Below are 172,805 nucleotides of genomic sequence, written 5' to 3' on the forward strand. Positions count from 1 at the left end.
TGCTCTGTCTTTAGCAACTCTTCTAATTTTTCTGCTGCCTGTACGGCAACATCGCCAGCACTTTCACCAGGCTGTGCTTTGCGTGCATCAGGTGAGGGCACGGTAAAAACATCTTGCAATAGTGATCCATATGCTTCTCGAAAGATCGCAACATCAGTGACTGCTAATGCACCTAAAGTTTCACCGTGGTAACCATTTTCTAGACAGACAAATTTTTTCTTTTGAGCTTGATTGTTTAGTCGCCAGTAGTGATGACTCATCTTTAAAGCAATCTCTACCGCAGACGCACCATCGGATGCAAAAAACACGTGACCCAAATTGCCTTGAGTCAAAGCGGCTAGTCTCTCGGATAGCTCCACAACAGGAGGGTGGGTAAATCCGGCGAGCATGACATGCTCAATTTTTTCAAGCTGACTTGTAATGGCTTGGTTGATGCGCGGATTGGAATGGCCAAACAGGTTAGTCCACCAGGAGCTAATGCAATCTAGGAGGGCATTGCCTTGATCATCAAAGAGCCAAGCACCCTTACCTTTAGTAATGGCAATTAATGGCAATGACTCGTGATGCTTCATCTGAGTGCAGGGATGCCAAACGGCATCTAGGCTGCGATCAACCAGAGAGGTTTGATTTGGATCAGAAATAAGCTTCATGTTTGGTATTTGACCACTAGTTTTTCCTAATTAAGGCCTGCATCTGTTATGTTTATGCCTTGAATTGATCTATTTTCTGGAATTCGACCATGCAGGCCACCCAAACTATTGAAAAACCCCTCACCCAAGTTAAATTTCAAAAGGATTTACATAAAGAGGTTGACGCTTTGGGTGCTTGGTCGGTAGCCCAGGTTGAGGCTCTATTTACTCTGCCATTTAGTGATTTGATGTTCAAGGCACAAGAGACCCATCGTGCCAATTTCCCTGATGGTGATGTGGAATTGGCTACGCTTTTGTCAATCAAGACCGGCGGTTGTCCCGAGGATTGTGGATATTGTCCTCAGGCGGCTCGTTATGACACTGATGTCAAGGCAAACAAGTTGATGGATTTAGATGAGGTGCTTGAGGCTGCCAAAGCTGCCAAAGCTGCCGGATCAAACCGTTTTTGTATGGGCGCCGCTTGGCGGGAGCCTAAAGATCGCGATATTGAAAAAGTCGCCGCCATGATTAAGGGTGTCAAGGCTTTGGGCCTTGAAACCTGTGCGACCTTGGGGATGCTAGAGCCCAATCAGGCTCAGGCTCTCCAAGAGGCGGGCTTAGACTTTTACAATCACAACCTTGATACCAGCGAAGACTTCTATCGCTCAGTGATCTCTACTCGGGGTTATCAAGACCGTTTGGACACGATTTCTAATGTGCGTGCTGTGGGTATGTCAGTGTGTTGTGGCGGCATTGTGGGCATGGGCGAGTCCCGTGAACAACGTGCAGCTTTCTTGGCGCGTTTGGCTAACTTAAATCCATATCCAGAGTCAGTTCCGATCAACCATTTGGTTCCTGTAGCAGGAACCCCTTTGGCGGATCAGAAGCCCTTGGATCCACTTGAATTCGTGAGAACTATTGCTGTAGCTCGTATCACTATGCCGCGTGCACGAGTGCGCCTCTCAGCTGGACGTCAGGAGCTGGGTAGGGCAGTTCAGGCCATGTGTTTCCAGGCTGGCGCCAATTCAATTTTCTATGGTGAGCAACTACTCACTACCGGTAATCCTGAGGCAGAGCAAGACTGTGAGCTCTTGGCGGAGTTAGGTTTGAAGACTAAGCAGAGTAGCAAAACAGAGGTTTTAGTCTAGTTTCTCAGGCTTATGGCACTAATTGATCGCTTCATTACTGAGTTTGATACAGCCCTACGTTCGGTAGTCGGGGGCGCTCATGCTCATCGCCCAATGCCGGGTTCCGATACCCCATCAAGCGGACTATTGGATGCCAAAGAGCGTGAACATGCAGCTGGATTAATGCGTGTGAATCATGTTGGCGAGGTCTGCGCTCAAGCTCTTTATCAAGCTCAAAAATTAGTAGCTCGCAACCCTGAAATTCGGCAGATGTTAGATGGCTCTGGCCAAGAAGAAATGGATCACTTGGCTTGGTGCGAAACACGCCTCCAAGAGCTGGGATCACACACTAGTTACCTCAACCCAATTTGGTATGCGGGATCCTTTGCAATCGGCATGGCTGCTGGCTTAGCGGGCGATAAGTGGAGTCTAGGGTTTGTTGCTGAAACAGAAAAGCAGGTAGAAAATCACCTCGAAAGTCATCTCGAAAAATTACCTGCAGAAGATGAGCGTTCTCGCGCAATTGTTAAGCAAATGCGCATCGATGAAATTGAGCATGGGCAAGCCGCAATTTTGGCTGGTGGAGCGGTCTTACCGAAACCCATTCAGGATCTAATGCAGGTAATGTCAAAAGTGATGACAAGCACTGCTTACAAAATTTAGTTCTAAATTATTTATTTCGGATATTTTTCTTTGAAGTACTGTTCATTAATACAGTATATTTATCTATTATTAGGCTTAATAGCTAAGACCTATTCTTAAGTATATTTTCCAAGCCATTGTTTCAAGTAGCATTTTTATAAGCACCATTTTATCAACACATTACGCTAAGTGTTTGTAATCACTAGGAAATTTCCTAAAAAATAAGCCAAAAACACTTGACCCTCTTAATACGATCCTCTAAAGTGGGAGGAAGTGTGAAAAAGTGGGGTAAATGGTGTTCCAAGGTGCGTCAGCTCTCAATTTAGATGCAAAAGGCCGCATGTCAGTGCCGGCAAAGCATCGTGACGCCTTGTTAGTTCAAGGTGAGGGTCGAATTACGCTCACAAAACACCCCGACGGATGCCTGCTGCTATTCCCCCGACCCGAGTGGGAAACTTTTCGTTCACGTGTAGCGCAATTGCCGATGGATGCCCATTGGTGGCGCCGTATTTTTCTTGGCAATGCTGCAGAGGTCGATTTGGATAGCGCCGGAAGAATTTTGGTGAGCCCAGAGTTGCGATCAGCCGCCGGTATTGAAAAAGAAGTGATGCTGCTCGGCATGGGTAGCCATCTAGAGTTGTGGGACGCCGCTACTTACGCTGCAAAAGAACAGGCTGCCATTGCACAAGGTATGCCTGAAGCCCTGAAGCAATTTAATTTTTGATGACAGGGTGCCATGAACATAACTCATCGCCCAGTATTACTGGCCGAGGCGGTGACGGCGCTGGTCAGTGGGCCACTCATCACCTCGCCCACAGCTCCAAAAAATCTACTAGTGATCGATGGAACCTTTGGGCGCGGTGGTCATACTCAAGCCTTGTTAGCGCAACTGCCTCCAAATGCGCGAATGATTTCTTTCGACAAGGATTTGGATGCGATCGCAGTGGCGGAAAAAATCAAGGACTCTCGTTTACGCATCGTGCACGACAGTTTTGCGCAGATGGATCAGTATGCGGACCCAGAGTCAGTCGATGGAATTCTGTTGGATCTGGGCATCAGCTCTCCACAAGTAGACGAAGCGCATCGTGGATTTTCTTTTCGCAAAGATGGTCCACTCGATATGCGCATGAACACGGATCATGGTTTGACGGCAGCAGAATGGTTGGAACAAGCATCGCAAGAGGACATCACCCGCGTGATTAAGACTTATGGTGAGGAACGTTTTGCATTTCAGATCGCAAAAGCTATCGTGGCTAAGCGAGAAGAAGGCCTATCTCCCAAAACAACCTTGCAATTAGCAAGCCTAGTGGCTAGCGTCGTTCGTACCAGAGAGCTTGGTCAAGATCCTGCGACTCGTACATTCCAAGCACTCCGTATTTTTATTAATCGTGAGTTAGAAGATTTAGAGCTCGGATTAAAGGCGGCACTCCATTTGCTAAAGCCAGGTGCGCGCTTAGCAGTAATTAGCTTTCATTCTCTCGAAGATCGAATTGTGAAGCAGTTCCTGCAGTCACACGCTAAAGTTGAAGTACCTCGAGGTTTGCCTGTCCGCGATCGAGATTTACCGCAAAGTGACTTAGAGATCATTGGACGCCTTAAGCCAAGCGATGAAGAGGTTCGAGAAAATCCCCGTGCTCGTTCGGCCATCATGCGCATTGCTGAAAAACGTATAGGAGTGTTAGCTTGAATCGCGCTACGCTTACCCTGCTGGTCTTGCTATTAGTTTGCGCACTATCTTTGGTAGCTGCGCAGCAGCGTGCACGTCAATTATTTATTTCCTTAGATCGCGCACAAATCGAGGAGCGCAAGCTTAATCAAGACTGGCTACGTTTGGAGTATGAGCAGCGAAATCTATCGAAGTCTGCACGAATTCGTGATCTTGCTCGTAATCAGTTACATATGACCCCTATATCTCCAGAGCGTACTTTGTACTTAAAGGAGACTAGATGAGGACTGTAGGTTTTTCAACTACACCCAATTTAGTATTGCGTCTGCCAATGTGGCGGTCACGCTTAATGCTGTTCATGTTGTTCTTCGTTTTTATGTTGTTGCTAATCCGTGCTTTTTGGATTCAGGGCCCAGGAAATGCTTTTTATGAAGCCAAGGGTGTACGCGGCACACAGCGCGAACTAGAGCTACCCGCTTCTCGTGGAAAGATATTGGATCGTAATGGACAAGTGATTGCTACGAGCTTAGAGGCAAAGTCAGTGATTGCTTATAACGATACTGTGCCCGACGATTTAGCTGCGGATAAGGTTCAGAAGTTAGCAAAACTATTGCAGCTAAGTGAATCTGAATTACGTAGAAAGTTAAAAGAAGATCGTAAGCAGATTTTTTTGAAGCGCCAAGTGGATCCAGTAGTTGCGCAACAGATTAAGGAATTAGAAATCCCGGGGATTGGTTTAAATAAGGAATACCGTCGCTTTTACCCAGAGGGTGAAGCGATGGCGCACGTTGTTGGCTTTACAAGCGTGGAAGATCGTGGCCAAGAGGGCATGGAGCTTTCAAGAGAAAAAGAATTGGCTGGGCATCCGGGTGCTCGTCGAGTAGTGGTTGATCGTCTCGGTCGCGTTGTTGAAGATGTTGCCATTTTGCAGTTACCTCAAAACGGCAAGGATTTACAACTTTCTATAGACAGCAAGATTCAATTTCTGGCTTATAACGCTGTTAAAAATGCAGTTGAGCAGCACCGGGCGAGTGCTGGTGGTGCTGTCGTATTGGATACGCAGACCGGCGAGATTCTCGCTTTAGCAAACTACCCAAGCTTTAACCCAAACGATCGTAAGAAGTTGACGGGTGAGCAGTTACGTAATCGTGTTTTAACTGACACCTTTGAGCCTGGCTCAACAATGAAGCCCTTAACCGTAGCGATTGCTTTGGAGAAGGGTGCCATCACTCCTAATACAAATATGGTGATTGGTGCTAAATATTTGGTAGGTCCAAAACCGATTACGGATACCCACCCTTATAGCAACTTAACGATTTCTCAAATTATTCAAAAATCCAGCAATATTGGTACCGCCAAAATTGCGATGAATAATTTATCTGCCGAAGAGATGTGGAATTTTTATACATCTGTTGGTCTTGGTCAGGCGCCGAAGATTGGTTTTCCTGGTGCGGTAGCTGGCACAGTCCATCCTTATAAAAAGTGGATGCCAACAGATCAGGCAAGGATTGCGTTTGGTTATGGGATTTCAGGATCACTCTTTCAGATTGCTCGCGCGTACACCATTTTTGCTCGTGATGGCGAATTGGTTCCTCTCACGATTGAGCGCAGTCCGGAGTTTAAGCCTGGAACGCATATTATTTCTGCCAAGACAGCCATTGAGATGCGCAACATGATGGAGTCAGTAACAGAGTCTGGTGGAACAGCCATTAAAGCGCAAGCTGAAGGTTATCGAGTTGGTGGAAAAACAGGTACAGCACATAAATTAGTAGGCAAGAGCTACGCTAATAAATACCGCGCTTACTTTGCAGGTCTTGCGCCAATTAGTGCACCACGTATTGTGGTTGCCGTCATGATTGATGAGCCGACTGGTGGCAGTCATTATGGTGGTGATGTTGCTGCACCAGTCTTCTCTACTATTGTGAGTGAGACACTGCGTACCTTGAATGTATTACCAGATAGCAATCTGAAGCAGATGACGCTGCAGGATAAAAATCCTACAGAAATTCAAACTGCTGCAGTCAAAACAAATGCAGCGGTTTTAAAAAGATGACGGCAATGGTCTATATTGAACCCCATCTCTTAATCTCACATTTACGTGATCTCACTTCAGCGAATGCCAAAGTGACTGCGGATAGTCGTCAAATTCATTCTGGCGATATCTTCTTTGCATACTCTGTTGGTCATGGTAATGCGCTACGAGATGGTCGCGATTACATTACGGCTGCCTTAGCAAATGGTGCTGCGGCAGTAGTATTCGATCCTGCTGATGGTATTGAGAATGAATACTTAGACCACCCAGAATGTTTCCCCGTTGAGAATTTAGCAGTCTTGGCTGGAGAGCTCTGCGCAGAGTGGTATGACCACCCAAGCAAAAATCTCAATGTCATCGGCGTCACAGGTACCAATGGAAAAACCAGTATTACTCAGTGGCTGGCGCAGGCTATGGATGAACCTAATCATCGCACTGCAGTATTGGGCACATTAGGTACTGGGTTTCCGGGTGCACTAATTCAGACTGGTTACACCACGCCAGATGCACCGCAATTGCAAACCCAACTAAAAGAATTATTTGATACAGGCGCTAAAACTCTTGCTATAGAGATTTCTTCTCATGCATTAGATCAAGGCCGTGTTACTGGCTTAGATATACGAAGTGCGGTATTTACCAATTTGACGCAAGATCACTTGGATTACCACGGCACGATGGGAGAGTACGCCGCAGCAAAAGCAAAACTCTTTAAGTTTCCCCAGCTTGAAAATGCCATCATCAATTTTGATGATGCATTCGGGCGAGAGTTGGCGATGAAACTTCTTGCTAGCGATGGTCCTCAAGTATGGGGCTACGCCTTAAGTAGTCAAGCATTTGTTGGATTTGAAAAATTTGGCGAACGTCTAAAGCGTAGCTATACAGAAAACACTGTATTTACAAACGCTAGTTATGAATCTCAATTTAATTGCGATGCCCTAGGTTTAAGCGCTGTTCAGCTTGCAGTATTGGGTGAATTTAATCTTAGTAATTGCCTTGCTGTTTGGACAGTCCTTTTGGCACAGGGCTTAAGCCCAAGTGAGGCCTCTAAGCGTATGAGCAAGCTGAGTACTGTTCCAGGTCGCATGGAACTGATGCACTTGAATAAAACGCAAAGAACTGAGGGTCCATTGATTGTGGTGGATTATGCACACACACCAGATGCCCTCAGTAAAGCATTGAACGCATTACGCCCAATTGCAAATCAACGTAATGGAAAAGTCTGGTGCGTTTTTGGTTGCGGCGGTGACCGAGACTCAGGTAAACGTGCCCGAATGGGTCGTGTGGCGCAAGAGTTTGCTGATCACATTGTGATTACAAGCGATAACCCTAGATCTGAGAATCCAGCATCCATTATTGCCATGATTGAATCTGGTATGTCAGGTGATTTGGGCAATGTTCAAATGCTACCTGATAGAGCGGCCGCTATTATGGCTGCGGTACGACATGCCGATGTCAAAGACATCGTCTTGGTAGCAGGTAAAGGCCATGAGTCTACTCAAGAAATCAATGGCAAAAAATTTGATTTTTCTGATCAAGAACACATTCGTTTAGCAGCAGGGGGGCAGCGTATGAGTGCGCCTATGACTACGCTTGCTCAAGTTCATGCCATGTTGCCAGACAGCCAGCTGATTCATGCTGATCAGGAATCTGCTCGAGAGATCCTAATTTCTCGTATTGGTAGTGATAGTCGCCAGATTCAGTCTAGTGAATTATTCATTGCCTTGGCGGGAGAACGTTTTGAAGCGCATAATTTTTTGGATGATGTCGCCAAGGCAGGTGCAAGTGCAGCACTTATTAGTCAAAAAGAAAAGTGCCCTACAAACTTAGCTGCAGTATGTGTCCAGGATGTTAAGCAAGGTTTGGGTGAATTAGCAAAGGCATGGCGTGCACAGTTTTCTATCCCAGTAGCTTTAGTGACTGGATCAAATGGTAAGACTACTGTAAAAGAGATGATTGCCTCTATCTTCAAGGTAGCTGCCGGTGAAGAATGTACCTTAGTGACCAAGGGCAACTTCAATAACGATATTGGACTGCCTTTAACTTTACTGCGCATGCGACCGACTGATCGCCTAGCAGTGATTGAGTTAGGTATGAATCATCCTGGTGAAACGGCAGAGTTAGCGGTCATTGCTCAAGCCAATATTGCCCTAATTAATAACGCTCAACGTGAGCATCAAGAATTTATGGCGACTGTGGAAGCTGTTGCGAAAGAGCATGCAGCTGCCTTGAGCGCACTCCCTGCGAATGGTGTCGCAGTATTTCCGGCAGATTCTGAATTTTCTGATGTTTGGTATCAAGCTGCTGCAGGGCGCAAGGTAATTGATTTTGCTTTATCTACTAAGGCTGCGTCAGCTACGGCCTCTGTTACTGGCAAGGTATTGGCTAGCGGAAAAATTGAAATTGCAACTGAATTCGGCAAAATTGAAGTCCAGCTCAACACTTTAGGAAACCACAATGTTAGTAATGCCCTAGCCGCTAGTGCAGTTGCTTTAGGTGCCGGTTTAAGTTTGGAGCAAATTCAAGTGGGTCTGGAATCTTTTGTCCCAGTAAATGGACGCATGCAATCAAAACCTTTAAATGTAGGCCGCACTCTGATTGACGACAGTTATAACGCCAACCCCGATTCTGTAAGAGCTGCTATTGATGCACTGAAACAGTCTGGAAATACTTCGTGGTTGGTATTGGGCGATATGGGTGAGGTGGGCGATCAAGGCCCTGCCTTCCATGAGGAAGTCGGCGCCTACGCTGCTGAGCAGGGTGTCAGTAGGTTATTTGCACTCGGAGAGCAGTGCAAATTTGCGGTGCAAGGGTTTAATGAGTCAGAGAACTTTTTGCTTACCAGTAGCGCTACTCATTTCGCAACATTAGATCACCTACTTGAAGAGCTCAATGCAGCACTAGTAGATCAAGAGTCGAGCAAGCACATGCATTTAGATATTTTGGTAAAGGGATCTCGTTTTATGCGTATGGAGCGTGTAGTGCAGGCCTTATTAGAGGAGGCTAAAACATGCTCTTAATGTTGGCGCAATGGCTACAAGATGATTTTGGATTTTTCCGAGTCTTTAGCTACATCACTTTTAGAGCGGTGATGGCAACCGTGACTGCTTTGTTGATTGGCTTGGCAGCTGGCCCGTGGGTTATTCGGAAGTTGACTGCATTAAAGATGGGTCAAGCGGTTCGTACTGATGGCCCACAAACTCATTTGGTGAAATCAGGTACCCCTACTATGGGTGGCGTATTAATTCTGTTGGGTATTTTTATCTCCTGCACGCTGTGGGCTGATCTGAGCAATCGTTTTATCTGGATTGTGATGATTGTGACTTTTGGATTTGGCTTGATTGGTTGGGTAGACGATTACCGCAAAGTAGCACGTAAAGATCCCAAAGGAATGGCCTCAAGAGAAAAATTCTTTTGGCAAACTTTGATTGGCTTATTTGCTGCTATTTATTTGGCTTTCTCTGTATCCGAAGTGAATAATCTCAAAGTTTTGCAGCTGTTCTTTGATTGGCTCAAGAGTGGCTTTGCTTTGAACTTGCCAGCTAAATCAAACTTACTCATTCCTTTCATGAAAGAAGTGAGTTACCCACTAGGTGTCATGGGCTTCATCATTTTGAGTTATTTGGTGATTGTTGGAAGTAGTAACGCCGTTAATTTAACGGACGGACTAGATGGTCTAGTGATCATGCCGGTAATTTTAGTTGGCGCTGCTCTAGGCGCATTTGCTTATGTAATGGGTAATGCGATTTACGCAAAGTATTTATTGTTTCCTTATATTCCCGGCGCAGGTGAGCTCATGATTTTCTGTGGCGCTATGGGGGGTGCGGGATTGGCCTTTCTTTGGTACAACACGCATCCTGCACAAGTATTTATGGGTGACGTTGGCGCACTCGCATTGGGTGGTGCACTTGGAACTATCGCCGTGATTGTTCGTCAGGAAATCGTACTCTTTGTTATGGGCGGGATCTTCGTCGCAGAAACACTGTCAGTGATGCTGCAAGTTTTCTGGTTCAAATTTACTAAGAAGCGTTTCGGTGAAGGCCGTCGTATTTTTAGGATGGCCCCACTGCATCACCATTTCGAATTGGGTGGCTGGCGCGAAACGCAAGTTGTGGTTCGCTTCTGGATCATCACTATTTTATTAGTCCTCATTGGCCTCTCCAGCCTGAAATTAAGGTAAGCCAAAGAATATGAATAACTTAGACCAGGCCTTTGCTAACCCAGCTCTCATCGCAGATGAGGGTTATCAGGCACCCCAACATTTCTTGATCTTAGGATTGGGTGAATCTGGCTATGCGATGGCCAAGTGGTGTTTGCGGAATGCTGCAAAGGTCAGTCTGGCTGATACGCGTGATCGTGAAAAGCTGAATGAGCGACAAAAAGCCTGGTTGGCGGATCTTGAATTTGCGGGACTTCAAGAAGCTTATTTTGGCTCTTTAGATGAACTTAATTTAAAGACTGTTGAAGTTATTGGAATGAGTCCTGGTCTATCGCCATTTCAAGAGCCGGCAGCTTCTTTCTTAGCTAAAGCACAAGAATTGAGTATTGATATCTGGGGGGAATTGGAATTCTTTGCCAGAGCTATTGCTGCACTGGATCGTATGGCTCAGATTGAGCAGTCTCAATATAAGCCTGCTGTATTGGCTATCACTGGAACAAATGGAAAGACAACTACAACGGCATTGACAGGGCAGTTATGTGAACGGGCCGGCAAGAGAGTTGCTGTAGCTGGCAATATTAGCCCAGCAGCTTTAGATAAGTTGATGTCGTGTTTGGATGGGTCTGATCAAGTTGCCGACATGCCTGAGATATGGGTACTCGAGCTGTCTAGCTTCCAGCTGGTTTATACGAGAACCTTCAATGCAACAGCAGCGACCGTACTGAACATTACGCAAGATCACTTGGATTGGCATGGTGATATGCAGGCTTATGTTGATGCAAAAGCCAATATCTTTGGACAAGACAGTATTTGCATCTTGAATCGTGATGATGCGCTGGTCATGAATCTGCTTACTGACGAGCAGAAATCCAATAAATCCGTCATTACTTTCGGTGCCGGCCGTCCTGATGAGCAGGGTGCTTTTGGAATCGAACATGATCTGCGGGCTGGTGGAATTGATTGGTTGGTCTGTGCTGAAGTAGATGAAGATTTTGAGCCTCAACCAAAGCGTCGCCGTAAAGCAGTGGTGGTAGAGGATGAGCCATTAAGGCTCAAGCGTTTGATTCCGGCTGATGCTTTGCGGATTCGCGGTCGCCACAATGCTTTAAATGCCTTAGCTGCTCTAGCCTTGGCGCGATCAGCTGGCTTGCCTATGAATATGCTTTTACATGGTTTACGTGATTACCATGGCGAGCCTCATCGCGTTCAAAGTGTTTCGATTGTGTCGAATGTTGAATATGTGGACGATAGCAAGGGCACTAACGTAGGAGCAACAGTAGCCGCTTTGAATGGTCTCAGCGCTAATGAGTCTGGCAAGCGGATCTGGTTGATTGCTGGCGGTGAAGGTAAGGGCCAAGACTTTAGCCCCTTACGTGAGCCTGCATTACGTTTTGTAAAAGGTGTCTTCCTTATTGGTAAAGATGCCCCAATGATTGCTGAAGCTTTGGGTGACTCCGTATCTTATGTCGTGAGTGAGACTCTGCAAAATGCTGTAGCGCAAGCCGCAAAACAAGCTCAGTCAGGCGATATTGTTTTGTTATCACCAGCTTGCGCTAGCTTTGATCAGTTTAGTGATTACGTGGCGCGTGCTGAGGCGTTTGTCGCTGAAGTTCAAGAATTGGGAATGCAATTCGAAGGAGCTGATGCATGAGTTTGAAGGAAAAACTTTTTCCTGAGAATCATTTAGGTCTTGGTCGCTTCTGGAACTTCTCTAGAGGCGGGATAGATAATTTCCGCAGTGGCTTGAGAGATGCGGTATCTGGCGTTGAGCAAACGCGCTCACGCATGATGGACTATGACCAGCTGTTGGTTTGGGCGGTGTTATCTCTAGCCCTCATCGGTTTAGTGATGGTGTATTCAGCCTCCATTACGTTGGCAGATGGACCTAAGTACGCAAATTACAGCAGTAACTTCTTCTTAATCCGTCATTGCATTTCATTAGCTATTGCGATTAGTGTTGCTATTTGGGTGTTTAAGATTCCAACTCACGTATGGGATCGCTATTCGCCAATCATTTTTGGATTCACTGTCTTACTATTAATCGCTGTGCTCATCCCTGGCATTGGAAAAGGCGTGAATGGTGCCAAGCGTTGGATTCCATTAGGCCTCATGAACTTCCAGCCATCTGAATTAATGAAGTTTGCGGCTGTGATATTTGCTGCAAGCTATACAGTTCAACGCCAAGAATATCTCCACTCATTTGTTAAAGGCATGCTGCCGATGGGTATTGCTGTTGCCTTAGTTGGTGGTTTACTAATGGCTGAGCCAGATATGGGCGCGCTCGTAGTGATATCGCTCATTGCATTTGGAATTTTATTTTTAGGCGGCATCAACGCTAAATTATTTGGTGGATTATTGGCGGTCGGAATTTTAAGTGCCGTGACAATTATTGCCTTCTCACCTTTTCGTCAAAAGCGCATCATGGCTTTTATTGATCCTTGGCAAGTTGATAATGCCGCAAATAAAGGCTACCAGTTAACCCACTCTTTGATGGCATTTGGTCGTGGTGAATGGTTTGGCCTTGGCCTAGGCGGTAGCGTTGAAAAATTACATTACCTACCTGAAGCGCATACCGATTTCATCATGGCGGTGATTGGTGAAGAGCTCGGATTTGTCGGTGTAGTGGTAATGATCTTCTTGTTCTACTGGATCGTACGTCGCGCATTCCTGATTGGTCGTACTGCATTGCAGTTGGATCGCAGTTTTGCGGGTCTCGCTGCCAAAGGTGTTGCGATATGGATTGGTTGGCAAGCATTTATTAATATGGGTGTGAACTTAGGTTTGCTTCCTACAAAAGGCTTAACACTCCCACTAGTGAGTTATGGTGGCTCAGGAATCTTGATGAATGCCATTGCCATAGCAATGCTACTTCGGATTGATTACGAAAACCGAATCTTAATGCGGGGTGGCAAGCTATGACTAAGCCATCCATCTTAATTATGGCCGGCGGTACTGGGGGGCATATTTTCCCAGGGCTAGCTGTTGCCCAATACCTGCGAATTTGTGGCTGGAATGTATCTTGGCTTGGTAATCAAGCCGGTATGGAATATCGCCTAGTAAAAGCCTGCGATTTCCCATTTGAGGCGGTGAACTTTGGTGGCTTGCGTGGCAAAGGTATCAAAGCGACATTGATGTTGCCATTTAATCTTGCTAGAGCCTGTATGCAGAGTTGGAAGATCATGCACCGCATCAAACCAAATGTAGTTTTAGGTATGGGTGGATACATTACATTTCCTGGCGGCTTGATGACGAAATTCTTGAAAAAGCCATTGGTTTTGCATGAGGCTAATTCCGTAGCAGGAAGTGCTAATCGGGCTTTAGCCAAAATTGCTATGCGTACCTTGACTGGATTCCCAGATACGATTGCGCACGCTGAGTGGGTAGGTAATCCAATTCGTGAAGAATTTGAAACTGTAGGTGCGCCAGCAAAACGCTATGAAGAGCGTAGCGGTCCTCTATCTATTTTGGTTGTGGGTGGAAGTTTAGGCGCCGCCGCCTTAAATGAAGTTATCCCAGCAGCCTTGGCATTAATGGATAAGGATGCACGTCCACATGTCATTCACCAGGCAGGCGATAAACATCTTGTAGATCTACAACAGCGTTATGCCAACTTAGGCCTTGCTGCTGATATTCGTCCTTTTATTGATGACATGCCAAGCGCATATGCTCAAGCAGATCTGGTGATCTGCCGCTCTGGTGCAATGACCGTTTCAGAGATCGCAGCTTGTGGTGTTGCATCCTGCTTGATTCCATTTCCATATGCGATTGATGATCACCAGACTGCAAATGCGCGATTCTTATCTGATGCCGATGCGGCCATTTTGTTGCCACAACAAGATCTCAACCCACAGGATCTGGCATCTATGATTCAAAACTTTAGTCGCCAAGATTTACAAGTGATAGCTAAGCGTGCTCATGCTTTAGCTAAGCCTCATGCAACTCAGCGTGTGGCTGAAGTATGTGCAGACTGTGCAGGAGTGGGTATATGAAACATATCGTGCAGCAAATCCATTTTGTTGGCATCGGCGGCGCAGGCATGAGCGGCATTGCCGAAGTCTTACTGAATCTGGGATATCAAGTATCTGGATCTGACTTAGCTGAAGGCGCTGTAACAAAGCGCCTAAAAGATTTGGGTGCAGTGATTCATATTGGCCATGACCCTAAAAATATTGGTACCGCAGAGGCGGTAGTAATTTCGACTGCAGTTGCGGGTAACAATCCAGAAGTGCTAGCTGCTCGTGCAGCTAAAGTTCCTGTAATTCAGCGGGCTGTCATGCTCGGGGAGCTGATGCGCTTGAAGCAGGGTATTGCAATTGCAGGCACTCATGGCAAAACAACGACGACTAGTTTAGTTGCCTCAGTCTTGGCTGAAGGTGGTTTAGATCCAACCTTCGTTATTGGTGGTAAGTTAAATTCTGCTGGTGCTAATGCACGCTTAGGTCAGGGTGACTTTATTGTGGTTGAGGCAGATGAGTCTGATGCCTCGTTCTTGCAATTATTTCCTGCGATGGAGGTGGTTACCAATATCGATGCTGATCATATGGATACGTATCAGCATGACATGGCGAGATTAAAGCAGGCTTTTGTTCAGTTTATTCAGCGTATGCCTTTTTACGGTGTTGCTGTTCTGTGCATTGATGATACCAACGTTCGAGACATTATTCCGTTTGTGTCACAGCCAGTATTACGCTATGGCTTATCTGATGATGCAGATATTCGTGCAAGTAATGTACGTGCCGAAGGTACTCGCATGCACTTTACGGTTGATCGTAAAACTGTGCGCCGTCATGGGAATAAGCCAGGTCGCCTTGAGGTGCAATTAAATTTGCCCGGCCTGCACAATGTTCAAAATGCATTAGCAGCAATTGGTATTGCAACAGAATTGGGTGTTAGTGATGAGGCTATTGTGAAATCCTTATCTGAATTTAGTGGCGTTGGTCGCCGCTTCCAAAGGTATGGAGAAATTCCTTTGGCCTCTGGCGGAAGCTTCACATTGATTGATGATTACGGGCACCATCCCGTTGAGATGGCAGCTACTTTATCTGCAGCCCGTGGCGCTTATCCAGACCGTCGCTTGGTATTAGCATTCCAACCTCATCGCTTTACGAGAACGCGCGATTGCTTTGGTGAGTTTGTACAAGTGCTAAAAAACTTTGATGCACTCGTATTAACCGAAGTTTATCCAGCTGGTGAGGCAAAGATTCCAGGTGCGGATGGTCAAAGTCTTATGAAAGCTGCTCTTGCTGCTGATAAAACTACTATCCCCTCCTTAAATGCTGCAGCTGTGGCATTTGCGTCAAGCGTTGCTGAGATACCTGAAAAACTTAGCGCTGTATTGCGTGATGGTGATGTCTTAATCACGATGGGTGCAGGCTCGATCTCTGGTTTGCCTAATGTATTGACGGGGACGAAACATGTCTAATCAAAACATGCAAATGCATTCATGGGGCGAGCGTGTAAAGAATGATCTCGCTCACCTAGATGTCAAATCATTGGGTCGAGTAGGCGTCTTGCTTGGCGGCCGTTCTGGTGAGAGGGAGATTTCCTTGATGTCAGGCAACGGTGTGCTGGAAGCCCTGCTCTCTAAAGGGGTTGATGCACATCCATTTGATCCAGGACTACGTTGCCCAACTGAGCTAGCTCAAGAAAAATTTGACCGCGTGTTTATTTCTTTGCATGGACGTTATGGCGAGGATGGCACTATCCAGGGATTGCTCGATCTATTAGGCTTGCCTTATACCGGTAGCGGTGTACTGGCATCCGCATTAGCGATTGACAAAATTGCGACCAAGCTTGTTTGGCTTAGTAGTGGTCTTTCAACCCCTGAATTTGAAGAGCTGAAAGCCGACAGCGACTGGAATGCTGTCGGGAAGCATTTAGGCTTACCATTAATTGTGAAGCCGGCACATGAAGGTTCTTCACTTGGCTTAACTAAAGTGAAATCCGTTGAAGAATTACCTGCTGCCTATGAGTTGGCGGCGGGAATGGATAAAAAGGTAATTGCTGAGACTTGTATTGTTGGCGATGAGTTGACTTGCCCGTTAGTTGGATTTGGAGCAGACGCTGAAGCCTTGCCCGTGATTAAAATTATTCCACCAGAAGCTAACTATGATTTTCATAATAAGTATTTCTCTGATGAGACCAAATACCTATGCCCAACTGGGCTTGCGCCAGAAGTAAATAAAGCAGTTCAAGAATTGGCCTTAGCCTCTTATCGTGCGCTTGGATGCAAAACTTGGGGTCGAGCTGATGTGATGCTCGATCAAAAAACTGGCAAACCTTATCTCTTGGAGATGAACACCTCTCCAGGCATGACCTCGCATTCTTTGGTTCCGATGGCGGCAAAAGCAGCTGGTATTGAGTATGCCGAACTAGTTCTCTGGGTCATTAGCCAAACCTTAAAAAGCAAAGGGGCTACTCAAGCATGAGTTGGATGAGCGCCTTTATAAACGGTTTCGGTGAAGTGTTTACTTCATTGGCATCTCCTCTTTGGAATCATGCAGAGCGGATGCAAAAGCTGAGCCGTTTCTTGATGCGCTGTTTTGCAGTCATGGTTTTCCTTGGAATTTTGGTGTGGTTGAGCCAGCAGCCGGTATTTGCATTACGCCAAGTGGTAATAGAGCCGGTGGTTGGTCAAACGCTCAAACATATTAATAAGCCTGTAGTTAAACAGCAGGTCTTAGAGACTGTCCAAGGTAACTTCTTTAGCGTGAGATTAGAAGATGTGAAGCGTGGCTTTGAGTCGATGCCTTGGGTGCGACATGCCAACGTTCGCAGAGTTTGGCCTAACGGATTGATTGTGAGCATTGAAGAGCAAAAACCTTTTGGTACTTGGGGTGGTGCTGATAGTCATACCTTAATGAATACCCATGGAGAGCTCTTTGCTGGGCGCGTCTCTGATGTGGGAGATGGCATTTCTTTGGTTGATTTCTCGGGGCCAGACGATGCCAGCAAAGAAGTGATGCGTTTATACGAGAGGGCGAACGCTTGGTTTAAGCCTTGGAGCGCAGAAGTGAAAAGCTTAACCCTTTCTGATCGCTATGCCTGGCATGTGAAGTTATCGAATGGCATGAAGGTGGAGTTCGGTCGGGATGAAGAGAATTCTGACAAAACATTAACTGAAGATCGTGTGGCACGCCTCTTTAAGTATTGGCCGCAGGTTCAAGAGAAGTGGGCTAACCGAGTAGATGCAATCGATCTGCGCTATGCAAATGGTTTTGCAGTGCATCTTGCTTCGGCAAGTTTGAAAAAAAATGAAGCTGATGGCAAAAAAAGCGAACAGAAGCAATAAGGAATGAGAATGAGTAAAGACAACCGAGATTTATTGGTCGGATTAGATATTGGAACCTCCAAGGTGGTTGCTTTGGTTGCTGAGTTAGCGCCAGATGGCCAATTTAATGTGGTTGGCGTTGGCCAAACTGCATCCAAGGGCTTGAAGAAGGGTGTGGTTGTCAATATTGAGGCTACTGTTCAGTCTATTCAGAAAGCGCTTGAGGAAGCTGAAGTCATGGCCGACCGCCAGATTGTGCAGGTCTTTACGGGTATTGCTGGAAATCACATTGTGAGCTTCAACTCTAGCGGTATGGTGGCAATACGCGATAAAGAGGTTAGCGCTGGCGATGTAGAACGCGTTTTAGAAACTGCCAAAGCAATCAATATTCCAACCGATCAACAAATCCTTCATATTCTTGTTCAAGAATTCATTATTGATGGCCAAGAAGATGTACGTGAGCCTATTGGCATGAGTGGTTTACGCTTGGAAGTAAAAGTACATATCGTTACTGGTGCTGTTAGTGCCGCACAAAATATTGTGAAGTGTGTGCGTCGTTGTGGTTTAGAGGTAAACGATTTAATTTTGCAGCCTTTGGCTTCGAGCTTAGCTGTATTAACTGAAGATGAAAAAGAATTGGGTGTTGTTTTAGTAGACATTGGTGGTGGTACAACCGATATTGCAATTTACTGCCAAGGCTCTATTCGACATACTGCAGTGATTCCAATTGCAGGTGATCAAATTACCAATGACATTGCAATGGCATTGCGTACACCAACTATTGATGCTGAAGATCTTAAGATTCAATATGGTATTGCTCGCCAAGATATGGCAGATCCAGCCACCATGATTGATGTCCCAGGCGTTGGTGATCGTGAGCCACGCCCGATGTCAAAGCAAGCCTTGGCTGCAGTAATCGAGCCACGGGTTGAAGAGCTATTTACATTGGTTCGAGGCGTAGTCCGTGATTCTGGTTACGAAGATATGGTGTCTTCCGGAATCGTGTTGACTGGTGGCACCTCTTTAATGCCGGGAATGGTTGAGCTTGCTGAGCAAGTATTTTTGCGTCCAGCACGTATTGGTACGCCGGAGTACCGCGGGTACCTGCACGAGGTTTTGCGTAGCCCCCGTTTTGCTACCAGCATCGGTTTATTAATGGAAGGCCAGGCGCAGCTATTGCGTGGCCGTCGAGCATCACAATCAGGCGCGTTACAAAGTGTGATTGCGCGCATGAAGGAATGGTTCGCAGGAAATTTTTAAGTTTTTCGTCGTCGTCAATGTAGTACTTATTACCTTGGAGGGTATATGGAATTTGAAATGTTAGATCAAGAAACAGCGGGTAAAACCATTATTAAAGTGGTTGGAGTTGGTGGTGCAGGTGGTAATGCAGTTCAGCACATGATTCGTCGCGGTGTTAACGGCGTAGAGTTTATTTGCATGAACACCGATGCTGGCGCTTTACAGCGTTCTGAGGCATCTGTGAATTTGCAACTAGGCTCTAGCGGACTCGGTGCTGGCGCAAAACCTGAAATCGGAGCAGCTTCTGCTGAAGAAGCGCGTGCACGTATTGCAGATACATTACAAGGTGCACACATGGTGTTTATTACTGCCGGTATGGGTGGTGGCACGGGCACAGGTGCAGCGCCAATCGTTGCTCAGGTTGCTAAAGAGATGGGTATTTTGACTGTTGGTGTGATCAGTAAGCCGTTTGATTTTGAGGGCGTTAAGCGTCTCAAGGTTGCAGAGAATGGCGCTATCGAACTCGAGGCATATGTTGATTCACTGATTGTAGTTCTCAATGAAAAGCTCTTTGAAGTGATGGGTGAAGATGCAGAGTTTGATAAGGCATTTGCATGTGCTGATGATGTATTGCATAACGCTGTTTCAGGTATTGCAGAAATCATTAACGTACAAGGTTTGATCAACGTCGACTTTGAGGATGTGAAAACAGTGATGGGCGAACAAGGCAAAGCAATGATGGGAACTGCAACAGTTTCTGGCATGGACCGTGCACGCTTAGCTGCTGAGGCTGCAGTTGCTTCGCCACTACTCGAGGGCGTCGATTTATCTGGCGCACGTGGTGTATTGGTCAATATCACCGCTAGCCGTTCATTGAAGTTGTCTGAAACTCGTGAAGTGATGGCAGCGATTCGTGGCTATGCTGCAGATGATGCTACTGTGATCTTTGGTACTGTCTATGATGAGAGCTTAGGTGATGCATTGCGCGTTACTGTTGTTGCTACGGGTTTGAATAATCCACAAGCTCGTCAACATCATCAACCGGAAGTAGTTTGGAGACAAGCTACTGGTACGCATGATGCGATGCCAACGATGGCTGACTTAAACAGCTTTGCTCCAGCAAGTGCTTCAGCGGCAATGAGCAAAGTAAATCTTGACTCAGCTTTGAGCACGAGCGCAGGTTTGGCAATGACAGGTATAGGAAGCGCTCCTGCGATTGCTACTCAACCAGCAACTAGCGGTGTTGATTACAGTCAATATGATTTGCCACGTGTATTCCGTAGTTCACGGGAAGCTACACCAGCCCCTACATTGGGTGCTGATAGCTCGCCACAGGCTAAAAATATGCTGGATAAAGGGGCTGATTACTACGAAATCCCAGCTTTTTTAAGAAAGCAAGCAGACTAAACCACTGCTTAATACAATAGGTCTTGCAGAATGCCAGCGCGGCGCCCCTCCGGACGACGAATCCCGCGCTAGCGTTGGCATACTCATGACAACTATTTAATTGGAGACTTTATGATCGCAGTCGGACAAAAATTACCAAACGCTACTCTTTATGAGTTTTTAGATGAAGCCAGCGAGGGTTGCGCTATTGGACCAAACGCCTTTGAAGTTGAAAAACTCACTGCTGGTAAAAAGATAGTGATCTTTGCATTACCTGGTGCATTCACGCCAACTTGTTCAGCAAAGCACGTTCCTAGCTATGTTGAGCACTTTGATGCAATTAAAGCAAAAGGCGTTGATGAAATTTGGTGCATCTCAGTAAATGACCCATTTGTGATGGGTGCCTGGGGCCGAGATCAAAAGGTTGGCAAAAAGATTCGCATGTTAGGTGATGGCAGTGCTGAATTTACTAAGAAACTTGGCCTAGAGCTAGATTTGATTGCTCGTGGTTTGGGTATTCGTTCAGATCGCTACGCCATGATTGTTGAAGATGGTGTCGTAACAACCTTGGATCGCGAAGCACCTGGCAAGTTTGAAGTAAGCGATGCCGCTTCAATCTTGAAAAAGCTTTAATAAATCATTCCTGAATTTAGATAAACCATAATGAAGCAACGCACAATCGCTACTCCGATTAAAACCGTGGGTATTGGTTTGCACTCTGGGCGTAAGGTGACTTTGTCTATTAAGCCTGCGCCGGTAAATTCAGGGATTGCATTTGTACGTGTAGATACCCCAGAGCAGTCGCTTGTACCAGCCACTGCTCTGGCGGTTTGCGATACCCGTCTAGCCTCAGTGATACAAAAAGATGGCGTGCGCGTTTCCACCGTGGAACATTTACTTTCAGCTTGTGCAGGCCTAGGACTTGATAATTTGTTGATTGAACTTGATGGTGAAGAAGTGCCCATCATGGATGGTAGTGCAGCCTCATTTTTATTCCTAATGGAATCAGCCGGTATAGCTGAACAAGAAGCCTCCAGACAGTTTGTAGTGATTAAAAAATCTGTAGAAGTGAAGGAGGGGGACAAGCTTGCGCGCCTAGAGCCTTTCTTTGGTTTTAAGTTGGATTTCACAATCGACTTTAAACATCCGGCAGTAGATAAAACTGGTCAGCGCTTTGTGGTGGATTTTGCTGAGCATGCTTATCGCAGCGAGATTGGTCGTGCTCGCACTTTTGGTTTTGCTCACGAGGTTGAGGCCTTGCGAGAGATGGGTTTAGCGCGAGGCGGAAGCTTGGATAACGCGATTGTGCTCGATGAGCATCGCATTCTGAATAACGAAGAGTTACGTTATGAAGATGAGTTCGTACGTCATAAAATCTTGGATGCTATTGGTGACCTGTATCTAGTTGGGCATCCGATCGTGGGTTCCTATGTTGCTGAAAAATCAGGACATGCCTTGAATAACGCACTCTTGCGCAAGCTTTTGGAAGATCCTAGCTCTTATGAAATTAGCAGTTTTCCAGAAAATAAGGCTCCCGCAGCCTATTCCAAAGAGAGTCAACCCCTCTTTTTCTAGGTTTATTTAGGCTTGCTCTGAAGTAGGCGTTCAACTGCCTTACGTAGCTCCGAATCCGGCGCTAATTTATCCAATAATGATTCCCAAGAAGCCCTAGCAACTGCATTAAAGCCTTTAGGTTTTTGGTTGGCTTGGGGCCCCTCGCGGTGCATGATTTCCCAGGTGGGTGGCGATGGCTTAAGGCGCACCTTAATGCTAGCGCAGAGAACACCTTTTTTTGCTAACTCTTTGATTAAACTAGGTAAAACTTGCTGAAGCCGAGTCGCAATACTCGCCCCATTAACTAGTAGAAAGAGCTCATTTTGAGCTCCAGAACGCCATCCGGCCTCAATTTTGGGTGCTAAATTTTCTAAATCCAACTCAAAGAGAGCGGCTTTCAAGGCAATTTTGAGCTTGGCTAAATCTTCAGTTTTGGCCAAAATTCCGCTTAGACCCTCGGACTCACGCAAATACTCCAACCACTCATGGGCGGCTTTTGTACGGATAGGTTTGGGAGCAAAGTTCATATAAAAAGAGGGTGCGGGTGATAAACTCGAGGTCTTAATTTACTTCAATATCCCATGGTAATCGGTCTTCTTAAAACCCTGGTCGGCAGTCGTAACGACCGCCTCTTAAAACAGTATCGCAAAGTAGTTGCCAAAGTTAGCGCTTTCGAGCCTAGCATGCAAGCTTTGGATGCCGCCGCACTGCAAGCAAAAACTGCTGAGTTCAAGTCACGTTTAGCTGCGGGTGAGTCATTGGATGATATTGCTCCAGAAGCTTTCGCTGTAGTTCGTGAAGCAAGTACACGCGTGATGAAGATGCGCCATTTTGATGCACAGATGATGGGTGGTCTCGCATTACATCAAGGCAAAATTGCTGAAATGGGCACTGGTGAAGGTAAGACTTTAACCGCTACGCTTCCAGTATATTTGAATGCTCTTACAGGTAAGGGTGTCCATGTCATTACAGTAAATGATTACTTGGCTCAGCGCGATGCTGAGTGGATGTCAACGCTTTATAACTTCTTAGGCATGAAAGTGGGTGTGAATCTATCGCAAATGGATCACACCACTAAGCAAGAGGCTTATGCAGCTGACATTACCTACGGAACCAATAATGAGTTTGGTTTTGATTACCTTCGTGACAATATGGTCCAAGACTTGGGTCAGCGTGTTCAGCGTGGCCTAGCCTATGCAATTGTTGACGAGGTAGATTCTATTTTGATTGATGAGGCACGCACCCCATTGATCATTTCGGGTCAGGCAGAAGATCACACTGATTTGTATATCAAGATTAATGCATTGCCTGCTTACTTAGAGCGCCAAATCGGTGAAGAGAAAGCAGATGGTACAGGTGTTGAAAAGCCAGGCGATTATTGGGTTGATGAAAAGTCCCATCAAGTCTATTTAACAGAGCGCGGCCATGACAAGGCAGAGACAGTCTTAGTTGAGATTGGCGCCTTGAATGATGGCGGCTCTTTGTACTCACCGCAAAATATTACTTTGATGCACCACGTGTACGCAGCATTGCGTGCGCATACACTGTACAACCGCGATCAGCAATATGTCGTTCAAAATAATGAAGTTATCATTGTTGATGAGTTCACTGGACGCTTAATGCAGGGTCGTCGTTGGTCTGATGGTTTGCATCAAGCTGTAGAGGCAAAAGAAGGTGTGCAGATTCAGAATGAGAATCAGACGCTAGCCACAATCACTTTTCAGAACTACTTCCGTATGTACGGCAAGTTGGCCGGTATGACTGGTACTGCCGATACTGAAGCTTATGAGTTCAAGGAAATCTATAGTCTTGAGACGGTAGTCATTCCCCCAAATCGGATTAGCCAAAGAAAAGATCGTCAAGATCAGATCTATAAGACATCGCGCGAGCGCTACGACGCAGTGATTAAGGATATTGAGGATTGTTACAAGCGTGGTCAACCTGTCTTGGTAGGTACAACTTCGATTGAGAATTCAGAATTAATCGCAGGCCTACTGGATCAACGTCAGTTACCGCATCAAGTATTGAATGCGAAACAGCATGCTCGCGAAGCTGAGATCATTGCTCAAGCTGGTAGACCTAAGATGATCACTATTGCTACCAATATGGCAGGCCGTGGAACAGATATCGTTTTAGGTGGAAATGTTGGCAAACAATCTTCTTTGATTGAAGCGGATGCCGGTCTACCTGATGTAGAAAAAGCAGCCAAGATTAAGACTTTGCAGGATGAATGGCAAAGCTTGCATGATCAAGTATTAGTTGCTGGTGGTTTGCACATTATTGGTACTGAGCGCCACGAGAGCCGTCGTATCGATAATCAGCTTCGTGGTCGCGCTGGTCGTCAGGGTGATCCAGGATCCTCCCGATTCTATCTTTCCCTAGATGATTCGCTTTTACGTATTTTTGCTGGAGATCGGCTGCGTGCAGTCATGGATCGCCTCAAGATGCCGGATGGCGAGCCGATTGAAGCAGGCATGGTAACTCGCTCCATTGAATCTGCTCAGCGCAAGGTTGAAGGTCGCAACTTTGATATTCGTAAGCAATTGTTGGAATACGACGATGTTGCTAATGATCAGCGTAAAGAAACTTATCGCCTCAGAAATGAGGTTCTCGAAAGTGCCGATGTTGGTGAGTTGATTGCCAACTTGCGCGAAGATGTATTGCGTGGCATTTGCGCTCCATATATTCCCATGGAGTCTATGGAAGAGCAGTGGGACTTACTTGGTCTAGAGAAGGCGTTAGCCAGCGACTGGGGTTTAACGGTTGACCTGAAAAATTGGGTTGAAAATGCTATATCCATGGACGATGAGCAAATTGTTGATCGCGTTCTAGAGGCAGCAACAGAAACTTATGATGCAAAAGTAGAGCTCTCTGGACGCACATCTTTCGCTGGGTTTGAGCGCTCAGTTTTACTTTACAGCTTAGATACCCATTGGCGTGAACATTTGGCTGCCTTGGACCATTTGCGCCAAGGCATCCATTTACGTGGTTATGCTCAAAAGGATCCAAAGCAGGAGTACCGTCGTGAAGCATTTGAGCTCTATGGTGAGTTACTCAATGTCATCAAGAATGATGTTGTGAAGAGCATTATGACAGTGCAGATTCGTAGTGCCAGTGAGTTGGATGAGGCCGCAGAGTCAATCAATGAGGATTTAGCCAAACTCTCAGATGTACAGTATCAACATGCCGATGCAGATCTTGAGGTTGCTGGGTCGACTGGCGATCGTGGTGCAGCCATCGCAATAGCTCCTGCGCCATTACGTGCTGGTCCTAAGGTGGGTCGCAATGATCCTTGCACCTGTGGAAGTGGTAAGAAGTACAAGAACTGCTGCGGCGCATTAAGTTAGATTGATTGGGATTAAATAGAGCTGCCAGATCGGGCAGCTCGGCAATGCCTCATCTACAATTGTCAGATCATGACAGTTAACTTACCGCTCCCCCAAAAAGACCAACTAAAGCCGATTAAAGGTTTTCAGATGGGTATCGCTGAAGCAGGAATCAAAAAAGCCAATCGCAAGGATTTATTGGTAATGACCTTGGACCCTGGCTCACAAGTAGCCGGTGTTTTCACCTTAAACCGCTTCTGCGCTGCGCCAGTTCAGGTTTGCCGAGAGCATTTGGCTTTGGATGGCGCAAAGGGCGAGATTCGGGCGCTGGTAGTGAACACGGGTAATGCCAATGCAGGTACCGGTGAACGGGGCATGCAAGATGCCTTAGCAACTTGTGCCGAGTTAGCAAAAGAGCTCAAGCTCAACTCAGAACAAATTCTGCCGTTTTCAACCGGCGTGATTCTAGAACCACTGCCAATTGATAAATTGATTTCTGCTTTACCGAAAGCAGTCGCCAATCTAGGCGAAGACCATTGGTTTGATGCGGCAGAAGCCATCATGACAACGGATACGCAGCCTAAAGCGACGTCGATGACTGTAGAGACTCCAGCTGGCCCCGTGACCATTACTGGTATCTGCAAGGGTGCAGGAATGATTCACCCGAATATGGCGACCATGTTGGGATTTATCGCAACTGATGTTGGTTTTGCGCCGAACCTACTTACTGCCTTGACTCAAGAGATTGCAGATCAGTCATTTAACGCAATTACGATTGATGGCGATACCTCGACCAATGACTCATTCATCATTATGGCAACTGGTCAATCAGCCGTGCAGATTAAATCAAGGGATGATGTTACGTATGACTTAGTTCGGACTGCATTAATTGATCTTGCACGCAAGCTTGCTCAAATGATAGTGAGAGATGGTGAGGGCGCAACAAAATTTATTACGATTGATGTGCGAGGTGGCAAGACTAAAGAAGAGTGCCGCTTGGTAGCAGAGGCAATTGCCCACTCCCCTTTAGTAAAGACGGCCTTCTTTGCTAGCGATCCAAACCTAGGCCGTATCCTTGCTGCGATTGGATATGCTGGCATTACGGATCTTGATGTGAACCAAGTACAAATGTGGCTCGGAGATGTATGGGTTGCCAAGAATGGTGGCCGCAACCCTGATTACCAAGAGGCTGATGGTCAAAGGGTGATGCAGGCGCCAGAAATTACTGTCAAGATTGACTTGGGTCGTGGATTAGCGCAAGAAATAATGTGGACCTGTGACTTATCTCATGACTACGTTTCCATTAATGCTGATTACCGCTCATAGGAATTCGTGAAATGAATGAAAAATTAGAGCAACTCTTAAGTCATCTTGAGACGTTTCTGCCTAAAGCATTGACCGAAGAGCAGTGGAAATCTTCGACTGCTTTTAGATGGCGTCGTCGCGATAGCATATTTGGAAGCATTGGATTTTTGCAACCAGTGAAGCATGTGGCTGATATCTCCTTTGAAGATCTAAAAAATATCGATCGTCAACGTGATGCGATTCGTGATAATACGAAAAATTTTATTCAGAAGAAACCTGCTAATAATATTTTGTTAACGGGCGCACGTGGTACAGGAAAGTCATCGCTTATTAAAGCTTGCTTGCATGAGTTTGCTAGCCAGGGCTTGCGCTTGGTTGAGGTTGAAAAAGAGCATCTAGCTGACTTGGCTGATATCACCGATTTATTGGCTGATCGACCAGAGCGATTCATTATTTTTTGTGATGACCTCTCATTTGAAAATGGTGAGTCTGGTTATAAGGCGATGAAGTCTGCTTTAGATGGCTCTGTGTCAGCTCAGGTAGACAATATTTTGATTTATGCCACTTCTAACCGACGCCATCTCTTGCCTGAGTATATGAAAGACAATGAGAGTTATGTTCATGGCGATGACGGAGAAATTCATCCAGGCGAAGTGGTGGAGGAAAAAATTTCGCTATCAGAGCGTTTTGGCTTGTGGCTCTCTTTCTATCCACCAAAACAAGATGAGTATCTAGAAATTGTGGCCCATTGGTTACGCCATTTTGGTTTGAGTGATCCGCAGATTGAGGGTGCTAGAGCCGAAGCATTGGTTTGGGCTTTAGAGCGTGGCTCACGTTCTGGTCGCGTAGCTTGGCAGTTTGCTAAGCACTGGGCCGGCTCGCATACTGCTTAATTATTTTCATGAGTGACTCTCATCGCCCTGTGACAGAAGTTGCTGCCGGAATTCTGTTGGATGCGGAAGGTCGTTTTCTTATGGGTCAGCGTCCAGAGGGCAAACCTTATGCTGGCTACTGGGAAGTACCGGGCGGAAAAATTGAAGCCGGTGAATCTGTATTCGCAGCACTAAAACGTGAATTGCAAGAAGAGCTTGGAATAGACATTGAATCTAGCGAAGAGTTAGTTACCTTAGAGCATGACTATCCACATGCTTATGTACGGTTACATGTCAGCATCATTCGAAAATGGTCTGGAGTACCTACAGGTTGTGAGGGCCAGGCGCTCTCTTGGCAGTTGCTTGGAGATGGACTTCCGACTGTAGAGCCCTTATTGCCCGCAGCATGGCCCATGCTGGAAAAGCTCAAACAGCTAAAGATTTAGAGCTGGCAGAGGGTGAGTCTAAAAGGCACATCCTCATTAATGGTCTGCGACTTTTTATCTTGATCGATCTTCAGAAAGCGAATCGATAGTAGATATTTATTGGCGCTGATTTCTGAGAAGAGGGTGTCATCTTCAACAGCAATGCGCATTAATTGATATACCTTGCCTGATGGAGCCTGTTGATAAGCACCATGATGTGCTACAACATCTTTAGCCTCGCCAGACTGGCGCAGTAGTCTTAAGAAAATTTGGCAAGCTTCATGCCATGGCAAAAGTGGCGCAACATACTTGTCTAATAACTCCCTACGTTGAGTAGAGGAAGTATTTTTCCAGGCATGATAGCTAGGTAAATCAATTGGACTTGTCCCACCAGGAATATTTAATCGAGTCCGAATAGCATTCAGCCACTCACTCTCAGTAATTGCAGCGTTAGGCTTACCCACAGACTGATTAATATTTTGCGCAGCTTTGTCAATTTCAGAAAGAGTTTGTGTAAGCGCTTCTTGGTCCACTTTTTGGGAAGACTTTAAACCATTTAAAGTGTATTTTTGACGTTCAAATTCTTTGAGGAGCAGGGATTTGATATCGCCTCGAGAACCAATATCACCTAAGTCAAACAACATGGCAATAGCATTGTGGTGTAGCTCGGGATCATCGGATCGGAGGAAGTGATTAAAGCGGGCGAACAAATACTCTAGCCGAAGCATGCTTCGAACTAATTCATTGAAGGGGTACTCGTAAACAATCACAAGCCTATATTCTATGACGAACTTAAAGGTTCTTCTAAAATTTTGAGCAATTGTTGGTGTAGTTTTAAAACTGCTGGTTTGAGCTCATCTAAGCCACCCTGATTTTCAATAACAGTATTGGCCAGTGTTAGACGATCATTTCTGGTAGTTTGTGCTTTGAGAATATTTTCCACATCGGAGCGTGTCATATTGTTGCGGTGCATCACTCGTTGAATTTGGGTTTCTTCTGGGCAATCCACCACCACAAGATGGTCAATGAACTTGATCCAAAATCCAGATTCAATTAGCAGGGGAACCACAAAAACCAGGTAGGGCACTCCAGACTTCGCTAGTTCAAGAGCTTGCTTGGCAGTTTCCTCTTGAATTAAGGGGTGGGTGATTTGCTCTAAAACCTGGCGTGCGCTAGGATCTTCGAATACTACAGACCGCATTTTGGGTCGATCAAGAGCGCCTTGGGGATCAATAAAGTCGGCACCGAAAGCCTTGGTAATCAATGGAATGGCTCTTCCACCAGGAGCAGTGATTTGATGTGCGATCTTATCTGTATCAATGATCCCGGCTCCATGCCCACCCAGCAGGTTACCCACTTCCGTTTTGCCAGACCCAATGCCACCTGTTAAGCCAATGAGAGGAATTTCCCCTTTCAAGGCTTTTAGATCAGATTGGGCAGAATCCAAGTTTGAATGAGTTGAGACCATAACAACTCAATGATGCCAGCAATAACTAAAAAGGGGCCAAAAGGAAATGCTTCCCGTAAATGGTCTCTTCGCAATTTGAGCCAAATGATGCCACCCAGCACCCCTGTAACAGAAGCCATAAGGAGGATGCTAGGTAGGGTGCTCCAGCCTAGCCATGCACCCAGCGCCGCTAAGAGCTTCGCGTCACCCATACCAATCCCATCCCGGCTTTTCAGGAGGCGATAGCTAGTATTTAATGCCCATAAAAAACCATACCCTAGAAATGCTCCAATAAATGCTGAGCTTGGGGTAGTAAAGCGCAAGTCTGAGAATGCGTTAAAAGCAATCCCTAGAATAATCAAGGGGAGGGTGATTACATTCGGCAGGCGGAAAGTGCGCCAATCAATATAAGCTAAGTACAGCAAAGCCAGTATCAGCAGAGATTGAATTATCAAGATACTTACTGTGGGATCCACTAAACGATTTGCCCTAAGTTAAAAATGGGTAGATATAGGATTATGACTAAGCTGCCAATAATGGCGCCAACAAATAGAATTAATGCGGGCTCTAAACTTTGACTGAGTGCACTGAGTCGGCTACTTAGCTGGGAGCCCAGTGTGATAGCACGCTTATTAAGCATCTCAGCCAATGCGCCACTTTCAGCGCCGATGTGAAGTAGCAGTAATGTCTCTACATCAAGAATTCTTGACTGAGGATCGGCTCGTTTGAGTGATTCTCCCAAGGGCCAGCCACGAGTAAGATGTTTAAATATCTCGGCACTAAAGTCATGACTCACCCAGTGATTGGAGGATTGTGCGGTAACTCTCAGAGCATCTGGGAGCGGTAAACCCGTTTCCAATAAATGGCCCAAGGTACGACACCAGTGACTCAGCGTTGCCAGTCTAAAGAGATTGCCAAAGAATGGCATGCGCAATAAGAGGGCATCACAGTATTTTTGGAGTGAGCTTAATTTGAGCCAGGTATACACAAAGCCTGTAGCCATTAAGAGAATGCCCAGCAATATTTCTATAAAGTAATTTTGGACACCTGTTGAGATAGAGATGAGGACTCTGGTTGGGGTTGGTAGCTCAGCCTGAAAATGTCCAAAGACTTCTTTAAACACCGGCACAACCCAGATCATCATCACCAAGACAAGTAGAAAAGATGTTCCTAAAGTAATGATGGGATACGTTAGGGACTGCTGTATTTTTCTTCGTAGCTCAATCTGGGCTTCGAGTTGTTGTGAAATTGTGCGTAGCGCCAAGCCAAGATCACCGGTTCTCTCGCTAACCCTGATGAGATTAGAAAATTCTGGGGAGAATTTTCCATCTTGTGCGCTTAGGCAAAAAGAAAAGCTATTGCCCTTTTGAAGCTGTGTACGAACATCCTCTAGCCAAGCCTGCCAGGATTTTGGTGCAGATTGAATTAGTAGCTGGATGGCATTAAGCAAGGGAAGTCCAGCCTGAAGCAGGGCGAGCATCTGCTCTGCAAAATGGAGTTGCTCAGATTTGCTAAGTGTTTTTTTGAAAAGCATTCAGACTAATGCCAAGTGCCAAGCTCGGCATCTAGCGATATCTGATCTACTAAGCCGGACTTGAGTAGTTGCATTCCTGCTGAGTGGATATCAAGCGCTTGAGCTGATTCAAATAAATGTTTGCTTCCCAGCACCTCATGGACGCCAATACGTCCAAAATAGCCAGATCCCTTACAAAGCTTACAAGGCGCCTTACTCAGGTTGAGATTACATTGATTGCAGAGTTTACGAATTAATCTTTGAGAACTGACGCAGCGAAGACAAGATTTAATAGACTCTTGATCTACCCCGAGGCTTTTAAGTCGGCTTAATGCACCAATGGCATTACGTGTATGAAGAGTACTTAAAACTAAATGCCCGGTTTGTGCTGCCTGAATAGCAAGCTGTGCACTGGCGGAATCCCGTATTTCACCAATCATGATGACGTCTGGATCTTGGCGCAGGAGTGCGCGAATAATAGTTAGAAAATCTAACCCTGCTTTTGGGTGATAAGCTACTTGATTTATTCCAGGTAGTCGAATTTCAATCGGATCTTCAACCGAGCAAATATTGCGTTGCACGTGATTCAATGAGCTCAAACAGCTGTACAAGGTTCGCGTCTTACCGCTTCCGGTAGGCCCCGTCACCAGAATCAATCCATTGGTTTGGCTAATGGACTCTTGAACTATTCCTAGTTGCTCTGGCAGTAAGCCAATTTGATCCAGCGCCAACTCTTCCAAACGGCTAGGCAAAATACGTACAACCGCTTTTTCACCATGCAAGGTGGGAAGAATGGATACTCGGCAATCGATATTGGGGTGGCTAAAGTCATAGCCAATCACAAGGCGACCATCTTGAGGAAGACGTTTTTCTGCAATATCAAGACGTGCCAATATTTTGATGCGCGTGATTAGACGTTCATGAAAATCAATGGGGTATTGGTTTTGTAGAGTGAGGCGACCATCGATCCTCGTGCGCACTACTGTTTCTTGAGATCTCGCCTCAATATGAATATCCGTAGCCCGATTATTTAATGCATTAACAGCGATGTCATGCCAAGTCCGAATAATGTGAGAGTCATGCAGTAAGTCGCTCAATCTTGGTTCGTTTGAGCGAGGGGCTGGTATAGCTTCACTGTTTTTACGCCCTGCTCATCAAACTGCACGATTTCCATCACCACGCCAGCAATTCGAATGCTGACATCGTAATCAGGAATAGCTTCGAGCTTTTCTAGAATTAGACCATTTAAGGTGCGCGGCCCATCGAGTGGGAGATCCAACTTCAGAAGGCGATTTAAATCTCGCAATGAGGCGGTACCGCTAGCAAGGTAAGTTCCATCAGCAAGCCAATGAGGTTCATTAGATAGATTAGAGAACGAGGTAGTGAACTCGCCGATAAGTTCCTCAACAATGTCTTCAAAAGTTACTAGACCGAGGACTTCGCCATATTCATTTACGACTAAGCTAAGTCGCTGTTGGTTGTCTTGGAAAAATTGCATCTGCTGCAGAACAGGCGTACCACTAGGAATAAAATAGGGCACGTTGAGCAGAGATCTGAAGTCTTCATGATGAAGCTCTGCATTACCTAGTAATGAGAGTGCTTTTTTTACAGATAGAATGCCGACAATGCGCTCAGAGTCGCCATCACATACTGGAAGTTTGTTGTGATAGCAGGTTTCTAATTGTTCTATCACCTCGTCAATTGGCCGAGAGAGATCTAATACTTCGATTTTGGAACGCGGTGTCATCACATCATCAACCAAAATATTTTCAAGATTGAAAAGATTTAGCAAGATATTGCGATGGTGTGCAGAAACAAATCGATTAGATTCTAAAACTAAGCTACGCAACTCTTCTTTGCTCATGACTCCCTTGTCAGTTGAAGCTTGTAATCCTGAGACCTTCATCAACCCTGATACAAAGCTATTAATGAACCAGAGTAGTGGTTTGAGTACAAAGGTGAGAGGAAGAATGAGCCAGCCAACATTACTCGCAATTTTTTCTGGAAAGGCTGCGCCGATTACTTTTGGAGTGATCTCACTAAAAATAATGATGAGTAGAGCAACAACCAAGGTGGCAATGGATAACACCAGGCCGCTATCGCCAAAAATATGTAAAGCAATACCAGTAACTAAAATTGGTAGGATGGTATTGATGAGGTTATTAGATATCAGCAATACTGAAAGCAGTGAATCCATTCGCTTTAATAGTCGTTCGGCAAGTGCAGCTCCAGCATTACCACCATGAGCCATGGCCCGCAGGCGATGACGATTGGATGACAGCATGCTGGTTTCGGCCATCGAAAAGAAGCCGGATAGTGCGAGTAAAAATAGGACTAATGCGACTTGGCTAATAAAAGGCCAATCATCAAAAAAAGTGTCCATCAGTTGTGCCTGCAAAGAATAAGGAACAACCAATATAGCAAAGTGCCATTTCGCTCGCTATAGCTATATCGGAATCCTGTGAGAATTTATCCCTCAATCTGTGTCAGAATCTTCTGCATGTCTAGCCTTGGATCAATCGAGTATTGCGTTATATCCGCCCCTTTTGGGCATCTAGGCGTGCAAACAGAGCTAGTGGACGGGAGTTTGATGATCTCAAAAATCGATTATCTGCCGCCAGATACTGCCTTGATTTCCCCGGGAAATGCCTTGGCGAAAGCTTTCTCAAAGCAGTGTGCTCAATACTTCAATGACGCTTCATCAACATTTGATGTCCCGCTCAAGCCTGCCGGAACAGCCCACCAGCAAAAAGTCTGGAATGCTACTCTGGGCATTGAGGTGGGAAAGGTAATGACCTATGGGGAGATTGCAAAAAAGATTAAAAGTGGGCCTCGTGCAGTTGGGACCGCTTGCGGTGCCAATCCTTACCCTTTGGTGACCCCTTGCCATAGAGTAGTTTCCGCTCAAGGTCTTGGGGGTTTTATGAAAGAGAATAGTCCGGGCTTTTATCGCCAGATCAAAATTTGGCTTTTAAAGCACGAGGGTGTGCTCTAAGTATTTTTTGCTGAGAGTTTTCTGAGTTGCTTAGATGCCGCATAAAAGAATGATTTCATCAGGAGTTCATTCCCAGTCGCGATCTTTGTGAAGGCATAAAAAATCCAAACAGAATTTCTAGAAAGTTTTACCTCAGACTGATTACTAAATTCTTTTCTACTGGCAATTTTTTCAAGTGTCATTACGGCAAGCCCAAAGGCTAGGAAGCAGAAGCGCCTCATGCCTATTTCATTCTCCGGAAGCAAAATAATGTAGCTCATAGAGTCTTGAAGTTTTTCATAGGCAATCTTCAGAAGCTCTACTTGGCTCATCTGCGCTGGCTTCCAGGAAACGCCACGTGCACGATCTGCTGGTGAGTCTTTTAAAATATTGGTCATTTGCAAGGCTTGACCAAAAGCGATGGCTAATTGCTCATGTCCTTGAATGCGTTTTGCAAACTCTGGCGAGTAATGGCTAAAGATGTTTGTGAGCAACTCTCCCACTACGCCAGCTACCACGTAGCAATACTCTTCAAATTCTGCAAGGTCTCTTAAACCCTCTTGCTTTTGTCGACTATGAAAATGGGACATACCATCAGACATAATCGAAACACAGCGGCTAATAGCTGTCCGATCTCTATCCGGGAAAGTATGTAGAATCCGCAGAACAGTAGGGGTGTGCGCAATTAAATCCAGCTCATCAATATTGGAGTAGCCTCTTAAGGCATCTAGGCAGGGGCTTACAAATGACGCTACTGGAATAGTCCCTAGCGTTGCCTCCAAAAATAGCTTAGATAAATTCTGCTTTTCTGCTGGATTGAGCTCAGCCGCATCCTCGATTGTATCGACAATACGGCACAGCAAGTAGGTGTTGCCAACTACCACCTCAATCTCTGGTGGCAAGAGAGGAATGGTGAGCGCAAAAGTGCGCGATACAGAACCCAAAATCGCTTTTTGATAGGCTAAATCGCTATTGGGGTTCTCTTTAGGGTGCATGGCGGAATTCACCCCTGAATTATGTCAGACCAGCATGCCCAAATTTAACCCTAATTGCTTAAATGACATAAGTAACAAAGCCATATAATTTGTGCAAATTCCAAGGAGAAATTAGGCGATGTTGATTTGGTTTGTCATCATCTATTGGGTGGTTTCTGTAGGTATCGGCCTATGGGCTGCGCTTAGAGTCAAAAATACTGCTGACTTTGCCGCAGCAGGTCATAGTCTTCCTTTGCCTATTGTTACCGCTACCGTATTTGCCACTTGGTTTGGCTCGGAGGCAGTTTTAGGCATTCCTGCAACCTTCTTAAAAGAGGGTTTAGGCGGAATCGTATCTGACCCCTTTGGCTCATCCTTATGCCTCATATTGGTGGGCCTTTTTTTTGCTCGTCACCTCTATAACCGTCGAATGCTTACTATCGGTGATTTCTTTAGAGAGAAATACGGTCGTACGGTTGAAGTGCTGGTGACCCTTTGTATTGTGATTTCGTATTTAGGTTGGGTTTCAGCTCAAATTAAAGCACTCGGCTTGGTTTTTAATGTAGTTTCCGATGGCAGTATTACGCAAACTGCCGGTATGTTGATTGGTGCTGGGAGTGTGCTGATTTATACCTTGTTTGGCGGTATGTGGTCGGTAGCCATAACCGATTTCATCCAGATGATCATTATTGTGGTGGGCATGCTCTATATCGGTGGAGAAATGACAACCCAAGCTGGAGGGGTGGGTATCGTTTTCGATCATGCACTCGCAGCAGGTCAATTTTCTAATTTTTGGCCTGATATGAACTTAGCCTCCATTCTGGGTTTTACTGCGGCTTTGTGCACCATGATGTTAGGCTCCATTCCCCAGCAGGATGTCTTTCAGCGGATTACCTCTTCTAAAAACGTCAACATTGCTGTTCAGGCAGCCTTATTGGGTGGAGTCTTGTATTTCGTATTTGCTTTTGTGCCGCTATACCTGGCTTATTCAGCAACCATCATTAGTCCTGATTTGGTAAAGCAGTACATAGACAGTGATCCACAAATGATTTTGCCTAAGCTTATCCTTAATCATGCTCCACTGATTGCACAGGTCATGTTTTTTGGCGCCTTACTGTCAGCAATTAAAAGTTGTGCCAGTGCCACTTTGTTAGCGCCCTCTGTCACTTTCGCTGAAAATATTGTGCGAGGGTTTTTTAAGCATTTAACTGATCAGCACTTACTGAAGATTATGCGAATCACCGTTCTCTGTTTTACGGTAGCGGTTACCTTTTTTGCAATTAATTCAGAACTATCTATTTTTAAGATGGTTGAAAATGCCTACAAGATCACCCTAGTGGCAGCTTTTGTTCCCCTGGCATTCGGCGTGTATTGGTCAAGAGCAAATTCTTTGGGCGGTTTGTTAGCTGTTTTAGGGGGTTTGGTGACTTGGATTAGCTGCGAAATCATTGCCCCGACAGCAATTCTGCCTCCTCAATTGGCTGGTCTTTTAGTCAGTATTGTCGGCATGCTATTGGGTGGATTGATAGCAAGACCGAGTCCAATAACAAGCTTGGGCGCATTGGATAAGTAGGGCCTCAATATTTTATTGCACCCCTAAATGTTCTCCTCTAATATGAGATTAATTAAAAATTATTTATCTTTATGGAGTTCCTATGAAAATCTGTGTGATCGGTGGGGGCGGTGCGATTGGCGGTTATCTTGCGGTCATGTTGGCTAGAGCTGGCAATGACGTAACGGTAGTCGCCCGTGGCGCAACCTTGGCGGCAATTAAAGAGCGTGGCCTTGCATTAATTATGGATGACCAGCCTGAGCCTTTGGTAGCAGAGGTAAAAGCGGTTGAAAAAATTCGGGATGCAGAAACGCCAGACGTGGTTATTTTGGCAGTAAAAGCCCATCAGGTTGAGCCGGTTATCGAAGATCTTGCTGCAATCATGGGACCGGAGACGATTTTAATTCCGATGCAAAATGGAATCCCTTGGTGGTATTTCCAGAACTTGGGTGGCGACTATCAGGATCACTCCGTTGAAACGGTCGATGCGGGTGGTGTCGCTAAGAGTTCAATCAATCCTAACAACATTATTGGTTGCGTAGTGTATCCAGCAACCTTTACTCAAGCTCCTGGTGTGATTCGTCACGTGGAGGGTAATCGCTTCCCATTGGGCGAGTTGGACGGCAAGCAGACTGAGCGTATTCAGAAGGTGTCTGAAATGATGTCAGCTGCTAGCTTTAAGTCACCTATCCTAGAAGATATTCGCTCAGAGATTTGGTTGAAATTGTGGGGCAACATGACCTTCAATCCAATCAGCTCTTTGACTCACGGAACATTGGAAGGCATTTGCCAATATCCACTGACTAAAGAGTTAGCCCGCAATATGATGGCTGAAGCTCAAACTATTGCCGAGAAGTTGGGTGTCACTTTCCGCGTGGACATTGAACGTCGTATTGCTGGTGCAGAAAAAGTGGGCAAACACAAGACCTCTATGTTGCAGGATTTGGAAGCAGGTCGAAGCTTGGAGATTGATGCCTTATTAGGTTCTGTCATTGAGCTTGGCCAGATTACCAAAATACCAACACCTTGCCTCAATACAGTCTTTGCATTAACAAAGTACCTTGATGAAAATGTTCAAGCTTCTAAAGGAAGTTTGGCATTGCCATCTGTTTCTGGCTACTAAGAATCTGCCGCAATAGTTAGATTCAATACCTAAGTAATTGAATATTAAAAACCTCTCACCACTAAACATGGTGATGGGTTTTTGTTTTGAGGCTTTGGTTTTAGATCAATAGCCTGAATAATTTATTCGAAGCGATTATCTAGGCGGCCAACACCATCAATAATGATGCTGACATTGCTACCGGGCTTCATTGAGCCAACACCAACAGAAGTGCCGCAGGCGATGATGTCGCCAGCTTGCAGTGGCACATCTTGAGATATAAGGCTGACTAGTTTTGCTGCTGGAAAAATCATGTCAGAGACGGGGTAGTTCTGACGCTCTTGATCATTCAAAATGGTTTTGATTGTTAACTTGCTTGGATCTACATTAGTAGTGATGTAAGGCCCGAAGACACCAAAGGTATTGAAACTCTTAGAGCGAGTCCACTGCGCGTAGCCAGGATCGCGATTCAAAATCTCGATTGCAGTGACATCATTAATACAGGTGTAACCAAAAATAGCATTGGCTGCTTGAGCCTCATCAGCTTCATGACAGGCTTTACCGATGACGATGCCAAGTTCACCTTCATAAACCACTTTTCCAGAGTAGGACTTGGGAGTGCGGATGATTTGATTGGCTGCCAAGAAAGAATTATTGCCTTTCAGAAAATATAAAGGCTCTGCTGGCACAGCATGCTCAAGCTTAGTAACAAGCGCATGAAAGTTATCCACCATAGCAACCATCTTAGATGGTATGCAGGGGATATCGATAGTGACATCGGATAGCTTTAATGTCTCGCCAGTGGCTTGCGGATGATTAAATAGATCACCGGTGTACACGGCAACCTGATCACCTTGTACTTGTCCTAAACCGGTCTTGCCTTGATGTTGAAACCTGAGCCATTGAGCCATAATGAATCCTCCTGATGGTTAATATTTATAAGCAATATCTTACAGGGATGGATTGATGGCCAAGCAATCTGAATTACTATTTGCACCTGAATTGGATCAGCCAATTCGCTATATTGAGCGTACCCGTAATTACTATCTTGGTTTGGGGTATGAGACGCCGTATATTTGGGCGCACTACCTGGATGTGCCTTTTACTCCATTGCAAAAGCCTCTGAATCAATCGACCCTGGGTTTGGTAACTACTGCCGTGCCCTTTGATGCCAGTAAGGGTCCACAAGGACCTGACGCACCCTATAACGCTGAGGCTAAGTTTTATGACCCCTATATTTACGCAACTGATGAGAACGTAGACCTGCGTATTGCGCATGTCGGTGTTGATAGGCTCAATGCCAATATGCAAGACAGTAACTGTTGGTTTCCAATTGGTGCCGCAAAGCGGGCTGTTGCAAAGGGGCGCATTCAATCCCTATCCCCACATTTTTACGGTTTGCCAACCAATCGCAGTCAGCGACATACTCTGGAAATTGATGCGCCTTTGATTCTGAGCAAAATGCGCGCAGACCATGTTGACCTTGCTGTATTAATTCCAAATTGCCCGATTTGTCACCAAAGTCAAAGCTTATTGGCGCGTTATTTGGAGGAGGCTGGTATCCCCACAGTCATCATGGGCGCGGCGAAAGATATTGTGGAGTATTGCGGTGTGCCACGCTTGCTCTTTAGCGACTTCCCGCTGGGCAATGCTGTAGCCCTCCCTAATGATGAGCAATCACAAGATTCCAATTTTGAATTGGCTCTGCGTTTGCTAGAGAGTGCTCCAAGCGCACGCACAACAGTGCAGTCACCTTTGATCTGGGCTTCCGACCCCTCTTGGAAATTAGACTATTCCAATCTAGAGCGTCTGAGTGCGGAGGAAATAGCGCGATTACGTGATGAGGCTGAAAAAGCGCGTATTACTGCGCGTGACATCAGAATGAAAAGCGTTGGCGCTTAGGTCTGCCTAGACAGCGAGTATCTACACAAGGCATGTAGTGCGCTTGTTGCCTCATTTTGAGGAAACTCTTTAAGGCATTCAAGTGCGAGATCGACTTCTCGCTTTGCAGTGGCTTGGGTGTAATCCAGTGCGCCAGAATTTTGAACTGCACTCAGAATCTGTTGGAAGACATCATCTGGCAAATCTTGATTTTGTTCGATTGCTGCACGAACGAGTAAGCGTTCTTCGGTAGTGCCATTCTCAAGAAGATGAATGAGCGGTAGCGTAGGCTTACCTTCTCTTAAGTCATCACCAGCATTTTTCCCCATTTGGGAGGCGTCGGCGGTGTAATCCAGTAGGTCATCCATTAATTGGAAGGCAGTGCCAATATGGCGACCAAAAGCGGCAGAGCGCTCCCTTTGTTTTTCATCAGCGCCGGCCAATATTGCCCCAAGCTCTGTAGATGCTTCAAATAATTTAGCAGTTTTATAGCGAATCACCCGTAAATAGCTCTCTTCATCGACCTCGGGGTCGTTCATATTGAGAAGCTGCAAAACCTCTCCTTCGGCTATCGTATTAGTGGCGTCGGACAGGATTTCCATAACTCGGAGGTCGTTGGGCCCCACCATCATCTGAAACGCTCTTGAATACAGAAAATCGCCTACCAGCACGCTCGCTGCATTGCCAAAAGCAGCATTAGCGGTCTCTCGACCTCTTCTGAGAGTGGATTCATCAACAACATCATCATGCAATAGAGTGGCCGTGTGGATAAATTCCACTACCGCTGACAGCTCTAGTGCATGTGGGTTTGCTTGATTATTGGCTAAAGCTCTGTTGACTAGGAGTAGGAGGGCGGGTCTAACTCGTTTTCCGCCCGCCTGAATGATGTAAGTCGAGATTTGATCAATTAAGGCAACTTTTGAGGCTAAACGCAGGCGAATAAGCTCATCTAAGGCCTTGAAATCTAAGGCAATTGGGGCCAAAATCAGGCTTAAGTCGTTGGTTTTGACAGTGCTCGTCATGCAAGATATAATAATCGGCTTAGCTCATCCAGGGTGGATTAGCTTAAATGTAGATATTAATTGAGGTTTCACACCATGTACGCGGTCATAAAAACCGGTGGCAAACAGTATAAAGTTGCTGCAGGCGAAAAATTGAAAATAGAACAGATACCAGCGGAAATCGGCAGCGAAATCACTCTTGACCAAGTCTTAGCCGTAGGCGAAGGCGCTTCACTCAAATTGGGTGATCCATTGGTTAATGGTGCAGCTGTGATGGCCACTGTCGTCTCCCAGGGACGTCACGATAAAGTGACAATCTTTAAGATGCGCCGTCGCAAGCATTATCAAAAGCACCAAGGCCATCGTCAGAATTACACAGAAATTCTGATTAACACGATTAAAGCCTAATTTAGGCTAACGGCTCAATAGCAGGAGAAAAGATATGGCACAGAAAAAAGGCGGCGGCTCGACACGAAACGGCCGTGACTCAGAATCGAAACGCTTAGGCGTTAAAGTTTTTGGCGGCGAGCAAATTAATGCTGGCAGCATCATCATTCGTCAACGTGGTACTCGAGTGCATCCGGGTATGAACGTTGGTATTGGTAAAGATCACACTTTGTTTGCCTTAGTTGACGGACAGGTGGAATTTGGCGTTAAGGGTGCTTTGAAGAAGGCCCAGGTTTCAGTTCTCCCGCGTTCATAAGACGCCTGACTGAGACACGTTTGATTCAGATTTATTCCGAATTTAACTCTTAGGAACAGGCCTCGCTAAGCGAGGCCTTTTTTATTCATGAAATTTATAGACGAAGCTCGTATTGAAGTCATAGCCGGCCAAGGTGGCGCCGGGAGTGCTTCTATGCGCCGCGAAAAGTTTATCGAATTCGGTGGCCCTGATGGTGGAGACGGTGGCAAAGGCGGAAGCGTTTGGGCTACTGCGGATCGCAACATCAACACCTTGATTGACTATCGCTACGCTAAAACGCACACCGCAAAAAATGGTGAGCCCGGCCGTGGCGCTGATTGCTATGGTCGCGCAGGCGACGATATTGAGTTGCGTATGCCGGTGGGCACCATCATTTCTGATTACGAAACTGGTGAGCCGATTGCCGACTTAACCACTCACGGTGAGCGTCTTTGCTTGGCGCAGGGCGGTGTTGGTGGCTGGGGAAATATTCACTTTAAGAGTAGTACGAACCGCGCTCCCCGCCAAAAGACGAATGGTAAAGAGGGCGAGCGTCGTAAGCTCAAATTAGAATTAAAGGTATTGGCTGACGTAGGTTTGCTGGGTATGCCTAATGCTGGTAAATCGACTTTGATTACCGCCGTATCTAATGCACGTCCAAAGATTGCAGACTATCCATTTACTACGCTGCACCCGAATTTAGGTGTAGTGCGTGTAGGTGCTGAGCGCAGCTTCGTGATTGCTGACATTCCTGGATTGATTGAGGGTGCTGCTGAAGGTGCTGGCTTGGGTCATCGTTTCTTAAGGCACCTACAACGTACTGGCGTGCTCTTGCATTTAATTGACATCGCACCATTTGATGACAATATTGATCCAGTGGCCGATGCTGTTGCTATCGTGAATGAATTACGTAAATACGATGAAGCTTTAGTTGAAAAACCACGCTGGTTAGTATTAAATAAAGTCGATATGATTCCTGAAGAAGATCGCAAGAAGGTGGTTACGGACTTTATTAAACGGTTTAAGTGGAAGGGTCCGGTATTTGAGATCTCTGCTTTGACAGGCTTAGGTTGCGATAAGCTGTGCTACTCATTACAAGATTACTTAGATTCTGTTCGCAAGGATCGAGATGATGCAGATGAGCGTGCTGCTGATCCACGATATCAAGAGCAAACTCAGCCAGAAGCTAAGACTCCTGATTAAACAGTAGTCCTTTGAGATCCGCATTTGTTATGAATACTCAGAAAGCTAAACGAATCGTAGTGAAAGTAGGTTCAAGCCTAGTCACCAACAATGGTGAGGGCTTAGATCATGCTGCAATTGGTATGTGGGCTGAGCAAATGGCTGCCTTATTAGTTGATGGCCATGAGGTGTTGATGGTCAGCTCTGGCGCGATTGCTGAAGGAATGCAACGTCTTGGTTGGACTAAGCGCCCAACAGAAATTCATCAGCTGCAAGCTGCAGCTGCCGTTGGGCAAATGGGTTTGGTTCAGGTTTACGAAAGTTGTTTTGCACGTTTTAATTTACGTAGCGCGCAGGTCTTATTAACCAATGCTGATTTGGCAGATGTTGAGCGCAATGCTAATGCCAAGGCAACTTTAGATACCTTGTTGAAGTTGGGCGTTGTCCCCATCATTAATGAAAACGATACTGTGGTTACTGATGAAATTAAATTTGGCGATAACGATAGCTTAGCTGCTTTGGTTACGAATTTAATTCATGCAGATTTATTGGTAATCCTGACTGATCAGGGTGGCTTATATACCGCTGACCCTCGTCAAGATGCTTCGGCTAGCCTGTTATGTGATGCTATTGCTGGCGATCCTTCTTTAGAAAAAATGGCTGGTGGTGCTGCAAGCGAGTTAAGTAAGGGTGGCATGCTGACCAAAGTATTGGCCGCGAAGGTTGCCGCTTTAACAGGCGCAGATACCGTTATCGCTTCTGGGCACGAGCCTCAGGTTCTCACTCGCTTGATGCGTGGCGAAAAAATTGGCACCTGCCTGACTGCTGCTAGTTAATCACACCAAATGAATTGGTGGGCTTTGTCCCGCCGGTAAATCCATTGGGGTTCAGTGACTGAATAATATTTTTAATATTCTTCTCTTGGGAATTAAAGTTGCAGAATGCACCTTGAGCTAAAGCGGCTTGGTAGCGATTGGGCGTGTGATCCTGAATTCCTCGCCAGCTAGAAAGCGGATTTTCTTTCCAAACTCCACTTTCAAATGTGCCATAAAGGCGCCATTGGAAGGAGTCACAGCGAATACCTTCGTATTGGACTTGGCTGTTGCCATTGGGGCTTGTCAGAATCACGATATATCTGGTGATGCCATCGTTACCAATCAAAATTGAGTTGGTATCAACTGCAAACTTAAAAATAGTCTGTTGTGATACATAAAAAGGCAGGATAGTTGCTCTATTGGGAGGATTCAGCGGCATCGCTGTTGCACCCTCTTTAAAGACCATTGGTGCAAATGGATCAACACCACTTTCTAAAGGGTCGCCAGCACATCCAGCGAGGGCCAAACCCAAAACTAGACTGAGGATAGGAAGTCGAGAGGTGCAAATAGAGAATTTCATCATGGCTTATCGGTTGGTTTTTCTTCTTTGAACTCATTTTCCTCTTCTCCGTACCAGGATTGAAGTAAATCGAGCGGAGATCCCCAGGCAAGTTGCTGCATACGCATGCCGCGAGATAAATAGCGCGCAAGCTCAAAAAGGGCTAGTTGGTAGACTTCGCGTTTGAAATCAATGACGGAATCGAGTCGAATCCAAAAGGGCACCCAGCGCCAAGCATCGAATTCAGGGTGCTCCGAAGCGCGTAAGTGAATATCGCTATCTAGACCCACTAAACGCAGTAAAAACCAGATTTGCTTTTGGCCACGATAGCTTGCGCGATGATTTTTTGAGGTTTGCTGGCGGCGTAAGAATTCCTCAGGGACGTCATAACGAAGCCAGTCCCTAGTTCGTCCAATAATTTGGACATGTTCTGGCAGCAAGCCAACTTCCTCATGCAATTCGCGGTACATGGCCTGCTCTGGGCTCTCTCCATGTTGAATCCCACCCTGTGGGAACTGCCACGAATGCTGCCCAACGCGTTTTCCCCAGAAAACCTCGTTATGGCTGTTGAGGATGACTATGCCGACATTGGGTCGATACCCTTCACGGTCAAGCATGAGATCGCGCCTCAAATCCTTTAAAATCAATAATTTGATTATATCCATACATGAAAGCTTCACAATCATTTCTCGCCACGCTAAAAGAAGCCCCTTCAGACGCTGAGGTGGTGTCGCACAAACTCATGGTGCGCGCCGGTTTAATTCGTAAGCTCAGTGCAGGTATTTACAACTATCTGCCCTTGGGTTTGAAGTCCATCCGCAAGGTTGAAAATATCATTCGCGAAGAAATGAATCGCGCTGGTGCCATTGAGTTACTCATGCCAATGATTCAACCCGCAGAGTTATGGCAAGAGACCGGTCGCTGGGAAAAGATGGGACCAGAATTGCTCCGCATCAAAGACCGTCATGATCGTGATTTTTTAATTCAGCCAACCTCTGAAGAGGTGGTGACAGATTTAGCGCGTAACGAAATCAAGAGTTACAAACAGCTCCCAGTAAATTTTTATCAAATTCAGACGAAGTTCCGTGATGAGCGACGTCCACGTTTTGGAATTATGCGTGGACGCGAGTTCAGCATGAAGGATGCCTATTCTTTTGATCGTGATGCTGAGGGTCTGAAGAAGTCCTATCAAATCATGTTTGATGCTTACACTCGTATTTTTAAACGCATGGGCTTGAAGTTCCGTGCAGTCACAGCAGATAACGGTGCTATTGGTGGTTCTGGCAGTCAAGAGTTTCATGTGATTGCTGATACCGGTGAAGACGCCATTGTGTATTGCCCAAATTCGGACTACGCAGCCAATCTAGAGGCCGCTGAGTCGGTCTCATTAATTGAAGTACGTGCTGCTGCAACTCAGACGATGACTAAGGTCGCGACACCAGATCAAACAAACTGTGCTGACGTAGCAAAGTTTTTAAATTTGCCGATTGAGCAAACGGTGAAGTCCTTGCTGTTTGCTGCTGATCAAGAAAAAGGTCCAGCAAAATTATTTATGGTGCTAGTGCGCGGTGACCATGAGCTTAATGAAATCAAGGCGAGCAAGATTCCCGGCATGACGGAGTCACGCTTTGCTAGTGAGGCTGAAATCAAGCAAGCATGTAACGCACCAGCTGGCTATTTAGGCCCAGTTGGAGTTACTGCTGATGTAACCGTAGTCGCAGATCGTACCGTTGCCAATATGGCTGACTTTGTATGCGGTGCTAATGATGCTGGGCATCATTTGACCGGTGTGAACTGGGGCCGTGATTTGCCAGAGCCTGCGGTGATGGATTTACGTAATGCTGTAGCGGGAGATCCTTCGCCTGATGGCAAAGGAGTTGTCGATATTTGCCGCGGTATTGAGGTGGGCCATGTATTCCAATTGGGTACGCGTTACTCTGAGGCGATGGGCTGTACTTATTTAGATCAGCAAGGCAAATCACAGCCAATGGTGATGGGTTGCTATGGAATTGGTGTAACTCGCTTATTAGGTGCTGCAATTGAGCAGGGTAATGATGAGCGTGGAATCATTTGGCCGATTTCAATGGCGCCATTTGAAGTGGTGATCTGTCCAATGGGTTATGACAAGTCAGAGGCGGTGAAAGCTGCTGCCGATCAATTGCATGATGAGTTGATTACTGCCGGAGTAGATGTAGTACTCGATGATCGCGGCGAGAGACCGGGCGCGATGTTTGCTGATTGGGAGCTTATTGGTATTCCGTTCCGTGTCGTGATTGGTGATCGCGGTCTTGCAGATGCTCAAGTGGAATTGAAAGGTCGCAATGATGCTGAATCAGAAAATATCCCATTGGCAGCAATTAAAGCAAAAGTGATTGCTAAAGTTGATGCAGCTAAGAAACTCGTTTCTTAAATCAAACAGTTTTTAACTATTATTTTTTAAAGAGTCCGCCAATACCTTTGGCGGCTCCTTTAGCTGCCATGGATGCCATGGTGCGCGCCATCTTGCCGCCCTTGAACTGCTTCATCATGGTTTGCATTTGTTCAAACTGTGCCAGCAGGCGATTGACTTCTTGAACCTCGACACCCGCACCAGCTGCAATGCGACGTTTGCGAGTGGCTTTTAGCAACTCAGGTTTTGCGCGCTCTTTTGGTGTCATGCTATCGATAATGCCACGCATGCGTTTGGTTTGTTTGTCGGCGGCACTCAAATTTGTTTTGGAGGCTGCTTGTGCCATATGACTTGGCAGCTTATCCATCAAGCTGGCCATCCCGCCCATTTGTTGCATTTGTGCAAGTTGATCTCGGAAGTCACCTAGATCAAATCCGCCTTTAGAAATCTTGCTCGCTAGCTTTTCTGCTTTGGCAACATCGACGTTTTGTTGGGCTTGCTCAACTAGGGCAAGAATATCCCCCATGCCCAAAATACGGCTTGCCATTCTCTCGGCATCAAATGCCTCGAGGCCATCCATTTTTTCGGCAACACCAATGAACTTGAGTGGTACTCCAGTAACCTGACGCACTGAAAGCGCCGCGCCACCGCGTGAATCGCCATCTAATTTGGTAAGGATCACGCCAGTAAGTGGAAGTGCCTCATGGAAAGCTTTGGCTGTGTTGACTGCATCTTGACCCAGCATGGCATCAACAACAAACAGTGTTTCAATTGGATTGAGGTTGGCATGCAAGGCTTTGATTTCTTGCATGAGTGCTTCATCAATGCCGAGACGACCTGCTGTATCTACTAACAGCACATCAAAGTAATGGCGGCGCGCCCAATCTAGGGCGGCAGCAGCAATTTCACCCGGCTTTTGATTGATATTGCTTGGGAAGAATTCAGCGCTAACTTGTTTACTGACAGTTTCTAGCTGCTCGATGGCTGCAGGACGATAGATATCGCAAGAGACGGTCAGTACTTTCTTTTTCTTCTTTTCTTGTAAAAACTTGGCTAACTTACCAACTGAGGTAGTTTTCCCTGCGCCCTGCAAGCCGGCCATGAGGATTACTGCTGGTGGTTGGGTTGCTAAATTTAGTTCACCGCTTTGAGTGGCATCGCCTCGCATGACTTGGGCCAGTTCACGCTGAACAACACCAACCAGCGCCTGACCTGGGCTGAGGCTTCCAACCACTTCCTCGCCAAGGGCTTTAAATTTAATTTGCTCAAGTAGGGATTTAACGACTGGAAGCGCAACGTCGGCCTCCAATAAGGCCAGGCGGATCTCACGGAGCATTTCTGCGGTGTTCTCTTCGGTCAGGCGAGCTTGGCCCCGCATTGTTTTAACAACACGAGATAGGCGATCGGTGAGATTCTGTAGCATTTATCGATTAGACTTTCTAGATGGATATTTTAGGTTACTCAAGCTTGAACTGGCTCCCTTCCGCACTTTATTTACTTCTTTTAGTCTTTTTGGGTTCTAGGCCCAAGGGAAAGATTGAATCTCCGGCTTTTATAGGTCAGGTTCAGGCATTGATCCTATTGATTTTGCTGGTGCATGGAGTCGAGCTGCACAACTCGGTCTTCACGCCCGAGGGATTTGTATTTGGTTTTGCCCAGGATCTTTCACTAATTGCTTGGGTGGGCCTCGCGTTTTACTGGTTTCAGTCTTGGTTCCTACCGATTTCCAGTTTGCGCTGGCTTGTCTTATGTTTTGCTCTGGTTTGCTCTGTAATGCCAGTGATGTTTTCCGGCACCTTGATTTCTCCAAAGGCGGTATCTGATCCTTGGTTTAAGGGGCACTTTATTGTTGCTACTATTTCAGTTGGATTATTGAGTTTGGCAGCGATGCATGCCATGTTAATGAGTATTCAGGATCGAGCATTACACCGTCAATTAGCCGTCATGCCCAACAGCCGTATTTCCCATTGGTTGGAAGATTTGCCACCATTGATGGCAATGGAAAGTCTCCTTTTTAATCTGCTCTACGTAGGTGTTGCACTGCTGAGTTTGACTGTATTTTCTGGACTCCTTTTTTCTCAAACACTTTTTGGTAAGCCGCTTGTTTTCGATCACAAAACTATCTTTGCTTTGATCTCCTGGTTCTTATTTTCTGGCCTTCTAATAGCCCGTTGGCGTGTTGGTTTACGTGGGCGCGTAGCTGTTCGTTGGGTCTTGAGCGCTTATACCGCCTTGCTTCTAGCCTATGTTGGCAGTCGATTTGTGTTGGAAGTGATTCTTCAGAGAGCATGACGTTTTGATTAAGTGGCTTCTATTATTTGCTGGCGCAGGTGCTTTGTACCTTTGGTTAAAAGGCAAAAAACAAGTCAAGCTCAATACGGATGAGGCTGCCAAGATAAAAGCAGAGCGAAGCAAAGTTGTTGAGCCGGAGGTGATTGTCCAGTGCCACCATTGCTCTGTACACCTTCCACAATCTGAAGCAGTCATGCAAGAGGCGCGCTTCTATTGCTCCCCAGACCATCTCCATAGCTTGGATGCCCAAGGTTGGCTTGGTTCTGCTACTTGGCGAATCTCACCCAACCAAGATATGCGACCGGAGGGCCTCGTACCCGATCTAATGGTGCTTCATCACATCAGCCTTCCGCCTGGAGAATTCGTGGATCGCAATTCCACGCAATTTATCGTGGATTTTTTTCAAAACAATTTGGATTCTTCCCTGCACCCCTATTTTGAAGAAATTGCTGATCAAAAGGTATCCAGCCATTTCTTGATTTCTCGTCGTGGCGAGGTCTTTCAGTTCGTATCCACCCAAAACAAGGCCTGGCATGCTGGCGCCTCATCTTTTTTAGGGCGAGAGAAGTGCAATGATTTTTCGATTGGCATTGAGTTGGAGGGGGATGGAAACCATCCCTTTGAGGATATTCAGTACTCGGCTTTGGCTAAATTAAGCTCCCAAATACAATCCGTTTACCCCAATCTTCAATTTGCTGGGCACAGCGATATTGCCCCGGGAAGAAAAGCTGATCCAGGCATGCAATTTGATTGGAAAAAGTTTCAGGGTAAAAACAACATTCCTGCCGAAAAATTACCCTTTGGTTTAGATTCGCGTTAGGCCTCTAAACTAGTAAGTGAGCACATGCTCACTTACTAGCCCTTTGAGTAAAAGGTCTACAAAAACTGCACCAAAATAAACCCTTATTTCTAGAGAATATAGGGAAAAATACTTATAAATATCCGTGAGAAATGACTTACTAATTTCTAAAAATTTCCCTATACTTAGTGATAAATACTCTTCGAGACACTAGATGTAGTGTTTAAGTACAGTAATATCTTATTGTTTTTAATGATTTTTTGTCCAAATAACTATATATAAGCAGGAAAAATATGACATTCGCCAACCCTCAGGCAGCGGGACAGACTGCCGGCACAAATAATCTAGGGATAAGCTCCTCCGAATCGATGAATCAATCCCCATCTGCTAGTTTTGTTGCTGGTGGCGTCGGTGGTGGCCAAGCTACTCAATTATCGGATTACAAGATCATTCGCCGAAATGGCTCGGTGGTGGCGTTTGAGCCATCCAAAATCGCCATTGCGGTTACAAAAGCATTTTTAGCAGTTAATGGCGGTCAGGGCGCGGCTTCTGCTCGTGTACGTGAGCAGGTTGAGCAATTAACCCATGCAGTAGTTCGTGCTTTATTGCGTAGTCGCCCAAATGGCGGTACCTTCCATATTGAGGATATTCAAGATCAAGTGGAATTGGTGTTAATGCGCAGTGGTGAGCACAACGTTGCTCGTGCATATGTTCTTTATCGTGAAAAGCGCAATCAAGAGCGTGCCGCACAGCAGACCACTGCACAAGAAACCCAAACGTCAACTCAAGCAACTGAGCCGGGTTTGAGGGTATTAGACAACGGTGTTGAGAAGTTTTTGGATATGGCGGCCTTGCGCACCATTATCGAAGCCGCCTGTGAAGGTCTTGGAAACAACATTGATGCAAGCCCAATCATTACTGAAACTATCAAGAATTTGTACGATGGAGTACCAATGGCGCAGGTTTATGACTCCGCAATTTTGGCATCACGTACTTTAATTGAAAAAGATCCTGCATACAGTCAAGTAACTGCACGTATTTTGATGCACGTGATTCGTAAGGAAATCCTCGGTCACGAAGTATTGCAAGGCGATATGCAAGCAGAGTACAGCAGCTATTTTGTCAAGTACATCAATGAAGGTATTACTGCCGAGCTCTTAGACCCACGTATGCGTGATTTTGATTTACCAAGATTAGCTGCTGCTTTGAATGCAAGTCGTGACTTGCAGTTCAACTACCTCGGTTTACAAACATTGTATGACCGTTATTTCTTGCACATTGAAGACCGCCGTATTGAAATGCCACAGGCATTCTTCATGCGCGTTGCAATGGGCTTGTCTTTGAATGAGTTAGATCGTGAGCGTCGTGCAATCGAGTTCTATGAAATCCTTTCTACATTTGATTTCATGTCCAGCACGCCAACCTTGTTTAATTCAGCGACTACACGTCCTCAGTTATCCAGCTGCTACTTGACAACGGTAGATGATGACCTTGAGGGCATCTACGAAGCCTTGAAAGAGAATGCACTCCTGTCGAAGTTTGCTGGCGGTTTAGGTAATGACTGGACAAACGTACGCGCTTTGGGAAGTCATATAAAAGGTACTAACGGTAAGTCACAAGGTGTGGTGCCATTTTTAAAAGTGGTGAACGACACAGCTGTTGCAGTGAACCAAGGAGGTAAGCGCAAGGGTGCAGTTTGTGCCTACTTAGAGACATGGCACTTAGATATTGAAGAGTTCCTTGAGTTGCGTAAGAACACCGGTGATGATCGTCGCCGTACGCATGATATGAATACCTCAAACTGGATCCCTGACTTGTTCATGAAGCGCGTGATGGAAGGTGGTGATTGGACATTATTCTCGCCTTCAAATACGCCTGATCTGCATGACAAATTCGGTAAAGCCTTTGAAGAGGCTTATGTCGCTTACGAGAAAAAAGCAGATGCTGGTGAATTGAAGCCATTCCGTCGCATTCCTGCGCAGCAATTGTGGCGCAAGATGTTAGGTATGCTGTTTGAAACTGGTCACCCATGGATCACATTTAAAGATCCTTGCAATATTCGTAGCCCACAACAACATATTGGTGTAGTGCACTCTTCTAACTTGTGTACTGAGATCACTCTGAACACAAATGAGAGCGAGATTGCAGTTTGCAACTTAGGTTCTGTGAACTTGACAGCGCACATGACTACCGATGCATCCGGTAAGATGATTTTGGATCACGAGAAACTCCAAAAAACTATCCGCACTGCAATGCGGATGTTGGATAACGTGATTGACATTAACTATTACGCTGTTGCAAAAGCGCGCAACTCCAACTTGAAGCACCGTCCAGTGGGTATGGGCATCATGGGCTTCCAAGATTGCCTGCACATGCAACGGATTCCTTACGCCAGTGATGAGGCAGTGAAGTTTGCCGATTCTTCAATGGAAGCAGTTTGCTACTACGCCTATCAAGCTTCGAATGAGTTGGCTGAAGAGCGTGGCGTTTACAGTACCTATAAAGGTTCATTATGGGATCGTGGCATTCTTCCACAAGATTCGGTGGCATTGTTGGCCGCAGAGCGAGGTGGATACCTTGAAGTGGATAGTTCCTCCATTATGAATTGGGATGGCTTGCGTGCCCGCATTAAGCAGCACGGTATGCGCAACTCAAACTGTGTTGCGATCGCACCGACAGCAACAATTTCCAATATCATTGGTGTATCAGCTTGTATCGAGCCGACATTTCAGAACTTGTTTGTGAAATCGAACCTCTCAGGTGAGTTCACCGTAGTAAACGAGTACTTGGTTCGTGATTTAAAAGATCGCGGCCTCTGGGACGAAGTCATGATTGCGGATTTGAAGTACTTCGACGGTACCTTGTCCAAGATTGATCGTGTTCCACAAGATTTACGTGATTTATATGCAACTGCATTCGAAGTGGAGCCAAGCTGGCTGGTTGAAGCTGCCTCACGTCGTCAGAAGTGGATTGACCAGGCGCAGTCACTCAATATTTACATGGGTGGCGCATCTGGCAAGAAATTGGATGACACTTACAAGTTGGCATGGTTGCGTGGTTTAAAGACAACCTATTACCTCCGCACAATGGCTGCAACACACGTTGAGAAGTCTACGGTTGCAAGTGGTCAGTTAAATGCGGTGTCTAGTGGCGGTGGTGTGAATGGCACTGATGCAGCATCAGCGCAAGAGTTAGATGGCCCTGCTTGCACAATGCGCCCAGGCGATGCTGGATTTGAAGAATGTGAAGCATGTCAGTAAGCTTTTTGCTAGCTGAGATAGAAAATAAGAATTAGGAGAAAGTTATGTTGAATTGGGAAGAAGAAGTCGCACCCGCACTAGCACCAGCTATGCTGACACCACAGCCAGCGGTAGCTGAGGTACAACGTCCGCAAGCAGACCAGGTTGCTATGACTCCGCCTGCGCAGGCCACTTCTTCAGTTAGTGGCGCAGCTTTGCGTGTCAATGCTGCTGATAAGCGCGTGATCAATGCCAAGACTGACGTGAATCAGTTGGTTCCATTTAAATACAAGTGGGCTTGGGAGAAATACCTAGCTGGATGTGCAAATCATTGGATGCCACAAGAGATCAACATGAACCGCGATATCGCGCTTTGGAAAGATCCTAATGGTTTAACTGAAGATGAGCGTCGCATCATTAAGCGCAATCTTGGTTTCTTCACAACTGCGGACTCCTTAGCGGCAAACAACATTGTTTTGGGTACTTATCGCCACATTACTGCTCCAGAATGCCGTCAATATCTATTGCGTCAGGCTTTTGAGGAGGCAATTCATACTCACGCCTATCAATATATTGTGGAATCTTTGGGCTTAGACCAGAGCGAAATCTTTAATGCGTATAACGAAATCGAGTCTATTCGCGCTAAAGATCAGTTCTTAATTCCCTTTATTGATGTGTTGACTGACCCTAATTTTAAAACTGGGACATTAGAAACTGATCAAATGTTGCTCAAATCATTGATCGTTTTTGCCTGCGTAATGGAAGGATTATTCTTTTATGTTGGTTTTACGCAAATACTTGCAATGGGTCGCCAAAACAAAATGACGGGTGCTGCTGAGCAGTATCAATACATCCTTCGTGATGAGTCAATGCACTGTAATTTTGGTATTGATTTGATTAATCAAATCAAGCTGGAGAACCCGCAGTTATGGACTTCCGCGTTCAAAGACGAGATCAAATCTATCTTCGAAAAAGCAGTGGAATTAGAGTACCGTTATGCAGAGGATACGATGCCTCGTGGAGTGCTCGGATTGAACGCGCCGATGTTCAAAGGTTACCTAAGATACATCTGTAATCGCAGATGTTTGCAAATAGGACTTGACGCGATGTTCCCAAATGAAGAGAATCCATTCCCATGGATGTCAGAAATGATTGATCTGAAAAAAGAGAGAAACTTTTTTGAGACACGCGTTATTGAGTATCAAACTGGCGGTGCGCTAAGTTGGGAATAAGCAGTTAATTAAAAAGCGTATTGCCGGCTAAATAGGAGATTAGACGGTTGGATAGTTTTAAAAGTCAGCAAAACCAGACTCAAATCCGAAAACCCTTGCCAAAGGGTGCTTGTTCTGCTCTCTCTATTTTTTCCAGCATATTGAAGAAGCCGTTACCTTTTGGGGTCACGGCTTTTTTTCCAAGATTCATTAGCGTGCAGCACTTAGCATCAAGCCGCGCGCCGATGAATGGCTCGCTCGTCGGCTCCAATCGGTTGCAAAACCAGGCGGAAATGAATGGTCGGGTCTTCTTAATCGGTAGTTTGGACTAATCCTCACGTGAAGGAGTATTACTATGGCAATCGCCAAGAAGAAAGTTGCTGCAAAGAAACCAGCTGCAAAGAAAAAAGTAGCTGCTAAGAAGCCTGCTGCTAAAAAAGCTGCTGCTAAGAAGAAGCCTGCCGCTAAAAAGCGTCCTGCTGCTAAAAAAGCTGCTGCTAAGAAGCCTGCCGCTAAAAAGCGTCCTGCTGCTAAGAAGAAGCCTGCAGCTAAAAAGCGTCCTGCTGCTAAAAAAGCTGCTGCTAAGAAGCCTGCCGCTAAAAAGCGTCCTGCTGCTAAGAAGCGCGTAGCTGCAAAAAAAAAGTAAGTAAGCCTGCTGCGAAGAAAGCGGGCAAGGCTGTAAAAAAGCCCGTGGCTAAAAAAGCTGCAGTTTCAACTACGTTGAATCCAGCCGCTGCTTGGCCCTTCCCAACTGGCACACGTCCATAAGCTCTGCTTGTAGGCGGGTGAAGTTCAAAGGGATCTCTCACGAGATCCCTTTTTTATTGCTACTTCAGTTAATTATTGGCTTTAGAGGGCAAATCCAAATGCGGATTTGAATTGAGCAGCGATATCATCTTTGCTCATTTGGTGATTTTGTGGTCCCTGGTGAGTTATTTTGATTGAACCCATCAAGCTGGCCAAGCGGCCAGTAGTTTCCCAATCCATGCCGTTTTCTAATCCAAACAGTAATCCACCTCGGAAAGCATCACCGCAACCAGTTGGATCAACTACTTTAGCTGCTGATACCGGCGGAATCGCAATGCATTTACCCTCAAAGTAAATATCTGCACCTTCAGCACCCTTGGTGACAATCAAAGCTTTTACTCTTTCAGCTACTTTTGTTAGGCTTAAGCCGGTTCTTAGGGAGAGCATTTCACCTTCATAGTCATTTACGGCGAGATAGCTTGCAATATTTACCAGCTCAAGGAGTTCTGAACCATTAAACATCGGTAAACCTTGGCCCGGATCAAATACAAAAGGAATTCCTGCTTCAGCTAACTGATGACAGTGCTCCCACATCCCTTGACGACCATCTGGGGCAACGATTCCAAATTTGGCGGCACCCTTAGCATTCTTGCTGCGCTCCGCAATCACTGCGGAAACTTGGTTGAGGTGAGATTCACCCATTGCACCCGGATGAAAAGCGGTAATTTGATTATTGGCTTGATCGGTGGTGATCATCGCTTGAGCAGTAAATGCCTGTTCAATCTGACGAATGTGCGTTGCATCAATCTTGAGTTGTTTGAGGCGATCAAGATAGGGGGCAGCATCACCGCCTACGGTTGCCATGATGATGGGGTCGCCACCAAGAAGACTTAGGTTGTAAGCAATATTGCCTGCACAACCACCGAATTCACGGCGCATTGTAGGAACGAGGAAGGCGACATTGAGGATATGAATCTGCTCTGGCAGGATTTGATCGGCAAATTTGCCTTCAAAGTTCATGATGGTGTCGTAAGCGATGGAACCGCAGATCAAGCTAGCCATAAATAGTTACTTTCTAATAAAAATCAATTGAAATGAGAGTGAAATAGGATTTGCTATCTATTTTTCTCGGTAAAAAACTCTGACGCGATATCCAGCAGCATTTTGCGGGAGGGAAATCGGTAGGGCAGCTGTAAAGATTTCACCGGAAGGGGCGCCTTGACTTAAAAAACCAGGATGCGCTTCTTGCCAAGTAGTCGGTAACCATTCTTGCGGAGTGAGTCGAATCATTTTGATTTCAGATTCCTCTGGATCGGTGAGAGAAATTTCTAAATTCGGGAATAAAACAGGGAGGGCAAGACGATTTTGTATTCCAACTTGCAGCACAGATTGATTTGAAGCGTTTTTAAGGCCTTCTCGCGCGTTTTCAGATGAAAGAGTAACCGAAGTTATTTTCCAGGCAGAAAAATCGCTTACAGGACGATTTACACACCCCAGCGCGCGACACAATTTTTCATCTAACTTCTGTAAAAGAGAAAAACTCGTTGTTGCAATCGCAGAAGAGCTGCCATCAACACGCGTTGCTAATGCTGGTAGTAAAGAATTTCTAGAAAGGTGCTCGCCAACAATGATGAGTAAGAGGAAAAAAAGGCTGAGAAGGATTAACTTAGGACTTTTTTTTTGAGTCGGAGCTGAAGTATCTCTATTTTTGTCAGCTGAACTTGCTTTAACGCCCTGCTCCGGAAGTGTGCCGTGCAAACAAACCCAACCTTCACTCTCTTTCCAGATAGATAGGGTTAACCATTGACTGTAAGTTGCAATGACTTCCTCTGCTTGACGAGCAAGAACACCTGAGAGAACAATTTTTCCACCTGGGCGCATCTTGTTTACCAAGGCAGGCGCTAGAACTTGCAGTGGGTTAGCCAAAATATTGGCCATCACAATGTCGTATTTGGTTTCTGATGCGAGTTCTGGTGCATTTTCGTTGGGCAGAACAAAGCGAATGACTGTCTTGTTGATTTCTGCATTGCTGCGTGCTGCAACCATTGCTTGCGGATCAATATCAGTACCAACTACGGGTTTACATCCCAATTTCGCAGCGGCAATGGCGAGAATTCCAGATCCACAGCCATAATCAAGCAAACTTTGATTCGCAAGCATGGTGTTTTGTTCAAGCCAAAGTAAGCAAAGGTGCGTAGTGGGGTGACTGCCTGTCCCAAATGCCAAGCCTGGGTCTACTGCCAAACAAATTGCGTTAGGGTCGGTTGGCGCTTCATGCCAAGAAGGCACTACCCAAATACGTTCACCAATCTGAATTGGAGCAAATTGACTTTGGGTTAAGCGAACCCAATCTTGCTCTTCAACGATCTTTTCTTGTGGAGCCGGGAGATTGAATCCCACTTCCTCGAGGGATGCGAGAAGCTCTGGGATGAAGTTCGCCTCATCAGAATCATCCATCTCAGGATTAAAAAGTGCGGTTACAGAAGATCGATCCCAAGCCTGTACTTCCGGCGATAGACCTGGCTCACCATAGAGTGGATTTTCATCGTAACCGCCAGCAGCATCATCTTCAACAGTAACGGAGAGTGCGCCCACTTCCAGCAAAGCATCACCTAAAGGTTCTGCAATCTCAGCCGGAACCGTGAAAATAAGTTCACGATAGGACATACTCACTCCAAATGGACATTAACTGACCTGCAACTTAGGGCTTACCGCGACTAGCGGCTTGCTCTTCGAGGCGATGCTCCAAATAGTGAATGCTGGTTCCGCCTTCGATGAAGTTCGGATCAAGCATGAGTTCACGATGCAGTGGCACATTGGTTGTGATGCCATCGATCACCATCTCAGAAAGCGCAATCTGCATACGGCGTATCGCTTGCCCGCGAGTATTGCCATAAGCAATTAACTTGCCAATCATGGAGTCGTAATTGGACGGCACTACATAACCACTATAGGCATGTGAATCGACACGAATCCCAGGACCGCCTGGCATATGGAATGAACCAATTTTCCCTGGGCTTGGTGTGAATTTAAATGGGTCCTCTGCATTAAGACGGCATTCGATGGCATGACCACGGAAGACGATGTCTTTTTGGCGATAACTCAGTTTTAAGCCAGCAGCAATACGAATTTGTTCTTGAACAATATCGACACCAGTAATCATTTCGGTGACTGGATGCTCTACTTGAACACGGGTGTTCATCTCAATAAAGAAGAATTCGCCATCTTCATACAAGAACTCGAAAGTACCAGCACCACGGTAAGCAATTTTTCTACAGGCTTCAGCGCAGCGCTCACCAATTTTGGCGATTGCACGACGATCAATTCCAGGTGCTGGAGCTTCTTCAATTACTTTTTGGTGACGACGTTGCATGGAGCAATCACGCTCACCTAACCAAATGGCATTGCCATGGGTATCAGCCAAGATCTGTATCTCAACGTGGCGAGGCTTTTCTAAAAACTTCTCCATATAGACTTCAGGATTACCAAAAGCACGACCCGCTTCTTCTTTGGTCATGTTGACTGCATTGAGAAGGGCAGCCTCGGTATGGACGACACGCATTCCACGGCCACCACCACCGCCAGCAGCCTTAATAATGACTGGATAGCCAACGCGTTTTGCAGTGGCAATAATTTCTTTTGGATCGTTTGGTAAGGCACCTTCTGATCCAGGAACGCAAGGAACGCCAGCTTTAATCATGGCACGCTTGGCCGAAACCTTATCACCCATCAGGCGTATTGAGGTTGCAGTGGGGCCAATAAATGCAAAACCAGATTTCTCAACACGTTCAGCAAAGTCGGCGTTCTCAGAGAGAAAGCCATAGCCTGGGTGAATCGCTTCAGCATCTGTCACTTCAGCCGCCGAAATAATGGCGGGCATATTGAGGTAGCTCAGTGGCGAGGGAGCGGGGCCAATACAGACCGCTTCGTCTGCAAGCTTCACGTATTTAGCTTCTTTATCTGCAGTCGAGTAGACCACCACAGTTTTAATTCCCAGCTCGCGACATGCGCGCTGGATGCGGAGAGCAATCTCTCCGCGATTGGCAATCAGAATCTTATCGAACATGTCGGCTCTGAGTTAAGTAACGGTGGATTGGAATAGATCTAAGGGAGATCTATTAAGCAATGATGAACAGCGGTTGATCAAACTCAACGCCTTGACCGTTTTCACAGAGAATTTGCTTAATAACGCCTGCTTGCTCAGACTCAATTTCATTGAGAAGTTTCATCGCTTCAATAATGCACAGCGTTTGACCCACTTTGACCGTGTCACCAACTTTGACGAAATCCGGGGACTCGGGGTTTGGGGCGCGATAGAAGGTACCAACCATGGGTGAGCGAGCAACAAAACCAGTTTCAGCGGGCGCTTCTTGAATAATTGGTAAAGCCGCAGGTGCGGCTTGCGTAGCTTGAACAGACGCTGGATTGGCGTAGACCACTTGACCCGCAGGAGCTGGGGAGCCGGCATTCACAATACGAACACGATCTTCACCTTCATTGACTTCTAACTCAGAAATTCCTGATTCAGAAACAAGGTCGATTAGGGTTTTTAGTTTTCTTAGGTCCATGGAAAGGCTTCCTCTCGGGTAATTCTGAATAAATCTTTATTTTTGTAAACGGGCGATAGCTGCTTGCAGTGCTAATTCGTAACCAATGGCGCCCAAACCGCAGATAACGCCGGTAGCAATATCAGACAGGTAGGAGTGTTTGCGGAACTCCTCACGTTGATGAATATTAGACAGGTGTATTTCAGTAAATGGGATAGCAACCCCAGCTAGCGCATCACGCAAGGCAACGCTGGTATGGGTAAAAGCGCCTGGATTGATGATGATGAAATCCACCCCATCTTGTTTGGCCTTTTGAACTCGGTCAATCAGCTCGCCTTCATGGTTGCTTTGAAAGGTGGATAAATCAACTGAGTGGGACTTGGCAATCGCACCCAGCTTTGTATGAATATCTTCCATGGTAGTTTTGCCGTAAACCTCTGGCTCACGGGTTCCCAACAGATTGAGGTTAGGACCTTGGATAATGAGAATTGAAGTATTTTTCGACATAGATCGATAGTTTTAGATGCAGTTAAGTTTTGTTGCCGAGATAAAGCTTTTCTCTGAAAACTGCTAACTAGATGAAGAATTTTCTTCATCTTGCAGGCAAAGTATACCCCCGGGCAGTTGCCCAAACCCTAAAAATGACGCAATAAACAGGCTATTTTTTTAACATCTACAGCGTAAATATTGCAATATTTAGCTCACAAACTGCCAATTTTGACCTACCTGGCGAGCGCAAAGATCATTTAAAAAGTCTTATAAAGCTAATTTAATTGCGCTTCTGAGCTCTTCTTCGCTTATCTTTCCTAATTTGCTGCTAGTAGACTTGCCTTGAGAATTAATGATGACGGTATAAGGAAGTGCACCTTGGGCATTCCCCATCTGCTTTGAGATATTGCTGCCCTCAAGTCCGCCAATCACAATGGGATAAGAAACTGGGGTTATTTCTAGGAATTGACGAATATTAGATGGTGAATCGATGCCGATGCCGACAAATAAGACATTTTGATTTTTAAACTCTGCTTGTAATTTGTCCAAAGTGGGCATTTCTTCAACGCAGGGAGGGCACCAGGATGCCCAAAAGTTCACCACAAGGACTTTTTCGCGCCATTCTTTGGTGTCTACTGATTTTCCAGTCGGTGTTTGCCAGGGGTTGGCAAAAAAGGCCCTGATAGCAGGGTCATCTGCCAGCTCTGTTCTGAAGATCCATTGAGAAGTCGCCACTCCCGCAGCAAGGGCCACGAGGTTAAATCCAATGATGCTAATCCACTGTCTTCGATTCATTGCCACTCCTTAGCTAAAATTCCCCAATGCATATTCATATCTTGGGCATTTGCGGTACTTTCATGGGCGGCATTGCCGCAATCGCTCGGCAGGCCGGACATCGGGTAACTGGCTGTGACGCCAACGTATATCCACCAATGAGTACTCAGCTGGAAGCGCAGGGTATTGAACTCATCGAAGGATTTTCGCCCGATCAATTATTACAGTTTGAGACGATGCCAGATTTATTTGTCATTGGTAATGTCGTTTCGCGTGGCAATCCACTGATGGAAGCGATTCTTAATCAAGGGCTTCCTTACACCTCTGGCCCTCAGTGGTTGGGTGAGCAAGTTCTGTTTGGTAGGCATGTTTTGGCTGTTGCTGGTACACACGGCAAAACAACTACCTCTGCCATGCTGGCTTGGATCTTAGAATTCAATAATTACAAACCCGGATATTTGATTGGTGGAGTGCCATTGAATTTCACCGTATCCGCCCGCTTAGGCGAGAGTCAATATTTCGTAATCGAAGCCGATGAATACGACACGGCGTTTTTTGATAAGCGCAGTAAGTTTGTTCACTATCGCCCGCGCACCGCTTTGTTAAATAATCTCGAGTTTGATCACGCCGATATTTTTGCTGATCTTGCTGCAATTGAAACGCAGTTTCATCATTTGGTCCGGACGGTGCCAGGCAATGGTCTTGTTGTGGTTAATGGCGAAGAGCCCGCCTTAGAAAGAGTCATTGCACGAGGTGCTTGGGCACCTGTTGAAAAGTTTGGCCAGGATCAACACAATGCCTGGTCTTTAATTTCTCAAGATGCCGATGGCTTCATCGTTTTGCAAGATGGCAAAGAGCTTGCAACGGTGACTTGGGCTCCTGACTCTGGAGTTATGGGTCGACATAATCAGCTCAATGCATTGGCAGCTATTGCGTCAGCAAATCATATTGGTATTACACCAGCCGATGCCGCACGCGCTTTAGCTGAGTTCAAAAATGTGAAACGTCGTTTAGAGACGATTGGTGTTGCAAATAAAGTAACCGTATACGATGACTTTGCGCACCACCCAACCGCAATTATTACTACGGTAGATGGCTTGCGTCGAAGGGTGGGGCGGTCCCGTATTTTGGCAGTCTTGGAGCCTCGTTCTAATACGATGAAACTCGGAGTGATGAAGGCACAACTACCCAATAGTTTGGAAGCAGCCGATAAGATTTTTGCATACGGTGCAAGCACCGGTAAAGATTCTTTAGGTTGGGACTTAAATGAAGTCTTAGCCCCATTAAATGCAAAGAGTGACAATCGTGCTGTAGCCTTTGATGATCCATCTGCTTTAGTTGAGGCCGTTGCAAATGAAGCAAGGCCTGGCGACCATATTTTGGTGATGAGTAATGGTGGCTTTGGTGGAGTGCACCAAAAAATATTGACTGCAATACAAGAGAAAGCAAAGTAATGAGTATGAGACTAAAAGATAAAGTAGCCATCATTACTGGTGCTGCAAAAGGCATTGGTTTTGCAACTGCTAAACGTTTTGCGCAAGAGGGTGCAAAGGTGATGATTGCGGATGTGAATCCCGAGGCTGTTAAGGCTGCAGTGGAACTCATTCCAGGCTCAGAAGCCTATGTAATGAACGTGACTGATCGTGCAAGTGTTGAAGCGGCTGTTGATCAAATCATGCAGCACCATGGACGTATTGATGTTCTGATTAATAACGCTGGTATCACTCAAGACGCACGCTTAGTTAAAATGACCGAAGCACAATTTGATACAGTGATTGATGTCAATCTCAAAGGTGTTTTTAATTGCTCGCAGTTGGTAGTACCGCATATGTTGGAGGCTGGTAAAGGCGCTGTCGTAAATGCTTCTAGTGTCGTGGGCATTTATGGAAACTTTGGCCAGACCAACTATTCAGCAACCAAGTTTGGAGTGATTGGATTCACCAAAACTTGGGCGCGTGAATTGGGCCCAAAAGGTATTCGGGTAAATGCAGTTTGTCCTGGCTTTATTGCTACCGAGATGGTCAAAGCGATGCCAGAAAATATTCTGAAAGATATTGAGAGACGCAGTTGGTTAGGTCGCTTAGGCACTCCCGAAGAAATGGCGAACGTGTATTTATTTCTAGCGAGTGATGAGGCGAGCTATGTCAATGGTGTTGCGCTTGAGGCCAGCGGCGGGATCTCACTCTAACGATGCATCTTTTATATGAAGAGGGTGGCGATATTAAGGTCGCCACAGTCCAGTCTGCTTCGGGCGCTGGAGATGCCCAATCTTGGCAAGCAACTAGTTTGTCTGGAAAAAAGATTAAGTTAAAAGCCAAAGAGGTTTGGTTACGCTTTGAGAAGCCAGAGCCACAGCCATTGATGGATGAGGCAAATGCCCTATCCAAAGAACTCGATCTGCAATTCTTGTGGGATTGCGCGCCAGATGAAGAGTTTGGCTTGGTAGATGTTGCCCACGAGTACTTTGGTGCACAAGCAAATATTCCGCAACAGACTGCATTGGCCATTGCATTACAGGGGGCGCCAGTCTTCTTCAGACGTAAAGGGCGGGGACGTTTTCAAAGGGCACCGCTTGAGCAATTGCAGGCTGGTTTAGCAGCGCTCGAGCGCAAGCAAAAAGAATTGGAGCAGGAGAGTGCATGGCAGCAAGAACTAGTGGCTGGCGTATTTCCAGAGACGCTCAAGTCTCAGGCAAATCAACTGCTGTTTTCTCCGGATAAAAATACCTCTGCCTATAAGGCATTGATTGCAGCATGTACCGAGTCAGGGGAGTCGCCTGCGCAGTTAATGATCCGCTGTGGTGCGATTGATTCACCTTTGCAATATCACCAAGGGATGTTCTTAAAGGCGCATTTCCCTCAAGGCGCAGCACATGAGCAAAGTTTGGTAGTTGATCAAGTTGCGTTAGATGCTGCTATTTCAGAATTGCCCCTAGCTGAAGTGACCGCATTCTCGATAGATGACTCAGGCACCACTGAAATCGATGATGCTTTATCGGTCACTGCGCTCGAGGGTGGTGGACATCGTATCGGTATTCATATTGCGGCACCTGGCTTGGTGATTGCCAAGGATGATGCTTTAGATAAGGTTGCGCGCACTCGCATGTCTACCGTATATTTCCCTGGCGACAAGATTACGATGTTGCCTGATTCGGTGATTACGCAGTTCTCATTGGATGAAGGCGCCGCTCGTCCAGCTTTATCGATTTATGTAGATATTGATGTGGCTGGAGTTGTGGATAAAGAGACTCTGCAGTTGCGCGCTGAGATGGTTCCGGTGGGGGCGAATCTTCGGCTAGAGAATTTAGAGTATTTGGTGACAGAAGAAAGTTTGGCTGATGAATCGTCTGACTATGCTTATCGTCAGGAGCTCAGCGTGTTGTGGGCCGCAGCCAAGTTATTGCATGCAGGGCGCCAGGAGCAGCGTGTAGCAAATGGGTTGCGCGCTGAACAGTTGGGGGTCTTGGATCCCAATGCCTTAGCGAGAGACTTTCATTTTCAAATCAAAGAAGTGGATGGATCGCAGCGAGTAGACATTACTCCTCGTCAACGTGGCTCTATCGTCGATACTATCGTTGCTGAGTGGATGATTTATTGCAATAGCGCTTCAGGACGCTTATTGGCAGATCATGGGATACCTGGTTTGTTCCGTACTCAAAAGGGTTGGGGCCCCTTACGCACGCGTATGCAGACAACTCCAGGCCCACATGAAGGCTTGGGTTTGGAGTATTACGCTTGGTGTACTTCCCCTTTGCGCCGTTACTCAGATTTAGTGAATCAGTGGCAGTTAATTGCTATAGCAAAACATGGTATTACTGCCAAGATGGTAGCGCCATTCCCGCCGCGTGATGCCGCATTAATGGGTATCGCCGCCGACTTTGAAGCTTGCTATTCAGCCTACGGTGAATACCAAGATCGCCTCGAGAAATACTGGTGCTTGCGCTGGGTTTCTCAGGATGAAGTTCCTAAGCAAGTCTTTGTGAGACATCTCAAAGAAGGTATGTCCCGAGTAGAGTCAGTCCCATTGCATCTTCCAGTTCCCGAGTTGGCGGCCCATCCACGGATGACTCGAGCTGAAGTGAGTGTGGCTGATGTGGATCTCTTGCAACTCTCCGCCGGGGTTCGGGTTCTTCATATTGAAACCCTAGAGGTTCCTGAGAGTGATGCAAGTCCCACCTAAGCTGACTCAGATAGTGGGGTGCCTAGGTAGTTGGCAACGCTACCTATTTCTCTATGCCCTAGCCCTCTCGATTTTGCTTCATCTCATCTTTTTATCCTTCCGTTGGGGCATGGGAGAAATTGAAAATCGTCGTTTAAACACACCACTCAGCGTTGTCTTAGTGAATGCTAGCAATCCAGTGGCACCCAAGCAGGCCAATAAATTAGCCCAAGCAGATTTGCATGGAGGCGGCAACACCCTTAATCAGGATGCTAGTGCGCTCCATCGAGCCAGACTCGGTGCAGATGCTCGTCTCGAGGCTTTAGAAAAACAGCAAAAACAAATGCTGGCCAAGCTCGAAGCAGATCGAGCGCTCTCTGGCGGTCGCAAAAGTGGTGATGAGAAACAAGTAACACCTCAGCTAAATTCTTTAGAGGCTGAGCTGGCTAAGCGTTTGCAAGCTAATGGTCGCGAGCCTCGTCGTAAGGTCTTGACTGGGGCCAGTACTAAGGCGGTTGTCTTTGCGCAGTATTACGATGCCATGCGTCAAAAAATAGAGGCTTATGGCAGCGCATTTTTCCCACGGGCTAACGGTCGCCCCCTGTACGGAAGTTTGGTGATTGTGGTGAGCGTAGATGCTCAGGGGCGTATTGCCAAAAATGCTCAAGGTAAGGATGGTTTAAGTATTGGACGAAGCTCTGGCAATCCTGAGTTGGATCGCCAGGCCTTAGCGATCGTTCGTGCTTCTGCCCCCTTTGGAGTTTTCCCCGCAGAAATGCGTAACCAGCTTGATATCCTAGATTGGGTTTCTACTTTTGATTTCACGCGGGATGGATCTGATCGCTTGGATTTGCGTCCTTAATTCGGAGGACATCACTCAATTTCGCTTATCCTATAGTTAATATGAGTCAACTTATTTCCGCTGAGTTACATACCGACCCCATTCAATTTCCTGACGTAGATGTCTATGCGGTTGCCGGTAATCCAATCTCCCACAGTAAATCACCTGCTATTCATCAACGATTTGCTGAACAGTCAAATCAGAAAATGCACTACGGACGTTTACAGCCTGCAGTTGGTGAATTCAAAATCGCTGCGCAAGCTTTCTTTGCTGCTGGCGGCAAAGGTATGAATGTCACCGTGCCATTTAAATTGGATGCCCAAGCTCTTGCAGATGTATTAACACCGCGCGCACAGCTCGCTGGTGCTGTAAATACTTTGCGTATAGAGCATGGAAAAATCTATGGTGACAATACCGATGGCGCTGGCTTAGTCAGAGACTTACTGGCGCAGGGTATTCAGATTCAAGGCTCCCGAATTTTATTGCTGGGAGCGGGCGGCGCTTCTCGTGGAGTACTAGGTCCTTTACTAGAGCAATCGCCTGCAGAGTTAATGATTGCCAATCGATCCAATGCCAAGGCCGAGGAGTTGGTTCAGCTATTTAGTGATTTGGCTCACTCCCTACAAGTTGTATTGACTGTAGTTACTTTGAGCGAGCTGGAGGATGTAAGCAAGACTGCATCTCCTTTTGATCTCATTATTAATGCTACTGCTGCAGGTTTATCTGATGAATCTCCCATTAGCGATGCCGCAGCAAGCAATGTATTTACTCCGCAGTCTTTTGCCTACGATATGGTCTACGGCAAAGTCACTGCCTTAATGCAGCAAGCATTGCATCGCGGTGCACGAGTTAGTGATGGCTTGGGTATGCTGGTAGAACAGGCCGCAGATGCTTTCTTAATTTGGCGTGGTGCCCAGCTTGTTGATGCGATTGATTCTCGCGCTGTATTGGCAGAACTTCGCACTTCCTAATTCCTAGCTAAGCTTGAATGCGTTGGCTTTCTTATCTTCTGAAATGTTTAGTGGGTGGCTTTATTGCCATGCAAATGTATTTTGTCATTCAGATTGGTTTATGGGTAGTGCTTGATCCTAGTAGCACTGCATTTCAAAGGGCTGAACGTTGGCGCCTTTGCGGTCTGGCATGGTCTTGCCCAGTGCAGTCATCTTGGGTTCCTTACGACAAAATCTCCAGCAATCTCAAGCGTGCTGTTTTAGTGAGTGAAGACGATATCTTTTTTCAGCATATGGGTGTGCGGTTTGATGATATGAAAAAAGCATGGGCTAAAAACTCACAACTTAATCAACAGGGTGGTGGCAAATCCAAAACTGCTTTGCGTGGGGGCTCTACGATTACACAGCAACTAGCAAAGAATCTTTTTCTTTCTTCCGAGCAGAATTATTTTCGTAAAGGACAGGAGCTCATCATTACGGGTTTGTTAGAGGTAATGCTTCCCAAGCAACGTCTATATGAAATCTATTTAAATTCAGTGGAGTGGGGTGAGGGCATCTTTGGTATTGGCGCAGCTTCTCAGCATTATTACGGCATTAAGCCGGCATCACTTGATCGAGAGCAGGCTGCAGCTTTAGCATCAGCTTTACCTGCACCGAAGTGTTTTGACAAAGTGCAGTACTGCCGTAAGGCTAATATTCATTTCCCTACGCGACAAGACTTTATTCTCGAAAACATGGACAGGGTCGCTTTAGCCCCCATTCAGAAACCAAAAGCGCGCTAGTGTTACTTGGTACTTGCAGTTCTTAGTGCATCTCTTGTTGCGATGGCCACTTTTCTGGCTGCCTCAGCAAAATCATTTCCTGCGCTTGCATACAAGATTGCTCTAGAAGAATTGATCATCATGCCCGTGCCAGGCTGATTGGGTATGATGCCAGCTTTCACAGTGGCATCGATATCGCCACCTTGAGCACCAATGCCGGGAATGAGTAAGGGCATCTCGCCCACAATCGCTCGCACCTTAGCAATTTCCTCGGGGAAGGTTGCGCCAACTACTAGGCTAATTTGGCCTGAGGTATTCCATTGTTTTGCAGCGAGTTTGGCCACATGAAGGTAAAGGGGTTCACCATCAGGTGACACATTTAGAAACTGAAGATCGGAGCCTCCTGGGTTGGAGGTGCGACATAAAATAATTACGCCCTTGCCAGCATGCTTCAAATAAGGCTCGATCGTGTCAAAGCCCATGTAAGGATTCACGGTAACAGCATCCGCACCATAACGCTCAAAGGCTTCTAAGGCGTAGTGGTCAGCTGTACTACCGATATCACCACGCTTGGAGTCGAGGATGACGGGGATGTGGGGATATTTATCTTTAAGGTAGCGAGTCAGTTTTTCTAGTTGCGCTTCGGCCCTTTGGGAGGCGAAGTAAGCGAACTGGGGCTTAAAGGAGCAGGTCGTATCCGCAGTGGCATCAGCGATCTCGCGGCAGAACTCAAAAATCCCCTCAGGCTTACCCTGAAATACGGCGGGCAAACGCTTGGGATCTGGATCAAAGCCCACACACAACATACTGCCTTGGGAAGCCCACGCGGACTGTAGTTGTTGGGTAAAGGTATTTGAGCTAGAGTTCATTAGGATTAAGCTTATTTTAGTCAAACTGTTATATCCATAGGATAAACTAGCGACCATTCCTTAGGAGTTCACCATGATCAACTTGTTCGTCCTGCAAAATGGCCGCCTCTCTCAAGAGCAAGTGGAAGATCGCAATGAATTGTTGCAATACTCCAACCCTATCTGGATCGACGTTGTAGACCCTGAAGAGGAAGAACTCCTTTGGATTAAAGAGGCTTTTGGCGTTCTTTTGCCTGAATTGGATGATTTAGGTGACTTAGAAGCTTCTGCGCGGTATTTCGAGGCGGATGATGGCCACCTCCATATTCGTACTGATTTCTTATTGGACGAAGAAGAAACTTCTCGCAACGTACGAGTTGCTTTCGTAATGACCAAGCAAGTCTTGTTCTCTATTCATGACGAAGATTTGCCGGTATTCCGCTTGGTGCGTTTGCGTGCCCGTTTGCGCCCAGGCTCAGTCAGTAACGCGAAAGATGTTTTACTTGACCTGTACTCCACTGATGCCGAGTATTCTGCTGATGCCTTGGAAGAGGTTTATGAAAACCTCGAGCAAGCAGGTAAGCGCGTGCTGCAAGATGACATCACTGATCATGATGCAGAAGAAGTGCTCGAAACCATTGCCAAGGAAGAAGATACTAACGGACGTATTCGTCGCAATGTGATGGATACGCGTCGCGCATTGTCTTTTTTGATGCGCAGTAAATTATTGTCTGATGAGCAGCAAGAAGAGGCGCGTCAGATTTTACGAGACATCGATTCATTAGAAAACCATACCGCATTTCTATTCGATAAGATCAACTTCTTGATGGATGCGACAGTCGGTTTTATTAATTTGAACCAAAGTAAGATCATTAAGATCTTCTCGGTGGTATCCGTTGCCTTAATGCCGCCAACTTTGTTAGCGAGCGTGTGGGGCATGAACTTCCGCTATATGCCTGAACTAGAGCAGACCTGGGGTTATCCAGTTGCCATTATTTCTATGGTGATTTCAGCGATGATTCCATTGGGCTACTTCCGCCACAAGGGCTGGCTTAGCTCACGTTAATTCTGTAGTGCTACCTTGCTAGTCGTTTTTGGGTTTAAGTAATTCCAAAAATTGAGAGAGCGCAAAATCACGCGCTTGTTCTCGCACTACTTGACGATCCCCCTTGAAGTGTTTGGTAAGCGTGACAGTATTCACAACATCATGCCCAGTATTTTCTTTAATCGCCCAGCCAAAGCAGACGGTGCCAACCGGCTTTTCTGCTGAACCACCACTAGGTCCCGCAATGCCTGTGATAGAGATTGCAGCATTGACATTAGCATTGCGTAGCGCCCCTTCAGCCATGGCTTTGGCAACTGGTTCACTGACTGCACCAAAAGATTCAAGGGTTTCCACTGGAACATCCAAGCATTCTGATTTTGCGGCATTGCTGTAGGTGATATAAGCTCGTTCCAGCCAATCACTCGAGCCTGCTAAGTCCGTTAGAGTTGCGCAGACAAGGCCGCCAGTGCAGGATTCAGCCAAGACAATTTTCCAGCCTCGGCCCACTAAAGTCAGGGCAATAGCTCTCGCTAATTCATGCTGAGGATCGTTATTATTTTTCATGAGAGATAACCCAATCCAATTTGTACAAGCGCTATTGGGAGAAGCGTGAATAATGCAGCAGCGAGATCATCTGCAATGATTCCAAAACCACGCCACAACACTGTGCCAAAACTCGATGGAGAAGAATGATCGCCATTCTCTAAATGTTTAAAGTGCCGATCAATCATTCCAATCGGACCAGGTTTTACCGCATCAAAGAATCGGAATAGTGCAAATGCCAAAATTTGTATCCATAAGGTTGCTGGCATGATAAGTATCAATACGAGCCAGAAGGCGACCACTTCATCCAGCACAATGCCACCAAAATCTTTTTTACCTAACTCTTCACTGACTTGTCCACAGATCCAGCAACCCAGAAGAATGCTTGCGCCAATAATCCACCACCATGCTTCAGTTGATAGAAAGTAATCACCCAATAAGAAAATAGCCCAAGCCCACAGTGTTCCTGCGGTGCCAGGTGCAAATGGCGCCAGGCCACTACCTAGTCCGAACGCCAGGGCGCGACTAGGTTTAGCAAAGACCCACTTGAAGCTAGGGGTCAATGCGGAGGAGCCTTTTGAATTGGTTTGGGTATTCATGCGAAGTGATCAAAAGATTTCAGCAGTAAATCTGCTTGCTGAGAATTTAATTCTTTTCCATCGTTATCGATGATGCGTATCTCGGGTGCTGAGTGTTGCATGGATTTGACAGTACCAATTTGAGTCAGTGGAAGATTTAAGTCCCCGCTGATTTTGGTGATCGCATCTCTTGCACCGCTTGCCGCAGTAAAGCACAGCTCGTAATCATCACCGCCATTTGCTGCATATTGATTCTGAATGGTGGGTGATTGTTTGCGTAGCGTAGCGGATTTAGGGATCCGCTCTAAATAGATTTCTGCATCTTTACCTGATTGCTTGAGGATATGTCTTAGATCACCCAATAGACCATCGGAGATATCCAAAGCAGAATTGGCAATGCCTCTTAAGGCAATACCTAAATCTATTCTAGGGGTGGGTTGATGCATGCGCGCCTCAATTATTTCCAAATCGTCTTTTTCTAATTCAATTTCGTGACGCAGTGCAGCAAGAGCAAGTCTTGCGTCACCAACGGCTCCCGAAACCCAAATATCATCGCTCTCCAATGCCCCAGACCTGCGAATAGCTTTGTCTTTTGGAATGCTGCCAAAAGCAGTGATGCAAATATTGAGCGGACCGGCGGTAGTATCGCCACCAATGAGGGGGCAAGCAAATTGATTGGCGATTGCAAATAAACCTTTGCTGAACGCTTCCAACCAGACTGAATTCGCCTCAGGCAATGCTAGTGCGAGCGTGAAACCCATCGGCCTAGCGCCCATCGCAGCCAGGTCTGAGAGGTTGACTGCTAGGGCTTTCCAGCCTAGCCACTCTGGATTGGCGTCTTGAAAAAAGTGTCTGCCACTGACCAACATGTCGCTGGTGATTGCAATCTCTTCAGTAGGGTCGATTGTAAGTAGGGCGCAATCATCACCAATCCCCATCTTTACTGAGCCGGGGTTGCTGGCAAGCATCAGTTCCGACTGCGTTTTAAAGAAACGCTGAATTAGATCAAATTCACCAAGTGAGGAGGTTTGAGATTGCATGCCCTATTTTATGGCTCTTGGGACTCTTTCATCTGAGAGGAATAGAATTAAAGCTTGAATATGGCTTATAGATGAGTGAACTGATGAGTAAACCAAGCAATAGCAGTAAAGAACAGCAAATAGCAGATTTAAGGGCGGCTGCTCTTCACTATCATGAGTTCCCAACCCCGGGGAAGATTGAAATTGCCCCAACGAAGCAGTTAACCAATCAGCGTGACTTAGCCCTAGCTTACACACCTGGCGTTGCTGCCCCATGCGAGGAAATTGTTAAAGATCCCGCTAATGCTTTCAAATACACAGCTCGAGGTAATTTAGTTGGTGTGATCACCAACGGTACGGCAGTATTGGGACTCGGAAATATCGGACCATTGGCTAGTAAGCCAGTGATGGAAGGTAAAGCAGTTCTTTTCAAGAAATTTGCTGGCATTGATGTTTTTGATATTGAAATCAATGAAAACGATCCAGATAAATTAGTTGAAATCATTGCGGCCCTCGAACCCACCTTTGGTGGTATTAATTTAGAAGATATCAAAGCACCAGATTGTTTTATCGTCGAGCGCAAGTTGCAAGCGCGCATGAAGATTCCAGTCTTTCATGATGACCAACATGGAACTGCAATTGTGGTTGCTGCTGCGATTCTGAATGGCTTAAAAGTAGTCGGTAAGGATGTTGCTAATGTGAAATTAGTCACCTCTGGTGCTGGCGCTGCTGCATTAGCTTGTTTGGATTTATTGGTTGACCTTGGTATTCCACGAAAGAATATTTGGGTTACTGACTTAGTTGGTGTTGCATACAAAGGTCGTCAAGAATTAATGGATCCAGAGAAGGAGCCGTTCTGTCAGGAGACTGATTTACGCACCCTAGATCAAGTGATTGAAGGCGCTGATATTTTTCTAGGCCTCTCAGCTGGCGGTGTTCTCAAGCAATCGATGGTGAAGAAAATGGCTGATAAGCCATTGATCTATGCCTTGGCAAACCCAACCCCCGAGATTTTGCCTGAGGAGGTCAAGGAGGTTCGTCCTGATGCGGTAATGGCAACGGGTCGTACTGATTATCCAAACCAAGTGAATAACGTGTTGTGCTTTCCGTTTATCTTCCGTGGTGCATTAGACGTTGGAGCTACGACCATCACACGTGGCATGGAGGTCGCAGCGGTAAAGGCTGTGGCGGAGTTGGCACAAGCTGAGCAGAGCGAAATAGTAACCTCGGTATACGGTATTGAGAACTTATCTTTTGGCCCCGAGTATCTAATTCCGAAGCCGTTTGATCCGCGTTTAATTACCGTCATTGCACCCGCTGTTGCTAAAGCGGCAATGGAGGACGGCGTGGCCCTGCGCCCAATTAAAGACTTCGATGCTTACCGCAATCAGTTGCAACAATTTGTGTACCACTCCGGTACTTTGATGAAGCCATTGTTTAGTATTGCTAAACAAGTACCTGCTGCACAAAAACGGATCGTGTTTGCTGAGGGTGAAGATGAGCGCGTATTGCGTGCAGTACAAATCATTGTCGATGAGCATTTGGCTACACCAATTCTGATTGGTCGCCCTGCGGTAATCGAGCACCGCATTGACAAGTTCGGATTACGTATTAAAGCGGGTGAAGACTTTGAGATTGTGAATCCAGAGAATGATCCACGCTTCCGTGATTTCTGGCAAACCTATTTAGCTTTGACTGAGCGTAAAGGAGTCACCGAATCTTTTGCCAAGTTAGAAATGCGTCGCCGCCATAGCTTGATCGGATCCATCATGATTAGTAAAGGCATGGCTGATGGCATGATCTGCGGAACCGTTGGCAACTTAGCAACCCATTTGAAGTACATTGACGAGGTGGTAGGTCAAGAGTCGGGCGCTAATGTTTATGGCGCAATGTCTGGATTGATTTTGCCGGGTCGCCAAGTCTTCTTGGTGGATACCCATGTGAATATCGATCCAACAGCAGAGCAATTGGCTGAACTCACACTGATGGCTGCAAACGAAATGCGTAAATTAGGCATAGCGCCCAAGGTGGCACTCTTATCCCATTCCAATTTCGGTTCTAGTAGCGCTCCATCCGCAGTCAAAATGCGCGAGGTACTGGCTTTGATTCAAAAAGCAGACCCTAGTCTCGAGGTGGATGGTGAAATGCATGGTGATAGCGCTTTGGATGAAACCATTCGCGCCGGTGCGGTTACTTCATCACCATTAAAAGGCGATGCTAATTTGTTGGTACTGCCAAATATTGACGCTGCCAACATTTCTTACAACTTATTGAAGACTGCTGCGGGTAACGGTATCGCAATCGGACCATTGCTCTTAGGAGTTGCAAAGCCAATTCACATTTTGACGCCAGCCGCTACTGTGCGCCGTATCGTCAATTTGACCACTTTGGCGGTAGTTGAAGCAGCAAGCAACGCTAGAGGGGCGGTCTAAGAACTAGGGCTGTACTTTTATTTATGTTAGTTAGTGTTAACTACCATAAATAATTACTATATAAATCAATGGTTTATATAAAATGTACTGTAATTGGGCTTGATTTGATGGCGTGTTAAGGGTAATCTAGCATCCATCATGAATAATCGCTCTGAAAACGGCACTACACAAGGCTTTGACGAACACAGTCGGGCTGAAAGTTGGGATAGTAACGATCGACTCGAAATCGAGTCATCCGCAGCCAATATCTATGCTGAGGGCGGTTTATCTCGTTTACAAACCTATGCAGCAAATCAAGTTTCGGGGAAAAAAGTGACAGCTTCTTGGCGTGCCGCTTTGGCCGTTCGCGATGCCGGACCGCCGGCAATGTTGCGCAGTGTGCGCCCTAATATCGTGCAATCTATTCGTGCTTTCCGCACTCCTGATCTTCAGGAAGCTGCTACTGAACTTGGCCAGCATTTCATTTACGCTAATTGTGCAAATGCGATGACTAAGGGTGAGGTTTTAGAGGCGATTGCGATTGCTTACACATTCACCAAGCAACAGGCGAAGAATTTCGATCCTTTACTGGATGCTTTGACGACTACTGTTGATAAATCAGGTCCCCAGCCAGGTTTCGTAGTGGTACTCGAAGGTTTGCCTTGCACGCAGAAGTTTGACAAAGAAGCTCGCGAGACTCTGTTAGATGTGTTCCGTGATGCTGTGGATTTCTGGTCTGAGCGCCGCACACCATACCGTGTGTTCTACTCCTTTGCCTAATCACTCGATTTAACGAGTGAAGTAGTAAGACAGTAAAACAACAAAAATCGCCTCTATTTGAGGCGTTTTTGCATTTCTGGGCCCCAAACGCTGTGAACTGCAGTAATTGCCACAATTCCAGCGGTCTCTGTTCGTAGTACTCGATCGCCTAGAGAGACTATTTGATAACCCGCAGCTTGCGCTTGCGCTTCCTCTTCTGGAGTGTGCCCACCTTCCGGCCCAATCATCAAAATAATATCCTGCGGTGGACTGTCAAGCAAAACTGAATAGAGGCTTTTATCGGTATCAGGACTTAAAAGTAGTTTAAGTTTGGCTTTTTGTGGCTTCTGTAGATAACTTGCAAAACTTTGTACAGGTTCTACAGTGGCTAAAACGGTGCGATCACATTGTTCGCAAGCGGCTTGAACGATGCCTTGCCAGTGCAAAAGACGCTTTTGAGCACGCTCAGCATCGCTAGAGCGCGTTAATTTAATGACTGAGCGCTCACACTGCAACGGTGCAATGACTTGAGCACCAGTTTCTATGGCCTTTTCAACCACCCAATCCATCTTGTCGCCCCCAGCAAGTCCTTGTGCCAAGGTAATGGCATAGGGGCTCTCACGATGTGTGTCTTGGCGAATATCACTTAGCTCGGCCTCCCCTGACTTATTGCTAAGTGAGAGCAGCTTGGCCTGGGCAACGTGGCCTTTTCCATCAAAGATGGGGAAAAATTCACCGACTTGGATGCGACGGACGCGCAAGTGATGTGCGAGCTCAGGGGTGAGGGTATGTGGCTTTTGGTTTTCCCATGGGCCGGGAAGATAAAATTGAGGCATTACTGAAATATAGCTAATTAATTTTCTCGAGACCAAATTTACGATGTCAAACCTACAAATTCGTATGGCAAACGCCATTCGTGCTTTATCCATGGATGCAGTTCAACAAGCCAATTCCGGTCACCCTGGAATGCCAATGGGTATGGCTGATATTGCAGTCGGTCTTTGGAATGAACATTTGCAACACAACCCAACCGATCCTCATTGGATGAATCGTGATCGCTTTGTTTTATCAAATGGTCATGGCTCGATGTTGCTGTATTCCTTATTGCATCTGACTGGTTATGACTTGCCGATGAGCGAGTTGAAAAACTTCCGTCAGTTACACAGCAAAACTGCAGGACATCCTGAGTATGGAATTACCCCCGGAGTAGAAACGACTACTGGTCCTTTAGGTCAGGGTATTTCAAACGCGGTTGGTATGGCGCTGGCAGAAAAATTATTAGCTCAGGAATTTAATCGTCCCGGTCACGATATTGTTGATCACCACACCTATGTATTTTTGGGTGATGGTTGCTTGATGGAAGGTATCAGTCATGAAGTGTGTTCATTGGCTGGCACACTCAAGCTGAATAAACTCATCGCGCTATGGGATGACAACGGCATCTCGATTGATGGCAAAGTGGTTTCTTGGTTTAACGAAGATACGCCAAAGCGTTTTGAGGCCTATGGCTGGAATGTGATTCGCGCTGTTGATGGTCATGATGCAGAGGCTGTATCGAGTGCAATCGCTAAAGCGAAGAAGAGCGACAAGCCAACATTGATTTGTTGCAAGACGGCTATCGGTCAAGGCTCTCCCAATATGGCCGGAAGTGACAAGGTACATGGCTCACCATTGGGCGCAGCTGAAATTGCTGCAACCCGTGTCGTATTGAATTGGCCGTATGCGCCGTTCGAAGTTCCAAAAGATATTTACGAAGCTTGGGATTTCAAGAAGCGTGGCCAAGCTGCTGAGCATGAGTGGAATAAAGAATTCCAATCGTACAAAAATAAATATCCAGAACTCGCTTCTGAATTACAGCGCCGTATGCAAGGCGACTTATCTAAGGATTTCTCCAAAACTTTAGAAGCTTATTTAAAAAATTGTGAAACCAAAGCAGAAACGATTGCTACTCGTAAGGCAAGTCAAAATGCCATCGAGGCATTGGCTCCTGCATTACCAGAGTTCATGGGTGGCTCTGCCGACCTAACAGGATCCAACTTAACAAACTGGTCTTCATGCAAGCCTGTACGTGGTGATCAGTGGGGTAACCACATTAATTACGGTGTTCGTGAATTTGGTATGAGTGCCATCATGAACGGTATCGCTTTACACGGTGGATACATTCCATTCGGTGGTACCTTCTTAACCTTCTCTGATTACAGTCGTAATGCAATACGCATGGCTGCATTGATGAAATTGCGCAGCATCTTTGTCTTTACGCATGACTCTATTGGCTTAGGTGAAGACGGTCCAACTCATCAGTCAGTTGAGCATGTAGCGAGCTTGCGCCTGATTCCGAATTTAATGGTTTGGCGTCCTTGTGACACCACTGAGAGTGCGGTGGCTTGGGGCTCTGCAATTGAGCGTAAGCATGGCCCAAGCGCTTTGATCTTCAGTCGTCAGAACTGCCCATTTGTTTCACGTAATAGTCAGCAAGTAAAAGATATTGCCCGCGGTGGATATGTTTTGCGTGACACCAAGAAATTAAAGATCAAGGCAGTGATCATTGCTACTGGTTCAGAAATCGCCTTGGCGTTGCAAACAGCAGATCGTTTAGATGCTGAAGGCTTTGGTATTCGTGTGGTTTCGATTCCATCAACGACAGTATTTGATCAACAAGATGCTGCGTACAAAGCAAAAGTTTTGCCGACAGATATTCCACGCATTGCTGTTGAAGCGGGCGTAAGTGATTTCTGGTGGAAGTATGGTTGCGCAGCAGTGCATGGCGTTGATACCTTCGGTGAGTCTGCGCCAGCACCTGTGCTCTATGAATATTTTGGTTTAACGGTCGATCAGATTGCTAAAACAGTGAAGCAATGTATTGCAAAGAAATAGAAAAGATCAGAAACAAAGTATTCATCTAAGAATTCAAAATGAGCAAGGGAAATGGAATGACAATTCGTGTCGCAATTAACGGTTATGGTCGTATTGGCCGCATGGTCTTGCGTGCTTTGTATGAAGATCAAGTCAATGGCAAGCCAAGGCGCGATATCAAAATCGTTGCAATTAATGCGATGGGTGATATCGACATCAATGCGCACCTGACGCAATATGATTCTGCACACGGTCGTTTTCCTGCTGAAGTAGAAGTAGATGGCGATTGCATGGTAGTCAATGGCGATCGCATCAAGATGTTCTCTACTCGCAATCCTTTGGAAACTCCTTGGGGTGAGTTAGGTGTGGATTTAGTACTTGAGTGCTCAGGCAAATTCACTTCCAAAGAAAAAGCTATGGTGCATATTTCTCAGGGTGCGAAGAAGGTATTGATCTCTGCCCCAGGTGAAAAAGATGTAGATGCCACGATTGTTTATGGTGTGAATCAACAAGTTCTCAAGGCAAGCGATGTTGTGGTCTCTAATGCAAGCTGCACAACGAACTGTCTCGCCCCATTGGTGAAACCATTACTAGAAAAAATTGGTATCGAGTCTGGTTTGATGACCACGATCCATGCATTTACTAATGACCAGGTTCTGACTGATGTGTATCACAAGGATATGCGCCGGGCGCGTTCTGCTGTGACCAGCATGATTCCGACCAAGACAGGCGCTGCAAAAGCGGTTGGCTTGGTATTGCCAGCTTTAGCAGGTCGCTTTGACGGTTTTGCAATGCGTGTGCCAGTAATTAACGTCTCTGTTGTGGATTTAACCTTTGCTGCCAGCCGCGCTACTAGTGTGGATGAGGTGAACTCTATCCTCAAGGCAGCCAGTGAAGGTGAATTGAAGGGTATTTTGGGTTTCAATACCTTGCCTTTGGTTTCCATCGATTTCAACCACGACCCACGCCCTAGTATTTATGACGCTTCACAGACTCGTGTTTCAGCGGATGGTAAGTTGGTCAAAGTATTGGCTTGGTATGACAACGAGTGGGGTTATTCAGTTCAAATGCTCAATGCGGCTGAAGCATTGATGGCTGTAAAGTGAGAAATTAAGTAGCTTTTTAAGCTTAAAACCACTCAAAATCGTGTTATTCATGTAAAAAAACCTCAATTGAGGTCTTTTTTCGTTAATTGCACTTATCTTGCTAAATTAGGACTTTGGCTTATTGCGACAATTTTTCTTTTGGCAATGGCCATACATGGCTAAAGAGTGCTCCTGGAGCTTGAAACCAAGGTTTTTAGCAATATCGCGCTGCCTTTTCTCGATCGCCTCGTCTACAAACTCCTCAACGTGACCACAGTCTAGGCAGACCAAGTGGTCATGGTGCTGACCCTCGTTTAGTTCATAAATAGCCCTGCTATCCCCTTTACTGGACTCAAAATGACTGCGGAGCAAGATGCCTGCTTGCTCAAACTGGGTGAGCACCCGATATACCGTGGCTAAACCAATTTCTTTGTCATCTTTGGCTAGTGCCATAAAGACGTCTTCGGCACTAAAGTGCGTCCCACCATTTTGATGAAAGAAGTCCAAGATTTTCATGCGTGGACCGGTTGCCTTAAGGCCAATGTCGCGTAAATCTGCTGGAGTCGGATTTTGGTTCATATTCAGGGTTTGGGAGCTAAAATCAATGTCTTAATGATACGGCCTGCTATGCAAAATTGCCTTCAACTTTTTACCCGTCTACTGAACTCCATTTTGAGAGTTTTTGACCTCGCTCGGGCGGGCTTAGTCATCACTGCAGTGAGTTCGGTAATGATTGTCACTGGTTGCACCAGCGCCGTTGATGACACCCAGCGTGCCTGGATGAATAAAGTCTTTAGACCTTATGTTCCAGATGTGGTGCAGGGTAACTTTATTTCGAGTGAGCAATACGCGAAGCTGCAGGTGGGTCAGAGTCGTGAGCAAGTGCGTCAGATTCTAGGCACACCTTTGCTGGCTAGTTATTTCCATGCCAATCGCTGGGACTACGTTTTTGAATTTAAGCGTGCTAATCAGAAAATGAGTAAAGAGCGTCGCGTAACGGTATTTTTCGAAGGCGATAAACTGGTGAAGTTTCAGGGTGACCCATTACCAACCGATGTTGAGTTGGTTGCTGAGATTGATGGCTATGCAAAAACCAAACGCTCATTTTGGGATGTCATGACTGGATCGAATAAGCCACCAGTAACCCCACCTTTGCAGCAGCCAGAGTTGCTGGTTCCTAGCCCAACTAATAATTTGCCCGCTGGGGCTACAGTGCCTGCAGCTCCTGTCAGTAGTTCATTTTGGGACTTCTTTAGCTTTTCAAAAAAGTCGCCAGATGCTCAGCCGGTGCCTCAACAGTTAGGACCTGGTGCACTCAATGTCCCGCAGGCTAGTGAAGTTAAATAAATATGAAGTTGTGTTGATGTCGAGTGAAGTTTTTCGACAACCTTGAATAAGAAACGAAGATACAGATGATGAAAATTGCAATCGCTGGTGCAACCGGCCGCATGGGAAAAATGTTGATCGAGGCAGTGCTCAATTGCACCGACGCTGAGCTTGTTGGTGCGCTGGAGCATGAGTCTTGCCCTTTACTGGGTGAAGATGCGGGCGCGTTCTTAGGCAAAAAAACTGGTGTAGCCATTACATCAGATATTGCGAAGGCTTTAAGTGGTGCTGAGTTCTTAATTGATTTCACTCGTCCAGAAGGCACGATGGCTCACTTAGCTGTTGCGCAAAAGACAGGTAGCAAAATGATTATCGGTACTACCGGTCTGAGTCCAGAGCAAATTGGTAACCTGAAGAAAGTCTCTGCAAACTTAGCCATCGTATTTGCTCCAAATATGAGTGTGGGCGTCAATGCGACATTTAAGCTGCTAGAAATCGCCGCCAAGATGTTGAACGAAGGTTATGACATTGAAATCGTTGAAGCCCATCACCGCCATAAAGTGGATGCTCCATCTGGCACTGCCCTCAGAATGGGCGAGGTGATAGCAGATGCGCTTGGTGAGAAATTGGACGATGTTGCGGTATATGTACGCGAAGGTCATACCGGTGAGCGCAAAGCAGGCTCGATTGGTTTTGCCACTATCCGTGGTGGAGATATTGTGGGTGATCACACAGTCTTATTTGCGGGCGAGGGTGAGCGGATTGAGATTAGCCATAAGTCCTCTAGTCGTCAGTCTTACGCACAAGGTTCTTTGCGCGCTGCACGCTTCTTACAAGCTCAGGGCTCCGGTCTTTATGACATGCAAGATGTTCTAGGTCTACGTAAGTGAGCGAAGTAAATCAGCGAAGTAAATAGTTGAATAAATCAGAATAGAAGAAAAGAGTTGTATTGAATGAGTAAGGATTACGATCACCGCAGTATCGAATCTGCAGCACGCGCTGATTGGGAAAGTGCGCAAGCTTATAAGGTAGCCGAGAACGCAGTAGATGCTTCGGGCAAGCCAAGACCAAAATACTACGCCTGCTCGATGTTGCCTTATCCATCTGGTAAGTTGCATATGGGGCATGTTCGTAACTACACCATCAATGATGTGATGGCTAGACAATTACGTATGCAGGGCTACAACGTTCTCATGCCGATGGGCTGGGATGCGTTTGGTATGCCCGCTGAAAATGCAGCGATTCAGAATAAAGTGCCACCAGCTAAATGGACCTACGACAACATTGCTTATATGAAAAAGCAAATGGCGGCGATGGGTCTAGCAATTGATTGGTCACGTGAAGTAGCCACTTGTAATCCTGATTACTACCGCTGGAATCAATGGCTCTTTTTGAAGATGCTTGAAAAGGGCGTTGCGTATCGCAAGACTCAAGTGGTTAATTGGGATCCAATCGATCAAACTGTATTGGCAAATGAGCAGGTGATTGATGGGCGCGGTTGGCGCTCTGGTGCTTTGGTAGAAAAGCGTGAAATCCCAGGCTATTACTTCAATATCACTGCATATGCAGAGCAATTACTTTCTGGCCTAGATAATTTAGGTTGGCCTGAACGCGTCAAAACGATGCAGCAGAATTGGATTGGTAAGAGTCGAGGTGTGCGGTTTGCGTTTAAGCACGAGATTGCCGATGCGCATGGCAACTTTGTTCAAGATGGTCAGCTGCATGTATTTACAACGCGTGCTGACACCATCATGGGTGTTACATTCTGCGCAGTAGCGGCTGAGCATCCTTTGGCAACATTGGCGACCACCAATAATCCTGAGTTAGCTGCATTTATCGAGAAATGCAAAACCGGTAGTGTGATTGAAGCTGATCTAGCGACTCAAGAAAAAGAAGGTATGTTTACCGGCCTGTATGTGAGACATCCATTGACTAACGAGTCGATACCGGTTTGGGTTGGTAATTATGTTTTGATGTCTTATGGCGATGGCGCTGTCATGGGTGTTCCCGCACATGATGAGCGTGACTTTGCATTTGCACTCAAATACGATTTACCGATTAAGCAAGTGATTGCTTTGCGCACCCCTTCGGACATGTTTAATAGTAGCCATTGGCAAGATTGGTATGCCCAAAAAGAGGATGTCGTGTGCCTTAATAGCGGTAAGTATGATGACCTATCGTATGAAGAGGCAGTGGATGCAGTAGCTAAAGATTTAGAGCAAATGGGTATTGGTGAAATCAAAACCACTTATCGTTTGCGTGATTGGGGTATCTCTCGTCAGCGTTATTGGGGAACACCGATTCCGATTATTCATTGTGGTGATGAGAGTAATCCTGGTTGCGGCGCAGTTCCAGTGCCTGAGGCGGATTTACCAGTGGTGTTGCCTGAAGATTGCGTGCCTGATGGTAGCGGTAACCCGCTCAATAAGCGTGCCGACTTCCTGAATGTGAAATGTCCAAAATGCGGCAAGCCTGCGCGTCGTGAGACTGACACCATGGATACCTTTGTGGATTCTTCTTGGTACTTCATGCGTTACACCGGCCCAGATGCGAAGACCATGGTTGATGAGCGTAATGAATACTGGATGCCAATGGATCAGTACATTGGCGGCATTGAGCATGCGATTTTGCATTTACTCTATGCGCGCTTTTGGACCAAGGTCATGCGTGATCTCAATCTCATTACTTTTGATGAGCCATTTCAGAACTTGCTAACGCAAGGCATGGTACTCAATGAGACTTATTACTCTGAAGAGGCTTCTGGTAAAAAGACTTGGTTAAATCCCTTGGATGTAGAGCTCGAACTAGATGATAAAGGTCGCCCTCAAAGCGCCAAGCTGAAAGGTGATATTTCTGGCACACCAGTCATTATTGGTGGCGTTGAGAAAATGTCTAAGAGTAAAAATAATGGCGTTGATCCTCAAGCCTTGATTGATCAATACGGCGCTGATACTGCGCGGCTCTTTGTGATGTTTGCTGCTCCTCCTGAGCAGCAGTTGGAGTGGTCTAGCGCTGGCGTAGAAGGGGCCTCCCGTTTCTTGCGCCGCGTGTGGATATATTCCAGCGATCAGGCAGATTTAATCCGCGCTGCTAGTGAGGGATTGCCAAGCGATTTAAATGATGCAGAAAAAGAATTGCGTCGTGAAGTGCATACCATTTTGAAGCAGGCTAACTTTGACTATCAGCGTCGTCAGTACAACACCGTAGTTTCTGCAGCAATGAAAATGCTCAATGTCTTAGAGCCCGTAAAATTAGGTGATAAGACTGTAGTGCGACCCGCTGTGTTGCGTGAGTGCCTAAGTATCTTGATTCGGGTGCTTTACCCAGTAGTGCCTCACTTAACGCATGCCCTCTGGAATGAGATTGGATGCGATCAATCATTTGGCACTCTTTTGGATGCGCCATGGCCTTTAGTAGATGAAGATGCGCTGATTCAAACTGAGTTGACCATCATGTTACAAATTAATGGCAAGTTGCGTGGCGATATAAGTGTTCCTGCCGATGCCACTAAAGAGCAAATTGAGGCTTTGGCATTACAAAGTGAGCCTGCTGTAAAAGTATTAAATGGCGCAGCACCTAAAAAGGTGATTGTGGTTCCTGGCCGCTTGATTAATATTGTTGCTTAGATCGCTAACGCTTTATTTTGAAGAGAAACTAAACACATGCGCGTAAATCACCTTCGACGTACCATGCTTGGGCTTTTAGCCTTGGCTCCAGTCAGTGGTTTGATTGCCTGCGGCTATCGTTTGCGTGGCATGGTCGATTTGCCCTTCAAAGTCATTGCGATTACTGGTAGCCCATCACCACCTCTCAGAACGGATCTTCAGACAGCGATTTTGACGGGCACAGATGCTAAGGTAGCGATTAATCCTAAAGATGCAGATCTAATCCTGGATATTATTAGCGATCTAAATGGTCGTGAGATCTTGGCTTACAACTCCAATGGTCAAGTCTCCGCCTATCGCTTAAATATTCGCGTTGGATTTAGAGCGTATGACAACACTGGGGCAGACATTGTGCCTGAGACTGAAATCTATATGACTCGTGATATGGATTTTTCGGTGTCCACCGTTTTGGCGACCGATGTCCAAATACAGCAGTTCCTGACTTTAATGCAGCGAGATCTTGCAGTACAAATTTTGCGTCGTGTTTCTGCATCTGCTCGAGCACCACAGGCTCGAAGATTTTAAAGAATGACGATCAAATCGCATGGTTAAGAGCGATGCCCTACAGCTTCATTTGAAGTCGCTCAATTCTGCAGCTTCATTAAATCCTTTGTATATTTTTAGTGGTGATGAGCCTCTGTTGATGATGGAGGCGATGGATCAGTTGCGTGCCACTGCTAAAAAAATGGGTTACACCGATCGCGAAGTTTTATTACAAGAGCGCGGGTTTGATTGGAGTGCTCTGTTAAGTGCTGGTCAGACCATGTCTTTATTTGGAGATAAGCGCTGGGTTGAATTACGTATACCTACAGGTAAGCCAGGACGTGATGGTGCTGATGCACTCAAGCAGTTCTCCGCCCAAATCGAGTCTCAGTTGGTAGGCTCTGAAGGCCCAGATACGATTTTTTGCATCATCTTGCCGAAATTGGATGGCAAGACCAAAACCTCGGCTTGGTTTACTGCTTTAGATGAGGCAGGTATGGCGATTCAATTGGATTCTCTGGATCGCACGCAATTGCCGCAATGGATTGCGGGCCGCTTAAAGAAACAGGGCCAAGAAGTGCAGTCTGGTCCAGACGGCCAACGCGCCTTAGCCTTTATTGCAGAGCAGGTGGAGGGAAACCTCATTGCTGCCCATCAAGAGATTCAGAAGTTGGGTTTGTTGCATCCCGCTGGCGTTCTTACTGAGGAACAAATTCGTTCTGCAATTTTGAAGGTAGCACGCTATAACGTCTTTGAATTGACTGAAGCAATGCTAGCTGGTGATCTGCCTCGCCTCAATCGCATGTTAGATGGCCTTAAAGGTGAGGGTGAGCCCCTAGTCTTGATTCTGTGGAGCGTAACGGAAGAGCTTCGGATACTATCGAAATTGAAGGCCGCAAGTGATACTGGAGAATCTGTACAGAACTTAATGCGTGCTAACCGCATCTGGGGCAACAAAGAGCGTTTATATCCTATGGCTCTAAAACGGGTGCAGCCTTTGAGGTTGCGCAGGGCAATGCAGGTGGCTGCAGGTTTAGATCGTCAAGCTAAGGGATTACATGCGGCGGAATTACCAGCGGATCCTTGGGATGGCTTGCGTTTGGTAGGCAATTTATTGCGCTAGATGAATCTGGGGTGAAGAAGCAGGCTTGGATAAAAGAAGATTAATTAGACATAGCAAAGATATGAGTAATTCAGAAAATACCATTCAGAACATGATGCAGGATATTGGCCGACGAGCTCGTCAGACATCACGCGCAATGGCGCGGGCATCAAGCGAGCAGAAAAATCAGGCGCTATTGCATATTGCCAAGTTGGTTCGTGAACGCTCTGAAGAAATTGTCCGAGTCAATGCGCTTGATGTTGCTCGCGCCAAAAATAATGGTCAGGATGCAGCATTTATTGACCGCCTCACCATGACGCTAAAGACCATTGAGTCTATGGCCTTAGGTTTGGAGCAAATTGTTTCCTTAGAAGATCCGATTGGAAAAATTACCCCATTGCAAAAGCAGGCTTCTGGTATTGAGCTCGGTCAGATGCGTGTGCCACTTGGTGTAATTGGCATCATTTATGAATCTCGTCCAAATGTGACGATTGATGCTGCTGCGCTGTGCCTGAAGTCTGGCAATGCAGTGATTTTGCGTGGTGGCTCAGAGGCGATTGATTCAAATACCTTGTTGGCGCAATTGATTCAAGAAGGTTTAGATGCTGCCAATTTACCCATGGATGCAGTGCAGGTTGTGAGCACTACAGATCGCGCTGCTGTTGGCGAAATGATCACCATGACCCAATATATTGATGTGATCGTTCCACGCGGTGGCAAGAGCTTGATTGCCCGTTTGATGGCAGAAGCGCGCGTACCTATGATCAAGCATTTGGATGGTATCTGTCACACCTATATTGATGCCGATGCTGATGTCGCAATGGCAATCAAGGTTTGCGATAACGCCAAGACTCAGCGCTATGCGCCATGTAATGTAATGGAAACGCTCTTAGTAAATAAAGCGATTGCACCACAAGTGTTGCCAGCCCTTTGCAAAATCTATCAAGAGAAGGGTGTGGAGTTACGTGTTGATGATCAAACTCGAAATACTCTTGAGGCAGCGGGTTTTAAAGGCTTAGTCAATGCCACTGAAGAAGATTGGCAAACAGAATATTTGGCACCGATTTTGTCAATTAAGACGGTTGCGGATATGGACGAGGCGATGAGCCATATCGAGGAATATGGCAGTAAACATACCGATGCCATCATTACCAATAATCAAGCACAAGCAAATCGTTTCTTGCGTGAAGTCGATAGTGCCAGCGTGATGGTCAATGCTAGCACCCGTTTTGCAGATGGCTTTGAGTATGGTCTTGGCGCAGAGATTGGCATCTCGAATGACAAGTTACATGCTCGTGGACCTGTTGGCTTGGATGGTCTAACTTCTCTTAAATATATCGTCATGGGTCATGGCGAAATTCGCACTTAAATACGTACTTAATCTAGTCTCATAACAGAACGGAAATAATTTACCATGGGCAATGCATATTTATGGACCAAGACTTTTCATATTGTCTTGATTGCATCTTGGTTCGCAGGCTTGTTTTATCTCCCGCGTATCTTTGTGAACTTGGCTGATGAAAAAAATCCCGAGGTCTATGCACGCCTTCTTGGTATGGCTAATCGTTTATTTCGATTTATGACCATATTGGCGGTACCTGCTGTATTGCTAGGCCTTGCTTTGTGGCTGCATTTCAGAATTGGTGCTGGTGAGATATGGATGCATGCCAAGTTGTTCTTTGTACTTTTAGTGATCGGCTATCACCATGCTTGTTGGGGCTTACTCAAAAAGTTCCGCAATGGTGTTAATACCCATTCAGGAGTTTGGTATCGTTGGTTTAATGAAGCGCCGGTCCTTCTTCTATTGATCGTGACAGCTTTGGTAGTCATTAAGCCTTAATTTGTTATTTCACCCCTTTTAGATTGCTAGCATCATGAGATTTTTTGTTGTTTGTCCAGGTGGACTAGAAGTGCCTCTTGCACAAGAGCTAGCAAGTATTGCGCAGCGCCCTGACTGCAAAGCCTTAGGCGCTTGGGTGATTGATCCTACGCCTACAAGTCCTACGGGCGGAATAGGTTTGGCGGCACCAATATCGGCTGCTATGGCATTGAACCTGCATTCACGGATTGCGAGCCGCGTATTACTCCAAATGGCGGAATCGCCATACCGCCAGGAAGAAGATTTGTATAAGTTGGCTAGTGGTTTAGCTTGGGAAGAATGGTTTTCTTCTAAGCAAACCCTGCGTGTTGATGTCACGGCGCATCGCTCCCCATTGAAGAGCTTGAATTTCGCGACCTTGAAGATTAAGGATGCGATTGTTGATCGCCTCCGTGATGTGACTGGTGATCGTCCAAGTATCGATACTGCGTTTCCGGATGTACGAGTACAAGCTCATTTAACAGCAACTCATGCCACGATTTATTTGGACACTTCAGGTGAGGCCTTATTTAAACGCGGCTGGCGTGATGAAAAAGGTGATGCACCTTTAAAAGAAAATCTTGCAGCGGGTATCTTGTCGATTACTGGCTGGAAGCCTTCACAAACTTTATTTGATCCGATGTGCGGTAGTGGTACTTTTTTGGTTGAGGCTGCACAAATGGCTTTGGCTATTCCGCCGGGAGCTATTCGGGCGGGGATGTATGGTGATGACGCTAAGCCGAGTCGCTTGGCCTATCGCCCATTAGTAACCTCCGCTCATGGGTTTGGTTTTCAGAGACTCAAACCATTTAATGAGGCTGCTGAACAAAAGCGCTGGGTCTCTCTAAAAGACGCTGTGCATGCTGAGATGATGGAAAAGCGTAAACAGTTCCCAGACTCAGAGTCTTTGGGTATTAGTGGCGGTGATATTAATGAGCGCTTGGTAGCCATGTTTAAAGGTAATTGGCAGCGGGCTCAGTTGCCGGGCTTACCAGTAACGCGTCAAATTGATGCTTTAGTAAGTAGGCCGCCAGCACATGCTCAAAATGGTGTGATGCTATTGAACCCGCCTTATGGTGAGCGCTTAGTGATTAAGGGTGGACGGGGTCAAGATCGCGCTGCGGGTGGCGATATGGAGCAGGACTCCTATGAGCAAGCTGAAGAGCCAGAAGATCGCTATGCCTTTAATTTAGAAACAGGTCGTCAGAGTGCTAAACGCTCTAGCCGTGAGTCTCTCAAAAAGTTACAAGCTCAGGAAGAACAGGATCCTAAGTTCGTTGAGTTCTTAAGGCAGTTTGGCCAGCATCTCAAGGATGCTTTTGGTGGCTGGAATATCTTTGTATTGACAGCAGATATGGCCTTGCCAGGGCAGTTGCGTATCAAGGAGTCTAAGCGCACCCCTTTGTTTAATGGCCCCTTAGAATGCAGATTATTTAAGTTTGAGATGCATCAAAAGCGTGACGCTGCATCCGATTTAAAATAACAAGATCAATAAGGAAGACGGTAATGGAATTTAAAACATATATGTGCTTAATTTGTGGCTGGGTCTACGACGAAGCTGCTGGTTTACCTGAAGAGGGTATTGCGCCAGGCACGCTTTGGAAAGATGTACCCATGAACTGGACCTGTCCTGAGTGTGGTGCACGCAAAGAAGACTTTGAAATGATGGCGATCTAATAGATCAATTTAATTAGACAATATTTAAATTCATTAGCTAAATCGGGAAAAGTATCTTGGGAAAAAATGACATCTTATTTGAGCGCGCACAAAAAACAATTCCTGGGGGTGTGAATTCTCCAGTACGTGCCTTTCGTCAGGTAGGCGGTACACCGCGTTTTGTTGCTAAAGCTAAAGGTCCTTATTTCTGGGATGCTGAAGGTACGCGTTATATTGATTTGATTATGTCTTGGGGCCCTATGATTGCGGGCCATGCGAATCCAGAAGTGGTTGAAGCAGTCAAGCGGGCTGCAGAAACGAGCTTTAGCTACGGCGCTCCTACCGAAGGTGAAATTGAATTGGCCGAACGCATCTGCCAACTAGTTCCCAGTATTGAGCAGGTACGAATGGTATCAAGTGGCACCGAGGCGACGATGAGTGCACTGCGTCTTGCACGTGGCTATACGGGGCGCGATCTTATTATTAAATTTGAGGGTTGCTATCACGGCCATGCTGATAGTTTGTTAGTTAAAGCAGGTTCTGGCCTCCTGACTTTTGCAGACTCCACTCAAAACGCACCCTCATCTGGCGGTGTGCCACACGATTTGGTGAAGCACACCTTAGTATTGCCATATAACGATGCGGCAGCACTGAAAGAAGTGTTTCAGAGGCAGGGTAATCAGGTTGCCGCGGTGATTATTGAGCCGTTTGCTGGCAATATGAATCTCATTAAGCCCTCAGCAGAATTTCTATCGACACTGCGCCAGTTGACGAGTCAGCATGGCAGTGTATTAATTTACGACGAAGTCATGACGGGCTTTAGGGTTGCTTTGGGTGGCGCACAATCTTTGCAGGGCATTACTCCCGACCTGACTTGTCTTGGTAAGGTCATGGGCGGCGGTATGCCGATGGCTGCTTTTGGCGGTAAAAAAGAAATTATGTCCAAGTTAGCGCCGCTGGGTAATGTTTACCAAGCGGGCACCTTGTCTGGTAATCCAGTTGCAGTAGCTGCGGGATTAAAGACACTAGAGATTATTTCAAGAGAAGGTTTCTTCGACTGCCTGACTGGGCAAACTGAAAAGCTTATGGCTGGGTTTAAGCTTGCGGCAGATGAAGCGGGCGTACCTTTTGCAGTAGACAGTGTTGGCGGGATGTTCGGCTTTTACTTTGCGAGTGAAGTCCCAACTTCTTTTGAGGCGGTGACTAAAACCGATATCGAAGCGTTTAAGAAATTCTTCCACTTGATGCTGGATCAAGGGGTGTATTTAGCCCCATCTGCGTATGAAGCTGGATTTACCTCCATTACTCACGACAATGCAGTTTTAGAAGAGATCATCACCGCAGCGAAAACTGCATTTAAGAAGTTGTAAGAAGAATTACATTCTGAGTGGATGGTCATAACCAGCCGCTTGGATGATTTCTAGCTTCTTGCTAGGCTTACCGGATTCTGGAATCTCCATGGCAGTGAGCTTTCCACCCCAGACGCAGCCTGTATCGAGGCCAATCACATTCCCATGCTGGAGCAGCCCTAGAGTTGACCAGTGTCCAAAATAAATCAGGGAGTCTTGTGTTTTTCTTTTGGGTGTTTTGAACCAAGGGATATAGCCTTTGGGACCATCCTCAAAACCTTCCTTGCTTTCAAACTCCATGATGCCAGTGGGAGTGCAAAAACGAATTCGGGTTAACGCGTTGGTGATGACGCGTAAACGCTCATAGCCCTTTAGGGAATTACTCCACCTATTTGGGGTATTGCCATACATATTCGCTAAGAAATCTTTATAGGATTTTTTGCGAAGCGCTTTTTCTACTTCTTGCGCGCATTCAATCGTTTGTTGAAGATCCCACTGGGGCAGCACCCCAGCATGAACAGTGAGTACTTTTCCGTTACTCAGAGCCATTGGTCTATGACGTAACCAATGCATTAACTCGGCTCTATCAGGTGCATCTAGAATGGGTTGTACGGTATCTAGCCCCTTAGTTTTGCGGATACCAGCGTCTACCGCAAGCAAATGGAGATCATGATTCCCGAGAATGCACTCAATGCGTTTCTCTTCTTGTAATTTCTTGAGGTAGCGCAAGGTACCCAAGGAGTCTGGACCGCGATTTACAAGGTCGCCCAAAAAAATGATCTTGGACACGGCGGGGAGTTTTTTGACGAGCGCCTTTAAAGAGGGAGCACACCCCTGAATATCACCTACTGCATAGATCTTGCTCATACCCTATCTTAAAGCGGAACGTGCTAAAGCCCGCAATTAAGTTGCAGAATCCTCAGCGGTCACTTTTTTAACTACGCTGTAGCGCACCAAGGTCTTTTTACGTGCTTCATCATGATTAACAACTGGCAGGGGGTAGTCGCGCCCCAAAAGAATGCCAGCTGCTTCTAGTTCGATATGACCAGATTCCCAAGGCGCATGTATCGATTTTTTGGAGAGCTTGTCTAGTTGAGGTAAGTAGCGACGGATAAATTTGCCCTCGGGGTCAAACTTTTGAGATTGGGTAATGGGATTGAAGATGCGGAAGTAGGGCTGCGCATCGCATCCTGAAGAAGAAGCCCACTGCCATCCACCATTGTTAGAAGATAGTTCGAAGTCATTGAGGTGTTTTGCAAAATACATTTCACCCCAGCGCCAATCAATTCCTAAATCTTTAGTCAGAAAACTGGCAACCACCATCCGTAATCGGTTGTGCATGTAGCCACTTTGATTCAGTTGGCACATAGCGGCATCCACTAATGGGTAGCCTGTTTTGCCATCACACCAAGCTTTAAATAATTTCTTGGCAGTAGCACCACTTTCCCATTCGATATTGTCATAGTCAGATTTGAAAGCGGCACCTTTAGCAAGGCGTGGGTGATTGGCCAGAATCATGAAATAAAAATCACGCCAAATCAGTTCACTTAACCAGATTGTTGCACCCATACTGCCAGCAAGCATGCGGCGGTGTGCTTCGCGCACCAAGCCTCTAATCGAGAGCATGCCAAAGCGAAGGTGGGCGGATAGGTAGCTCACACCTTTGATTGCTGGGAAGTCTCGACCGATTTGGTATTGATCAATGCGGTGAAGGAAGTCTTCTAAGAAGCTTTGGCCACCCTCAGGTCCCGGAGGTAAGTAAGCCTCAATACCTGTCGGGCTAAAGCCCATAGATTCTAGAGATGGGAGGGGTGCCTCTAATGATTTGGGGGTAGCAACTAACTGACCTTTTTTAGGATCGCAGTCATAAGCGGCAATATCTTTTTCTTGTAGCGTCTTTAGCCAGTTATTTTTATAGGGCGTAAAGATAGAGAACACCGTATTAGAGTTAGTCAGAATCTCTTTTTTCTCAAAAATCACTTGATCTTTGAAAGTCTCTAATTCAATGCCCAGTTTCTCCAGTGATTCTGCTACAGATGTATCTCGGGCAATTGCCGAAGGCTCATAGTCATGATTGGTGTAAACGGTGTTGACACCCAGAGTTTCAGCAATCTTCGGAATGCACGTAGTGGATTTGCCAAACTGAACAATTAGTCCGCCACCTTGCTTGCGTAATTGCTCGTCGATTTGCTGCAGACCTTGCCAAATAAAGTCTACGCGGCGATCATGTTTGAGGCCACTTGCATCCAGATCTTCGGATTTCAGTGGATCCAAAATATCAGTATCGAAGATAAACGCTAGCCAAACTTGGTCATTATTTTTTAGGGCGTGATGAAGCGCGGCATTGTCATATAGGCGTAAATCACGGCGTAGCCAAACGAGAGCTTTTTTCATAGCCCCTATATTAGGGCTAATTAGACCGACCCGCTTGGCTTGCGAGTAATATTCTGCTTATTAAACAGACTGATAGCTAATGGATACATTATTTTTCGTTTTTTCAAAACTAGTGCAGTTTTGCATTGAGCCTCTCAACTGGCTCATTGGTTTTGTTGCGCTCAGCTTGTTATTTCTGAGTCTTAGAAAACCCCATCTTTGCAAGCGATTCTTGCTTTTCGCTTTGGCAGACTTATTACTGGTTGGATGGCTCCCCACATCCGAGGTCTTTTTAAGAACTCTTGAAGATAGCGTCCCAAAGGTTCAGCTTGCGCAGATGTCGGAAGCAGATTTTGGTGGGATCATTATTTTGGGCGGTGCAATTGAGGGTGGTGAAATCGCGCTGGATCGGGGTGAGGTGTCTATTCATTCCTCAGCCGAGCGTGTGACCAAAGCCTTTGAGTTGATTCGTAAGTATCCTGATCTACCCTTTATTTTTAGTGGCTTCTCTGGGCGTCTAGTGCCTATTGGGATGTCCGAGGCGGATGCCTTTAAGCAATTGGTTTTTGAGCAGGGTTTGCCGGATAAAAAGGCTCATTATGAAAATCAGTCCCGCAACACCTATGAAAATGTCGTTTTGATGAAGCCCATGATCCTGGAGTTGGGTGCGAAGAGTGCCAAAGAGGCTGATATATCCCCTAAACCTTGGCTGCTGATTACTTCGGCATCGCATATGTACCGATCAGTAAAGATTTTCCAAAAACAGGGGATTGCGGTAATTCCCGTTCCAGTAGATTACCAAACGGGAAATCGATTGCATTGGGGTTCCTTTGATCTGATGGGAGGTGCTAAACAGTGGAATAACCTCCTACATGAGATGGTGGGTCTTCTGGCCTACTCGATTACCGGAAAGATCTAGCCGAGGCAGAGAGTTCGGTAAAATAAACTCACATGAACATGGCTAAAAAAGCCCCTGTGGGTCAAGCTGCAAGACCCACCCAGACTTCCCAAGCTTCTGCTGCTGGGTCCTCAATTGCTCATTCTGCTGATCATCTAGCAAACCAATTCCTGATTGCTATGCCCGGGATGGTCGATCCTAATTTTGCGGGTTCAGTCATCTATCTTTTTGAGCATACTGAACGGGGCGCAATGGGCTTGGTGATCAATCGTCCGACCGAGCTTGATATGGGTGCCTTATTTGAAAAAATCGAGGTCAAACTGGAGGCTGAGCCAGTATTTGAGCAACCAGTCTATTTTGGTGGTCCAGTGCAAATCGAGCGTGGTTTTGTCTTGCACGAGCCCACTACAGAGGTGGCTTACAGCTCTTCCTTGGCCGTTCCAGGCGGTTTGACCATGACAACATCCAAGGATGTGCTTGAGGCCGTGGCAACAGGTTCTGGGCCCAGTAAATTCTTAATGACCTTGGGTTATGCGGGCTGGAGTGCAGGACAGCTTGAAGAGGAGATTACCCTCAATGGCTGGATCAATGTCCCCTTGTCCCAGCAGCAAATGATTGAGATTATTTTTGATACCCCTTCTGGTCAGCGCTATGAGCGGACCATGGGCCTCCTGGGATTTGACCCCTCTCATTTATCAGGCGAGGCAGGGCATGCCTGAGGGCATTAAGAAGGGTGTAGAGCTGACAGTCATGGCTTTTGACTTCGGGACTCGACGCATTGGAGTTGCTGTTGGTAATGCTCTGACCAAAGCTGGCCAGCCCTTAAAGGTTGTTGAGGAGCCATCTGAGGATGTGCGATTTAGGGTCATTGAGACCCTCATCAAAGAATGGCAACCAAATCAGTTGGTGGTGGGGTTGCCGTGCCACCCTGACGGTACCGAGCATGAAATGAGTGCCAAGGCTCGCCGCTTTGGCAATCAGCTGCATGGACGCTTTCAGTTGCCGGTGGAGTGGGTGGATGAGCGCTATACCTCTGCTGTTTTAGAAGGTGACCCCGATATGCGAGACAATTTGGATGCCGAGTCTGCAGCCTTGATTTTGGAGCAGTATTTTCTTGAGAAGAATTGGATTAGTTGAGATGAATGCAGAGCAGTCCTATCTGAAGTTATTGGATACTTTGAATCAGCGCAAAAAAGCTGGCGATGTGTTTGAGTTGGCTGGTCTTGCAATGGGCGGTGCTTGGATAGCAGAGCGCTTAGCTGCAGATTTAAAACTACCTCAATTTGGCGTAATTAATGTGGCTTTTCATCGAGATGACTATGCTGAGAAGGGTATGACAGCACTTCGAACCGCTAGCACCATGTCTACCCATCTTCCTTTTGAGGTGAATGGTGCAAACGTGATTTTGATTGATGACGTTTTGCTCACTGGCCGTACGGTTCGCGCAGCACTGAATGAGTTATTTGATTTTGGTAGACCAGCGCAAGTCGAGTTAATGGTCTTAGCTGATCGTGAGAATCGTGAGTTGCCCATCTCAGCCGATTTTGTGGGAGAGCGGGTGAGCATTCCAGAGAGCCAAATATTAGTTTTAGAAAAAGATGGCGCTGGCAAGTTCAGCTTCCAATTAGAGGAGCGCGCAGCATGAGCGGAATTAATGATTTAGTAAACGCCCCAGTAAATCAATTTAATGCCGCTGGTGAGTTAACTCACTTGCTAACTTTAGAAGGTTTGCCAAAAGAGCAAATCCTGCACATCCTTGATACCGCACAACAGTTTGTGAGTGTGATGGATCCTGCGAGAGAAGTGAAAAAAGTACCACTCCTTCGTGGCAAGAGCGTATTCAATCTGTTCTTTGAAAACTCTACCCGCACTCGAACTACCTTTGAAATTGCCGCTAAACGTTTATCGGCGGATGTCATTAATTTAGATATCTCCACATCTTCAACTGCCAAAGGCGAAAGTCTCTTAGATACCATTGATAACTTAGTGGCAATGCAGGCGGATATTTTTGTAGTACGCCATGGTATTTCGAGGGCTCCTATTCAAATTGCACAACATGTGCCTGCGCATGTGCACGTAGTGAATGCTGGTGATGGTAGTCATCAGCATCCGACTCAAGGCTTGCTAGATATGTATACGATGCGCCACTTCAAAAAAGATTTTAGTATTTTGAAGGTTGCCATCGTAGGTGATATTGTTCATAGCAGAGTTGCAAAATCGAATATTTGCGCTTTGAGGACTTTGGGTTGCACGGACATTCGTGCGATTGGTCCTGAGAGTCTTTTGCCAAGCGATTTAGATATGCTGGGAGTAAAGGTTTTCCACAGCATGGAAGATGGTTTAAAAGGTGTTGATGTTGTTATGACATTGCGTATTCAGAAAGAGCGCATGAAAGCAGGCCAGGTTCCAGAGGGTGATGCTTTCTTTAAAGAGTATGGTTTAACTCCTACACGCCTAGCCTTAGCCAAACCTGATGCTATCGTGATGCATCCAGGCCCAATGAATCGCGGCGTAGAAATTGATTCTGTTGTGGCCGATGGCCCTCAGTCAGTCATCCTCAATCAAGTCACTTTTGGTATTGCGGTGCGGATGGCGGTGATGTCTATCGTTGCTGGCAACTAGTCGCCATTACGAACAATTGAGCCAATGCAAAAAAAGAACTGGTTAATCCTGTCGCATGGTTTCAATATGGATGGTCGCGCATCAAGCCTCACCATCACTGACAAGATCCCTTACCTATTAGATGCCGGTATCAAACCGCATGTTTTTAGCGCCATTACCGGTTTTAAAGATGCCCGCTTCCCACATCGGCAATTTCTAGCTTGGGGTCCAGCAGCTTTTCGTTTTGATTTTCGGCATTGGATTGCAAATCAATATGGGCGCGGACTTTTTTATAAGCTTACTACCGGCTTAGTCTCACTAGTGCTTGCCCCGTTTATTGCGCTGGAGAAATTCTTTCTTGGTTACTCTAGTCAATGGTCTTGGGCAATGCCAGCCTATGCACATAGCTTGAAGTTAATCAGGGATGGTAAGGTCGATTTAATCTATTCAACTGGTGGCGCTTGGTCAGCGCACTTAGCAGGTTTATGGCTCAAGAAAAAAACTGGACTACCTTGGATTGTGGAAATTCATGATCCATTGGTCATTCGTAGCGGCCCTAATGATCCAGGATTTGATAAGCCCAAAAACCGCGATGCACAATTTCGTCAATATCTAGAAAAGCAGATTTGCCAATATGCAGATTTAGTTTGGTGGTTTACGGACGGCGCTTTGCATTACGCAAAGATACGTAATCCAAGTCTCAATACACCAAATAACACCCATGGTTTTATGGTTCTTCCTGGCGCTAAGCCACCAGGGGGATTGAGTAAGTCGAAGATGCATCTGTATTCAGACCATCTGAATCTATGCCACTTTGGATCTCTGGCTAATGATCGCTCTCTCTCAATCATCCTGAACGCACTTGTCCCATTATTTCAGAAATTTCCTGAAGCTAGGCAGCAGATTCGGGTTCACGCTTATGGTGCGCCTTTGGATCCACTAACAACTGAGTCAATTAAAAAACTACAGTTCGAAGATGTATTACTGGCCCATGGTCGATTAGAGAAAGACTCGGTAACTGGTAAATCTGGCAGAGAGCGTGTAGTAGAAAAGATGCAATCTGCAGATGTTCTGATTCTTCTTCATGGTAATGATGAGTGGTGTGCTGAGTACATTCCTTCTAAGCTCTACGACTATCTTTGGACTGGACGTCCGATTTGGGGCATCACACATCGCAATCCTCAACTCGATCAGATGTTGCTAGAGCGGTCGGCTTACTTATGTTCTCAGAGCGATACCAAGGCTGTTGAACTTGCTGTGGAAAGAATTTGGTTAGATTGGAGAAGTAGGAGGCTAGTTGAACCTCAGTGGTTGCCGGTGGGTGTCGATCAGGCTGCGTATAGAATACTTTCAGAAGTTCAAGAAAAAACTGAAAGAAGCGCTTGAAAGATTTAGTTCTCTACTGCAAGTCATATCGCCGAGATTTTCTCCGCTTAAAGCGTTTGCTGGCCTCAGTCAGTCGAAATAACTTCGATCAGATACCGTTTTATATCTCTACTCCGGAGGATCAATATCAGGATTTAGTTTCTGTACTAGGGGGGACTAAAGGTTTTTATTGGGTATCTGACGAGTCGATTATTGCTTCAAACCCTCGCATTTCTGCCGGCATTGAAAAAACAAGATCTGGAGGTCTCAGTCAGCAGGCTATTAAGTCGGAGTTTTGGCGCCTTGGCCTAGCTGAAAATTATGTCTGTTTGGATTCTGACTGTATCTTTATCAAAGATTTCAAAAAAACAGACTTTGTAAGTTCGGATGGATATCCCTATACCGTTATCTATCAGAATAAAGAGTTTTATCAGCTATCCATTAATCGTAAGCAGGATAGAGTTGAGTCTAATCTTCGCCAAGAGGGTGATCGGGTCAAAGCATTATTTTCTAGAGTTGGCCCAAACTACTATTGCCCGTGCCCACCATTTATCTGGTCCGCCAAGGTTTGGGAATCGTTGGATCTGCAATATTTGCAGCCCAAGGGCCTTACTTTCTGGGATATCTCAAGTGAAGATCATCCTGAAACATTGCTTTACCTTGAGGCTTTATTGAATTATCGTGCGATACCTTTGCATCCCATTGAGCAGTTATTTAGAATTTATTACTACGATTGGCAATACTATCTTTTGCGCAGAATGGGTGAAACAGAAGATAAGCTAAAGGCTAATTATTTAGGTGTGATCTATCAATCCAATTGGGACTTCGGGATGGATTTTGGTATCAGCTCAAAATCCATCGCCTCCCGCGCTCTTCGTTGCATAAAGCGTTTTGGGCGTTACTTACAAAGCTATTTCTAATTAAATGAATCAACTTCGACTGCAAGTCCAAATTTTAGTGATTTCACTGAAAAAATCTCTTGATCGCAGGAAGCAGGTAGAGCAAGAGATGCAAAAAATTTCTTTGCATTGGGCTTTCTTGAGTGCTATCGATGGCTCGGCTCTGGATGTTCCGCCGGCTGAATATAAACCAAATAAAGTAAAAATATTACAAGGATATGCCTTAACTCCTAATGAAATTGGATGCTATTTATCCCATAAGGAGGGTTGGAAGCGTTGTGTAGAAAAGAATGTACCCACTTTAATATTGGAGGATGACTTTGTTTTATCTTCTGATTTTGAGGCGACCTTAAGCGTCCTGCTAAATGAAGTTACTGAATGGAGCTTTGTTAGGTTGCAAGGTTTGTACGAAGTCCCCTTTAAGAAGGTGCTTGAGCAATCAGGATGCACTTTAGTTAAGAATCAGGGGGATGCAGTGGGGGCAACAGCTTATCTTTTAAAGCCACAAGTTGCAGCGCAGTTATTACAGCACTCTGTCGATATTTACGAACCCGTAGATCATTTTTTGGAACATTACCAAAAGCATGGCATCGAATTTCTTGCTATTCGACCCTATCCTGTTGACATTACTCGGGCCAAATCTACGATTGCAGATCGATCAGAGCGGATGCCCATTAAAGGATTGCAAAAGTACATTAGGTCTATTGCTCGTGCGTTAGATAGAGCATTTGGCAAACAGCCTTGGTTTCCAAAGTAGACCCTCGGAGATTAAGAGTAAAGCTTCTTTTGTAAGTTACATAGTTTGCGCTCAAGGCGATACTTCTGAATCATTATTTTATCTATAGGTGAGAGCGATATTTGCGAGAGCTTTCCCCCGTAGATAAAAACATTATTAAATTGATTCATGATTTCATCGGGTGAAAATTTTTGGGAATAGGCATCCCAATTTTTTTGATATTGAAATTGTTGATTGAAGTTTAGAAAAATTTCTGCCAACTCTTTTTTTCCTTTATATAAAATCGCCTTATCCCCAAGAATTTCAATGTGACTACGTTGTGGTGACATCGCATAAGTAATAACTGGCTTTCCTTTAATTGAGAATTCACCACATGCAAGCCCAAAACTTTCGCCAATCCCTCTTGCATGAATCATGCCATCACATGTATTAATGAATTTCACTTTGAAAAAAAGATCTGAATTTCCTGGTAAAAATATCAAACGCTCATGCTTTGCAAACGGCTCAATATTCATGAATAAAAAATAGAGGTCTGAGCGATTTTCCAGTGCCTTAACTACCTCTTGCTTTGCAAAATTAAGATTAAAACTGTCTTCTCCCCCATAGCAACCTAATACAGTTGCATTCATTGGAATGCCAATTTCGCCCCGTAAATTACCTTCATAATCTGGTAACTTAATCATATGAGATACGGATGGGATTTTATTATTCGAATATTCTTTGGAAAGCCATTCAGAGACAAAAGCATATTTATCCCCATGAAATTGTTCTGGCTTTGTGGGGAAAACCGCATGTATTAGGGTTGGTGAGCTTTCGCAAATAGCGTCATCACGTTCGCCAGATTTTATAAAGTAAGTGAGGTCAATTTTTTCTTGTTCAATTAATTGGTTTAGCTGTTTCTGTCCCTCATACGGGAGTAATTTAAAGTGTTTAGAAAACTTTTCGAAAACAGATTGATTAATTGGATAATTTTTTCGAAAAAAAATCACTGACTCGTGGCAGAGTAGCGTTTGATTATGTAACGCATAGTCATATAAGGCAATTTCAGTTCCTCGAAGCGAAAGGCTGTTGGTGTGGAAGCCGATTTTCATGAGAACCTCTTCTTAAGTGCGGGCATCTTCAAGGACGCGTTTTACAAAATCTCTAAATGGCAAAATACTGGGGGCCTGCAGTAAGAGAGCTTGTGATGCATATTGAGCAAGCGTATGTGGGGAGTTAATGATATCTTTTAATGGAGAGAAATTGCACCAAGACATTGGAGCGAGATTTATAAATGCATTCGGATTAAAGTCCACCTTTACATTTTCATCGGCCCATGTAATTGGCAAGCACTTTGCAAAGAATGCTTCGGGAATTTTCTCCGTGTAATAGCCTGGGTACATGGCATTTTCTGGGCAAAGATTAAATGCAAAGTCCTGTAACAAGACTTCTTTAACAATGCCACTAAGATGATGACTTTTAATGTCCTTATTAAAATATGGCCCAAAGCCGCTTACTGGTAAAACACTATTTACAGCCTTAAAGAGTGTATTGCGAGGCTCCCGCATGTGCGAACTCAAAAATGCTGCGCCCCTCCTCCTTTGCAAGAAGGTATTTCCCAGTGGCTGCATAAGGCGCTCAATCGTTAATAGTGAGCCATATCGTGGATTTTGGTTTCCATGTATTCCCTCATGAGACCAATCAATCATTTCCATCCAGTAAGGCAGTCGAAAGTGCTTATTGGACTGAATATTGAGATCAAATGAAGCCGAGTAATCTGGTTGGTGGACATCGTGCCGGATATTTTCAGCACTTTGAAATAGTTTTAATGGGGTATTTTTCCTGCCACCCATTGCCCTAGTTAGTATCTGATTTAAAGGTTTTACGGCTGGGCGCAGTGGTTTTGGGCACCAACTTAGCTTTTTGGGGTTGGGGTCGGCAAATGGGCCGACAATTAGAAGATCGCTCTCTTTTGGGGTCACCCAATTAACCTGGTAGCCTAGGCTTTGGGCGATAATTGGAAGCAAGCTTTGGTGGTAGTCAATTGGGCTACCAATGGTTGCTATACGTATATTTTTCATTTCCCTATACTAATTTATTTTTATGCCCCATTCCCTTGCATGTTATTCAGTAGTAATTACTACGTTTGATAAGCGTTTCGATGAATTCTTAGTGCCGCTAATTGCGAGTATTAAAAATCAGCGACCAAATATTGAGATTATTGTCACAATTAATGGGCCTGGAAGGGGTGACTTTGATGAGTTGTATCGCGGCAATATCCTAAATTATCTTGCTAAATTTATTAATGTATTTCCAGTTATGTTCCCAAATTTTCAATCCTTAGCCAAGATGTGGAATCGTGGGGTGTTAACAGCTAGCAATGAACGCATATTGGTGTTAAATGACGATCTCAACATTCAGGCTTCTGCAGACACATGTTTTTTTGATAACTTAGAGTCTGCAATGGCTGCCCAGCAGGATACTTTCACAATCAACGGCAGCTTCTCTCATTTTGTCTTGAACAAACGTGAATTAATTCAGGTTGGATTTTTCGATGAACGTTTGCTTGGCTTGGGGGAGGAAGATGGCGATTTCTTCTGGCGTTACTACCAAGAATTTCAAAGAGAGATTCCAAGTGTTGACATGGAATTAATTGACAATGTCCACTCTGATGTTGCCGATGATGGCTACACGAAAGGAATTCGTACGGCCTCGAAATTTAATAGAGATTTTATTAAGAATGTTAAGTATAAAAATACCTTACTGGGTGGATACCGCGGTATGTTCGATAATAAGGTAAAGCAGACCTTAGATGATGAGGCGCAGTATCCTTACGAACTTTTTTATTTAGATAACAAGGGTAAGCTTTAGTTCATCTCAAGAAAAAGATGAAGTTTATTTATCTAGCAACCGCCTTATGCATTAGCATAAGGAATTTTTTCTCAGATAAACAATACCAAGCTGAAATTGTTGGTAGGGTAATTTTGATTTCTCGCCGAAATCCTGAGATCGTTATTCATGACTACTATTTCTATATTTTAGGTTTGCTGCGCTCTAGCCTAGGTGCCTTATCGAAAAATTGTTTTGTATTTTACGAGTCCAATACCTTTCATTTTTTAAATTTTTTTTTACCAATCCTGCGCATAAATTTACAAATTGAACATACTCTTGTAAAGCCCGGAGGGCGTGATGCTGAGGGATCTTTCTTGGGGTCTTTACCTGTTCCGAATAGTTCAATGCAGTATTTAGTTCGAATCGCAAATCTTTCCCGCCTAAATATCGCAAATGCTATCTTTGATTACAGTCGTATTAATTTATACAACATACGATGCGCAAAATCATTTGACTTATATTTGAAAAAAACTTTTTGTATTAGCCCAGCACTTTATCCGTTGAATATTGATGCCCTTGGTCGGGACGGCGTTATCACGCTATTTGGCAATCCTGAGGACTCAAGGCGGAAATTGTTCTTAGAGAGCTTAAAAAATAGGCACATTGATTCGATAAATGTGCGGGGAGTCTACTTTGATATTGATTCAGTCTATCGAAAGGCAAAGATTGTGATTAATATCCACCAAACTGAATACCACGATACTTTGGAAGAGTTAAGGGTTTTGCCCGCCCTAAGAAGGGGTGCAATTGTTATTAGTGAGTCAACGCCTTATGCAGAAAAAACATGGTACTCAAAATTTATCATTTGGGGTTCGTTAGAGCAGATACCCGATTTAATTATCCATACTCAAAGAAACTATAATCAAATCCACCGTCAAATTTTTGGTGATACGTTGCATTCACATTTTCTGAGGCGCATGAGGCGAATTGAACGGTGCAATGAGCTTGCATCTGTTGGGGCGGCTAAGCGATTAAATCAAGATTTGCTAGGGTTTTAGTCTATTTGAAGAGGTCTTCATGATTTTGGTCACTGGTGGTGCTGGCTTTATTGGTGGAAATTTTGTTCTTGATTGGCTGGCCAATCCAAATGCAGAAGGCATTATTAATCTTGATAAGCTGACCTATGCTGGAAATCTCGCTACCTTAGAGCCTCTCAAGAATGATCGCCGTCATATTTTTATGCACGGTGATATTGGCGATAAAGAGCAAGTCACTAAATTAATTAAAGAGCATCAACCGCGCGTTATAGTGAACTTTGCAGCAGAAAGTCACGTAGATCGATCCATTCATGGACCGGCTGAGTTTGTGCAAACCAATATTGTGGGAACATTTAATTTGTTGGAATGTGCCCGTGAGTATTGGAATGGTTTGGATGAAGCTGCCAAAAAAGCCTTTCGCTTTCATCATGTATCGACTGATGAGGTTTACGGATCTTTATCGGCAAGCGATCCTGCATTTACGGAAACCAATTCTTATGAGCCTAATAGCCCCTATTCGGCATCTAAAGCTGCTTCCGATCATTTAGTGCGCGCATGGTTCCATACCTATGGCTTCCCAGTGGTCACCACCAATTGCTCTAATAATTATGGCCCTTACCACTTCCCAGAGAAGTTAATTCCGCTGGTGATTCTCAATGCACTCGATGGTAAGCCATTGCCAATCTATGGTGATGGTCAGCAGATTCGCGATTGGCTCTATGTTGGCGATCATTGTTCAGCTATTCGTGAGGTCTTAGCTAAAGGCAAATTGGGTGAGACATACAACATCGGGGGTTGGAATGAAAAAGCCAACATTGATGTCGTCAAAACGATCTGCGCGATTTTGGATGAGTTAAGGCCGCGGGCTGACGGTAAGTCATATGTAGAGCAAATTACTTACGTTAAGGATCGTCCTGGCCATGACCGCCGTTATGCGATTGATGCGAGTAAGGTAGGGCGTGAGCTCGGCTGGCGACCTGCCGAGACTTTTGATACTGGCATGCGTAAGACGGTGCAATGGTATCTAGATAATCCAGTATGGGTGGAGGGCGTTGTCAGCGGCTCCTACCGCGACTGGTTACAAAAGCAATACAACTAAGACTCACTTCATTTCTATGAATATTTTGGTACTTGGTAGGGATGGTCAATTAGGCAGAGCATTTCATGTTTTGCTAGATGCGCTCTTGCCTGCTTTGGCAGATAAGCCAAATATTCAATATGTAGGACGCTCTGAATGCGATCTCACTAATGTTGTTGCATTAAACAATCTCTTAAATCAATTTCAGCCCAAGCTTATTGTGAATGCCTCGGCATACACAGCAGTTGATCAGGCGGAGACAGATGTTGATCAAGCATTTGCAATTAATACAAGAGCACCTGAAGTCATGGCGAAATATGCTGCAGACCATAATGCTACTTTTCTCCACTACTCAACAGACTACGTCTTTGATGGTGAAAAATACGGCTATTACTTAGAGGATGACGTGCGCAACCCTTTGGGGGTTTATGGGAAAAGCAAGGCTGCTGGAGAAGAGGCTGTTGCTCGAGCATTTGCTAGTAATCATGGCAGCGGTCAATACGCTATCTTCAGAGCTAGCTGGGTGTATGGAGATGGTGGTAACTTTATTCGGACCATTTTGCGCTTAGCTAAAGATCGTGCAGAGCTCAAGATCATTCATGATCAATATGGTGTGCCAACTAGCGCTCCATGGTTAGCTCAAGTCAGTTTGGATCTGGTGACAGATGAGGGTTTGGGGATTAGACAATTTCCGTCAGGTATTTATCATGCCGTTCCCACTGGGGAGACTACTTGGCATAGCTTGGCAGCTTTGGTGGTGCAGCTAGCTTCAGAGGTCGGAGTGCCGTTGAAAGTGGCACCAGATGGCATCAAGCCAATTCCTGCAGTGGAATACCCTTTACCGGCTCCTAGGCCCATGAATTCAAGGATGTCCACGGATAAGCTCCTTCAAGTATTTTCGGATCGGGGCGATATGTCAAAATTGGAACTATTAAATCAGCCTTGGGATGAGGCAGTCCGATCTTATGTGCGTAATTTAGCAAAAGACAAACTTATCTAGAAAGAATGTTATGGCAGTAAATCAGATAAATCGTAAAGGCATTATTTTGGCCGGTGGCTCTGGAACTCGTTTATACCCAGTCACTCAAGCTGTCTCTAAACAGCTTATGCCTGTCTATGACAAGCCGATGGTGTATTACCCTTTGACAACGCTGATGCTTGCAGGCATTCGGGATATTTTGTTGATCTCTACGCCGCATGACACGCCGCGTTTCGCAGAGTTGCTAGGTGATGGTTCTCAATGGGGCTTAAATATTGAGTATTGCGTGCAGCCATCCCCCGATGGTTTGGCTCAAGCGTTTACTCTGGGAAAAAACTTTATTGGCAATAATCCAAGTGCTTTAGTTCTGGGGGATAACATTTTTTATGGCCATGAATTAGTTAATCAGCTTGATAGTGCTCATGCTCGCAATAGCGGCGCCACTGTTTTTGCCTATCACGTCAATGATCCTGAGCGTTATGGCGTAGTGGAGTTTGATAAAGATTACAAGGCACTCTCTATTGAAGAGAAGCCTCTTAAACCGAGAAGTAGCTATGCAGTAACAGGCTTGTACTTCTACGACAATCAGGTATGCGATATCGCTTCTTCTATTAAACCAAGTGCACGGGGCGAGTTGGAAATTACCGATGTAAACCGTGCCTATTTAGAGAAGAATGAGCTTAGTGTAGAAATCATGGGTCGTGGTTTTGCATGGCTTGATACTGGAACGCACGATTCTTTATTAGACGCTGCAGGCTTTATTGCCACGCTACAGAAGCGTCAAGGCCTTATGGTGGCATGCCCCGAAGAAATTGCCTATCGTCAGGGCTGGATTAGCGCTAAAGATGTTCTTAAAGTTGCCACTCAACTGAGCAAGAATAGCTATGGTCAATATCTGAGCAAGATCGTGAACGAGCTCAATACCTCCGGCCAAGCTGTTTCCTTATCGCATAAGAAGATGATTGGATGAGTACCTCTTTGAAGTTACAAGTCACGACTACGGCTATTCATGATGTATTGGTAATCGAGCCCAAAGTATTTGGTGATGAACGCGGCTGGTTCACTGAATCATTTAATGCTCTAGATTTTTCTATGGCCACGGGTTTTAATGTAGAGTTTGTGCAAGACAATCATTCATTTTCCCGTCAATGGACTTTGCGGGGTTTGCATTATCAGCTTGAGCAAACGCAGGGTAAGTTGGTACGGGTTGTAGCTGGTAGCGTTTTTGATGTAGCCGTAGATATTCGTCAGAATTCACCAACATATGGCAACTGGGTTGGTATTGAGTTGAGCGCACAAAACCATAAGCAAATGTGGATTCCAGCAGGCTTGGCGCATGGCTTCCTGGTGTTATCTGAAACGGCAGAGTTTTTATACAAAACAACCGACTACTATCATCCACAAAGCGAGACTTGCCTGGCTTGGAATGATCCCCAGATCAACATTGCATGGCCTTTGCCAGAAGGCATCATACCCAATATGAGTGCCAAAGATTCCGCTGGTTTATCGTGGGATGCTGCTCCTAAGTTTTAATTAAATTTAGGGGTATTTTCAAAAGATAAGATAATGCCCACATGAGCAATTTCCCCAAAATCCTGTTGGTGAAACTATCCTCTCTTGGGGATGTATTGCATAACTTGCCGATCGCGTGGGATTTGCGTGCACGTTTACCAGAAGCGCAAATCGATTGGGTGGTAGAAGAGGGGTATGTACATCTCTTAGAGCCCTTGTTGTCGCGTGATGGCTTCAAAGGAATAGATCGCATCATTCCTTTTGGTTTACGCCGGTGGAAGAAAAATCTTTTTAGCTTGACAAGCTGGAAGGAGTTTTTTGCATTAAGGAAAATACTTCAATCCACCACCTATGACATATTGATTGAAACACAGGGTTTACTTAAATCAGCGATCGTATGCTCCCTAGCTAAGAAAAGTTCTGGTGCCGTAGTCGCAGGTCTTGCCAATGCAACCGAGTTCTCTGGATACGAGCCTCTGGCTAGAACTTTCTATAACCAGTCAGTACAAGTTCCTGCACAGTGCCATGCTGTAGACCGTTCACGTTGGGTCATGTGTTCTGCATTAGATTGGCCTTTAATAGAACGAGGTGATGCGCCACAGTTTTATCCCTTAGACTTTGTCTCTAGTATTCCAAAGAGCGCTGTTGACGGATTGATTGCGCCATATGTCCTATGCTTTCATTCAACAGCTAGGGAGGCTAAGCGCTGGCCGAATAGCCATTGGATTGAATTTGGCAATGCGCTTTCCGCTCTTGGATACCAAGTCGTTTTTCCTTGGGGCAGTGCTTCAGAAAAAACTGTCAGTGAATCACTTGCCGCACAGATAGCGAACGCTTTTGTACCGCCTGCATTTTCCATTGAAGACGCATTTTCTTTGATTGCTGATGCTGCCTTGACAGTAGGTGTGGATACTGGTCTGACGCATTTAGCGGCAGTACTCGATAAGTCTACAGTTGAGATTTATTGCGACTCACCACGCTGGAAGACTGAAGGCTATTGGTCTGAACGTATTGCTAATGTGGGTGATATTCAAGATCCACCAAGCGTTCAAGAAGTTCTTGACGCATCCTTGAAGCTTATAAAGTAAGTTCTTAGCGCAGTAAAGCGTTGATAGAAATCAGATCTTCATCTGATAGTGCTGCTGCATGCGCTTTAAGCCTCATCGCATTGAGAATCGTGTTGTAGCGCGCCTGCTGCAGTTGTGAGCGGGTGGTAATCAGCGTGTCTAATGCAATGAGCACGTCAATATTAATTAACGTCCCCACTTGAAATCCTAACTTGCTGGACTCTAGTGCGGAGTTAGAAGATCGCTCTGCTGCTTCATAGGCTTTGACGCTAGCTAAGCCTCCGTAGAAGCCAGTAAATGCCGCTCTCGTATTTTGCGCTGCAGTGCGCCGAGCATTATCGTAGTTAGCTTTAGCTGCATCGAGCAGGGCTGCATTCTGGCGAATGACAGAGCTATTAAATCCTCCCGAAACCAGCGGGATGGTCATTTGTAGGGCAATAGTATTGTTGTAAATATTGGTGTTTGTAGGTGTGTAGCTATTAGCGCTTCCATTTGCCGTGTTATAGCCGGCTGTTCCCACGAAATTTACGGAGGGATAATTGAGTGCTTGCGAGCCTCGGTAAGTGCTCTCGGCAAGACTGACAGACAGTTGACCAGCCAAGACATTAAAGTTTGCAGTTTCTGCTTGCTGGATCCAATCATCTAGAGTTTGGCCTTTTGGTAGTTGTGGGTTAACACTTTCCGCAATCGGAATACCGCTATTATCTTTATTTTTGGAGCGAGGATCTTTTAAAACCCCATCAATCTTCGCTTCTTTAATGAGTGGTCGTAGAGATCCTACTGGGCGCCCAGTGAGCTGCTCCAATACACCACGCTTAACCACTAAATCAGCTTGAGCACCAATCTCTTGGGAGTTGGCAAGATCTAAAGCTGCCTGTGCTGTATTGACATCAACAATGGTGGCTAGACCAGCATCAAATTTAGCTTGTGCGATCTCTAGTTGTTGCTTGATGAGACTTTTCTTATTGCGAAAAAGTTCTACGTTGTCTTGGCTGGTGAGTGCATCAAAGTACGCTTGTGAGACTCTCAAGATCAGATCTTGTTGCGCCAAATAAAAACGCATGTCTGCAATTTTTGTATTGAGGTCACCTTGCTTAGATGCCTCAAATGCCGCCACATTAAAAACGGGTTGTGTGAGAGTGACTGTATAACCCTTTTGATCAAAAACACGAGAGTTACCTGAATAGCTTGTTAAGGCCGAGCCATTGGTGGCATGTTGATAGTATCTAGTTCCAATGGGGGATGCGCTTGCTTGAGGTAGCAAAAGAGATAGGCCTTGCCAATAGAGCTCTTTGCTTGCCTGGTAATTAAAACGTGCCGCGTTAAGGACTGGATCACTAAATGCAGCCTCTTGATATAGACGAATGAGGTCTGAAGCCTGCCCGGCAGCGCTGGCTGCACCATTTCCATTGAGGTTTGAGGGTGCGGCAGAAGTCGGTATAGCCTGCTGTGGAACAATCACCATTTGAGGGGGTATATCTAGCCCAATTAAGGCTTGAGTACTCATTGGGGTGGGAAGCGATGGCTTGGCCCCATTGGCGGCCTGTGCAAAGGTATTGGTTGACGTCGCACTGAGTCCTAGTGCTTGGCATAGGATTAAGCCTAGGGTACTGAGTTGCGAGAGACAAAAACGGGGTGGGGTCATCTGATTTAGTTACTTTTTATATGCCATGAAGTTTAAGGCTTATTTGAGTAAAATGCCCTGATTGAGCCCCATTTTGCCAAATCCTCTGTAAGACTTCATCTATCTATAAAATCAGAGCTATGGATCTAATTTTGCTAGGTAAGGCGGTAATACTGGGGATTGTCGAGGGCTTAACGGAGTTTTTGCCGATCTCTAGTACTGGACATCTGATTTTGGTTGGTGATTTGCTCGACTTTAATGATGAGCGGGGGAAAGCCTTCGAGGTCATCATCCAGTTTGGCGCTATTTTGGCCGTGTGCTGGGAGTTCCGAGAAAAGCTCTGGAGGGTCGCCTCTACTTTTAAAACAAGTGCGATTTCTCGGCGTTTTGTAATGAATCTACTCATTGCATCGAGCCCGGCGATGGGTCTGGCCTTCCTGTTTGGTAAGTATATTAAGACTGTATTGTTTGCCCCCATTCCGGTTGCCAGCGCTTTTATCGTGGGCGCGCTTGTTATTTTTTGGGCTGAAAAACGCCAGAAAACTGTCGCTGCGAGCAAAAACTCTATTCAGTCGGTGGATGGCCTCACTCCTCTGGATGCATTGATGGTGGGCTTAGCTCAGTGCGCCGCTCTAATGCCAGGAACCTCCCGCTCTGGAGCAACCATTATTGGTGGGATGTTATTTGGTTTACCACGCGCAGTAGCGACGGAGTTTTCATTCTTCTTGGCTATTCCAGTAATCGGTGGTGCAACTGCATACGAATTGCTCAAACTTTGGAAAAACCCAGTTTCTCTTTCAGGTGATTTTGTTTGGGCAATTGTGATTGGTTTTATTGCTGCATTTATTTCCGCCTTCATTTGCGTGCGCTGGTTAATTCATTACGTTGCTGCACATAACTTCATCCCTTTTGCTTGGTATCGAATCATTTTTGGTGTGCTGGTGTTATTAAGTGCATACACCGGTTTGGTTGCCTGGTCAATTTGAGATAGCTCTCATTAATATGAATAAAGATCGACTGGAAAACTAATGGATGTATCAATAGATGCAATCACAAATAATATTCAATTGGCTCTCGCCCCGGTATTTTTGTTGACTGCAGTTGCCACTATGATTAATGCAATCTCTGCTCGCTTAGCTCGTTCAGTGGATCGTATGAGGGCTATTCAGCACCGCATTCAAGAGGGTGGCATTCAGGATCAAGTCATGCTGGCCCACATGATGAAAGAGGCCAATGAAGCGAAGGTTCGAGGTCGTCTTTGTACTGCTGCAATTTTCTTTGATGTACTCAGTGGCGTATTTATTTCACTTACCGTACTAGAACTATTCTTCTTTCAGGCTGGTGCAGTGCGATCATTACAAGCAACTTATGTCATTTGGACTTTCGTGCTCGGCCTGATCTCATTTATGACTTCGCTCTCTATCGTTTTGAGTGAAGTGGTTTATGCCTATCGTTCGGCTGGCTGGAATACGCCCTTTCCAAAATAAACCTTCTAAAGATAAGTATTTCGTGAACATCACAAGATCAGATCGTATTCGCTCGTTTGTCCTGCGTGCAGGCCGGACCACTGCCGGACAGCAACGCGCTATTGATGAACTCGGTCCCCAGTTTTTAATTCCGTTTCAGGAATCTGCTCTAAATCTGCAGCAAGCGTTTGATGGATCTTTGCGTCCCAAGATATTAGAAATCGGTTTTGGTATGGGTGAGACTACTGCCAAAATTGCTACCTTGCGCCCCGAAGATGATTTTTTAGCGATTGAAGTCCATCCTCCGGGCGTAGGTACTTTGCTGAAATTGATTGGTGAGAATCATCTGACTAATTTGCGTTTAATTCGTCATGATGCCGTTGAGGTTCTAGAAAAAATGCTTACCCCTAATTCTTTAGATGGCATCCACATTTATTTTGCAGATCCTTGGCATAAAAAGCGCCATCACAAGCGTCGTTTGATTCAGACGCAGTTTGTGAAACTATTGATTTCTCGTTTAAAGCCCGGAGCCTATTTGCACCTGGCAACAGATTGGCACAACTATGCTGAGCAAATGTTATTGGTCTTAAACGCAGAGTCTGATTTAGAAAATACGTCCACTGAGAAAATGAGTATTGAAACTTTTTCTGCGGCTGATGTAGCAAGTGATCTTGAGCTTGCTAAAGAATCCTTTAAGGAATTCAAGCCCACTCTCAATCAACTTGATGCCAAGCATCCTGGATATGTAGAGAGGCCTGCGTATAGGCCGACCACTAAGTTTGAAAACCGCGGGATTAAGTTAGGTCACGGAGTGTGGGACTTGGTTTACAAAAAAATTCAATCAAGTTAGCTAGAGCGAGAGCTCGGCTATCTAATTAACCAGCCTGCATTTCAGTGCTACGTAATCTTTGAGCTAGTAGGTCGAGTACGCCATTGACGTACTTATGTCCGTCGGTGCCACCAAAGGTTTTGGCCAATTCCACTGCCTCATTGATAGCCACTTTGTAGGGAACGGCCAAATCAATAGCCAGTTCATAGGTGCCGATTAGAAGGGCAGCGTGCTCAACAGGAGACAGCTCATTAATAGGGCGATCGAGAGCCGGAGTAATGATGCTCTCTAGCTCATCCGTGCGCTCTAGTACCCCAGTAAAAATACCCTGAAATAAATCATGTTGGCAACGGCGAAATCCAGGATCCTCAGCTAACTGCTTTGCGATTGCCGCAGCATTCGGAAGACTGCCTGCACGGCGCATAACTAGACTTTGATAAACGCCTTGGAGGGCATATTCACGGGCGCGACGACGTGGTGTGAGTGAGCGCTTAGGTGCGCTGGGTGCGCCGGGCGTACCTGTTGCTGCCTGTGAGCTTGGAGCGTTTTTATTCATCTTAGGAATTACTCTTCTGAAGGATTGACTTCAAAATCAATATCGGGAGTAAGAGCTAAAGCCAGGTTAGCCATTTCAACAACAGCTCTTGCGCAATCTGCGCCCTTCACCTGAACGCGAACCTGGGCTTGCTCATCCGTCTCACAGGTGAGAACGCCATTGGCGATCGGTAATCCAGATTCAAGGCAAACACGGGTAATGCCAGCACCAGATTCATTTGACACAAGTTCAAAGTGATAAGTCTCGCCACGGATGATGGCGCCTAGCGCAACCAAGCCATCGAACTCGCCTGTTTCAGCTAGTTTTTGTAGTGCAAAAGGAATTTCAAGTGCGCCCGGGACGGTGACTAATTTAATGTCAGATTGCGACACGCCCAGTTTGATTAACTCTTCAATGCAAGCAGTAGTCAGCGCAACACAATGCTCTTCATTGAAGCGTGCCTGCACAATACCCACGCGCAGATCCTGGCCATTGAGGTCAGTAGCGAGTACTCCTACTGCAGATTCGTCATTACTTATATTCATATTGTTTACTGAAATTACTTATTAATTAGATTTAAATGGAGTGTAGCCCGTTACTTCGAGCTTATATCCCGAAAGGCTGGGTACTGGAATAGGGTTGGCGAGTAAACGCATTTTGCCAACGCCGATATCTTTGAGGATTTGCGCGCCGATACCATAGCTACGGAAATCAGTTTTGCGAGCTAGTGGCTTTACTGCAGCTTCAGCAGGTGTGCCATTCAACTTATGAAACTGGGCTAACCAGTCCGCATCATTAGGAGCTGCAATACCAGATGCATTTAACAGAACTGCTACGCCAGTAGGTGCCGCCGCTAGCTTCTGCAAAGCTTGAGCCAAAGGCCAGGAGTGCGCACTGATATTCGATTCCAAGAAATCCAACACTGTAACGGGCTCATGAACGCGGACTAAGGTTTCTTCAGTCTCTGAGGGTTTGCCATGAACTAGCGCCAAGTGAATGCAAGAGCTTGGCGTGTCGCGATAAATGATTCCCTGAAACTTGCCCCAAGGAGTAGTGAACTCACGTTCACCCTCGCGCACCACAATACTCTCGTGTTGGCTGCGGTATTGAATCAGGTCAGCAATACTGCCAATCTTTAATTGATGTTCTTTTGCAAACTCGAGTAAGTCTGGCAATCGCGCCATACTGCCGTCATCTTTCATGATCTCGCAAATGACGGCGGTGGGTGAGCAACCAGCCATGGCAGCCAAATCACATCCAGCCTCTGTGTGACCGGAGCGGATCAACACGCCACCAGGTTGTGCCATCAAAGGAAAGATATGGCCTGGCTGAACTAGATCATTGGGTTTTGCATTTGCAGCAACTGCTGTCTTGATGGTGTGAGCACGATCTGCTGCTGAGATACCTGTGGTTACACCACTAGCTGCCTCAATCGAAACAGTGAAATTGGTTCCCATCGAGGTGCCGTTATCTCTCACCATCAAAGGCAGGTTGATTTGTTGGCAGCGCTCACGCGTCAAAGTAATACAAATTAAGCCACGACCATGCTTGGCCATGAAATTCACAGCTTCTGGAGTAACGTGATCGGCAGCAAGCACTAAATCACCTTCATTCTCGCGATCTTCTTCATCGACCAGAATGACCATCTTGCCAACTTTAAGCTCGGCAACGATTTCTTCTGTGGAGGCGAGATTATTTTGCATAGCCTTCTATTTTAAGCTGAGGAGGTGGTTTTGGGCTTTGGCCTGGGATCCTAGGGTTGATATTGGAGCAATATCCAGTTTTTCTGACAGTGAGCACCCATGCAAGGCCTGTTTTTACGGCTCTAGTCTCGAGAAAATGGCTTGTGCACTCTCGAATTCAAAAATCCTCAATACCTCAGTCAAATGCCAAGTCCAATGGATTCATCTTATTGGAGGTGCTAGTGGCAACGAGTCTAGTTGCAAGTAGTTGGGTGGGCATGAGCAATATCTATCAAGGGATGATTTTGCGCTTAGGTCAACTAGAGGAGAAAAGGGCGGAGCTGAGAAAAGAGATGGATAGGCATGAGCTTGCCATATTGGCTGCTGCGCAACTAAATAACCCAAACCAAACCTCGCGAAAGTTAGCGGATGAATCTATTGGAATGTCTCGTCGGTCTCGCCCTATCTCTAGTCTTGGTCGCACCACTCATAAAAAATAGTGGTGAGTTCATCACCAAGCAAATTCAGTATGAAAAATCACAGTCTCTGACTGCAGAAGCAGACCGTGCACTGGAATTAATCGGGCGTGCTATTCGAATGGCTGGTTATCAAAATGCTCATTCAGCGATTGCATCTACAAGAAAAAATACCTCTGCGATCGATTACGTTCAGGTTCAGAAAAATAATGGATATCGCAGTTCCGATTCGCTGATGGTGAAACAGGAGATTTCTCAAGGGGTTGACTTCGATTGCATTGGTAATACTTTGTCAAAAGAACGCACTAAAAATAATTTAGCGCAGCAAGGTTTTTTAGTGGATCGGCAAGCATCTGCTCCAAAAGGAGTGAGGGTGAATGGCGGTTCCTTAATCTGCCAATCACTTGATCGTCAGGGGCGCATCCAAAACACAACCTTAATGAATGGTATTCACCATCTTTCCTTTGAACCGCTTCAAGCTAGCGCTGGCATGGCTTTTAAGGTCAAGCTGGAGATGACTGATGGCGCATCCATCCACAAGCGGTTTGAGCGAACATTTACTACTCGTAATCTGCTATGAATCTACGATGATTCTTGCTTGGATCTTATCACTACTGACGCTACTCTCCATGCTGGTTATTCAGCTGGAGCGCTTAGTTGCACTTGAAGTCATGAGCGTCAATACGTATGCAGAATCTCAAAAAGAATTTATTGCCGTAGAAAAAGCACTTCTTGAATGTGAGCAACATCTTTCTAATATCACTGCCTTAGCAAATCCTGCTTGTCATATACAGTCAGCCGGAAAAAATCTTTGGTTGATATCCAGTAAATCAAAGCCTAGCTTAGAGATCCTGATATTTCTGGATGAAAAAACCAATATCGCTACACGATTAAATTGGCGGCAAAATTTTGAATAAGCAAGATCAAGGTTATAGCTTGTTAGAGTTGATGACTGTTGTACTGATCATCGCCATCATTGCAATATCGACACTACCTCTTTTGCATAAGCAAATGGCCGCTCGAGAAATCGACATTATTGCCAGGCGTTTTATTGCGCACGCTCAATTTGCAAGAGCTCAAGCATTTCAACTGAGTGCGCCTGTGCGCATTACTCCAATGAATGGTGGTCTGTGGGAAGAGGGTTGGGTGGTTAAAAATATTTGTAATGAACGCCAGCCAAAATCAACTTGTATTGAGCGGCAGTGGATTTCTCAAGGTGATCTTGGGCAGGTGTATTTCAAGGGTGGGGGTAAGCAGTTTATTGATCCTCATACATCCAAGAGGGGTATTTTGTTTAATGCTGCCGGTGCTGCCAAAACAGCCCAAGGCGGGTTTGTAGCCAATCGTCTGATATTGGGTCATGACCGAGATTCTGGGCTCGAGAGGCATCTCATCCTAGGTAGCGGGGGTCGCTGGAGAATTTGTAATCCGACCAAGGACACCAAAGCCTGTAAGTAGGGTAGGGCAAATTTGCCGCTTATGCCCACAATCGGGTTTAATAGACTCATGTACACCGTAGTCGACCATCAATTTATGAGCCAGGCTTTAGCCGAGGCTCAAAACTCCCTTTACTTATCTAACCCCAACCCAAGGGTCGGATGCATCATCGTGAAAGATGGGGTGGTGATTGGGCGTGGGCATACCCAAAGATTGGGCGGAGCCCATGCGGAAGTTCAGGCCTTGGCTGATGTAAAGGCCAATGGTTTTGACGCTGCCGGATCAACAATCTATGTCACCTTAGAGCCCTGTAACCACACTGGTAGAACACCGCCTTGTGTCGATGCCTTAATTGCAGCCAAACCAGCTAAGGTGATTATGGCAATGTCAGATCCCAATCCTTTGGTTGGTGGCAAAGGCCTTGAGCGATTAAAGGCTGTGGGCATTAATGTTCTTTGTGGCTTATTGGAGCCTGAAGCTCAAGCATTAAATCAGGGGTTTATTTCTAGGATGATTCGAGGTTTGCCTTGGGTACGCATGAAGATTGCTACCAGCCTAGACGGCAAGACGGCTTTACTTAATGGTCACAGCCAATGGATTACTGGCCCTTTAGCCCGGGCAGATGGCCACCATTGGCGCGCTCAAGCTTGTGCCATATTGACTGGTGTCGGCACTGTTAAAGAAGACGACCCAAGTCTCAACGTTAGGGATGTCAAAACTGAACGCCAGCCTTGGAGAATTATTGTGGACTCTAGGCTTGAGACACCACTAAACGCTAAGGTATTGAGTAAGCCCCAAGCATCCGGTGTCATTTTGGTTTGTGCTTCATTAGATTCTCAGGAGAGTCTAGATAAGGCAAAAGCATTTGAGGCTCTGGGTGTTGAAGTCGTCACAATAGCTAACGCCAATGGCAAAGTAGATTTGCCAAAACTCCTTGAGTATTTAGCAAAAGAGCGCCATATGAATGAAATCCACATCGAAGCTGGGTTTAAGCTCAATGGATCCTTGCTGAGAGAAGATTGCGTTGATGAATTGTTGCTCTATTACGCCCCCTTCTTTATGGGTGATGGTATTGGTATGGCTAATATCACCCCGTTGACTACGCTAGATCAACGTCAAGATTGGCAAATGATCGATCAAGCTTTGTTTGACTCTGATTTTCGTTTACGCCTGACTAAGAGATAAGAAAAAAACAAGAAATAGCAATTAAGAAATAACGATCCAAAAACTACAAACCCCTACTGAAGATCTCACTATGTTTACTGGAATTATTACGGCAGTTGGCCAAATTAAAAGCGCTCAAGCTAAAGGCGATGGCCTATATTTGGTAGTTGAAGTGCCTTCTGGATATCTCGATGATGTTGCATTGGGTGACAGCATTGCGATTCAGGGTGCTTGTATGACTGCTACTGAATTGACTGACACTACTTTTGCCTTAGACATCTCGCGCGAGTCTTTAAACAAGACGATTGGCCTGGATAAAGTAGGGCCAGTGAACCTAGAAAAAGCCTTACGGCTCAATGATCGCTTAGGTGGTCATTTGGTGAGTGGGCATGTGGATGGTGTTGGTAAGGTTATCCACTTTGCAACTGTCGCTGACGATGCCTATGGTTCTTGGCTTTTGCAAATTGAGGCTCCTAAATCGTTGGCACCATTCTTGGCATACAAGGGATCGATTGTTGTTAATGGCGTTTCCTTAACAGTCAACAAAACCCAAGACAGTAAGGATGCTTGCTTGGTGGACATCAATATCATTCCCCACACTCTTGAGAACACAACCTTGGGTAAGCTAAAGCAGAGCGATGCGGTAAATCTAGAGGTAGATTTAATTGCGCGTTATGTAGCGCGTATGATGGAAACGCAAGCTTAGTTATTTTGTTAAGCTCGGCAAGCTAGTTGGTCTCTACTTATTTTGATAGCGCGTTGGATCGCTTAAGTTAGCTTGCTTAAAACCTGCCTGTCGTAGGCGACAAGATTCACACTCACCACAAGCTTCACCTAAATCATTTGCTTGATAGCATGAAACAGTTTGTGAGTAGTCGACACCTAAAGTAGTGCCCAGTTGAATGATTTCTGCTTTGCTCATACTGATGATCGGCGCATGAACCCGAAAGCGATTCTCATTATTGATGGCCTCTACACCAGCCTTAGTGGCTAAGTTCGCCATCCTCTCAAATGAAGCAACATATTCTGGGCGGCAGTCAGGATAGCCTGAGTAGTCAACGGCATTAGCGCCATAAAAAATATCTAACCCACCCAATGACTCAGCCCAGCCTAAGGCAAGGGAAAGCAGGATCGTATTTCGAGCAGGGACATAAGTAACAGGGATTTCTAGATCTTTACCTGGGGTAATGGGAATGTCGATGGATGAGTCTGTTAGGGCTGATCCACCAAAACGAGTAAGGTCTAAATTCACCAACTCATGACGCACAACACCCATTTTCTTAGCAATGTGTTTTGCTGCCGCTAGCTCAGAAGAGTGGCGTTGACCATAGCTAACTGACAAAACATAGGGCGCGTAACCGAGGTCTTTTGCTAGAGCCAGAATCGTGCTCGAATCCAAGCCGCCAGAAAACAAAATGATGGCAGGCGCATTGGGTTTGCGAGGAGCAATACTTTGAAAAGCAGCAGATAGCTTAGACATGAGAAGGTATTAAAGCCTTAGTTACTAAATTACTTTGTAGCGGCGACGAGTTGCTTCGCGTCTTTTGCTGCTTCAGTATCTGGGTACTTGCTGATAATCTCACCAAAGGTTTTCTTGGCGGCTACTTTGTTGCCGCTCTCCAATTGCGCATTGCCCAGAGTCAACATAGCCGATGGCACGCGAGGATGTGTTGGGTAGCGCTTAATGAGACTTTGTAGCTGCGCAATTGCACCGGTGTAATCCTTATTTGCGTATTTACTGTTGCCACTCCAAAAGAGTGCCAGCGGAACGTATGGGCTCTTAGGGTAACGGTTCACAAAGGTTGAAAAACCTTCATCGGCTTTCTTAAGGCTTCCCGTTTGAAAGGTTTTTAAAGCATCGTCATAAGCTTTTTTCTCGCTAGGTTGAACGGTGCCAGTGACACCTTCAATAGTTTCTGTGCGGGGCTCGAAATTACCTAAGCGATTATCTAGGTCTTGATAATAGGTTTTCTGACTGGTACTAATGTCTTCGCCTTGTTTCTCCAAGTTTTCAATCTTGCCACGGAGCTGTGCATTATCAGTTTTCAGTTTTTCAATCTGATTTTGTAAGTCCATCTGCGCAGTAGCAAATGACTTACGTAACTCCAAGATAGCCTTACGTGCATCATCATCAGCAAATAGAGCCCATGCATTACCAGAGGCACTTAAGCAAAGAGCCGCTGCACTTAAACAAAACGCTCGTGAGAGCGTTTGTTTAAAAGAGTGTGAGTGCTTAGACATTAGTTTGTGATGTAAACAATGTCAGCGCGGCGATTTTCTGCCCACGCTGCTTCGTTATCACCTTCAGCTTTTGGCTTTTCTTTACCAAAGCTCACTGCTTCCATTTGATTTTCAGAAACACCCATCAAATTGAGTGATTTACGCACTGCATCTGAACGACGTTGACCTAAGGCCAAGTTGTATTCTGCGGTACCGCGCTCATCGGTGTTACCTTGAATGATGATCTTTTGCTGAGGATTGGCCTTTAAGAAACTGGCATGGGCAGAAAGTTGTCTTTGATATTTAGTTTGAACGGTGTACTCATTTAAATCAAAGTACACGCTACGCTGAAACAGCGGGCTGCTTGGATCGTTCCATGGCTGCGAGCCAAAGTTTCCGCTACCGCCACCGCTAGCACCATCGACATCATCTAGTTTGACGCTAGAGCAAGCTGCCAAAAATAGTGCTGTTACGCCAACAAAGGCGAGGGTTGCGGCACGGCGTGCGATAGAAATCTTCATGATCTGTCCTTTTTCCTACAAACTGAGTAACTAAATAAACTAATAGCCAATATTATGCCCCTAAGATTGCTCTATTTGAATGGAAATTACGTTGGGTAGGGACCTAAATTAGTTGCGAATACTTTTATTTTTACTCAAATGAGTTAAAATAATGCCTCAAATGAGGATTTTAATATGCCCAGCGTAATCCCGAAAAAAGCTTCGACGAGAGTACTTCGTAAATCTCCGCTGGGAACTGCCCAACTGGATTTATCTTTTGCCACTATTTATCGAGTTGAACCGATTGATCGCATCAAGTTAATTCGAGATGGGATTCCCGCTAGATATATCAATGTCATTTCTGACTCCATGGGCATCACAAAAGAAACCTTATTTAAGTTTTTGAATTTGCCGAAATCAACTATTGATAAGAAATCCATCACAAACCAAATACTTCCGATTGAGCAGGGCGAGCGTTTAATCGGTATGGCTAAGCTTGTAGGACAGGTAGAGTCAATCATTACTGAGTCGGGGAATCCAGATGGTTTTGATGCCGCTAAGTGGGTGGCAAGTTGGCTTGAAAAACCATCCCCGGCATTAGGTGGCGAGAAGCCATCGGCCTACTTAGATACGGTTTCTGGTCAAGGGATGATTTCTGATCTCCTTGCCAAAATTCAAACTGGAGCATACGCATGAGTGTTCAGGCGGTTTGGAGGATTGCGCTTGATGCCCCCTTTTTTAAGGCAGATGATCTCAGTGGGGAGGGTGCAAAAAAATCTGGTGGAAGATGGAATAAAAAAGGGACACCCGTCTTATATACCTCGGAGTCTATCGCACTTGCCTGTCTAGAAACGCTGGTGCATATTAATGCACAGGGCCTTCCCTTAACCCGCTACTTGGTACGGATTGATATCCCAACGAAAGTATGGAATTTGGCTAAGAGACTCAATGCTAAAACAGCTGGCATGGGTTGGGATGCATTGCCAGCAGGAGCCGCTAGCATTGAGAAGGGTCAGAAATGGCTACAGTCGAATGCAAGCGCTTTGTTGTTGGTGCCTTCAGTTGTTATTCCACAAGCAAGTAATGTACTAATCAACCCTTTGCATCCAGATATCAAGTTGATAAAAGCTAAGAAAATTGAAAAATTTTCTTATGACCCACGTTTAGTAGGTCAGCCTTAATCCATAAATGGTCCCCAAGATGGCTGGCGTACGTCAGATCCCGGAATGCTTAATACCTGTTTAGAGTTTCCATCAACTGATACCGCGGCCAGAACTCGTTTACCACCCGCCTTAGTGGAATACAGAACATAACGACCGTTTGCCGCAAAAGAGGGGGACTCATCGCTAGCTCCATCGGTGAGCGCTTGGGCGTCGCCTGTTGCTAGGTTGAGGATATAGAGGCGAAATGCTCCACCAATATTAGCGATGTAAGCAAGATATTTACCATCTGGCGATATGCGTGGCGAAGTTACAAAACCCTGTTTGAAAGTAACACGTTTGACGCCTTCAACTTGCTCTCCTTCAGCGTTCATTCGATAAATCTGTGGATTGCCGCCACGATCACTCGTGAAGTACATGTAACGACCATCAGCTGAATATTGTGGTTCGGTGTCAATGGTGTAGCCACGAGTAAGACGCTGTAAACCCGTTCCATCCGTATTGATGCTGTAAATCTGGGTATTGCCATCTTTTGAGAGGGAGATTGCTAACTTTTTGCCATCGGGTGACCAAGCTGGCGCACTGTTATTGCCTTTTTGGTTTGAGAGAGCAATGCGGCGGCCAGTAGCGAGTTCGTGAACATAGATCACTGGCTTACGATCTTCGAAAGAAACGTAGGCTACTTTCTTGCCATCTGGCGACCACGATGGGGAGATGATTGGCTCACCACTATTCATGGCATTACGAATATTTTGGCCATCCGCATCAGAGATGACTAAACGATAGCGTTTACCTTCTTTAATCACGTAAGAGAGGCGGGTTGAGAAAATACCGCGCTCACCCAATAGTTTAAGAATAATGTCATCAGCAATTTTGTGAGCTGCTGCACGTAAATTGTCTGCGCTGGAATTGATATTCAAGCCGCCAAGACTTTCGGATTTACGAATGTCAAACAGCTTATAGCGAATCTCAAACTGACCTGGGCTAGTCTGTGCCACAGAGCCCACTACCAAGGCATCTGCACCGCGAGCTGCCCAAGATTTATAGTTTGGTGTACCCTCGTCACTTTCGCTCGCATTACCGTTCTCAGTATTTTTAAAATAACCACTACGTGCCAAGTCTTGACGAATGATGTCGGTCATACTAGCGGGTAGCTTGCCCTCATCCTTAAAGCGCATCACGGCGATGGGGTAGAGAGACTGCCCAACGCCGGTGATTTCAATATTCATTTGCGCTAGCGCTGAAGAACTCAGTCCGGCCAGTGATAGCACCGCTAGAGATGCTGACACCACTGATGAAAAATACTTTTGAGCAACTTGCAACATGCTTTAGTCCTTGGGTTTAAATGTCAGCTTAACTTCTCTTTGAGGAATTTTGCCATTGTCGTCTTTTGGCAGACTTTCTGCGCGAGTTAGTGCGAGGAGAACTGCCCGATCCCATCCTGCATTACCGCTGGAGGAGACGAGATCTGTACTTAAGATTGCACCATCCGGTGCCAGGTTTACTTTCACAACTGCCGCAGGGTTGCCGCTAATGGATTCTGGATTAAACACAATGAGCGGTTTTACTTTCTTGACTACCTTATCAGTCCAGCCGGGAGGCGCGTTGCCGCCACCGCCAACACCGCTACCACTAGTGCCACCGCTACCACCTTCAGCTCCGGCAGCTGCGCGTAAGCGTGCTAGCTGATCTGCGCGAACTTTTTCAGCGGCAGCATTGGCTTTAGTTTCTGCAGGTGCAGTAGCTTTCGGTGCTTCAGCCTTTTTAGGTTTCTCTTTTTCCTTCTCCTTAGGTGGAGGAGGCTTAGTTGGAGTAACTGGCTTTGGTGTTTCTTTCATCACTTCTTTTTTAGGAGGCTCTGGTTCGACCTTCTTTTTCTTAATGGCGATGTCCGCTGCCTCTTCCTTCATCTCGGTTTTGATTTCAGGGGCGACAGGCGTTTCGACTTGCTGGTTTGCATCCCAAAGTTCAACTTCAACGCCTGAAGGGGTTGAGTTATTCCAGCTAATGCCGATTACCAAGAAAGCAAGCAAGCCTAAGTGCACAGCTAGCGAAAAACTAAAAGCACGTTTTGTGCTTTCGTTTTTGGTGGGGCGGCCTCGTTTAAAGTTTAATGGGCTTGAGCGAAAGGTTTGCGCGCTATTCATGTGTTCAATACAAAGAGGCTTATTGGCTCTTTACGGCAAGTCCGACACGTTTCACACCATTCTCTTTCAGCTTGGACATCACCTCCATCACCACTTCATATTTAATAGATTTATCTGCAGCAAGAACAACAGGTTGCTCGGCAGATTTTTCTGCCTGTGATCTTGCAAATGCACCGAGTTCAAACTTATTTAAAGTTTGAACTGGATCACCATCTTTGCGCACGATGACATTCTCATTGGCATCAATCGTTAAAAAGACGGGTGGCAATGATTGCACTTTTGCGCCACCTACTGTTGGTAAATTCACAACGCCAGGATTCACCATCGGTGCAGTCACCATAAAGATGACTAGCAATACCAACATCACATCGATGTAGGGCACCACATTGATATCGGACATCGCCCGACGTTTGGAGGATTTTCTGATAGAGCCGGCCATATTTATCTGCCTGAAGCTTGACGTTGCAAGATGTTGGTGAATTCTTCAATGAAGGTTTCAAAACGAATCGCTAAGCGATCCACATCAGTCGCAGCACGGTTGTAAGCCACCACCGCAGGAATAGCAGCAAACAGGCCAATAGCGGTAGCCACCAGCGCTTCAGCAATACCAGGGGCAACTGCCGCCAAGGTTGCATTTTGTACGTTAGCCAGACCACGGAAGGCATGCATGATCCCCCAAACGGTTCCAAAGAGGCCGATATAAGGTGAGACTGAGCCCACAGACGCCAAGAAGGGTAGGTTGGCTTCCAGTATGTCCATTTCGCGTTGGTAGGTGGCTTTCATGGCACGGCGGGCAGCGTCGATCTCACGGACTTTCATGAACTCCTGCATGCCTGCTTCGAAGATATGCTCTAGAACGGCGTCGCTACGGGTATTACGCTGAGCGGCATCCAAAAGGGTATTGAGATCGCCGCCTGACCAGAAGTCCCGCTCAAAGCGCTCGGTATCGCGCCTTACCCCTCTCAGAATGGCCGTTTTCTTAAAAATGATGGTCCAGGAGGCTATAGACATACTCAGTAATAACAACATTACTAACTGGACTAATAGGCTGGCATTCAGGACGAGAGAGAGAAATGAGAGATCTTGAGTAGGTGTCATGGTGGATTTTGTATGATGTAGGATGATTTTACTAAGTTAATTCACTAAGCAATACAACTTCATCAGGATTATGACCATGTTTGACCGCCAAAATACCTTAGCCAAAACCGACCCAGAATTGTGGGTATCGATTCAGAATGAAAATAAGCGTCAAGAAGACCATATTGAACTGATTGCATCTGAGAACTATGCATCACCAGCAGTGATGCAGGCACAAGGCTCCCAGCTCACCAATAAGTACGCTGAAGGCTACCCAGGTAAGCGGTATTACGGCGGTTGTGAGTTTGTAGATGTGGCTGAGCAGTTAGCGATTGATCGAGTGAAGGCTTTATACGGTGCTGAAGCAGCGAACGTTCAGCCCCATTGCGGCGCATCTGCAAACCAAGCGGTATTTTTGGCTTTCTTAAAACCAGGCGATACCTTCATGGGAATGAGTTTGGCTGAAGGCGGTCACTTGACCCACGGGATGGCTTTGAATATGAGCGGTAAGTGGTTTAACCCTATTTCATATGGCCTCGATAAAAACGAAGCGATCGATTACGAACAGATGGAGCGTTTAGCTCGTGAGCACAAACCTAAATTAATTATTGCCGGTGCATCTGCCTACTCTCTCGTGATCGATTGGGAGCGCATTGGTAAGTTGGCTAAAGAAGTTGGCGCCATTTTTATGGTGGACATGGCGCATTACTCTGGTTTGATTGCTGCTGGCGTATATCCAAATCCGGTACCGCATGCTGACATTGTTACCTCCACAACCCACAAGAGTTTGCGCGGTCCTCGTGGCGGCATCATCTTGATGAAAGCTGAGCACGAGAAGGCAATTAACTCTGCAGTGTTTCCAGGTCTTCAGGGTGGTCCATTGATGCATGTGATCGCAGCTAAAGCGACAGCGTTTAAAGAAGCGCAAGAACCTAGCTTTATTGAGTATCAAAAACAAGTGATTGCAAACGCAAAAGCATTGGCCGAGACTTTGATCTCACGCGGTCTGCGAATTGTTTCTGGTGGTACAGATTCTCATTTGATGTTAGTTGACTTGCGCGCCAAGAAAATGACCGGCAAAGAAGCTGAGCGAGTATTGGGCGAGGCACACATTACTTGCAATAAGAACGGCATTCCAAATGATCCAGAAAAGCCAATGGTGACAAGTGGTATTCGTTTGGGCTCACCAGCAATGACCACGCGCGGCTTTAAAGAAGCTGAAGCACGTCAGGTGGGGAATTTCATTGCAGATGTTTTGGATAATCCAAATGATGCTAACAATATCGCAAAAGTTCGTGCACAAGTTGCTGAGTTGACTAAGCGTTTCCCTGTTTACGGCTAATACAAATAACTAGCCAAACTAAAATATAAAGAAGAACCACATTGCGCTGCCCTTTCTGCCATAACGACGATACCCAGGTTTTAGATACCCGGGTATCGGATGAAGGCGATACTATTCGCCGCCGCCGCCGTTGTGCAAAGTGCGATAAACGATTTACGACTTACGAGCGCGTTGAGCTGGTGCTGCCTGCAATCGTCAAGAAAAATGGCAGTCGTGTTGAATACAGTCACGATAAGTTGGTTAGCTCAGTCAAGCTGGCATTGCGTAAGCGCCCAGTCTCTTCCGACTCAGTTGATGAATCTATTGCTCGCATTGAAGAAAAGCTCCTCAGCTTAGGTGAAAAAGAAATCCCGAGTGAGCGGGTAGGAGAGTTAGTGATGCGTGAACTTAAGCGTCTAGATAAAGTAGCTTATATTCGCTTTGCTTCTGTCTATAGAAGCTTTGCAGATATTGAATCTTTTGAGAGTGCGCTGAAAGAGCTTAAATAAGAATTCCTTTAAAAAATAGAGAATTCATGAAGCAAAAAAGGGCTGCATTGCAGCCCTTTTACTTTTACAGAAAACGTTCTATTTTAATTCTGCAAAAATAGACGCAGTAATGTCATCAACATTACCTGTGCCGCTAACCTTGCGATAGGCCGGAGCCTTTACTTTGTCGGCTACATTGCTTTGTGTTGCCCAAGTGGAGTAGTACTCGACTAACGGACGGGTCTGATCGTTATAAACCTGCAAGCGCTTGCGCACGGTTTCTTCTTTGTCATCATCTCGCTGAATCAAGGCTTCACCAGTGACATCGTCTTTGCCATCCACTTTTGGCGGGTTGAAGGTGACGTGATAAGTGCGGCCTGAGGCGGGGTGAACACGACGACCACTCATGCGATCAATGATGGCATCAAACGGCACATCGATTTCGAGGACGTAATCGATTGGTACGCCAGCATCTTTCATGGCTTGAGCTTGTGGAATGGTTCTTGGGAAACCATCAAATAAGTAACCTTTACTGCAATCCGGTTGAGTTAAGCGATCTTTTACAAGGCCAATGATGATGTCATCAGAAACTAGGCCGCCAGCATCCATAATTTTTTTGGCAGCAATGCCAAGTTCAGTTCCAGCCTTAACGGCCGCACGCAACATATCGCCTGTCGAGATTTGTGGAATGGCAAATTTTTCACAAATGAACTGAGCCTGTGTTCCTTTGCCAGCACCTGGTGCACCGAGCAGAATTAAGCGCATTGTTTTCCCCTTAGAAGCCCTCATTGTCCCGTATTTTTTCGAGATCTTTTGCTATCAATTCCTAGGATTATCCCCGAGAACCTCGAATAAATGGATTCTGGGTTAGCTGGCTAAGATGCGGCGTACTCGCTCAAGGTCTTCTGCTGTATCAACCCCAGCTGGCGGGGCTTCGCTGGCAGTATGAACCGCAATACGATAGCCATTCCAGAGGGCGCGGAGCTGTTCTAGAGCTTCCGCTTGCTCAGGCGGTGCTGGCTCAAGGCGGGTGTAGGCCTGAAGAAAATCAGCCCGATAGGCGTAGATGCCCAAATGACGCAAATGAGTGACCGTTTGCTCAGAGTCCGGGTCTCGCACAAACGGAATAGCGGCTCTAGAGAAGTAGAGCGCCTCATTAGAGCGGTTGAGGACTACTTTGACTACATTGGGGTTATTAATTTCTGTGACGTCAGTAATGGGTACCGCCACAGTTGAAATCGCACACGTGACATTGTCGGCCAAAGTTTGAGCAACTTGATTGATTAACTCTGGCGGAATAAGCGGTTCATCACCTTGCACATTCACAATTAAAGTATTCGCTGGTAGTTTTAACAATTGAGCTACTTCTGCAATACGGTCTGTGCCAGTAGGGTGATCTGCACTAGTTAATAAACACTCAATACGATGTTCATCACACGCTGCCTGAATTTCTGTTGAATCTGTTGCAACTACAACACTGTGGGCATTGGATTGTTGCGCACGCTCAGCCACGCGAATCACCATGGGCTTGCCACCAATATCGGCTAGCGGTTTGCGAGGCAAGCGAGTGGATCCTAGTCTTGCAGGAATCACTACTAAAAACTCTGGGGTGTTAATACTCATTCGTTTGAATTTACTTAATCCATGATTAATTGATTTCATCAGCAGACAGGCTACGGGCTTCATCAACGAGCATGACGGGAATGTCATTACGAATGGGGTAGGCTAATCGATCCGCTTTGCAGATGAGCTCATGTTTTTCTGCATCTAAATGCAAAGTGCTTTTGCATAAAGGGCAGACCAAAATCTCTAATAAGCGCTTGTCCATATTTGATCTTTGTTATTTTTTATAAAGTGTATTGATTTGGATCGGGTCTTTGCAAAATGGATTGCAACCATTCGGCCAATGTATTGGGGATCTCTAAACTCATCGGAACTACCCAAATGCGTTCGTCCTGTATTAAGGTGCATTTTACGGCATCCTTTTCAGTAATGAGGATGCACTCAGCAAGGATGGTAGTGAAAAATTCTGGGGTGTAGGTGGCATGATCAGCCAAACCAATGCATTTGCCTGCTATGCCCTGTTTCAGCAAGTCATCAAAAAAGCGTTGTGGATTACCAATTGCAGCAACAGCGGTAATCTTGTTTGGAAGATAGGTGTCTGCCATGGAAGATAAGGATTGTGTATTACTTGGATTATTCAGTTGATAGGGTGTGCCCAGCTGACTACTCAGCGTGAAAGCACGTCGCCCTAAAAAATATTCATCAATGTGATTGGAGGGCGTGATGGCTCCAGTCATCAAAGAGGCATCTCGCTCGCGAGATGCAGGTTCACGTAAAGGACCAGCAGGCAGTAAGAAGCCATTGCCTTCGCCACGTTGATCACGTACTACGAATTCAACATCACGACCGCCTTCGCGAGCGGGCCAGCGCAGTAGACTTCGATGTTGTAAGCCATCATCACTGATGATGACATTGACCGAGGGGTCTTGTTTTAGCAAGGACTGAATGCTGAAGGTTCGTTTGGGATGAACCCAAATCGGAAACTGGTTATCTGTGCGCTGAGCAATTAAGACGGGTTCGTCGCCAACATCTGCAGGATTGGAATCACTTTTCACTTGGTATGGCTCGCTTGATACATTGGCGCCATAACCCCTACTAATAATCCCAGGTTTCCAACCCATTCTGGCGAGTTGCTTAGCCAAGGCAATGACGATAGGAGTTTTACCGGTGCCACCTACGCGGATATTACCAACAATAATGACCGGTATTGGTGCTGATTTGCGTCTTCCTAAGTTCAGCTCATTTACCATATCTAAAGCTTGATTTACCCAACCGTAAACCTTAGATAAAGGCCAAAGCACCAGACTTGTTAGTCCGCGCCTCTCCCAAAACCGAGGAGCCTTATTGAAGAAGGAAGATTTTTTTTGGGATGACATTAATGGCGACTGGTTGAGCTCAATATTTTGGTATGTTGGATTACTTCTTAGTAGTTTGACTGCTAAACACAATATTAGATAGGTTGGCATCACGCGCTGCTTCTAAAGCGCTCATAACGGCCTGGTGGGGCGCTTTAGCATCAGCATCGATATTAACTTGGATGGCATTATCTTCGTTGAGTGCATTGAGACTATTGCTCAGTTGTCTGCGATCAGTCACCTTGCCGTTGATGGCAAAGCGCCCATCGCGACTGACCGCAATATGAATTTGTTTCACCTCCGACTGACTTGCTGCTCCATTGGCAGTAGGTAGGGTGATAGCTAACTCCTGGTAGCGGGTAAAGGTAGTGGAGATCATCAGAAAGATCAGCACTACTAACAACACATCAATAAAAGGAATGAGATTGATCTCAGGCTCTACCGGAGCTGTCCTTACCCCTAATGAAAATTGACCTCGATGCTGAAGCTTATTTTCTAACCAACTCATTTTGTATCTGCAGAATGTGGATAGAGTTTTTTGAATAATTGACGAGTAAATTCTTCACACTCATGTTGGCGTTGATTTGCCATTGCGCGCAGACCGCGCCATGCAGCTAGAGCAGGAATCGCAATCAACAATCCAAAAGCGGTGTTGTACAGAGCAATAGAGATGCCGTGCGCTAGTTGTTGAGGGCTGCCAACGCCCTGACTGCCAAATATTTCAATCATGCCGACAACAGTTCCAAAGAGTCCCAAGAGGGGGGCAATGGTCGCAATAGTGGCCAAGACTCCAAGATAGCGCTCTAGCCTTAACCAAGTGGACTGAGCGCTGGCTTGTAATTCTTCTAAGGCGGATTCTGCAGAGTTTCCAGAGGCTTTTTCACGAAGGATGCAGGCAAAGAGGCTACCAACGGGGAAAAGTTGGCCGACAGCACTAATTTCAGATTCTGAGACTGTTTTTTGCTGGAAAATGGCATTTGCCAGTCCAAATACCGTTGCTAAGCTGTCTTTAGGAAATAGGTGAATTTGGCGCAAATACCAAGCACGCTCAATGACAATAGCCAAACCGATAATGGAGATGATTAGAAGAGGCCAGATTGGCCAGCCTGCAGATAGTAAGATTGAGTACATAAGCACAGTACTTTAGCTGAATTAATAACCCGTTTTCATTAAGCTATCCTGTGGATAACTCTGTGCAAAACTTTTTAGAAAATGTGTTGTAAGTCCTTGATTAATAGTCAAAGTAGCCAATATTGAGAGAAATCTATTAAAATTGGTCTCAAGATTTATTTATATAAATCAATAGCTTACATTTATTTTGTTGGATTTATGAGACGTTTTGGGTCAGTAATTACTTACTTTTGAGTATTAGGCCCAGGGCACATTGGCTTCTGTGGATATTTATTGACCCCTAAGCCCAATAGCCGTCAAGAAAAAGAGAAAAAATGTCTGAAATATCAAGGGAAATTCTGAGTGTTGGCGATCTAAACCGCGCCATTGCAAGCTCTTTAGAGGAGCGCTTTGATACCGTCTGGGTTAGCGGTGAGATTTCCAATTTCAAGGCCTATGACAGTGGGCATTGGTACTTCTCCCTTAAGGACGAGGAAGGGCAGATCCGTTGCGTGATGTTTAGGGGTCGCAATGGCCAGGTCGGATTTATGCCTCAATCGGGGGATTTGGTAGAAGTTGCTGCCAATCTCGGGTTTTATGTTCCGCGTGGGGACATTCAGCTGACAGTGCAAAGCATGCGACGTGCTGGCATGGGCGGCCTTTATGAGGCTTTTTTAAAGCTCAAAGCCAAGCTCGCCAAAGAGGGTTTATTTGATCTTGAGAATAAACGCCCCATCCCGACACATCCGAGATCGATTGGCATTATTACTTCGCCGCAGGCGGCAGCTCTAAAAGATGTTTTAAGCACGCTTGCTAGAAGAGCGCCACACATACCGATTGTGATTTACCCAACCTTGGTTCAAGGACCAGATGCGCCGGCTGGAATTATTTCCGCCTTGAAGGCTGCCGAAAAAGAAAATGCGGTCGATGTGATTTTGTTGGTCAGGGGTGGCGGCAGCATTGAAGACCTTTGGGCATTTAATGACGAGAAACTAGCTTATGCGATTGCACAGTCCCCCATCCCAATTGTCAGTGGTGTTGGTCATGAAACCGATGTCACGATTGCTGACTTTGTTGCAGACTTGCGCGCACCCACACCTACAGGCGCGGCAGAATTAGCAGCGCCACGACGCGATCAAATGTTGCAAGAGCTAGATGCCATCATGCAAGCCTTGTTGCAAAGAGTAAGTCAGCGAGTAGAGCGTGAAGCGCAAACACTGGATCAATTGGCCTTGCGTCTCAGTCATGCCTTGCCTAATCCCGATCGCATGCGTGAGCAAATCAGCGGCTGGCAAAAACGACTAAATCAAGCATGGCTAGTGAGAGTTGAGAATTGGAAGCGAGATCAAAGTCACTTCCAGTCTCAGCTTGAAATGCTGAACCCGCAAAGAACTTTAGAGCGGGGTTATGCAGTCATCTTAAGTAAAGAAGAGCAAGCGATGCATGCAGTGCGTAGTCCTAACGAGCTCAATACAGAGAGCGTATTTGAGGTGCGACTGGCAGAGGGGCAGGTAGGGGTGGAGTTTTCAAAAATTAGTCAGGCCAATTAAAAGCCTTAACGTATTTGCGTGTATGTATAGCTATGCTATACAATATACAATGAGGGATGATTAAATCTTTTAGGCATAAAGGTTTGGAGTTGTTTTTTCAAACCGGAAAAAAGACTGGCATACAGTCTTCCCATTCAAATAAATTGAGTAGACAGTTGGCTAGATTGGATGAGGCTACATGTTGGGGGGATGTCAATATTCCTGGGTGGAGGCTTCACTTGCTATCAGGAAAGCTAAATAATCATTACTCAATCGCCGTGAGTGGCAATTGGAGAATTACTTTTAAATTTGATGATAAAGATGTCATATTGCTTGATTATCAGGATTACCATTAAGTGATAAGTTTAGGAATACAAAATATGAGAAAAATGCACAATCCACCCCACCCAGGCTTGATTATCAAAGAGGATATTCTCCCTGCGTTGGGTATGAGCGTAACTGAGGCTGCGGATCAGTTGGGTATTACACGCGTCGCACTTTCCCGTGTAATTAATGGGAAGGCTGCTATTTCACCGGACATGGCCTTACGTATTGAGAAATGGCTGGGAATTAAAAATGGCGGTAGTGCAGATATTTGGCTGAGCCAGCAGGCGACATATGATTTATGGAAGGCGAGAAAGCTGGGCGTGCCAAAGGTAAAGTCAGTTGGCGCTATTCTCGACCTTGTTTTAGCCTAGACTTTGTTGTGGCTGATTTGGAAATAAAAACTAAATATTCACCATCAATTGCAGTGCTCGGTTGCGGCCAATCTTTGCCACAATCAATGTAAAAAATAAGCCAGTTGCAAGTGCATCAACAGCATTTTCGAGAGCCTCTTTTTCATTTACTCCAAACGTTATTGCTTCTGGCACATCTCTAAATGTGACTAAGAAATTGGAACCGTCTTTTGTAAGTTTTGCAGGGTATTGGGGCATCACGTTATAGTACTGCCAGTAATTAAGCAGGATATAAACGTGGTTATTTGATATTTTTCTAAAGAATATTTGGCTCGATCTCGAGTTGTACGCCGAATTTCCCCAGCACTTCTTCCTGAATATTTTTTGCTAGATTGAGGATATCGGTCGACGTTCCACCGCCATGATTTACAAGTACTAGCGCTTGCTTTTCATAAACGCCTACAGTGCCAACACGTTTGCCTTTAAAGCCGCATTGATCAATCAACCATCCAGCCGCCAACTTTCGCTTGCCATTGCTATCTGGATAAGAAACCAGATTCGGAAATTGCTTACTTAGTTGCTCGTATTGTTCAGTGCTGACAATTGGGTTTTGGAAAAAACTTCCCGCATTGCCAATGACTTTGGGGTCTGGCAATTTATTTGATCGGATAGTGCATACGGCATCAAAAATTTGTTTGGGATTGGGATTGGGATTGGGGCTTGACTCAGAAAATCGCTTTGCCAGATCGGCGTACTGTAATCGAGCCTGCCATGTCTTGGGGATTTTAAAAACGACCTTTGTCACGATAAAGCGATTGGGATTTTGCTTAAAGTAGCTATCGCGATAGGCAAACTGGCATGCCTTTTGCGGGAGAGTGACAAAGGCATGGGTCATAGAATCAAATGCTTCGATGCTGTCGATGTACTCCCCAACCTCAACACCGTAGGCCCCTATGTTTTGAATGGGCGCGGCACCGACTGTTCCAGGGATGAGCGCGAGGTTCTCAAATCCAGGGAGATTGTGCTTTAGAGTCCAAGAAACTAGCTCATGCCAATTAACACCAGCGCCTACGGAGAGCCAAGAGTTGCTGTCATCAGCTTTAATAAGCTCTTGACCAAAAATATTAATGAGTAGAGTTGCTCCAGGCAAAGCCTCAGGAAGGATCACGTTGCTTCCGCCGCCCAATACACGCCAAACTAGTTTTTTAACCCTAAACTCTTTCATGAGGGCGGGTAACTGATCCGCGGATGTAATCTCATATGCTAGTTCCGCTTTGGAATCTAGGCCAAAGCTATTCCGGTGCTTGAGTCCCAGATTGGGGGTCAATTTTGCTGGATTGGGCGCATTTTTCGCGGAGTTCATGCCACAATCTTATTCGTGTTCGAGTTTCTGTTCGTAATTTATGAAAAAACTTGAAAAGTAACAATGCAATGACTAAATTTGCAGAATTGATTACCCAGATTATTTAAGGAGTTTGAGATGCCCTCATTTGACGTAGTGTGTGAGCCTGACATGATTGAGTTAAAAAACGCAATCGAGCAATCCAATAAAGAGATTACCAACCGTTTTGACTTTAAAGGCTCTGATAGCCGAGTAGAGCAAAAGGATGAGACTTTGATCTTGTTTGGTGATGACGACTTCAAATTGGGTCAAGTTCGTGACGTTCTCTACAGCAAGATGGCTAAACGCAATGTAGACGTGCGTTACCTCAAGGATGATAAAAAAGAGACTATTGGTAGTGATAAGCGCAAGCAAACCATGAAAATCCAAAAAGGTATTACCTCAGAGTTGGCAAAAAAAGTAGTGCGCATAATTAAAGACAGCAAGGTCAAAGTGCAGGCCAGCATTCAGGGTGATGCGGTGCGCGTGACCGGTACTAAGCGCGATGATTTGCAAGAAACCATGGCTATGCTCAAGAAAGAAGTCAGCGAGGCTCCATTAGGCTTTAATAACTTCCGTGACTAATGTAATTGCGCTATCCATCCATCCAGCAAGCCAAGAGGCTATTGAGCGCTTTTGTGATGCTTGTTGGTTGGAGGATGGATTAGCACAAAACAGTTTATCCGCTTATCGCCGGGATCTAGTGCTCTTGGCGCAGTGGCTACAAAAGGATTCCAGCACCGATCTCTACGGTGTCACTGAGAAAGATCTTACGGCTTATATTGCACATCGCCGGGCTGATAAGGCAACTACTGCTAATCGTCGGTTGACGGTATTCAAACGCTTTTATCGCCATGCTCTGCGAATGAATTTAGTTAAAAGTGATCCTTGTATTGGCTTGCGTGCTGCCAAGCAAGCATTGCGTTTTCCTAAGATCTTGAGTGAGGATCAGGTCACCGCATTACTCAATGCCCCTGATGTAGAGACTTCACTTGGATTGCGTGATCGCACTATGTTGGAATTAATGTATGCCAGTGGTTTGCGTGTCTCAGAAATCGTTTCTTTGAAGACGGTTGCCTTAGGGTTAAATGAAGGCGTTATCCGAGTGGTCAATGGTAAAGGCGGCAAAGAACGACTTGTCCCATTTGGTGGTGAAGCAGGTCAGTGGTTACGTCGCTACCTATCTGAAGCCAGAACACCATTGCTGGAAGGTAAACCCTCTGATGCCGTCTTTTTAGGGCGCCATACTGGAACAGGTTTAACTCGCCAGGCCTTTTGGGCATTAATTAAGCGCTATGCCACTATTGCCAATATCCCCGTTGCGCTATCTCCACATACCCTGCGTCATGCTTTTGCCACTCATTTACTCAACCATGGAGCAGATTTAAGGGTGGTTCAATTGCTTCTTGGGCATGCTGACATATCCACTACTCAGATTTATACCCACGTGGCTAGAGCGCGCCTTAAATCGATCCATCAGCAACATCACCCTAGGGGTAGTTGATGGAGATATTGGTCTCAGCAGTCATCAACAAAGTAATAAGTGTTTAAGATAGCTCCATGAATTTAACCTTCGATCTATTACTCATTCCCATTACCTACCTAATTGGTTCCATCTCTTTTGCTGTTGTAGTGAGTAAGTGCATGCTTTTGCCTGACCCCCATACTTATGGTTCTGGTAACCCAGGGGCAACTAATGTTCTGAGAACTGGTAACAAGCTGGCAGCTGTTCTTACATTGATTGGGGATGCCTTAAAGGGCTATCTTGCAGTCATATTGTCCCGAATTTTGTTGGGCGATGAATCTTTGACATCGACACTCAATTCTTGGTTGTTATGTGGCGTTGTAGTTGCCGTGTTCTTGGGCCACCTGTTTCCTATCTTCCATGGTTTCAAAGGTGGCAAAGGTGTGGCGACTGCCTGCGGAATTTTATTTGGTATTAATTGGATTTTGGGTTTAGCTACTCTGGGTACTTGGATCATAGTAGCGGTGTTCATGCGCTATTCCTCTTTGGCTGCTTTAGCGGCTGCGGTTTTTGGCCCAATCTATTTTGTATTTTTGTTTGGCTTTCAGCCTATGGGTATTGCGCTGTTAGTAGTTTGTCTTCTGTTGATCTGGCGTCATCGCAGTAATATTCATAATCTCATGAATGGCAAAGAAAGTCGCATTGGCTCCAAGAAAAAAGGACAGTCATGACTATTGCTTATTGGTGCGTTCTGTTTATGGGGCTCTTTCCAATCGTGGCAGCGGGGATTGCAAAAAAAGGATTTGAGGGCTATGACAATGGCATGCCCAGACAATGGCTTGCTCAGCAGACAGGATTTCGGGCGCGAGCCAATGCAGCACAAGCCAATCTTTTTGAATCTCTTCCCCTCTTCTTTGCTGCGGTGATCATTGCATCTCTAGCTAACGTGCCACAAAATAGAGTTGATCTGCTGGCAATCGGATTTGTTGCTGCACGTATAGCTTATTTGATTTGCTATGTAGCGGATTGGCCAAGCACTCGATCCATTGTCTGGCTTGCCGGCTTAGCTTGCGTCGTAGCAATCTTCTTTCAGATTTAAAAGAACTAAAAGTAACTCACTAAATTCATCGAGACAATAAATAGATATGCCTACTAAAAAAATTCCTGCTAAGACCGTTGTTAAGGCTCCTGTCAAGAAAGTGACTGCCAAAAAGAGTGACGTTGGCACTCCATTATCTGTGGTGATTCGCCGCCGCATTGAGGCCCAGAAGGCACGCTTTCATGCGAATGACAATATTGCTAAGTTTATTCAGCCTGGCGAACTGGAAGGTTTGGTAGATGAGGTAGCAGAAAAGATGCAAGCTGTTTTAGAAAGCTTGGTGATTGATACTGAGAGCGATCACAACACTAAAAATACTAGCCAACGTGTGGCCAAGATGTTTGTTAAAGAGGTATTCAATGGTCGCTATATAGAGCAACCAACGCTGACCAAGTTTCCGAATGTCAGCCGCTTAAATGAGTTGATGATTATTGGCCCCATTACCGTTCGTAGTGCTTGCTCTCATCACCTTTGCCCAATCATGGGCCGCATATGGATTGGCGTATTACCAAATAAAGAATCTGCTCTCATTGGTTTATCAAAGTACTCGCGCTTAACTGAATGGGTGATGTGTCGTCCACAAATTCAGGAGGAGGCGGTGGTGGAGTTAGCGGATATGCTGGAGAAAAAAATCAAACCTATAGGTGTGGCGATCGTGATGGATGCAGATCATTTCTGTATGCAGTGGCGTGGTGTTAAAGATCGTGACTCGAAGATGGTCAACAGCGTGATGCGCGGAGCTTTCTTAAAAGACTCTAATTTGCGTAGAGAGTTTTTGTCTCTTCTCGATAAAAGATAAAACAACTAGATGAAAGTTGCACCTTCAATACAGGCCCTACTGAAAGCTCTTGCGGTCCTTTCAATCGCATCTACCCCCTTTGGATGCTCCTTGTATCCCGATGTCAATAGGGATCCCGCAAAAAACAATAAGGTCATTTTTCATCGCGATGCGGTAGATTGTGCTCAGTCATATCCTGAGTCTGGTTCGGGAGTGCATGTAAAGCAACGAATTGCTTGCATGAATCTTAAAGGCTGGCATTAGCGAGGCTTAATGCTGCTTTAGCTTAAATGCTTCTTAAAAAAGACCGCCATGTGGTCTTTTTTATTGCTAACTCCAAATTGATTCTGAAAATATAAAAATGAGATGCGCTCATGAGGCACACCTTTAAGCACTATCTAAAGCATTACTCATTTTATTTAGGTGGCGATCAAGCACCCGTGGTTTGGGTTGAGCGCCTGAGATCAGTATTTGGGGCATCTCTCGGACTAATGTTAGTGCTTACTATGGCCAAATACCTCAGTGAGCTTAGAGGGTTAGATGAGTGGTTGATGGCATTCTTGGGCGCATGCACCTTGCTAGTATTTGCCTTGCCTTAGAGCTCAATGGCTCGGCCTTGGGCTCTTGTTGCCGGCAATACCCTGTCTGCATTGCTTGGAATATTAGCTTATTCATTTAGTTCATGACCCCTTGCTCGCTACACCATTGACTGCGAGCCTATTCATTTTGGGGCTGTTTACAGCAACTTAACTGGCAAATGCTACCCCAATAAGAAAAATTAATCCTTTAAAAACAATAACTTGTAAATAATTTTATTTTGTGGCTGCTATAGAGGCGATGCAGTCTTTAATGCCGTAGTTGTAATACTTGCCGACATTTTCTTTCTTGAGCGATTGCGCGCACTCTGTAACGGAATTGCGTAGGTTGATTTTTGGTGCCTTGCTTGCAGTCATAATGATATCTCCTGATATTTTTAATTAATGGTGGCTAGCCCTGTTTATATTCTAATAAATATGGATTGACTTCATAAGCTTTAAAATTGCTGTCTAATTTCTAAGAACGATAAGTATTTTCACTATATGACTCAAGTCACCCCAGTTATTCTCTGTGGCGGATCCGGCACTCGTTTGTGGCCTTTATCACGCTCAGGTTTTCCGAAGCAGTTTTTAGTGCTTTCGGGGGATGATTCGGGCCAGAGCCTATTTCAGCAGGCCGTTCAAAGACTCAATGCGATTGAGGGCACCAATATTAAGTTGGGTGTTACCTTAATTGTGACCAATGAAGACCATCGCTTCCTAGCTTTAGATCAACTGCGTGAGTTAAAAAACACATTAAAGAGCTTCGAAGCTACTTTATTGCTCGAATCTTCAGGTCGCAATACTGCACCGGCTTTAACTTTGGCAGCGTTTCAGGCAGGGGATGAGGAGCATGACCCCATCTTGGTGATTACACCTGCTGACCAGACTGTAAAAAACTCGGAAGTGTTCACCAAGGCGCTGAAGGATTGCGTTAACTTGGTGGATGCTGATAGCTCTAAGCAGACGATTGCGATTTTAGGCATTACGCCTGCATCCCCAGAAACAGGGTATGGCTACATTCGGCGCAGCGCCGAAATGGGCTCCCATCATGAATATATTGTTGAGCAGTTTGTTGAAAAACCAGATGCTAGAACTGCTCAATCGTATTTGGAGAATGGTGACTACCTTTGGAATAGTGGCATGTTTGTGCTGCGAACGAGCACATGGTTTGCAGCCTTAAAAGAATTTCGTCCTGATATTTTTGGTGCTACGGAAAAGGCTTGGCAAGCAAGATCAATTGATCAATCTGATGCCACAACTTTTATTCGTCCAGATAAAGCGCTTTTTAATATCATTCCCAGTGAATCCATCGACTATGCAGTGATTGAAAAATGTCCAGGAAGTAAATATTCAGTCAAGATGGTTGAGCTGGATGCTGGCTGGAATGACTTGGGCGCCTGGGATGCAGTTTGGCAAGTAGGTAAGCAAGACGAGCAGGGGAATGTCACTAGTGGCGATACCCTGCTAAGCAACACAAATAACTCATTAGTCCATGCATCTAGCCGCTTAGTGAGTGCAGTTGGCTTAGAAAACCTCATCATCATTGAGACTGCAGATGCAGTGCTTGTTGCTGATCGTAAAAATAGTCAAGACGTAAAACAGATCGTTAATCAGTTGGAAGCGCAAAAACGCGAAGAAAAGAATTTACATCGCAAAGTTGCTAGGCCTTGGGGTTGGTATGACTCGGTTGACGAGGGCGATCGCTTTAAGGTCAAGCGTATTCAGGTCAAGCCGGGGGCTAGCCTGTCACTGCAAATGCACCATCATCGCGCAGAGCATTGGATTGTGGTCAAGGGTATCGCCGAGATTACTAATGGCGATCAGGTGATCACGCTGACTGAAAATCAAAGTAGTTATATTCCCCAAGGGCAGATACATCGATTGGCTAATCCAGGAAAAACGCCTCTAGAGATTATTGAAGTGCAGTCTGGCAGTTATCTTGGTGAAGACGATATCGTGCGCTTTGAAGATACTTACGGTAGAAGTTAATTTAGAGATGAAAAAGTAAAATACATGAGCAAGAAAAAAGTCGGCCTCATTACTGGTATTACAGGTCAAGATGGATCTTATCTAGCTGAATTCTTATTAGAAAAAGGTTATATCGTTCACGGCATCAAGCGCCGCGCATCTTCATTTAATACTGATCGTATTGATCATATCTACCAAGATCCCCACATTGATCATCGCGATTTAATTTTGCATTACGGTGACTTAACGGATACCAGTAACTTGGTACGCATTATTCAAGAATGTCAGCCTGATGAGATTTATAACTTGGGCGCCCAATCTCATGTGGCGGTATCTTTTGAATCTCCTGAGTACACAGCAGATGTGGATGCGATGGGCCCACTGCGCATGCTTGAAGCAATCCGCATCTTGGGGCTGGAAAAGAAAACCCGTTTTTACCAAGCATCTACTTCCGAGCTATACGGCTTAGTACAAGAAATTCCACAAAAAGAAACTACACCGTTCTATCCAAGAAGCCCTTATGCGGTAGCGAAGATGTATGCCTACTGGATCACTGTGAACTACCGTGAAGCTTATGGCATTTATGCCTGTAATGGTATTTTGTTTAATCACGAATCCGAGCGCCGAGGTGAAACCTTTGTCACTCGGAAAGTAACTCGTGGCTTAGCTAATATTGCTCAAGGTTTGGAAAGGTGTTTATTCATGGGTAATATCGATGCGCTGCGTGACTGGGGTCATGCCAAAGACTACGTACGTATGCAATGGTTGATGCTGCAACAAGAAGTTCCAGAGGATTTTGTGATTGCAACAGGCGTTCAATTTACTGTTCGTGAATTTATTGCTCGTAGCGCAAAGCAGTTGGGCATTACGCTTAAGTTTGAAGGTGCTGCTGAAAATGAAAAAGCCATCGTTGCAAGTATTGAAGGCGATAAAGCGCCCGCACTGAAGGTGGGTGACGTCATCGTTCAAATCGATCCACGCTACTACCGCCCAACTGAGGTAGAAACGCTTTTGGGTGACCCCACCAAAGCTAAAACTAAGTTAGGCTGGGTCCCAGAGATCACTCTAGACCAAATGATTGTAGAGATGGTTGCATATGATTTGGATAAAGCCAAGCAGCATGCTTTATTACTCAAGCACGGCCATAGCGTTTCAGTTGGTACTGAAAAGTAATGGCCGTAGATCTTCATCAAAAGATTTATGTTGCGGGTCACCGCGGCATGGTGGGTTCGGCTATCATGCGAAATTTGGCGGGGCAAGGTTACAGCAATATTGTTACTAGAACCCATGCTGAGTTAGATCTCTGCAATCAGTCAGCAGTTAAAGCATTCTTTGAGCAAGAAAAACCTACCCAGGTATATTTAGCTGCAGCCAAGGTTGGTGGCATTCATGCAAATAATACTTTTCCGGCTGAGTTTATTTACCAAAACCTCATGATGGAGGCCAATGTCATTCATCAAGCTTTTGAAAGCGGTGTAAAGAAATTGCTATTTCTGGGCTCTAGCTGTATTTATCCAAAATTAGCCCCGCAGCCGATGGCTGAAGATGATTTGTTAACTGGCATGCTGGAGCCAACAAATGAGCCTTATGCGATTGCCAAAATTGCTGGCATTAAATTATGCGAAAGCTATAACCGTCAGTATGGACAGTCACATGGCATTGATTATCGATCTGTGATGCCAACTAACTTGTACGGCCCCGGGGATAATTACCATCCTGAAAATAGCCATGTCATTCCGGCGCTCATTAGAAGATTTTATGAAGCAAAAATTGCCAATGCACCTGAGGTGCTGATCTGGGGCACGGGAACCCCTAAGAGAGAGTTTTTGTATGTAGATGATATGGCTGCAGCATCTGTCTTTGTAATGGATTTATCTAAAGAGATTTATGATCGTCATACGTCTCCTATGCAAAGTCATATCAATGTGGGATTCGGTAGTGATGTCACGATTGCGGATTTGGCTAAAGCGGTTGGAGCTACTGTCGGGTATCAAGGTCAAATTGCTTTTGATTCAACTAAGCCTGATGGCTCCCCTCGTAAGTGGATGGATTCTAGTAGATTGAATCAATTGGGTTGGCAGGCCAAAGTCGATCTTAGTTTCGGGCTAGAGCAAGCCTATTCCGACTTTCTAATAAATCATACTAAGTGAGTCAGTATTTTGTTCTCTAAGGCGAAACAACTATTTGCCATCAGAAATGACTATTTCCTAGCCATTTGTTTTGCGCTGGTCAATCTCTTTTTCTTTCAAAGACACTTTCTACTGTTTAGGGATTACTCCATTCTTTGGGAAGGAGCTTATCGGGTTTCCTTGGGTCAAATTCCATTCACTGATTTTGGTACTCCGGTTGGGCCCGTATCGTTCCTCATCCCTGCGCTTTTCTTTAAGCTATTTTCACCGAGCTGGTTTGTGATGCAGTTATCACAGATGTTTGAAAACGCGATACTGCTGTTCTTGGCTTATCACCTAGTAAGACGCTTGCACTTCACGCAAGTTAATATTAACAAAGCGATTGCCTGCTTCTCATTTCTTTATTTAGTATTTTTATCGCATCCTTGGTACAACTCAGGTGCTTTCTTATGCTTTTTGGCATCTATGGTTTTATTGCTGGCTACCTGTTATTGGTCCCTGATCGCGGCAGGCATGATGGCTGGAATCTGTTTTCTAGCAAAGCAAGACTACGGCGTGATGAATCTCTGTTTAGGTTCTTTAGTAATTCTATTGACCCAGTCGCAGCAAAGCGGCCCTTATCGTAAGATCACCTTCCAATTTTCCGCTATCACGGATGTGCAGCGGCTTAAATCAATTGCTGGTGCAGGTATTTTGTTTTTGGTATTTTTTGTTTTGCCGATAGCAGCTTTAATTTATTTTGTTGATAGCGCCCAATTTTTTTATTGGTTCAATTATGGGCAGCCTCCCCATGAAATCCGCAAGATCCATATTTGGGATTTTGCTAATCATGGCAATTTGTTCTTACCAGCCTGCATTGCATTTTATTTTGCTTACCGCACTGTGCGGATGGATTTACTTTTTGCAGGTATTTTCTTCATTTGTGCATTCATCGTCTCGAGCACCAGTGGATTGGACTACACTGCATTCTTCTTTTTCCTATTTTTACCGCTACTAGCGCAGACTGTCACAGATAGGCAGCTTGTTCAGAAAAGATGGTTATCAGCATTACTTTTATTGGCTGTACTGACGTGTATTGCCTTTCCGGCGAAGTATCTGTATCGCCTGGTACAAACCACTGTTCTAGCAAAGGCAGAACCATTTTCATTTAGACATGTATATGTCACGCGACCTGTTCAGGCTTATCCTGAATCAATGCCTTATTTTAAGAATGTGATGGGCTCAAAAGATTCGATAGTGATGATTGAGAAGCTTCAAGAAATTGCCAAGGCTAATCCTAATACACCTTTAAAGATACTTAATATCAGTGAGTTAACGCCTATTTATGCAGAACTTGGTAGCGCGCCGCCTTTGTATTATCCGCTTTGGTATCACACTAAGATTTCCTTGTTCCCAAAAGAAATTAAGTCGATAAATCAGGATATTGACGATAACCAGTTTGATGTCATTCTGTTGCAAGATGCTCACGGACAAGCAAATTTTGATGAATTTTTAACTCGCCTGCAAAAGAACTCCAAATATCAAACATTGCGGGAGCGTGGTTTTGTGTCTCCCACTACTTCAACGGGGGATACTTGCTATGAGGGTTACTGCCCTAACCATATCTACGTTTACGTAAGAGGTAGCTTGCTAAAGTAAATATTCTTTAAGTATTAATTTCTTATTTCTTATTTCTTATTTTTTATTGCTTCTGGGACATCTGCTGGCGCAGTTTCTCAGCATCCCAGTTGAGTAGCGCATATATAGCACTCTCACTAAGTGGCTCTAGGCAGGCATCGGGGCTTACACGGCTAATAACATCGAAATAGCAGCGTAGCTGAGCTGTTTTAGCTTGATTGAATTCGGGTTTGACAAAGACACCAGTATTTTCAATAAAAATCAGTTCCGGATCTTCTCTAGATGCCGGATTTTGAAAGTTTTCCCAAGAAGAGTAAGTGTTTGCTTTGGGGCCTAAAAACACTGCATGGTCCGGGAACAGAACCCAGTCTTGATGCAGCCGTTTAAATAAGTATGGATCACAAGCCAAGGCCTGTACCTCACTGTCGGCGAATGGAATGTAGCCTACGATTGGGGAGGCGGGAGTCATTAATGATGCACTTACTCTGGTGGATGCTTGTTTAGGCGCCAGAGCTGTATCAATTTTATTGAGCAGGGAATAAATATCCTCAATGGAGTCTGCACCAATCACAACCCCATGGTTTTGTAAGAAGATCACGTTTGCTTCAGGCGTGCTCTGTAAAGCTTTGTAAATAGCTTGGGCAAGCTCAGGACCAGGTTTGTGATAGCCAACAAACGCAGCGTTGATGGAAGATTTCTGACAAATCTGTTGAATGGACTTGTTGCAATCTTGGGTAACTAGGTGGCTTAAGGCGTTGATTGCATGCACATGCACCACCACTTGATGTGGCATGAGAGCATGCAAGACAGTTTCAATTGAAGGTCTGAGTATGTGCTCACCAATTAACTCTGGTTTTACTTCAAAGTCTTGGTTGGATAACGCATCTTGAAGATGCTTAAAATTGACCGGTACAAAAATATCTTCATCATTGGCGTTAGCAAGCCATGTCCCAGAGCCCTTGATCCAAAGTGTTTCATTTTCCTTCCATGAAACATTACCGCCTGCTCCCTGAACTAACAAAGGATCTTTACCGAGGTCGGCACACATTTGGCTGATGGTTTGATGATTAATCGCCATAGCTTTTATCGTTTATTTAGCTTCGCTGAGTTTGCTTAACAACTGACGCAATTCTTTGAATTGTTTAAAGCTGGCATCAGGCGCATTAGGACCCACTCCAAGCTCAACGCCTTCATGAATTTTTTGCAGAGTAACCGCATTTATTTTCTCTTTGCCGCCACGAATGTCATTGATCGGGTTGTCGCCAATCATCCAAATGCAATCGCCTTTGGGTTGCATTTTCTCCAGCGCAATCTGAAAGGGAGCTGCATGGGGTTTGTCAAAACCAGCTTCTTCGCTGGTGACAATGTAATTAAAGTAATGGTCTAGGCCAAAGTACACCACCTTGCGGAACTGAATCTGCGCAGTTAAGTCAGTAACAATGGCGGTAGGAATTCCTAAAATACGCAAATCATCTAATAGCTCTTTGACATCATCAAATAGAACGGCATTGGCTAGAAATGTTCGCCAATAAGTTTGCTCAAAATCTAGAGCAAGCAAGACTTGTGAGCCCAAACCCATAATCTCCAACATGCGCTGCAAATAGAGAAGGCGGCTATGTGACGATGCGGTATGGCCTAAGCGGGTCTTAATTTGCTTGCGCGCCTCACTAAAGGCATCATCAAAATCCTTTCCGCTAATAGAAAAGGTGTTCATCACCTTTTCTTTGACGGCTTGCTGTGCTGCTGCGTGTGCTGGATCGTATGGATAGAGGGTGTTATCTGTATCAAATAACACTGCATCAGGCAGGCGCAAGAAGCGACTTTGGTCGGCAATAGGGATCATATGAATCGTCTTGTCAGTGCTTGGTTGATATGCGAAAGGGTAACTAGCTGCATTAGTCCTAAAACCCCATTTTGCCACTGAGGCTGCAAATCCAAGAATTCAAAGATTTGCGGGCAAACTAACTGCGCCGCAATTCGAATATCTTCAGCGCTAGCCTCCCCCTCAATGCTGATTTCGACTTCAGAGACATCTGCGTTGGTGCTCATATCGACATGAAGACCACAAACCCCAATGAGTACTCGTTTTAGCGATAACTCATTAAAGCCGTGACGTGATTTAACGACCAACTTGAGGCGAGGTGGGTTTTGCTCGCTGGCGTTTGCAAGGGAGCTCGAATGAATAGGGCGCAGGCTGAATATCAGGTCGGCAAAAGCAGCTTGCGGACGAATGAATTTCTCTGAATCAGGTTTACGTTTGGCTAGCGCCTCTAAGACGCGCTCAATGGTGTAACCCCGTTTATTGACATCGCGCTGTACCTTAAAATACGTCCGCAGGTCTTCGTCAATATCGAGATAAATACTGAGGTCGTAGCATTCACGCAGGATAGGTAAGTAGAGAGCATGAAGACCACTCGCAATGATGATGTCATTGCTCTTAACCTTGAATGGCCTGCTCATCTTGCCGGTATCGTGGTCGTAATGACATGCCTGAATGGATCTACCATCGGTCAGGGAAACTAAGTTAGTGGCAAAACTTTCTAAATCATTGGCAGCCGGATTAATGTGAGTCATCACTTGCCACATCGGTTGATGACGATCCCATAGGTGGTAGTCATCTCCAGAGATAGCGGCTACTGAGTGGGAGCCAAAGAGCCCTGCAATCGCATTAGCAAAGGTATCCTTGCCTGCTCCAGAGTCGCCTGCCACCCCAATTACAAATGGCTTGCGACTTAATCTAAAGAAATCATTACGAATGACAGTTTCTCGCCAGATGCGAATGGCTAGAACAATGCCTGTAGCTACCAGTGCAGTATGGGTGAGTGAAATCAGGCGTGTATTGATGAGATGCGCATCGCCCACAGTATTTTGCATATCCAATACTTGCAGTATTGCCTCAAGTTGATTTCCTATAAATAGAACAGCGCTTAATACGTACAAGACTGAGAATATTGAGGTGATATAGATGGCTGCACGATCGCCACTCACTTGATAGGCAACCAATAATGGCAGTATCCAAATAAACCAACCTGGCGATGCTGGAGTTAGTAGCACAACCAATAAAAATGCCATGCCCAAGATCGCATTAAATAGCTCAAAGTTCATGCGCTTGATTCTCCAGGCTGCATAGAGCATCAAGAGATAAGCTAAGGGCACTAGATAGACTGCGGTATCGCGAACAAGACTAATCGAAAGTTGATAAATCTTTTCCACTTCGGGATTGCTAGCCAACATGCCGATGCCGGCTTGAGAAAATAAAAAAGGTAAAAAGAAAATACCGGCGCCTATGGCAAGGCCAATGACAAATTGGCGCAAAATTTGGCGAAGATTGCCGTTATGAAAGAGATAAATTAAGAAGAAGGGTAAGCCAAGCACCATGCTGAGCTTGGCTGAGATGGCTGCAGCCAAGCAGATCCCTGATAGTAAGAGGTAATGTCCTCTCAGAAAGTAAACGGCACTCATGAGTAAAAATACGGGAATGATGTCGTTGTACCCAAGACAATAGCTGGCAATGAGGCTAATAGGCGATAGCCAATAGATGGTTAATAAAACCCAGTCTTTGGTTTTGAGTAATTTGCGTAGGATCAGTAATAAACCAAAGTCAGCTGCTATTAAGCTTAGGCCATACCCAAATGCCAATGGAATAGAGAGTAGCTTGCATAACAAGCTAAAGGGCAGCAAAAATAGCCACATGGCATAGCCATAAGGAAATGCAACTGCAGCGCCACCCTGATTTAACCATGCTTGCCATGGGTCTAAGCTAAATATAGCAATGCTGTTGTTAAGGAAGGGTACGTACCACTGACCAACGGGATTAGGTAGTATGGCAACGATTAGCCCTAAGCGTAGTAGAAGCCCAAACAAGAAGAGAGGGCTTTTGCAACAGCCAAATAGTGACTTCAGAGATAGGGTCGGCATATTTATAGACAGTCTTTCCAGATCTCAGGTTTTTTGGTGCAAATAGCATCGGCCGTAATCTGACGCTCAGCAAGTAGTTTTGCTAATTCAGGGATAGTAGTTTCCGCAGGACGACCTTGCAGTTCTGGAGAAACAAGGCAAAGTTTGAAGCCAGCATTTTGCAGGCGCTGAGCCTCTTCACCACTGAGTGGGAACTTAGTAAAGCAATCAACCCACACCCAGTCAATTTTTCCAGCAAGGGTAAGAGCGGTTTCAACCGACTCGAGCTCAGATACGCGCACTGCGCAACGACGTTCACCCAGTTTTGACCATTTAATGAGAAATGGAAAAGATTGATCCAAGAAGAAGTAGTCATCAATGCCACATTGCTTCATTAAATCAATCAGGCGCGCCTCTAAGCCCTCTTCTTTGACATTAAGAATGAGAGTGCCATGCTGATAGTGCTTGATCCATTCCTCAAAATCATCTCCTGAAGCAAAAGGATCGTGATGGATTACTAATTTCCCATTGTCTGAGCGAATATCTACTTCAACGCCATACTCAGTTGGAGTTGCTTTAAGCTCCTCAATAGTATTGCGTCGATGAGAAATGAAGTTCATTTAGACAGCCTTTTTTTCAGCTCAAAACTAAAGTCAATGGTTCTGCGGATAAATTTCATTTTGGCGGCCCAATTGATATTCCAGTGAGAGACGCCATGAGCCCGCTCTCCAAATTCTACGGGAAAGCGGTAAACCGGCAGACCCTGAGCTCGAGCTGTGAAATAAGCATACAAATCGAGAGAAAAATCGTGCGGAGGGTTCTCCCAGGACTCAAAAAAGCTCCTAGAAAACATATTGGGTTGGGCATTAATGTCCCAAAGCCGAGTTTGTAACAATAGGGTTTCAAACACACTCATGCCTATGGTAAAGAAAACGTCTGCCAGGGGGCGTTTGATTCTCTGGCCTTTGACGTAGATATTGTTGCTTCCATGCTTCTCAAATATTGCGATTCCTCGCAAAATATCTTTAGGATCGGTTTGCATGTCTGCATGCGTCCAAGCCAATAGCTCACCAGTCGCAGCGCGTAACCCAGACAAAATGCCATAGCCATAACCTTGATTAACGGGAACGCGAACGCTACGGCAGTGTGGGTAGGTAGGCAAAAGACCTTGCAATACTTCGGGGCTATTGTCGGTAGAACCGTTGTCTACCAGAATAACTTCAATATCGTGATTTCCACCAAGGAAAGCGCAACGATCTAAGAGCAGGGGCAAATTAGCAGCTTCGTTATAGCAGGGGATGATGAGAGATAGTTTCACGAGAGTCGAAAGTATTAGAGGATTGAGTGATTAAGTGATTAAATGTGCTTAGGATTTAATAATCTTGCGATCGGTAAAGACAAAAAATTTCATGCCAATAAAATTCAATGCGGCAGATACGCCAGTTGCTAGGATGAAGGCAACCAAGAGGGTGTATTCCATGGCAAGAGTGGGGCTACTAAACCATTCGATACATATGTAATTGATCGCAATATTAGCGATTAAGCCTAGGATGTAAACCATCACGAATCTAAAGACGCTACCAGCGCCTGTAGTTTGTTGATTGAAAGTCCAAAAGCGATTGGCAAAGTAAGCAAATATAGTTCCACTAATAAAGCTAAAGCCTTTAGCAATATTGATACTATCCAGACCAAATGGTTGTAGATAAATAAAGCCGCGATAGATTAAAAAATCAATTCCAACCGTTAATAGGCCAACGATTAAAAAAATGCCTAGTTCACGTTTGATGGGTGCGGTCATTTGATTAAAGGATTAACTAAGTAATTAAGCAAGACAATATCTAAACAATACTTATTGTGGAAGTTGTGGAGTGCTTGCGGCATAGCGCTGAGATAGGCCCTCTAGAGCGGAGTGCTCTACTCGAGAATCTAGCTCTAAGCGATAAGGGTGGTGTGGCCACTTATGAAAGCAAGATTGCCAATACTCAAAGGTTTTGAGATCGTTTGGGGTACCCCAAGAGATGAAGCTATCTACCTCAAATAAATGACAACGTAGCCCTAGTCCAATAGCGTCATTAATGCAGGAGTCTAGGTAAAACTCACCATTGATTCGGCCATTGCGAGCAATGAGGGTATCGATTGCGCGTCTTGCATCATTGGGCTTTTTAAAGGTAAAAGTGCCGATGACGATGGGATCGCTTGCGGGTGATGCCAATGGTGTTTTTACAGAAATGGTATTGATGCGTCCATCAGTATTGGCATCAATCCAGCCAAACATCTGTGGCTTGCGCACGGCATTGGTGTGGCCGCGTGCACCCCAGACAATCACATCAACTTCTGGATTATTAATGAGTGCTTGATATGCGGTTTGATTAAAGAGCACTCCGTTATCGCATGCACCAAAGGTAATGGGCGATAAGTCGTCAGGCTCATCGCAAGTAACGAATTCCTCAAGAGCATCCAAGCCAATCAGGGCGGTACATGCCTGACCGTCAGTGACTTGTGGAACTAGTGCCATAACTGAATTGGGGAAGTACTCTTGAATTTCTTTTTGAATGTCTGCTAAGCCTGGCATGTCAGAGCGAAGAATCAGGGACTGATATTTGGATTTGGGCAAATCCTCCATAGCCTGAATTGCCATTGCCTTGCCTGAAACAGGAATGAGAGGCTTGGTGAGTATGTAGCCTTCATCAGCAAAACGTTTGCCCATACCCGCCATTGGGATCACTAGAGATCCAGCAGGAGTAGATGCCATATCTGGATTGATTAAGCGCTTAAAGGTATCAGACCAAGAGTTGTACTCATTGAGGTCATTAGGTGTGCCCCATTGCATGAAATGCTGTAGTGGGTAAACCGCCACTTTGTCACCTTGAGCAAACATGGGCTTGTAAGCTAGGCTGACATAGTATTCACCACAAACATTAATATTTTGATCCATGGTTTGCTTAAACGCATCACTCATGATCTTTGCACTTGCAAAGTAATAAGTTCCGCTAGAGGCAAACTCCTCCATCCGATTATCGGTGTATGGCTGCTTCTCTTGAATATCCAATGCCCAGGCGCTACGACTACTAGCAACGCCAATATCGTCACTACCTACTTGCCCTGAATTTTCACCGGCAGCTTCTTTAATATAGGCGTAGTTGGTGGTGCCTAATGTATGAGGATGAAACCCCTTATATGCAGGTATAGCACCCGCACAGCCAGTTTCCGCAACAAAAGACTTAAAGTGATTCCAGTTCCAATAACAGGTGAAATCGCAGTAATTAACAACGACAGGGCGGGCAGGATCTAATAAGTGCTCAACTTGGCAAACTGCATGAATTGGACCTAGTTTGTGAGCCGGAATACCAACAATACGCCCAGTGGGGCAAAGCTCATGAAGAATCTCTGCCATCCGATAATCAGGATTAGCCAAGTGATCTTCAATGCAAATAAAGATGAAATCCGTTTCTCCAGGAAACATGTCAATTACATGCCCAATAATGGGTTTGCCATCAACCTCAATTAAGGGCTTAGGAACAGCATATCCAGCGCGACGAAAGCGCTCGCCAAAGCCTGACATGGGAATAACGATTTGCACAAATATCCTATGAATCTAAGTAGTACTGATCCGGTGATTGACTTCGATCAATTCTTTTAATTATAAATTGCTTAAGCTAAAAATATGACGTTTTTGCCATCAGAATAGACTATTGAGAAAGAATTAAAGCATCAACTAACATAGGTGTAATGTAGCGTGAGCCATTGATACTTAGATGGTTATCGTCTCTAAAGAAAAGTTTTCCGTCTTTTGCCATTGTGCAAATATCACCATCGCAAAAGAGTGGCATCAGCCTAATCAGTTTTATTGGCGCCACCTTCTCTGCCTCATGAAAATCTGAAAAGTATTGCGAATATTGTTTTGCAAATAGGTTTGCCTCGGCGCATTGCTGTTCGCGCAGAAAAGGCCAATCGTATTTGCATTTGGTGGGCAAGAAACTAAAGTTGGGTGTGCCATCTACTAGAAATACTTTCTTGCTGTGACTTGATAGCTTTTGGGCCGTGGGAATAATTTCTTGTAGGTAGCTACTGCCAGGTTCAATTAAGCCTTTTCGCAAATGCCAGTAAGCCACTAATACGACCGTATCGATTTTTGAGTCGCTATCGATGACATCAAAAAATGATTGGATAGGGCGCTACTGACAAAAGGTAATGTTTGATTAGTATCAAACAGCATAAATGCCACTTCTGGCATTGCATCGGTTATGCCTAGCAAAATATGTTCAGCATGGCTATCACCTACAACGGCAATGATTCTTTTGAAGGATGAGAATTTTTCTCCACATGCACTAGGTGTGGCATCTTTGTATTCACAATAGTTTGGTTTTGCATGCAGGTAAGTCCTAAATTCATCATGACCAATATCACCATCATTCAAAATCGTTAGCTGTGCTGCAGCTCTATTAGGAAGTCCACTATTAATATAAACGTAGCCGCTCACGCAAAAGAATACGATCCCGGTAATAAAAAGACGGGCTGGTGTAAAGAAGGTTTTTTGATTGAAGCGGATCGGCTTTTCAATAAAGCGATAGGTTGACCATGCCAAGAGGATCGCTAGTAGCACCATGCAGATACGAGCTAAGCTGGATGGCTGATGACCACCGTCTAAGATTCTGGCAAACGTTAGCAAAGGCCAGTGCCAGAGATAGAGCGGATAGCTAATGAGGCCAAACCATACTAGAACTCGGTTACTTAAAACATGCTTATTAAACCAAGACAATGGCCCTGCTGAAATCCATAAGGCGGCGCTGAGCGTTGGTAACAAAGCCCACCATCCCGGAAATGCACTGCGATCATTAATAAATATATTGGCGATGATCAGTAAGGCAAGCCCAAGCCAAGAATTGAGATTAGATGAACCCCTCAATAGAACCGGTTTATTTTGGATGGTGATCCTATAAGCTAATGCCGCGCCAATTAACAACTCCCAAACACGGGTGAAGGGTAAGTAAAAAGTGGCAGAGGGGTAGCTGTAAATGAGGGCGACATTCAGAAGGAAAGAGCAAAGGAGTGGCGCCCAAAGTAGCATGCCCAGCTTAAGACGCAAACGCCAAAAAATCAGCAATAGCAAGGGCCAAAAAATATAAAACTGTTCCTCGACACCGAGAGACCAAAGATGCAACAAAATTTTGTTGTGAGATGCACTGTCAAAGTAGCCACTCTCCCCAAGCAAAACGAGGTTAGATGTGAAAGCCAGGCCAGCAGCAATATGTTTATTTAGGTCTGTGAATTCATCAGCGAGCAGGGTAAACCAAGCCAAAACAAAGCAAAACAGTAAAACGGTGAGCAAGGCTGGGAAGATTCGCCTAATACGACGACGATAAAAATCCAGCACGCTAAGCTGATTTTTTTGCAGATCGCTAAAAACAATGGATGAGATCAAATACCCAGAAATGACAAAAAAGATGTCGACCCCAATAAATCCGGCCTGAATGCCAAATGCATGAAACCCCACCACCGATAAAACGGCAATAGCACGCAGACCATCAATATCAGTGCGGTAAGATGGATGAGTCATGGGTGCTTGGTTTAGTGTGGTCAACGGGGCCAGCAGGGCCAAGGGTGTGAGTGGCGAAAAATTGGGATCAAGAACATCAACGAATGCGGAAAAAAGGTGTGAACCAAAGCATAACGGACTCTGAAAAGAGTTTCGGTGTTAAAGAATAGATATAGAGATTAGAATAAATGCAGTCCAAATCATAAAATGCCAGAAATCTCCCCCTCAAACCCTCCCATTCATATCCCAAAACCCTTAATTTGGGTTCAGTGCATCGCTTTTATGGTGCTTTATTGCTTCTGGATCCTCCCAGAAATCGTGGGATTTCGAAATACCGCCTTAGTCGTTGGCGCCTTGGCCGGCCTCTACCCCATTTATAAGTATCGAGCCTACTTTCTCCAAAGAAGGGCTATCCCAATCTGGTTAATAGTTGGATTGTTTGCTTGGGCGACCTTTCACCTGTTCTTCCTATCTCAGGACTACGCCCTACAGCTATTAGAATTCAATCGCATCTGGAAATACGCTGCTTTAGGGGGTATTTTTGCCTTGGGACTTGGGCTTTCGCTGGTAAATGCCACCCTCAAAGACCCTAAGCCACCATTTTGGCCGGCCATTTACTTGGGGTTATGCCTACCCGTACTCACCTATCTGCTTAAATACACCTTAACAACCTACGGACCCTCCTTGGGCATCCAAACCCCGCCTTATTTACAAATCTACTTTGGATCAACTACTTACTACGTCCCCAAAACTGATTATGTCGCCTTCTGCCTACCTGCCCTAGCGATTTCCCTAGGGCAGATTAGCTCCCTTTTAACGGGTCATAAGCTTCTCAAGTTAAGGCAATATGTATCGTTAACAGTCTATTTAGGCATCATTGCGGCAACCCTATTTCTCTTTTATATCCAAGATATCAAAAATGGCATGGCCTACGCAACCCTTTGCATGGCACTATTTGCTACCTTTCTTTTTGTTGGGTACCCAGGATATTGGTGGCGTAAGACTCTAGTGGTTATTGCTGGAACGGCGATCTTGGTAACTGCTCTTTACCCGCATATTCAGAAAAATCAGACTTGGAGAACATTAATAGCCGACACTAAGGTTGCCTTCCAGCTTGATAAGTATCAACAATGGAAGTTCGCAGGCGCTCAAGGTTATCCGAATAATGAGTTTGGAACCATAGTCTCAGCCACTACTTACGAGCGGGCCGCCTGGTTTAAAGTAGGGGTACAACTGGCACTGCAAACCCCCTTAGGGTATGGATTGGTGGAGGATTCTTTCAAAAAAATGGCCAAAGCCAAGTGGCCTGAAGCGAGCCCCAACCTCTCGCATAGCCACAGTGGCTGGCTCGATGTCATCTTGGCGGTGGGCTTCCCAGGCTTCTTTTGTATCTTAGGGGCCATGGCGGGTGTCATTTGGCTGAGCAGGACAGTTCTTGATCCATGGAGGGTACTGATATTTTGGTCTTTGACGGCAAATCTCCTGCTCTGGGTGACAACCGAGGTCTCCGCCACAGTCAGCTTTGCTACTCTGGTCTTTTGGATCTGTTGGGCTGGCGGATTAACGCTCATAAACAGAGATCCTAAAATGCCACCTTCGTAAAACTTCAGTAAGTATTTTTAGAGGCAAAATCTATTGGGGATATTGATTACTGGTGGTGCCCGTGTAGATTAGCCATCATTGTTAGAGTGTTCGGATCCACTAAGAATAAATAACAAGTAATAATGGAGAACTATCTTAAAAAGTTACAATAACAAAGTAAATTTATTACGATTGAAAATTATGATGCAAGTTCAAGCTCCCATAAAGCAAGATGCTCAGAAAGTTGAAAATGAAATATCTCTCCTAGATATCGTCAATTTCGCGCAAGAATTTTGGAAAAAACTAGTCATTGCTAGTATTGTTGGTGGGATTTTAGGTTTATCAGGCTGGTTTGTCATGGCAACTTATTCCGCAGAGCTTATCCTGTTGAATAACAGCGACACCAACACCAACACCAACACCAACACCAACACCAACACCAACACCAACACCAACACCAACACCAACACCAACACCTACGGACTCGATTTATTGTCTTGGAAGATAATTCAAAGGAGCTTACCTAACTTAGCTACTCAAATAGTTGAAGAAGACAAGGTACCCGAGGGTCAAGTAGGGCTTTATAAAATATTAGCTAATTACGAATGGTGGCAGAATAATATAAAAATCAGATATGCGCTTTCGAAGGCAGACACTAAAGAATTAGTAGGGATCGGTAAAGAATTTGATAGCGCTAGTTCAATGATCCTGAGTTTAGCAGTCAGCGCTAATAGCGCGAGTAAAGAGGGGGCAATTAATACAGTTAAGGGGGCTGCCAACTTCTTATGCTCTGGTGGAGCTTATCTACAGATACGCGCTTTGCTTAATAGTTATGAAAGAGAGCTTATAAGTGCTGCGGGGGAGATTCAAAAAAAGATCACCACAGCGAAAATTGAAATGGGGTACCAGCAACAGCGACTGAAGTATTTGGAAGATTTATATAAGCGCTACCCTTGCAACTCTAGCGTTGGTCAACAGGTAGTTGACCCTAAAGAATCTGGTGCAAAGTATCTCTCTATCACCACACAAATTATTGCTGCGAATAACGACATAAATCAGTCTAAGGAAGTCTTAAATAGGCTAGATGATCGTTTGACCCAGTTTACTTTAACCAAATCCTTTCTCGACGAGGCGATGCCTCTAGCACTAAGCACTTTTGACGGCCTAGTTTTAGGTAAAGAACTGCTTAGAATTGAGGCAAGGCTGCGTAACAAAATTAACAATAATGATCCTAAGCAACAAGAAATCTTAGATCAAATTCACTCGCAATTATTAATTATTCAGGCCCGCTTTACCAAGGGCTTAGAAACCAATACGTCCCCTATTTTAGGCGCTAAGAGGGGTATGATCAAAAGTACCTTAAGCGGAATGGCGGGCGGATTTTTTTTAATGGTCTTACTACTCTTGGGTCAGCGCCTGTGGACTAGTGCTTCCAGCGTTAATAGCGGCGCCGCTAAGTGAAGACCCGAGTTCAAGTAATTCATCAGATCGGTATAAAGTAAATGTACGATACTGGGCATTAACGGACTCAAAAATTATATTGAAAATTTAATCAAAGAATGTTTTTACAGGCGATTTTGGATATATTCCAATGATGACTTCTGAAATAAAACCCCTAGTCAGATCGCTTGAAAGGTTATGGCACCATATTAGCAATCGCCGGCGAAAACAACTTTATTGTTTATTTGTTTTGATTATTTTCTCTTCATTTGTTGAAATTGTCAGTATTGGTAGTGCTTTGCCTTTTCTGGGTGCCTTGACTATGCCAGAAAAAGTCTTTCATGCAGCCGCTGCTAAACCTTTTATCAAAGCTATTGGGCTTAGCTCACCCCAACAATTACTATTGCCTTTGACTATCTTTTTTTGCCTAGCTGCTCTTTTGGCTGGAGCGATACGTTTGTTGTTGTTGTGGGCTAGTACGCGTCTCTCATTTGCTGCAGGCTCCGATCTCAGTATCGGTATTTATCGACGCACTTTATATCAAACTTATTCTGTTCATGTTTCTAGAAACAGTAGCGAAGTGATTGCTGGCATTTCAATTAAGGCCAATGGTGTTATTTATACTACTATCATGCCAATTTTAACTCTCTTAAGCTCCAGTGTGATGTTAGTTAGTATTTTGAGCGCCTTGCTTTATTTGGATCCAGATATCGCTATTTTGACTTTTATCGGATTTGGATTTATATATGCTTTTATTGCATGGTTTACGCGCAAGCAAAAGACGAAAAATGGTCAGAACATTGCCCGTGAATCTACCCAAGTAATTAAATCCTTGCAGGAAGGCTTGGGTGGAATTCGGGATGTCTTGATCGATGGTAGTCAAGAGGTATATTGCCGAGCTTATCGTAAGGCAGATTTGCAATTACGCCAAGCCCAAGGTAGTAACCAATTTTTAGCCCAAAGTCCACGCTATGGCATGGAGGCGTTGGGTATGGTGTTAATAGCATCCTTGGCATACGCTTTAATCCAAGAATCAGATGGAGTGGCAAAGGTCATTCCCGTATTAGGTGTATTTGCTTTAGGTGCGCAGCGCTTACTTCCAGTAATGCAGCAGGCATACGCTTCGTGGTCCACCATCCAAGGTAGTCAAGCATCACTTCAAGATGCGCTAGATTTATTAGATCAACCGCTGCCTACTCATATCGATGAGATTTCTTCTAAATCCCTCAAGTTTCAAAATCAAATTTATCTAAATCAATTAAGCTTTCGTTATAGCGAAACTACCCCGTGGGTATTCCAAGAGCTCGATTTAAAAATTACTAAAGGCAGTAGGGTTGGTTTCATTGGTATCACTGGAAGCGGTAAGAGCACTTTGTTAGATGTCATCATGGGTTTACTGCCTCCAACTAATGGCCAATTAGAGGTAGATAAAGAGTGCATTACTTTAAAAAATCAACGTTCTTGGCACTCACACATTGCACATGTCCCACAAGCTATTTTCTTGTCTGATGGAACCATTGAGGAAAATATAGCATTTGGCGTTCCCAAAGAACTCATTGATAGTCAGCGAGTTGTTAAGTCAGCTGGGCAGGCTCAAATTGCTCAGAGTATTGAGAGTTGGCCAAACAGGTATCAAACATTGGTAGGTGAGCGTGGAATCCGTTTGTCTGGCGGTCAACGCCAGCGGATCGGTATTGCCCGCGCACTGTATAAGCAAGCAGATGTGATTATCTTAGACGAGGCAACCAGCGCCTTAGATAATGAAACCGAAGAAGCGGTCATGGATGCGATAGATAATCTTAGTGCGGATCTAACAATTTTAATTGTTGCGCATCGCATCACTACATTAAGAAATTGCTCAAAAATTGTTAAGCTTAATCATGGCCGCATCGAAAGTATTTATAGTTATCCAGATCTGTTAAGTATCTCCCATTAGCGCATTTATAAAATACTATGTTAAAAAATTCATCAATTCTCATTACTGGTGGTACAGGTTCATTTGGCAATACATTTGTACCAATGACATTGGAAAAATATAATCCTAAGCGATTGGTTATATACTCCCGCGATGAAATGAAGCAGTGGGATATGGCGCAAAAATATTCTGGGGACCCTAGAGTAGTTTTTATGATTGGTGATGTTCGAGATAGGGATAGGTTAGCCCGTGGATTAGATGGAATTGATTATGTTGTTCATGCTGCAGCCACAAAGATTGTACCTACTGCCGAATATAATCCTTTCGAATGCGTCAAAACCAATATTAATGGCGCCATGAATTTAATTGATGTCTGTATTGATCGAGGAATAAAACAAGTGATCGCTTTATCTACTGACAAGGCGAGTAACCCTATTAATTTGTATGGCGCGACTAAGCTCGCTTCTGATAAATTATTTGTAGCAGCTAACGCCTATGCCGGTATTCACAATACTAGATTTTCGGTAGTGCGTTATGGTAATGTCATGGGTTCCAGAGGTTCAGTAATTCCTTTTTTCATGTCGGTCGCAGAATCTGGAACATTGCCAATTACAGACCTTCGCATGACGCGGTTCATGATTACCTTAGAGCAAGGAGTGGAACTAGTTTGGCACGCTTTTGACGACATGCAAGGTGGGGAAATTTATGTCAAAAAAATCCCTTCAATGTCAATTGGAGATATTGCAAAAGCAGTTGCTCCAGATGCTGGTCATAAAATTATTGGAATTAGACCAGGAGAGAAAATTCACGAGCAGATGATTGGCTTAGAGGACGCTCCTAATACATACGAGTACGAGGAGCACTATAAAATACTGCCGATGATTCATGGCTGGTCCCTGGACGCTTCCAGAATCAAAAACGGAACTAAGGTTACGGATGGTTTTACCTACACATCAGACAACAATGTAAATTGGATGCCAGTTGGAGATCTAAGAAATTGGATTAATTTAAATAAAAATAAAGTGGGTTCGATTTAGTATTTATGAAGCCTGGAATCTTAATTACTGGCGGGTCGGGATTGCTTGCCTTGAATTGGGCTTGTACGTTTAGAGATAGATACTCCATCACTTTAGGGCTGCACCAGAAAAAAATTAGTCTTGCTGGAACTTCGGCGGTTCAGCTCAGTTTAGAGTCATTAGATGGACTTATAAAACAATTTGAAGTTATCAAGCCTAAATTTGTTATTCATACTGCAGGGCTGACTAGTATAGAAAAATGTGAGTCTGATCCAATCTTAGCTAGACACTTAAATGTTCTTTTGGCCATCAACATGGCGAAAGTGTGCTACATGTTTAAAGTACCTTTCGTACATATCTCTACCGACCACTTATATCCTGGCTACAATGCATGTGCTGATGAGGATTTGCCAATATCCCCAATCAACATTTACGGAAGTACCAAAGCGGAAGCTGAGCTCAGGGTTCTTGAAGAAAACCCGGAAGCCTTGATAATTCGGACTAATTTTTATGGCTGGGGAACAAGCTATCGCCAATCTTTTAGTGATTTTATTATTCGTACACTACGGGCAGAAAAGCAAATAGAATTATTTGATGATGTTTTTTACACGCCCATTATTGCAGAGGTTCTGGCACAAGCAACGCATGATTTAATTGCCTTGAAAGCCAGGGGAATTTTTAATGTTGTTGGTGGACAACGTCTTTCCAAGTTTGATTTTGGAGTAAGGCTGGCTAAAGAGTTTGATCTAAATGAAGCTCTAATCAAAGCAACGCAGATCACTAAGCAAACCTCACTGGTAAAAAGACCCTTAGATATGAGTCTGAGCAATAAAAAAACTGTTAATTTTTTGAGAAGGGATTTGGGCGCTATTGACGATCATTTTTCTCGATTACGCCAGCAAGAAGAAAATGGCATGGCAATGGAGTTAGGAAAATTATGATCCCTTATGGAAAACATCATATTGATGAAGAAGATATTCAAGCTGTTGTCAATGTTTTAAGAAGTGGCATTCTGACTCAGGGTCCAATCATTGAGCAATTTGAGCAGGAGATCGCGCGGTATGTCGGCTCTAGATATGCGGTTGCAGTATCTAGCGCGACCGCTGGAATGCACCTTGCTGCTATAGCAGCCGGAGTTGGGCCTGGCTCAACCTTAATTACAAGCCCAATCACCTTTGTCGCTAGTGCAAATGCCGGTTTATATGCCGGTGGAAATGTTGCGTTTGCCGATATTGATCCTCAAACGATCAATATGTCACCTAAATCATTAAAAATAGCCTTAGAAAATAATCCAAATACTAAGGCAGTTATACCAGTTCATTTTGGTGGATTGCCATGTGACATGACTGCCATCAAGCTACTAGCTGATAATGCTGGAGCGGTCATTATTGAAGATGGTGCACATGCGTTGGGTGCGAGTTACCCTGATGGGGGTAAGGTTGGATCCTGCCTGCACTCTCTAATGACTATTTTTTCATTTCATCCAGTAAAGGCTATTGCTGCGGGCGAAGGCGGTATGATTACTACGAATGATGAGGTTGTCTATCGTAAGTTATTAAGATTACGAAGTCACGGTATCAATAAGTTAGATGATGCTCTGGAAATACCTTCTCAGGCCCAAACTAAGGGAGAGGCCAATCCTTGGTATTATGAAATGCAAGAGCTAGGCTTTCATTACCGTATCACTGAAATGCAGTGCGCGCTTGCACTCTCGCAGTTCAAAAAATTAGATCAATTTATATTACGACGCCGCATTTTGGCAAAAAAATATGATGAGGCATTTGCTGTTTTTAAAAATTGTTGGCCAGCACAATCTATGGGACGAGACTTCAGTGGACATCACCTTTATGTCCTGAGGATCGATTTCACCGCCCTTGGCATGAATAGAGCCCAGCTAATGAAGGAGTTAAAAGAGAGGGATATTGGCAGTCAGGTGCATTACATACCAGTTCCAATGCAGCCTTATTATCAAAAGCAGGGATTAAATTTAGAGGACTTTCCAGGTGCTATTAATTACTATGAAGAGGCGCTAAGCATCCCCTTATTTTATGATTTAACAGACGCGCAGCAAGAATATATCGTTACTGTTTTTAAGGATTTAGTGGGGTGAAGCTAGCCTTGGGAACTGCCCAGTTTGGGATGCAATATGGAGTAGCTAATAGCATTGGGCAGCCTAGCGAAGTTGAGGTTAAAGAAATACTACAGATCGCTAGTTCACATGGTATTAATACCCTGGATACTGCCATTGCTTACGGAGACTGCGAAGAGCGTCTCGGGAGAATTGGGGTACCCAATTGGCAAATTATTTCCAAGCTACCAGCATTTGCAAGCGATACCAGTAATATTTATGAAGAAGTTAGATCGGTTATTCAAGGGTCTTTGCAAAGGCTAGGGGTAGATCAGATCTACGGGCTACTATTGCACCGTCCAGAGCAGCTACTTGAAAAAAATGGGGAAGATTTATATCGTGCTTTGGAGCAAGTGAAAAAAGATGGACTTGTTCATAAAATAGGTATCTCTATATATGACCCAGCATCACTTGAAATAATTCTTCCAAGTTTTAATTTTGATTTAGCGCAGATTCCTTTTAGTCCATTTGATCAGCGAGTCATTTTTTCCGGCTGGGCATCGCGCCTAAAATCTTTGGGGATTGAATTACATGTTCGATCAATTTTTCTTCAAGGCCTACTTTTGATGGAGAACGGTAAAAGACCTAATCAATTTGATCGATGGTCACCACTTTGGAGAAGATGGCATGAATGGTTACAGGACATGAATATAACGGCTTTGCAAGCTTGCCTTGGTTTTGTTGCTTCCTTTCCCCAAATTGATCGCATCCTAGTTGGAGTTGAGAATACAAATCAATTATTAGAGATCATAGAGGGAGTACAAAGACCAGCTCTGGCTATACCTGATGAGTTTTACTCTACCGATTTAGATTTAATTAATCCAGCAAATTGGTCCTCATTAAATTCAGTTAAATAAAATTAATTTACAGAAAATCGCTAGAAAGAAAAATGGATTTATTGCTGGTCATTCGCGGGTTAGCAGCTATCCTTGTTGTATTTTGGCATGGGTTTGGGGCTTATCATGCCAATGAAATTTCACCATTAATTAATACGCCTGGCAGAACAGCCGTGTGGATTTTTTTTTGGAATATCTGGTTATGTAATCTCTTATGGATTTATCCATAAGAGATATGTTTTTAGTTTTAAGAGCCTTAAATTTTTTTATATAAATCGATTCCTTAGAATTTACCCATTATTCTTTTGTGTTGCATTGTTTGCATGGGCTATGGAATATGCTATAAATGGCTCAAATCCACTTGGACTAAAAGATCTCCCCTCGCAGTTTCTTGCGTTACAGTTTAATCACAGCTATATTTTAAATGGCGTATTTTGGACGCTGGGAATAGAGGGGCAATTTTATTTAATTGCCCCTGTGTTGGTTCTTGTATTTACTTTATTTAATTGGAGATTAAGTTTAATTCTTGGACTATTATTGTATCTAATGCTGGTAGGCTTGCAATATTTTCTGGTAAATAAGTATGGATGGAATTACGATGGGAGAAACATCATATCCAATCTTCCCCATTTTTTTATTGGAATGATTGGCTGTGCTTTAGTCTATGAGATTAAGCCAAATATTTTTCGCTTAATACTTTGTATTCTTTTAAGTATAGTTTTTTTGACTCTCACCAATTATCTGTATCACAAGGATCCTTCGATTTATTGGTCATCTTATGGAATCCTTTTAATTGATGCTTTAATACTAATCCTCATAATTGCTCATAGCAGCATTCAGAGGGTGGCTTGTCAAAATAAAACTTATTTAATATTTGGATTTTTAGGTACCCTTTCATACGGAATATATGCATGGCATCCTTTGCTGATGAGATTTATAGATAATATTCAAGAGCAGCCTTTTATTATATCTATAGTAATATTGTTATTTACGATAATAGTAGCAACCATAAGTTCTTATCAAATAGAAAGACCATCTTTGAAAATAAGACGCCATTGATGATTTTTAGCTGAAAATATATTATGAGAGAATTAACTAAAATGCCTATCCAAATTATCGCCGAATTAGCACAGGGCTTTGAAGGCAAACCAGAGCAAGCCCGCTTATTAATGAAGGCAGCTGCTGCAGCTGGCGCTAACGCTGCTAAGTTCCAGATGGTATACGCTGATGAATTAGCTACACCAGATTATGAGCATTATGGTTTATTTAAATCTCTCGAAATGCCTACTGACGTGTGGCAAGATTTAGTTCATTTGGCTTTAGATTTGGGAATTGAGCTCCACCTTGATATTTTTGGTATTCAAAGCCTTCGTTTATCCGAGCAAATTGGTGTAAAAACTATTAAGCTGCATGGAACGGATATTGCGAATATTGGTTTGCTACATGAGGTAGCCAAAAGCTCTATAGAAAAGGTGCTATTGGGTGCCGGAGGAGCTTATCTTGCTGAAGTAGATAGGGCTTTAGAAATATTATCAAGTAAGCAGGTAATTGTTCTCCTCGGGTTTCAGGGATATCCAACCCTTACTCCAGATAATCAAATATCTAGAGTTACATTATTAGTTAATAGATTTAAAAGTTCAGGTCAAACGGTTACGATTGGATTTGCTGACCATGCAGAGCAAAATAGCCAGTTAAGCTATGCATTGGCGGCGACTGCCATTGGGGCTGGCGCAATAATAATAGAAAAACATTTGACCCTGGGAAGGGTAATGAAATTAGAGGATCATGAGTCTGCTTTAAATCCAGATGAATTTTTTGAATTTACTCAAACTATACGAGGGTGCTATTCTGCCATTGGGGCATCAAGTCATGTCGAGGATTTCGGTATGAGTATTAGTGAGCAGGAATACAGGATAAAAATTCGGCGTCATGTGGTTGCCTCAAGAAATATGCATGCTGGCAATATTATCTCTCCAAGTGATGTAGTTTTGAAGCGGTCACCAGCCGATATGGCCGTTATGGATTTGTCCTTTGCGTACAATAAAGTGATTAAGAATGGTGTACAAATAAATCAACCAATACTGATTGACGATATTACTTAAGTAAAGTTAGGTAATATTTTGTATTTGCACTTACGCTCTATACTTCTATGGTTTTTACATTATGACGACTAATAAAATTAACCTAGAAATAGGTAGAGCTTTATCCAATAAAGCGAAAAAACTGATCCCTGGTGGAGCGCATACTTATAGCAAAGGAGATGATCAATTTCCTGCTAATGCACCTAAAATAATCGATCGAGGCAAGGGTTGTTATATTTGGGATGTGGATGGCAATAAATGGTTAGATTTTGCTATGTCGTTGGGATCTGTCAGTTTAGGCCATGCGTACGATCCAGTATTGCAATCTGTAACAAGGGAGCTTGAAAAAGGCGTAAATTTCCTTAGGCCAACAGCAATTGAAGCAGAGGTTGCTGAATTACTTATAGATATTATACCTAGCGCTGAGATGGTGAAGTTTGCAAAGCATGGCTCAGATGCGACAACTAGTGCCGTTAAATTAGCGCGCGCATATACTTCTCGAAAATATATTGCAAGATGTCAAGATGATGCATTTAACTCTATAGATGACTGGTTCATTGGCAGCACCATACTGCATTCAGGGGTTCCTGATGAGGTGCGTGAACTGACATTACAGTTTAAATATAACGATATTGGTAGTTTAGAAAGATTATTTGATGAGTACCCATACCAAATTGCTGGAGTAATTTTTGAGCCTCTATCAATGATTGAGCCTGAAGATAATTTTCTTCAGAAAGTAAAATTACTATGTGAGAAAAATGGAAGTATTCTAATTTTTGATGAAGTTGTTTCCGGTTTTCGTTTTAATATTGGTGGCGCACAAAATCTTGCTGGTGTTACACCCCATCTTTCAGCGTTTGGAAAGGGGATGGCAAATGGATTTTCTTGTAGTGCATTGGTTGGACAGAGAGACATTATGTCCTTAGGCGCTATCGAGGGAAAACAAAAACGTATGTTTTTACTCTCGACAACCCATGGTGGTGAGACTCATGGATTAGCTGCAGCAAAATCTACGATACGTGAATTTCAAGAAAAAAATGTTATTAACCATATTTGGCAGCTAGGAAGTCTTTTTCAATCTGGTGTTCGAGAAATTGCAGCGCGGCTCGATGTAGAGCGGTATATAGATGTAATTGGTTATCCATGCAAAACTGGACTGATATTTAGGGATGAAACTGGTGCAATTTCCCCCATTGCTAGAACTCTTTTCCTACAAGAATCAGCCCAAAGGGGGTTATTAATACCATATATCAGCATAAGCTACTCTCATACTGAGGCTGAAATAATCACGGCTTTAAAAATAATAGAGGACTCATTAATTGAAATGAAAAAAGCTGCAGAAAATCAAGGAATGTTAGCTGCAGTGCAGGGAGCAATAATTAAACCAGTCTTTAGAAAAGAAAATTAAAGAGATTATATGACTAGTCGAGTAGTAAGTTTAAATGGAAGATTGGTGGGCGATGGATTTCCTCCATACATTGTTGCTGAGCTTTCAGGTAATCATAACCAGTCATTAGATAGAGCTATGTTACTCGTAGATGCGGCAGCAAGTGCTGGGGTAAATGCTATTAAATTGCAAACATACACAGCCGATACCATGACTATGGATATGCCCGTCGAAGAATTTATAGTTCAAAACAGCGATAGCCCATGGAATGAAAAGAGTTTGTATCAACTCTATAAGGAGGCTTATACTCCATGGGAATGGCATGACCCTATCATGAAGAGGTGTAAGGATAATGGCCTACATTTTTTTAGTAGCCCATTCGATGAAAGTGCAGTGGATTTTTTAGAGACACTGGACGTCCCATTTTATAAAATTGCATCACCAGAAATCATTGATATTCCTCTAGTGCAGAGGGTTGCAAAGACGGGAAAGCCGACTATAGTATCTACCGGAATGGCAAATCTTTCAGAAATATACCAGCTTGCTGAGTCATTTAGGAAGGCCGGGGGGAAAGATTTAATTTTATTGAAATGTACAACAGCGTATCCAGCGCCGCCAGAAGAAATTAATCTGGCAACAATTTCAAACATGAGAGATCTCTTTGATGTCCCCATCGGCTTATCAGACCATTCCTTGGGTGTTGGCGTGGCCATAGCCTCAGTAGCGCTTGGGGCTTGCTTGATAGAAAAGCATTTTACTTTAAAGCGCTCTGATGGTGGGGTCGATAGCCAATTTTCATTGGAGCCATCTGAGCTAACATTGTTATGTGAGGAGGCAAAAAGGGCTTGGTTGGCGATTGGCAAGGTTAATTATTCTCCAACAAAAGAAGAAATTAAAAATAGGCAGTTTAGGAGATCTATATACGTAAGCAAAGACATCCTTGCTGGGGAGATGTTCACGATAGAAAACATCCAAATTATAAGACCGGCATATGGTTTAGCCCCAAAGCATTTTCATGGGATTGCCGGCAGAAAAGCTTCTCAATTTCTTAAAAGAGGAACGCCGCTTAGTTGGGAGCATGTGGAATAAATGAAAAAGCTTGTAGCGACATTAGCCTGTAGAAATCAAGGCACACGACTTTATGGTAAGCCATTACAAAATTTAGATATTAAAAACAAATTAACAATTTTGGAGCATCAAATTAATTTAATTAAAACGATCCCAAGTATTGAGGATATTGTTTTAGGAATTTCTGAGGGATCTGATAATAGTTGTTATTATGACTATGCAAAAAAAAATAAAATAAAATATATAACCGGAAGCGAAGAGGATGTATTAAAAAGGTTAATACTTTGCTTGGAAGAGGTGGGAGGTACTGATGCTTTTAGGATTACGACAGAATCACCATTTATTTGCTATGAGCCTATTGAAGAAGCATGGGAGCGACATAAGAATAGAGAACTCGATTTTTCATATCTAGATAATGTACCGGATGGATGTGGATTTGAGATAATAGCCCTGGATACTCTTAAAATATCTCATTTTAATGGACAGGCAAAGCATAGGTCGGAATTATGCTCTTTATATATACGTGAACACAAAGCAGATTTTAAAACTGAATATATAGATGTACCAGATAGCATTAGAAGGCTAGATATACGCTTAACAGTTGATTACCCTGAAGACCTCATTGTTTGCAGATCTGTGTATCAAAAATTTAGCAATTTAGCCCCGAAAATTCCTCTACAAAGTATTATTGAGTACCTAGATCTAAATCCCTATTTAAAAGACTTAGTTGAGCCCTTTATAGATGAAGGTCTAAAAACTATGAACATATGACTGGGTTAATTAAGAAATTTTTAGTTAGGACTGATGCCTCTCCCGAGATTGGTTCTGGTCATCTTGTCAGAACCATGGCGTTGGCAGAGCAGCTAAAAGACTGGGGGCATAGTATTGAATTCGTAACAGTGCCTCATAGTCCCGAGTTAATTAAAAGATTGAATGCAGATAACTATAAATTTCATTACTTAGAAAAAAATGATAGTTTTGAAATCAATGAAAAAAAATTCTTTGACATTGCCAGGTTATATAATCCAGATTGGATAGTTTTAGACGGATATAACTTTAGTACTAATTTTGAACACAAAATAATAGAAGCCGGAATAAAATTACTAAAGATTACCGACTTTAATACGGAGTTTAGTTTTGCCGATATTCTGTTAGATCAAAATCATGGCGCTGAAAAAAATTTATATCAAGTAAGGCCCAATAGTACAGTCTTAAAAGGGCTGCAACATGTTATTTTAAGAAGAACTTTTCGCCAGTTAATGGCGAAAAAAAACCCGATATTTAGTCAAAAAAATGTTAGGGTAATAATATCCCTTGGTGGGGGATCAGCCAAGGTAGATCTGATTAATGAAAAGCTAATTCATGCCTTTAGTTTAATTAGTAAAAAAAATTGGACTATAGTGATTATGACTGGTTTAATGAGTATGACAATGGATGGTCAGTTTAAAAATTTTCCATCAGATATGTCTTTAAGAATAGAAAAGCATTCTGATTTCATGGCTCAGGAAATGATGAACTCAGATATTGGAATATTTTCAGGCGGGACAACTATGTGGGAAGCTTTATATATGAAAATCCCATTTTTAGGCATTTCGTTGAATCCAAAGCAAAAGGAATATTTGGATTTTCTTGAAAATGAAGGATTATGTGTTCATTTGGGTTTTCATGAGTCTTTGGAAATTGAGGCATTAAAATTTAAGATAGAAAATTTTATTTTGAATCTTGAAAAAAGAAAAAAAATATTAGAAACTTTTTCAAAAATAATAAACCAAGATATAAAAAAATTGTCTCTAAAAAACTATTTAATGAGTCTATAAATGATAAACAAATTTATAAAATATCCAAATTTTAATAAGATATTAAAACTTATATCTGATGAAAGTCCTCTACAAAAAAAGAGAATAAATGCATTCTTAGATATCCAAGATGAAGATTACTTCCAGTTTTCTGAGAAGTTAAGTACAACTTTGATCGAAAAGTTAATTACAAAAGAGTGTGAGCAAATTGAGGCTGCTCAGGCTTATAACAAAATGTGTCGCGATTTTCTTTATGCCCAAATTCAATTTCAAAAAACAGGCTGCTACCCAATAAGTGATGCGTCTATTGCAAAAGTTAAGGTATACGACGAAGTTGCTGTCATGAAGTATTACATGGTAGGTTTATTGCTTTCTTATATGTTCTGGCCAAACCACTATAAACTTTTCAAGTTCTACGAAAAGCATTTAAATGGAAAATCATTTGAGTCCTATCTGGAGGTTGGCGTTGGACATGGCCTTTTTACTGCGGTTATAAAAAATAAATTTCCTAGAATAAAATCAACAATAATAGATATTAGTGAAACTTCAATATTAGCGGCTCAGAGCTTACTAGATGCATTTGGTGTAGATAAAAAAAATACACGATTTATTCACGGTGACTTTTTAGATGTTCAAGATAGTAATGAGCGTTTTGACTTTTTGATTATGGGGGAGGTTTTAGAGCACGTGAATGATGGAGATAGATTTTTAAAAAAGGCTCGAAATTTATTAAATTTAGATGGTGTTATTTACCTTTCAACGGCGGCCAATAGTCCGGCATTAGATCATGTGTTGCATTTTAAAAATATTTCAGAAATACAAAAAATGATTTTAAATGCTGGACTAAATATCATCGACGAAGTTGCTTTTCCAGCTGAAAATATTCCAGAAAGTCGCTGGGAGTCTGAATTGGTTACTATAAATTATTGCGCATTATTGGGCTTGGCTAAGTAGATCATTGGGAGTAATGGTATGAACGATAAAACTAAATCACTTCAAGTGGAATTGAATAAGCTTTCAGATGAACGCTCCATGAATGCATATTCAAGGGTAGATAATCTTTTGTTCGATCAACCAAGTTCAGGATTGGAGTTATTGAGGATAGCAGCCGTCAGAAATTTTACTATTGAACCTCTTATTCCCGTTCTTCGATCAGAATTCGCACTGGCAGGTTATTTTGCAGAGATGTATTTGGGCGATTACGACACTGTATCAATGGATGTTTTAAATTCAAAAAGCAGACTATATGATTTTAATCCAAATATGCTCCTGATGTTTTTTTGGCTTGAAACTTTATCGCCGATGCTAACTTTGGAGTTTATACGTTTATCGCATGAAGAGGTGCAGTTGGAAATTAAACGAATTATTGATGAAATTAGTAATTTAATTAAAAATTTCAGAAATAATTCAACAGCCTCTATTTTAATAAATAATTTCCCTTTAAATAGCTATCCTACATTAGGGATTTTAGATTCGCAGTTGGAGTGGGGACAAACAAATTCTATTATTTATTTAAATAAAGAACTCTTAAAAATAGCCAAACAGAACCCTAATGTTTATATTGTTGATTACCAATTAATTTTCTCACGCTATGGGTATAGAAATGTGATTGATGATAGGTATTGGAGTGTAGCAAAAGCGCCGCTTAAATCAGATGTGATAACTGCATTAGCCGGTGAGTACTCGAAATACCTGAAGGCTTTAAAAGGAAAAACAAAAAAATGCCTTGTACTGGATTGCGACAATACCTTATGGGGTGGGGTTATCGGAGAGGATGGTATCAAGGGTATTAGGATTGGCGAAAATAGTACAGATAGTTTTTGCTCTTTTCAAACCGAGCTATTAAACCTATATCATCGAGGCGTTATTTTGGCTATTTGTAGCAAGAATAATGAGATAGATGTTCTAGATGTTTTGGATAACCATCCAGAAATGATTCTCAAAAAATCACACTTTGCTGCTTGGCAAATTAACTGGGATGATAAGGCAAGCAATATAGATAAAATTGCTAAAAAATTAAATATTGGTATCGATAGTTTTGTTTTTGTAGATGACAGTATTTTTGAGTGTGAATGGGTAGCCCAGAAGTTGCCAGAAGTTGCTGTATTGAACTTGAAGGGAGATGCGAGCTCGTATAGGAGGCAATTAGTCGAAAAAGCTTATTTTGACGGACTTACTTATACCTCGGAGGATAAAGCGAGAACTGAAATGTATTTAGGGGCTCTCCAAAGTGATGAATTGCTTAGTAATTCAGATGATTATTCTGACTATTTAAAAAAATTAGAGTTAAAGGCAGAAATAGGCATACCAGATGATTTAATGATTGCACGAGTTTCTCAATTAACGCAAAAAACAAATCAGTTTAATTTAACAACCAAGCGATATACCGAGGGAGATATCACTCGTATGATAGGATCAGAAGATTTTGATGTGTTTTATCTGAAATTGAAGGATAAGTTTATTGATTTAGGCCTAATTGGAATTGCAATTACTAGGAGGATTGATTCGGAGCTCCACATAGATTCTTTATTACTTTCTTGTAGAGCTTTAGGGCGTGGTGCTGAGGATGTATTGATTGCTTATATTATTGATAGGGCCAAAACGCTGGGCTGCAAGAAGGTGATTGGAATGTATGTACCTTCGGTAAAAAATGCACAGGTAGAGGATTTATTTGAACGACAGGGATTTGTAAGGATAGATGTTGAAGATGCTAGTTCAAGTTGGGTGTGGAATGTTGAGAAAGAACATGAGCATGTATTTAATGACTGGATAGAATTAACTAAAAATGGGTAGGTTAAATATTATTAATAAGGATAATTATGGAAAACGAAAAAATTTTAAAAAAAATATTAAGCGATTTATTTATGGTGGACATTTCAACAATTAATGATGATACGTCGGTTGATACAGTATCAAAATGGGATTCTTTAAAGCATTTAAATTTAGTGCTCGCTTTAGAGGAGGCTTTTAAGATTGCATTGACAGAAGAGCAAACGGTTGAAATATTAAGCTATCCATTAATTAAGTCCGTGCTTATTGAGCATGGAATTAAACTCTAGAAAAATGGAAAATTCAAACCCTGCTATCGATCTTATTCTTTCAAGGATGTACGGCGCAAATTTGCAACCTGCCGTAATATCTAACGGAAAGACATATAGCTATGGTGACTTAATATCAAAAATAAATTTATGGGAGGCACGCTTAACAAGAGATGGATTATCCCAAGGATCAGTGTGCGCCTTCATTGGTGATTTTTCAATAGAATCCAGTGCCTTAATTTTTGCGCTAATAAAAATTAAAGCTATTCTAGTTCCATTAACCAGCGAGCTTGAGTTTCAAAAAAATACATTTATTGATATATCTTGCGCTGAGTTTTTATATGATTTTCAATCAAATAAGGAGATTACTTTTAGTAAAATTGCTTCATCAAATAATTCCGATTTGATTAACAATTTTAGGGACATGGGGCATCCTGGGCTAATTGTCTTTTCATCAGGATCAACTGGTGAGCCAAAAGGAATTTTGCATGATTTTGAGTTACTGATAAAAAAATTCACAAAAATTAGAAAAGGCTGGAGAACTATTCTATTCTTACTGTTTGATCACTTTGGAGGATTTAATACATTTTTAGCTACTTTTGCAAACTTAGGGGTGGCTATATGCCCTGATAAAAGGACTCCTGCAAGTATTGCAAAATTAATACAGGATTACAAAGCAGAGTTATTGCCTACTACCCCAACATTTTTAAATCTAATGCTGGCTAGTATGACCCATAAAATTTATGATTTAAGTTCTGTAAAATTAATTACATATGGCACTGAGTTGATGAGTGCATCAACATTAGATAAAGTGGTAGTCGCTTTTCCAGATGCAAAGCTTAAGCAGACATATGGACTCTCGGAGTTAGGGGTATTAAGATCTGAATCAAAAGATTTGAATACGACATGGGTTAAGGTGGGTGGTGATGGTTTTGAAACTAAAGTTATCGATGGAGTCTTGTGGGTGCGCTCCCACTCCAATATGGTTGGATATATTAATGCCCCAAATCCGTTTGACGAATCGGGTTGGATGTGTACTGGAGATGAAGTAGAGATTGAAGGTGACTGCATTAAGTTTCTCGGTCGCGCCTCAGAAGTTATCAACGTGGGAGGCAAGAAAGTTTTTCCAGTGGAGATTGAGTCTATTCTTTTAAGTGCCGAGAATATTAAAGATGTAACAGTCTATGGTGTAAATCATTTTATTATGGGCCAAATCGTAGTCGCAAAAATTTCATTATTAAATGATGAAGCCTTTGAAAATTTAATTGAAAGATTGCGGATTTTTTGCAATAGCAAAATGGCTAAGTATAAAGTACCAGTGAAATTCATACTTGAATCTAGGGATCATCTTCCTTATAGCCATAGGTATAAAAAAATTCGTAAGAATGAGTAATTATAGGGATGATAAATATAAATTTTGTAGAGCTAGAGGACAGGCATTTACCGCTGCTGTACGAATGGAGAACTAGCGAGAGAGTTTCCAAATTTCAGTTGAGCAAAATGAGCGGGAGTTTTGAGGAACATATCGCATGGTTTAAAAGAGTTTCTTTAGACCCAGCATCTGAATACTGGATAATAGAGTACGCTGATCGTCCAATCGGGTTATTCAATTTGGCTGGAATGGATCAGATAAGTAAAAAACTAACAGCAGGTTTTTACATTGGAGCATTTGAGTACCTTTCTATTGGGGCGCTAATCCCCCCCTTTTTTTATAACTATATTTTTTTCGATTTAAAATTTAACAAAATATGGGGTGAAGTTTTTTGGGATAACATAAATGTGAGAAAAATACATCAATTTCACGGTTTCAGAGAGGTGGGTGTCTTTAGGGATCATGTTTTAAAAGATGATAAATTTCATAATATTGTACTCATTGAGTTATTGTCAGACAGTTGGTTATCCTTAAAGAAGTATCATAAATATAGATCTAATTTTTTGAAAGTGAAAAATGTTAAATATTAGCGAAGCAAAAGAACTCATTAAAGAGTGCATTGAATCCTTAAGGCGTGCAGGAACAATATCAGCAGATATTAAAATTAATCCTGAAACAGTAATTTTAGGACGAGATTCTGATTTTGATTCTATAGGATTTATAACTCTTATTACTGATATAGAAAATAGACTCGAACAAAGGTTAGGACGAGAAGCTTATGTTGTGCTAGATGAAATAGAAGGTTTTAATGTTAATAACCCATCATTAACAGTTGACTCTTTGGCGGATTATATTAAGAATCTATAACTAAGAATATTTCATAACTTGGATTCTTTATGTATGTCCCATCTAAATTATGATTAATTCAATGAAGATAGTTGTTATAACTGGGACAAGCAGGGGTCTTGGCTTCAGTCTTGCGCTACATTATCTAAAATTAGGTTATTGCGTAGTTGGTTGTAGTAAAGGACTGGGAACAATCAATCATGCCTCTTATTTTCATACATCTTGTAATTTAACAAATGAGAAAGAGGTTGGGATTTGGATACGTAATATATATAAGTCATTCGGGTCTATCGATGTTCTCATATGTAATGCAGGACTTGTTTATTCCGCACTTTATCTTTCCTTGACACCAAGTTCAGTTATGAACTCATTTTTAAATAATAATATATCTGCAGTTTTTTATGTATTGCGTGAAGTATCGAAAATAATGGTGATTAAGGGATTCGGAAGAATAATTACTATCTCTTCAACTATGATGGCTTTGCATGAGCAAGGAACTGCAGTATATTCTGCAACAAAGAGTGCGGTAACCGAGATGACAAAAGTACTGGCAAATGAATTGGCGCCAAGGGGTATTACATGCAATATAGTTGCGCCAGGAATGATGGTGACTGATTCATCAAAAGAGTTAGCTCAATCATTGGATTGGGAAAGGCAGATGTTAGACAAGCAGGTTTTTAAGAGGGTAATTGGGCATGATGAGATTTCAAATGCAACTGATTTTTTTATATCAGATTTAAGCAAATCTATAACTGGGCAGGTTATATACTTAGGAATTGTTAAGTGAGCAATCATTAAGAGGTATTAAATATAAATATGGAATTAAATTTTGGTAAATTTCATTTAAAAGCAATAAAAACAGGCATCTTGAGAGAGAATTGCTATGTCATACATCACGGAGAGTCAGACGAAATAGTGGTTGTGAACTGACCTGATTTTTAGTACCACCCTAGAAGAGAGGATTTTTGATAATCTTCACCTTAAAGGAGTGCTAAATATGGCAAAAGGTCAGCGTCTTAAACCCGAGCAAATCGTCACCTTATTGCGTC

The 172,805-nt window shown here is 44.6% G+C and carries 177 protein-coding genes and 2 pseudogenes (1 of these 179 running past the window's edge); 119 read left to right on the forward strand and 60 right to left on the reverse strand.

Annotation, left to right across the window (positions count from 1 at the left end; all coding sequences use genetic code 11):
- Positions 1-650, reverse strand: the 5' portion of a protein-coding gene (gene bioA / locus ICN22_RS02185) for an adenosylmethionine--8-amino-7-oxononanoate transaminase (protein WP_216168636.1). It extends 697 nt beyond the left edge of the window; only the first 650 of its 1,347 coding nucleotides appear in the window; the start codon lies at positions 648-650; the stop codon falls past the left edge of the window.
- Between the two features lie 89 nt (positions 651-739).
- On the opposite strand from bioA, the gene bioB reads away from it, so the two are divergent.
- From bioB to lpxC, 18 genes are all read left to right on the forward strand, one after another.
- Positions 740-1,777, forward strand: a complete 1,038-nt coding sequence (gene bioB / locus ICN22_RS02190; protein WP_216168637.1) for a biotin synthase BioB — start codon at positions 740-742, stop codon at positions 1,775-1,777.
- A gap of 12 nt (positions 1,778-1,789) precedes the next feature.
- Entirely contained in the window at positions 1,790-2,419 is a 630-nt protein-coding gene (gene coq7 / locus ICN22_RS02195) for a 2-polyprenyl-3-methyl-6-methoxy-1,4-benzoquinone monooxygenase (RefSeq protein ID WP_216168638.1), read from the forward strand.
- A gap of 274 nt (positions 2,420-2,693) precedes the next feature.
- Positions 2,694-3,122 carry a division/cell wall cluster transcriptional repressor MraZ gene (mraZ, locus tag ICN22_RS02200; protein ID WP_041484992.1) on the forward strand — a complete coding sequence of 143 codons (429 nt, stop codon included), beginning with the start codon at positions 2,694-2,696 and terminating at the stop codon, positions 3,120-3,122.
- Positions 3,123-3,134: 12 nt separating this feature from the next.
- The gene (rsmH, locus tag ICN22_RS02205) at positions 3,135-4,085 is read left to right on the forward strand and encodes a 16S rRNA (cytosine(1402)-N(4))-methyltransferase RsmH (RefSeq protein WP_216168639.1); all 951 of its coding nucleotides are present in this window, start codon (positions 3,135-3,137) and stop codon (positions 4,083-4,085) included.
- Positions 4,082-4,348: a cell division protein FtsL gene (gene ftsL, locus ICN22_RS02210; protein WP_216168640.1), complete on the forward strand. Its 267-nt coding sequence runs from the start codon at positions 4,082-4,084 to the stop codon at positions 4,346-4,348. Before rsmH ends, ftsL begins: the two co-directional genes overlap by 4 nt.
- Positions 4,345-6,117 carry a peptidoglycan D,D-transpeptidase FtsI family protein gene (locus ICN22_RS02215; protein WP_216168641.1) on the forward strand — a complete coding sequence of 591 codons (1,773 nt, stop codon included), beginning with the start codon at positions 4,345-4,347 and terminating at the stop codon, positions 6,115-6,117. Before ftsL ends, ICN22_RS02215 begins: the two co-directional genes overlap by 4 nt.
- A gap of 5 nt (positions 6,118-6,122) precedes the next feature.
- Positions 6,123-9,113 carry a UDP-N-acetylmuramoyl-L-alanyl-D-glutamate--2,6-diaminopimelate ligase gene (locus ICN22_RS02220; RefSeq protein WP_255533794.1) on the forward strand — a complete coding sequence of 997 codons (2,991 nt, stop codon included), beginning with the start codon at positions 6,123-6,125 and terminating at the stop codon, positions 9,111-9,113.
- Positions 9,104-10,273: a phospho-N-acetylmuramoyl-pentapeptide-transferase gene (gene mraY, locus ICN22_RS02225; RefSeq protein WP_216168643.1), complete on the forward strand. Its 1,170-nt coding sequence runs from the start codon at positions 9,104-9,106 to the stop codon at positions 10,271-10,273. The genes ICN22_RS02220 and mraY overlap by 10 nt, the downstream gene beginning before the upstream one ends.
- A gap of 10 nt (positions 10,274-10,283) precedes the next feature.
- Entirely contained in the window at positions 10,284-11,903 is a 1,620-nt protein-coding gene (gene murD, locus ICN22_RS02230; protein WP_216168644.1) for a UDP-N-acetylmuramoyl-L-alanine--D-glutamate ligase, read from the forward strand.
- Positions 11,900-13,171, forward strand: a complete 1,272-nt coding sequence (ftsW, locus tag ICN22_RS02235) for a putative lipid II flippase FtsW (protein WP_216168645.1) — start codon at positions 11,900-11,902, stop codon at positions 13,169-13,171. The genes murD and ftsW overlap by 4 nt, the downstream gene beginning before the upstream one ends.
- The gene (murG, locus tag ICN22_RS02240; RefSeq protein ID WP_216168646.1) at positions 13,168-14,241 is read left to right on the forward strand and encodes an undecaprenyldiphospho-muramoylpentapeptide beta-N-acetylglucosaminyltransferase; all 1,074 of its coding nucleotides are present in this window, start codon (positions 13,168-13,170) and stop codon (positions 14,239-14,241) included. Before ftsW ends, murG begins: the two co-directional genes overlap by 4 nt.
- Positions 14,238-15,674: a UDP-N-acetylmuramate--L-alanine ligase gene (gene murC, locus ICN22_RS02245; RefSeq protein ID WP_216168647.1), complete on the forward strand. Its 1,437-nt coding sequence runs from the start codon at positions 14,238-14,240 to the stop codon at positions 15,672-15,674. The genes murG and murC overlap by 4 nt, the downstream gene beginning before the upstream one ends.
- Before the next feature lie 13 nt (positions 15,675-15,687).
- Positions 15,688-16,680 (forward strand): D-alanine--D-alanine ligase, encoded by a 993-nt coding sequence (locus ICN22_RS02250; RefSeq protein WP_216168828.1) that lies wholly within the window; start codon positions 15,688-15,690, stop codon positions 16,678-16,680.
- Positions 16,681-16,685: 5 nt separating this feature from the next.
- Entirely contained in the window at positions 16,686-17,543 is an 858-nt protein-coding gene (locus ICN22_RS02255; protein WP_216168648.1) for a cell division protein FtsQ/DivIB, read from the forward strand.
- A 9-nt stretch (positions 17,544-17,552) separates the two neighbouring features.
- The gene (gene ftsA / locus ICN22_RS02260; protein ID WP_216168649.1) at positions 17,553-18,782 is read left to right on the forward strand and encodes a cell division protein FtsA; all 1,230 of its coding nucleotides are present in this window, start codon (positions 17,553-17,555) and stop codon (positions 18,780-18,782) included.
- A gap of 45 nt (positions 18,783-18,827) precedes the next feature.
- Positions 18,828-20,168 (forward strand): cell division protein FtsZ, encoded by a 1,341-nt coding sequence (gene ftsZ / locus ICN22_RS02265; RefSeq protein ID WP_216168650.1) that lies wholly within the window; start codon positions 18,828-18,830, stop codon positions 20,166-20,168.
- 111 nt (positions 20,169-20,279) lie between these two features.
- A complete protein-coding gene (locus tag ICN22_RS02270; RefSeq protein WP_216168651.1) occupies positions 20,280-20,780 on the forward strand; it encodes a peroxiredoxin in 501 nt (166 codons plus the stop codon).
- Between the two features lie 27 nt (positions 20,781-20,807).
- Positions 20,808-21,722, forward strand: coding sequence for a UDP-3-O-acyl-N-acetylglucosamine deacetylase (lpxC, locus tag ICN22_RS02275; RefSeq protein WP_216168829.1), 915 nt, complete (start codon positions 20,808-20,810; stop codon positions 21,720-21,722).
- A 2-nt stretch (positions 21,723-21,724) separates the two neighbouring features.
- On the opposite strand, the gene ICN22_RS02280 is transcribed toward lpxC, so the two are convergent.
- Complete coding sequence (locus ICN22_RS02280) at positions 21,725-22,228, reverse strand: hypothetical protein (RefSeq protein WP_216168652.1); 504 nt, start codon at positions 22,226-22,228, stop codon at positions 21,725-21,727.
- 54 nt (positions 22,229-22,282) lie between these two features.
- On the opposite strand from ICN22_RS02280, the gene secA reads away from it, so the two are divergent.
- From secA to ICN22_RS02300, 4 genes are all read left to right on the forward strand, one after another.
- The gene (gene secA, locus ICN22_RS02285; protein WP_216168653.1) at positions 22,283-25,048 is read left to right on the forward strand and encodes a preprotein translocase subunit SecA; all 2,766 of its coding nucleotides are present in this window, start codon (positions 22,283-22,285) and stop codon (positions 25,046-25,048) included.
- Between the two features lie 69 nt (positions 25,049-25,117).
- Positions 25,118-26,353, forward strand: coding sequence for a bifunctional glutamate N-acetyltransferase/amino-acid acetyltransferase ArgJ (argJ, locus tag ICN22_RS02290; RefSeq protein WP_216168654.1), 1,236 nt, complete (start codon positions 25,118-25,120; stop codon positions 26,351-26,353).
- An 11-nt stretch (positions 26,354-26,364) separates the two neighbouring features.
- Entirely contained in the window at positions 26,365-27,225 is an 861-nt protein-coding gene (locus ICN22_RS02295) for an ATP-binding protein (RefSeq protein WP_216168655.1), read from the forward strand.
- An 8-nt stretch (positions 27,226-27,233) separates the two neighbouring features.
- On the forward strand, positions 27,234-27,650 hold the full coding sequence (locus tag ICN22_RS02300) for an NUDIX domain-containing protein (RefSeq protein WP_216168656.1): 417 nt from the start codon (positions 27,234-27,236) through the stop codon (positions 27,648-27,650).
- Here the strand turns inward: ICN22_RS02300 and zapD are convergent.
- The 6 genes from zapD to ICN22_RS02330 are packed head-to-tail and all read right to left on the reverse strand — an operon-like array spanning position 27,647 to position 32,972.
- Positions 27,647-28,399 carry a cell division protein ZapD gene (gene zapD, locus ICN22_RS02305; RefSeq protein ID WP_216168657.1) on the reverse strand — a complete coding sequence of 251 codons (753 nt, stop codon included), beginning with the start codon at positions 28,397-28,399 and terminating at the stop codon, positions 27,647-27,649. The genes ICN22_RS02300 and zapD overlap by 4 nt on opposite strands.
- 11 nt (positions 28,400-28,410) lie before the next feature.
- Positions 28,411-29,097 carry a dephospho-CoA kinase gene (gene coaE / locus ICN22_RS02310; RefSeq protein ID WP_216863448.1) on the reverse strand — a complete coding sequence of 229 codons (687 nt, stop codon included), beginning with the start codon at positions 29,095-29,097 and terminating at the stop codon, positions 28,411-28,413.
- Positions 29,052-29,531, reverse strand: coding sequence for a prepilin peptidase (locus tag ICN22_RS02315; protein ID WP_216863449.1), 480 nt, complete (start codon positions 29,529-29,531; stop codon positions 29,052-29,054). The genes coaE and ICN22_RS02315 overlap by 46 nt, the downstream gene beginning before the upstream one ends.
- A 20-nt stretch (positions 29,532-29,551) precedes the next feature.
- A complete protein-coding gene (locus tag ICN22_RS02320) occupies positions 29,552-30,610 on the reverse strand; it encodes a type II secretion system F family protein (RefSeq protein WP_216168659.1) in 1,059 nt (352 codons plus the stop codon).
- 5 nt (positions 30,611-30,615) lie between these two features.
- Entirely contained in the window at positions 30,616-31,686 is a 1,071-nt protein-coding gene (locus ICN22_RS02325; protein WP_216168660.1) for a GspE/PulE family protein, read from the reverse strand.
- Positions 31,683-32,972, reverse strand: a complete 1,290-nt coding sequence (locus ICN22_RS02330; RefSeq protein ID WP_216168661.1) for an HlyC/CorC family transporter — start codon at positions 32,970-32,972, stop codon at positions 31,683-31,685. Before ICN22_RS02330 ends, ICN22_RS02325 begins: the two co-directional genes overlap by 4 nt.
- Before the next feature lie 117 nt (positions 32,973-33,089).
- On the opposite strand from ICN22_RS02330, the gene ICN22_RS02335 reads away from it, so the two are divergent.
- On the forward strand, positions 33,090-33,584 hold the full coding sequence (locus ICN22_RS02335) for a methylated-DNA--[protein]-cysteine S-methyltransferase (RefSeq protein ID WP_216863450.1): 495 nt from the start codon (positions 33,090-33,092) through the stop codon (positions 33,582-33,584).
- Here ICN22_RS02335 and ICN22_RS02340 read toward each other — a convergent pair.
- Positions 33,581-34,570 (reverse strand): squalene/phytoene synthase family protein, encoded by a 990-nt coding sequence (locus tag ICN22_RS02340; RefSeq protein WP_369411556.1) that lies wholly within the window; start codon positions 34,568-34,570, stop codon positions 33,581-33,583. The genes ICN22_RS02335 and ICN22_RS02340 overlap by 4 nt on opposite strands.
- Before the next feature lie 106 nt (positions 34,571-34,676).
- On the opposite strand from ICN22_RS02340, the gene ICN22_RS02345 reads away from it, so the two are divergent.
- The gene (locus ICN22_RS02345) at positions 34,677-36,110 is read left to right on the forward strand and encodes a high affinity choline transporter 1 (RefSeq protein WP_216168662.1); all 1,434 of its coding nucleotides are present in this window, start codon (positions 34,677-34,679) and stop codon (positions 36,108-36,110) included.
- An 82-nt stretch (positions 36,111-36,192) separates the two neighbouring features.
- On the forward strand, positions 36,193-37,212 hold the full coding sequence (locus tag ICN22_RS02350) for a 2-dehydropantoate 2-reductase (RefSeq protein ID WP_216168663.1): 1,020 nt from the start codon (positions 36,193-36,195) through the stop codon (positions 37,210-37,212).
- Positions 37,213-37,334: 122 nt separating this feature from the next.
- Here ICN22_RS02350 and ICN22_RS02355 read toward each other — a convergent pair whose 3' ends face one another.
- Positions 37,335-38,102 carry a fumarylacetoacetate hydrolase family protein gene (locus ICN22_RS02355; protein ID WP_216168664.1) on the reverse strand — a complete coding sequence of 256 codons (768 nt, stop codon included), beginning with the start codon at positions 38,100-38,102 and terminating at the stop codon, positions 37,335-37,337.
- A gap of 55 nt (positions 38,103-38,157) precedes the next feature.
- Here ICN22_RS02355 and ICN22_RS02360 point away from each other — a divergent pair, with 55 nt between their 5' ends.
- Positions 38,158-39,093 (forward strand): glycine/betaine/sarcosine/D-proline family reductase selenoprotein B, encoded by a 936-nt coding sequence (locus tag ICN22_RS02360; protein WP_216168665.1) that lies wholly within the window; start codon positions 38,158-38,160, stop codon positions 39,091-39,093.
- On the opposite strand, the gene ICN22_RS02365 is transcribed toward ICN22_RS02360, so the two are convergent.
- A complete protein-coding gene (locus tag ICN22_RS02365) occupies positions 39,090-40,094 on the reverse strand; it encodes a polyprenyl synthetase family protein (RefSeq protein WP_216168666.1) in 1,005 nt (334 codons plus the stop codon). The genes ICN22_RS02360 and ICN22_RS02365 overlap by 4 nt on opposite strands.
- A 75-nt stretch (positions 40,095-40,169) precedes the next feature.
- Between ICN22_RS02365 and rplU the strand changes: the two genes are divergently transcribed.
- The 4 genes and pseudogenes from rplU to proB all read left to right on the forward strand — a co-directional run.
- Positions 40,170-40,481, forward strand: a complete 312-nt coding sequence (rplU, locus tag ICN22_RS02370) for a 50S ribosomal protein L21 (protein WP_041484800.1) — start codon at positions 40,170-40,172, stop codon at positions 40,479-40,481.
- Between the two features lie 34 nt (positions 40,482-40,515).
- Entirely contained in the window at positions 40,516-40,776 is a 261-nt protein-coding gene (gene rpmA / locus ICN22_RS02375) for a 50S ribosomal protein L27 (RefSeq protein WP_015420374.1), read from the forward strand.
- A gap of 87 nt (positions 40,777-40,863) precedes the next feature.
- Positions 40,864-41,958 (forward strand): GTPase ObgE, encoded by a 1,095-nt coding sequence (obgE, locus tag ICN22_RS02380; protein ID WP_216168667.1) that lies wholly within the window; start codon positions 40,864-40,866, stop codon positions 41,956-41,958.
- Between the two features lie 29 nt (positions 41,959-41,987).
- A pseudogene (gene proB / locus ICN22_RS02385) lies at positions 41,988-42,764 on the forward strand (glutamate 5-kinase); the annotation flags it as partial.
- Between the two features lies 1 nt (position 42,765).
- Here proB and ICN22_RS02390 read toward each other — a convergent pair.
- Both ICN22_RS02390 and ICN22_RS02395 read right to left on the reverse strand, forming a co-directional pair.
- The gene (locus ICN22_RS02390; protein WP_255533795.1) at positions 42,766-43,335 is read right to left on the reverse strand and encodes a CNP1-like family protein; all 570 of its coding nucleotides are present in this window, start codon (positions 43,333-43,335) and stop codon (positions 42,766-42,768) included.
- Positions 43,332-43,928, reverse strand: coding sequence for an RNA pyrophosphohydrolase (locus tag ICN22_RS02395; RefSeq protein WP_216168669.1), 597 nt, complete (start codon positions 43,926-43,928; stop codon positions 43,332-43,334). Before ICN22_RS02395 ends, ICN22_RS02390 begins: the two co-directional genes overlap by 4 nt.
- A 50-nt stretch (positions 43,929-43,978) precedes the next feature.
- Between ICN22_RS02395 and ICN22_RS02400 the strand changes: the two genes are divergently transcribed.
- Positions 43,979-45,721: a proline--tRNA ligase gene (locus ICN22_RS02400; protein ID WP_216168670.1), complete on the forward strand. Its 1,743-nt coding sequence runs from the start codon at positions 43,979-43,981 to the stop codon at positions 45,719-45,721.
- A 19-nt stretch (positions 45,722-45,740) separates the two neighbouring features.
- On the opposite strand, the gene ffh is transcribed toward ICN22_RS02400, so the two are convergent.
- A complete protein-coding gene (gene ffh, locus ICN22_RS02405) occupies positions 45,741-47,123 on the reverse strand; it encodes a signal recognition particle protein (RefSeq protein WP_216168671.1) in 1,383 nt (460 codons plus the stop codon).
- Between the two features lie 149 nt (positions 47,124-47,272).
- Between ffh and ICN22_RS02410 the strand changes: the two genes are divergently transcribed.
- From ICN22_RS02410 to ICN22_RS02430, 5 genes are all read left to right on the forward strand, one after another.
- Positions 47,273-47,992 (forward strand): cytochrome C assembly family protein, encoded by a 720-nt coding sequence (locus ICN22_RS02410; RefSeq protein ID WP_255533796.1) that lies wholly within the window; start codon positions 47,273-47,275, stop codon positions 47,990-47,992.
- A gap of 4 nt (positions 47,993-47,996) precedes the next feature.
- A complete protein-coding gene (ampD, locus tag ICN22_RS02415; protein ID WP_255533797.1) occupies positions 47,997-48,812 on the forward strand; it encodes a 1,6-anhydro-N-acetylmuramyl-L-alanine amidase AmpD in 816 nt (271 codons plus the stop codon).
- 347 nt (positions 48,813-49,159) lie between these two features.
- On the forward strand, positions 49,160-52,051 hold the full coding sequence (locus ICN22_RS02420) for a ribonucleoside-diphosphate reductase subunit alpha (protein ID WP_439650971.1): 2,892 nt from the start codon (positions 49,160-49,162) through the stop codon (positions 52,049-52,051).
- A gap of 44 nt (positions 52,052-52,095) precedes the next feature.
- Positions 52,096-53,262: a ribonucleotide-diphosphate reductase subunit beta gene (locus tag ICN22_RS02425; protein ID WP_216168674.1), complete on the forward strand. Its 1,167-nt coding sequence runs from the start codon at positions 52,096-52,098 to the stop codon at positions 53,260-53,262.
- A 334-nt stretch (positions 53,263-53,596) separates the two neighbouring features.
- The gene (locus tag ICN22_RS02430; protein WP_439650969.1) at positions 53,597-53,887 is read left to right on the forward strand and encodes a hypothetical protein; all 291 of its coding nucleotides are present in this window, start codon (positions 53,597-53,599) and stop codon (positions 53,885-53,887) included.
- Positions 53,888-54,090: 203 nt separating this feature from the next.
- Here ICN22_RS02430 and ICN22_RS02435 read toward each other — a convergent pair whose 3' ends face one another.
- The 7 genes and pseudogenes from ICN22_RS02435 to ICN22_RS02460 form a co-directional block, all read right to left on the reverse strand.
- The gene (locus ICN22_RS02435; RefSeq protein ID WP_216168675.1) at positions 54,091-55,050 is read right to left on the reverse strand and encodes a carbohydrate kinase family protein; all 960 of its coding nucleotides are present in this window, start codon (positions 55,048-55,050) and stop codon (positions 54,091-54,093) included.
- A gap of 57 nt (positions 55,051-55,107) precedes the next feature.
- The gene (locus ICN22_RS11105; RefSeq protein WP_255533814.1) at positions 55,108-55,746 is read right to left on the reverse strand and encodes a DUF3426 domain-containing protein; all 639 of its coding nucleotides are present in this window, start codon (positions 55,744-55,746) and stop codon (positions 55,108-55,110) included.
- Positions 55,726-56,655 (reverse strand): annotated as a pseudogene (gene prmA / locus ICN22_RS11110) (50S ribosomal protein L11 methyltransferase); the annotation flags it as partial. The pseudogene prmA and the gene ICN22_RS11105, both read right to left, overlap by 21 nt.
- 34 nt (positions 56,656-56,689) lie before the next feature.
- Positions 56,690-58,054 (reverse strand): acetyl-CoA carboxylase biotin carboxylase subunit, encoded by a 1,365-nt coding sequence (gene accC / locus ICN22_RS02445; protein ID WP_216168677.1) that lies wholly within the window; start codon positions 58,052-58,054, stop codon positions 56,690-56,692.
- A gap of 52 nt (positions 58,055-58,106) precedes the next feature.
- Positions 58,107-58,556, reverse strand: a complete 450-nt coding sequence (gene accB, locus ICN22_RS02450; protein WP_216168678.1) for an acetyl-CoA carboxylase biotin carboxyl carrier protein — start codon at positions 58,554-58,556, stop codon at positions 58,107-58,109.
- A 36-nt stretch (positions 58,557-58,592) separates the two neighbouring features.
- Positions 58,593-59,042: a type II 3-dehydroquinate dehydratase gene (gene aroQ / locus ICN22_RS02455; RefSeq protein WP_216168679.1), complete on the reverse strand. Its 450-nt coding sequence runs from the start codon at positions 59,040-59,042 to the stop codon at positions 58,593-58,595.
- Positions 59,043-59,291: 249 nt separating this feature from the next.
- A complete protein-coding gene (locus ICN22_RS02460; protein ID WP_216168680.1) occupies positions 59,292-59,819 on the reverse strand; it encodes a TlpA family protein disulfide reductase in 528 nt (175 codons plus the stop codon).
- 26 nt (positions 59,820-59,845) lie between these two features.
- Here ICN22_RS02460 and mpl point away from each other — a divergent pair, with 26 nt between their 5' ends.
- The 6 genes from mpl to mtgA are packed head-to-tail and all read left to right on the forward strand — an operon-like array spanning position 59,846 to position 66,529.
- Positions 59,846-61,252, forward strand: a complete 1,407-nt coding sequence (gene mpl / locus ICN22_RS02465; RefSeq protein ID WP_216168681.1) for a UDP-N-acetylmuramate:L-alanyl-gamma-D-glutamyl-meso-diaminopimelate ligase — start codon at positions 59,846-59,848, stop codon at positions 61,250-61,252.
- A 5-nt stretch (positions 61,253-61,257) separates the two neighbouring features.
- On the forward strand, positions 61,258-61,986 hold the full coding sequence (fabG, locus tag ICN22_RS02470; RefSeq protein ID WP_216168835.1) for a 3-oxoacyl-ACP reductase FabG: 729 nt from the start codon (positions 61,258-61,260) through the stop codon (positions 61,984-61,986).
- Between the two features lie 2 nt (positions 61,987-61,988).
- The gene (locus ICN22_RS02475) at positions 61,989-63,977 is read left to right on the forward strand and encodes a ribonuclease catalytic domain-containing protein (protein ID WP_216168682.1); all 1,989 of its coding nucleotides are present in this window, start codon (positions 61,989-61,991) and stop codon (positions 63,975-63,977) included.
- Positions 63,961-64,818, forward strand: coding sequence for an energy transducer TonB family protein (locus ICN22_RS02480; protein ID WP_216168683.1), 858 nt, complete (start codon positions 63,961-63,963; stop codon positions 64,816-64,818). The genes ICN22_RS02475 and ICN22_RS02480 overlap by 17 nt, the downstream gene beginning before the upstream one ends.
- A 41-nt stretch (positions 64,819-64,859) precedes the next feature.
- Positions 64,860-65,768, forward strand: coding sequence for a shikimate dehydrogenase (gene aroE / locus ICN22_RS02485; protein ID WP_216168684.1), 909 nt, complete (start codon positions 64,860-64,862; stop codon positions 65,766-65,768).
- A gap of 17 nt (positions 65,769-65,785) precedes the next feature.
- Complete coding sequence (gene mtgA, locus ICN22_RS02490; RefSeq protein ID WP_216168685.1) at positions 65,786-66,529, forward strand: monofunctional biosynthetic peptidoglycan transglycosylase; 744 nt, start codon at positions 65,786-65,788, stop codon at positions 66,527-66,529.
- Between the two features lie 2 nt (positions 66,530-66,531).
- Here mtgA and pyrF read toward each other — a convergent pair whose 3' ends face one another.
- A complete protein-coding gene (pyrF, locus tag ICN22_RS02495) occupies positions 66,532-67,377 on the reverse strand; it encodes an orotidine-5'-phosphate decarboxylase (RefSeq protein WP_216168686.1) in 846 nt (281 codons plus the stop codon).
- 73 nt (positions 67,378-67,450) lie between these two features.
- Between pyrF and corA the strand changes: the two genes are divergently transcribed.
- Positions 67,451-68,422 (forward strand): magnesium/cobalt transporter CorA, encoded by a 972-nt coding sequence (gene corA / locus ICN22_RS02500; RefSeq protein WP_046329509.1) that lies wholly within the window; start codon positions 67,451-67,453, stop codon positions 68,420-68,422.
- A gap of 18 nt (positions 68,423-68,440) precedes the next feature.
- Here corA and ICN22_RS02505 read toward each other — a convergent pair whose 3' ends face one another.
- Genes ICN22_RS02505 through thiL form a run of 3 tightly spaced genes read right to left on the reverse strand, consistent with a single transcriptional unit; the run spans position 68,441 to position 70,562 of the window.
- Positions 68,441-68,965, reverse strand: coding sequence for a CinA family protein (locus ICN22_RS02505; protein ID WP_216168687.1), 525 nt, complete (start codon positions 68,963-68,965; stop codon positions 68,441-68,443).
- Positions 68,962-69,543, reverse strand: coding sequence for a phosphatidylglycerophosphatase A family protein (locus ICN22_RS02510; RefSeq protein ID WP_216168688.1), 582 nt, complete (start codon positions 69,541-69,543; stop codon positions 68,962-68,964). The genes ICN22_RS02505 and ICN22_RS02510 overlap by 4 nt, the downstream gene beginning before the upstream one ends.
- Positions 69,540-70,562, reverse strand: coding sequence for a thiamine-phosphate kinase (thiL, locus tag ICN22_RS02515; protein ID WP_216168689.1), 1,023 nt, complete (start codon positions 70,560-70,562; stop codon positions 69,540-69,542). The genes ICN22_RS02510 and thiL overlap by 4 nt, the downstream gene beginning before the upstream one ends.
- Before the next feature lie 71 nt (positions 70,563-70,633).
- On the opposite strand from thiL, the gene ICN22_RS02520 reads away from it, so the two are divergent.
- Positions 70,634-72,973, forward strand: a complete 2,340-nt coding sequence (locus tag ICN22_RS02520) for an NADP-dependent malic enzyme (protein WP_255533798.1) — start codon at positions 70,634-70,636, stop codon at positions 72,971-72,973.
- A 138-nt stretch (positions 72,974-73,111) separates the two neighbouring features.
- Entirely contained in the window at positions 73,112-73,732 is a 621-nt protein-coding gene (locus tag ICN22_RS02525; protein ID WP_216168690.1) for a barstar family protein, read from the forward strand.
- A 53-nt stretch (positions 73,733-73,785) separates the two neighbouring features.
- On the opposite strand, the gene ICN22_RS02530 is transcribed toward ICN22_RS02525, so the two are convergent.
- A complete protein-coding gene (locus tag ICN22_RS02530; RefSeq protein ID WP_216168691.1) occupies positions 73,786-74,547 on the reverse strand; it encodes a 16S rRNA (uracil(1498)-N(3))-methyltransferase in 762 nt (253 codons plus the stop codon).
- A gap of 43 nt (positions 74,548-74,590) precedes the next feature.
- On the opposite strand from ICN22_RS02530, the gene tkt reads away from it, so the two are divergent.
- Together tkt and gap are read left to right on the forward strand one after the other, a co-directional pair.
- The gene (gene tkt / locus ICN22_RS02535) at positions 74,591-76,585 is read left to right on the forward strand and encodes a transketolase (protein ID WP_255533799.1); all 1,995 of its coding nucleotides are present in this window, start codon (positions 74,591-74,593) and stop codon (positions 76,583-76,585) included.
- 56 nt (positions 76,586-76,641) lie between these two features.
- Positions 76,642-77,670: a type I glyceraldehyde-3-phosphate dehydrogenase gene (gene gap / locus ICN22_RS02540; RefSeq protein WP_216168692.1), complete on the forward strand. Its 1,029-nt coding sequence runs from the start codon at positions 76,642-76,644 to the stop codon at positions 77,668-77,670.
- 105 nt (positions 77,671-77,775) lie between these two features.
- On the opposite strand, the gene fur is transcribed toward gap, so the two are convergent.
- Positions 77,776-78,228, reverse strand: a complete 453-nt coding sequence (gene fur / locus ICN22_RS02545) for a ferric iron uptake transcriptional regulator (RefSeq protein ID WP_216168693.1) — start codon at positions 78,226-78,228, stop codon at positions 77,776-77,778.
- A 48-nt stretch (positions 78,229-78,276) separates the two neighbouring features.
- Here fur and ICN22_RS02550 point away from each other — a divergent pair, with 48 nt between their 5' ends.
- The 10 genes from ICN22_RS02550 (at position 78,277) to hemL (ending at position 89,109) form a co-directional block, all read left to right on the forward strand.
- A complete protein-coding gene (locus tag ICN22_RS02550; protein ID WP_216168694.1) occupies positions 78,277-78,996 on the forward strand; it encodes an outer membrane protein assembly factor BamE in 720 nt (239 codons plus the stop codon).
- A 68-nt stretch (positions 78,997-79,064) separates the two neighbouring features.
- Positions 79,065-79,865 (forward strand): 4-hydroxy-tetrahydrodipicolinate reductase, encoded by an 801-nt coding sequence (gene dapB, locus ICN22_RS02555; protein WP_216168838.1) that lies wholly within the window; start codon positions 79,065-79,067, stop codon positions 79,863-79,865.
- Between the two features lie 63 nt (positions 79,866-79,928).
- The gene (gene leuS / locus ICN22_RS02560) at positions 79,929-82,601 is read left to right on the forward strand and encodes a leucine--tRNA ligase (RefSeq protein ID WP_216168695.1); all 2,673 of its coding nucleotides are present in this window, start codon (positions 79,929-79,931) and stop codon (positions 82,599-82,601) included.
- Between the two features lie 36 nt (positions 82,602-82,637).
- Complete coding sequence (locus ICN22_RS02565; RefSeq protein WP_216168696.1) at positions 82,638-83,165, forward strand: LPS-assembly lipoprotein LptE; 528 nt, start codon at positions 82,638-82,640, stop codon at positions 83,163-83,165.
- A gap of 19 nt (positions 83,166-83,184) precedes the next feature.
- The gene (holA, locus tag ICN22_RS02570; protein ID WP_216168697.1) at positions 83,185-84,246 is read left to right on the forward strand and encodes a DNA polymerase III subunit delta; all 1,062 of its coding nucleotides are present in this window, start codon (positions 83,185-83,187) and stop codon (positions 84,244-84,246) included.
- Between the two features lie 61 nt (positions 84,247-84,307).
- Positions 84,308-85,594: a glutamate-5-semialdehyde dehydrogenase gene (locus tag ICN22_RS02575; protein ID WP_216168698.1), complete on the forward strand. Its 1,287-nt coding sequence runs from the start codon at positions 84,308-84,310 to the stop codon at positions 85,592-85,594.
- A 45-nt stretch (positions 85,595-85,639) separates the two neighbouring features.
- On the forward strand, positions 85,640-86,065 hold the full coding sequence (locus ICN22_RS02580; protein WP_216168699.1) for a CopD family protein: 426 nt from the start codon (positions 85,640-85,642) through the stop codon (positions 86,063-86,065).
- Positions 86,066-86,099: 34 nt separating this feature from the next.
- Positions 86,100-87,566: a THUMP domain-containing class I SAM-dependent RNA methyltransferase gene (locus ICN22_RS02585; protein ID WP_216168700.1), complete on the forward strand. Its 1,467-nt coding sequence runs from the start codon at positions 86,100-86,102 to the stop codon at positions 87,564-87,566.
- A 23-nt stretch (positions 87,567-87,589) separates the two neighbouring features.
- The gene (locus tag ICN22_RS02590) at positions 87,590-87,760 is read left to right on the forward strand and encodes a rubredoxin (protein ID WP_011902084.1); all 171 of its coding nucleotides are present in this window, start codon (positions 87,590-87,592) and stop codon (positions 87,758-87,760) included.
- 56 nt (positions 87,761-87,816) lie between these two features.
- Positions 87,817-89,109: a glutamate-1-semialdehyde 2,1-aminomutase gene (hemL, locus tag ICN22_RS02595; RefSeq protein ID WP_216168701.1), complete on the forward strand. Its 1,293-nt coding sequence runs from the start codon at positions 87,817-87,819 to the stop codon at positions 89,107-89,109.
- 6 nt (positions 89,110-89,115) lie between these two features.
- Here the strand turns inward: hemL and ICN22_RS02600 are convergent, their stop codons facing one another.
- On the reverse strand, positions 89,116-89,955 hold the full coding sequence (locus ICN22_RS02600; RefSeq protein ID WP_216168702.1) for a symmetrical bis(5'-nucleosyl)-tetraphosphatase: 840 nt from the start codon (positions 89,953-89,955) through the stop codon (positions 89,116-89,118).
- Between the two features lie 36 nt (positions 89,956-89,991).
- Positions 89,992-91,482: a cryptochrome/photolyase family protein gene (locus ICN22_RS02605; RefSeq protein WP_216168703.1), complete on the reverse strand. Its 1,491-nt coding sequence runs from the start codon at positions 91,480-91,482 to the stop codon at positions 89,992-89,994.
- A 79-nt stretch (positions 91,483-91,561) separates the two neighbouring features.
- Here ICN22_RS02605 and ICN22_RS02610 point away from each other — a divergent pair, with 79 nt between their 5' ends.
- The 8 genes from ICN22_RS02610 (at position 91,562) to ICN22_RS02645 (ending at position 97,981) form a co-directional block, all read left to right on the forward strand.
- Positions 91,562-92,380 (forward strand): YdcF family protein, encoded by an 819-nt coding sequence (locus ICN22_RS02610; RefSeq protein ID WP_216168704.1) that lies wholly within the window; start codon positions 91,562-91,564, stop codon positions 92,378-92,380.
- A 113-nt stretch (positions 92,381-92,493) separates the two neighbouring features.
- Complete coding sequence (locus ICN22_RS02615) at positions 92,494-93,078, forward strand: YqgE/AlgH family protein (protein WP_216168839.1); 585 nt, start codon at positions 92,494-92,496, stop codon at positions 93,076-93,078.
- Complete coding sequence (gene ruvX / locus ICN22_RS02620) at positions 93,071-93,496, forward strand: Holliday junction resolvase RuvX (RefSeq protein ID WP_216168705.1); 426 nt, start codon at positions 93,071-93,073, stop codon at positions 93,494-93,496. The genes ICN22_RS02615 and ruvX overlap by 8 nt, the downstream gene beginning before the upstream one ends.
- A 1-nt stretch (position 93,497) precedes the next feature.
- On the forward strand, positions 93,498-94,004 hold the full coding sequence (pyrR, locus tag ICN22_RS02625) for a bifunctional pyr operon transcriptional regulator/uracil phosphoribosyltransferase PyrR (RefSeq protein WP_216168840.1): 507 nt from the start codon (positions 93,498-93,500) through the stop codon (positions 94,002-94,004).
- The gene (locus ICN22_RS02630) at positions 94,001-94,981 is read left to right on the forward strand and encodes an aspartate carbamoyltransferase catalytic subunit (protein ID WP_216168706.1); all 981 of its coding nucleotides are present in this window, start codon (positions 94,001-94,003) and stop codon (positions 94,979-94,981) included. Before pyrR ends, ICN22_RS02630 begins: the two co-directional genes overlap by 4 nt.
- Positions 94,982-95,005: 24 nt before the next feature.
- Entirely contained in the window at positions 95,006-96,346 is a 1,341-nt protein-coding gene (locus tag ICN22_RS02635) for a glycosyltransferase (protein WP_216168707.1), read from the forward strand.
- Positions 96,343-97,245 (forward strand): DUF6492 family protein, encoded by a 903-nt coding sequence (locus tag ICN22_RS02640; RefSeq protein ID WP_216168708.1) that lies wholly within the window; start codon positions 96,343-96,345, stop codon positions 97,243-97,245. The genes ICN22_RS02635 and ICN22_RS02640 overlap by 4 nt, the downstream gene beginning before the upstream one ends.
- 4 nt (positions 97,246-97,249) lie before the next feature.
- Positions 97,250-97,981, forward strand: a complete 732-nt coding sequence (locus ICN22_RS02645) for a glycosyltransferase family 25 protein (protein WP_216168709.1) — start codon at positions 97,250-97,252, stop codon at positions 97,979-97,981.
- Between the two features lie 11 nt (positions 97,982-97,992).
- Here ICN22_RS02645 and ICN22_RS02650 read toward each other — a convergent pair whose 3' ends face one another.
- On the reverse strand, positions 97,993-99,051 hold the full coding sequence (locus ICN22_RS02650) for a hypothetical protein (RefSeq protein WP_216168710.1): 1,059 nt from the start codon (positions 99,049-99,051) through the stop codon (positions 97,993-97,995).
- 12 nt (positions 99,052-99,063) lie between these two features.
- Positions 99,064-100,020 (reverse strand): glycosyltransferase family 10 domain-containing protein, encoded by a 957-nt coding sequence (locus tag ICN22_RS02655; protein WP_216168711.1) that lies wholly within the window; start codon positions 100,018-100,020, stop codon positions 99,064-99,066.
- A 22-nt stretch (positions 100,021-100,042) separates the two neighbouring features.
- Between ICN22_RS02655 and ICN22_RS02660 the strand changes: the two genes are divergently transcribed.
- Genes ICN22_RS02660 through waaC form a run of 7 tightly spaced genes read left to right on the forward strand, consistent with a single transcriptional unit; the run spans position 100,043 to position 106,465 of the window.
- Entirely contained in the window at positions 100,043-100,810 is a 768-nt protein-coding gene (locus tag ICN22_RS02660) for a glycosyltransferase family 2 protein (RefSeq protein ID WP_216168712.1), read from the forward strand.
- A gap of 17 nt (positions 100,811-100,827) precedes the next feature.
- Complete coding sequence (locus tag ICN22_RS02665; RefSeq protein WP_216168713.1) at positions 100,828-101,829, forward strand: hypothetical protein; 1,002 nt, start codon at positions 100,828-100,830, stop codon at positions 101,827-101,829.
- A gap of 19 nt (positions 101,830-101,848) precedes the next feature.
- Positions 101,849-102,907, forward strand: coding sequence for a dTDP-glucose 4,6-dehydratase (rfbB, locus tag ICN22_RS02670; protein WP_216168714.1), 1,059 nt, complete (start codon positions 101,849-101,851; stop codon positions 102,905-102,907).
- Positions 102,908-102,923: 16 nt separating this feature from the next.
- Positions 102,924-103,886 (forward strand): dTDP-4-dehydrorhamnose reductase, encoded by a 963-nt coding sequence (gene rfbD / locus ICN22_RS02675; RefSeq protein ID WP_216168715.1) that lies wholly within the window; start codon positions 102,924-102,926, stop codon positions 103,884-103,886.
- 25 nt (positions 103,887-103,911) lie between these two features.
- Entirely contained in the window at positions 103,912-104,835 is a 924-nt protein-coding gene (gene rfbA, locus ICN22_RS02680; RefSeq protein ID WP_216168841.1) for a glucose-1-phosphate thymidylyltransferase RfbA, read from the forward strand.
- Complete coding sequence (gene rfbC / locus ICN22_RS02685; protein ID WP_216168716.1) at positions 104,832-105,398, forward strand: dTDP-4-dehydrorhamnose 3,5-epimerase; 567 nt, start codon at positions 104,832-104,834, stop codon at positions 105,396-105,398. The genes rfbA and rfbC overlap by 4 nt, the downstream gene beginning before the upstream one ends.
- Positions 105,399-105,439: 41 nt before the next feature.
- A complete protein-coding gene (gene waaC, locus ICN22_RS02690; protein ID WP_216168717.1) occupies positions 105,440-106,465 on the forward strand; it encodes a lipopolysaccharide heptosyltransferase I in 1,026 nt (341 codons plus the stop codon).
- A gap of 4 nt (positions 106,466-106,469) precedes the next feature.
- On the opposite strand, the gene ICN22_RS02695 is transcribed toward waaC, so the two are convergent.
- Positions 106,470-108,089, reverse strand: coding sequence for a TolC family protein (locus ICN22_RS02695; RefSeq protein WP_216168718.1), 1,620 nt, complete (start codon positions 108,087-108,089; stop codon positions 106,470-106,472).
- A 119-nt stretch (positions 108,090-108,208) separates the two neighbouring features.
- On the opposite strand from ICN22_RS02695, the gene ICN22_RS02700 reads away from it, so the two are divergent.
- The 3 genes from ICN22_RS02700 to trmB are packed head-to-tail and all read left to right on the forward strand — an operon-like array spanning position 108,209 to position 110,384.
- Complete coding sequence (locus ICN22_RS02700; protein ID WP_216168719.1) at positions 108,209-109,054, forward strand: undecaprenyl-diphosphate phosphatase; 846 nt, start codon at positions 108,209-108,211, stop codon at positions 109,052-109,054.
- Between the two features lie 42 nt (positions 109,055-109,096).
- Positions 109,097-109,555 (forward strand): DUF2721 domain-containing protein, encoded by a 459-nt coding sequence (locus ICN22_RS02705; protein ID WP_216168720.1) that lies wholly within the window; start codon positions 109,097-109,099, stop codon positions 109,553-109,555.
- Positions 109,512-110,384 (forward strand): tRNA (guanosine(46)-N7)-methyltransferase TrmB, encoded by an 873-nt coding sequence (trmB, locus tag ICN22_RS02710; RefSeq protein ID WP_216168721.1) that lies wholly within the window; start codon positions 109,512-109,514, stop codon positions 110,382-110,384. The genes ICN22_RS02705 and trmB overlap by 44 nt, the downstream gene beginning before the upstream one ends.
- Before the next feature lie 25 nt (positions 110,385-110,409).
- Here trmB and nusB read toward each other — a convergent pair whose 3' ends face one another.
- From nusB to ribBA, 3 genes are read right to left on the reverse strand one after another with little or no spacing between them, the layout of a single operon-like run.
- Positions 110,410-110,919, reverse strand: a complete 510-nt coding sequence (gene nusB, locus ICN22_RS02715; RefSeq protein WP_216168722.1) for a transcription antitermination factor NusB — start codon at positions 110,917-110,919, stop codon at positions 110,410-110,412.
- Between the two features lie 8 nt (positions 110,920-110,927).
- Positions 110,928-111,443: a 6,7-dimethyl-8-ribityllumazine synthase gene (gene ribH, locus ICN22_RS02720; protein WP_216168723.1), complete on the reverse strand. Its 516-nt coding sequence runs from the start codon at positions 111,441-111,443 to the stop codon at positions 110,928-110,930.
- Positions 111,444-111,464: 21 nt separating this feature from the next.
- Entirely contained in the window at positions 111,465-112,601 is a 1,137-nt protein-coding gene (gene ribBA, locus ICN22_RS02725) for a bifunctional 3,4-dihydroxy-2-butanone-4-phosphate synthase/GTP cyclohydrolase II (protein WP_216168724.1), read from the reverse strand.
- A gap of 221 nt (positions 112,602-112,822) precedes the next feature.
- On the opposite strand from ribBA, the gene ICN22_RS02730 reads away from it, so the two are divergent.
- The 6 genes from ICN22_RS02730 to ICN22_RS02755 all read left to right on the forward strand — a co-directional run bounded on the left by ICN22_RS02730 (position 112,823) and on the right by ICN22_RS02755 (position 116,363).
- The gene (locus ICN22_RS02730) at positions 112,823-113,080 is read left to right on the forward strand and encodes a hypothetical protein (protein ID WP_216168725.1); all 258 of its coding nucleotides are present in this window, start codon (positions 112,823-112,825) and stop codon (positions 113,078-113,080) included.
- Positions 113,010-113,636, forward strand: a complete 627-nt coding sequence (locus ICN22_RS02735; RefSeq protein WP_439650970.1) for a PilW family protein — start codon at positions 113,010-113,012, stop codon at positions 113,634-113,636. Before ICN22_RS02730 ends, ICN22_RS02735 begins: the two co-directional genes overlap by 71 nt.
- 7 nt (positions 113,637-113,643) lie before the next feature.
- The gene (locus ICN22_RS02740) at positions 113,644-113,973 is read left to right on the forward strand and encodes a hypothetical protein (RefSeq protein WP_216168727.1); all 330 of its coding nucleotides are present in this window, start codon (positions 113,644-113,646) and stop codon (positions 113,971-113,973) included.
- Positions 113,966-114,514, forward strand: coding sequence for a GspH/FimT family pseudopilin (locus ICN22_RS02745; RefSeq protein ID WP_255533802.1), 549 nt, complete (start codon positions 113,966-113,968; stop codon positions 114,512-114,514). Before ICN22_RS02740 ends, ICN22_RS02745 begins: the two co-directional genes overlap by 8 nt.
- Before the next feature lie 48 nt (positions 114,515-114,562).
- Positions 114,563-115,678 carry a bifunctional diaminohydroxyphosphoribosylaminopyrimidine deaminase/5-amino-6-(5-phosphoribosylamino)uracil reductase RibD gene (gene ribD / locus ICN22_RS02750; RefSeq protein WP_216168728.1) on the forward strand — a complete coding sequence of 372 codons (1,116 nt, stop codon included), beginning with the start codon at positions 114,563-114,565 and terminating at the stop codon, positions 115,676-115,678.
- Positions 115,679-115,748: 70 nt separating this feature from the next.
- Positions 115,749-116,363 carry a riboflavin synthase gene (locus ICN22_RS02755; RefSeq protein WP_216168729.1) on the forward strand — a complete coding sequence of 205 codons (615 nt, stop codon included), beginning with the start codon at positions 115,749-115,751 and terminating at the stop codon, positions 116,361-116,363.
- Positions 116,364-116,396: 33 nt separating this feature from the next.
- On the opposite strand, the gene queC is transcribed toward ICN22_RS02755, so the two are convergent.
- The 3 genes from queC to pal are packed head-to-tail and all read right to left on the reverse strand — an operon-like array spanning position 116,397 to position 118,398.
- Positions 116,397-117,137: a 7-cyano-7-deazaguanine synthase QueC gene (gene queC, locus ICN22_RS02760; RefSeq protein WP_216168730.1), complete on the reverse strand. Its 741-nt coding sequence runs from the start codon at positions 117,135-117,137 to the stop codon at positions 116,397-116,399.
- Between the two features lie 29 nt (positions 117,138-117,166).
- Positions 117,167-117,898: a tol-pal system protein YbgF gene (gene ybgF / locus ICN22_RS02765; protein WP_216168731.1), complete on the reverse strand. Its 732-nt coding sequence runs from the start codon at positions 117,896-117,898 to the stop codon at positions 117,167-117,169.
- The gene (pal, locus tag ICN22_RS02770) at positions 117,898-118,398 is read right to left on the reverse strand and encodes a peptidoglycan-associated lipoprotein Pal (RefSeq protein ID WP_216168732.1); all 501 of its coding nucleotides are present in this window, start codon (positions 118,396-118,398) and stop codon (positions 117,898-117,900) included. Before pal ends, ybgF begins: the two co-directional genes overlap by 1 nt.
- Positions 118,399-118,572: 174 nt before the next feature.
- Here pal and ICN22_RS02775 point away from each other — a divergent pair, with 174 nt between their 5' ends.
- Positions 118,573-119,073 (forward strand): Xre family toxin-antitoxin system antitoxin, encoded by a 501-nt coding sequence (locus tag ICN22_RS02775; protein ID WP_216168733.1) that lies wholly within the window; start codon positions 118,573-118,575, stop codon positions 119,071-119,073.
- Positions 119,070-119,558 (forward strand): RES family NAD+ phosphorylase, encoded by a 489-nt coding sequence (locus ICN22_RS02780; protein WP_216168734.1) that lies wholly within the window; start codon positions 119,070-119,072, stop codon positions 119,556-119,558. Before ICN22_RS02775 ends, ICN22_RS02780 begins: the two co-directional genes overlap by 4 nt.
- On the opposite strand, the gene tolB is transcribed toward ICN22_RS02780, so the two are convergent.
- The 4 genes from tolB to tolQ are packed head-to-tail and all read right to left on the reverse strand — an operon-like array spanning position 119,555 to position 122,782.
- Positions 119,555-120,862 (reverse strand): Tol-Pal system beta propeller repeat protein TolB, encoded by a 1,308-nt coding sequence (gene tolB / locus ICN22_RS02785; RefSeq protein ID WP_216168735.1) that lies wholly within the window; start codon positions 120,860-120,862, stop codon positions 119,555-119,557. The genes ICN22_RS02780 and tolB overlap by 4 nt on opposite strands.
- 3 nt (positions 120,863-120,865) lie before the next feature.
- Positions 120,866-121,684, reverse strand: coding sequence for a cell envelope integrity protein TolA (tolA, locus tag ICN22_RS02790; RefSeq protein WP_216168736.1), 819 nt, complete (start codon positions 121,682-121,684; stop codon positions 120,866-120,868).
- 19 nt (positions 121,685-121,703) lie between these two features.
- Positions 121,704-122,123 carry a protein TolR gene (gene tolR / locus ICN22_RS02795; RefSeq protein WP_216168737.1) on the reverse strand — a complete coding sequence of 140 codons (420 nt, stop codon included), beginning with the start codon at positions 122,121-122,123 and terminating at the stop codon, positions 121,704-121,706.
- A 2-nt stretch (positions 122,124-122,125) separates the two neighbouring features.
- Positions 122,126-122,782 carry a protein TolQ gene (gene tolQ / locus ICN22_RS02800; protein WP_216168738.1) on the reverse strand — a complete coding sequence of 219 codons (657 nt, stop codon included), beginning with the start codon at positions 122,780-122,782 and terminating at the stop codon, positions 122,126-122,128.
- A gap of 76 nt (positions 122,783-122,858) precedes the next feature.
- Here tolQ and glyA point away from each other — a divergent pair, with 76 nt between their 5' ends.
- Both glyA and nrdR read left to right on the forward strand, forming a co-directional pair.
- Complete coding sequence (gene glyA / locus ICN22_RS02805; protein WP_216168739.1) at positions 122,859-124,103, forward strand: serine hydroxymethyltransferase; 1,245 nt, start codon at positions 122,859-122,861, stop codon at positions 124,101-124,103.
- Positions 124,104-124,144: 41 nt separating this feature from the next.
- The gene (gene nrdR / locus ICN22_RS02810; RefSeq protein ID WP_015420459.1) at positions 124,145-124,591 is read left to right on the forward strand and encodes a transcriptional regulator NrdR; all 447 of its coding nucleotides are present in this window, start codon (positions 124,145-124,147) and stop codon (positions 124,589-124,591) included.
- A gap of 78 nt (positions 124,592-124,669) precedes the next feature.
- Here nrdR and adk read toward each other — a convergent pair whose 3' ends face one another.
- The 6 genes from adk to ICN22_RS02840 form a co-directional block, all read right to left on the reverse strand.
- Positions 124,670-125,335 carry an adenylate kinase gene (gene adk / locus ICN22_RS02815; protein ID WP_216168740.1) on the reverse strand — a complete coding sequence of 222 codons (666 nt, stop codon included), beginning with the start codon at positions 125,333-125,335 and terminating at the stop codon, positions 124,670-124,672.
- A 102-nt stretch (positions 125,336-125,437) separates the two neighbouring features.
- Positions 125,438-126,187: a 3-deoxy-manno-octulosonate cytidylyltransferase gene (gene kdsB, locus ICN22_RS02820; RefSeq protein ID WP_216168843.1), complete on the reverse strand. Its 750-nt coding sequence runs from the start codon at positions 126,185-126,187 to the stop codon at positions 125,438-125,440.
- Positions 126,188-126,218: 31 nt separating this feature from the next.
- A complete protein-coding gene (locus ICN22_RS02825; RefSeq protein ID WP_215328819.1) occupies positions 126,219-126,398 on the reverse strand; it encodes a Trm112 family protein in 180 nt (59 codons plus the stop codon).
- Between the two features lie 19 nt (positions 126,399-126,417).
- Complete coding sequence (gene lpxK, locus ICN22_RS02830; protein WP_216168741.1) at positions 126,418-127,509, reverse strand: tetraacyldisaccharide 4'-kinase; 1,092 nt, start codon at positions 127,507-127,509, stop codon at positions 126,418-126,420.
- Positions 127,510-127,549: 40 nt separating this feature from the next.
- Positions 127,550-127,996 carry an ExbD/TolR family protein gene (locus ICN22_RS02835; protein ID WP_216168742.1) on the reverse strand — a complete coding sequence of 149 codons (447 nt, stop codon included), beginning with the start codon at positions 127,994-127,996 and terminating at the stop codon, positions 127,550-127,552.
- Entirely contained in the window at positions 127,993-128,619 is a 627-nt protein-coding gene (locus tag ICN22_RS02840; protein ID WP_216168743.1) for a MotA/TolQ/ExbB proton channel family protein, read from the reverse strand. The genes ICN22_RS02835 and ICN22_RS02840 overlap by 4 nt, the downstream gene beginning before the upstream one ends.
- Positions 128,620-128,933: 314 nt before the next feature.
- Here ICN22_RS02840 and xseA point away from each other — a divergent pair, with 314 nt between their 5' ends.
- The 3 genes from xseA to ICN22_RS02855 are packed head-to-tail and all read left to right on the forward strand — an operon-like array spanning position 128,934 to position 130,825.
- Complete coding sequence (gene xseA, locus ICN22_RS02845; protein WP_216168744.1) at positions 128,934-130,148, forward strand: exodeoxyribonuclease VII large subunit; 1,215 nt, start codon at positions 128,934-128,936, stop codon at positions 130,146-130,148.
- 56 nt (positions 130,149-130,204) lie between these two features.
- Positions 130,205-130,483: a type II toxin-antitoxin system RelE/ParE family toxin gene (locus ICN22_RS02850; RefSeq protein ID WP_216168745.1), complete on the forward strand. Its 279-nt coding sequence runs from the start codon at positions 130,205-130,207 to the stop codon at positions 130,481-130,483.
- Positions 130,484-130,507: 24 nt separating this feature from the next.
- Entirely contained in the window at positions 130,508-130,825 is a 318-nt protein-coding gene (locus ICN22_RS02855) for a HigA family addiction module antitoxin (protein ID WP_216168746.1), read from the forward strand.
- A 30-nt stretch (positions 130,826-130,855) separates the two neighbouring features.
- Here ICN22_RS02855 and ICN22_RS02860 read toward each other — a convergent pair whose 3' ends face one another.
- Entirely contained in the window at positions 130,856-131,062 is a 207-nt protein-coding gene (locus ICN22_RS02860) for a type II toxin-antitoxin system HicB family antitoxin (protein WP_216168747.1), read from the reverse strand.
- A gap of 58 nt (positions 131,063-131,120) precedes the next feature.
- On the reverse strand, positions 131,121-132,167 hold the full coding sequence (gene murB / locus ICN22_RS02865; protein ID WP_216168748.1) for a UDP-N-acetylmuramate dehydrogenase: 1,047 nt from the start codon (positions 132,165-132,167) through the stop codon (positions 131,121-131,123).
- Between the two features lie 117 nt (positions 132,168-132,284).
- On the opposite strand from murB, the gene ICN22_RS02870 reads away from it, so the two are divergent.
- The 7 genes from ICN22_RS02870 (at position 132,285) to ICN22_RS02900 (ending at position 136,126) form a co-directional block, all read left to right on the forward strand.
- The gene (locus tag ICN22_RS02870; protein WP_216168749.1) at positions 132,285-132,770 is read left to right on the forward strand and encodes a YajQ family cyclic di-GMP-binding protein; all 486 of its coding nucleotides are present in this window, start codon (positions 132,285-132,287) and stop codon (positions 132,768-132,770) included.
- A complete protein-coding gene (xerD, locus tag ICN22_RS02875) occupies positions 132,763-133,689 on the forward strand; it encodes a site-specific tyrosine recombinase XerD (protein ID WP_216168750.1) in 927 nt (308 codons plus the stop codon). The genes ICN22_RS02870 and xerD overlap by 8 nt, the downstream gene beginning before the upstream one ends.
- A gap of 56 nt (positions 133,690-133,745) precedes the next feature.
- Positions 133,746-134,381, forward strand: a complete 636-nt coding sequence (gene plsY / locus ICN22_RS02880; protein ID WP_216168751.1) for a glycerol-3-phosphate 1-O-acyltransferase PlsY — start codon at positions 133,746-133,748, stop codon at positions 134,379-134,381.
- Positions 134,378-134,749, forward strand: a complete 372-nt coding sequence (locus ICN22_RS02885) for an MAPEG family protein (RefSeq protein ID WP_216168752.1) — start codon at positions 134,378-134,380, stop codon at positions 134,747-134,749. Before plsY ends, ICN22_RS02885 begins: the two co-directional genes overlap by 4 nt.
- 46 nt (positions 134,750-134,795) lie before the next feature.
- On the forward strand, positions 134,796-135,548 hold the full coding sequence (folE, locus tag ICN22_RS02890) for a GTP cyclohydrolase I (RefSeq protein WP_216168753.1): 753 nt from the start codon (positions 134,796-134,798) through the stop codon (positions 135,546-135,548).
- Between the two features lie 9 nt (positions 135,549-135,557).
- Positions 135,558-135,791, forward strand: coding sequence for a hypothetical protein (locus ICN22_RS02895; RefSeq protein WP_216168754.1), 234 nt, complete (start codon positions 135,558-135,560; stop codon positions 135,789-135,791).
- A 110-nt stretch (positions 135,792-135,901) separates the two neighbouring features.
- Positions 135,902-136,126: a hypothetical protein gene (locus ICN22_RS02900; protein ID WP_216168755.1), complete on the forward strand. Its 225-nt coding sequence runs from the start codon at positions 135,902-135,904 to the stop codon at positions 136,124-136,126.
- Between the two features lie 213 nt (positions 136,127-136,339).
- On the opposite strand, the gene ICN22_RS02905 is transcribed toward ICN22_RS02900, so the two are convergent.
- Positions 136,340-136,480 carry a hypothetical protein gene (locus tag ICN22_RS02905; RefSeq protein WP_216168756.1) on the reverse strand — a complete coding sequence of 47 codons (141 nt, stop codon included), beginning with the start codon at positions 136,478-136,480 and terminating at the stop codon, positions 136,340-136,342.
- A 126-nt stretch (positions 136,481-136,606) separates the two neighbouring features.
- Between ICN22_RS02905 and ICN22_RS02910 the strand changes: the two genes are divergently transcribed.
- The 4 genes from ICN22_RS02910 (at position 136,607) to ICN22_RS02925 (ending at position 141,840) form a co-directional block, all read left to right on the forward strand.
- A complete protein-coding gene (locus tag ICN22_RS02910) occupies positions 136,607-138,094 on the forward strand; it encodes a mannose-1-phosphate guanylyltransferase/mannose-6-phosphate isomerase (protein ID WP_216168757.1) in 1,488 nt (495 codons plus the stop codon).
- Positions 138,095-138,118: 24 nt separating this feature from the next.
- Complete coding sequence (gene gmd / locus ICN22_RS02915) at positions 138,119-139,246, forward strand: GDP-mannose 4,6-dehydratase (RefSeq protein ID WP_216168758.1); 1,128 nt, start codon at positions 138,119-138,121, stop codon at positions 139,244-139,246.
- Positions 139,246-140,223 carry a GDP-L-fucose synthase gene (gene fcl / locus ICN22_RS02920; protein ID WP_216168759.1) on the forward strand — a complete coding sequence of 326 codons (978 nt, stop codon included), beginning with the start codon at positions 139,246-139,248 and terminating at the stop codon, positions 140,221-140,223. The genes gmd and fcl overlap by 1 nt, the downstream gene beginning before the upstream one ends.
- A 159-nt stretch (positions 140,224-140,382) precedes the next feature.
- The gene (locus tag ICN22_RS02925; protein WP_216168760.1) at positions 140,383-141,840 is read left to right on the forward strand and encodes a glycosyltransferase family protein; all 1,458 of its coding nucleotides are present in this window, start codon (positions 140,383-140,385) and stop codon (positions 141,838-141,840) included.
- 43 nt (positions 141,841-141,883) lie between these two features.
- On the opposite strand, the gene ICN22_RS02930 is transcribed toward ICN22_RS02925, so the two are convergent.
- From ICN22_RS02930 to ICN22_RS02970, 9 genes are all read right to left on the reverse strand, one after another.
- On the reverse strand, positions 141,884-142,897 hold the full coding sequence (locus tag ICN22_RS02930) for a class II aldolase/adducin family protein (protein WP_216168761.1): 1,014 nt from the start codon (positions 142,895-142,897) through the stop codon (positions 141,884-141,886).
- A 12-nt stretch (positions 142,898-142,909) separates the two neighbouring features.
- A complete protein-coding gene (locus tag ICN22_RS02935; RefSeq protein WP_216168762.1) occupies positions 142,910-143,662 on the reverse strand; it encodes an HAD family hydrolase in 753 nt (250 codons plus the stop codon).
- Positions 143,659-145,737 (reverse strand): uridine kinase, encoded by a 2,079-nt coding sequence (locus ICN22_RS02940; protein WP_216168763.1) that lies wholly within the window; start codon positions 145,735-145,737, stop codon positions 143,659-143,661. The genes ICN22_RS02935 and ICN22_RS02940 overlap by 4 nt, the downstream gene beginning before the upstream one ends.
- Positions 145,738-145,739: 2 nt before the next feature.
- Positions 145,740-146,336, reverse strand: coding sequence for a phosphatidylinositol-specific phospholipase C/glycerophosphodiester phosphodiesterase family protein (locus tag ICN22_RS02945; RefSeq protein ID WP_216168764.1), 597 nt, complete (start codon positions 146,334-146,336; stop codon positions 145,740-145,742).
- A complete protein-coding gene (locus ICN22_RS02950) occupies positions 146,333-147,034 on the reverse strand; it encodes a glycosyltransferase family 2 protein (protein ID WP_216168765.1) in 702 nt (233 codons plus the stop codon). The genes ICN22_RS02945 and ICN22_RS02950 overlap by 4 nt, the downstream gene beginning before the upstream one ends.
- A 48-nt stretch (positions 147,035-147,082) precedes the next feature.
- On the reverse strand, positions 147,083-147,514 hold the full coding sequence (locus ICN22_RS02955; protein WP_216168766.1) for a GtrA family protein: 432 nt from the start codon (positions 147,512-147,514) through the stop codon (positions 147,083-147,085).
- A gap of 51 nt (positions 147,515-147,565) precedes the next feature.
- Positions 147,566-149,296, reverse strand: coding sequence for a glycosyltransferase family protein (locus tag ICN22_RS02960; protein WP_216168767.1), 1,731 nt, complete (start codon positions 149,294-149,296; stop codon positions 147,566-147,568).
- A 109-nt stretch (positions 149,297-149,405) separates the two neighbouring features.
- A complete protein-coding gene (locus tag ICN22_RS02965) occupies positions 149,406-149,828 on the reverse strand; it encodes an SGNH hydrolase domain-containing protein (RefSeq protein ID WP_216168768.1) in 423 nt (140 codons plus the stop codon).
- A complete protein-coding gene (locus ICN22_RS02970) occupies positions 149,828-151,273 on the reverse strand; it encodes an acyltransferase family protein (protein WP_216168769.1) in 1,446 nt (481 codons plus the stop codon). The genes ICN22_RS02965 and ICN22_RS02970 overlap by 1 nt, the downstream gene beginning before the upstream one ends.
- Before the next feature lie 186 nt (positions 151,274-151,459).
- Between ICN22_RS02970 and ICN22_RS02975 the strand changes: the two genes are divergently transcribed.
- The 20 genes from ICN22_RS02975 (at position 151,460) to ICN22_RS03070 (ending at position 172,543) form a co-directional block, all read left to right on the forward strand.
- Positions 151,460-152,854: a hypothetical protein gene (locus ICN22_RS02975; protein ID WP_216168770.1), complete on the forward strand. Its 1,395-nt coding sequence runs from the start codon at positions 151,460-151,462 to the stop codon at positions 152,852-152,854.
- Positions 152,855-153,034: 180 nt separating this feature from the next.
- The gene (locus tag ICN22_RS02980; RefSeq protein ID WP_216168771.1) at positions 153,035-154,294 is read left to right on the forward strand and encodes a hypothetical protein; all 1,260 of its coding nucleotides are present in this window, start codon (positions 153,035-153,037) and stop codon (positions 154,292-154,294) included.
- Between the two features lie 229 nt (positions 154,295-154,523).
- Entirely contained in the window at positions 154,524-156,209 is a 1,686-nt protein-coding gene (locus tag ICN22_RS02985; RefSeq protein WP_216168772.1) for an ABC transporter ATP-binding protein, read from the forward strand.
- Positions 156,210-156,226: 17 nt separating this feature from the next.
- Positions 156,227-157,225 (forward strand): UDP-N-acetylglucosamine 4,6-dehydratase (inverting), encoded by a 999-nt coding sequence (gene pseB, locus ICN22_RS02990; RefSeq protein WP_216168773.1) that lies wholly within the window; start codon positions 156,227-156,229, stop codon positions 157,223-157,225.
- Between the two features lie 5 nt (positions 157,226-157,230).
- Complete coding sequence (locus ICN22_RS02995; RefSeq protein WP_216168774.1) at positions 157,231-158,145, forward strand: SDR family oxidoreductase; 915 nt, start codon at positions 157,231-157,233, stop codon at positions 158,143-158,145.
- Positions 158,142-159,314, forward strand: a complete 1,173-nt coding sequence (gene pseC / locus ICN22_RS03000; RefSeq protein WP_216168775.1) for a UDP-4-amino-4,6-dideoxy-N-acetyl-beta-L-altrosamine transaminase — start codon at positions 158,142-158,144, stop codon at positions 159,312-159,314. Before ICN22_RS02995 ends, pseC begins: the two co-directional genes overlap by 4 nt.
- The gene (locus ICN22_RS03005; protein ID WP_369411557.1) at positions 159,311-160,189 is read left to right on the forward strand and encodes an aldo/keto reductase; all 879 of its coding nucleotides are present in this window, start codon (positions 159,311-159,313) and stop codon (positions 160,187-160,189) included. Before pseC ends, ICN22_RS03005 begins: the two co-directional genes overlap by 4 nt.
- A gap of 171 nt (positions 160,190-160,360) precedes the next feature.
- A complete protein-coding gene (locus ICN22_RS03010; protein ID WP_369411559.1) occupies positions 160,361-161,227 on the forward strand; it encodes an acyltransferase family protein in 867 nt (288 codons plus the stop codon).
- A gap of 23 nt (positions 161,228-161,250) precedes the next feature.
- Entirely contained in the window at positions 161,251-162,270 is a 1,020-nt protein-coding gene (locus tag ICN22_RS03015; RefSeq protein ID WP_216168777.1) for an N-acetylneuraminate synthase family protein, read from the forward strand.
- Between the two features lie 61 nt (positions 162,271-162,331).
- Entirely contained in the window at positions 162,332-163,657 is a 1,326-nt protein-coding gene (locus ICN22_RS03020) for a glutamate-1-semialdehyde 2,1-aminomutase (protein ID WP_216168778.1), read from the forward strand.
- Positions 163,658-163,666: 9 nt separating this feature from the next.
- Positions 163,667-164,725 (forward strand): pseudaminic acid synthase, encoded by a 1,059-nt coding sequence (gene pseI / locus ICN22_RS03025; protein ID WP_216168779.1) that lies wholly within the window; start codon positions 163,667-163,669, stop codon positions 164,723-164,725.
- Positions 164,726-165,475 (forward strand): cytidylyltransferase domain-containing protein, encoded by a 750-nt coding sequence (locus ICN22_RS03030; protein ID WP_216168780.1) that lies wholly within the window; start codon positions 164,726-164,728, stop codon positions 165,473-165,475.
- Positions 165,472-166,521 (forward strand): UDP-2,4-diacetamido-2,4,6-trideoxy-beta-L-altropyranose hydrolase, encoded by a 1,050-nt coding sequence (gene pseG / locus ICN22_RS03035; protein ID WP_216168781.1) that lies wholly within the window; start codon positions 165,472-165,474, stop codon positions 166,519-166,521. The genes ICN22_RS03030 and pseG overlap by 4 nt, the downstream gene beginning before the upstream one ends.
- Complete coding sequence (locus ICN22_RS03040; RefSeq protein ID WP_216168782.1) at positions 166,522-167,454, forward strand: class I SAM-dependent methyltransferase; 933 nt, start codon at positions 166,522-166,524, stop codon at positions 167,452-167,454.
- 18 nt (positions 167,455-167,472) lie between these two features.
- Positions 167,473-169,293: an HAD-IIIC family phosphatase gene (locus tag ICN22_RS03045; protein ID WP_216168783.1), complete on the forward strand. Its 1,821-nt coding sequence runs from the start codon at positions 167,473-167,475 to the stop codon at positions 169,291-169,293.
- Positions 169,294-169,319: 26 nt separating this feature from the next.
- Positions 169,320-169,559, forward strand: a complete 240-nt coding sequence (locus tag ICN22_RS03050; protein ID WP_216168784.1) for an acyl carrier protein — start codon at positions 169,320-169,322, stop codon at positions 169,557-169,559.
- Positions 169,543-170,931 carry an ANL family adenylate-forming protein gene (locus ICN22_RS03055; RefSeq protein WP_216168785.1) on the forward strand — a complete coding sequence of 463 codons (1,389 nt, stop codon included), beginning with the start codon at positions 169,543-169,545 and terminating at the stop codon, positions 170,929-170,931. Before ICN22_RS03050 ends, ICN22_RS03055 begins: the two co-directional genes overlap by 17 nt.
- A gap of 8 nt (positions 170,932-170,939) precedes the next feature.
- Positions 170,940-171,500 (forward strand): UDP-4-amino-4,6-dideoxy-N-acetyl-beta-L-altrosamine N-acetyltransferase, encoded by a 561-nt coding sequence (gene pseH, locus ICN22_RS03060; protein ID WP_216168786.1) that lies wholly within the window; start codon positions 170,940-170,942, stop codon positions 171,498-171,500.
- Positions 171,487-171,777 (forward strand): hypothetical protein, encoded by a 291-nt coding sequence (locus ICN22_RS03065; RefSeq protein WP_216168787.1) that lies wholly within the window; start codon positions 171,487-171,489, stop codon positions 171,775-171,777. Before pseH ends, ICN22_RS03065 begins: the two co-directional genes overlap by 14 nt.
- Before the next feature lie 49 nt (positions 171,778-171,826).
- Positions 171,827-172,543, forward strand: coding sequence for an SDR family NAD(P)-dependent oxidoreductase (locus ICN22_RS03070; protein ID WP_216168788.1), 717 nt, complete (start codon positions 171,827-171,829; stop codon positions 172,541-172,543).
- Positions 172,544-172,805: the final 262 nt, after the last annotated feature.

Origin of the sequence: Polynucleobacter bastaniensis (assembly GCF_018882205.1) — a bacterium.
In the GTDB taxonomy this organism is placed as follows: Bacteria; Pseudomonadota; Gammaproteobacteria; order Burkholderiales; family Burkholderiaceae; genus Polynucleobacter; species Polynucleobacter bastaniensis.

Excerpts from the sequence above, each read along its gene's own strand:
- ICN22_RS03050 (WP_216168784.1), top strand. The coding sequence starts at position 169,320 with ATGGAAAACGAAAAAATTTTAAAAAAAATATTAAGCGATTTATTTATG.
- leuS (WP_216168695.1), top strand. The coding sequence starts at position 79,929 with ATGAGTAAGGATTACGATCACCGCAGTATCGAATCTGCAGCACGCGCT.
- ybgF (WP_216168731.1), bottom strand. The coding sequence starts at position 117,898 with ATGTCTAAGCACTCACACTCTTTTAAACAAACGCTCTCACGAGCGTTT.
- ICN22_RS02250 (WP_216168828.1), top strand. The coding sequence starts at position 15,688 with ATGCATTCATGGGGCGAGCGTGTAAAGAATGATCTCGCTCACCTAGAT.
- ICN22_RS02255 (WP_216168648.1), top strand. The coding sequence starts at position 16,686 with ATGAGCGCCTTTATAAACGGTTTCGGTGAAGTGTTTACTTCATTGGCA.
- ICN22_RS02650 (WP_216168710.1), bottom strand. The coding sequence starts at position 99,051 with ATGAAAATCGGCTTCCACACCAACAGCCTTTCGCTTCGAGGAACTGAA.
- ICN22_RS02905 (WP_216168756.1), bottom strand. The coding sequence starts at position 136,480 with ATGACTGCAAGCAAGGCACCAAAAATCAACCTACGCAATTCCGTTACA.
- ICN22_RS02635 (WP_216168707.1), top strand. The coding sequence starts at position 95,006 with ATGCAAAAAAAGAACTGGTTAATCCTGTCGCATGGTTTCAATATGGAT.
- ICN22_RS02590 (WP_011902084.1), top strand. The coding sequence starts at position 87,590 with ATGGAATTTAAAACATATATGTGCTTAATTTGTGGCTGGGTCTACGAC.
- coaE (WP_216863448.1), bottom strand. The coding sequence starts at position 29,097 with ATGGTCTCAACTCATTCAAACTTGGATTCTGCCCAATCTGATCTAAAA.
- ICN22_RS02585 (WP_216168700.1), top strand. The coding sequence starts at position 86,100 with ATGAGATTTTTTGTTGTTTGTCCAGGTGGACTAGAAGTGCCTCTTGCA.
- rsmH (WP_216168639.1), top strand. The coding sequence starts at position 3,135 with ATGAACATAACTCATCGCCCAGTATTACTGGCCGAGGCGGTGACGGCG.
- ICN22_RS02835 (WP_216168742.1), bottom strand. The coding sequence starts at position 127,996 with ATGAGTTGGTTAGAAAATAAGCTTCAGCATCGAGGTCAATTTTCATTA.
- pseH (WP_216168786.1), top strand. The coding sequence starts at position 170,940 with ATGATAAATATAAATTTTGTAGAGCTAGAGGACAGGCATTTACCGCTG.
- waaC (WP_216168717.1), top strand. The coding sequence starts at position 105,440 with ATGAGCAATTTCCCCAAAATCCTGTTGGTGAAACTATCCTCTCTTGGG.
- ICN22_RS02280 (WP_216168652.1), bottom strand. The coding sequence starts at position 22,228 with ATGAACTTTGCTCCCAAACCTATCCGTACAAAAGCCGCCCATGAGTGG.
- ICN22_RS02505 (WP_216168687.1), bottom strand. The coding sequence starts at position 68,965 with ATGAAAAATAATAACGATCCTCAGCATGAATTAGCGAGAGCTATTGCC.
- ICN22_RS02520 (WP_255533798.1), top strand. The coding sequence starts at position 70,634 with ATGAGTGAACTGATGAGTAAACCAAGCAATAGCAGTAAAGAACAGCAA.
- ICN22_RS02565 (WP_216168696.1), top strand. The coding sequence starts at position 82,638 with ATGCGCGTAAATCACCTTCGACGTACCATGCTTGGGCTTTTAGCCTTG.
- pseG (WP_216168781.1), top strand. The coding sequence starts at position 165,472 with ATGACTGGGTTAATTAAGAAATTTTTAGTTAGGACTGATGCCTCTCCC.
- pyrF (WP_216168686.1), bottom strand. The coding sequence starts at position 67,377 with ATGAACTCTAGCTCAAATACCTTTACCCAACAACTACAGTCCGCGTGG.
- ICN22_RS02780 (WP_216168734.1), top strand. The coding sequence starts at position 119,070 with ATGAGTGTTCAGGCGGTTTGGAGGATTGCGCTTGATGCCCCCTTTTTT.
- rpmA (WP_015420374.1), top strand. The coding sequence starts at position 40,516 with ATGGCACAGAAAAAAGGCGGCGGCTCGACACGAAACGGCCGTGACTCA.
- ICN22_RS03020 (WP_216168778.1), top strand. The coding sequence starts at position 162,332 with ATGACGACTAATAAAATTAACCTAGAAATAGGTAGAGCTTTATCCAAT.
- ICN22_RS02900 (WP_216168755.1), top strand. The coding sequence starts at position 135,902 with ATGAGGCACACCTTTAAGCACTATCTAAAGCATTACTCATTTTATTTA.
- ICN22_RS02300 (WP_216168656.1), top strand. The coding sequence starts at position 27,234 with ATGAGTGACTCTCATCGCCCTGTGACAGAAGTTGCTGCCGGAATTCTG.
- ICN22_RS03055 (WP_216168785.1), top strand. The coding sequence starts at position 169,543 with ATGGAATTAAACTCTAGAAAAATGGAAAATTCAAACCCTGCTATCGAT.
- ICN22_RS02850 (WP_216168745.1), top strand. The coding sequence starts at position 130,205 with ATGATTAAATCTTTTAGGCATAAAGGTTTGGAGTTGTTTTTTCAAACC.
- ICN22_RS02525 (WP_216168690.1), top strand. The coding sequence starts at position 73,112 with ATGAATAATCGCTCTGAAAACGGCACTACACAAGGCTTTGACGAACAC.
- ICN22_RS02320 (WP_216168659.1), bottom strand. The coding sequence starts at position 30,610 with ATGCTTTTCAAAAAAACACTTAGCAAATCTGAGCAACTCCATTTTGCA.
- pal (WP_216168732.1), bottom strand. The coding sequence starts at position 118,398 with ATGAAGATTTCTATCGCACGCCGTGCCGCAACCCTCGCCTTTGTTGGC.
- rfbD (WP_216168715.1), top strand. The coding sequence starts at position 102,924 with ATGAATATTTTGGTACTTGGTAGGGATGGTCAATTAGGCAGAGCATTT.
- aroQ (WP_216168679.1), bottom strand. The coding sequence starts at position 59,042 with ATGTCGAAAAATACTTCAATTCTCATTATCCAAGGTCCTAACCTCAAT.
- rplU (WP_041484800.1), top strand. The coding sequence starts at position 40,170 with ATGTACGCGGTCATAAAAACCGGTGGCAAACAGTATAAAGTTGCTGCA.
- ICN22_RS02550 (WP_216168694.1), top strand. The coding sequence starts at position 78,277 with ATGCAAAATTGCCTTCAACTTTTTACCCGTCTACTGAACTCCATTTTG.
- accB (WP_216168678.1), bottom strand. The coding sequence starts at position 58,556 with ATGGACCTAAGAAAACTAAAAACCCTAATCGACCTTGTTTCTGAATCA.
- ffh (WP_216168671.1), bottom strand. The coding sequence starts at position 47,123 with ATGCTACAGAATCTCACCGATCGCCTATCTCGTGTTGTTAAAACAATG.
- ICN22_RS03045 (WP_216168783.1), top strand. The coding sequence starts at position 167,473 with ATGAACGATAAAACTAAATCACTTCAAGTGGAATTGAATAAGCTTTCA.
- ICN22_RS02735 (WP_439650970.1), top strand. The coding sequence starts at position 113,010 with ATGAATCTATTGGAATGTCTCGTCGGTCTCGCCCTATCTCTAGTCTTG.
- trmB (WP_216168721.1), top strand. The coding sequence starts at position 109,512 with ATGCCTATCGTTCGGCTGGCTGGAATACGCCCTTTCCAAAATAAACCT.
- ICN22_RS02395 (WP_216168669.1), bottom strand. The coding sequence starts at position 43,928 with ATGCTTGACCGTGAAGGGTATCGACCCAATGTCGGCATAGTCATCCTC.
- gap (WP_216168692.1), top strand. The coding sequence starts at position 76,642 with ATGACAATTCGTGTCGCAATTAACGGTTATGGTCGTATTGGCCGCATG.
- argJ (WP_216168654.1), top strand. The coding sequence starts at position 25,118 with ATGACAGTTAACTTACCGCTCCCCCAAAAAGACCAACTAAAGCCGATT.
- ICN22_RS02330 (WP_216168661.1), bottom strand. The coding sequence starts at position 32,972 with ATGGACACTTTTTTTGATGATTGGCCTTTTATTAGCCAAGTCGCATTA.
- ICN22_RS02350 (WP_216168663.1), top strand. The coding sequence starts at position 36,193 with ATGAAAATCTGTGTGATCGGTGGGGGCGGTGCGATTGGCGGTTATCTT.
- ICN22_RS02345 (WP_216168662.1), top strand. The coding sequence starts at position 34,677 with ATGTTGATTTGGTTTGTCATCATCTATTGGGTGGTTTCTGTAGGTATC.
- ICN22_RS02510 (WP_216168688.1), bottom strand. The coding sequence starts at position 69,543 with ATGAATACCCAAACCAATTCAAAAGGCTCCTCCGCATTGACCCCTAGC.
- ICN22_RS02930 (WP_216168761.1), bottom strand. The coding sequence starts at position 142,897 with ATGGCGATTAATCATCAAACCATCAGCCAAATGTGTGCCGACCTCGGT.
- ICN22_RS02775 (WP_216168733.1), top strand. The coding sequence starts at position 118,573 with ATGCCCAGCGTAATCCCGAAAAAAGCTTCGACGAGAGTACTTCGTAAA.
- ICN22_RS02645 (WP_216168709.1), top strand. The coding sequence starts at position 97,250 with ATGAATCAACTTCGACTGCAAGTCCAAATTTTAGTGATTTCACTGAAA.
- ICN22_RS02825 (WP_215328819.1), bottom strand. The coding sequence starts at position 126,398 with ATGGACAAGCGCTTATTAGAGATTTTGGTCTGCCCTTTATGCAAAAGC.
- ICN22_RS02220 (WP_255533794.1), top strand. The coding sequence starts at position 6,123 with ATGGTCTATATTGAACCCCATCTCTTAATCTCACATTTACGTGATCTC.
- folE (WP_216168753.1), top strand. The coding sequence starts at position 134,796 with ATGCCTACTAAAAAAATTCCTGCTAAGACCGTTGTTAAGGCTCCTGTC.
- holA (WP_216168697.1), top strand. The coding sequence starts at position 83,185 with ATGGTTAAGAGCGATGCCCTACAGCTTCATTTGAAGTCGCTCAATTCT.
- thiL (WP_216168689.1), bottom strand. The coding sequence starts at position 70,562 with ATGCAATCTCAAACCTCCTCACTTGGTGAATTTGATCTAATTCAGCGT.
- aroE (WP_216168684.1), top strand. The coding sequence starts at position 64,860 with ATGAGTCAACTTATTTCCGCTGAGTTACATACCGACCCCATTCAATTT.
- ICN22_RS02970 (WP_216168769.1), bottom strand. The coding sequence starts at position 151,273 with ATGACTCATCCATCTTACCGCACTGATATTGATGGTCTGCGTGCTATT.
- ICN22_RS02700 (WP_216168719.1), top strand. The coding sequence starts at position 108,209 with ATGGATCTAATTTTGCTAGGTAAGGCGGTAATACTGGGGATTGTCGAG.
- pseC (WP_216168775.1), top strand. The coding sequence starts at position 158,142 with ATGATCCCTTATGGAAAACATCATATTGATGAAGAAGATATTCAAGCT.
- ICN22_RS02475 (WP_216168682.1), top strand. The coding sequence starts at position 61,989 with ATGCATCTTTTATATGAAGAGGGTGGCGATATTAAGGTCGCCACAGTC.
- pseB (WP_216168773.1), top strand. The coding sequence starts at position 156,227 with ATGTTAAAAAATTCATCAATTCTCATTACTGGTGGTACAGGTTCATTT.
- ftsA (WP_216168649.1), top strand. The coding sequence starts at position 17,553 with ATGAGTAAAGACAACCGAGATTTATTGGTCGGATTAGATATTGGAACC.
- ICN22_RS02215 (WP_216168641.1), top strand. The coding sequence starts at position 4,345 with ATGAGGACTGTAGGTTTTTCAACTACACCCAATTTAGTATTGCGTCTG.
- rfbC (WP_216168716.1), top strand. The coding sequence starts at position 104,832 with ATGAGTACCTCTTTGAAGTTACAAGTCACGACTACGGCTATTCATGAT.
- ICN22_RS02660 (WP_216168712.1), top strand. The coding sequence starts at position 100,043 with ATGCCCCATTCCCTTGCATGTTATTCAGTAGTAATTACTACGTTTGAT.
- ICN22_RS03070 (WP_216168788.1), top strand. The coding sequence starts at position 171,827 with ATGATTAATTCAATGAAGATAGTTGTTATAACTGGGACAAGCAGGGGT.
- ICN22_RS02980 (WP_216168771.1), top strand. The coding sequence starts at position 153,035 with ATGATGCAAGTTCAAGCTCCCATAAAGCAAGATGCTCAGAAAGTTGAA.
- xseA (WP_216168744.1), top strand. The coding sequence starts at position 128,934 with ATGTCTGAAATATCAAGGGAAATTCTGAGTGTTGGCGATCTAAACCGC.
- murC (WP_216168647.1), top strand. The coding sequence starts at position 14,238 with ATGAAACATATCGTGCAGCAAATCCATTTTGTTGGCATCGGCGGCGCA.
- ICN22_RS02460 (WP_216168680.1), bottom strand. The coding sequence starts at position 59,819 with ATGAATCGAAGACAGTGGATTAGCATCATTGGATTTAACCTCGTGGCC.
- ICN22_RS02740 (WP_216168727.1), top strand. The coding sequence starts at position 113,644 with ATGATTCTTGCTTGGATCTTATCACTACTGACGCTACTCTCCATGCTG.
- ICN22_RS03040 (WP_216168782.1), top strand. The coding sequence starts at position 166,522 with ATGATAAACAAATTTATAAAATATCCAAATTTTAATAAGATATTAAAA.
- ICN22_RS02360 (WP_216168665.1), top strand. The coding sequence starts at position 38,158 with ATGGCCAAGCAATCTGAATTACTATTTGCACCTGAATTGGATCAGCCA.
- ICN22_RS02435 (WP_216168675.1), bottom strand. The coding sequence starts at position 55,050 with ATGGCTAGCTTGATCTGCGGTTCCATCGCTTACGACACCATCATGAAC.
- mtgA (WP_216168685.1), top strand. The coding sequence starts at position 65,786 with ATGCGTTGGCTTTCTTATCTTCTGAAATGTTTAGTGGGTGGCTTTATT.
- ICN22_RS02695 (WP_216168718.1), bottom strand. The coding sequence starts at position 108,089 with ATGACCCCACCCCGTTTTTGTCTCTCGCAACTCAGTACCCTAGGCTTA.
- ICN22_RS02955 (WP_216168766.1), bottom strand. The coding sequence starts at position 147,514 with ATGACCGCACCCATCAAACGTGAACTAGGCATTTTTTTAATCGTTGGC.
- ICN22_RS02575 (WP_216168698.1), top strand. The coding sequence starts at position 84,308 with ATGAGTAATTCAGAAAATACCATTCAGAACATGATGCAGGATATTGGC.
- ICN22_RS02580 (WP_216168699.1), top strand. The coding sequence starts at position 85,640 with ATGGGCAATGCATATTTATGGACCAAGACTTTTCATATTGTCTTGATT.
- fabG (WP_216168835.1), top strand. The coding sequence starts at position 61,258 with ATGAGACTAAAAGATAAAGTAGCCATCATTACTGGTGCTGCAAAAGGC.
- ribD (WP_216168728.1), top strand. The coding sequence starts at position 114,563 with ATGTACACCGTAGTCGACCATCAATTTATGAGCCAGGCTTTAGCCGAG.
- ICN22_RS02665 (WP_216168713.1), top strand. The coding sequence starts at position 100,828 with ATGAAGTTTATTTATCTAGCAACCGCCTTATGCATTAGCATAAGGAAT.
- ICN22_RS02975 (WP_216168770.1), top strand. The coding sequence starts at position 151,460 with ATGCCAGAAATCTCCCCCTCAAACCCTCCCATTCATATCCCAAAACCC.
- ICN22_RS02400 (WP_216168670.1), top strand. The coding sequence starts at position 43,979 with ATGAAAGCTTCACAATCATTTCTCGCCACGCTAAAAGAAGCCCCTTCA.
- ICN22_RS02605 (WP_216168703.1), bottom strand. The coding sequence starts at position 91,482 with ATGAAAAAAGCTCTCGTTTGGCTACGCCGTGATTTACGCCTATATGAC.
- secA (WP_216168653.1), top strand. The coding sequence starts at position 22,283 with ATGGTAATCGGTCTTCTTAAAACCCTGGTCGGCAGTCGTAACGACCGC.
- tolQ (WP_216168738.1), bottom strand. The coding sequence starts at position 122,782 with ATGACACCTACTCAAGATCTCTCATTTCTCTCTCTCGTCCTGAATGCC.
- ribH (WP_216168723.1), bottom strand. The coding sequence starts at position 111,443 with ATGAATATAAGTAATGACGAATCTGCAGTAGGAGTACTCGCTACTGAC.
- ICN22_RS03065 (WP_216168787.1), top strand. The coding sequence starts at position 171,487 with ATGTTAAATATTAGCGAAGCAAAAGAACTCATTAAAGAGTGCATTGAA.
- pseI (WP_216168779.1), top strand. The coding sequence starts at position 163,667 with ATGACTAGTCGAGTAGTAAGTTTAAATGGAAGATTGGTGGGCGATGGA.
- ICN22_RS02840 (WP_216168743.1), bottom strand. The coding sequence starts at position 128,619 with ATGTACTCAATCTTACTATCTGCAGGCTGGCCAATCTGGCCTCTTCTA.
- plsY (WP_216168751.1), top strand. The coding sequence starts at position 133,746 with ATGAATTTAACCTTCGATCTATTACTCATTCCCATTACCTACCTAATT.
- glyA (WP_216168739.1), top strand. The coding sequence starts at position 122,859 with ATGTTTGACCGCCAAAATACCTTAGCCAAAACCGACCCAGAATTGTGG.
- nusB (WP_216168722.1), bottom strand. The coding sequence starts at position 110,919 with ATGAATAAAAACGCTCCAAGCTCACAGGCAGCAACAGGTACGCCCGGC.
- ICN22_RS02355 (WP_216168664.1), bottom strand. The coding sequence starts at position 38,102 with ATGGCTCAATGGCTCAGGTTTCAACATCAAGGCAAGACCGGTTTAGGA.
- ICN22_RS02610 (WP_216168704.1), top strand. The coding sequence starts at position 91,562 with ATGGATACATTATTTTTCGTTTTTTCAAAACTAGTGCAGTTTTGCATT.
- ICN22_RS02425 (WP_216168674.1), top strand. The coding sequence starts at position 52,096 with ATGTTGAATTGGGAAGAAGAAGTCGCACCCGCACTAGCACCAGCTATG.
- ICN22_RS02420 (WP_439650971.1), top strand. The coding sequence starts at position 49,160 with ATGAATCAATCCCCATCTGCTAGTTTTGTTGCTGGTGGCGTCGGTGGT.
- ICN22_RS02705 (WP_216168720.1), top strand. The coding sequence starts at position 109,097 with ATGGATGTATCAATAGATGCAATCACAAATAATATTCAATTGGCTCTC.
- ICN22_RS02600 (WP_216168702.1), bottom strand. The coding sequence starts at position 89,955 with ATGAGCAAGATCTATGCAGTAGGTGATATTCAGGGGTGTGCTCCCTCT.
- tolA (WP_216168736.1), bottom strand. The coding sequence starts at position 121,684 with ATGAATAGCGCGCAAACCTTTCGCTCAAGCCCATTAAACTTTAAACGA.
- murG (WP_216168646.1), top strand. The coding sequence starts at position 13,168 with ATGACTAAGCCATCCATCTTAATTATGGCCGGCGGTACTGGGGGGCAT.
- ruvX (WP_216168705.1), top strand. The coding sequence starts at position 93,071 with ATGCCTGAGGGCATTAAGAAGGGTGTAGAGCTGACAGTCATGGCTTTT.
- ICN22_RS02480 (WP_216168683.1), top strand. The coding sequence starts at position 63,961 with ATGCAAGTCCCACCTAAGCTGACTCAGATAGTGGGGTGCCTAGGTAGT.
- adk (WP_216168740.1), bottom strand. The coding sequence starts at position 125,335 with ATGCGCTTAATTCTGCTCGGTGCACCAGGTGCTGGCAAAGGAACACAG.
- ICN22_RS02935 (WP_216168762.1), bottom strand. The coding sequence starts at position 143,662 with ATGATCCCTATTGCCGACCAAAGTCGCTTCTTGCGCCTGCCTGATGCA.
- ICN22_RS02945 (WP_216168764.1), bottom strand. The coding sequence starts at position 146,336 with ATGAACTTCATTTCTCATCGACGCAATACTATTGAGGAGCTTAAAGCA.
- ribBA (WP_216168724.1), bottom strand. The coding sequence starts at position 112,601 with ATGCAAAATAATCTCGCCTCCACAGAAGAAATCGTTGCCGAGCTTAAA.
- queC (WP_216168730.1), bottom strand. The coding sequence starts at position 117,137 with ATGTCTAAGCTATCTGCTGCTTTTCAAAGTATTGCTCCTCGCAAACCC.
- mraY (WP_216168643.1), top strand. The coding sequence starts at position 9,104 with ATGCTCTTAATGTTGGCGCAATGGCTACAAGATGATTTTGGATTTTTC.
- ICN22_RS02430 (WP_439650969.1), top strand. The coding sequence starts at position 53,597 with ATGGCAATCGCCAAGAAGAAAGTTGCTGCAAAGAAACCAGCTGCAAAG.
- mpl (WP_216168681.1), top strand. The coding sequence starts at position 59,846 with ATGCATATTCATATCTTGGGCATTTGCGGTACTTTCATGGGCGGCATT.
- fur (WP_216168693.1), bottom strand. The coding sequence starts at position 78,228 with ATGAACCAAAATCCGACTCCAGCAGATTTACGCGACATTGGCCTTAAG.
- ICN22_RS02295 (WP_216168655.1), top strand. The coding sequence starts at position 26,365 with ATGAATGAAAAATTAGAGCAACTCTTAAGTCATCTTGAGACGTTTCTG.
- accC (WP_216168677.1), bottom strand. The coding sequence starts at position 58,054 with ATGTTCGATAAGATTCTGATTGCCAATCGCGGAGAGATTGCTCTCCGC.
- gmd (WP_216168758.1), top strand. The coding sequence starts at position 138,119 with ATGAGCAAGAAAAAAGTCGGCCTCATTACTGGTATTACAGGTCAAGAT.
- murD (WP_216168644.1), top strand. The coding sequence starts at position 10,284 with ATGAATAACTTAGACCAGGCCTTTGCTAACCCAGCTCTCATCGCAGAT.
- corA (WP_046329509.1), top strand. The coding sequence starts at position 67,451 with ATGATCAACTTGTTCGTCCTGCAAAATGGCCGCCTCTCTCAAGAGCAA.
- lpxK (WP_216168741.1), bottom strand. The coding sequence starts at position 127,509 with ATGTCATCCCAAAAAAAATCTTCCTTCTTCAATAAGGCTCCTCGGTTT.
- rfbB (WP_216168714.1), top strand. The coding sequence starts at position 101,849 with ATGATTTTGGTCACTGGTGGTGCTGGCTTTATTGGTGGAAATTTTGTT.
- ICN22_RS02335 (WP_216863450.1), top strand. The coding sequence starts at position 33,090 with ATGTCTAGCCTTGGATCAATCGAGTATTGCGTTATATCCGCCCCTTTT.
- fcl (WP_216168759.1), top strand. The coding sequence starts at position 139,246 with ATGGCCGTAGATCTTCATCAAAAGATTTATGTTGCGGGTCACCGCGGC.
- ICN22_RS02390 (WP_255533795.1), bottom strand. The coding sequence starts at position 43,335 with ATGATGAAATTCTCTATTTGCACCTCTCGACTTCCTATCCTCAGTCTA.
- ICN22_RS02365 (WP_216168666.1), bottom strand. The coding sequence starts at position 40,094 with ATGACGAGCACTGTCAAAACCAACGACTTAAGCCTGATTTTGGCCCCA.
- ICN22_RS02630 (WP_216168706.1), top strand. The coding sequence starts at position 94,001 with ATGAGCGGAATTAATGATTTAGTAAACGCCCCAGTAAATCAATTTAAT.
- ICN22_RS03015 (WP_216168777.1), top strand. The coding sequence starts at position 161,251 with ATGAGAGAATTAACTAAAATGCCTATCCAAATTATCGCCGAATTAGCA.
- ICN22_RS02870 (WP_216168749.1), top strand. The coding sequence starts at position 132,285 with ATGCCCTCATTTGACGTAGTGTGTGAGCCTGACATGATTGAGTTAAAA.
- bioB (WP_216168637.1), top strand. The coding sequence starts at position 740 with ATGCAGGCCACCCAAACTATTGAAAAACCCCTCACCCAAGTTAAATTT.
- ftsZ (WP_216168650.1), top strand. The coding sequence starts at position 18,828 with ATGGAATTTGAAATGTTAGATCAAGAAACAGCGGGTAAAACCATTATT.
- tolB (WP_216168735.1), bottom strand. The coding sequence starts at position 120,862 with ATGTTGCAAGTTGCTCAAAAGTATTTTTCATCAGTGGTGTCAGCATCT.
- ICN22_RS02910 (WP_216168757.1), top strand. The coding sequence starts at position 136,607 with ATGACTCAAGTCACCCCAGTTATTCTCTGTGGCGGATCCGGCACTCGT.
- ICN22_RS02755 (WP_216168729.1), top strand. The coding sequence starts at position 115,749 with ATGTTTACTGGAATTATTACGGCAGTTGGCCAAATTAAAAGCGCTCAA.
- ICN22_RS02860 (WP_216168747.1), bottom strand. The coding sequence starts at position 131,062 with ATGCCCCAATACCCTGCAAAACTTACAAAAGACGGTTCCAATTTCTTA.
- ICN22_RS02270 (WP_216168651.1), top strand. The coding sequence starts at position 20,280 with ATGATCGCAGTCGGACAAAAATTACCAAACGCTACTCTTTATGAGTTT.
- murB (WP_216168748.1), bottom strand. The coding sequence starts at position 132,167 with ATGAACTCCGCGAAAAATGCGCCCAATCCAGCAAAATTGACCCCCAAT.
- ICN22_RS02995 (WP_216168774.1), top strand. The coding sequence starts at position 157,231 with ATGAAGCCTGGAATCTTAATTACTGGCGGGTCGGGATTGCTTGCCTTG.
- ftsW (WP_216168645.1), top strand. The coding sequence starts at position 11,900 with ATGAGTTTGAAGGAAAAACTTTTTCCTGAGAATCATTTAGGTCTTGGT.
- tolR (WP_216168737.1), bottom strand. The coding sequence starts at position 122,123 with ATGGCCGGCTCTATCAGAAAATCCTCCAAACGTCGGGCGATGTCCGAT.
- tkt (WP_255533799.1), top strand. The coding sequence starts at position 74,591 with ATGTCAAACCTACAAATTCGTATGGCAAACGCCATTCGTGCTTTATCC.
- obgE (WP_216168667.1), top strand. The coding sequence starts at position 40,864 with ATGAAATTTATAGACGAAGCTCGTATTGAAGTCATAGCCGGCCAAGGT.
- dapB (WP_216168838.1), top strand. The coding sequence starts at position 79,065 with ATGAAAATTGCAATCGCTGGTGCAACCGGCCGCATGGGAAAAATGTTG.
- pyrR (WP_216168840.1), top strand. The coding sequence starts at position 93,498 with ATGAATGCAGAGCAGTCCTATCTGAAGTTATTGGATACTTTGAATCAG.
- coq7 (WP_216168638.1), top strand. The coding sequence starts at position 1,790 with ATGGCACTAATTGATCGCTTCATTACTGAGTTTGATACAGCCCTACGT.
- ICN22_RS02655 (WP_216168711.1), bottom strand. The coding sequence starts at position 100,020 with ATGAAAAATATACGTATAGCAACCATTGGTAGCCCAATTGACTACCAC.
- ICN22_RS03030 (WP_216168780.1), top strand. The coding sequence starts at position 164,726 with ATGAAAAAGCTTGTAGCGACATTAGCCTGTAGAAATCAAGGCACACGA.
- ICN22_RS02940 (WP_216168763.1), bottom strand. The coding sequence starts at position 145,737 with ATGCCGACCCTATCTCTGAAGTCACTATTTGGCTGTTGCAAAAGCCCT.
- ICN22_RS02530 (WP_216168691.1), bottom strand. The coding sequence starts at position 74,547 with ATGCCTCAATTTTATCTTCCCGGCCCATGGGAAAACCAAAAGCCACAT.
- ICN22_RS02895 (WP_216168754.1), top strand. The coding sequence starts at position 135,558 with ATGAAAGTTGCACCTTCAATACAGGCCCTACTGAAAGCTCTTGCGGTC.
- ICN22_RS02855 (WP_216168746.1), top strand. The coding sequence starts at position 130,508 with ATGAGAAAAATGCACAATCCACCCCACCCAGGCTTGATTATCAAAGAG.
- ICN22_RS02885 (WP_216168752.1), top strand. The coding sequence starts at position 134,378 with ATGACTATTGCTTATTGGTGCGTTCTGTTTATGGGGCTCTTTCCAATC.